The organism is Pseudomonas sp. AE27 (genome assembly GCF_037113495.1).
Taxonomy (GTDB): Bacteria; Pseudomonadota; Gammaproteobacteria; order Pseudomonadales; family Pseudomonadaceae; genus Aquipseudomonas; species Aquipseudomonas palmensis.
This window is the reverse complement of record NZ_CP146966.1, coordinates 4,367,372-4,591,582: the sequence shown is the minus strand read 5'-3', so window position 1 is coordinate 4,591,582 and position 224,211 is coordinate 4,367,372. Positions and strand designations below refer to the sequence as shown.

At 64.7% G+C, this 224,211-nt stretch carries 211 protein-coding genes, 2 tRNA genes and 2 pseudogenes (2 of these 215 only partly in view); 92 read left to right on the top strand and 123 right to left on the bottom strand.

Annotated elements, in window-relative coordinates:
* On the top strand, positions 1-688 hold the 3' portion of the coding sequence (locus V9K84_RS21045; RefSeq protein WP_088513811.1) for a transposase. 248 nt of this gene lie to the left of the window's left edge; only the last 688 of its 936 coding nucleotides appear in the window; its start codon lies beyond the left edge, outside the window; the stop codon is at positions 686-688.
* A 170-nt stretch (positions 689-858) separates the two neighbouring features.
* On the opposite strand, the gene V9K84_RS21040 is transcribed toward V9K84_RS21045, so the two are convergent.
* Positions 859-2,457, bottom strand: coding sequence for an alkaline phosphatase family protein (locus V9K84_RS21040; RefSeq protein ID WP_088514084.1), 1,599 nt, complete (start codon positions 2,455-2,457; stop codon positions 859-861).
* 100 nt (positions 2,458-2,557) lie between these two features.
* Positions 2,558-3,502 carry a LysR family transcriptional regulator gene (locus V9K84_RS21035; RefSeq protein WP_088514085.1) on the bottom strand — a complete coding sequence of 315 codons (945 nt, stop codon included), beginning with the start codon at positions 3,500-3,502 and terminating at the stop codon, positions 2,558-2,560.
* A gap of 144 nt (positions 3,503-3,646) precedes the next feature.
* Here V9K84_RS21035 and V9K84_RS21030 point away from each other — a divergent pair, with 144 nt between their 5' ends.
* The 12 genes from V9K84_RS21030 (at position 3,647) to V9K84_RS20975 (ending at position 15,210) form a co-directional block, all read left to right on the top strand.
* Complete coding sequence (locus V9K84_RS21030) at positions 3,647-5,986, top strand: TonB-dependent receptor (protein WP_088514086.1); 2,340 nt, start codon at positions 3,647-3,649, stop codon at positions 5,984-5,986.
* Between the two features lie 252 nt (positions 5,987-6,238).
* The gene (locus V9K84_RS21025) at positions 6,239-7,039 is read left to right on the top strand and encodes an energy transducer TonB (protein ID WP_088514087.1); all 801 of its coding nucleotides are present in this window, start codon (positions 6,239-6,241) and stop codon (positions 7,037-7,039) included.
* A 29-nt stretch (positions 7,040-7,068) separates the two neighbouring features.
* Positions 7,069-7,791 (top strand): MotA/TolQ/ExbB proton channel family protein, encoded by a 723-nt coding sequence (locus tag V9K84_RS21020; protein WP_088514088.1) that lies wholly within the window; start codon positions 7,069-7,071, stop codon positions 7,789-7,791.
* Position 7,792: 1 nt separating this feature from the next.
* Positions 7,793-8,194 carry a biopolymer transporter ExbD gene (locus tag V9K84_RS21015; protein WP_043859906.1) on the top strand — a complete coding sequence of 134 codons (402 nt, stop codon included), beginning with the start codon at positions 7,793-7,795 and terminating at the stop codon, positions 8,192-8,194.
* A 226-nt stretch (positions 8,195-8,420) separates the two neighbouring features.
* Positions 8,421-9,002: an alpha/beta hydrolase gene (locus V9K84_RS21010; protein WP_088514089.1), complete on the top strand. Its 582-nt coding sequence runs from the start codon at positions 8,421-8,423 to the stop codon at positions 9,000-9,002.
* 66 nt (positions 9,003-9,068) lie between these two features.
* Complete coding sequence (locus tag V9K84_RS21005; protein ID WP_043859908.1) at positions 9,069-10,010, top strand: sigma 54-interacting transcriptional regulator; 942 nt, start codon at positions 9,069-9,071, stop codon at positions 10,008-10,010.
* Positions 10,011-10,173: 163 nt separating this feature from the next.
* Positions 10,174-10,812, top strand: coding sequence for a hypothetical protein (locus tag V9K84_RS21000; RefSeq protein ID WP_054915895.1), 639 nt, complete (start codon positions 10,174-10,176; stop codon positions 10,810-10,812).
* A 211-nt stretch (positions 10,813-11,023) separates the two neighbouring features.
* Positions 11,024-11,809, top strand: coding sequence for a MetQ/NlpA family ABC transporter substrate-binding protein (locus V9K84_RS20995; protein WP_043859910.1), 786 nt, complete (start codon positions 11,024-11,026; stop codon positions 11,807-11,809).
* A gap of 450 nt (positions 11,810-12,259) precedes the next feature.
* The gene (locus tag V9K84_RS20990) at positions 12,260-12,925 is read left to right on the top strand and encodes an amino acid ABC transporter permease (protein WP_043859911.1); all 666 of its coding nucleotides are present in this window, start codon (positions 12,260-12,262) and stop codon (positions 12,923-12,925) included.
* Positions 12,906-13,565, top strand: coding sequence for an amino acid ABC transporter permease (locus V9K84_RS20985; protein WP_043859912.1), 660 nt, complete (start codon positions 12,906-12,908; stop codon positions 13,563-13,565). The genes V9K84_RS20990 and V9K84_RS20985 overlap by 20 nt, the downstream gene beginning before the upstream one ends.
* Positions 13,562-14,335 (top strand): amino acid ABC transporter ATP-binding protein, encoded by a 774-nt coding sequence (locus tag V9K84_RS20980; RefSeq protein ID WP_088514090.1) that lies wholly within the window; start codon positions 13,562-13,564, stop codon positions 14,333-14,335. The genes V9K84_RS20985 and V9K84_RS20980 overlap by 4 nt, the downstream gene beginning before the upstream one ends.
* Positions 14,332-15,210: a transporter substrate-binding domain-containing protein gene (locus V9K84_RS20975; RefSeq protein ID WP_088514091.1), complete on the top strand. Its 879-nt coding sequence runs from the start codon at positions 14,332-14,334 to the stop codon at positions 15,208-15,210. Before V9K84_RS20980 ends, V9K84_RS20975 begins: the two co-directional genes overlap by 4 nt.
* 100 nt (positions 15,211-15,310) lie before the next feature.
* On the opposite strand, the pseudogene V9K84_RS20970 reads toward V9K84_RS20975, so the two are convergent.
* Positions 15,311-15,475, bottom strand: a pseudogene (locus tag V9K84_RS20970) (ATP-binding protein); the annotation flags it as partial.
* Between the two features lie 104 nt (positions 15,476-15,579).
* Between V9K84_RS20970 and V9K84_RS20965 the strand changes: the two are divergent.
* The 3 genes from V9K84_RS20965 to V9K84_RS20955 are packed head-to-tail and all read left to right on the top strand — an operon-like array spanning position 15,580 to position 20,776.
* Complete coding sequence (locus V9K84_RS20965; protein ID WP_043861586.1) at positions 15,580-16,668, top strand: efflux RND transporter periplasmic adaptor subunit; 1,089 nt, start codon at positions 15,580-15,582, stop codon at positions 16,666-16,668.
* On the top strand, positions 16,665-17,732 hold the full coding sequence (locus tag V9K84_RS20960) for an efflux RND transporter periplasmic adaptor subunit (protein WP_088514092.1): 1,068 nt from the start codon (positions 16,665-16,667) through the stop codon (positions 17,730-17,732). The genes V9K84_RS20965 and V9K84_RS20960 overlap by 4 nt, the downstream gene beginning before the upstream one ends.
* Complete coding sequence (locus tag V9K84_RS20955; RefSeq protein WP_043861588.1) at positions 17,729-20,776, top strand: efflux RND transporter permease subunit; 3,048 nt, start codon at positions 17,729-17,731, stop codon at positions 20,774-20,776. Before V9K84_RS20960 ends, V9K84_RS20955 begins: the two co-directional genes overlap by 4 nt.
* Positions 20,777-20,842: 66 nt before the next feature.
* On the opposite strand, the gene V9K84_RS20950 is transcribed toward V9K84_RS20955, so the two are convergent.
* The 8 genes from V9K84_RS20950 to V9K84_RS20915 all read right to left on the bottom strand — a co-directional run bounded on the left by V9K84_RS20950 (position 20,843) and on the right by V9K84_RS20915 (position 28,938).
* Positions 20,843-21,298 carry a transposase gene (locus V9K84_RS20950; protein WP_088514093.1) on the bottom strand — a complete coding sequence of 152 codons (456 nt, stop codon included), beginning with the start codon at positions 21,296-21,298 and terminating at the stop codon, positions 20,843-20,845.
* Between the two features lie 324 nt (positions 21,299-21,622).
* Positions 21,623-22,267: a methionine ABC transporter permease gene (locus V9K84_RS20945; protein ID WP_054915900.1), complete on the bottom strand. Its 645-nt coding sequence runs from the start codon at positions 22,265-22,267 to the stop codon at positions 21,623-21,625.
* The gene (locus V9K84_RS20940; protein ID WP_088514094.1) at positions 22,257-23,378 is read right to left on the bottom strand and encodes a methionine ABC transporter ATP-binding protein; all 1,122 of its coding nucleotides are present in this window, start codon (positions 23,376-23,378) and stop codon (positions 22,257-22,259) included. Before V9K84_RS20940 ends, V9K84_RS20945 begins: the two co-directional genes overlap by 11 nt.
* 1 nt (position 23,379) lies before the next feature.
* The gene (locus tag V9K84_RS20935) at positions 23,380-24,186 is read right to left on the bottom strand and encodes a MetQ/NlpA family ABC transporter substrate-binding protein (protein ID WP_043861592.1); all 807 of its coding nucleotides are present in this window, start codon (positions 24,184-24,186) and stop codon (positions 23,380-23,382) included.
* Positions 24,179-25,561, bottom strand: a complete 1,383-nt coding sequence (locus V9K84_RS20930; protein ID WP_054915902.1) for an LLM class flavin-dependent oxidoreductase — start codon at positions 25,559-25,561, stop codon at positions 24,179-24,181. Before V9K84_RS20930 ends, V9K84_RS20935 begins: the two co-directional genes overlap by 8 nt.
* Complete coding sequence (locus tag V9K84_RS20925) at positions 25,561-26,766, bottom strand: SfnB family sulfur acquisition oxidoreductase (RefSeq protein ID WP_058541693.1); 1,206 nt, start codon at positions 26,764-26,766, stop codon at positions 25,561-25,563. The genes V9K84_RS20930 and V9K84_RS20925 overlap by 1 nt, the downstream gene beginning before the upstream one ends.
* Before the next feature lie 21 nt (positions 26,767-26,787).
* Complete coding sequence (locus tag V9K84_RS20920; protein WP_088514095.1) at positions 26,788-28,029, bottom strand: SfnB family sulfur acquisition oxidoreductase; 1,242 nt, start codon at positions 28,027-28,029, stop codon at positions 26,788-26,790.
* A gap of 183 nt (positions 28,030-28,212) precedes the next feature.
* Complete coding sequence (locus tag V9K84_RS20915) at positions 28,213-28,938, bottom strand: hypothetical protein (RefSeq protein WP_088514096.1); 726 nt, start codon at positions 28,936-28,938, stop codon at positions 28,213-28,215.
* 256 nt (positions 28,939-29,194) lie between these two features.
* Here V9K84_RS20915 and V9K84_RS20910 point away from each other — a divergent pair, with 256 nt between their 5' ends.
* The 3 genes from V9K84_RS20910 to V9K84_RS20900 are packed head-to-tail and all read left to right on the top strand — an operon-like array spanning position 29,195 to position 31,325.
* Positions 29,195-29,947 carry a MarR family transcriptional regulator gene (locus V9K84_RS20910; RefSeq protein ID WP_088514097.1) on the top strand — a complete coding sequence of 251 codons (753 nt, stop codon included), beginning with the start codon at positions 29,195-29,197 and terminating at the stop codon, positions 29,945-29,947.
* On the top strand, positions 29,944-30,648 hold the full coding sequence (locus V9K84_RS20905; RefSeq protein ID WP_088514098.1) for a hypothetical protein: 705 nt from the start codon (positions 29,944-29,946) through the stop codon (positions 30,646-30,648). Before V9K84_RS20910 ends, V9K84_RS20905 begins: the two co-directional genes overlap by 4 nt.
* Positions 30,645-31,325 (top strand): protein phosphatase 2C domain-containing protein, encoded by a 681-nt coding sequence (locus tag V9K84_RS20900; protein ID WP_088514099.1) that lies wholly within the window; start codon positions 30,645-30,647, stop codon positions 31,323-31,325. The genes V9K84_RS20905 and V9K84_RS20900 overlap by 4 nt, the downstream gene beginning before the upstream one ends.
* A 23-nt stretch (positions 31,326-31,348) precedes the next feature.
* Here the strand turns inward: V9K84_RS20900 and tcyN are convergent, their stop codons facing one another.
* Genes tcyN through V9K84_RS20880 form a run of 4 tightly spaced genes read right to left on the bottom strand, consistent with a single transcriptional unit; the run spans position 31,349 to position 34,605 of the window.
* Positions 31,349-32,107, bottom strand: coding sequence for an L-cystine ABC transporter ATP-binding protein TcyN (gene tcyN / locus V9K84_RS20895; protein ID WP_088514100.1), 759 nt, complete (start codon positions 32,105-32,107; stop codon positions 31,349-31,351).
* Between the two features lie 3 nt (positions 32,108-32,110).
* Positions 32,111-32,779: a cystine ABC transporter permease gene (gene tcyL / locus V9K84_RS20890; protein WP_088514101.1), complete on the bottom strand. Its 669-nt coding sequence runs from the start codon at positions 32,777-32,779 to the stop codon at positions 32,111-32,113.
* Entirely contained in the window at positions 32,776-33,570 is a 795-nt protein-coding gene (tcyJ, locus tag V9K84_RS20885; RefSeq protein ID WP_043861601.1) for a cystine ABC transporter substrate-binding protein, read from the bottom strand. Before tcyJ ends, tcyL begins: the two co-directional genes overlap by 4 nt.
* Before the next feature lie 21 nt (positions 33,571-33,591).
* Positions 33,592-34,605, bottom strand: a complete 1,014-nt coding sequence (locus V9K84_RS20880; RefSeq protein WP_088514102.1) for a D-cysteine desulfhydrase — start codon at positions 34,603-34,605, stop codon at positions 33,592-33,594.
* A 193-nt stretch (positions 34,606-34,798) separates the two neighbouring features.
* Between V9K84_RS20880 and epsC the strand changes: the two genes are divergently transcribed.
* A complete protein-coding gene (gene epsC, locus V9K84_RS20875; RefSeq protein ID WP_043861603.1) occupies positions 34,799-35,731 on the top strand; it encodes a serine O-acetyltransferase EpsC in 933 nt (310 codons plus the stop codon).
* 313 nt (positions 35,732-36,044) lie between these two features.
* On the top strand, positions 36,045-38,003 hold the full coding sequence (gene betT / locus V9K84_RS20870; RefSeq protein ID WP_218195161.1) for a choline transporter BetT: 1,959 nt from the start codon (positions 36,045-36,047) through the stop codon (positions 38,001-38,003).
* A gap of 150 nt (positions 38,004-38,153) precedes the next feature.
* Here the strand turns inward: betT and tauD are convergent, their stop codons facing one another.
* From tauD to tauA, 4 genes are read right to left on the bottom strand one after another with little or no spacing between them, the layout of a single operon-like run.
* On the bottom strand, positions 38,154-38,987 hold the full coding sequence (gene tauD, locus V9K84_RS20865; protein WP_088514104.1) for a taurine dioxygenase: 834 nt from the start codon (positions 38,985-38,987) through the stop codon (positions 38,154-38,156).
* A 21-nt stretch (positions 38,988-39,008) separates the two neighbouring features.
* The gene (gene tauC, locus V9K84_RS20860; RefSeq protein WP_088514105.1) at positions 39,009-39,848 is read right to left on the bottom strand and encodes a taurine ABC transporter permease TauC; all 840 of its coding nucleotides are present in this window, start codon (positions 39,846-39,848) and stop codon (positions 39,009-39,011) included.
* Positions 39,845-40,639, bottom strand: a complete 795-nt coding sequence (gene tauB / locus V9K84_RS20855) for a taurine ABC transporter ATP-binding subunit (RefSeq protein WP_043861607.1) — start codon at positions 40,637-40,639, stop codon at positions 39,845-39,847. The genes tauC and tauB overlap by 4 nt, the downstream gene beginning before the upstream one ends.
* 15 nt (positions 40,640-40,654) lie before the next feature.
* On the bottom strand, positions 40,655-41,632 hold the full coding sequence (gene tauA, locus V9K84_RS20850; RefSeq protein ID WP_043861608.1) for a taurine ABC transporter substrate-binding protein: 978 nt from the start codon (positions 41,630-41,632) through the stop codon (positions 40,655-40,657).
* A 490-nt stretch (positions 41,633-42,122) separates the two neighbouring features.
* Between tauA and V9K84_RS20845 the strand changes: the two genes are divergently transcribed.
* From V9K84_RS20845 to V9K84_RS20810, 8 genes are all read left to right on the top strand, one after another.
* Positions 42,123-43,457, top strand: a complete 1,335-nt coding sequence (locus tag V9K84_RS20845; RefSeq protein WP_088514106.1) for an OprD family porin — start codon at positions 42,123-42,125, stop codon at positions 43,455-43,457.
* A gap of 158 nt (positions 43,458-43,615) precedes the next feature.
* Positions 43,616-44,254, top strand: a complete 639-nt coding sequence (locus V9K84_RS20840; RefSeq protein WP_088514107.1) for a peroxiredoxin — start codon at positions 43,616-43,618, stop codon at positions 44,252-44,254.
* 276 nt (positions 44,255-44,530) lie between these two features.
* The gene (gene ssuE / locus V9K84_RS20835; protein WP_043861611.1) at positions 44,531-45,124 is read left to right on the top strand and encodes an NADPH-dependent FMN reductase; all 594 of its coding nucleotides are present in this window, start codon (positions 44,531-44,533) and stop codon (positions 45,122-45,124) included.
* A 95-nt stretch (positions 45,125-45,219) separates the two neighbouring features.
* Positions 45,220-46,185: a sulfonate ABC transporter substrate-binding protein gene (locus V9K84_RS20830; RefSeq protein ID WP_054915910.1), complete on the top strand. Its 966-nt coding sequence runs from the start codon at positions 45,220-45,222 to the stop codon at positions 46,183-46,185.
* A 58-nt stretch (positions 46,186-46,243) separates the two neighbouring features.
* The gene (gene ssuD / locus V9K84_RS20825; protein WP_078481609.1) at positions 46,244-47,392 is read left to right on the top strand and encodes an FMNH2-dependent alkanesulfonate monooxygenase; all 1,149 of its coding nucleotides are present in this window, start codon (positions 46,244-46,246) and stop codon (positions 47,390-47,392) included.
* Positions 47,393-47,402: 10 nt separating this feature from the next.
* Positions 47,403-48,197 (top strand): aliphatic sulfonate ABC transporter permease SsuC, encoded by a 795-nt coding sequence (gene ssuC / locus V9K84_RS20820; RefSeq protein WP_088514108.1) that lies wholly within the window; start codon positions 47,403-47,405, stop codon positions 48,195-48,197.
* The gene (gene ssuB, locus V9K84_RS20815; protein ID WP_043861615.1) at positions 48,194-49,006 is read left to right on the top strand and encodes an aliphatic sulfonates ABC transporter ATP-binding protein; all 813 of its coding nucleotides are present in this window, start codon (positions 48,194-48,196) and stop codon (positions 49,004-49,006) included. The genes ssuC and ssuB overlap by 4 nt, the downstream gene beginning before the upstream one ends.
* A 28-nt stretch (positions 49,007-49,034) precedes the next feature.
* Entirely contained in the window at positions 49,035-49,250 is a 216-nt protein-coding gene (locus tag V9K84_RS20810; protein ID WP_043861616.1) for a TOBE domain-containing protein, read from the top strand.
* Positions 49,251-49,328: 78 nt separating this feature from the next.
* Here V9K84_RS20810 and V9K84_RS20805 read toward each other — a convergent pair whose 3' ends face one another.
* From V9K84_RS20805 to V9K84_RS20790, 4 genes are all read right to left on the bottom strand, one after another.
* Positions 49,329-49,955 carry a TetR/AcrR family transcriptional regulator gene (locus V9K84_RS20805; protein ID WP_043861617.1) on the bottom strand — a complete coding sequence of 209 codons (627 nt, stop codon included), beginning with the start codon at positions 49,953-49,955 and terminating at the stop codon, positions 49,329-49,331.
* Position 49,956: 1 nt separating this feature from the next.
* Positions 49,957-51,543, bottom strand: coding sequence for a glutamate--cysteine ligase (gshA, locus tag V9K84_RS20800; protein WP_043861618.1), 1,587 nt, complete (start codon positions 51,541-51,543; stop codon positions 49,957-49,959).
* A 153-nt stretch (positions 51,544-51,696) separates the two neighbouring features.
* Positions 51,697-52,083 (bottom strand): PaaI family thioesterase, encoded by a 387-nt coding sequence (locus V9K84_RS20795; RefSeq protein ID WP_052504261.1) that lies wholly within the window; start codon positions 52,081-52,083, stop codon positions 51,697-51,699.
* Positions 52,080-54,395 (bottom strand): Tex family protein, encoded by a 2,316-nt coding sequence (locus tag V9K84_RS20790; protein WP_088514109.1) that lies wholly within the window; start codon positions 54,393-54,395, stop codon positions 52,080-52,082. Before V9K84_RS20790 ends, V9K84_RS20795 begins: the two co-directional genes overlap by 4 nt.
* A 242-nt stretch (positions 54,396-54,637) precedes the next feature.
* Here V9K84_RS20790 and ompR point away from each other — a divergent pair, with 242 nt between their 5' ends.
* Entirely contained in the window at positions 54,638-55,378 is a 741-nt protein-coding gene (gene ompR, locus V9K84_RS20785) for a two-component system response regulator OmpR (protein ID WP_043861620.1), read from the top strand.
* Positions 55,379-55,502: 124 nt separating this feature from the next.
* Positions 55,503-56,816, top strand: a complete 1,314-nt coding sequence (locus V9K84_RS20780) for an ATP-binding protein (protein WP_043861621.1) — start codon at positions 55,503-55,505, stop codon at positions 56,814-56,816.
* 12 nt (positions 56,817-56,828) lie between these two features.
* Here the strand turns inward: V9K84_RS20780 and rimK are convergent, their stop codons facing one another.
* Together rimK and V9K84_RS20770 are read right to left on the bottom strand one after the other, a co-directional pair.
* Positions 56,829-57,734, bottom strand: a complete 906-nt coding sequence (gene rimK, locus V9K84_RS20775; protein WP_043861622.1) for a 30S ribosomal protein S6--L-glutamate ligase — start codon at positions 57,732-57,734, stop codon at positions 56,829-56,831.
* Positions 57,731-58,213, bottom strand: coding sequence for an ATP-dependent zinc protease (locus tag V9K84_RS20770; protein WP_088514110.1), 483 nt, complete (start codon positions 58,211-58,213; stop codon positions 57,731-57,733). Before V9K84_RS20770 ends, rimK begins: the two co-directional genes overlap by 4 nt.
* 109 nt (positions 58,214-58,322) lie before the next feature.
* Between V9K84_RS20770 and V9K84_RS20765 the strand changes: the two genes are divergently transcribed.
* Entirely contained in the window at positions 58,323-58,724 is a 402-nt protein-coding gene (locus V9K84_RS20765; protein WP_043861624.1) for a S4 domain-containing protein, read from the top strand.
* On the opposite strand, the gene V9K84_RS20760 is transcribed toward V9K84_RS20765, so the two are convergent.
* Positions 58,721-59,524 (bottom strand): phosphatase PAP2 family protein, encoded by an 804-nt coding sequence (locus V9K84_RS20760; RefSeq protein ID WP_088514111.1) that lies wholly within the window; start codon positions 59,522-59,524, stop codon positions 58,721-58,723. The genes V9K84_RS20765 and V9K84_RS20760 overlap by 4 nt on opposite strands.
* Positions 59,525-59,629: 105 nt before the next feature.
* On the opposite strand from V9K84_RS20760, the gene hslO reads away from it, so the two are divergent.
* Complete coding sequence (gene hslO / locus V9K84_RS20755; RefSeq protein WP_088514112.1) at positions 59,630-60,532, top strand: Hsp33 family molecular chaperone HslO; 903 nt, start codon at positions 59,630-59,632, stop codon at positions 60,530-60,532.
* Positions 60,533-60,711: 179 nt separating this feature from the next.
* Positions 60,712-62,253 (top strand): phosphoenolpyruvate carboxykinase, encoded by a 1,542-nt coding sequence (locus V9K84_RS20750; protein WP_043861627.1) that lies wholly within the window; start codon positions 60,712-60,714, stop codon positions 62,251-62,253.
* Positions 62,254-62,316: 63 nt separating this feature from the next.
* Here V9K84_RS20750 and V9K84_RS20745 read toward each other — a convergent pair whose 3' ends face one another.
* Both V9K84_RS20745 and V9K84_RS20740 read right to left on the bottom strand, forming a co-directional pair.
* Positions 62,317-62,604 carry a helix-turn-helix domain-containing protein gene (locus tag V9K84_RS20745; RefSeq protein WP_043861671.1) on the bottom strand — a complete coding sequence of 96 codons (288 nt, stop codon included), beginning with the start codon at positions 62,602-62,604 and terminating at the stop codon, positions 62,317-62,319.
* A complete protein-coding gene (locus V9K84_RS20740) occupies positions 62,604-62,918 on the bottom strand; it encodes a hypothetical protein (protein WP_043861628.1) in 315 nt (104 codons plus the stop codon). Before V9K84_RS20740 ends, V9K84_RS20745 begins: the two co-directional genes overlap by 1 nt.
* Positions 62,919-63,097: 179 nt before the next feature.
* On the opposite strand from V9K84_RS20740, the gene V9K84_RS20735 reads away from it, so the two are divergent.
* Complete coding sequence (locus tag V9K84_RS20735) at positions 63,098-63,526, top strand: thioesterase family protein (RefSeq protein ID WP_088514113.1); 429 nt, start codon at positions 63,098-63,100, stop codon at positions 63,524-63,526.
* A 12-nt stretch (positions 63,527-63,538) separates the two neighbouring features.
* Here V9K84_RS20735 and V9K84_RS20730 read toward each other — a convergent pair whose 3' ends face one another.
* The 13 genes from V9K84_RS20730 to V9K84_RS20670 form a co-directional block, all read right to left on the bottom strand.
* A complete protein-coding gene (locus V9K84_RS20730; RefSeq protein WP_088514114.1) occupies positions 63,539-64,195 on the bottom strand; it encodes a response regulator transcription factor in 657 nt (218 codons plus the stop codon).
* A 39-nt stretch (positions 64,196-64,234) separates the two neighbouring features.
* Positions 64,235-65,302: a chemotaxis response regulator protein-glutamate methylesterase gene (locus V9K84_RS20725; protein WP_088514115.1), complete on the bottom strand. Its 1,068-nt coding sequence runs from the start codon at positions 65,300-65,302 to the stop codon at positions 64,235-64,237.
* Positions 65,299-66,111, bottom strand: a complete 813-nt coding sequence (locus V9K84_RS20720) for a protein-glutamate O-methyltransferase CheR (RefSeq protein ID WP_088514116.1) — start codon at positions 66,109-66,111, stop codon at positions 65,299-65,301. The genes V9K84_RS20725 and V9K84_RS20720 overlap by 4 nt, the downstream gene beginning before the upstream one ends.
* Positions 66,112-66,624, bottom strand: coding sequence for a chemotaxis protein CheW (locus V9K84_RS20715; protein ID WP_043861633.1), 513 nt, complete (start codon positions 66,622-66,624; stop codon positions 66,112-66,114).
* Between the two features lie 13 nt (positions 66,625-66,637).
* Positions 66,638-68,260, bottom strand: coding sequence for a methyl-accepting chemotaxis protein (locus tag V9K84_RS20710; RefSeq protein WP_043861634.1), 1,623 nt, complete (start codon positions 68,258-68,260; stop codon positions 66,638-66,640).
* Between the two features lie 2 nt (positions 68,261-68,262).
* Entirely contained in the window at positions 68,263-70,281 is a 2,019-nt protein-coding gene (locus V9K84_RS20705) for a chemotaxis protein CheA (RefSeq protein ID WP_088514117.1), read from the bottom strand.
* Positions 70,282-70,283: 2 nt separating this feature from the next.
* Positions 70,284-70,610: an STAS domain-containing protein gene (locus V9K84_RS20700; RefSeq protein ID WP_088514118.1), complete on the bottom strand. Its 327-nt coding sequence runs from the start codon at positions 70,608-70,610 to the stop codon at positions 70,284-70,286.
* Between the two features lie 5 nt (positions 70,611-70,615).
* Positions 70,616-70,981 carry a response regulator gene (locus V9K84_RS20695; RefSeq protein WP_043861637.1) on the bottom strand — a complete coding sequence of 122 codons (366 nt, stop codon included), beginning with the start codon at positions 70,979-70,981 and terminating at the stop codon, positions 70,616-70,618.
* A gap of 17 nt (positions 70,982-70,998) precedes the next feature.
* Entirely contained in the window at positions 70,999-72,069 is a 1,071-nt protein-coding gene (locus V9K84_RS20690) for a methyl-accepting chemotaxis protein (RefSeq protein ID WP_256582765.1), read from the bottom strand.
* Between the two features lie 331 nt (positions 72,070-72,400).
* Positions 72,401-72,880: a glycine zipper domain-containing protein gene (locus tag V9K84_RS20685; RefSeq protein WP_043861639.1), complete on the bottom strand. Its 480-nt coding sequence runs from the start codon at positions 72,878-72,880 to the stop codon at positions 72,401-72,403.
* A 295-nt stretch (positions 72,881-73,175) separates the two neighbouring features.
* Positions 73,176-75,512, bottom strand: a complete 2,337-nt coding sequence (locus tag V9K84_RS20680; RefSeq protein WP_054915919.1) for an FdhF/YdeP family oxidoreductase — start codon at positions 75,510-75,512, stop codon at positions 73,176-73,178.
* Positions 75,509-76,345 (bottom strand): formate dehydrogenase accessory sulfurtransferase FdhD, encoded by an 837-nt coding sequence (gene fdhD / locus V9K84_RS20675; RefSeq protein ID WP_043861641.1) that lies wholly within the window; start codon positions 76,343-76,345, stop codon positions 75,509-75,511. Before fdhD ends, V9K84_RS20680 begins: the two co-directional genes overlap by 4 nt.
* A 94-nt stretch (positions 76,346-76,439) precedes the next feature.
* Positions 76,440-77,327, bottom strand: coding sequence for a LysR family transcriptional regulator (locus V9K84_RS20670; protein ID WP_054915921.1), 888 nt, complete (start codon positions 77,325-77,327; stop codon positions 76,440-76,442).
* A gap of 84 nt (positions 77,328-77,411) precedes the next feature.
* On the opposite strand from V9K84_RS20670, the gene lysM reads away from it, so the two are divergent.
* Complete coding sequence (gene lysM, locus V9K84_RS20665; protein WP_058541679.1) at positions 77,412-77,852, top strand: peptidoglycan-binding protein LysM; 441 nt, start codon at positions 77,412-77,414, stop codon at positions 77,850-77,852.
* 83 nt (positions 77,853-77,935) lie between these two features.
* Here lysM and yrfG read toward each other — a convergent pair whose 3' ends face one another.
* Entirely contained in the window at positions 77,936-78,598 is a 663-nt protein-coding gene (gene yrfG, locus V9K84_RS20660; RefSeq protein ID WP_088514120.1) for a GMP/IMP nucleotidase, read from the bottom strand.
* A 73-nt stretch (positions 78,599-78,671) separates the two neighbouring features.
* Between yrfG and nudE the strand changes: the two genes are divergently transcribed.
* Positions 78,672-79,238: an ADP compounds hydrolase NudE gene (nudE, locus tag V9K84_RS20655; protein WP_043861645.1), complete on the top strand. Its 567-nt coding sequence runs from the start codon at positions 78,672-78,674 to the stop codon at positions 79,236-79,238.
* Positions 79,235-80,062, top strand: coding sequence for a 3'(2'),5'-bisphosphate nucleotidase CysQ (cysQ, locus tag V9K84_RS20650; RefSeq protein ID WP_078481599.1), 828 nt, complete (start codon positions 79,235-79,237; stop codon positions 80,060-80,062). The genes nudE and cysQ overlap by 4 nt, the downstream gene beginning before the upstream one ends.
* On the opposite strand, the gene V9K84_RS20645 is transcribed toward cysQ, so the two are convergent.
* The 11 genes from V9K84_RS20645 to V9K84_RS20595 all read right to left on the bottom strand — a co-directional run bounded on the left by V9K84_RS20645 (position 80,051) and on the right by V9K84_RS20595 (position 90,551).
* On the bottom strand, positions 80,051-80,503 hold the full coding sequence (locus V9K84_RS20645; protein WP_043861647.1) for a YiiD C-terminal domain-containing protein: 453 nt from the start codon (positions 80,501-80,503) through the stop codon (positions 80,051-80,053). The two genes, cysQ and V9K84_RS20645, sit on opposite strands and share 12 nt — an antisense overlap.
* A complete protein-coding gene (locus V9K84_RS20640; protein ID WP_043861648.1) occupies positions 80,503-81,915 on the bottom strand; it encodes a sigma-54 dependent transcriptional regulator in 1,413 nt (470 codons plus the stop codon). The genes V9K84_RS20645 and V9K84_RS20640 overlap by 1 nt, the downstream gene beginning before the upstream one ends.
* Positions 81,912-83,726, bottom strand: a complete 1,815-nt coding sequence (locus V9K84_RS20635) for an ATP-binding protein (RefSeq protein ID WP_081315192.1) — start codon at positions 83,724-83,726, stop codon at positions 81,912-81,914. The genes V9K84_RS20640 and V9K84_RS20635 overlap by 4 nt, the downstream gene beginning before the upstream one ends.
* Positions 83,727-83,870: 144 nt before the next feature.
* A complete protein-coding gene (rfbD, locus tag V9K84_RS20630; protein WP_088514121.1) occupies positions 83,871-84,731 on the bottom strand; it encodes a dTDP-4-dehydrorhamnose reductase in 861 nt (286 codons plus the stop codon).
* On the bottom strand, positions 84,728-85,273 hold the full coding sequence (gene rfbC, locus V9K84_RS20625; protein ID WP_043861650.1) for a dTDP-4-dehydrorhamnose 3,5-epimerase: 546 nt from the start codon (positions 85,271-85,273) through the stop codon (positions 84,728-84,730). The genes rfbD and rfbC overlap by 4 nt, the downstream gene beginning before the upstream one ends.
* Positions 85,264-86,145: a glucose-1-phosphate thymidylyltransferase RfbA gene (gene rfbA / locus V9K84_RS20620; RefSeq protein WP_054915924.1), complete on the bottom strand. Its 882-nt coding sequence runs from the start codon at positions 86,143-86,145 to the stop codon at positions 85,264-85,266. Before rfbA ends, rfbC begins: the two co-directional genes overlap by 10 nt.
* Entirely contained in the window at positions 86,142-87,224 is a 1,083-nt protein-coding gene (gene rfbB, locus V9K84_RS20615) for a dTDP-glucose 4,6-dehydratase (protein ID WP_088514122.1), read from the bottom strand. The genes rfbA and rfbB overlap by 4 nt, the downstream gene beginning before the upstream one ends.
* A 124-nt stretch (positions 87,225-87,348) precedes the next feature.
* The gene (locus V9K84_RS20610; protein ID WP_043861653.1) at positions 87,349-88,026 is read right to left on the bottom strand and encodes a metallophosphoesterase family protein; all 678 of its coding nucleotides are present in this window, start codon (positions 88,024-88,026) and stop codon (positions 87,349-87,351) included.
* On the bottom strand, positions 88,007-88,984 hold the full coding sequence (locus V9K84_RS20605; RefSeq protein ID WP_054915926.1) for an ATP-grasp domain-containing protein: 978 nt from the start codon (positions 88,982-88,984) through the stop codon (positions 88,007-88,009). Before V9K84_RS20605 ends, V9K84_RS20610 begins: the two co-directional genes overlap by 20 nt.
* Positions 88,981-89,865, bottom strand: coding sequence for an NAD(P)-dependent oxidoreductase (locus V9K84_RS20600; protein WP_168186823.1), 885 nt, complete (start codon positions 89,863-89,865; stop codon positions 88,981-88,983). Before V9K84_RS20600 ends, V9K84_RS20605 begins: the two co-directional genes overlap by 4 nt.
* Positions 89,862-90,551 carry a WbqC family protein gene (locus tag V9K84_RS20595; protein WP_088514124.1) on the bottom strand — a complete coding sequence of 230 codons (690 nt, stop codon included), beginning with the start codon at positions 90,549-90,551 and terminating at the stop codon, positions 89,862-89,864. Before V9K84_RS20595 ends, V9K84_RS20600 begins: the two co-directional genes overlap by 4 nt.
* A gap of 134 nt (positions 90,552-90,685) precedes the next feature.
* On the opposite strand from V9K84_RS20595, the gene V9K84_RS20590 reads away from it, so the two are divergent.
* From V9K84_RS20590 to V9K84_RS20575, 4 genes are all read left to right on the top strand, one after another.
* On the top strand, positions 90,686-93,571 hold the full coding sequence (locus V9K84_RS20590; protein WP_088514125.1) for an aminotransferase: 2,886 nt from the start codon (positions 90,686-90,688) through the stop codon (positions 93,569-93,571).
* Positions 93,572-93,769: 198 nt separating this feature from the next.
* On the top strand, positions 93,770-94,648 hold the full coding sequence (gene aguB / locus V9K84_RS20585) for an N-carbamoylputrescine amidase (protein WP_043861659.1): 879 nt from the start codon (positions 93,770-93,772) through the stop codon (positions 94,646-94,648).
* A gap of 2 nt (positions 94,649-94,650) precedes the next feature.
* Positions 94,651-95,757 (top strand): agmatine deiminase, encoded by a 1,107-nt coding sequence (gene aguA, locus V9K84_RS20580; RefSeq protein ID WP_054915931.1) that lies wholly within the window; start codon positions 94,651-94,653, stop codon positions 95,755-95,757.
* 184 nt (positions 95,758-95,941) lie between these two features.
* Positions 95,942-96,142: a hypothetical protein gene (locus V9K84_RS20575; protein WP_078481589.1), complete on the top strand. Its 201-nt coding sequence runs from the start codon at positions 95,942-95,944 to the stop codon at positions 96,140-96,142.
* Positions 96,143-96,234: 92 nt separating this feature from the next.
* Here V9K84_RS20575 and V9K84_RS20570 read toward each other — a convergent pair whose 3' ends face one another.
* Positions 96,235-98,325 carry a TonB-dependent siderophore receptor gene (locus V9K84_RS20570; RefSeq protein WP_088514126.1) on the bottom strand — a complete coding sequence of 697 codons (2,091 nt, stop codon included), beginning with the start codon at positions 98,323-98,325 and terminating at the stop codon, positions 96,235-96,237.
* 395 nt (positions 98,326-98,720) lie between these two features.
* On the opposite strand from V9K84_RS20570, the gene V9K84_RS20565 reads away from it, so the two are divergent.
* On the top strand, positions 98,721-100,010 hold the full coding sequence (locus V9K84_RS20565) for an OprD family porin (protein WP_043861662.1): 1,290 nt from the start codon (positions 98,721-98,723) through the stop codon (positions 100,008-100,010).
* Positions 100,011-100,037: 27 nt separating this feature from the next.
* Here the strand turns inward: V9K84_RS20565 and V9K84_RS20560 are convergent, their stop codons facing one another.
* Both V9K84_RS20560 and V9K84_RS20555 read right to left on the bottom strand, forming a co-directional pair.
* Positions 100,038-101,705, bottom strand: a complete 1,668-nt coding sequence (locus V9K84_RS20560) for an FMN-binding glutamate synthase family protein (RefSeq protein WP_043861663.1) — start codon at positions 101,703-101,705, stop codon at positions 100,038-100,040.
* 114 nt (positions 101,706-101,819) lie between these two features.
* Entirely contained in the window at positions 101,820-102,710 is an 891-nt protein-coding gene (locus V9K84_RS20555) for a LysR family transcriptional regulator (protein ID WP_088514127.1), read from the bottom strand.
* 97 nt (positions 102,711-102,807) lie between these two features.
* Here V9K84_RS20555 and V9K84_RS20550 point away from each other — a divergent pair, with 97 nt between their 5' ends.
* Complete coding sequence (locus V9K84_RS20550) at positions 102,808-103,980, top strand: MFS transporter (protein ID WP_088514128.1); 1,173 nt, start codon at positions 102,808-102,810, stop codon at positions 103,978-103,980.
* A gap of 127 nt (positions 103,981-104,107) precedes the next feature.
* Positions 104,108-105,286 carry an MFS transporter gene (locus V9K84_RS20545; RefSeq protein ID WP_043861666.1) on the top strand — a complete coding sequence of 393 codons (1,179 nt, stop codon included), beginning with the start codon at positions 104,108-104,110 and terminating at the stop codon, positions 105,284-105,286.
* Here V9K84_RS20545 and V9K84_RS20540 read toward each other — a convergent pair.
* The gene (locus V9K84_RS20540) at positions 105,280-106,434 is read right to left on the bottom strand and encodes a hypothetical protein (RefSeq protein ID WP_088514129.1); all 1,155 of its coding nucleotides are present in this window, start codon (positions 106,432-106,434) and stop codon (positions 105,280-105,282) included. The genes V9K84_RS20545 and V9K84_RS20540 overlap by 7 nt on opposite strands.
* A gap of 10 nt (positions 106,435-106,444) precedes the next feature.
* Positions 106,445-107,608: a hypothetical protein gene (locus V9K84_RS20535; RefSeq protein ID WP_088514130.1), complete on the bottom strand. Its 1,164-nt coding sequence runs from the start codon at positions 107,606-107,608 to the stop codon at positions 106,445-106,447.
* A 148-nt stretch (positions 107,609-107,756) separates the two neighbouring features.
* On the opposite strand from V9K84_RS20535, the gene V9K84_RS20530 reads away from it, so the two are divergent.
* Positions 107,757-108,164, top strand: a complete 408-nt coding sequence (locus V9K84_RS20530) for a hypothetical protein (protein ID WP_143516617.1) — start codon at positions 107,757-107,759, stop codon at positions 108,162-108,164.
* Between the two features lie 57 nt (positions 108,165-108,221).
* Here V9K84_RS20530 and V9K84_RS20525 read toward each other — a convergent pair whose 3' ends face one another.
* The 3 genes from V9K84_RS20525 to V9K84_RS20515 form a co-directional block, all read right to left on the bottom strand.
* Positions 108,222-109,601 (bottom strand): NAD(P)/FAD-dependent oxidoreductase, encoded by a 1,380-nt coding sequence (locus tag V9K84_RS20525; RefSeq protein WP_088514132.1) that lies wholly within the window; start codon positions 109,599-109,601, stop codon positions 108,222-108,224.
* Positions 109,602-109,980: 379 nt separating this feature from the next.
* Entirely contained in the window at positions 109,981-110,799 is an 819-nt protein-coding gene (locus tag V9K84_RS20520) for an AraC family transcriptional regulator (protein WP_258660809.1), read from the bottom strand.
* A gap of 46 nt (positions 110,800-110,845) precedes the next feature.
* Positions 110,846-111,463 carry a LysE family transporter gene (locus V9K84_RS20515; RefSeq protein ID WP_043859804.1) on the bottom strand — a complete coding sequence of 206 codons (618 nt, stop codon included), beginning with the start codon at positions 111,461-111,463 and terminating at the stop codon, positions 110,846-110,848.
* Between the two features lie 463 nt (positions 111,464-111,926).
* Between V9K84_RS20515 and V9K84_RS20510 the strand changes: the two genes are divergently transcribed.
* Both V9K84_RS20510 and V9K84_RS20505 read left to right on the top strand, forming a co-directional pair.
* Positions 111,927-112,223, top strand: coding sequence for a DUF3077 domain-containing protein (locus tag V9K84_RS20510; RefSeq protein ID WP_143516618.1), 297 nt, complete (start codon positions 111,927-111,929; stop codon positions 112,221-112,223).
* A 74-nt stretch (positions 112,224-112,297) separates the two neighbouring features.
* Entirely contained in the window at positions 112,298-112,645 is a 348-nt protein-coding gene (locus V9K84_RS20505) for a hypothetical protein (protein WP_088514141.1), read from the top strand.
* Positions 112,646-112,788: 143 nt separating this feature from the next.
* On the opposite strand, the gene V9K84_RS20500 is transcribed toward V9K84_RS20505, so the two are convergent.
* Positions 112,789-113,286 (bottom strand): SMI1/KNR4 family protein, encoded by a 498-nt coding sequence (locus V9K84_RS20500; RefSeq protein WP_043859806.1) that lies wholly within the window; start codon positions 113,284-113,286, stop codon positions 112,789-112,791.
* An 80-nt stretch (positions 113,287-113,366) separates the two neighbouring features.
* Here V9K84_RS20500 and V9K84_RS20495 point away from each other — a divergent pair, with 80 nt between their 5' ends.
* Entirely contained in the window at positions 113,367-113,759 is a 393-nt protein-coding gene (locus V9K84_RS20495) for an ankyrin repeat domain-containing protein (protein ID WP_088514135.1), read from the top strand.
* Between the two features lie 313 nt (positions 113,760-114,072).
* On the opposite strand, the gene V9K84_RS20490 is transcribed toward V9K84_RS20495, so the two are convergent.
* The 13 genes from V9K84_RS20490 to V9K84_RS20430 form a co-directional block, all read right to left on the bottom strand.
* Entirely contained in the window at positions 114,073-114,360 is a 288-nt protein-coding gene (locus V9K84_RS20490) for a HigA family addiction module antitoxin (protein ID WP_043859808.1), read from the bottom strand.
* Positions 114,361-114,372: 12 nt separating this feature from the next.
* The gene (locus V9K84_RS20485) at positions 114,373-114,651 is read right to left on the bottom strand and encodes a type II toxin-antitoxin system RelE/ParE family toxin (RefSeq protein WP_043859809.1); all 279 of its coding nucleotides are present in this window, start codon (positions 114,649-114,651) and stop codon (positions 114,373-114,375) included.
* Between the two features lie 661 nt (positions 114,652-115,312).
* Positions 115,313-119,557 (bottom strand): AAA domain-containing protein, encoded by a 4,245-nt coding sequence (locus V9K84_RS20480; RefSeq protein ID WP_088514136.1) that lies wholly within the window; start codon positions 119,555-119,557, stop codon positions 115,313-115,315.
* 9 nt (positions 119,558-119,566) lie between these two features.
* Positions 119,567-120,691, bottom strand: coding sequence for a DNA methyltransferase (locus V9K84_RS20475; RefSeq protein WP_088514137.1), 1,125 nt, complete (start codon positions 120,689-120,691; stop codon positions 119,567-119,569).
* 208 nt (positions 120,692-120,899) lie between these two features.
* Entirely contained in the window at positions 120,900-121,211 is a 312-nt protein-coding gene (locus V9K84_RS20470) for a hypothetical protein (RefSeq protein ID WP_088514138.1), read from the bottom strand.
* Positions 121,208-122,188 carry an integrase domain-containing protein gene (locus tag V9K84_RS20465; RefSeq protein ID WP_088514142.1) on the bottom strand — a complete coding sequence of 327 codons (981 nt, stop codon included), beginning with the start codon at positions 122,186-122,188 and terminating at the stop codon, positions 121,208-121,210. The genes V9K84_RS20470 and V9K84_RS20465 overlap by 4 nt, the downstream gene beginning before the upstream one ends.
* Before the next feature lie 807 nt (positions 122,189-122,995).
* Positions 122,996-124,315, bottom strand: coding sequence for an integrase arm-type DNA-binding domain-containing protein (locus V9K84_RS20460; protein WP_088514139.1), 1,320 nt, complete (start codon positions 124,313-124,315; stop codon positions 122,996-122,998).
* A gap of 163 nt (positions 124,316-124,478) precedes the next feature.
* Positions 124,479-124,554, bottom strand: a tRNA-Thr gene (locus tag V9K84_RS20455).
* 95 nt (positions 124,555-124,649) lie between these two features.
* On the bottom strand, positions 124,650-124,913 hold the full coding sequence (locus V9K84_RS20450; RefSeq protein WP_054915796.1) for a hypothetical protein: 264 nt from the start codon (positions 124,911-124,913) through the stop codon (positions 124,650-124,652).
* Positions 124,914-124,951: 38 nt separating this feature from the next.
* Positions 124,952-125,332, bottom strand: a complete 381-nt coding sequence (locus tag V9K84_RS20445) for a hypothetical protein (protein WP_043862226.1) — start codon at positions 125,330-125,332, stop codon at positions 124,952-124,954.
* 17 nt (positions 125,333-125,349) lie between these two features.
* Positions 125,350-125,556: a helix-turn-helix transcriptional regulator gene (locus tag V9K84_RS20440; RefSeq protein ID WP_043862225.1), complete on the bottom strand. Its 207-nt coding sequence runs from the start codon at positions 125,554-125,556 to the stop codon at positions 125,350-125,352.
* Between the two features lie 9 nt (positions 125,557-125,565).
* Positions 125,566-126,144 (bottom strand): hypothetical protein, encoded by a 579-nt coding sequence (locus V9K84_RS20435; RefSeq protein WP_043862224.1) that lies wholly within the window; start codon positions 126,142-126,144, stop codon positions 125,566-125,568.
* Between the two features lie 275 nt (positions 126,145-126,419).
* The gene (locus V9K84_RS20430; protein WP_338792262.1) at positions 126,420-127,355 is read right to left on the bottom strand and encodes a transposase; all 936 of its coding nucleotides are present in this window, start codon (positions 127,353-127,355) and stop codon (positions 126,420-126,422) included.
* A 552-nt stretch (positions 127,356-127,907) separates the two neighbouring features.
* On the opposite strand from V9K84_RS20430, the gene V9K84_RS20425 reads away from it, so the two are divergent.
* Together V9K84_RS20425 and mdtI are read left to right on the top strand one after the other, a co-directional pair.
* On the top strand, positions 127,908-128,267 hold the full coding sequence (locus V9K84_RS20425) for a multidrug/spermidine efflux SMR transporter subunit MdtJ (protein WP_043862223.1): 360 nt from the start codon (positions 127,908-127,910) through the stop codon (positions 128,265-128,267).
* Positions 128,261-128,590 (top strand): multidrug/spermidine efflux SMR transporter subunit MdtI, encoded by a 330-nt coding sequence (gene mdtI / locus V9K84_RS20420; RefSeq protein ID WP_043862222.1) that lies wholly within the window; start codon positions 128,261-128,263, stop codon positions 128,588-128,590. Before V9K84_RS20425 ends, mdtI begins: the two co-directional genes overlap by 7 nt.
* 227 nt (positions 128,591-128,817) lie before the next feature.
* On the opposite strand, the gene V9K84_RS20415 is transcribed toward mdtI, so the two are convergent.
* The 11 genes from V9K84_RS20415 to V9K84_RS20365 form a co-directional block, all read right to left on the bottom strand.
* On the bottom strand, positions 128,818-130,026 hold the full coding sequence (locus V9K84_RS20415) for a methyltransferase (protein ID WP_088514663.1): 1,209 nt from the start codon (positions 130,024-130,026) through the stop codon (positions 128,818-128,820).
* Positions 130,007-130,696: an ABC transporter permease gene (locus V9K84_RS20410; RefSeq protein WP_043862220.1), complete on the bottom strand. Its 690-nt coding sequence runs from the start codon at positions 130,694-130,696 to the stop codon at positions 130,007-130,009. Before V9K84_RS20410 ends, V9K84_RS20415 begins: the two co-directional genes overlap by 20 nt.
* Positions 130,693-131,388, bottom strand: coding sequence for an ABC transporter permease (locus V9K84_RS20405; protein WP_043862219.1), 696 nt, complete (start codon positions 131,386-131,388; stop codon positions 130,693-130,695). Before V9K84_RS20405 ends, V9K84_RS20410 begins: the two co-directional genes overlap by 4 nt.
* A 55-nt stretch (positions 131,389-131,443) precedes the next feature.
* Complete coding sequence (locus V9K84_RS20400) at positions 131,444-132,205, bottom strand: ABC transporter substrate-binding protein (RefSeq protein WP_043862218.1); 762 nt, start codon at positions 132,203-132,205, stop codon at positions 131,444-131,446.
* 13 nt (positions 132,206-132,218) lie between these two features.
* Complete coding sequence (locus V9K84_RS20395) at positions 132,219-132,992, bottom strand: ABC transporter ATP-binding protein (RefSeq protein WP_088514664.1); 774 nt, start codon at positions 132,990-132,992, stop codon at positions 132,219-132,221.
* A gap of 313 nt (positions 132,993-133,305) precedes the next feature.
* On the bottom strand, positions 133,306-133,740 hold the full coding sequence (locus tag V9K84_RS20390) for a hypothetical protein (RefSeq protein ID WP_088514665.1): 435 nt from the start codon (positions 133,738-133,740) through the stop codon (positions 133,306-133,308).
* A 99-nt stretch (positions 133,741-133,839) separates the two neighbouring features.
* Complete coding sequence (locus V9K84_RS20385; RefSeq protein ID WP_054915790.1) at positions 133,840-134,250, bottom strand: hypothetical protein; 411 nt, start codon at positions 134,248-134,250, stop codon at positions 133,840-133,842.
* Positions 134,251-134,366: 116 nt separating this feature from the next.
* A tRNA-Phe gene (locus V9K84_RS20380) sits at positions 134,367-134,442 on the bottom strand.
* Between the two features lie 91 nt (positions 134,443-134,533).
* The gene (locus V9K84_RS20375; RefSeq protein WP_043862214.1) at positions 134,534-134,806 is read right to left on the bottom strand and encodes an oxidative damage protection protein; all 273 of its coding nucleotides are present in this window, start codon (positions 134,804-134,806) and stop codon (positions 134,534-134,536) included.
* The gene (gene mutY, locus V9K84_RS20370; RefSeq protein WP_088514666.1) at positions 134,803-135,870 is read right to left on the bottom strand and encodes an A/G-specific adenine glycosylase; all 1,068 of its coding nucleotides are present in this window, start codon (positions 135,868-135,870) and stop codon (positions 134,803-134,805) included. Before mutY ends, V9K84_RS20375 begins: the two co-directional genes overlap by 4 nt.
* Positions 135,867-138,101: an AsmA family protein gene (locus V9K84_RS20365; RefSeq protein ID WP_088514667.1), complete on the bottom strand. Its 2,235-nt coding sequence runs from the start codon at positions 138,099-138,101 to the stop codon at positions 135,867-135,869. Before V9K84_RS20365 ends, mutY begins: the two co-directional genes overlap by 4 nt.
* 326 nt (positions 138,102-138,427) lie before the next feature.
* On the opposite strand from V9K84_RS20365, the gene V9K84_RS20360 reads away from it, so the two are divergent.
* The 8 genes from V9K84_RS20360 to V9K84_RS20325 all read left to right on the top strand — a co-directional run bounded on the left by V9K84_RS20360 (position 138,428) and on the right by V9K84_RS20325 (position 148,937).
* Complete coding sequence (locus tag V9K84_RS20360; RefSeq protein ID WP_088514668.1) at positions 138,428-140,086, top strand: OFA family MFS transporter; 1,659 nt, start codon at positions 138,428-138,430, stop codon at positions 140,084-140,086.
* A gap of 192 nt (positions 140,087-140,278) precedes the next feature.
* Positions 140,279-140,872: an imidazoleglycerol-phosphate dehydratase HisB gene (hisB, locus tag V9K84_RS20355; RefSeq protein WP_043862210.1), complete on the top strand. Its 594-nt coding sequence runs from the start codon at positions 140,279-140,281 to the stop codon at positions 140,870-140,872.
* Positions 140,872-141,510 carry an imidazole glycerol phosphate synthase subunit HisH gene (gene hisH, locus V9K84_RS20350; protein ID WP_043862209.1) on the top strand — a complete coding sequence of 213 codons (639 nt, stop codon included), beginning with the start codon at positions 140,872-140,874 and terminating at the stop codon, positions 141,508-141,510. Before hisB ends, hisH begins: the two co-directional genes overlap by 1 nt.
* Entirely contained in the window at positions 141,510-141,770 is a 261-nt protein-coding gene (locus V9K84_RS20345) for a DUF2164 domain-containing protein (RefSeq protein ID WP_043862208.1), read from the top strand. The genes hisH and V9K84_RS20345 overlap by 1 nt, the downstream gene beginning before the upstream one ends.
* Before the next feature lie 41 nt (positions 141,771-141,811).
* The gene (gene hisA / locus V9K84_RS20340) at positions 141,812-142,549 is read left to right on the top strand and encodes a 1-(5-phosphoribosyl)-5-[(5-phosphoribosylamino)methylideneamino]imidazole-4-carboxamide isomerase (RefSeq protein ID WP_043862207.1); all 738 of its coding nucleotides are present in this window, start codon (positions 141,812-141,814) and stop codon (positions 142,547-142,549) included.
* Positions 142,550-142,559: 10 nt separating this feature from the next.
* Positions 142,560-143,330 (top strand): imidazole glycerol phosphate synthase subunit HisF, encoded by a 771-nt coding sequence (hisF, locus tag V9K84_RS20335; protein ID WP_043862206.1) that lies wholly within the window; start codon positions 142,560-142,562, stop codon positions 143,328-143,330.
* A 124-nt stretch (positions 143,331-143,454) separates the two neighbouring features.
* Positions 143,455-144,195 carry an ABC transporter substrate-binding protein gene (locus V9K84_RS20330; protein WP_054915786.1) on the top strand — a complete coding sequence of 247 codons (741 nt, stop codon included), beginning with the start codon at positions 143,455-143,457 and terminating at the stop codon, positions 144,193-144,195.
* Positions 144,196-144,290: 95 nt separating this feature from the next.
* On the top strand, positions 144,291-148,937 hold the full coding sequence (locus tag V9K84_RS20325; protein WP_338792245.1) for a hypothetical protein: 4,647 nt from the start codon (positions 144,291-144,293) through the stop codon (positions 148,935-148,937).
* A 5-nt stretch (positions 148,938-148,942) separates the two neighbouring features.
* On the opposite strand, the gene V9K84_RS20320 is transcribed toward V9K84_RS20325, so the two are convergent.
* The 4 genes from V9K84_RS20320 to gpmI form a co-directional block, all read right to left on the bottom strand.
* On the bottom strand, positions 148,943-149,716 hold the full coding sequence (locus V9K84_RS20320) for a divergent polysaccharide deacetylase family protein (protein ID WP_088514670.1): 774 nt from the start codon (positions 149,714-149,716) through the stop codon (positions 148,943-148,945).
* Entirely contained in the window at positions 149,716-151,035 is a 1,320-nt protein-coding gene (locus tag V9K84_RS20315; RefSeq protein WP_043862202.1) for a S41 family peptidase, read from the bottom strand. The genes V9K84_RS20320 and V9K84_RS20315 overlap by 1 nt, the downstream gene beginning before the upstream one ends.
* Before the next feature lie 89 nt (positions 151,036-151,124).
* Positions 151,125-152,411 carry a murein hydrolase activator EnvC gene (locus tag V9K84_RS20310; RefSeq protein ID WP_043862201.1) on the bottom strand — a complete coding sequence of 429 codons (1,287 nt, stop codon included), beginning with the start codon at positions 152,409-152,411 and terminating at the stop codon, positions 151,125-151,127.
* Between the two features lie 177 nt (positions 152,412-152,588).
* Positions 152,589-154,124 carry a 2,3-bisphosphoglycerate-independent phosphoglycerate mutase gene (gpmI, locus tag V9K84_RS20305; protein ID WP_088514671.1) on the bottom strand — a complete coding sequence of 512 codons (1,536 nt, stop codon included), beginning with the start codon at positions 154,122-154,124 and terminating at the stop codon, positions 152,589-152,591.
* A 214-nt stretch (positions 154,125-154,338) separates the two neighbouring features.
* Between gpmI and V9K84_RS20300 the strand changes: the two genes are divergently transcribed.
* Genes V9K84_RS20300 through secB form a run of 3 tightly spaced genes read left to right on the top strand, consistent with a single transcriptional unit; the run spans position 154,339 to position 155,534 of the window.
* Positions 154,339-154,755: a rhodanese-like domain-containing protein gene (locus tag V9K84_RS20300; protein WP_043862199.1), complete on the top strand. Its 417-nt coding sequence runs from the start codon at positions 154,339-154,341 to the stop codon at positions 154,753-154,755.
* A gap of 1 nt (position 154,756) precedes the next feature.
* Complete coding sequence (gene grxC, locus V9K84_RS20295; RefSeq protein WP_043862198.1) at positions 154,757-155,011, top strand: glutaredoxin 3; 255 nt, start codon at positions 154,757-154,759, stop codon at positions 155,009-155,011.
* Between the two features lie 34 nt (positions 155,012-155,045).
* Complete coding sequence (gene secB / locus V9K84_RS20290; protein ID WP_043862197.1) at positions 155,046-155,534, top strand: protein-export chaperone SecB; 489 nt, start codon at positions 155,046-155,048, stop codon at positions 155,532-155,534.
* Between the two features lie 49 nt (positions 155,535-155,583).
* Here secB and V9K84_RS20285 read toward each other — a convergent pair whose 3' ends face one another.
* Positions 155,584-156,039 carry a tRNA (cytidine(34)-2'-O)-methyltransferase gene (locus V9K84_RS20285; RefSeq protein ID WP_043862196.1) on the bottom strand — a complete coding sequence of 152 codons (456 nt, stop codon included), beginning with the start codon at positions 156,037-156,039 and terminating at the stop codon, positions 155,584-155,586.
* Between V9K84_RS20285 and V9K84_RS20280 the strand changes: the two genes are divergently transcribed.
* Positions 156,038-156,475 carry a hypothetical protein gene (locus V9K84_RS20280; protein WP_043862195.1) on the top strand — a complete coding sequence of 146 codons (438 nt, stop codon included), beginning with the start codon at positions 156,038-156,040 and terminating at the stop codon, positions 156,473-156,475. The genes V9K84_RS20285 and V9K84_RS20280 overlap by 2 nt on opposite strands.
* A gap of 271 nt (positions 156,476-156,746) precedes the next feature.
* Here the strand turns inward: V9K84_RS20280 and ntrC are convergent, their stop codons facing one another.
* The 3 genes from ntrC to glnA all read right to left on the bottom strand — a co-directional run bounded on the left by ntrC (position 156,747) and on the right by glnA (position 161,054).
* Positions 156,747-158,183, bottom strand: a complete 1,437-nt coding sequence (gene ntrC / locus V9K84_RS20275) for a nitrogen regulation protein NR(I) (RefSeq protein ID WP_043862194.1) — start codon at positions 158,181-158,183, stop codon at positions 156,747-156,749.
* Positions 158,180-159,265, bottom strand: coding sequence for a nitrogen regulation protein NR(II) (gene glnL / locus V9K84_RS20270; protein ID WP_043862193.1), 1,086 nt, complete (start codon positions 159,263-159,265; stop codon positions 158,180-158,182). The genes ntrC and glnL overlap by 4 nt, the downstream gene beginning before the upstream one ends.
* A gap of 382 nt (positions 159,266-159,647) precedes the next feature.
* Positions 159,648-161,054, bottom strand: coding sequence for a glutamate--ammonia ligase (glnA, locus tag V9K84_RS20265; RefSeq protein WP_043862192.1), 1,407 nt, complete (start codon positions 161,052-161,054; stop codon positions 159,648-159,650).
* Between the two features lie 331 nt (positions 161,055-161,385).
* On the opposite strand from glnA, the gene thiI reads away from it, so the two are divergent.
* Both thiI and typA read left to right on the top strand, forming a co-directional pair.
* The gene (gene thiI / locus V9K84_RS20260) at positions 161,386-162,840 is read left to right on the top strand and encodes a tRNA uracil 4-sulfurtransferase ThiI (protein ID WP_043862191.1); all 1,455 of its coding nucleotides are present in this window, start codon (positions 161,386-161,388) and stop codon (positions 162,838-162,840) included.
* Positions 162,841-162,968: 128 nt separating this feature from the next.
* Positions 162,969-164,789 (top strand): translational GTPase TypA, encoded by a 1,821-nt coding sequence (gene typA, locus V9K84_RS20255; protein ID WP_043862190.1) that lies wholly within the window; start codon positions 162,969-162,971, stop codon positions 164,787-164,789.
* Positions 164,790-164,958: 169 nt separating this feature from the next.
* On the opposite strand, the gene V9K84_RS20250 is transcribed toward typA, so the two are convergent.
* Positions 164,959-165,363 carry a YkgJ family cysteine cluster protein gene (locus V9K84_RS20250; RefSeq protein WP_043862189.1) on the bottom strand — a complete coding sequence of 135 codons (405 nt, stop codon included), beginning with the start codon at positions 165,361-165,363 and terminating at the stop codon, positions 164,959-164,961.
* Between the two features lie 200 nt (positions 165,364-165,563).
* On the opposite strand from V9K84_RS20250, the gene V9K84_RS20245 reads away from it, so the two are divergent.
* The 3 genes from V9K84_RS20245 (at position 165,564) to V9K84_RS20235 (ending at position 169,766) form a co-directional block, all read left to right on the top strand.
* Complete coding sequence (locus V9K84_RS20245) at positions 165,564-168,014, top strand: glycogen/starch/alpha-glucan phosphorylase (RefSeq protein WP_058541651.1); 2,451 nt, start codon at positions 165,564-165,566, stop codon at positions 168,012-168,014.
* A gap of 141 nt (positions 168,015-168,155) precedes the next feature.
* Positions 168,156-169,166, top strand: coding sequence for a class 1 fructose-bisphosphatase (locus tag V9K84_RS20240; protein ID WP_043862187.1), 1,011 nt, complete (start codon positions 168,156-168,158; stop codon positions 169,164-169,166).
* Positions 169,167-169,169: 3 nt separating this feature from the next.
* Positions 169,170-169,766, top strand: a complete 597-nt coding sequence (locus tag V9K84_RS20235) for a DUF924 family protein (RefSeq protein ID WP_043862186.1) — start codon at positions 169,170-169,172, stop codon at positions 169,764-169,766.
* 86 nt (positions 169,767-169,852) lie between these two features.
* Here V9K84_RS20235 and V9K84_RS20230 read toward each other — a convergent pair whose 3' ends face one another.
* The gene (locus V9K84_RS20230; protein WP_088514672.1) at positions 169,853-171,745 is read right to left on the bottom strand and encodes a methyl-accepting chemotaxis protein; all 1,893 of its coding nucleotides are present in this window, start codon (positions 171,743-171,745) and stop codon (positions 169,853-169,855) included.
* Positions 171,746-171,974: 229 nt separating this feature from the next.
* On the opposite strand from V9K84_RS20230, the gene bamE reads away from it, so the two are divergent.
* Positions 171,975-172,229, top strand: a complete 255-nt coding sequence (gene bamE / locus V9K84_RS20225) for an outer membrane protein assembly factor BamE (protein ID WP_043862184.1) — start codon at positions 171,975-171,977, stop codon at positions 172,227-172,229.
* Entirely contained in the window at positions 172,226-172,801 is a 576-nt protein-coding gene (locus V9K84_RS20220) for a lipocalin family protein (RefSeq protein WP_058541650.1), read from the top strand. Before bamE ends, V9K84_RS20220 begins: the two co-directional genes overlap by 4 nt.
* A 91-nt stretch (positions 172,802-172,892) precedes the next feature.
* Here the strand turns inward: V9K84_RS20220 and V9K84_RS20215 are convergent, their stop codons facing one another.
* Positions 172,893-174,257: a formimidoylglutamate deiminase gene (locus tag V9K84_RS20215; protein WP_088514673.1), complete on the bottom strand. Its 1,365-nt coding sequence runs from the start codon at positions 174,255-174,257 to the stop codon at positions 172,893-172,895.
* A 143-nt stretch (positions 174,258-174,400) separates the two neighbouring features.
* Here V9K84_RS20215 and hutC point away from each other — a divergent pair, with 143 nt between their 5' ends.
* The 14 genes from hutC to V9K84_RS20145 all read left to right on the top strand — a co-directional run bounded on the left by hutC (position 174,401) and on the right by V9K84_RS20145 (position 191,529).
* Complete coding sequence (hutC, locus tag V9K84_RS20210; RefSeq protein WP_162484873.1) at positions 174,401-175,111, top strand: histidine utilization repressor; 711 nt, start codon at positions 174,401-174,403, stop codon at positions 175,109-175,111.
* On the top strand, positions 175,108-175,680 hold the full coding sequence (locus tag V9K84_RS20205; protein ID WP_088514674.1) for a HutD family protein: 573 nt from the start codon (positions 175,108-175,110) through the stop codon (positions 175,678-175,680). The genes hutC and V9K84_RS20205 overlap by 4 nt, the downstream gene beginning before the upstream one ends.
* A 188-nt stretch (positions 175,681-175,868) precedes the next feature.
* Entirely contained in the window at positions 175,869-177,545 is a 1,677-nt protein-coding gene (hutU, locus tag V9K84_RS20200) for a urocanate hydratase (RefSeq protein WP_043862179.1), read from the top strand.
* A gap of 64 nt (positions 177,546-177,609) precedes the next feature.
* Positions 177,610-179,142 carry a histidine ammonia-lyase gene (hutH, locus tag V9K84_RS20195; RefSeq protein WP_088514675.1) on the top strand — a complete coding sequence of 511 codons (1,533 nt, stop codon included), beginning with the start codon at positions 177,610-177,612 and terminating at the stop codon, positions 179,140-179,142.
* Positions 179,143-179,235: 93 nt separating this feature from the next.
* Positions 179,236-180,630 carry an amino acid permease gene (locus tag V9K84_RS20190; protein ID WP_088514676.1) on the top strand — a complete coding sequence of 465 codons (1,395 nt, stop codon included), beginning with the start codon at positions 179,236-179,238 and terminating at the stop codon, positions 180,628-180,630.
* 15 nt (positions 180,631-180,645) lie between these two features.
* Positions 180,646-181,878, top strand: coding sequence for an imidazolonepropionase (hutI, locus tag V9K84_RS20185; RefSeq protein ID WP_088514677.1), 1,233 nt, complete (start codon positions 180,646-180,648; stop codon positions 181,876-181,878).
* Positions 181,863-182,666: an N-formylglutamate deformylase gene (gene hutG, locus V9K84_RS20180; protein WP_054915776.1), complete on the top strand. Its 804-nt coding sequence runs from the start codon at positions 181,863-181,865 to the stop codon at positions 182,664-182,666. The genes hutI and hutG overlap by 16 nt, the downstream gene beginning before the upstream one ends.
* A 171-nt stretch (positions 182,667-182,837) precedes the next feature.
* Positions 182,838-183,809, top strand: coding sequence for a prolyl aminopeptidase (gene pip, locus V9K84_RS20175; RefSeq protein ID WP_058541644.1), 972 nt, complete (start codon positions 182,838-182,840; stop codon positions 183,807-183,809).
* On the top strand, positions 183,806-184,243 hold the full coding sequence (gene dtd, locus V9K84_RS20170) for a D-aminoacyl-tRNA deacylase (protein ID WP_088514678.1): 438 nt from the start codon (positions 183,806-183,808) through the stop codon (positions 184,241-184,243). Before pip ends, dtd begins: the two co-directional genes overlap by 4 nt.
* A gap of 262 nt (positions 184,244-184,505) precedes the next feature.
* Positions 184,506-186,221, top strand: a complete 1,716-nt coding sequence (locus tag V9K84_RS20165) for a glucan biosynthesis protein G (RefSeq protein ID WP_080922881.1) — start codon at positions 184,506-184,508, stop codon at positions 186,219-186,221.
* Positions 186,214-188,787: a glucans biosynthesis glucosyltransferase MdoH gene (mdoH, locus tag V9K84_RS20160; protein ID WP_043862171.1), complete on the top strand. Its 2,574-nt coding sequence runs from the start codon at positions 186,214-186,216 to the stop codon at positions 188,785-188,787. The genes V9K84_RS20165 and mdoH overlap by 8 nt, the downstream gene beginning before the upstream one ends.
* 175 nt (positions 188,788-188,962) lie before the next feature.
* A complete protein-coding gene (locus tag V9K84_RS20155; protein WP_043862230.1) occupies positions 188,963-189,763 on the top strand; it encodes a transporter substrate-binding domain-containing protein in 801 nt (266 codons plus the stop codon).
* A gap of 76 nt (positions 189,764-189,839) precedes the next feature.
* The gene (locus tag V9K84_RS20150; protein WP_043862170.1) at positions 189,840-190,802 is read left to right on the top strand and encodes an amino acid ABC transporter permease; all 963 of its coding nucleotides are present in this window, start codon (positions 189,840-189,842) and stop codon (positions 190,800-190,802) included.
* Positions 190,795-191,529: an amino acid ABC transporter ATP-binding protein gene (locus V9K84_RS20145; RefSeq protein ID WP_043862229.1), complete on the top strand. Its 735-nt coding sequence runs from the start codon at positions 190,795-190,797 to the stop codon at positions 191,527-191,529. Before V9K84_RS20150 ends, V9K84_RS20145 begins: the two co-directional genes overlap by 8 nt.
* An 85-nt stretch (positions 191,530-191,614) precedes the next feature.
* On the opposite strand, the gene V9K84_RS20140 is transcribed toward V9K84_RS20145, so the two are convergent.
* The 12 genes and pseudogenes from V9K84_RS20140 to ubiE all read right to left on the bottom strand — a co-directional run bounded on the left by V9K84_RS20140 (position 191,615) and on the right by ubiE (position 203,831).
* Positions 191,615-193,546, bottom strand: coding sequence for a methyl-accepting chemotaxis protein (locus V9K84_RS20140; RefSeq protein ID WP_088514679.1), 1,932 nt, complete (start codon positions 193,544-193,546; stop codon positions 191,615-191,617).
* Positions 193,547-193,685: 139 nt separating this feature from the next.
* Positions 193,686-195,602 (bottom strand): annotated as a pseudogene (locus tag V9K84_RS20135) (methyl-accepting chemotaxis protein).
* A gap of 176 nt (positions 195,603-195,778) precedes the next feature.
* On the bottom strand, positions 195,779-197,695 hold the full coding sequence (locus V9K84_RS20130; protein WP_088514681.1) for a methyl-accepting chemotaxis protein: 1,917 nt from the start codon (positions 197,693-197,695) through the stop codon (positions 195,779-195,781).
* A gap of 139 nt (positions 197,696-197,834) precedes the next feature.
* Positions 197,835-198,542 (bottom strand): 16S rRNA (uracil(1498)-N(3))-methyltransferase, encoded by a 708-nt coding sequence (locus V9K84_RS20125; protein WP_088514682.1) that lies wholly within the window; start codon positions 198,540-198,542, stop codon positions 197,835-197,837.
* A complete protein-coding gene (tatC, locus tag V9K84_RS20120; protein WP_043862165.1) occupies positions 198,539-199,324 on the bottom strand; it encodes a twin-arginine translocase subunit TatC in 786 nt (261 codons plus the stop codon). Before tatC ends, V9K84_RS20125 begins: the two co-directional genes overlap by 4 nt.
* Complete coding sequence (gene tatB, locus V9K84_RS20115; RefSeq protein ID WP_043862164.1) at positions 199,321-199,737, bottom strand: Sec-independent protein translocase protein TatB; 417 nt, start codon at positions 199,735-199,737, stop codon at positions 199,321-199,323. Before tatB ends, tatC begins: the two co-directional genes overlap by 4 nt.
* A 4-nt stretch (positions 199,738-199,741) precedes the next feature.
* A complete protein-coding gene (locus V9K84_RS20110) occupies positions 199,742-200,011 on the bottom strand; it encodes a twin-arginine translocase TatA/TatE family subunit (protein ID WP_043862163.1) in 270 nt (89 codons plus the stop codon).
* Positions 200,012-200,034: 23 nt separating this feature from the next.
* Positions 200,035-200,370, bottom strand: coding sequence for a phosphoribosyl-ATP diphosphatase (locus tag V9K84_RS20105; RefSeq protein WP_088514683.1), 336 nt, complete (start codon positions 200,368-200,370; stop codon positions 200,035-200,037).
* Between the two features lies 1 nt (position 200,371).
* Positions 200,372-200,764, bottom strand: coding sequence for a phosphoribosyl-AMP cyclohydrolase (hisI, locus tag V9K84_RS20100; RefSeq protein ID WP_043862161.1), 393 nt, complete (start codon positions 200,762-200,764; stop codon positions 200,372-200,374).
* A 72-nt stretch (positions 200,765-200,836) separates the two neighbouring features.
* Positions 200,837-202,441 (bottom strand): ubiquinone biosynthesis regulatory protein kinase UbiB, encoded by a 1,605-nt coding sequence (gene ubiB, locus V9K84_RS20095; protein ID WP_043862160.1) that lies wholly within the window; start codon positions 202,439-202,441, stop codon positions 200,837-200,839.
* On the bottom strand, positions 202,438-203,061 hold the full coding sequence (locus tag V9K84_RS20090) for an SCP2 sterol-binding domain-containing protein (RefSeq protein ID WP_088514684.1): 624 nt from the start codon (positions 203,059-203,061) through the stop codon (positions 202,438-202,440). Before V9K84_RS20090 ends, ubiB begins: the two co-directional genes overlap by 4 nt.
* The gene (gene ubiE, locus V9K84_RS20085) at positions 203,061-203,831 is read right to left on the bottom strand and encodes a bifunctional demethylmenaquinone methyltransferase/2-methoxy-6-polyprenyl-1,4-benzoquinol methylase UbiE (protein WP_043862158.1); all 771 of its coding nucleotides are present in this window, start codon (positions 203,829-203,831) and stop codon (positions 203,061-203,063) included. Before ubiE ends, V9K84_RS20090 begins: the two co-directional genes overlap by 1 nt.
* 125 nt (positions 203,832-203,956) lie before the next feature.
* On the opposite strand from ubiE, the gene V9K84_RS20080 reads away from it, so the two are divergent.
* From V9K84_RS20080 to V9K84_RS20070, 3 genes are all read left to right on the top strand, one after another.
* On the top strand, positions 203,957-204,232 hold the full coding sequence (locus V9K84_RS20080) for a polyhydroxyalkanoic acid system family protein (RefSeq protein ID WP_043862157.1): 276 nt from the start codon (positions 203,957-203,959) through the stop codon (positions 204,230-204,232).
* 199 nt (positions 204,233-204,431) lie between these two features.
* A complete protein-coding gene (locus V9K84_RS20075; RefSeq protein ID WP_043862156.1) occupies positions 204,432-204,854 on the top strand; it encodes a phasin family protein in 423 nt (140 codons plus the stop codon).
* Between the two features lie 10 nt (positions 204,855-204,864).
* Positions 204,865-205,650, top strand: a complete 786-nt coding sequence (locus tag V9K84_RS20070; RefSeq protein WP_088514685.1) for a phasin family protein — start codon at positions 204,865-204,867, stop codon at positions 205,648-205,650.
* A 142-nt stretch (positions 205,651-205,792) separates the two neighbouring features.
* Here the strand turns inward: V9K84_RS20070 and V9K84_RS20065 are convergent, their stop codons facing one another.
* From V9K84_RS20065 to gshB, 14 genes are all read right to left on the bottom strand, one after another.
* Complete coding sequence (locus V9K84_RS20065) at positions 205,793-206,407, bottom strand: TetR/AcrR family transcriptional regulator (protein WP_043862154.1); 615 nt, start codon at positions 206,405-206,407, stop codon at positions 205,793-205,795.
* 13 nt (positions 206,408-206,420) lie between these two features.
* Positions 206,421-208,103 carry a class II poly(R)-hydroxyalkanoic acid synthase gene (gene phaC, locus V9K84_RS20060; RefSeq protein WP_078479839.1) on the bottom strand — a complete coding sequence of 561 codons (1,683 nt, stop codon included), beginning with the start codon at positions 208,101-208,103 and terminating at the stop codon, positions 206,421-206,423.
* A 118-nt stretch (positions 208,104-208,221) separates the two neighbouring features.
* Entirely contained in the window at positions 208,222-209,073 is an 852-nt protein-coding gene (gene phaZ / locus V9K84_RS20055) for a poly(3-hydroxyalkanoate) depolymerase (RefSeq protein ID WP_043862152.1), read from the bottom strand.
* Between the two features lie 57 nt (positions 209,074-209,130).
* Positions 209,131-210,810: a class II poly(R)-hydroxyalkanoic acid synthase gene (gene phaC / locus V9K84_RS20050; RefSeq protein WP_043862151.1), complete on the bottom strand. Its 1,680-nt coding sequence runs from the start codon at positions 210,808-210,810 to the stop codon at positions 209,131-209,133.
* 350 nt (positions 210,811-211,160) lie between these two features.
* A complete protein-coding gene (locus tag V9K84_RS20045; RefSeq protein ID WP_043862150.1) occupies positions 211,161-211,538 on the bottom strand; it encodes a DUF971 domain-containing protein in 378 nt (125 codons plus the stop codon).
* A gap of 94 nt (positions 211,539-211,632) precedes the next feature.
* On the bottom strand, positions 211,633-212,970 hold the full coding sequence (hslU, locus tag V9K84_RS20040) for an ATP-dependent protease ATPase subunit HslU (RefSeq protein WP_054915767.1): 1,338 nt from the start codon (positions 212,968-212,970) through the stop codon (positions 211,633-211,635).
* A gap of 77 nt (positions 212,971-213,047) precedes the next feature.
* Positions 213,048-213,578 carry an ATP-dependent protease subunit HslV gene (hslV, locus tag V9K84_RS20035; protein ID WP_088514686.1) on the bottom strand — a complete coding sequence of 177 codons (531 nt, stop codon included), beginning with the start codon at positions 213,576-213,578 and terminating at the stop codon, positions 213,048-213,050.
* 143 nt (positions 213,579-213,721) lie between these two features.
* On the bottom strand, positions 213,722-214,993 hold the full coding sequence (locus V9K84_RS20030) for a dihydroorotase (protein ID WP_043862148.1): 1,272 nt from the start codon (positions 214,991-214,993) through the stop codon (positions 213,722-213,724).
* A complete protein-coding gene (locus tag V9K84_RS20025) occupies positions 214,990-215,994 on the bottom strand; it encodes an aspartate carbamoyltransferase catalytic subunit (protein ID WP_043862147.1) in 1,005 nt (334 codons plus the stop codon). The genes V9K84_RS20030 and V9K84_RS20025 overlap by 4 nt, the downstream gene beginning before the upstream one ends.
* Before the next feature lie 12 nt (positions 215,995-216,006).
* Positions 216,007-216,525, bottom strand: coding sequence for a bifunctional pyr operon transcriptional regulator/uracil phosphoribosyltransferase PyrR (pyrR, locus tag V9K84_RS20020; protein WP_054915766.1), 519 nt, complete (start codon positions 216,523-216,525; stop codon positions 216,007-216,009).
* A gap of 59 nt (positions 216,526-216,584) precedes the next feature.
* Positions 216,585-217,019 (bottom strand): Holliday junction resolvase RuvX, encoded by a 435-nt coding sequence (gene ruvX, locus V9K84_RS20015; RefSeq protein ID WP_043862145.1) that lies wholly within the window; start codon positions 217,017-217,019, stop codon positions 216,585-216,587.
* Positions 217,019-217,588: a YqgE/AlgH family protein gene (locus V9K84_RS20010; protein ID WP_043862144.1), complete on the bottom strand. Its 570-nt coding sequence runs from the start codon at positions 217,586-217,588 to the stop codon at positions 217,019-217,021. The genes ruvX and V9K84_RS20010 overlap by 1 nt, the downstream gene beginning before the upstream one ends.
* A gap of 451 nt (positions 217,589-218,039) precedes the next feature.
* Positions 218,040-218,945 (bottom strand): energy transducer TonB, encoded by a 906-nt coding sequence (locus V9K84_RS20005; protein WP_043862143.1) that lies wholly within the window; start codon positions 218,943-218,945, stop codon positions 218,040-218,042.
* 99 nt (positions 218,946-219,044) lie between these two features.
* Complete coding sequence (gshB, locus tag V9K84_RS20000; RefSeq protein ID WP_088514688.1) at positions 219,045-219,998, bottom strand: glutathione synthase; 954 nt, start codon at positions 219,996-219,998, stop codon at positions 219,045-219,047.
* Positions 219,999-220,208: 210 nt separating this feature from the next.
* On the opposite strand from gshB, the gene pilG reads away from it, so the two are divergent.
* The 5 genes in view from pilG to V9K84_RS19975 are tightly spaced (at most 48 nt apart) and all read left to right on the top strand, a layout consistent with a single transcriptional unit that may run on beyond the window.
* Positions 220,209-220,619, top strand: coding sequence for a twitching motility response regulator PilG (gene pilG, locus V9K84_RS19995; protein WP_043862141.1), 411 nt, complete (start codon positions 220,209-220,211; stop codon positions 220,617-220,619).
* 48 nt (positions 220,620-220,667) lie between these two features.
* Entirely contained in the window at positions 220,668-221,033 is a 366-nt protein-coding gene (gene pilH, locus V9K84_RS19990) for a twitching motility response regulator PilH (protein WP_043862140.1), read from the top strand.
* Entirely contained in the window at positions 221,030-221,584 is a 555-nt protein-coding gene (locus V9K84_RS19985) for a chemotaxis protein CheW (protein WP_078479846.1), read from the top strand. The genes pilH and V9K84_RS19985 overlap by 4 nt, the downstream gene beginning before the upstream one ends.
* Positions 221,585-221,599: 15 nt before the next feature.
* A complete protein-coding gene (locus tag V9K84_RS19980; RefSeq protein ID WP_043862138.1) occupies positions 221,600-223,648 on the top strand; it encodes a methyl-accepting chemotaxis protein in 2,049 nt (682 codons plus the stop codon).
* Positions 223,649-223,683: 35 nt separating this feature from the next.
* A protein-coding gene (locus tag V9K84_RS19975; protein ID WP_088514722.1) for an Hpt domain-containing protein crosses the window boundary here: on the top strand, positions 223,684-224,211 show its 5' portion. 4,791 nt of this gene lie beyond the right edge of the window; 528 of the gene's 5,319 nt are visible here — the first part of the coding sequence; the start codon lies at positions 223,684-223,686; its stop codon lies beyond the right edge, outside the window.

The window sequence follows — 224,211 nt, the reverse complement described above, 5'->3', positions numbered from 1 at the left end:
CGCCAAGTCCATGGGCAAGCGTGCCAAGACCGACCCTATCGATGCAGCTGTGCTTGCCCATTTCGCCGAGGTGCTGCCGCCTCAACGTTGCGTAGCGATGACCCCTGAGCGAGCTTTGCTACGTGAACTGCTGATCCAGCGGGATCGTTTCGTCCAGCAACGTGACGATGACAAGCGCCGACTGAAGCAAGCGCAAACGGCATGTGTTTTGGCGAGTCTGGAGCGCCATATCAACTATTTGAAGGCCGAGATCAAAGCGCTTGAGCAAGAAATTGCCAAGCAGGCGGAGGAACTGCATGACGACCGCGTAGCGCAGCTCATGCAGGTCAAAGGTATCGGCCTGGTCACAGCCGCCAAACTGGTGGCCTTGCTACCGGAACTGGGTCAGGTGAGTCGCCAGGAGATCGCGGCTCTAGTGGGTGTCGCGCCGTTTAACGAAGATAGTGGCAAACACTCTGGCAAACGTTCGATCTGGGGAGGGCGGACACGAATCAGGCGGGCGCTGTACATGGCGTGCTGGGTCGTCATCCGGCACAACAAGGACTTCACTGAGCGTTATACCGCTATGAGGGCCCAGGGAAAGCTAGCGAAGGTAGCGGTAGTGGCATGCATGAGAGTCCTGATCGTCCGTTTGAATGCGATGCTCAAGGCCGGTACGCCGTGGCAGGAGCAGATCGCTCAACCGTAGGAGCCAGCTTTGCTGGCGATGCCCGGCTACGCCGGGCCAGGGGCGCTAAGCACCCCATCGACGGCAGAGCCGGCTCCTACAAAAAGACAGTTGCTCCCACAGGGATATCACTGATCCAAGGGGCAGTGGAGTACCTGTGGGAGCGGGCTTGACCCGCGAAGCGGCCCGCTTCACCACACCCCGATCTTCACCACGCTGTCCGCCTGCGGCTCCCCGTAGCGGAACCGCTCCCCCCGCCGCTCGATCTCCGCATGGCTGATCGTGGTGCGGCGCTTGAGCCCGCGCAGCCACTGCAACAGGTACCCCTGATGCACCTCGCGCACGCCGGCATGCGCCGGATCATCGCCCAGGTCGTGCCGCTCCTGCGGGTCTTCCTGCAGGTCGAACAGCTGCGCCCTGAAGCCGTCATACGCGATGTACTTGAAGCGCTCGCTGCGCACCATGGTCATGCGGCAACGGTCGATCGGCTGCCCCAGCCGCTCCCGCGCCGGGGTCTGGAACGCATAGTCGTACTCGGCAATCGCGTATTCGCGCCATCCCTGCGCCGTGCCGTGCAGCAACGGTACCAGTGACCGCCCCTCCAGCCGATGCTCGGCCCCCGGCAATCCCAGTGCGTCCAGAAACGTCGGCAGCGCATCGATGGTCTCCACCAGCCGCGCATCCACCGTGCCACGGGTGGCATCTGCCGCCCCACGCGGGTCGCGCACGATCAACGGCACACCCACCGCCTGCTCCAGCAGAAACTCCTTTTCCCCCAGCCCGTGGTCGCCCAGAAAATCACCGTGGTCGCTGGTGAACACGATCAGCGTGTCGTCCCAGCGCCCGGTGCGTCGAAGCACTTCGAACAGCCGTCCGAGCTGGTCGTCCACCTGCCTGATAAGCCCCATGTAGGTGGGGATCACCTTCAGGCGCACCTCCTCGCGAGAGAAGTTCACGCTCTCCTGATGCTGGCGGAACGCGCCATACACCGGGTGATCGCTGCGCCCGCCCGGCACCGCCGGCAGCACCTGCGCCGCGCCATACAGCGCGTGGTACGGCGCTGGCGCGATGTACGGCCAGTGCGGCTTGATGTACGACAGGTGCAGGCACCACGGCTGCTCGCCCTGTTCGGTGATGAAGTCGATGGCGCGGTCGGTGGTGTACACCGTCTCCGAATGCTGCTCGGGCAGGCGCGTGGGGCGGTCGGCGTGGCGCATGTGCCAGCCGCTGAGCACCTCGCCGTCTTCGCCCTGCGCTGCATTGGCCCAGTCGTGCCAGGGGTTGTCGCCGCCATAGCCGTGTTCGCGCAGGTAATGGGTGTATGGCGCGCTCTCGCGCTTGTCGGCGAACTGCGGGTCGTCGGGGTAGATACCGTCATGGCGCACATAGGCTTCGAAACCCACTTCATCGAGCTGCCTGGCCATGTCGGCGTCGATGCCCAGCTGCTGCTGCGCCTGAAGGTTCGGCGTGGCGTGGGTCTTGCCCACCAGCGCGGTGCGGATGCCGGCCGGGCGCAGGTAGTCGCCCAGGGTCAGCTCCTCCAGCGGCAGCGGCACGCTGTTCCAGGCCACCTGGTGGCTGCTCACATAGCGCCCGGTGTATGCCGACATGCGCGACGGCCCGCAGATGGTGCCTTGGGTATAGGCGCGGCTGAAGCGCACCCCGGCGGCGGCCAGGCGGTCGATGTTGGGCGTGTGCAGGTGCGGGTGGCCGTAGCACGACAGGTAATCGCGACGCAGTTGGTCGCACATGATGTACAGCACGTTGCGCACGGGGGCAGGTTGGGTCATGGCGCTCACCGGTTGAAAGTCTGGTGAGTGATTTCGCCCTGCACGCCACGCGACCACAAGCGCATTTGCCGAATACCTTCGATGCGCCCGGCGCAACACCTCAGATGGCCAGGCGCTCCAGGTTGCACAGGTCCTGGTCGGCCTGATCGGTGGCGACGATCTGCGCGATCATTGCCTCGGCCAGCGGCGACAGGCGCTGGCGCGCACGGCTGACGATGCCGTAGCGGGTGTACAGCTCCTCGCAGTCGTCGTGCAGGCCGTCGATGTTCAGGCGCACCAGTTGCTGGGCTGCGCTGTGCAGCGCATCGCTGTTGGCGCTGCAGATGCCGATCGCGTCGGAGTTCAGCACCACCCCCAGCAGGCTGTAGCCGTTCTCGCACTCGACGCTGGCGGTGAAGTCCGGGCGCCCGCTCAGGTCGCTGATCACCTTGCGCAGGTTGGGCGGGCGCAGGGTCACCGCCAGTGGGTAGGCCAGCAGTTGCTCGGCGCTGACGTTCGGCAGTTGCGCCAGCGGGTGCGCGGCGCGGCAGCAGAAGTGCCAGCGGCGCGGGCGCAGGCGCACGGTGTGGTAGGCCGGGTCGGCCTCGAAGCGGCGGGTGTCGGCCACGAAGAACTCGAACTCCTCGGCCAGCAGGCGCTTGTCCAGGTTCTGCCAGTCATCCACCTGAAAGCGCACCCGTGCCCTGGGGTAGCGCCCGATGAACGTGCCGATGGCACGCGGCACCAGCCCGGCGGCCGGCGCCGGACCGCAGCCAAAGCGCAGCTCGCCGGCCTCCAGGCCGTTGAACTGGCTGATCTCGTTGCTCAACTGATGCGCGCCGCTGACCAGCCGGCGTGCATGTTCGAGCACCACCAGGCCCTGCTTGGTCGGCGCCAGCTCCTTGCTCGACCGGTCCACCAGCAGGCACCCGGCGCTGTGTTCCAGGGCCTGGATGCTACGGCTGAAGGCCGATTGCGAAAGGCTCACCGCGTTCGCCGCCGCCACGAAGCTGCGGTGCTCGGCAAGCGCGATCAGGTGGCGAAGCTGGCGTAGGTCGATATGCATTTTTCACATGAAAAGTATCGGGCAAATGCATTTGCTCTGCCTCGGCTGCACTCCTTATAAAGGCAATCTCTTATGCAGTAAACATATGTGAAATCATAAATAAATAACTTTAATGAATATAAATTCCTTGCCCAGGAGCCGCCCATGCGCCCGTCTTCCCCCGCCGCACCCTTGTCTTCCCGACGGCTCAAGCGCCTGCCGCTGGCCTTGCTGCTGGCCGGCAGCGCGCATTGGCTGCCGGCCCAGGCGGCTACCGACGCGACGCCCGAGGTCAAGCCCGACAGCCAGCTCAAGGCCGTCACCGTGACTGCGCGCCGACGTGAAGAGAGCGCCCAGGACGTGCCCACGCCGATGAGCGTGCTCGACGGCCAGGCCCTGGAAAGCCAGCGCGTGTACCGCATCCAGGACCTTCAGCAGTTGGTGCCCAGCGTCAACGTGGCCTACATGCATGCGCGCCAGTCCAGCGTGTCGATCCGCGGCCTGGGCAACAACCCGGCCAGCGACGGCCTGGAAGGCAGCGTGGGGCTGTACCTGGACAACGTCTACCTCGGCCGCCCCGGCATGGCGGTGTTCGACCTCATGGACATCGAGCAGCTCGAAGTGCTGCGCGGCCCCCAGGGCACCCTGTTCGGCAAGAACACCACTGCGGGGGTCATCAACATCAGCACCCGTGCGCCCAGCTTCACCCCCGAGCGCAGCATCGAGGCCTCGGTGGGCGAGGACGGCTACTTCCAGACCAAGGGCACGCTTTCCGGCCCGCTCACCGAGACCCTGGCCGGTCGCTTCTCGGCCTACCGCACGCGCAGCGACGGCGACATCAGCAACGAGCACGACGGCCACACCCTCAACGGTGGCGCGCGCCAGGGCTTTCGCGGGCAACTGCTGTACAAGCCCAGCGAGCAATTCAACCTGCGCTGGATCGGCGACTACAACGAGGAAGACTCCAGCGCCGGCACCCGCGTGCTGTACAGCACCGGGCCGACCATCAACGGCGTCAACCGCTATGAAAACCGTGCGGCGGCGGCCGGTGCCACGCTGGTCGACGGCCGCCACCGCAAGGTCAACCTGGACGACGACCAGAAGGTCACGGTGTTCCAGGGCGGCACCTCGCTGGAGGCCAACTGGACCCTGGACAACGACTTCACCCTGACCTCCATCAGCAGCTACCGCTGGTGGGACTTCACCCCGCGCAACGACGACGGCCTGGATGTGCCGGCAACCTACAACGCCGGGGTGTCGGTGCAAGACAAGCAGTACTCCCAGGAATTTCGCCTGGCCTCGCCCACGGGCGGCTTCTTCGACTACGTACTGGGCGCGTACTACTTCGGCTCCAACCTGGACAACAAGTCCTTCGCCTTCTACGGCCCCCAGGCCGACGTGTGGAACGGCACGCCGACCGGTGCGCTGGCCAACGTCAGCTCGGTGGGCAAGGGGCACATCAAGACCGACAGCTTCGCCCTGTTCGGCCAGGGCACCTGGCACCTCACCCCGCGCCTGGACTTCACCGCCGGGATACGCGGCACCTACGAAGAGAAAAGCGCCTGGGTCAACCGCAGCGCCCCGGTGGGCGGCGCTGCGGTCAGCGGGGCGGCGGCAGCGGTACGCCAGGGACGGGCCGGTGCGTATGACTCGGGCGACCTCAACCAGTACAGCACCAGCCCCTCGGGCCTGCTCAACCTCAGTTACCGCTTCACCGACGACCTGCTGGGCTACGCCACGCTGTCCCACGGCGAGAAGTCCGGCGGGGTCAACCTGGCGGTGGGCACCGCACCGGTGGCTGGCGCCGACTCGTTGCTGATCGGCACCGAGCGCGCCAACAACGCCGAACTGGGCTTCAAGAGCACCCTGTGGGACCGCCGCCTGCAACTGAACGCCAACCTGTTCTGGACCCAGGTCAACGGCTACCAGACCAACGCCTACGACGACGCCAACCGCGTGCAGTACCTGACCAACGCAGGCTCGGTGCGCTCACGCGGGGTCGAGTTCGACAGCACCCTGGTGCCGCTGCGCGGCCTTACGCTGAACCTCAACGGCTCGTTCAACGACGTGCGCTACCTCGCCTACAAGGACGCCCCGTGCGCGCCGGAGGTGGCTCTGCACCCGGGTGCCCCGGCCGCCTGCGACCTCAGCGGGCATCAGGTGGTCGGCGCCTCCAAATGGATCGCCAACGCCAACGGGCAGTACCAGTGGGACCTGGACAACGGCCTGCAGCCCTATGTCACCGCCAGCTATGCGTTCCGTTCCAGGGCGGTGGGCACGGTCGAGGACTCGGACTTCGCGCAGATCCCCAGCTACGCCGTGGTCAACCTCAGTACCGGCCTGCGCGGCGATGCCGGGGGCGGGCAGTGGGACGTGTCGCTATGGCTGAAGAACGCCTTCGACAAGACCTACTACACCACCCTGTGGAGCGCCGCCAACGGCGGCTACGAAGGGCTGCTCGGCACCCCGCGGACCCTGGGCGTGACCGGTCGCTATGACTTCTGAGGGGTTTTTCGATGCCTTTGGCGAATATTTTCGATGCCGCAAAGGCATTGCCAGATCAGCAATGCCCTCCAGCCCTTGATTGGCGCGGGCTAGAGCGGTTCAGCGGTTTTGTATATGCGATCAGGTTCTATCCATAACTTTAAAGATTACTTTAAGAGATAAGCAGCACGCGTCGATCATCCACCTCAGCGAAGGCCGGCCAGACCGGGCGGCCTTCGATGCACATGCACCGAACCTCCCAGGAGTTGATCAATGGGTAATGTCCAGACCGCCGCCAGTGCTCTCGATGTGCTTTGGCGCCAGGCGCCGGGCGGCGAGCTGGTCGACCTCGGTCGGCCGCACCGGTTGCCGCTGGCGCAACAGCGCTTGCAGCGCACCCCGCGCAGTGCCTTGAAGGGCCGCGAGAAGGTGCTGCTCGGGGTTTTCGCGCTGGTGCTGCATGGTGCCGTGGCCTACTGGGTCAGCCAGGCACCGGCCCCGGTGTTGCCGGTGGTTCCACCGGAAATCCCGCCGATGACCATCGAGTTTTCCCAGCCGGCGCCACCGGTTGTCGAGCCGCCGCCCCCGGCGCCGGCCGAGCCTGTGGTGGAGCCACCACCGCCGGTGGTCGACGAGTTGGCCGTCAAGCCGCCGCCACCGCCCAAGCCGGTACCCAAGCCCAAGCCAAAGCCGGTGCCCAAGCCCGAGCCCAAGCCTGCGCCCAAACCGGTCGAGCCGCCGCCGGCACCGCCACAACCTGCCGCCCCGCCTGCGCCACCTGCCCCGGCGCCGGTGACCCCGGCTTCGGCCAGCGCGGCGTACCTGAAGAACCCGCCGCCGGAATACCCGTCGCTGGCCCAGCGTCGCGGCTGGGAAGGCACCGTGCTGCTGCGGGTGCATGTGTTGCCCAGCGGCAAGCCTGGCGAGATCCAGTTGCAGAAGAGCAGTGGTCGCCAGCAGCTCGACGACGCCGCGCTGGCGGCGGTAAAGCGCTGGAGCTTCGTGCCGGCCAAGCAGGGCGACGTGGCCCAGGCGGGCTGGGTCAGCGTGCCGATCGATTTCAAGATTCGCTAAAAATTTCGCGCTAACAGAGAGAAACCATCATGAGTGTATTGGCATCCCCCCTTGAATCCATCGAAAGCGCGGTGATCTGGCTGCTGGTGGTGTTTTCCGTCGCGACCTGGGGCCTGGCCCTGGTCAAGGGCTTGCAGTTCGCCCGTCTTAAGAACCAGGACAAGCGCTTCCACAAGCAGTTCTGGGCGGCCTCAAGCCTTGATTCGGCCGCCGAACTCACCCAGACCCAGCCCGGCGCCGCCGCCCGCGTGGCCCAGGCCGGCTACGCCGCCATCGCGGTGGGCGAGCCCGGCCAGACCAATGACCTGAGCCAGGCGATCAATCACCAGGACCGCCTCGAACGTGCCCTGCGCCAGCAGATCGTGCGTGAGCGCCGCTCGCTGGAAACCGGCCTGGCGGTGGTGGCCAGTATCGGCAGCACGTCGCCGTTCATCGGCCTGTTCGGTACCGTGTGGGGCATCATGGAAGCGCTCAAGGGCATCAGTGCGGCGGGCTCGGCGAGCCTGGAAACCGTGGCCGGGCCGATTGGTGCGGCGCTGGTGGCCACGGGTGTGGGGATCGCGGTCGCGGTGCCGGCGGTGCTGGTTTACAACTACTTCCTGCGTCGCCTGAAACTCACGGCGGCCGACCTCGACGACTTTGCCCACGACTTCTACAGCCTGGCGCAGAAGAGTGCCTTCCGCGTGCTGGTGCACCCTGCGCTTCACAAAGCTGCAACAGTGAGCGGCCAACCTGTGAAAGAGGCGTCCTGACATGGCCTTTTCTACCCAGGACAGTGACGAGGTACTCAGCGAGATCAACGTGACGCCGCTGGTGGACGTGATGCTGGTGCTGCTGGTGGTGTTCATCGTGACCGCGCCGTTGTTGACCAACGCGATCCCGATCAGCCTGCCCAAGACCGAGGCCGTGGCCCCGGTGGAGCAGAAGGACCCGCTGGTGGTGAGCATCGATGGGGGCGGCAAGTTGTTTATCAACAAGGACGAGATCCAGCCGGACTTGCTGGAGACCAGCTTGCAGGCGGCCAAGGCCAAGGACCCGGAGGTACGCGTGCAACTGCAGGCGGACGACGGTGTGAATTATGGGGAAGTGGCGCGCGCCATGGCCTCGATCGAGCGGGCGGGTATCACCAAGCTTTCGGTGATCACCGCGCGTTGAACACGATGCAACGGTAAGGGCAACGCATTCGGGGGCCGTATCCTGGCAGGGGACGGCCCCTTTTTTTATGCCCGCTCCGAAGGCGCCGATACCAGCGCCCACAGGGTTGCACACAGTATTCGGAAAGCAGTTTTGGTTATTAATAAATAGCTTCTTATTCCTTTACGAATATAACCCCCGCCCTATACTTGCCCTCATGCAATGCAAACCCAGCAGGAGGCATCTCATGCGCAATGAGTCGATTCGTTACCTGATTGTGCCGGGCTGGCAAGGATCGCCAGACGATCACTGGCAAACCCACTGGCAGAACAGCCTGCCCAACAGTGGCCGCGTCGAACAGGCCGACTGGATCACCCCGCGTCGTGAAGACTGGGTTGCCGCGCTCGAACATGCCATCGCCGCCGACACCTCGCCGGTGATCCTGATCGCCCACAGCCTGGGCTGCATCACCGTCGCGCATTGGGCCGCCCACGCCAGCGAAACCCTGCTGCAGCAGGTACGTGGCGCACTGCTGGTGGCCCCGGCCGACGTCGAACGCCCGGCCTGTGCACCGGCCCTGCGCAACTTCGCGCCGATTCCGCAGAACCTGCTGCCGTTTCCCAGCCAGGTGGTCACCTCCGACAACGATCCGGCGGTCAGTGCGCCACGGGCGATGCAACTGGCCCGCGCCTGGGGCGCAGAAGCCGGTGTGCTCGGCGGCGCCGGGCATATCAACGTCAAGTCCGGACACCGGCGCTGGGAGCAGGGCTTTGCCTACCTCTATCGCCTGCAGAGCCGCCTGGAACAGCACGCACTGCGTCGCGCCTGACCCCGGGCGCTACCCTCTTTTTCATCAAGACGTCCGCGCCGTGAGTCGCTCGGGCGGGAGTTTGCCATGAGCCTTCACGACACCTACGGCCAGCCACTGCTGACCTTCCCCGAGAGCGACAAGAGCCCGTTGAGCATCCGCGCCAAGGCGCTGGTGTTCGTCGACCCACGCTCGCGCCAGCTGCGCGAAGAGCTGGAGCTGCTGGCGCCGCTGGCCTTGCCCGTGCTGATCCGCGGCGAAAGCGGCACCGGCAAGGAGCTGCTGGCCCGGCAGATCCACCGCGCCAGCGACCGCGGCGGGCTGTTCGTCTCGGTCAACTGCGGCGCCATCAGCCCCACCTACGCCGACGCCGAACTGTTCGGCTACAGCGCCGGCGCCCACAGTGGTACCGCCAGCAGCCGCGCCGGCTGGTTCGGCTCGGCCAACGGCGGCACGCTGTACCTGGATGAAATCGCCGACCTGCCGCTGCCGATCCAGGTCAAGCTGCTGGCTGCCCTGGAAAACCGCGAAGTCACCCGCGTTGGCGCCCAGCAACCCAACCCGGTGGACGTGCGCCTGGTGGCCGCCTCCAGCATCGACCTGGCCCAGGCGGTGGCCGCCGGCAAGTTCCACGACCGTCTCTACCACTACCTGCACGAAGGCCGCCTCGAGCTGCCCGCGTTGCGCGAGCGGGTGGGCGATATCCTGCCGCTGGCCGAGTACTTCGTCGGCATCTACAGCCCGCGCCTGAACTTGGCCGTGCCGCCGCTGCTCAGCGAGGCCGCGCAGCGGGTGCTGGAACTGCACAGCTGGCCGGGCAACACCCGCGAGCTGGAAAACGTCATTCACTTCGCCCTGCTGGTCAGCAGCGGGGAGGAAATACTGCCCGAGCATCTGAACCTGCCGGAAACCTTGACGCCGCTGGCCGCGTTGGAGCGGCAGATCGAGGTGTTGCTGCGCGCAGGTGCAAGTGAGCGCAGTGGCCTGAAGGCCTTGCTGGAGAAGGTGGCGCTGCGGTTGGGTGTGTAGGCGTAACGCACAGGCGGTTGTCTGCGGAGCAACCGTTGCAGATGCGAATGAGGTGGATTACCTTCTTGCTTCGCAAGCCTTGGATCGCTTGAAGCATTGAAAGGATTTTCATGAAAAACCTACCTTGCGCGGTACGTGTCTTCCTTGCCCAGGCCAGCCGCTGATGCGCCTGTCGATGCTGTGCATGAGCACGCTGCTCGCTTCCTTTTCGGCAAGCGCCGAGCTGGAGATTCTACCGCTCAGTGGCAATACCCATATCCAGAAGGTCATTGAGAAAAGGGCGGTCTCGCCCACGGCCGAGCCAGAGAAGAACTCGACCTTTCCTGGTTTCGAGCAATTCAGTTCGATGATCACACTCGCCCAGGCGAGCGACAGAAGGCTGGCTCAAGCCGTCCGATTCAAATCGCAATCCCGAGCAGCGATCGAGAAGTTGCAATGTCGGCTGTCCAAAGAACTCCCCTCCGGGGTCGAGATGAAGGAGGGCGGCTTGAACGGCGTCATGTCGCTTTACTCGTGCGGCGATGATTATGTGGTGACCTACGAGACCCACTATGAGCGCGAGCTGACACAGCGCGTGGTGGTTTACGACGATGATTACGCCAAGCCTCAGGACCCCGGCAAGCCCCTGGTGAAAACGTCGGAAAAAGTAATGGGTGGGGTCAGGAGGACAGGATTGCGCTGGATGAATTCCACGCATGAGATCAGGTATGACATCTACGCCAATGTGCAGGGTGATGGTGCACTCGAGAAGGAACTGGCCACTGTCATCACCGAGGTTGCCATCGAGACCGCTAATCGATAGACCGCGAGCATTGTCTGTTGCGGCGCCGGATGCACCTGGCAGGCCAGCCGGTGCTCTCTTCTTTATCAGTCAAAAAGATATAAGCGTCTGCATAAAAGATATTGTTAAGGAATAAAAAATCTCGGTATTGTCGCCTCCACGCCAGCTAGCACAATACTGGCACCCTCTCTTCCGCCGTCGACGATGGCTGTGATTCGAATAAGGACTGCGCATGAAAAAGGCTTTGTTGTTGACTGCATTGGCAGCCGCTCTGTCGGTTGCAGGCTTCGCCCACGCCGGCCAGAAGCTGGTGGTTGCCGCCACCCCGGTGCCCCACGCCGAGATCCTCGAGCTGATCAAGCCAACCCTGGCCAAGGAAGGCGTGGACCTGGAAATCAAGGTGTTCACCGACTACGTGCAGCCCAACGTGCAGGTCGATCAGAAGCGTCTGGACGCCAACTACTTCCAGACCCTGCCCTACCTCAAGAGCTTCAACGAAGGTAAAGGCACCCACCTGGAAACCGTGATCGGCGTACACGTCGAACCGTTCGGTGGCTACTCGAAGAAGGTCAAGAGCCTGGCCGAGCTCAAGGACGGCGCCACCATCGCCATCCCCAACGAAGGCTCCAACAGTGGCCGTGCGCTGATCCTGCTGCAGAAGGCCGGGCTGATCGAACTCAAAGATCCGAAAAACGCCCTGGCCACGCCCAAGGACATCGCCAAGAACCCGCACAACTTCAAGTTCAAGGAGCTTGAGTCGGCCCTGCTGCCACGCGTGCTGGACCAGGTCGACCTGGACATGATCAACACCAACTATGCGCTGGAAGCCGGCCTGAACCCGGCCAAGGATGCCCTGGTGATCGAGGGTTCCGACTCGCCTTACGTGAACTTCCTGGTGGCGCGCCCCGACAACAAGGACAGCGACGCCATCCAGAAGCTGGCCAAGGCCCTGACCAGCCCTGAAGTGAAAGCCTTCATCGAGCAGAAATACAAAGGCGCGGTACTGCCGGCGTTCTGATTCGCCCGCTGTAGACCGCACGATGCAAAACGCCGACTCCGGTTACCGGGTCGGCGTTTTTTTTGAATGGGGTTTCAGCGTGGTGTGTTGACCGCGCGGCGCAGGGCCGTCAGCCATTTGATCAGTTCGCTGGGGTCGAGGGTCGGCTGGTCGCTGTTCATGGTGTTGTTTTCCTTGTGGGTTGAACGGCCCACGGGGCCGCGCACGACAGCTGTTTGATGGCGCGCGCGCGGGAAAGATCCCGCCTGCCACGAGGAAATTTGCGGTTAGTTTTTTGCGTGATATCAATATGCAATAAAGATATTTAAATAAATATTTTTATAGCTTTAGAGTATTACAAAAGTGCTTACCGGCACGCCCAACCCTAGCCGCCACCGCCCGTCTACCCTCGGGCCGGTTCGAGACCACCCCCATGCAGCGCACCCTGTTTCGGGCGCCGAGGCCACGCCGATGAGCTTCGACGTCGCATTCATCCTCAGCACATTGCCCGCGTTTCTCAAGGCCGTCGGGGTCACCCTGCAGGTCGGCCTGATCGCCATCGCCACCTCGCTGGTGGTGGCCGTGATCAACACCGCGATCCTGGTCTACCGCACGCCCTACCTGCAGCGTGCCGTGGGCCTGTACGTGGAGCTGGCACGCAACACGCCGCTGCTGATCCAGCTGTTTTTCGTGTACTTCGCGCTGCCCAGCCTGGGCCTGAAGATTTCCGGCTTCGCCGCCGCGATCATCACCATGACGTTTCTCGGCGGGGCCTACCTGACCGAGGTGCTGCGCGCCGGTGTCGAGGCGGTGCCCGCCGCACAACTGGAGTCCGGGCGCTCCATCGGGTTGTCCGAAGGCCAGCTGCTGCGCCACGTGATCCTGCCCCAGGCTGGCATCCTCAGCCTGCCGGCGCTGTTCGCCAACTTCATCTTCCTGCTCAAGGAAACCACCGTGGTGTCGGCGGTGGCGGTGCCCGAAATTCTCTACACCACCAAGAGCTACATCGCCCTGTACTACAAGACCTACGAAATGCTCGCGGTGCTGACGCTGATCTGCGTGCTGCTGTTCTTGCCGTTGTCGCTGCTGCTGAGCCGCCTGGAAAGGAGGTTGCAACATGGCCAGTTCGGGTCTTGAACTGCTGCTGGTGTCGCTGCCGCAACTGGCCCAGGGCGCCGCGCAAACCCTGTCGATCTCGGCCCTGGGCATCGCCTTCAGCACCCTGGGCGGGGTGCTCTACGGCGTGCTCGCCACCCTTGGCAAGCGCAGCGTGAACCTGGTGCTGCGGGTGTACCTGGAGCTGTTTCGGGCGATACCGGTACTGGTGTGGCTGTACCTGCTGTTCTTCGGCCTGCCGATCTTCTTTGCCGTGAGCATTCCCAGCTTCTGGTGCGCGGTGCTGGTGCTGTCGCTGTGGGGTGCCAGCGAGGTGGGCGAGGTGGTGCGCGGTGCACTGCATTCGCTGCCGCGCGGGCAACGCGAGGCGGGGCTGTCGATCGGCCTGGATGGCTGGCAGCTGTATGGCTACGTGCTGCTGCCCCAGGCACTCAAGCGCATGACCCCGCCGACCATCAACATCTACACGCGCATCATCAAGACCAGTTCGCTGGCGGTGCTGATCGGCGTGGTGGACGTGATCAAGGTGGGCCAGCAGATCATCGAGCGCACCTATGAGTCGGTGCTGATCTACGGCGCGCTGTTCCTGTTCTTCTTTTTCATCTGCTACCCGCTGTCGGCCGCCTCGCGGGCGCTGGAGCGGCGCTGGACACACGCATGAGCGCATTGATCGAGTTCAAGGGTTTCAACAAGTTCTTCGGTGAGCACCAGGTGCTCAAGGACATCGACCTGCAGGTGCGCAGCGGCGAAGTGGTGGTGATCCTGGGCCCTAGCGGCTGCGGCAAGAGCACCCTGCTGCGCTGCCTCAATGGCCTGGAAGTGGCCCACGGCGGCAGCCTGACACTGGCCGGTAAAGAGTTGCTGAGCAAGGCCACCGACTGGCGCCAGGTGCGCCAGCAGGTGGGCATGGTATTCCAGAGCTACCACCTGTTCGGCCACATGAGCGTGATGGAAAACCTGCTGCTCGGGCCGCTCAAGGTGCAGAAGCGCGAACGCCTCGAGGCCCAGGCCCAGGCCGAAGCACTGCTGGCGCGGGTGGGCCTGCTGGACAAGCGCGACGCCTATCCGCGCCAGCTTTCCGGTGGCCAGCAGCAGCGTATCGCCATTGTGCGTTCGCTGTGCATGAACCCGCAGGTGATGCTGTTCGACGAGGTGACCGCCGCCCTCGACCCGGAGATGGTCAAGGAAGTGCTGCAGGTGATCCAGGGCCTGGCCCGCGACGGCATGACCCTGTTGATCGTGACCCATGAAATGGCCTTCGCTCGCGCGGTGGCCGACCGCATCGTGTTCATGGAGGCCGGCAGGATCCTTGAACAGAGCCCCCCCGAGAGCTTCTTTACGAACCCGCAGACCGCACGCGCGCAGCAGTTCCTGGAGAAATTCTCCTTTGTCGAAAGCCTGCCCAAGACACCACACAAGGAACTGTCATGAAGACTGCCCACGCTTCAAAACTGCTGCTGTCGCTGTTCACCCTGGCCGTACTGGCCGGGTGCAACAAATCCGAAGCGCCGAGCAAGCCTGCCGCCAATGCCGCAGCGCCGGCCACCAGCTACCTGGAAACCATCAAGGCCCGCGACAAACTGATCGTCGGCGTGTTCACCGACAAGCCGCCATTCGGCTATGTGGATGAAAGCGGGCGCTATGTGGGTTTTGACACCGACATCGGTCGCGAGCTGGCCAAGTCGCTGCTGGGCGACGAGAACAAGGTCGAGTTCGTGGCCGTGGAGCCGGCTAGCCGCATTCCCTTCCTGCAGAGCGACAAGGTCGACCTGATTCTGGCCAACATGACCGTGACCCCGGAGCGCAAGGAAGCGGTGGAGTTCACCAACCCCAACCTGCGCGTGGCGGTACAGGCGCTGGTGCCCGAGGGCAGCGAGGTGAAGAAGCTCGAAGACCTGGCGGCCAAGACCACCATCGTCACCACCGGCACCACGGCGGACATCTGGCTGACCAAGAACCACCCGGACTGGAAACTGCTCAAGTTCGAGAAGAACTCCGAGTCGTTGCAGGCGTTGGCCAATGGCCGTGGCGATGCGTATGCGCAGGACAACCTGATCCTGTTCAGCTGGTCCAAGCAGAACCCGGGCTACCGCGTGCTGGACGAGAAGCTGGGCGAGGAAGCGCCGATTGCGCCGGCGGTGAAGAAGGGCAACATCGAGCTGCGTGACTGGGTCAACAGCGAGCTGGCGCGTCTGGGCGAGCAGAAGTACCTGCTCAAGCTGTATGACCAGTACGTGCGCAAGGAGCTTAGCGACGACACCAAGCCGGAGAGCGTGATCGTCGAGGGCGGCAAATGGCAGGGCTGAGGCCTTAGCACCGCGTTGCGTTCTTCGCCGGCAAGGCCGGCTCCTACACGTCCCTGTAGGAGCCGGCCTTGCCGGCGAATGGGCCGCAGCGGCCCCGCCTTCACTCCGGCCACCGCCACGCCGGCTCATCCAGCCGCCCTTGCCCCGCCCCCACCCCCCGCGTCTGCCCCAACGCCTTCTCCAGCACGATGCAGTTGCTCTGCGCATCCTGCTCCAGCGCCGCGATCAAACGCGATGCAGGCGACAGCACCCACCCCTCGCAACGTCGCCGCTGTGCTCAATTGCCCCCAGGACAAGCGGCACGCGGAACCCTGATCTACGCTAACAGTCGCATCTAGCAACTGCCCAGAACCCACGCAAGGAGCCCGCATGACGGTGTCGCCCCCCAACCTGATCGTCTGCCTGGGGCTTGCGCTGCTGCTTGGCTGCGGCGAGAAGAAAGCCGCCGCACCCGACCTGCCCAGGGTGGCGGTGCAACAGGTCAAGGCCGGCGACTTTGCAGCCTCCGTGACCCTCACCGGCGATGTCCAGGCACGGGTACAGGCCGACCTGTCGTTTCGCGTGGGCGGCAAGATCATCGAGCGCAACGTCGACGTGGGCGATCACGTCAGCGCCAATCAGGTGCTGGCGCGCCTGGACCCCAAGGACCTGCAAACCAATGTCGACTCGGCCAAGGCCGAGGTCTTCGCCGAACAGGCTCGCGTGACCCAGACTTCCGCCGCCTTCGTGCGCCAGCAGAAGCTGCTGCCCAAGGGCTACACCAGCCAGAGCGAATACGACGCGGCCCAGGCCGCCCTGCGCAGCAGCCAGAGCGCGCTCAAGGCCGCCCAGGCGCAACTGGCCAACGCCCGCGAACAACTGAGCTACACCGCGCTGATCGCCGAGGCGCCCGGGGTGATCACCGCGCGCCAGGCCGAGGTGGGGCAGGTGGTGCAGGCCACCGTGCCGATCTTCACCCTGGCCCGCGATGGCGAGCGCGACGCGGTGTTCAACGTCTACGAATCGCTGCTGATGGCGCCACCCACCCAGCAGGCGATCATCGTCAGCCTGCTCGACGACCCCAAGGTGCAAGCCAAGGGGCACGTGCGTGAAATCACCCCGACGGTCTCGGCGCAAAGCGGCACGGTGCAGGTCAAGGTGGGCCTGAGCGAGGTGCCGCCGGCCATGCAGCTGGGCTCGGTGGTGAGTGCCACCGCCAGGGCCGAGGGCACCCCGAGCATCGAGCTGCCGTGGTCGGCGCTGACCAAGGATGTGCATGACCCGGCGGTGTGGCTGGTGGGCCAGGACAACAAGGTCAACCTGCGCAAGGTCAAGGTGCTGCGCTACCTCACCGGCAAGGTGGTGGTGGGCGACGGCCTCAAGGGCGGCGAAACCGTGGTGATCGCGGGTGGGCAGCTGCTGCACCCGGACATGCAGGTGGAAGTGGCAGACCCAGCCGACATCGGGGTGACGCAATGAGAACCCTGTGGCTGATGTTCGCTTGTGTGTTGCTGACCGCCTGCGCCGATGACGAGTCGCCGCCCGAGCCGGTGCGCCCGGTGCTGTCCCAGGTGGTGCAGGCGCAGGACCAGGCGCGCCTGGGGCGCTTTGCCGGCTCCATCCAGGCGCGCTACGAAAGCACCCTGGGCTTTCGCGTGGGCGGGCGCATCGCCCGGCGCTGGGTGGATGTGGGCGCCACGGTGAAGGCCGGCGACACCCTGGCCACCCTCGACCCCACCGACCAGCAGAACCAGTTGCGTGCCGCCGAAGGCGACCTGGCCAAGGTGCAGGCGCAGTGGATCAACGCCCAGGCCAACGCCCGTCGTCAGCAGCAGCTGTTCGACCGGGGCGTGGGTGCCCAGGCCCAGCTGGACATCGCCCAGACCGACCTGAAGACTACCGGCGCCTCGCTCGAACAGGCCAAGGCGGCGGTCAACCAGGCCCGCGACCAGCTCGGCTACAGCACCTTGCAGGCCGACCACCCCGCCGTGGTCACTGCCTGGCAGGCCGAGGCCGGGCAGGTGGTCACCGCCGGCCAGGGCGTGGTCACGCTGGCGCGCCCGGACGTCAAGGAGGCGGTGATCGACCTGCCCGCAGGCCTGGCCGACGAACTGTCGGGCGAGGTGAAGTTCCTGGTGGCCGCGCAGCTCGACCCCAGCGTGAACACCAGTGCCGTGCTGCGCGAGATCGAGCCCCAGGCCGACGCGGCCACGCGTACCCGGCGCGCGCGCCTGACCCTGGCCGACACCCCCGAGGCCTTTCGCCTGGGCACGGCCATCAGCGTCACCCTGAGCTCGGCGATCCAACCGCGCAGCGAGCTGCCGTTGAGCGCCCTGCAGGAGGTCGACGGGCACACCCGGGTATGGGTCGTCGACCCGCAGCAGCATACGGTTTCATTGCGTGACGTGAAGGTCAGCGAGCGGCTGGACAACAGCGTGGTGCTCAGTGCCGGCCTGCAGCCGGGCGAGCGTGTGGTCACGGCGGGGGTCAACAGCCTCAAGCCTGGCCAGAAGGTAAAAATCGATGAGGAAGGCCCGCGATGAAAGGAAGCTTCAACCTGTCGGAATGGGCACTCAAGCACCAATCCTTCGTCTGGTACCTGATGTTCGTCGCGTTGCTGATGGGGGTGTTTTCCTATTTCAACCTGGGCCGTGAGGAGGACCCCTCGTTCACCATCAAGACCATGGTCATCCAGACCCGCTGGCCCGGCGCCACCCAGGACGAGACCCTGCTGCAGGTCACCGACCGCATCGAGAAGAAACTCGAGGAACTGGACTCGCTCGACTACGTGAAAAGCTACACCCGGCCCGGCGAGTCGACGGTGTTCGTCAACCTGCTCGATACCACCAAGGCTGGCGACATCCCGCAGATCTGGTACCAGGTGCGCAAGAAGATCCAGGACATCCGCGGCGAGTTCCCCCAGGGCATCCAGGGCCCCGGCTTCAACGACGAGTTCGGCGATGTGTTCGGCTCGGTATATGCGTTCACCGCCGATGGCATCTCGATGCGCCAGCTGCGCGATTACGTCGAGCAGGTACGTGCAGAAATCCGCGAGGTGCCGGGGCTGGGCAAGGTCGAGATGATCGGCCAGCAGGACGAGGTGCTGTACCTGAACTTTTCCACCCGCAAGCTGGCGGCCCTGGGTATCGACCAGCGTCAGGTGGTGCAGGCGTTGCAGGCGCAGAACGCGGTGACCCCGGCCGGGGTGATGGAGGCCGGCCCCGAGCGCATCTCGGTGCGCACCACTGGCCAGTTCGCCTCGGAGAAAGACCTGGAGCAGGTCAACCTGCGCCTGGACGACCGCTTCTATCGCCTGGCCGATATCGCCGAGATCAGCCGCGGCTACGCCGACCCGCCCACGCCGATGTTCCGCTACGACGGCAAGCCTGCCATCGGCCTGGCCATCGGCATGAAGAAGGGCGGCAACATCCAGGCCTTCGGCAAGCAGTTGCACGAGCGCATGGAGGCCGCCACCGCCGACCTGCCGGTGGGCGTGGGCGTGCACACCGTGTCGGACCAGGCGGTGGTGGTCGAGGAGGCCGTGGGCGGCTTTACCAGTGCGCTGTTCGAGGCGGTGGTGATCGTGCTGGTGGTCAGTTTCATCAGCCTCGGAGTGCGTGCCGGGCTGGTGGTGGCCTGCTCGATTCCTTTGGTGCTGGCCATGGTGTTCGTGTTCATGGAGTACAGCGGCATTACCATGCAGCGGATCTCCCTCGGCGCGCTGATCATCGCGCTGGGCCTGCTGGTGGATGATGCGATGATCACCGTGGAGGTGATGGTCACGCGGCTGGAGAAGGGCGAGAGCAAGGAGCAGGCGGCCACGTTCGCCTACACCTCCACCGCCTTCCCGATGCTCACCGGCACCCTGGTGACGGTGGCGGGTTTCGTGCCCATCGGCCTGAACGCCAGCTCTGCGGGCGAGTACACCTTCACCCTGTTTGCGGTGATCGCCGTGGCGCTGCTGGTGTCGTGGGTGGTGGCGGTGCTGTTCGCGCCGGTGCTGGGGGTGCACCTGCTCAGCGCCAAGGTCAAGGCCCACGACGCCGAGCCCGGGCGTATCGGTCGCGGTTTCAACCATGGCCTGCTGTGGTGCATGCGCCACCGCTGGATCACCATCATCGGCACCGTGGTGCTGTTCGCCCTGGCGGTGTTCAGCATGCGCTTCGTGCAGAACCAGTTCTTTCCGTCCTCGGACCGTCCGGAGATCCTGGTGGACCTCAACCTGCCGCAGAACGCCTCCATCGACGAGACGCGCAAGGCGGTGGACAAGCTGGAGGCGACCCTCAAGGACGACCCGGACATCGTGCGCTGGAGTACCTACATCGGTCAGGGCGCGATCCGTTTCTACCTGCCGCTGGACCAGCAGCTGGAGAACCCGTACTACGCCCAGCTGGTGATCGTGAGCAAGGGCCTGGAGTCGCGCGAGGCGCTCACGGCGCGCCTGAAGGAGCGCCTGCGCAAGGACTTCGTCGGCATCGGCAGCTACGTGCAGTCGCTGGAGATGGGCCCGCCGGTGGGGCGGCCGATCCAGTACCGGGTCAGCGGCAAGGACATCGACCAGGTGCGCAAGCATGCGATCGAACTGGCGGCGCTGCTCGATGGCAACTCCCATGTGGGCGAGATCATTTACGACTGGAACGAGCCGGGCAAGGTGCTGCGCATCGACATTGCCCAGGACAAGGCGCGCCAGCTTGGGCTGTCGTCCGAGGACGTGGCCAACCTGATGAACGGCATCGTCAGCGGCTCGCCGGTGACCCAGGTGAACGATGACATCTACCTGATCGACGTGATCGGGCGCGCGGTGGACAGCGAGCGTGACTCGCCGCAGACCCTGCAGAACCTGCAGATCGTCACGCCCAGCGGCACCTCGATTCCATTGCTGGCGTTTGCCACGGTGCGTTACGAGCTGGAGCAGCCGCTGGTGTGGCGGCGTGACCGCAAGCCGACCATCACGGTCAAGGCGGCGGTGCGTGACGAGATCCAGCCGACTGACCTGGTGGCGCAGCTCAAGCCGCAGATCGACGAGTTTGCGCGTAAGTTGCCGGCCGGTTATCAGGTGGCGACGGGGGGCACGGTGGAGGAGAGCGGCAAGGCCCAGGGGCCGATTGCCAAGGTGGTGCCGTTGATGCTGTTTCTGATGGCGACGTTCCTGATGATTCAGCTGCACAGTGTGCAGAAGCTGTTCCTGGTGGCGAGCGTGGCGCCGCTGGGGTTGATTGGCGTGGTGCTGGCGCTGATCCCCACGGGTACGCCGATGGGGTTCGTGGCGATACTGGGCATTCTGGCGCTGGCGGGGATCATCATCCGCAACTCGGTGATCCTGGTGACGCAGATCGATGCGTACGAGGCCGATGGGTATGCGCCGTGGGATGCGGTGGTGGAGGCCACGGACCATCGTCGCCGGCCGATTCTGCTAACGGCGGCGGCGGCGAGCCTGGGCATGATTCCGATTGCGCGGGAAGTGTTCTGGGGGCCGATGGCCTACGCGATGATTGGCGGCATCATTGTCGCCACGTTGCTGACCTTGCTGTTTTTGCCGGCGCTGTATGTGGCCTGGTACAAGATCAAGGAGCCGCAGCGCGAGTAATGGCCCGCTCGCTGGCCGGCCTGCCCCTGTAGGAGCCGGCCTTGCCGGCGAAAGCCGTTGCACGGTTCAAAGCCAGATGGCATCCCAGTGCGGATAGTCCCCGATGTTTTGCACGAGCCCGGCCCGTAGAGGATTGGCCACGATGTAACGTGCCACTGCCTGGACATCCTCATCCTTGCGCAGCGCGCGATCGTGAAAGCCGTGTTGCCAAAGACGACCTTTTCGATGGAATGTCTTGTTCACCAGGCAGGTACTGCGGGATTTGATCCTGCGCATCAGCGACGCCAAAGTGCCGTGTTGCAGTTCGATCAGCCAATGCAGGTGATCTGGCATTAGCACCCAGGCCAGTGACTTGGCCAGGCGCTGGTGCTGGGCGTACTGCAGTTGCTCGACCATCAGGCGGGCGATTTGGAAGTCGCTGAAAATCGGGTGCCGGTTCTCGATCACACTGGTGAGCAGGTACAGCCTGCCGGGTTCGGAGAACCGGCCGCGCCGCAGGAGGTGAGCGTTTGAACGATCCATGTCAGTTTCCTTGAAAGGTAGAGATTTCAAGGTAGCTGTGGCGTTGTTGGTGAGACGTATGGCTTTGGTTCTTAATGTGTTCGGCCTGGCCTCTTCGCCGGCAAGGCCGGCTCCTACAGGTAGGGCGTCGTCTGTAGGAGCCGGCGTTGCCGGCGAAGCAGCCTACGCTGTCCAACGCCTGGCCGTTTCATCCTGGCTGTGCGGGCAGCTGTCGAAGGTTTAGGTAGTTGGTTATTGATGTGTTCTGGCTGGCCTCTTCGCCGGCAAGGCCGGCTCCTACGGGTAGGGCGGCGTTTGTAGGAGCCGGCGTTGCCGGCGAAGCGATCACCGCTTGTTCAACCCCCGCGCCAACCGGTCCCCGCCCAGCTGGATCAACGCCACCAGCACCACCAGCATCACGATCACCGTCAGCATGATCTGGCTGTCGAAGCGCTGGTACCCGTACCGGTACGCGATGTCCCCCAACCCTCCGGCACCAATCGCACCAGCCATCGCCGACGAATTGATCATGGTCACCAGGGTGATGGTGAAGCCGCCCACGATGCCTGGCAGCGCCTCGGGCAACAGCACATGCCAGACGATGTGCCAGCGCCGGCACCCCATCGCCTGCGCCGCCTCGATCAGCCCATGATCCACCTCGCGCAGGCTCACCTCGGCAATGCGCGCAAAAAACGGTGTGGCCGCAATCGTCAGCGGTACCACCGCCGCCCACACGCCATACGTGGTGCCCACGATCAGCCGCGTGAACGGGATCAACGCCACCATCAGGATCAGAAACGGTATCGAGCGGAACAGGTTGACGAACGCCCCCAGCACGCGGTTCACCAGCGGCGCCTCGTAGATGCCGCCCTTGCCGCTGGTTACCAGGATCACCGCCAGCGGAATGCCCGCCAGCAACGCGATCAGCGACGACACGCCCACCATCAGCAGGGTGTCGAGCACCCCCTGCAACAATCGATCAAACCACATAGCCCAGCACCTCCACCTGCGCCGCCCACTGGCGCGCCCGTTCGATCACCTGCGCATGCCCGTGCGCCGAGTTGGCCACCGACACCACCAACTGCCCCAGCGCACGTTCCTGGATCGGTTCGATACCGCCCTGCAGCAGGCTCACCTGGCCGCCCAGCAACGCGAACAGCGTCGACAGTTCCGGTGCCTCGCGGTCGCGCCCGCTGACGCGCAGGCGCAGTACCAGCGCGGCCTGCGCATTCGGCGCCTCGGGCAGCAGGCGGGCCTGCAGGTGCTGCGGCAAGGCTGGCTGCAGAGGGGCCAGCAAGGTCTTGCTGACCGCGTGCTGCGGGTCGCCGAACACCTGCCACACCGCCCCCTGCTCGACGATGCGCCCGCGCTCGAGCACCACCACGCGATGGCAGATATCGCGGATCACCGCCATCTCGTGGGTAATCAGGATGATGGTCAGGCCCAGGCGCTGGTTGATGTCGCGCAGCAGCGCCAGGATCGAGCCGGTGGTCTCCGGGTCCAGCGCCGAAGTGGCCTCGTCGCACAGCAGTATCTGCGGGTCGTGCACCAGCGCGCGGGCAATCCCCACGCGCTGCTTCTGCCCGCCCGACAACTGCGCCGGGTACACCCCGTGCTTGTCCTGCAGGCCCACCAGCTCCAGCAGTTCGGCCACCTTGCGCTGGCGCTGGGCCTTGGGCACGCCGGCCACCTTCAGCGGCAGTTCGACGTTCTGCCACACGGTCTTGGCCGACATCAGGTTGAAGTGCTGGAAGATCATGCCGATGCGTCGGCGCAACGCCACCAGGTGGTCCTCGTTGTGCTCGCCGATGTCGACCTGGTCGATCAGCACCCGGCCGCTGCTGGGTTGCTCCAGGCGGTTGAGGGTGCGGATCAGCGACGATTTGCCCGCGCCGCTGCGGCCGATGATGCCGAAGATCTCGCCGCGCTGGATGTTCAGGTCGATGTCCGCCAGCGCCGCCGTGGCCTGCCCGGGGTAGGTCTTGTTGACGCCGATCAGGCGCACTTGCGCGCTGTTCAACTCAGGGTGCAGCGCGTGCCGTGGCGCGGGCTGCGCAGGTGGGCTGGGGTGCGCCGTCTGGCGGGCGGTGGCAGCACTCATCTCAGCTCTCCCAGCCCGGCTGGTAGAGCTTGCCGTAGGCTTTGTCGAGGGCTGCGCGCACCACCGGCGAGTGCTGGTAGATATCCACGAACCTGGCCAGGCGCGGGTCGTCCTTGCTCTGCGGGCGGATCACGAACTGGATCACGTATTCCTTGTGCTCCACGCCGTCGAACATCAGCGCCGAACCTGCATCGAAGGTGTTGGCCAGGCGGATGTAGTGCGGGTAGCCCTGCACCAGGTCGGCGTCGTCATAGGCACGTACCAGTTGCACGGCCTCGACCTGCAGGATTTTGAGCTTTTTCGGGTTGGCGACGATGTCGTCCTCGGTGGCCTTGTAGCCCACCCCCGGCTTGAGCGTGATCAGGCCGGCCTTGGCCAGCAGTTGCAGGCCGCGTCCGCCGTTGATCGGGTCGTTGGCGATGGCGGCGGTGGCGCCCTGGGGCAGCTCGTCGAAGCTTTTGTACTTTTTCGAGTACAGCCCGACGTTGTTGATGATGCCCGGTGCATATGGCACCAGCGTCGAGCCCGCCGCGGCGTTGGCGTTTTCCAGAAACGGGATGTGCTGGAAGTAGTTCACGTCGAGGTCGCCGGCGGCGAGGCTGACGTTGGGCGCGATCCAGTCGCTGAACTCCACCAGTTCCACCTTGAGGCCCTGCTTCTTGGCCTCGTCCACGGCCGCTTCCAGGGCCGGGGCGAAGGCTGCGGTGGTGCCGACCTTGAGCGGTGCATCGTTGGCATGGGCGCCACCGATCAGGCCGAGGGCCAGGGCCAGGGCCGCGACAGGGCGGGCCAGAAATGTCTTAAGCATGCGGTTGCGCTCCAGTCGGGTTGAGGGTGCGATAGCCCGCGCCGGTATGGTCGGCGGGCAGGTGCGGGCCGGCGGCGAAGAGTTTTTCGCGCAGGCTGCCGTCGGTGTAGGCGGTCTTGTACGAACCGCGACGTTGCAGCTCGGGGATCACCAGGTCGATGAAGTCCTCATAGCTTTCCGGGGTGACGGTGCGGGCCAGGTTGAAGCCGTCCAGGCCGGTCTCCTCGATCCAGCGCTCCAGTTCGTCGGCAACCTGGGTCGGCGAGCCGACCAGGGTGATGTAGCGCCCGCCCAGGGCGTGCTGGTCGAGCAGCTTGCGCCGGGTCCAGTCGTTGTTCTGCAGGTGCTTGGTGGCGGACTGGATGGCGTTGCTCTTGACGTACTGGATCGGCTCGTCCAGGTCGTATTCGGCAAAGTCGATGCCGGTGGAGCTGGCAAAGTGCGCCACGCCGGCCTCGGGGCTGGCATGGCGCAGGTACTCGGCGTGCTTGGCGCGGGCCTGCTCCTCGGTGCGGGCCACGATCACGGTGAGGCCCATGAACACCTTCACCGCGTCGCCATCACGCCCGGCCGCCGTGGCCGCGGCGCGCACCTTGTCGACCTGGGCGCGGGTCGCGGCCTTGTTCTGGCCACTGATGAACACGCATTCGGCATGCTGCCCGGCAAACGCCAGGCCACGCTCGGAGGCGCCGGCCTGGAACAGCACCGGGGTGCGCTGTGGCGACGGTTCGCACAGGTGATAACCCTCCACCCGGTAGAATTCGCCGTGGTGCTGCACCTTGTGCACCTTGGCCGGGTCGGCGTACACGCGCTGTTCGCGGTCATTGCGCACGGCGTCGTTTTCCCAGCTGCCTTCGAGCAGCTTGTACAGCACCTGCAGGTACTCGTCGGCCTGGTCGTAGCGCCGGTCATGCTCGGGCTGCGCGTCCAGGCCCATGGCCTTGGCCGCGCTGTCGAGGTAGCCGGTGACGATGTTCCAGCCCACCCGACCATTGCTCAGGTGGTCGAGGGTCGAGAGCCTGCGGGCGAACAGGTACGGCGGCTCGTAGGTGAGGTTGGCGGTGAGGCCGAAACCCAGGTGGCGGGTGACCGCGGCCATCGCCGAAACCAGCAGCAGCGGGTCGTTGACCGGCAGCTGGATGGACTCCTTGAGGGGCACATCGACCGACTGCTGGTACACGTCGTACACCCCGACGATGTCGGCGATGAACAGGCCGTCGAACAGCCCGCGCTCGAGCAACCGCGCCAGGTCGGTCCAGTACTCGAGGGTCTTGTACCGGGTCGAGGTGTCGCGCGGGTGCGTCCACAGGCCGTGGTTGATATGCCCCACGCAGTTCATGTTGAACGCGTTGAGCAGGATCTTCTTTTTCGCCATCAGATGGTGCCCCGCAACGGTGGGTTTTCATCGTTGAGGTAGAAGTTGCCGATGGCGTGGTACTTCCAGCGCACCGGGTCGTGCAGGGTGTGCACGCGGGCGTTGCGCCAGTGGCGGTCCAGGCCGTGTTCGGCCAGGGTGGCCTGGCTGCCGGCCAGTTCGAACAGCGTGCTGCCGGCGGCCAGGGAGATCTCGGTACTGATGGCGCGTGCCTCGGCCACGGCGATGGAGGCCGCCGCGACGGTGTCGGCATTGGTCTCGGCCTGGGCTCGGTCGAGGTATTCGCCGGCGCGTTCGAGCAAGGCTTCGGTGGCATGCAGGCGGATCGCCAGGTGACCGAAGGACTTGAGCGTCAACGGGTCGTCGACTGCCTTGTCGATACCCGAGTCGATCCATGGCCGGGTGCGCGTGCGCACAAAATGCAGGGCATCTTCATAGGCGGCGCGGGCGATGCCGGTGTCGATGGCGGCGTGCAGAATCTGCGCCAGCGGGCCGACCGGGGTCGGGCGCTCGAAGGCGCTCTGGAACGGCACCACATCGTCGGCCTCGACACGCACGTTGTCGAACACCACCGAGCCACTGCCGGTGGTGCGCTGGCCGAAGCCGCTCCAGTCGTCGATCACGTCGAGCCCGGCGCTGTCGGCGGGCACGAAGGCCAACTGTTGCACGCCCTGTTCGTCGATCACCGAGGTGGGGATGCGCTGCGCGTACAGCGCGCCAGTGGCGTAGAACTTGCGGCCGTTGATGCGGTAGCCGTCACCGTCACGGGTGAGGGCGGTGGTGCGGTCGTGGGCGGTCTTGGTGCCCAGTTCGGCCAGGGCGTTGCCGAAGCGCCTGCCGGCCAGCACCTCGGCGTACAGGCGTGCCTGCTGCTGCGGGCTGCCGTTCACGCGCAGCACTTCAAGGGCGTAGAAATGGTTCTGCGGGATCTGCCCCAGCGAGGCGTCGGCCTGGGCGATACGGGCGATGACCTTGGCCAGGGTGACGTTGGACACGCCCGCGCCACCGAAGGCTTTCGGCACGCTGATGCCCCACAGGCCCGAGCGCGAGAACAGCGCCAGTTCCGGGTGCGGCAGGCGGCGTTCGCGATCGCGCTCGATGCTGTCGCGGCGCAGTTGTTCGGCAATCTGTTCGGCAGTTTCCAACGCCTGGGCATCAGAAGAGATGACCGCCACGAGATCGTGCGGTTGCGGCAATAGGCTCATGAGAGGGCTCCAGTGGTCTGGTCAGATCCAGGAATGCCGGGCAGGCAGGGTCGCGTTGAGGTGGTAGGCGCCCACGGCGTGGTACTTCCAGCGCACCGGGTCGTGAAGGGTGTGCACGCGGGCGTTGCGCCAGTGCCGGTCGAGGTTGAACTCGGCCAGGGTGGCGCGGCTGCCCGACAGCTCGAACAGCTTCTCGCTGGCCTGCAGGGCAATCTCGGTGGTCAGCACCTTGGCTTCGGCCACGGCAATCGAGGCACGTGCGGCAGCGGCGGCGTCGATGGGCGCGGCGTTGACCTCGTCGAGCACGCGCGCGGCGCGGCCGAGCAGCGCCTGGGCGGCATGCAGTTCGAGGGTCAGGCGGCCGATGTCGGCAATCACATAGGGGTCGTCACTGGCGCGATCGACCTTGGCGTCGACCCACGGCCGCGCGCGTTCGCGCACGAAGCTGATCGCATCGGCCACTGCGGCCTCGGCGATGCCGGCGTCGATGGCGGCCTGCACCAGCTGCGAGGCGGCGCCCTGGATGTTGGGGCTGTCGGCCTGGCGCCAGTTGTCGAGCACCAGCTCCGCGTCCACCGGCACTTCGTTGAGCAGCACCGTGCCGCTGGCGGTGGTGCGCTGGCCGAAGCCGGACCAGTCGTCGACGATACGCAGGCCCGGGCTGCCACGGCGCACGAAGGCCATGACCTGGCGCCCGTCGTCGTTCAGGGCCTTGACTGCCACCCAGTGGGCGAACAGCGCGCCGGTGGAATAGAACTTCTGCCCGGTGAGCAGAAAGTGATCGCCCTGGCGCACGGCGCGGGCCTTGAGTTCGAGGGTGTTCTTGCTGCCGCGCTCGGGGCCGGCATTGCCGATGCGCCAGCCGTCGAGCACCGACTTGAACAGCAGGTGCTTCTGGCGTTCGTTGCCGGTGTTCTTGACCTGCTGGAGGATGCCGAACTGGTTCTGCGGGATCTGCCCCAGGGCCGGGTCGGCCGCACTGATGATGCGGAACACCTCGGCGATGGTGGCGAAGGAAACGTCCGGCCCGCCGTGCTCGCGCGGGATGCTGATGCTGCCCAGGCCGCTGCGGGTGAACTGCTCGATCTCGGCCCACGGCAGCTTGCGCTGCTGGTCGCGGCGGGCGGCCTGCAGGCGCGCGGCGGTGGCCAGTTCATGGGCGGCCTCCAGGGCCTCTGCGTCATTGCGCAGGACCTTGGCCGGCAGCAGTAATGGGGCGTTGTCCAGATCGCTGTGGACTGCGTCGTGTACCAAGCTGGACATCAGTACCGCTCCTTGGCTGCACTCAATGCCCTGGCGTTGCGCACTGGGGTGATTGTGTTCCTGACCATACCTACCTCACGTATTGGAAACGTCGCCGTGATCGATATGGGCGACAGAAATGCGCTGGTCCGGTGGTCCGGTCTATATACCCTAAGCGTGTATAAAAATTAAATAAACTAACCTTTAGGAATATGCATAGAAGTGCCTCCGCGGCCCTTGGCCGAACACCCGCAGGCGCACGGCCGGGGCCCACTGCGAGCAGTTGCCGACCTTGTCCAGAATGCAGTAGCTGGCGTCCAGGTGCTCGTCGTTGCCGGCTTCCAGCAGCACTTGGGTCGGGATCAGGCCCTGTATCGGGCAGCCGATACCGTCGCCGGGCAGTGGCGCCAGGTCGATGCGCAGGTCGGCCCAGCGCAGGGTGATCGCATCGCCTTCGGCCATGTGCCGGTACGGCGCGATGTTGAACGGTACACCCTGCCCGCAGCGGCTCAGATCCAGCCCTTGGCGCAGCAGCCGGCCAGGCAGGCGCAAGGGCGTCAGGTGCGGGTTCTCCGGGGTGGTCACGTAGCCGCCGGGGCAGTTCAGCTTGACCGCTACCTGCAATGGCGCGGAGCGTCGCGGGTGCTGGCCGGGCTGGAGCAGGCGGTAGTGCAGGGTGTTGAGCCCCGGGTAGAGCATCTGCCTGGGTACGGCGAGGGCGATCGAGGTGCCGGGCTCGCCGGCGCGCAGTAGATGCGCGGCCACGTAGCGGTTGCCCCAGAACAGCTCCAGCAGGTCGCCGGCCTGCAGGGTCGGTGCGGTCTGGATGCTGGCTTGCAGGTGGCTGGCGGTGTGCACGCCAATGCCATGGGGCGCGATATGGAGCAGGGCGGGGGGCGGCAGTTCAGATCCTTTGGCTGCGCGGTGCATGGTCCGTTTCCTTGTGCGGGTGGTGGCACGAGGCTTTGGTTATTGGCTGGATCGGCAGGTGAGTCAAGGTGCCCGATGGCCGTGACCGGGCAGTCGGCAGCGCTTCAGAGCGGTCCTACCCGAAGCGGCATGGGGGCTGTGGATAAACTCGGATTTGTCTGTGCTCGGGCGGCAGATAAAAATACAGGGTTGACATTAGGTTATTCTTGGATGATCGTGTGTCCACGATTCATGGACTGTGGACAAAAATCTGGCCATGCTTAAAAGTCAGGATTTACTGTTGATGTTCAAGATCGCCAGCCTTCATGCGCAGGATGCTCTGTCGGGCTCCTCGAGTATTGCCTGGGGGGGGTTGTCTTCCATTGATCTTCTCGACGAAGACTGTGTGCAGGAGCCACAGGCCATTTCGACTCCGCCGCGTGATGAATTGTGGAGCGACATATCGGTCACGATCAAACGCATCATCGATGCAGAGTCATTCGGCTGGGCCGGGTGGCAGGCTGTTGACGATACTGTCTCAGTGAAATCAGAGGCGAGTTGGGCGGACCGCTATACCGTCAGGGCACTCTCTGGTGCGCTGGGGCTCAGCAAGAGCGAAATCTCGAATTCGTTGGCTCGGTGCCGAGAGGCCGGGCTGGTAAAAAACGATTATGAAACGTCGTTGCCCAAGGTTAACCGACTTGCTTTGCTGCGCATCACCGAGCATGCCCTCAAGTACTTCTTTCCAGCCAGAATCGGGACGCTGGTGCGGGGTATTCCCACAGGTTTTTCCGCTCCGGTGCTTTCCAGGCATCTCAAAAGCGCTGGCAGTGTCATCTATGTATGGCCCGACCCGCAGGGGACCGAACGGGGGCAGGCTGTCGAGCCGCTGTACAAGAGCGTGCCTGCAGCGGTGAAAGCTGACCGAACGCTTTACCACTATATGGCGCTGGTGGACTCCATCAGGATGGGTGGGCCACGCGAAGTCGAAGTTGCCGTTCAGCTTCTCAAAAAAGGTATGAGTCTTTGAATTCCGCCTCTGAACATAACTACGCGATGTTGAGTGCTGTTGCTGAAGGCTTGGGCGATGAGCTCTTGAAGGAGGTCGCTTTCGTGGGCGGCTCTACCACCTGGCTGCTGTGCACAGATGACATCGTGTTGGACGATATCCGCAGTACAGATGACGTTGACCTGGTCATTGAACTTGGCGGAATTGCCGATTGGGAAAGGCTGACCGAGCGCTTGGCGATTCAGGGTTTCAAGATCACAGCAGAGCGGAGCGATGTGACCTGCCGGTTCGTGTTCAATGACGTGACAGTCGACGTTATGCCGTCTGTCGAGGCGGTTCTGGGTTATGAAAACCGTTGGTTTGTAGACGGCCTGGCGAACGCCGATATCGTCACTCTTCCCAGCGGAATCGCAATAAAAATATTCAAGCCGGCATATTTTGTCGCCACAAAACTTGAAGCCTTCAAAGGCCGTGGCAACGGTGATGCTTTCCACAAGGACGTCGAAGATATCGTTCTTGTGGTGGATGGTCGCGAGCGGTTGCTGGAGGAGGTGGCCCAGGCAGATCACGTGTTGCGCACGTATATTGCGTCCGGCATTGCCGCGTTGCTGGGCATTGCTTCATTTGAGTATGTCATCGAAAGCCTGCACTCAGTTCGTGCGAACCCAGGCCGCGGAAAGCTGATTCATGACCGCCTGAAGCAGCTGAGCAACGTCGCGTGATCTTCTTTTCTCGGACTGTGAAAGGACAGGCCAGAGAGGATAACCGTGATGCGCTGGGCGCTTTGTTTGATGGGGTTCGTGGTGTTTTCGTCATAGCCGATGGTACGTCCAGGCCCGGAAGTGGCGACTTGGCGCGCACACTGACCAATCATCTGATCAATGACTACCAGAACAGGCTGGCGCAGGGTTTTTCTGATTCGAGCCGTGAGTCCGTTGCATTGCTGCTCCGAGGGCTGATGCAAGACGCACACGCTTCACTTTATTCCAATGGGTTTGAAGGATCGGCCAGTTACCTGGTCGCTGTCGTTGTTGCAGGTTTTCTTGCCGTTGCCTATGAGGGTGACTGCTGCGCTGGCGTAGTGATGTCTGGCGGCACTGTCAGTTGGCTCACTGCGCCTCACTGCCTTGCTAACTGGCGGCGAGATCGCAGCCACCGGCAACTGGCGACGGACTCGGGCCGACATCACATAAGCCGCTGTTTCAAAGCGAGAAAACAGCCTGACCCGGAAATCGTCACCAGGGCGATGGGAAAAGGTGAAAAGCTGGTGTTGGCAACGGATGGATTCTGGGCTGATCTGAGTGACAGGGTTCAGGCTCGATTGCTTGAGGCCGATTGGACCGCCGCTCCCGAGGTTGATGACGATGCAAGCTGGGTCGTCGTGCAAATGCCTGCCTGAAGCTTCGAGCAGAACTCGGCGATTTAGACGTGGCCCTGCGCGCCGAGAAACTTGCCCAGAAACTGGCGTGTGCGTTCTTCCTTTGGCGCGGCGAACAGGGCCTTGGCCTCGCCCTGTTCGACGATCACGCCCTTGTCGAAAAAGATCACCCGGTTGGCCACGTCGCGGGCGAAGTTCATTTCGTGGGTGACGATGATCATGGTGCGGTTTTCCTGGGCCAGGCCGCGAATGGTCGCCAGCACCTCGCCCACCAGCTCGGGGTCCAGCGCCGAGGTGGGCTCGTCGAACAGGATCACCTGCGGCTCCATGGCCAATGCCCTGGCAATGGCCACGCGCTGTTGCTGGCCACCGGACAGGCGCCGTGGGTAGGCATCCTCCTTGCCCGCCAGGCCGACCTTGGCCAGCAGCGCACGGCCCAGGGCCAGGGCCTTTTCGCGGGGTGCCTTCTTGACCACTAGCGGCCCCTCGATGACGTTCTCCAGGGCGGTGCGGTGCGGGAACAGGTTGAAGTTCTGGAACACGAAACCGACCTGCTGGCGCAGGTGGCGAATCAACGTGGCCTGCTTGGCCAGCGGGCGGTCGCCGTCGATCTCGATGTCGGCCACACGAATGCGTCCGCTGCTGGGGGTCTCCAGCAGGTTCAGGCAGCGCAGGAAGGTGGTCTTGCCCGAGCCGCTGGGGCCGATGATGGCGATCACTTCACCGGCCTCGACTGTCAGGCTGATGTCGTCGAGCACGGTCAGGCCGTTGAACTGCTTGCTCAGGCGGGTGACTTCGATCATGCCTCAGGGCTCCAGGTCATGGCGGTTGACCCGCGCTTCCAGACGGTTCTGCAGGTGGGCCAGCGCGCTGGCCAGCACCCAGTAGATCAGGGCGGCGGCCAGGTACATGGTGAAGATCTCGAAGGTGCGTGCGGTAATCAGCTGGGCCTGGCGGAACAGCTCCGGCACCTGGATGGTGGCGGCCAGCGCGGTGTCCTTGACCAGCGAGATGAAACTGTTGCCCAGCGGCGGCAGGGCGGTGCGCGCCGCCTGCGGCAGGATCGCGCGGCGCATCGCCTGGCCGCGGGTCATGCCGATGCTGGCGGCGGCCTCCCACTGGCCGCGGTCGATGGAGCTGATCGCGGCGCGCAGGATTTCACAGGCATAGGCGGCCATGTTCAGCGAAAACCCGATCAGCGCCGCGGGCAGCGGGTCCAGCTCGATGCCCAGCTGCGGCAGGCCGTAATAAATCATGAACAGCTGCACCAGCAGCGGCGTGCCGCGAAAAAACGACACATAGACCCGTGCCGTCCAGCTCAGCAGCTTGATCGCAGACAGGCGCATCAGCGCCAGGCCGAAGCCGATCAACAGGCCGAAGAACATCCCGCCCAGGCTCAGGAACACCGTGAAGTAGGCGCCCTTGAGCAGAAAGGGCGCGCTGTCCAGGGCCAGCTGCAGGCTCTCTTCGATCATTGCGTCACGTCAGCACTGAAATACTTCTCGGAAAGCTTTTTCAGCGTGCCGTCGGCGCGCAGTTTGTCGAGGGCCTTGTTGATCGCGTCGAGCAGTTCCGGCTCGCCCTTGCGCAGGGCCACGCCGGCTTCCTGGCGCGAGAAGGCGTCGCCGGCGGCGATGGTGTCCTTGGCTTTTCTGGCGTATTCCAGTGCCGCCAGGCGGTCGATCAGGATGGCGTCGATGCGGCCCACGCGCAGGTCCTGGAACTTGCTCGGGTCATCGTCGTAGGTCTTGATGATGGCCTTGGGCACGTTGTCCTTGAGCCATTGCTCGTAGTTGGTGCCCAGGCCCACGCCCACCTTCTTGCCGGCCAGGTCCTGTGCGGTCTTGATGGTGTCCTTGTTCTTGGTCAGCACCAGGGCCTGGATGCCGGAAACGGTGTAGGGCTCGGAGAAGTCGTATTTCTTCTTGCGCTCGTCGGAGATGGTCACCTGGTTGACCACGATGTCCAGGCGCTTGGATTCAAGGGCGGCGAGGATGCCGTCCCACTTGGTCGGCTGCAGCCTGGCCTTGACCCCGAGTTCCTTGGCCAGGGCCTCGGACAGCTCGACCTCGAAGCCGGTCAGCTTGCCGTCGGTGTCGACGAAGCTGAACGGCGGGTAGGTGCCCTCCAGGCCGACACTGATGCTGCCGCTGTCCTTGATCTTCTGCAATTGCTCGCCGGCGACCGCCTGGCCAAGCAGGCCCAGGCCAAGTACCAGGGCAGCCCCTGTGCCCAGCAACTGTTTACCGAATACGGAAATCGTCATGACTGGCCCCGCTGATATCAATTAAGCCGTTATTGGTTGACTGCTCCAGACCTCAGGGTAGGCGAATAATGCAGGAGCCCCACCGGTATGCAGAAAAATCAGCGGGCCGTCGTCGAAACGCTGGCGCGCGATGCCGTCGAGCAGCCCGGCCATGGCCTTGCCGGTGTACACCGGGTCCAGCAGCAGGCCCTCGTGGCTGGCCAGCAGGCGGATGGCGGCCAGGGTGCCGGCATTCGGTTCGCCGTAGCGCGGCGCGAAGTACTCGTCCCACAGTTCGACCTTGAAGGCGTCAGGCAGGTCGATGCCCAGCAGCTCGGCGGTGCGTTCGGCCAGGCCCTGCACCTTGGGGCGCTGGGCCTCGTCGCTGCGCGACACGGTCACGCCGATCAGCGGCAGTTGCGGCAGCGCTTGGGCCAGCGCCAGGCCCAGGCCGCTGTGGGTGCCCGCACTGCCGGAGGCCAGCACCACCCCGGCGAAGGTCTGCCCGCTGCGGGTGATCTGCTCGGCCAGCTCCAGCCCGGCGCGCACATAGCCCAGGGCGCCACGCGCATTGGAACCGCCAATCGGCACGATGTAGGGCTTGCGTCCGCTGGCATGCAGGCGCACGGCCAGCGCCTGCAACTGGTCATCGGCATCGTCGAGGTTATCCACAAGCTCGACCCTGGCGTCGAACAGCTCCAGCAGCAGGCGGTTGCCGTTGTGCTGGTAGGCGGGGGAATCGGTGCCGATGGGGTTTTCCAGCAGGGCCACGCAGCCCAGGCCCAGTTGCGCGGCCAGTGCTGCGGTCTGGCGCACGTGGTTGGACTGGATGGCGCCGGCGGTGATCAGCGTATCGGCACCGCTGGCCAGCGCATCGGCGGCCAGGTACTCGAGCTTGCGCAGCTTGTTGCCGCCCAGGGCCAGCGGGGTGAGGTCGTCGCGCTTGATGTAGATGTCGCGCCCGGCCCAGGCCGACAGGCGTTCGAGCCGGTGCAGCGGGGTGGGTGCATCGAGCAAGGGTAGGCGTTTGAAGCGTTCGAGCTGGTGTTCGATCATGGCATCGGGCTGACTGGGGAAACTTCGACTATAGGCAGCCGTGGGCGTCTCTTCCACTGGGCCGGCTTATGCCGGATTTATAGCCAAAGCGCATAAAGGGATATTTTTTCCGCCGTGGCCATTTGCCGTAAAGTGATCCGCAACAAGGCGGCCACCCCCTCCACAAGCCGCCGCCGCGTCAGGAGAGACAACCGTGAGCGACAACGCGCAAACAGGCCATTGGCAGTTGCAAACCCTCGTCAGCCAGCTGCGTTCAGCCCGTGACCAATGGCGCAGCCGCAATGGCCGCAGCAGTGGCGAGCAGGGCGGGCGCGAGCTGCCCTCGCGCGAGGCGATGCGCCAGATTCTCGAGCAGTTGTGTGGCGCGCTGTTCCCCATGCGCCTGGGCCCTGTGGACCTGCGCGAAGAGAGCGAAGACTTCTATGTGGGCAACACCCTGGACGCGGCGCTGACCGCATTGCTGGCCCAGGCGCGCCTTGAGCTGCGCTACGCCGCGCGCCAGGGCAAGGCCGAGTCGCTGGAGATTGACGCCCAGGCGCTGCGCCTGATCCAGGATTTCGCCGCCGCCCTGCCGGGCCTGCGCACGTTGCTCGATACCGATGTACTGGCGGCCTATCACGGCGACCCGGCGGCGCGCAGCGTGGACGAGGTGCTGCTGTGCTACCCCGGCGTGCTGGCAGTGATCCACCACCGCCTGGCGCATCACCTGTACCGCGCCGGGCTGCCGCTGCTGGCGCGCATCAGTTCGGAGCTGGCGCATTCGGCCACCGGCATCGACATTCACCCCGGCGCGCAGATCGGCCCGAGCTTCTTCATCGACCATGGCACCGGTGTGGTGATCGGCGAGACGGCGATCATTGGCGAGCGGGTGCGTATCTACCAGGCGGTGACCCTGGGCGCCAAGCGGTTCCCGGCGGACGAGTCGGGGCAGTTGCAGAAGGGCCAGCCGCGCCACCCGATCGTCGAGGACGACGTGGTGATTTACGCCGGCGCGACTATTCTGGGGCGTATCACCATCGGCAAGGGCTCGACCATCGGTGGCAATGTGTGGCTGACCCGCAGTGTGGCGGCAGGCAGCAACCTGACCCAGGCCAATCTGCAGCATGATGATGGGACGCAGAAGTAAGGAACTTTCCTGGGAGCGCCAGCCTCTGTAGGAGCCGGCCTTGCCGGCGATCGAGCGCGTAGCGATCGCCGGTTGCCCATCCGCTGATGCGGGCCTGATCCATTTTTCGCCGGCAATGCCGGCTCCTACAGGGTCGCGCACCGACCCCATCCATGTTTAACTTGAACGCTCGTTCAACTTAAACGGTGGTCCGCTGCCGGTGTTCAACAGGAGGAAACCCTTTGCTGAACCCGTACAACTCAACCCTCACACACCCCCGCGAGGTGCACACCCAATGAGTGCACCGTCTTCGAATACCCCCAGCACTATCCGCATGAACCCCCCGGTGTTCTATTTTGCCGCCAGCTTCATCCTGCTGTTCGGCCTGGCCGTGATCAGCAACCCGCAGGTGGCCGGTGAATGGCTGCTGGCGGCGCAGAACTGGGCCGCCAACACCGTGGGCTGGTACTACATGCTGGCGATGACCCTGTACCTGGTCTTCGTGGTGGTCACCGCCTTGTCCGGCTACGGCAAGATCAAGCTCGGTGCCGACCACGACGAACCCGAGTTCAGCTACCTGTCGTGGGCCGGCATGCTGTTCGCCGCCGGCATCAGCATCACGCTGTTCTTCTTCTGCGTCTCCGAACCCCTGACCCACCTGCTGCAGCCGCCCCAGGGCGAAGCCGGCACCGCCGAGGCCGGGCGCCAGGCGATGCAGCTGCTGTTTCTGCACTGGGGCCTGCACGGCTGGGGCGTGTTCGCCTTCGTGGGCATGGCGCTGGCCTACTTCGCCTACCGCCACAACCTGCCGCTGGCGCTGCGTTCGGCGCTGTACCCGCTGATCGGCAAGCGCATCAACGGCCCCATCGGCTACGCGGTGGACGGCTTCGGCATCATCGCCACGGTGTTCGGCTTGGGCGCCGACATGGGCTTTGGCGTGCTGCACCTTAACTCGGGCCTGGACTACCTGTTCGGCATCCCGCACACCCAGTGGGTGCAGGTGATCCTGATCAGCCTGATGATGGGGGCCGCGGTGGTGGTGGCCGTCGCTGGGGTCGACAAGGGCGTGCGGGTGATGTCCGACATCAACATGGTGCTGGCCTGCGCGCTGCTGCTGTTCGTACTGTTCGCCGGGCCTACCCAGCACCTGTTCAACACCCTGATCCAGAACCTGGGCGACTACCTGGGCGCGTTGCCGCGCAAGAGCTTCGACGTGTACGCCTACAACGAACCGAGCGACTGGCTGGGCGGCTGGACGGTGTTCTACTGGGCCTGGTGGATTGCCTGGGCGCCGTTCGTCGGGTTGTTCATCGCACGGATTTCCCGCGGGCGCACCATCCGCGAATTCGTGTTCGGCGTGCTGCTGATTCCGCTGGGCTTCACCCTGGCGTGGATGTCCATCTTCGGTAACAGCGCGATCCTGCAGGTGCTCAATGGCGCCACGGCGCTGGGGCAGTCGGCGCTGGAAAACCCCTCGATGAGCCTGTACCTGCTGCTGGAAACCTACCCGTGGAGCAAGGTGGTGATCGCGGTCACGGTGTTCATCAGCTTCGTGTTCTTCGTCACTTCGGCCGACTCGGGCACGGTGGTGCTCTCGACCCTGTCGGCCCGTGACGGCAGCCCGGACGAGGACGGCCCCAACTGGCTGCGGGTGTTCTGGGGTGCGATGACGGCGCTGGTGACCAGCGGGCTGCTGTTTGCCGGCAGCATCGACTCGCTCAAGTCGGCGGTGGTGCTGACCTCGCTGCCGTTCTCGGTGATCCTGCTGGCGATGATGTGGGGCCTGCACAAGGCGTTCTACCTGGAGTCGCAGCGTCAGATCGCGCAAATGCACTCGCTGGCACCGTTCGCCAACTCGCGGCGTGGGCGTGGCGGCTGGCGGCATCGCCTGAGCCAGGCGGTGCACTTCCCCTCGCGGGACGAGGTGTACCGGTTCATGGATGACGTGGTGCGCCCGGCGATTGCCGAGGTGACCGACGTGTTTGCCGAGAAGGGCCTGAATGTCATCACCCAGGAAGACCCGAGCCACGACAACGTGAGCCTGAAGATCGGCCATGGCGAAGAGCAGCCGTTCATCTACCAGGTGCAGATGCGCGGGTACTTCACGCCATCGTTCGCACTGGCAGGGCTGGGCACGCAGGAGTTGAAGAACCGGCGCTACTACCGCGCCGAGGTGCACCTGAGCGAAGGCAGCCAGGATTACGACCTGGTGGGCTACAGCAAGGAGCAGATCATCAACGACATCCTCGACCAGTACGAGCGTCACCTGCAGTTTTTGCACATGGTGCGTTAGGGCTGCCGGCCCCTTCGCCGGCAAGGCCGGCTCCTACAGGAGCCGGATTTGCCGGCGAATGCCTCCCTCTTGCCAGCTACGCCCAACGGGGTGTTTTCATACCTTGATTCGTACCACGTAGTACGTAATCAATGGCCGCGGCGCACCGCCTCAAAATGGCTTGTCGCCCAGAATAGTCGCCCGATGCATTACCCGCCGCTGCGGTCGGTAATCGTCCACCGCGTAATGCTGCGTTACGCGGTTGTCCCAGAACGCCACGTCGTTTTCCTGCCAACGCCAGCGGATGGTGAACTCCGGGCGCGTGGCGTGGGCGAACAGCAGTTTCAGGATCGCCTCGCTCTCGGCCTCGCCCAGTTCGTTGATGCGGGTAGTGAAGCCTTCGCTCACGAACAGCGATTTGCGCCCGCTCACCGGGTGCGTGCGGATCACCGGGTGCGACAGCGGCGGGTTGTTGCGCCGCGCCGCTTCCCAGCGCGCCAGGTCTTCGGCGGTGTTGCCAAAGCGCTCCAGCGGAAACGACTTGGTGAAGTCGTGGGTGGCGGTCAGCCCGTCGAGCAGCTTGCGCAGCGGCGCCGACAGTGCCTCATAGGCGGCAATGCCGCTGGCCCACAGGGTGTCGCCACCATAGGCCGGCAACTGCTTGGCGCTGAGCACCGCACCCAGCGCCGGGGTGGGCAGAAAGGTCACGTCGGTATGCCAGATGGCGTTGTCGCGTACATCGGTGACGGCCGTGTCGAGCACCAGCACCTGTGGCGTTTCGGGCACGTTGGGGTAGATGGGGTGAATGTGCAGGTCGCCGAAACGCGCGGCAAAACTGGCCTGCTGCTGCGGGGTCAGCGGCTGCTCGCGAAAGAACAGCACCTGGTGCTGGAGCAGCGCCTGCTCCACGGCGTCACGGTGTTCACGGCTGATCTCGCGGGTCAGGTCGATGCCGCTGATCTGGGCGCCGAGCGCGGGGCTCAGCGGGGTAATGGTCAGGCTCATGTCGGTCTCTTTGTGCAAGTCTCAATGGCTCTGGCCATGCCAGGGCACCAGCTTGCGCTGCAGGGCGCGCAAGCTCATTTCCAATGCGAAGGCGATCAGGGCAATCACCAGAATGCCCAGCACCACCACGTCGGTCACCAGGAACTGCGCGGCTGACTGCACCATGAAGCCCAGCCCGCTGGTGGCGGCAATCAGTTCGGCGGCCACCAGGGTCGACCAGCCCACGCCCAGGCCGATGCGCACGCCGGTAAGAATGTCGGGCAGTGCGCTGGGCAGGATCACGTGGCGAATCAGTTGTGCTCGGGTGGCCCCCAGCGACTGCGCGGCGCGCAGCCTGGCCGGGTCGACGGTGCGTACGCCGGTGGCAGTGGCGATGGCGATCGGGGCGAAGATCGCCAGGTAGATCAGCAGCACCTTGGACAACTCGCCGATGCCGCACCAGATCACGATCAACGGCAGGTAGGCCAGCGGCGGGATCGGCCGGTAGAACTCGATCAGCGGGTCGAAGATGCCGCGGGCAATACGGTTGTGGCCGATGGCGATGCCGATCGGGATCGCGGTCAGGATCGCCGCGCCCAGGGCCAGGCCGATACGCTGCAGGCTCGCGCCCAGGTGCTGCCACAGGGTCGATTCCATGTAGCCCTGGGTCATCAGTAGCCAGGCCTTGCCCAGCACCGCCTCGGGCGAGGGCAGAAACAGCGGCTCGATCCATTCGGCGGCGGTCACCGCCCACCAGGCCAGCAACAGCGTGGCCAGGGTCAGTACGCTGATCCAGCGTGTGCTCAGGCTGCGCCGCGCCTTCACGGGCACCGCTGCAGCAGCGGCAGGTTTGGCCGTTACCGGCAGGTCGAGGCTGCTCATGCGAGCTCCTTGCGCGGGGTGGCGCTGCGTTGGGAGAACACCCGCGACAGTACGTGCTCGCGGGTTTCGATGAAGCGTGGGTCGGACTTGATCGCGCGTGCCGATTCGCCTGCGGCGTAGCGCTGGCCGAAGTCCAGTTGCAGGCGCTCGACGATCTGCCCCGGGTTGGGCGCCAGCAGCACCAGTTCGGTGGCCAGGAACACCGCCTCCTCGATGTCGTGGGTAATCAGGAACACCGGCTTGGCGGTGCGTTGCCACACCTGCAGCAGCAGTTCCTGCATCTGTTCGCGGGTGAATGCATCCAGGGCGCCGAACGGCTCGTCCATCAGCAGGATGCGCGGGTCGGCAGCCAGTGCACGGGCCAGGCCCACACGCTGCTTCTGCCCGCCCGACAATTGCCAGATACGCCGGCTGCCGAAGTCGGCCAGGTCCACCAGGGCGAGCATTTCGCGGGCCCTGGCTTCACGTTGTGCACGGGGTACGCCGGCCAGTTCCAGGCCGAAGCCGACGTTGGCCAGTACGTCCTGCCAGGGCAGCAGGGCGTCGTCCTGGAACACCACGCCACGGTCGGCGCCGGGGCCCTGCACCGCTTGGCCGTCGAGGGTGATGCGCCCGGCGCTGGGGGTGACGAAGCCGGCGATCAGGTTGAGCAGCGAAGTCTTGCCGCTGCCGGAAGGGCCCAGGGCCACCAGCAGCTGCTGCGGGCCCAGGCTCAGTGAGATGTCGGCCAGTACGGGTTCGGCAGCGCCGGGGTACTGTGCGCTGATGCGCTCCAGTTGTAGCAGGGCCATGAAGGGGCTCCGGTGTCAGTTGGTGATGAACTGGGCGCTGACATAGGGCGCGTAGTCCGGCAGTACCGCGTCGACCTTGCCTTGTTCCTTGAGGAAGGTGGCGGTGTCGGTGATGGCCTTGGTGGTCGGTGCGCCCAGGGCCGCGACCTGGTCGGCGGCCAGCGGGAACACGTTGCCCTGCAGCAGGCCCGGAATGTCCGCGGCCTTGGCGCCGGAAAGCTTGACCAGCTTGTCGACGTTGGCCTTGTCGGCTAGCCAGGCTTGCGGGTTTTTGCGGTAGTCGGCGTAGGCGTCGAGGGTGACCTTGGCGAAGGCCTTGACGATCTCGGGGTGCTTGGCGGCGAAGTCCTTGCGCACGATCCAGGCGTCGAAGGTCGGCGCGCCTTTTTCGGCCAGCTCGCCGGAGGTGATCAGCACCTTGCCGTTTTCCTTGGCCACGCCCAGGGCTGGGTCCCATACGTAGGTGGCGTCGATGTCGCCGCGCTTCCAGGCGGCGATGATCGCCGGTGGCGCGAGGTTGAGGATCTGCACCTTGGACGGGTCGATGTTCCACTGTTTGAGTGCGGCCAGCAGGCTGTAGTGGCCGGTGGACACGAACGGTACGGCGATCTTCTTGCCGATCAGGTCCTGCGGCGAGTTGATGCCGCTGCCCTCGCGAGCCACCAGTGCCTCGGCGGCGCCGATCTGGGTGGCGATCAGGAAGGTTTCCACCGGCAGCTTGCGGGTGGCGGCGGCGGCCAGGGGGCTGGAGCCCAGGTAGCCGATCTGTACGTCACCGGAGGCGACGGCGGTGATCACGTCGGCGCCGCTGTCGAACTTGCGCCAGTCGATGCTGGCCTTGCTGGTCTTTTCATAGGTGCCATCGACCTGGGCCACCTTGGCCGGATCGACGGTGGTCTGGTAGGCCACGGTCAGGTCGGCGGCCTGGACGAAGAAGGCGGCACCGGCCAGGGCCAGGGCGGTGAACAGGCGCAGCGGGGCAGGCAGGGTCATGGAAAACTCCTCGTCAGGCGGGTAGGCGGTGTGGATGACGAGAAGACTAGTTGATCTAAGAATGTCGAAATAAATAACTTTTTGGCATTAGCTTAGGAGTCATTGGCTGGATGACCCGGGTCAAGGTAGTCGCTGCCAGGGTGGTGAACAATCGCGGGCTGCCGGGGCAATGAGGAAGATGATCGGTATAAAAAATATATTTTTAAGAAGATATGGGAATTAGCTTATGGGCTATCCTGCAAAACGCTGAAATAATCGGACTATATTCCGTAATAATCTGAAAAATTCACAAAATTGTCTTTTTTGATTTATAGGATTGTCATTATCCTTCGCACCCAAGGCCGGCGCCTTAGACCAAAGTAGTGAAACGACTGGTTACGATTGACTTATCAGTCACGCTTTGGTGCTAATCGCCAATCGTCTTTGGAGCGGAACGACAGAGTCTGCCCATCAAGCGACACACAAAAATTAGAATCGAAAGGAGTGATGCATGAACAAGTCCAGCCTGGCACTTGCCGTGGCCGTAGGGGTACTGGCCCAGCAAGCGGGTGCAGCCGGTTTTGTGGAAGACAGCAAGGCGAGCATCACTGCACGCAACTTCTACATCAACCAAGACAACCGTAATGGCGATGGCAAACCTTCCAAACAGGAAGAATGGGGCCAAGGTTTCATCTTCAACTTCAGCTCGGGCTTCACCGAAGGCACAGTCGGCTTTGGTGTCGACGCCATCGGCCTGGCCGGTTTCCGCCTGGACTCGGGTAAAGGCACCCACTACAACCCAACCAGCTCTGCCAAGGGCGGCCTGGTGTTCCCAACCGACGGCGACGGCCGTGCGGTCAACGAATTCAGCAGCGTGGGCCTGACCGGCAAGGTCAAGATCTCGAAAACCGTCGCTCAGCTGGGCACCCTGCAGCCAAAACTGCCGGTCGTGACCTACAACGACGGTCGTCTGCTGCCGCAGACTTTCGAAGGTGGCCAGATCACCTCGAACGAAATCGACAACCTGACCCTGATCGGCGGCAAGCTGGAACATGCCAAGGGCCGTAACTCGACCAACAACGAGTCGCTGACCATCGCCGGCTCCAACGGCAACCCGCAAACCGCGACCGCGAACCGTCGCAGCAACGCGTTCTACTACGCCGGTGCCGACTACAAGATCACCAAGGACCTGTTGGCGCAGTACTACTACGGCAACCTGGACGACTTCTACAAACAGCACTTCCTGGGCCTGACCCACACCCTGGCACTGCCAGTGGGTAGCCTGAAGTCCGACCTGCGTTATTTCTACAGCGATTCGGACGGCAAGAACGGCAGCACCGAAGGTCGCCTGGCCGGCTACCGTGCCTCCGGCTACCAGAACAACGGTGAAGTCGACAACCGCACCTGGAGCGCCAAGTTCACCTACAGCCTGCAAGGCCATGCCTTGAGCGCCGGCTACCAGCGCGTCAACGGTACCAGTGACTTCCCGTTCCTGAACCAGGGTGACGGTTCGACCAGCTACCTGATCACCGACGTGCAGATCGGCAAGTTCCAGCGTGCCGGCGAGCGCACCTGGCTGGCGCAGTACGCCTATGACTTCGCTGCCATCGGCGTGCCTGGCCTGACCACCTCCGTAATCTACCTCAAGGGCGACAACGTCAACGCGCCGGGCAGTGACCGTTCCGAGTGGGAACGTGACTTCACCCTGGGCTACGTCGTACCGGAAGGTACCCTCAAGGGTCTGGGCCTGGCCTGGCGTAACGCCTCGCTGCGTTCCGACGCGGTCAACCAGCGCGACCAGGACGAAAACCGTCTGATCCTCAGCTACACCTACAGCTTCCTGTAAGGCCTGGCTGAACGAAAAGCCCCGCCGTGTGCGGGGTTTTTTTTGCCCGTGAATTGATAGGCTTTTCAGTTATAAATAAATCGATATTTATTCTTTTTAACCTTATGCACAGGCAGGCTACAGTGAGGTCATAAACAACCCAGCCAAGGAGCCGCACCATGAGCCTCAGACTCGGCGATATCGCCCCCGATTTCGAACAGGATTCCAGCGCGGGCAAGATCCGCTTCCACGAGTGGCTGGGCGACAGCTGGGGCGTGCTGTTCTCGCACCCGGCCGACTTCACGCCGGTGTGCACCACGGAACTGGGCTTTACCGCCAAGCTCAAGGACCAGTTCGCCGAGCGTGGGGTCAAGGCCATCGCGCTGTCGGTCGACCCGGTGGACTCGCACCACCGCTGGATCGAAGACATCAATGAAACCCAGAACACCATCGTCAACTTCCCGATCCTGGCCGACGCCGACCGCAAGGTGTCGGACCTGTACGACCTGATCCACCCCAACGCCAGCGACACCCTGACGGTACGCTCCCTGTTCGTGATCGACCCGAACAAGAAGATCCGCCTGACCATCACCTACCCGGCCAGCACCGGCCGGAACTTCAACGAGATTTTGCGGGTGATCGATTCGTTGCAGCTCACCGACAATCACAAGGTCGCCACCCCGGCCAACTGGCAGGACGGTGACGAGGTGGTGATCGTGCCGTCGCTCAAGGACGAAGAGGAAATCAAGCGGCGCTTTCCGAAGGGCTACCGGGTGGTCAAGCCGTACCTGCGCCTGACCCCGCAGCCTAACCGTTGAATGTTTTGATGTAGCCACAGCAGGGCATTTCGGGGCCGTTTCGACGGCCCTTTTTTATGTCCGCGCAGGCCTCTTTCGCCGGCAGGGCCGGCTCCTGCGAGGTTGCACTGCCCCCTGTAGGAGCCGGCCTTGCCGACGAAGTTCTTATAGTTCCAGATAGAATAAACAAATGAAAAAATATGATTTATTGGTATATATGCCGAGCTGTTATGGTCACTCCACTCCAGCGAGATCCAATCTCGCGGCCCTCTAGAACACGATCAAGGAAGTGCTCCAATGCTGGTTGTTTCTCTCGGCGGTAGTCCCAGTCTGCGTTCGCGCTCCGGCGTCCTGCTCGACCGCGCGCGGCAATGGCTGAACAGCCAGGGCGTGGAAGTGGTGAGCTTCCAGGTACGCGATTTCCCCGCCGAAGACCTGCTGCACGCACGTTTCGACAGCCCCACGGTGCAGCACTTCCTGCAACTGGTGGCCCAGGCCGACGGCCTGGTGGTTGCCACCCCGGTATACAAGGCGTCCTTCGCCGGTGCGCTGAAGACCCTGCTCGACCTGCTGCCCGAGCGTGCGCTGGAACACAAGGTGGTTCTGCCCATCGCCACCGGTGGCAGCATCGCCCACATGCTGGCGGTGGACTACGCGCTCAAGCCGGTGCTCTCGGCGCTCAAGGCCCAGGAGACCCTGCAGGGGATCTTCGCCGACGACAGCCAGATCGCCTACGGCGAAGGCAGCGCCGCCGCCCAATTGGCGCCGGTGCTTGAGCAGCGTCTTAACGAATCGCTGGAACTGTTTCACAGCGCCCTCGCGCGCCGCCCCAAGCCGGTGGCCCCGGGCCTGCTCAACGAACGTCTGCTCAGTGCTCGCTGGAGCATCTGAAGCGCTACACCGGCTTTACCGTCTTACCCCACCTTACTCGCCCGCCAACGGGCAAGCAGGTGCAGCCTGAACCCCACAGCAAAAAGGAGAGCGCTATGCGCACTGTCGTTTTGCGTCGCGGTCTGGTCGCTCTGTTTGCTGCGGCTGTGTCCTTCGGCGCCATCACTCAAGCCCAGGCCGAGAGCCTGCGCATCGGTTACCAGAAGTACGGCACCCTGGTGCTGCTCAAGGCCAAGGGCTCCCTTGAAAAGCGCCTGGCTGCCCAGGGCGTGCAGGTGCAGTGGACTGAATTCCCCGGCGGCCCGCAGCTGCTCGAGGGCCTCAACGTGGGCTCCATCGACTTTGGCGTGACCGGCGAAACCCCGCCTGTGTTTGCCCAGGCCGCCGGTGCCGACCTGCTCTACGTGGCCTACGAGCCACCGGCCCCCACCAGCGAGGCGATCCTGGTACCCAAGGGTTCGCCGATCCAGTCGGTGAAGGAACTCAAGGGCAAGAAGGTCGCCCTGAACAAGGGCTCCAACGTGCATTACCTGCTGGTGCGCGCCCTGGAAGACGCCGGCCTCAAGTACACCGACATCACGCCGGTATTCCTGCCGCCAGCCGATGCCCGCGCCGCGTTCGAGCGTGGCAGCGTCGACGCCTGGGTCATCTGGGACCCGTACCAGGCCGCCGCCGAGCAGCAGTTGCAGGCACGCACCCTGCGCGATGGCAGTGGCATCGTCGACAACCACCAGTTCTATCTGGCCACCCGGCCCTATGCGCAGCAGCACCCTGAAGTGATCGCCGCGCTGGTGGACGAGGTGCGCGCGGTGGGCGAGTGGTCCAAGGCCAACCCGCAGGAGGTCACCGACCAGGTGGCGCCGCTGCTGGGCCTGCCGGCCGACATCACCCTGACCTCGGTCAAGCGCCAGGGCTACGGTGCGCATTTCCTGACCCCGGACGTGGTCACCGCCCAGCAGAAGATCGCCGACACCTTCCATACCCTGAAGCTGATTCCCAAGCCGCTGAGCATCAAGGATGTGATCTGGACGCCACCGGCCAAGGTCGCCACCGCGCCTTGACGTTCGACCGCACCGGGGCGCCGCCCCGGCTTGCGCCACCCCTTAGGAGACAACTCCAATGAGCCTCAATGTTTTCTGGTTTCTGCCAACCCACGGCGACGGTCATTACCTTGGCACCGCCGAAGGTGCTCGCGCTGTCGATCATGGTTACCTGCAACAGATCGCCCAGGCCGCCGACCGTCTGGGCTTCGGTGGCGTGCTGATCCCTACCGGCCGCTCGTGCGAAGACTCGTGGCTGGTGGCCGCGTCGCTGATTCCGGTGACCCAGCGCCTGAAGTTCCTGGTGGCCCTGCGCCCGGGAATCATCTCGCCGACCGTGGCGGCACGCCAGGCCGCGACCCTCGACCGCCTGTCCAATGGCCGTGCGCTGTTCAACCTGGTGACCGGTGGCGACCCGGAGGAGCTGTCCGGCGACGGCCTGTTCCTCAGCCACGAAGAGCGCTACCAGGCCTCGGTGGAATTCACCCGCATCTGGCGCCGCGTGCTGGAAGGCGAAACCGTCGACTACGATGGCCAGCACATCAAGGTAAAAGGCGCCAAGCTGCTCTACCCGCCGGTGCAGCAGCCACGCCCGCCGCTGTACTTCGGTGGCTCGTCGGAAGCGGCGCAAGACCTCGCCGCCGAACAGGTCGAGCTGTACCTGACCTGGGGCGAGCCACCGGCCGCCGTGGCCGAGAAAATCGAACAGGTGCGCGCCAAGGCCGCCCAGCAGGGCCGTAGCGTTCGTTTCGGTATCCGCCTGCACGTGATCGTGCGCGAGACCAACGCCGAGGCCTGGCAAGCGGCCGAGCGCCTGATCTCGCACCTGGACGACGACACCATTGCCCGTGCCCAGGCCTCGCTGGCGCGCTTCGACTCGGTGGGCCAGCAACGCATGGCTGCGCTGCATGGCGGCAACCGCGACAACCTGGAGGTCAGCCCCAACCTGTGGGCCGGGGTCGGCCTGGTGCGTGGCGGTGCCGGCACCGCGCTGGTCGGCGATGGCCCGACCGTGGCCGCACGGGTCAAGGAATACGCCGACCTGGGTATCGACACCTTCATCTTCTCCGGCTACCCGCACCTGGAAGAGTCCTACCGCGTGGCCGAACTGCTGTTCCCGCACCTTGACATCCAGCGCCCCGAGGCCCCGGCCGGTGCCAACTATGTGAGCCCGTTCGGTGAGATGGTCGCCAACGACATCCTGCCCAAAGCCGCGGCCAAGGCGTGAGGATCGAAGCATGAAACGATCCTCCATTCCCTTGTCGCATCGCCTGGCGCCGTGGGCCCTGCCCGTGCTGCTGCTGGCGGTGTGGCAGCTGGCGGTCAGCGCCGGCTGGCTGTCGACGCGCATCCTGCCAGCGCCGAGCGCGGTGCTCAGTGCCGGCGTAGACCTGGTGCGCAGCGGCGAAATCTGGACCCACCTGGCCATCAGCGGCTGGCGCGCCGCGGTCGGCTTCGTGATCGGCGGCAGCATCGGCCTGGCGCTGGGCTTCATCACCGGTCTGTCGAAGTGGGGCGAACGCCTGCTCGACAGCTCGGTGCAGATGATCCGCAACGTGCCGCACCTGGCGCTGATCCCGCTGGTGATCCTGTGGTTCGGCATCGACGAGTCGGCAAAGATCTTCCTGGTGGCCCTGGGCACCCTTTTCCCGATCTACCTGAACACCTACCACGGCATCCGCAATGTCGACCCGGCGCTGGTGGAAATGGCCCGCAGCTATGGCCTGAGCGGTTTTGCGCTGTTTCGCCAGGTGATCCTGCCCGGTGCGCTGCCCTCGATCCTGGTGGGCGTGCGCTTCGCGCTGGGCTTCATGTGGCTGACCCTGATCGTGGCCGAAACCATCTCGGCCAACGCCGGCATCGGCTACCTGGCGATGAACGCCCGCGAATTTCTGCAAACCGACGTGGTGGTGCTGGCGATCGTGCTGTACGCCGTGCTCGGCAAGCTCGCCGACCTGGCCGCCCGTGGCCTGGAGCGTGTATGGCTGCGCTGGCACCCGGCCTATCAAGTCAGCAAGGGAGACGGCGCATGACCGTGCTCAAGGAACAACCGCCACGGCTGCTGCGCGGAATACCGCTGGCCGTGCACAAGCTGCAAAAGACCTTTGGCCAACGTCAGGTGCTGCGCGACATCGACTTGCACATCCCGGCGGGCCAGTTCGTTGCCATCGTCGGCCGTAGCGGCTGCGGCAAGAGCACCCTGCTGCGTCTGCTGGCCGGGCTCGACCAGCCCAGTGCCGGCGAGCTGCTGGCCGGTTCTGCGGCGCTCAGCGATGCCCGCGAGGACACCCGGCTGATGTTCCAGGAGGCGCGCCTGCTGCCCTGGAAGAAAGTCATCGACAACGTCGGCCTGGGGCTCACCGGCAACTGGCGTGAGCGTGCGTTGCAGGCGCTGGAGGCGGTGGGCCTGGCAGACCGGGCCAACGAGTGGCCGGCGGCGTTGTCCGGTGGGCAGAAGCAGCGCGTGGCCCTGGCCCGTGCGCTGATTCACCAGCCGCGCCTGCTGCTGCTGGACGAGCCGCTGGGCGCACTGGATGCGCTGACCCGGATCGAGATGCAGCAACTGATCGAGAACCTGTGGCGCAAGCACGGCTTCACCGTGTTGCTGGTGACCCATGACGTCAGCGAAGCGGTGGCGGTGGCCGATCGGGTGATCCTGATCGAGGACGGCGAGATCGGCCTGGACCTGCTGGTCGACCTGCCGCGTCCGCGGGCACGCGGCTCGCATCGCCTGGCGGCGCTGGAAACCGAAGTGCTGAACCGTGTCCTGTCGGTGCCGGGCACCCCGCCCGAGCCTGAACCTGTAGCACCTTTGCCCACGCAGCTGCGTTGGGCCCATTGATCTTTCGTCTTTAAAAGGAAACCTGCACATGACCATCAAAGCGATCAACGTACGTAACCAGTTCAAAGGCACTGTGAAAGAAATCCTGGAAGGCCCTGTACTGTCGGAAATCGACGTGCAGACGGCATCGGGCATCGTCACCTCGGTGATCACCACCCGTTCGGTCAAGGAGCTGGAACTGGTGGTGGGCAGTGAGGTGATTGCGTTCGTGAAGTCGACTGAAGTGTCGATCGCCAAGCTCTGAAAAAGCTTCGCCGGCAAGGCCGGCTCCTACAGGTTTACAGCGGGCCTGTAGGAGCCGGCCTTGCCGGCGAAAGGGCCGTCAGCGTTTGGGCAGAAAGGGCGGCAGGTACAATCCCAGGTACGCATCGAACACCCGCATTCCTTCCTCCGCCATGCGCGGGGTGATCTGCCCGTGCAGCTGCACCGAACGGGCATACACCCGGTCTCCCAACTCCATCGCCAGGGCAAACACATCCACATCGTCCGGCAACGCCGGCAGCCGGAAGTGCTCGGCAAACAGCTTGTGCATCAGGTCGCCCAGCTCGATGTCGTGCTGGCGGTCGGCCTGGGTCACTTCGCTCAGCCCATGCTGCGCCAGAATCAGCTGGCGCGCCGCCGCATCCTGGTTGTAGATGCTCAGCATGCGCTGCTCCACCAGGCGCGACAGGTCGCCCCAGTGCTGCAGGCTGCCAGGCTCGATCGGCGCCTGCAGGCAGGCGCGAAAGGCGCTGTGCACATCCGCCGTCAAGGCTTCGAGCAGCGCCGGCACACTGGCGAAGAAGTGGTACACCGACGAGGGCGGGATCTGTGCGCGTTCGGCCACTGCATAGATCGACAGGCTGGCCACGCCTTCGCTGGCCAGCAGGTCGCGTGCGGCGGCCAGGATCGAGTCGATCCGGGCCTGGCTGGCAGCGCGCGGTTTGCGGGGCGTGGCTGCACGGCTCATGTCAGTTGCTGATCGCCAGGATGCTGGCCTGGTAGGCGCCCACGAACAGGTCGAAATCGACCACGTCCTCTTCGCGCTCCAGGGTGGCCTGGGCCTCCAGCGATTCACGCGCCAGGGCCTCGAAACGCTGCTGCGCCTCGCTGCTCAGCGGCGTGCCGCGCAAGTAGTCGGCATGCGCCTGGCTCTGGCGCAGGGAGAAGCGGCTGAAGCTCTCCTTGTGCTCGGTCATGCTCGCCAGCACCTGGGCCGACGGCGTCAGCGACGGGTCGCTGACCTTGGCCGCCTGCGCGGCCAGGGCCTTGGCGTGCTCGTCGCTGGCGTGGCTGCGGTCGAGCAGTTCGGCCAGCGGGGCGATACGTTGCAGCAGCTCGTCGGCCCACTGCTTGAGCGCGACCGGCTGGCCGTCACGTTGCAGTTCCAGGCCAGGCTTGCGGCCCTGCTTGACCACGCTGAGGAAGTTGCTGGTGCACTGGCCGCACTCGCCATTGTCCAGCAGCGGGCTCTGCTCCAGTGCGCAGAACAGCAGGAAGGCGTCGAGGAAGCGCGCTTCGGTGAGGTCGATGCCGGTGGGCAGGAACGGATTGATGTCCAGGCAGCGCACTTCGATGTACTGGATGCCGCGGGCCATCAGCGCCTGGATCGGCCGCTCGCCGCTGTAGGTCACGCGCTTGGGGCGGATGTTGGAGTAGTACTCGTTTTCGATCTGCAGGATGTTGGTGTTCAGCTGCACCCACTCGCCATCCTTGTGCGTGCCGATCTCGACATACGGCGCATAGGGCGTGGCGACGGCCTTGCGCAGGCTGTCGGTGTAGCTGGCCAGGTTGTTGTAGCACGGCGTCAGGCCGGCCTGGGCGTTGCTCTGGTAACCCAGGTCGCTCATGCGCAGGCTGGTGGCGTAGGGCAGGTACAGGGTGTCGGCATCGAATTGTTCGAGCTGGTGCGCGCGGCCGCGCAGGAAGCCTGCGTCCAGCGCCGGGGAGGCGCCGAACAGGTACATCAGCAGCCAGCTGTAGCGACGGAAGTTGCGGATCAGTGCGATGTACGCCGACGACTGGTAGTCGCGGTCGTCGCCCGCCTGGCCTTCGGCCTGGCGCAGCAGCGGCCAGATCTGTTCTGGCAGCGAAAAATTGTAGTGGATGCCGGCAATGCATTGCATGGTGCGCCCGTAGCGCAGGGCCAGGCCCTTGCGGTACACGTACTTGAGCTGACCGATGTTCGAGGTGCCGTACCAGGCGATCGGGATGTCTTCCTCGGCCGGCAGCGGGCAGGGCATCGACGGGCTCCACAGGTACTCGTTACCGAGCTTGCTGTAGGCGAAGCGATGGATGTTCTCGAGGCTTTCGAGGGTCTGGGCAGGGTCGGCCAGGGCAGGGGTGATGAACTCCAGCAGCGACTCGGAATAGTCGGTGGTGATCTGCTCGTGGGTCAGGGCCGCGCCCAGGGCTTCGGGGTGCGGGGTCTGGGCCAGACGACCGTCCTCGGTCACGCGCAGGCATTCACGCTCGATGCCGTGCAGGCACTGCTTGAGCAGGGAGAGGTTGTCGCCCTGGCCGAGCAGGCTCAGGCGGCGGTTGAGAAGTTCGCTCAAGATGGATTCCTTCACGCGTCAGTCGCCCCAATATGGGGGTGGAAACGACGGTCTACAAGGGTGGACAGAGGAACTGGCGTGGTCGCCTGGTTTTCGCAGGGTTCCGGCAGTGCCCGCGCACTGCCGAAAGTACCGCACATTGGGCGTTTGCGGCTAGAGCACGGTGAAGGTGCCCTGGGCCCTGGCCATCAGTTTTTCGCCTTGCAGCACGTCGGCATCGACCACCAGGATGCGCCGCCCGGCCTGCAGCACGCGGGCCACGCACAGCACCTCGCCCTCGCTGACCGGACGCAGGTAGTTGATCTTGCATTCCACGGTGACGCTCTGCTTGTCGAAGCCATGGGCGCTGGAGCAGGCCAGGCCCATGGCGATGTCGACCAGGCTGAAGATCGCCCCGCCATGCAGCTTGCCGCCGCGGTTGCGCAGGTGCGGCTCAAGGGCCAGGGCCACCTCGGCAACGCCCTGGTCGAGGCGTTGCAGGCGACAGCCGAGCAGTTGGCTGAATGCGCTGCGCACCTGCTCTTCGGGCAGGTCGGTCACTTCTTCTTCAACTGCTTGGCGTTGGCGAACAGCGAGGCCATGGCGTTGTTGGCCGGGGCCGGGGTCTCCTTGGCGCGTGCCGGCTGCTGCTGGCGCGGTGCCGAGCCCGGGCGGCTGCCGCGGGCGCCGTCGATTTTCTCGCCCGGGGTGTCGCCCATGCGCATCGACAGGCCCACGCGTTTGCGCGGAATGTCCACTTCCATGACCTTGACCTTGACCACGTCGCCAGCCTTGACCGCTTCACGCGGGTCCTTGATGAACTTCTCCGACAGCGCCGAGATGTGCACCAGGCCGTCCTGGTGCACGCCGATGTCGACGAAGGCGCCGAAGTTGGTCACGTTGGTGACCACGCCTTCGAGGATCATGCCCAGTTGCAGGTCCTTGAGGTCTTCGACGCCTTCCTGGAACTCGGCGGTCTTGAACTCGGGGCGCGGGTCGCGGCCGGGCTTGTCCAGCTCTTGCAGGATGTCGGTGACGGTCGGCAGGCCGAAGGTTTCGTCGGTGAATTTTTTCGGGTCCAGGCGCTTGAGAAAGCCGCTGTCGCCGATCAGCGAGCGGATGTCGCGGTCGGTGTCGGCGGCGATGCGCTGTACCAGCGGGTAGGCTTCAGGGTGCACCGCCGAGGCGTCCAGCGGGTTGTCGCCGTTCATCACGCGCAAGAAGCCTGCGGCCTGCTCGAAGGTCTTCTCGCCCAGGCGGCTGACCTTTTTCAGCGCGGCGCGGGTCTTGAAGGCACCGTTGGCATCGCGGTGTGCCACGATGTTCTGCGCCAGGGTGCTGTTGAGGCCCGAGATGCGTGCCAGCAGCGCCACCGAGGCGGTGTTGACGTCCACGCCCACGGCGTTCACGCAGTCCTCGACCACCGCATCCAGGCCACGGGCCAGCTTGAGTTGCGACACGTCGTGCTGGTACTGGCCCACACCGATGGATTTGGGGTCGATCTTGACCAGTTCGGCCAGCGGGTCCTGCAGGCGACGGGCAATCGACACCGCGCCGCGGATCGACACGTCCAGGTCGGGGAATTCCTTGGCCGCCAGCTCGGAGGCCGAGTATACCGAGGCGCCGGCTTCGGAGACCATGATCTTGGTCATCTTCAAGGCTGGGTATTTCTTGATCAGCTCGGCGGCCAGCTTGTCGGTTTCACGGCTGGCGGTGCCGTTGCCGATGGCGATCAGCTCGACCTTGTGCCTGGCGCACAGGGCGGCGAGCACGGCGATGGTCTGGTCCCACTGGTTCTTGGGTACGTGCGGGTACACCGTGGCGGTGTCGAGCAGTTTGCCGGTGGCATCCACCACCGCCACCTTGCAGCCGGTGCGCAGGCCCGGGTCCAGGCCCAGGGTGGTGCGCGGGCCGGCCGGGGCGGCCAGCAGCAGGTCATGCAGGTTGTGGGCGAACACGTTGATCGCCTCGCCCTCGGCGTTGTCACGCAGCTCGCCGAACAGGTCGGTTTCCAGGTGCGTGTAGAGCTTGACCTTCCAGGTCCAGCGCACCACTTCGCCCAGCCACTTGTCGGCTGGGCGGTTCTGGTTTTTCACGCCGAAGTGCTCGCCGATCATCATTTCGCAGGGGTGCAGGGTGCCGGGCAGCTCTTCGCCGACCTTGAGGCTGGCCGACAGCACGCCTTCGTTGCGCCCGCGGAAGATCGCCAGGGCGCGGTGCGAGGGCGCGCTCTTGAGCGGCTCGTCGTGTTCGAAGTAGTCACGAAACTTTGCCCCTTCCTCTTCCTTGCCGGCCACCAGGCGAGCGCTGAGCACCGATTCCTGCTTGAGGAAGTTGCGCAGCTTGGCCAGCAGGCTGGCGTCTTCGGCGAAGCGCTCCATGAGGATGTACTTGGCGCCTTCGAGGGCCGCCTTGACGTCGGCCACGCCTTTTTCGGCGTCGACGAAGCGCGCCGCTTCGGTTTCCGGGTTCAGCTGCGGGTCGTTGAACAGGCCGTCGGCCAGCTCGCCCAGGCCGGCTTCCAGGGCGATCTGGCCCTTGGTGCGGCGCTTCTGCTTGTACGGCAGGTAAAGGTCTTCGAGGCGGGTCTTGGTGTCGGCCAGCTTGATCTCGCGGGCCAGCTCCGGGGTCAGCTTGCCCTGCTCCTCGATGCTGGCCAGGATGCTGGCGCGGCGGTCGTCGAGTTCGCGCAGGTAGCGCAGGCGCTCTTCCAGGTTGCGCAGTTGGGTGTCGTCCAGGCTGCCGGTCACTTCTTTACGGTAACGGGCGATAAAGGGCACCGTGGAGCCTTCATCAAGTAGAGCCACGGCCGCTTCGACCTGTTGCGGGCGGACACCGAGTTCCTCGGCGATGCGGCTGTTGATGCTGTCCATAAAACCACCTGACAATTCGTGAATGCAAAGGCCGCAGGCCGGCGCCACGGGGCGCGCTCGAGCAGGGCGACGCTGGATCAAAGCGGCGCATTATACCCAGCGATCCGGGCTTGCGGGGATCGCGGCGCGCCAGCCTGTCGGGGCATGCCGCTGGCGACTTGGGAAAAATCTGCTAACAATGCACACGGCACGCTCAAATGGCGCCTAAGCCATAATGCCCGCCGAGATTAAAGGAGCTACCCATGAGCAGCACTGCACAACCCGCCGAAGGCGAGAAAATCCTCATCGTCGATGACGACCCGGGCCTGAGCAGCCTGCTGGAGCGTTTCTTCACCAGCAAGGGCTACCGTGCCCGCGCCGTACCCAACACCGAACAGATGGACCGCCTGCTGGCGCGTGAAGTGTTCAACCTGATCGTGCTCGACCTGATGCTTCCCGGCGAAGACGGCCTGACCGCCTGCAAGCGCCTGCGCGGGGCAAACAACCAGGTGCCGATCATCATGCTCACCGCCAAGGGTGACGAACTCAGCCGCATCAAGGGCCTGGAACTGGGTGCCGACGACTACCTGGCCAAGCCGTTCAACCCCGACGAGCTGATGGCGCGGGTCAAGGCCGTGCTGCGTCGCCAGGCCCCGGTGGTACCGGGCGCACCAGGCAGCGAGGACGAAACCGTCACCTTCGGCGACTACGCGCTGTCGCTGGCCACCCGCGAACTCAAGCGCGGCGACGAAGTGCACATGCTCACCACCGGCGAATTCGCGGTGCTCAAGGCGCTGGTGATGCATGCCCGCGAGCCGCTGACCCGCGACAAGCTGATGAACCTGGCGCGCGGTCGTGAGTGGGACGCCCTGGAGCGCTCCATCGATGTGCAGATCTCGCGTTTGCGCCGCATGATCGAACCCGACCCTTCCAAGCCACGCTATATCCAGACCGTCTGGGGTGTGGGCTATGTCTTCGTGCCGGATGGCAATGCCGGCAAGTGAAGCCTTGTACAGGAGCAGGTCAGCATAGGCAGGGCGCCCCTCGGGTTGCCCTGTTTTTGCCTGTGCCGAAATCCGCAACGCCTGCGAGCCGCGCTCGCTCCTGCCAACCGTGTAGCCGTCGCCCATGAAAACGCCATTGTGGTTCCCCCAAAGCTTCTTCGCCCGCACGCTGTGGCTGGTGCTGGCCGTGGTGCTGTTCTCCAAGGCACTGACGCTGGTGTACCTGCTGATGAACGAGGACGTGCTGGTGGACCGCCAGTACAGCCACGGCGTCGCACTGACGCTGCGCGCCTACTGGGCGGCCGATGAGGAAAACCGCGAGAAGATTGCCGAAGCCGCCGGCTTGAAGCGGGTGGTCGGTACCGGTGTGCCCGAGGGTGAGCAGCACTGGCCCTACAGCGAGATCTACCAGCGCCAGATGCAGGCCGAACTGGGCGAGGACACCGAGGTGCGCCTGCGCATCCATGCGCCGCCGGCGCTGTGGGTACAGGCCCCGAGCCTGGGCGATGGCTGGCTGAAGGTGCCGCTGTACCCGCACCCGTTGCGCGGCCAGAAGATCTGGAACGTGCTGGGCTGGTTCCTGGCCATCGGCCTGTTGTCCACGGCTTCGGCCTGGATCTTCGTGCGCCAGCTCAACCAGCCGCTCAAGCGCCTGGTGTTCGCCGCCCGGCAACTGGGCCAGGGGCGCAGCGTGCGCCTGCCGATCAGCGACACGCCCAGCGAGATGACCGAGGTCTACCGGGCCTTCAACCAGATGGCGGAGGATGTCGAGCAGGCGGGGCGCGAGCGTGAGCTGATGCTGGCCGGGGTGTCCCATGACCTGCGCACGCCGCTGACGCGCCTGCGCCTGTCGCTGTCGCTGCTGGCCAACGAAAGCGACCTGACCGATGACATGGTGCGCGACATCGAGGACATGGACGCGATTCTCGACCAGTTCCTGGCGTTCATCCGCGATGGCCGCGACGAGCCGGTCGAGGAGGTGGACCTCAGCGACCTGGTACGCGAGGTGGTCGCGCCGTTCAACCAGCCCGAAGAGCAGGTGCGGCTGTGCCTGGAGCCGATCCCGCCGTTTCCGCTGCGCCGGGTTTCGATCAAGCGCCTGCTCAACAACCTGATCGGCAATGCGCTGCATCACGCCGGGCAGGGCGTGGAAGTGGCGGCCTATGTCTCGGGTGACACCAGCGCGCCCTACGTGGTGCTGAGCGTGCTCGACCGCGGCGCCGGCATCGATCCGGGTGAGCTGGAGGCGATCTTCAATCCGTTCATTCGCGGTGATCGCGCCCGCAGCGGCAAGGGCACCGGCCTGGGCCTGGCTATCGTCAAGCGCATTGCCGCCCAGCACGGCGGCAATGTGGAGCTGCGCAACCGTTCCGGTGGCGGCATCGAGGCGCGGGTACGCTTGCCCCTGGGCCTGCTGCTGCCACGCGACGCGGTCTAGGGACGCAAGGGCTCAGCCCTTGCCCTTGGTGCGGGTCAGGTTCGGCCCGCCGTTCTTCTCCAGGTGTTCGATGATCATCCCGGCCACGTCCTTGCCGGTGGTGACCTCGATGCCTTCCAGGCCCGGCGAGGAGTTGACCTCCATCACAAGCGGGCCGTGATTGGAGCGCAGGATATCCACGCCGGCCACGCTCAGGCCCATGACCTTGGCAGCGCGGATGGCGGTCATGCGTTCTTCCGGGGTGACCTTGATCAGGCTGGCGGTGCCGCCCCGGTGCAGGTTGGAACGGAACTCGCCGGGCTTGGCCTGGCGCTTCATCGAGGCGATCACCTTGTCGCCCACCACAAAGCAGCGAATGTCGGCGCCACCGGCCTCCTTGATGTACTCCTGCACCATGATGTTCTGCTTCAGGCCCATGAAGGCCTCGATCACCGACTCGGCCGCCTTGGTGGTTTCGCACAGCACCACGCCGATGCCCTGGGTGCCCTCGAGCACCTTGATCACCAGGGGGGCGCCGTTGACCATCTGGATCAGGTCGGGAATGTCGTCGGGCGAATGGGCAAAGCCGGTGACCGGCAGGCCGATGCCACGGCGCGACAGCAGCTGCAGCGAGCGCAGCTTGTCCCGCGAGCGGGCGATGGCCACCGATTCGTTGAGCGGGAACACGCCCATCATCTCGAACTGGCGCAGCACCGCGCAGCCATAGAACGTCACTGACGCGCCGATGCGCGGGATGACGGCGTCGAACCCTTCCAGCGGCTTGCCGCGATAGTGGATCTGCGGCTTGTGGCTGGCGATGTTCATGTAGGCGCGCAGGGTATCGATCACAACCATTTCATGGCCTCGTTGCGTACCGGCTTCGACCAGACGACGAGTGGAATACAGACGCGGGTTCCGCGACAGCACAGCGATCTTCATGCAACACCTGTGGAGGGGGTAATGGTGGCCGGAGAGGCCGGCTTGTCCTGTACGTATTTGAGGCCCGGGTTGACCACCAGCTGGCCGTGTACCAGGGCCTTGGAGCCGAGCAGCAGGCGATAGCGCATGGCCTTGCGGCAGGCCAGGGTGAACTCCACTTCCCACACCCGGTCGCCGAGCGCCAGGGGCGTGCGGATCACGTAGCGGGTCTGGGCATGGCCATTGGAGCTCTTGATGGTCTTCATCGTCACCAGAGGCGCTTCGCAGCGCCGGTGACGCAGTTGTACCACCGAACCCAGGTGCGCGTTGAAGCGGACCCAGGTTTCACCATCGCGTTCGAAGGTTTCCACTTCGGTGGCGTGCAGGCTGGAGGTGCTGGCGCCGGTATCGATCTTGGCGCGCAGGCCTGCCACGCCGAGGTCGGGCAAGGCCACCCACTCGCGCAGGCCGATCACGCTCAAATGGTCATATGTCTTCAAGATGCACAACCTGGGTAAAAGTCGGTGAACTGTAAGCACGCCGCGTATTTTTTGCATCCGCCAGTTACGGTAGTACAGTTCCATGAAACAAATGAATCGGGGAAATGCCATGGCACAAAAGCCGGAAGAGGACGACAAGGTTCGCCTGGACAAATGGTTGTGGGCGGCGCGCTTCTACAAGACCCGCGCCCTGGCCAAGGCGGCGATCGAGAGCGGCAAGGTGCATTGTCGGGGCGAGCGTTGCAAGCCGGGCAAGGAGCCGCGGGTGGGTGACGAGTTCGTGCTGCGTACCGGTTTCGACGAACGTACCGTGGTGGTCACGGCGCTGTCGGTGGTGCGCCGCGGCGCACCCGAGGCACAGGCGCTGTACGAGGAGACCGCACAGAGCCTGGCACGCCGCGAGCAGGCCGCGGCGCTGCGCAAGGCCGGCGCCCTTGGGGTAAGCACCGACGGGCGGCCCACCAAGAAGCAGCGCCGCCAGCTACATCAGTTGCACGACAGCGCCGGTTAGTCCCGCGCGCCGATCACGCTCAGGCGGCCGAGCAGCGGCAGCCGTGCCAGCCAACCGAACAAGGGCGCGGTGACACGCACCAGGCCGGCGCTGGTCCGGGCAGCAAACGGCGTATAGTAACTCCAGCCCAGCGCCAGGATGGCCATGCCCAGGCCGCCGATATAGTCGTCCTGGCCCCAGTGGGCACCCGCCACCAGGCGTGGCAGCATGAACAGCACCGCCAGTGCCCAGATCAGCACATGCTGCATCAGGCGGCGGCTGAACAGGCTCATGAACAGTGCCCACAGCAGCAGCACCGAGGCGTGGTCGCCGGGGAAGCTCTGGCTGGAACGGTCCTTGAGCTCCCAGCGCGCTTCGAGCGCCGGGTAGTAGTCGCTGAGCATGATGGCGTCACTGAACACCATCGACGGGCTATGGTGCTGCCAGCCCATCAGGCGTACCAGCTTGGAGAACAGGGCGCGGATCACCACCAGCACCAGCAGGGTCACCAGGAAGCCGAAAAAAGCCCGGCGCACCTCGACGGCCTTGAATACCCAGTCGCCGCGAATCAGCAGCATCAGCATGATGAGCCCGACCACGATGTCGAACGGGCGCAGGCTGCCCAGGGTCCAGATGCTGCGCCACAGGGTGTTGTTGGCCAGTGGGCGATTGAGGGCGTGGAACAGCCATTCGTCGAGCGCCATGCAAAGGGCCTGGCCAACGGGCCATAACCAGAAACACAGTAGTGCAACGGGAATCAACGTAGCCAGACACAGGGGGCCCCAAGCCCACCTGGCTTGGAACAGGGGTGGATTGTCCATAAACTACCTCTTTTACAGCGCTATCGTTCGCACCATTCTGGTGCTCTAAACGGGGCTTTATAGGCCCTTGAAATTATTTTGTCATCTTTCAGAAAGCCAGAAACCATGTCCGATTTGCCAGATACCGACTTCACCCAACGCTTCATCTTCGACGAGCGCGACGTACGCGGCGAACTGGTTTCGCTCGAGCGCAGCTACGCCGAAGTCCTGGCCAAGCACCCCTACCCGCAGCCGGTGGCGCAACTGCTCGGTGAGCTGATGGCCGCGGCGGCGCTGCTGGTGGGCGCGCTCAAGTTCGACGGCCTGCTGATCCTGCAGGCACGCTCCGAAGGGCCGATCCCGCTGCTGATGATCGAGTGCTCCAGCGAGCGCGACATCCGTGGCCTGGCGCGCTACCACGCCGAGCAGATCGCCCCCGATGCCACCCTGGGCGACCTGATGCCCGATGGCCAGCTGGCGCTGACCATCGACCCGGCGCAGGGCCAGCGCTACCAGGGCATTGTCGACCTGGATGGCGAGAACCTCTCGGAGTGCTTCACCAACTACTTCGTGATGTCCCAGCAGGTGGGCACGCGCTTCTGGCTCAACGCCGATGGCCAGCGCGCCCGCGGCCTGCTGCTGCAGCAGTTGCCGGCCGACCGCCAGAAGGACGAGGACGACCGCGAAGACAGCTGGAAGCACGTCACGGCCCTGGCCAATACGCTGAAGGCCGAAGAGCAACTGGGCCTGGACAACGAGACCGTGCTGCACCGCCTGTACCACGAAGATGCCGTGCGCCTGTTCGATATCCAGCCGCTGCAGTTCCGCTGCAGCTGCTCGCGTGAGCGCTCGGGCAACGCGCTGGTCAGCCTCGGCCAGGACGATGCCCTGGCCCTGGCGACCGAGCATGGCGGGGCAATCGAAATCGACTGCCAGTTCTGCAACCAGCGCTACCTGTTCGATGAAACCGAAATCGCACAATTGTTCGCCGGCGGGGGTGTTGACGCACCGTCAGATACTCGTCACTAAAACGTTTAAGTTCAGGTAAATCTCCTGTCGAACGCCGGAAACACGCCGTTCTGACAGGAGGGCCCTACTTTTTTTGGGCGTTTCTGGCATAATCCCGCCACTTTTTTCGCTGTAGTAGTTTTAAAAGCTCTACTACAAAACGTTCGGAGCACTCGGCCGCAGGCCGGATGGGGAATCTCATGACGCAAGCCAACAACACCGTGTACACCGACCTGAGCGTCGATGAACTGGTAAAAGAAGCGCTGAACCGCGGTGAAGGCGAGCTGGCCGATACGGGCGCGCTGGTCGTGAAAACTGGTCACCGCACCGGTCGTTCGCCGGTCGACCGTTTCATCGTCGACGAGCCGTCCACCTCGTCTGCCATCGCCTGGGGCCCGATCAACCGCAAGTTCCCGGCCGACAAGTTCGATGCCCTGTGGGACCGCGTCGAGGCGTTCAACAACGCCCAGGATCATTTCGTTTCCCACGTGCACGTAGGTGCGGCTGCCGAGCACTACCTGCCGGTACGCATGACCACCCAGACTGCCTGGCAGAACCTGTTCGGCCGTTGCCTGTTCATCAACCCGGCGCAGTACAACCCGGCCGGTCGTGATGAGTGGCAAGTGCTCAATGTCGCCAACTTCGAATGCGTGCCCGAGCGTGACGGCACCAACTCCGACGGTTGCGTGATCCTCAACTTCGCCCAGAAGAAGGTACTGATCGCTGGCATGCGTTACGCCGGCGAGATGAAGAAAGCCATGTTCTCGGTGCAGAACTTCCTGCTGCCGGCTGCCGACGTGCTGCCGATGCACTGCGCCGCCAACATCGGCGAAGCAGGCGACGTGACCCTGTTCTTCGGCCTGTCGGGCACCGGCAAGACCACCCTGTCGGCCGACGAAAGCCGTTACCTGATCGGTGACGACGAGCACGGTTGGGGCGAGGGCGTGGTGTTCAACATCGAAGGCGGTTGCTATGCCAAGTGCATCGACCTGTCGGAGAAGAACGAGCCGGTCATCTGGAAAGCCATCAAGCATGGCGCCGTGCTGGAAAACGTCGTCATCGACGACGCCAAGCACGCTGACTACTCCGATGTCAGCCTGACCCAGAACAGCCGTGCGGCCTACCCGCTCGAGCACGTTGCCAAGCGTTCCGAGAAGAACCTGGGTGGCGAGCCCAACGCAGTGATCTTCCTGACCTGCGACCTGACCGGCGTACTGCCACCAGTATCGATCCTCAGCGAAGAGCAGGCGGCCTACCACTTCCTGTCCGGTTACACCGCGCTGGTGGGCTCCACCGAAATGGGTTCGGGCAGCGGCATCAAGTCGACCTTCTCCACCTGCTTCGGCGCGCCGTTCTTCCCGCGTCCGGCTGGCGAATACGCTGAACTGCTGATCAAGCGTATCCGTGGTTTCGGTTCCAAGGTGTACCTGGTCAACACCGGCTGGACCGGTGGTGGCTACGGCGTGGGCAAGCGCTTCAACATCCCGACCACCCGTGCGGTGATCGCGGCCATCCAGAGCGGCGCACTGGTCGGTGCTGAAACCGAGCACCTGGACATCATCAACCTGGACGTGCCGAAACTGGTACCGGGTGTTGAAACCGTACTGCTCAACCCGCGCAACACCTGGGCTGACAGCGCTGCCTACGACGAAGCGGCCAAGGGCCTGGCTTCGCTGTTCATCGAGAACTTCAAGAAGTTCGACGTTTCCGACGCCATCAAGGCAGCGGGCCCGCAACTGTAAGTTGCTGCTCGCCAGCTGAGAAAAAGCCGCCCGAATGGGCGGCTTTTTCGTTTGGGCTGTGATTCAGGCCAATGCGGCCAGAACATGTTCCGGGTCATTGTGAATCGCACGCAGCAGTGCCCGTGCTGGCCCTTCTGGAGCACGGCGTCCTTGCTCCCAATTGCGCAACGTACCCAGCGGTACATCGATACACTGCGCAAATTTTTCCTGGGTAAGCCCGGTTGCCTCGCGTATGGCCCTGACCCGCATGGCGTCTACCTGGAACTCGCGTGAAGGTTTGCGCTCCCCACGATCGATTTCAGCCATCTCGGTCATGCTGTCAACGAGACGACCGAAAAGATTCCTGTCCATCATTTCCACCCTTGGTTGAGGCTTCGAAGTACGGCTTTCTGTTTTTTAGTCAATGTGTCGTGGATGCCTTTGCGGTAGATAAGCAGCAAACGGATCTGGCTGGCTGACACGGCGTAGTAATAGATCACTCGAACCCCGCCGCTTTTTCCTTTGCCTTTTGCTGCCCATCGAATTTTTCGCAGCCCGCCGGTATCTTCGATCAGGTCACCTGCTTCAGGGTGCTCGGCAAGATATACCTGAAGCGACAGGTACTCGTGATCGTCGAGATGGCTTGAAACGTCGCTGGTAAATACGCTTGTTTCGATGAAGAGCATGCCAACCTTTGTACGCCATTGGCGTAGTTAGAGTCTATGCCTTGCGCAGTAGCGGCGCAACCGCATGGATGTTTCGAGTAGGCGCCCATGCTATTCAGCCCTGTTACGGTTTACTGTCACCGTGCTTCTGAATTCGTTGTGGGATGCTTCCCGCCCCCTTCACTGCATACAGGTCATTCATGTCTGCCACACCCGAACGCCACCACTACCCCCACGTCCACCCCCTGCCGACCCGCTGGCAGGACAACGACGTCAACGGCCACATCGCCAGCGCCACGGTCTACGCCTTCTTCGACAGCGCCGTGCAGGCCTACCTGATCGAGCATGCCGGGCTCGACCCGCAGGATGGCGAGGTGGTGGGGTTCGTGGTCAGTTCGGGGTGCGACTTCTTCGCCTCGGCCGCCTTCCCCGAATGCCTGGAAGTCGGCCTGCGCGCGGCGCGGGTGGCCGGCAGTTCGGTGGAGTACCAACTGGCCCTGTTCAAGGTCGGTGAAGCTCAGCCCTGCGCCGCCGGGCGCATGGTGCAGGTGTTCGTCGAGCGTGCCACCGGCCAGCCCGCCAGCCTGCCGACGGCCCTGCAAGGCGCCCTGGTAGCCCTGCAAGGCTGAAACCCGGCGCGGTCAGTCGTTGATGCGGATGATGCCTTCGCGCACCGCAAACAGCACCAGGCCCGGTATGTCGTGTATCTGCAGGCGGTGCATGATCTGCGAGCGGTGCGCCTCCACCGTCTTCACGCTCAGGCCCAGGCCATCGGCAATCGAGCGGGTCGACTCGCCTCGTGCAATCAGGCGCAGGATCTCCAGCTGGCGGGTGGTCAGTTGCATGGTGCTGCTGCCGGCATGGCGCTTGCGGCTGTGCTTGACCGCCTGCCCGATCACCAGCGGCAACACCGCCGACGACAGGTACTGGCCGCCGTTCTTCAACGCCTGCAACGCCAGCTCCAGTTCCAGCACGGTGGCGGTCTTGAGCAGAAAGCCGTGGGCACCCTGCTGCAGGCACTTCATCACGAACTCCAGCTCCGAGCGCGCCGACAGCATCAGCACCATGCTTGCCGGCACGCGCAGGCACAGCTCGCGCAGGGTCTCTTCGCTCTCCAGCGCATCCAGCGCCATGTCCAGCATGATGATGTCGGGCTTGAGCTGTTCGGCGAGCTCGACGGCGCTCACGCCGTCACCGGTTTCACCCACCACTGCGTAATCTTGTTTTTGTTCGAGCAGCGCGCGCAGCCCCGCTCTGAACAGGGGCGACTCGTCTGCAAGGAGTATTCGGCAAAGCATAGGTAGGCCTGTGTCGCAAGGTAAGGGGCGGTGTATGGCTCAGCTGGCACGTGGGTTGTCGCTGAACTGGGCGATCAGCGCCGGCAACCGTGTCAGCGGTTCCACCGCCTGGGCCGCACCCAGCCGTATGGCTTCCTTGGGCATGCCGAACACGATGCAACTGGCCTCGTCCTGTGCCACGGTAGCGGCGCCTTGCTCACGCATGCTCAGCAGGCCTCGGGCACCGTCATCGCCCATCCCGGTCATGATGATGCCAAGGGCATTGCCCCCGGCATGCCGGGCGGCGGAGCGAAACAGGACATCGACCGAGGGTTTGTGCCGATTGACGGCGGGACCGTCGAGCACCTCCACCAGGTAGTGCGCACCACTGCGTTTGAGCTGCATGTGCAGGCCCCCCGGGGCCAGCAGTGCCAGGCCGCTGTGGACACGGTCCAGATGCCTGGCCTCGCGCACCTCGATCTGACAGAGGCTGTTCAGGCGCCTGGCGAAGTCGGCAGTGAACCTGGCCGGCATGTGCTGCACGATCACGATGCCCGGGCAATCGCGCGGCAGCTGACGCAGGATGAATTCCAGCGCCTGGGTGCCGCCGGTCGAGCAGCCAAGTGTAACGATTCGATCGGTGGTTTTGCTTGGGGTTGCAGGCAGTGCACTGGTTTTTTCTTTCGCCTGCGACAGAGGTAACAATACCGGGCGGGTGCGGGCCGCTTCCTCGATGCTGCGGATCAGCCCGCTGGCGAGGTTTTCCAGGCTCTGGCGCAGGCCCAGCCGGGCCTTGGTGAACACGCCGACCGCCCCGGCGGCCAGGGCCTGGAGATTGAGGTCGGTGCCGGCTTCGGTGAGGGTCGAGCAGATGATGGTCGGCGTGGGGCGCTCGGCCATGATCTGGCGCAGAAAGGTCAGGCCGTCCATGCGCGGCATCTCGATGTCCAGCACCAGCACATCGGGCCAGTCCCGGCGCATCTTCTCGATGGCATACAGCGGGTCGGCGGCCATGCCGATCACGCGGATGCGCGGGTGGTCGTTCAGGCACTGGTTGAGCACCTGGCGCACCAGCGCCGAGTCGTCGACGATGAACACCCGCACCGGCGCCGCCGCACGCTCGGTCATACGCGCTCGAACACCGAGGGGTGCACCAGCCTGAGCGGCAGCTCGAAGCCGTGGATGCTTTCGGCGTGCCCGATGAACAGCAGCCCGCCGGGGCGCAGCTGGTTGACCAGGCGCTGCACGATCAGCTGTTTCTGCGGGGTGTCGAAGTAGATCAGGATGTTGCGCAGGAATATCACGTCGAACGGCCCCAGGCCTTCGGGCAGCGGCTGCACCAGGTTGATCTCGCGCAGGCTCACCCGCGCTCGCAGGTGCGCCTGCACGCGCAGGCGCCCGTGCATGTCGCCGACCCCGCACAAGCAGTGGCGCTGCATCCAGCCATCGGGAAAGTAGCGCGCCTGGGCGATGTCGTAGATGCCTTGCTCGGCCAGCGCCAGCATGCTCTGGCTGAGGTCGCTGGCCAGGATCGACCAGTCGCTACCGGTGGCGTGCTCGGCCACGGTCATGGCCAGGCTGTAGGGTTCCTCGCCCGACGAGCAGGCCGCGCTCCACAGCCGCAGCGGCCCCTTGCGCCGGCCCAGCCACTGGCCAAGGAATTCGAAGTGCGGGAACTCGCGAAAGAAGTAGGTCTCGTTGGTGGTCAGCAGGTCGATCACCAGGCGCCGCTCGCGGCTGTGGGTCGGGCGCTCGATCAGGTGCAGGTAGTCGCGGTAGTTGTCCAGGTGGTAGTGACGCAGGCGTTTCATCAGGCGCCCGGCCACCAGCGAGCGCTTGTTGCTGGCCAGGTGGATGCCCGAGGCGCTGCTCATCAGCGTCTGCAGGCGGCTGAACTCCTGTTCGCCCAGCACCGGCAGTTTGAAGGTCGAGGGCATTCAGGAGCCCTTCGCCGCCTGGCTGAGGTAGCGGATATCTTCCAGCGACAGCACCTGGGGCATGTTCAGGATGATCAGAAAGCCCTGTTCCTGCTGGGCCATGCCGGCAATGAAGTCGGCACGGATGCCGGTGCCGAACGGCGGCGCCGGCACCACCCCGTGCGGGTCGATGTCGAGTACCGCGTCCACCGCATCCACCACCAGGCCGATGCGCTGCACGCCGTCCTCGAGGGGCAGGGCGATGATCACGATGCAGGTGCGCTTGCCGGCCTCGGTCAGTTCCATGCCGAAGCGTGCTGCCAGGTCCAGTACCGGCACCACGTTGCCGCGCAGGTTGAGCACGCCGTGAATGTAGGCGGGCATCATCGGCACGCGGGTGATCTCGGCGTACTCGATGATCTCGCGCACCAGTTCGATGGGCAGTGCATAGCCGGCCTCGCGCACGCGAAAGGTCAGGTGCTGGACACTGGTGGGCAGGTGCGGCGCGGGCGCCGCAGACTCTAGGGTGTGCATGGGGACGCCTCGGTCAAGTGAAGCTGACGAACTGGCCTTCATCGATCAGCGCCTTGTGGGTGGGCTTGTAGGCGCCGACTTGCGGTTCGCCCACCCGGGGCAGGGCACGCGCAGTGCTGCCGGCCTCGAAGCGGAAGAAGCCGATCAGCTCCTGCAACTGGCCGGCCTGGGCGTTCATCTCTTCGGCGGTGGCGGCCAGCTCTTCGGAAGCCGAGGCGTTCTGCTGGGTGATCTGGTTCATCTGGCCCATGGCGATGTTGATCTGCCCGGCGGCGCTGCTCTGCTCCTGCGAGGCGGCGGTGATTTCCTGCACCAGGTCCGAGGTCTTCTGGATGTTGGGCACGATCTCGCTGAGCAGGCTGCCGGCCTGTTCGGCCAGTTGCACGCTGCTGGAGGCCACCTGGCCGATTTCCTGCGCCGCCACCTGGCTGCGTTCGGCCAGCTTGCGCACCTCGGCGGCCACCACGGCAAAGCCCTTGCCGTGATCGCCGGCACGGGCGGCCTCGATGGCGGCGTTGAGCGCCAGCAGGTTGGTCTGGTAGGCAATGTCGTCGATGATGCCGATCTTCTCGGCGATCTGCTTCATCGCCAGCACCGTGTCGCCCACTGCGCCGCCGCCCTGCACCGCGTCGTTGGCCGCCTTGCCGGCGATGCCGTCGGTGACCTTGGCGCTTTCGGTGTTCTGCGCGATCGAGGCCGACATCTGCTCGACCGAAGCGCTGGTCTGCTCGACGCTGGCGGCTTGCTCGTTGGCCGCCTGGCTCAGCGATTGCGAGGTCGAACTGACCTGTTCGGAGGCCGACGACAGCGCATCGGCGGCGCTGCGCACATCGCCCAGGATGCTGCGCAGGCGCAGGGTCATGTTCTGCATCGAGCCCAGCAACTGCCCGGTCTCGTCCTTGTGGGTCACTACCAGGTCCTGGCTCAGATCGCCTGCGGCCATGCGGTCGGCGGCCTGCACTGCGCCTGCCAGCGGCCGGGTGATGCTGCGGGTGACCAGCACGCCGATCAGCATGCCGATCAGGGTTGCGGCGGCGACCAGGGCGATCATCTGCACCCGCGAGCGTTCGTAGATGACGCTGATCTCGGCGTTCGCCTCGCCGGCGCGCGCCTGCTTGGCAGCGCTGGCCTCACCCAGCAACTGGTCGACCACGTTGGCCGCCGCGACGTTCTGCGGCATCAGCGCCAGCGCTTCGGAAGCAATCTGCAGGTCGCCCGACTGCTGGTGCACCCCCAGCAACTGGTTGGCCACGCTGATGTAGGCCTGCAGCGGCGCGTCGATTCTTTCCACCTGGGCGCGGCCTTCCTTGGTGATGAAGTGCTCGCGCGCCTTGATCAGCAGTTCGCGGGTCTTTTCCATCGCCGCACGGGCGGTGGCGGCCGACTGGTCGCGCTCCTGGGCGGTGGTGGAGAGCAGGCTCTGGCGCACGGCGCGGTTGGCCATCAGCAGCTGGATGTTGGCTTGCTGCAAGGTGCTCAGGCCGGCCACGTCCAGCTCGTACATGCGGTCCGACAGGCCGTTGACCTGCTCCAGGTTGCGCAGGCCGATGACTCCGATGAGCGCGGTCAGCGCCACCACCAGCAGAAAGCCCAGGGTCAGGCGCACGCCTATCTTCATATTGCTGATCAACTGCATGTCTATTCTCCGGAAGGGCTTGGCAACAGGTGCGGCGTCTCGCCTTCGGCGCGTTGCTGCGACTGGCGGAACAGGCTGGGGATATCGAGTATCAGCGCCACCTGGCCAGAGCCGAGGATGGTCGAGCCGCTGATGCCACTGAGGTGTTGGAACAGTTGCCCCAAGGGCTTGATCACGGTCTGCAGTTCGCCGTGCAACTGGTCGACGATCAGCCCGGCATGCTGCCGGCCCTGGCTGACCACCACGATGTTGCGGCGCACGCAGGCGCTGCGCGGCAGGCCGAAATGCGGTTGCAGGTCGATGCACGGCAGCGGCCGCCCGCGCAGGTTCAGGTGGCCCTGCTCGGCCTGGTTGGCGGGCGCCTCCATGCATTCGGTGACCATGTCCAGCGGGATCACGAAGTGCTCCTCGCCCACGCTCACCAGAAACCCGTCGATGATCGCCAGGGTCAGCGGCAGGCGGATGCGGAAGGTGCAGCCATGGCCGGCCCTGGAGTCGATCTCGATGACCCCGCGCAACTGGTCGATGGCGCTGCGCACCACGTCCATGCCCACCCCGCGTCCGGACAGGTTGGACACCTGCTCGGCGGTGGAAAAACCCGCTTCGAAGATCAGCAGGTGGATGTCCTGTTCGCTCATCGGCGAATCGCCGTCGAGCATGCCGCGGGCGATGGCCTTCTCGCGGATCTTCGCGGTGTTCAGGCCGCGCCCGTCATCCTGGATCTCGAGCACGATCATGCCCGAGTCGTGGTAGGCGTTCAGGCGCAGCTGACCCTGCTCGGGCTTGCCGGCGGCGCGGCGCTCGGCAGGGGCCTCGATGCCGTGGTCGATGGCGTTGCGCACCAGGTGCACCAGCGGGTCGGCGATGCGGTCGATCAGGGTCTTGTCCAGCTCGGTGTCGCCGCCGCTGATGGTCAGCGCAATCTGCTTGTCCAGCGCCTGACTCACATCGCGCACCACGCGGTGGAAGCGGTTGAAGGTCTCGCCCACTTCGACCATGCGCAGTTTCAGCGCCCGCTCGCGGATCTGCTCCACATGTTGCTGCACCGCCTGCACGCTTTCGATGCAGGCGGCGTGGGCACTGCGCAGGGCCTGCATCTGGGCGCCGGCGGTGGCGATGACCAGCTCGCCGACCAGGTTGATCAGCTCGTCGAGCTTTTGCGCAGCCACCTTGACCTGGCTGCTGGAGGCAGTGCGCGGCTCGCCGGCGGGCATCGATGGCAAGGGTGTGGCGGTTGCAGGCGCCAACGTTTGCGCCGGTGCGCGGGGTTCGGCCGGCAAGGCGGTATCGGTCGGCTCCTGGGCCTGCAGGCGCAGGGTGCAGAAGTCCTGCACCAGGGCGAACACGTCTTCGAGCTGCTCGCGGCTGGCGTCGCTGTGCAGGCTCACTTCGAAGCCCAGGTAGCAGGCCTCCGGGTCGAGGCTGTCGAGCTCCGGCACGGCCCAGGTGAGGGTCTGCAGGCTGAGGATGTCGCCCAGCCGCGCCAGGTAGCGGATGAACGCCGCCGGGTCGAAGCCGTTGCTCAGCAGCTCGCTGGCAAAGCGGATCGACAGGTGCCAGGTACGCAAGCGGGGCGCACCGTGCGGGGCTGCCAGCGGGTTGTCCACAGACGCGGGCAGCTCGCCCTGATGTGCCTGCAATGCCGCCAGCAGGGCGGCCTGGCGTGGCGTGTGCGCTGGCATGCTGACCTGCTGCGGGTCGATGCTGTCGAGCATCACCCCCAGTTCGTCCATGCACTGCAGCATCAGCGAGGTGAGCGAGGCGTCCAGCACCCGCGCACCGTCGCGTACCCCCATCAGCAGGTTTTCCAGCTGGTGCGCCAGCGCCACCAGTGGGTCGAGGGAGAAGATCCCCGCCGAGCCCTTGAGCGTGTGCACGGCGCGAAACAGCGCGTTGATCGCCGCGTCGTCATCGGGGCGGGTTTCCAGGCGCAGCAGGCTGTCTTCGGCTTCCTTGAGCAGGTCGCGGGCCTCTTCGAGAAAGCCCTGCAGCAGCTGGCTCCATTGCTCGGCGTCGAACATGCTCACTCCTCGCACGGCACGGGGGTACCGGCCGGGCACAATGCGGGCAGGCGCAGCAGCTCCAGCAACGCCCGGGCGTTGCCCGGCAGGGCGATCACCTCGGCGTCGTGGCCATTTGCGCAGAGGGTCTTGTGCAGGCTCAGCAGCAGTTGCACGCCGGCACTGTCGAGCTCGCCCAGGCCGCCCAGGTCCAGTTGCCAGGGCACTGGTTGAGCGGGCAACAGGGCCAGCAGCTGCTCGCGTGCGGCGCGCACCTCATAGATGGTCAGGTCGCCGTCCAGGCGTAGCCGTGCGGGGGTGTCGGCGGTGGCTGCGGCGAGTGTGAACATGCGCGTCAGCCAATCAGCTTTTCGACAGCCGCCAGCAACTGCTGGGGCTGGAACGGCTTGACGATCCAGGCCCGCGCTCCGGCGGCCTGGCCCTCGGCCTTCTTGGCCTGCTCGCTTTCGGTGGTGAGCATCATGATCGGGGTGAAGCGGTATTCGTTGCGCGCCTTGAGCGCCTTGACCAGGCCGATGCCGTCCAGGTTGGGCATGTTCACGTCGCTGATCACCAGGTTGATCTTCTGCCCGGTGAGCTTGTTCAGCGCGTCGCGCCCGTCACAGGCTTCGATGACCTGGTGGCCGGCGCTGGCCAGGCTGATTTTCACGAGTTGGCGCATCGAGGCGGAGTCGTCCACGATCAGGATGGTCTTGGCCATGTTCAGGGCTTCCGGAGTTAGAAAAAGGTCACGTCGCTGCTGGATGCCGACTGGCTGTGGCCAGCCCGTTCCTCGCTGGTGGTGAAGCGCTGGCGCAATTGCTGCAGCCAGCCTTGCGGGTCGTGCAGGCGCGGGTCGTCGTGCGCCAGGGCATCGAGCAGTTGCAGCAGGTCGGCCTGCAGGTGGTCGAGCATCTGGTCGGCGCGATCCTGGAACTGCAGGCTGACCATGATCGCGTGGATATCTGCCTGGGTGGCGCGGGCATCCTGTTGCAGCGCCCGCGAGGCGCCGTCGAGGGCGTCGAGGTTACCGCCCAGGTCGCTGATTACCTCGTCGAGCACCTGCTCCAGCTCGCGCAGGTTGGCCTGCTCTTCGCTGCCCAGCGCGGTGGCGGCATCGATGCTGGACTGGATCGACTGGTTGATCTCGCCCACCTTGGCGTCCATCGACTGGCCGGTCTCGGCCGACAGGCTGGAGAGCTTGCGCACCTCGTCGGCGACCACCGAGAAGCCGCGGCCGAACTCGCCGGCGCGGGCAGCTTCGATGGCGGCATTGAGCGCCAGCAGGTTGGTCTGGCTGGCAACTTCCTGCACGCGCTTGGCCATCTGCTGGAGCTGGCCGGCGTAGCTGCCCAGATGATTGATGGTGGTCAGAAATTCATGCTGGCGCTGGCTGCTGGCGGCGAAGCTTTCGGTGACCCGGCGCAGGCGCTGGTTGGCCTCGCGCAGGTTCTCGCCCACGCCGCCATTGGCCAGCACGTTGTCGGCGTCGTTGAGGCTGTGTTCCAGGCGCTGGTTGATGGCGCCGAAGCGTTCGAGCAACTGGCTGATGTTGTCGCCCAGCAGGGTTCGGCTCTGTTGGAGGCTGTCGATCCAGCTGGGCGCCACCACCGGCAGCAGGGTGTGCAGTGGCGGCTGTTCGAGCACGATGGGCGCGTCGCTGACCGCAGCCACCTGTGCCACGGGGCGCGGGCGCAGCAAGGTGCTGGCAAGCAGCACCAGCGACAGCCCGGCCAGGCCCAGGGGCAGCAGGTCGAGCAGCAGGCCGAAGGCGCCGAGGGCCGTGCCGATCCATATTCCCAGGTACATCCGCATTCCGTGCGCCCACTGCGTCGCTTAAGGTGGGGCGGATCATAGCGATTGCTATTTGACGTCAAAATCGGGACGCCCCTTAAGCCGACCCGTCAGTCACAAAACAGCCGACGCAAACAGGCCCCTGCCGATGTTGATCGGACAGTCAATATAAAAGGCTGGAAAGCTCGCCGAACAACAGGCTCGAAGGTTTTCGCGCAGGGGGCGGGGCGGGGAAAGGCTTAGGTGAATGGCTTAAGCCAATGGCGTGATGGCACATGGCTTGATTGCTACGTTTGCGGGTACAACTGCGGCGCTGCCGGCGCGGGGCCGGCAGCGTCGATGGAATTCAGCGGTGACGCCAGCGTTTGTCGTGCTTGCGATGGCCGTAGTGGTGGCCGCGATCGCGGTAGTGGCGGCGGTCGTCGTAGCCGCGGCCGCGGTTGTTGTAGCGGCGGTCTTCGTCGTCGCTCTTGTTGCCCATGTAGTTGCCCAGTGCACCGCCCGCACCGCCGCCGGCTGCGGCGCCGATCAGGCTGCCGGTGTTGCCGCCCACGCTGCGGCCCACCACGTTGCCGCCGGCCGCACCCAGTGCGCCACCGATGGCCGCCTCGCCGCGGCTGCGCTTGTCGGCACCTACCGCGCTACCGGCTGCACCGCCCAGGCCGGCGCCGATGGCCGAACCGGTGCTGCCACCGATCGACTGGCCAACCACCGAACCCAATACCCCGCCCAATGCGCCGCCGATACCGGCTTCGGTGGAGCCACCTGCCGAGGCAACGCCACTGAGCAGGCCGAGAGACAACAGCAGAATCGAGGAGTACTTCATAAGGGAGCCTCAAAGGGATGACGAGGCGATCCTGAGGCTCTGCAACACGCGCTGGCAACGCAAATCCGACGATTGGCACGACGTGTATACAATTTTATAAGTTACTGTTTTTACAGTGAAACTTAATGCGTTTTTGCGGGTCTGAGCTTACTTGGGACGAAGGCCCTGGCAGTGATGCCAGGGCCTTTTTCTTGCCTGCAGTTATGCGCTGAACGAACTGCTGGCAAGCCAGCTCCCACAGCGTTCTGCATGCGCCGCAAGACCCTGTGGGAGCCGGCGTTGCCGGCGAAGGGGCCTAGATGATCCTGGCCGTGGCGCTGGCCGCCTCGATCCTGATCGCCACGAACTTCGACGTCGGCGTATGGCTGCCATCGCCCACGCTTTCCAGCGGCACCAGCGGGTTCACCTCGGGGTAGTAGGCTGCCGCCTGCCCCGCCGGAATGTCGAACGCCAGCAAGGTGAAGCCCTTGACCCGGCGCTCGCGGCCATCGCCCCACAACGACACGATATCGGCCTTGTCACCGGGGTTGAAACCCAGCCGGATGATATCCGCCTCGTTGGCGAACAGCACGTCGCGCTGCCCCTTGACCCCACGGTAACGGTCATCCAACCCGTAGATGGTGGTGTTGTACTGATCGTGGGAACGCATCGACTGCATGATCAGGTCCGGCACCTGGCCGCTGGCGCGTACGCTCTCGTGCAGCAGGTCGTCGGGCAACGCATTGGCCTTGAAGTTGGCCCGCCCGCTGGGTGTCTTCCACTGGCGCTGGCCGGCGCTGTTGCCCAGGTAGAAGCCACCGGGGTGCTGCAGGCGCTGGTTGAACCCCTCGAACCCTGGAATGGTGTCGGCGATCAGTTCGCGAATGCGCCCATAGTCGGCCACCAGCCAGTGCCAGTCCACCGGTTTGCTGCCCAGGGTGGCGGCGGCGATTCCGGCGATCACCGCCGGCTCCGAGCGCATCTGGCGCGACAGCGGTTTGAGCTGGCCGTTGGAGGCATGCACCATGCTGAACGAGTCTTCCACCGTCACTGCCTGCGGGCCTTCGCCCTGCAGGTCGATATCGGTACGTCCCAGGCACGGCAGAATCAGCGCCTGCTGCCCGTGGATCAGGTGGCTGCGGTTGAGTTTGGTGCTGATCTGCACCGTCAGCTCGCAGTTGCGCAGCGCCTGTGCAGTGCGTTCGGTGTCGGGGGTGGCCTGGGCGAAGTTGCCGCCCAGCCCGATGAACACCCGCGCCTTGCCATCGAGCATGGCGCGAATCGCCTCCACCGTGTTGTGGCCGTTGTGGCGCGGCACGGCAAAGCCGAAGCGGCGCTCCAGCGCATCCAGCAGCGCCACCGGCGGGCGTTCGTTGATGCCCATGGTGCGGTCGCCCTGCACGTTGCTGTGGCCGCGCACGGGGCATAGCCCGGCCCCCGGCACCCCAAGGTTGCCGCGCAGCAGCATCAGGTTGGCGATTTCCTGGATGGTCGGCACCGAGTGACGGTGCTGGGTGATGCCCATGGCCCAGCACATGATGACTTTTTCGGCCCGCGCATACATGCGTGCGGCCTGCTCGATATCGGCCAGGCCCAGGCCCGACTGCTGCACGATCTGCTCCCAGCTGCTGGCCTCGACCACTTCAAGGTAGGCCTCCACGGCCGCAGTGTGCTCGGCGATGAAGGCATGGTCGAACACCGCTGGCGCACCTGTTGCCTGCGCCTCGCGCTCCCACTGCAGGAGGAACTTGGCCATGCCGCGCAGCAGCGCCATGTCGCCGCCCAGGGCGGGGCGAAAATAGGCGGTGTTGGTCGGACGATCACCGTTGGTGAGCATCTCCAGCGGGTGCTGCGGGTGCTGGAAACGCTCCAGGCCGCGCTCCTTGAGCGGGTTCACGCACACCACCTGGGCACCGCGCTTGACCGCTTCGCGCAGCGGTTCAAGCATGCGCGGGTGGTTGGTACCAGGGTTCTGGCCCCACACGAAGATCGCGTCGGCGTGCTCGAAATCGTCGAAGGTCACCGTACCCTTGCCGACCCCGACGCTCTGGCCCAGGGCCACGCCGCTGGCCTCGTGGCACATGTTCGAACAGTCCGGGAAGTTGTTGGTGCCGTAGGCGCGCACGAACAGCTGGTACAGGTAGGCCGCCTCGTTGCTGGCCCGGCCCGAGGTATAGAACTCCGCCTGGTCGGGGCTGGTCAGGCCGTTGAGGTGGCGCGCGATCAGGGCGAAGGCGTTGTCCCAGCTGATCGGCTGGTAACGGTCGTTGGAGGGGTTGTACACCATCGGCTCGGTGAGCCGGCCCTGGTACTCCAGCCAGTAGTCGCTCTGGCCCAGCAGCGAGGTGACGCTGTGGCGGGCGAAGAAGGCCGCATCGACCCGGCGCTTGGTGGCCTCCCAGTTGACCGCCTTGGCACCATTCTCGCAGAACTTGACCATGCCGCTTTCCGGCGAGTCGCCCCAGGCGCAGCCCGGGCAGTCGAAGCCGCCGTTCTGGTTGGTCTTGAGCAGGGCGCGGATGTTCTTCAGCGCGTTGTCGCTGCCGATCCAGGCCTGCGCCACACTGCGCAGCGCGCCCCAGCCGCCGGCGGCGCCGTGGTAGGGCTTGTAGCGGGGGACCGGCTTCTGGTCGGCTTGATGATGCAGGCTCACGGGCGACTCTCCTGCGCCGGGCTGTAGACCCTTGGCGCACTGTGGTGCGGCAGATGGATAAGGTTGAGCTGGTGGCGGCGCGCCCATTGCAGCGCCAGGCCGGTGGGCGCAGACAGGCTCACCAGGGTCTGGATGCCGGCGCGCAGCACCTTCTGGATCAGCTCCAGGCTGCAGCGGCTGGTGACTACTGCCAGGCCGCCGTCGAGGGCGATGTGCTGACGCACCAGGGCTCCGATCAGTTTGTCCAGGGCGTTGTGCCGGCCGATGTCTTCGCGGCCCAGCAGCAGTTCGCCCTGATCGTTCATGAACAGTGCCGCGTGCACCGCGCCGCAGTGCTGGCCCAGTGGCTGGAAGGCGCTGATGCGCTGGCGCAGGCCGTCCAGCCAGTGCGGCGGCGGCAGGGGCGCGCCGGGCAGCACCTGCAGGTCGGGCAGCGCCTGCTCCACCGCCTCGACGCCACACAGGCCGCAGCCGCTGGTGCCGGCCAGTTGGCGGCGCTGGTTCTTGAGGTTCCAGAAGGCGCGGCTGGCTATCTGCACCTCGGCATGGATGGCCGAGCCGCTGGCCGTGAAGCTCACGTCATAGATGTCGTCGGGGGAGGCGATGATGCCGCTGCCGATGCTGAAACCGACGATGAAGTCGTGCAGATCGGTAGGGCTCACCAGCATCACCGCCTGGCTGATGCCGTTGTAGGCGATCGCCAGGGCCACCTCTTCGGCGAGGTCGGCGCCACCCTGGCTGTTGTCGTCAAGCTGGCGGTAGTCGTAGCGGTTGCTGGCAGCGGGCGCGGCCAGGGGCGTGGACGCCACGCAGGCCGGGGGTTTGATGGTCATCGGCAGGTACCGGCAGGCAGGTCAGCCTTAAGCCTAGGCCTGCACTCGGGTATCGTCTAATCGCTACTGCCGATGCATTGATAGAGCGCGTCGATCACGCCGGGTCGAGCGACAGGCGGTACTCGGCGATGCAGGCCTCGGCCAGGGCCGAGCGCGGCGCGCTGCGGCGCATGATCAGCCCCAGAGGCGCCAGCGTGGTGGCCTGGTCTATCGGTTGCAGGCGCAGGTGCCCGGTGAGTGCTTCGAGCCCGGCGTTCAGCGGCATTACCGCGCAGCACAGGCCACCCTCCACCGCTTGCACCAGCTGATGAACGGCGTCGGTCTGCAACAGCAACTGCGGGGCCAGGCCGCGGGTGTGGAAGGCGTGGTCGATGGACTGGCGAAAGTGCATGCCGGCGGTCAGCAGGCCCAGCGGCAGCTCGGCCACGGCCTCCCAGCTCAACGGCTGTTCGGCGAATGCGAAGTGACGTGGGTCGAACAGCAGGCCCATGCGTGTGTCGCCCAGGGGCAGGGCCTCGAAGCGCTCGCTGTCGAGACGCTCCAGGTACGACACGCCCAGGTCCAGGCGGTTGCTCGCCAGCTGGTCGAGAATCTGTTCGGAGCTCAACGCGCTCAGCTCGAAACGCAGCTCGGGGTGCTGGCGGTGCAGGCGCTGCAGCAGCGGCAGCGGGTCGAAGCTCGACAGCGGCACCACCCCCAGGCGCAGCGTGCCGGCCAGGTGCCCTCGACAGGCGGCGGCCTCGGCGTACAGGCCGTCGTAGGCCGAGAGTACCGAGCGCGCCCAGGCCAGCACGCGCTCGCCCTGGGCGGTGAAGCCCTCGAAACGCTGGCCGCGGTTGACCAGCGGCAGGCCCAGTTCGCGCTCCAGGTTGCGCAGGCGCATCGACAGCGTGGGCTGGGTCACGTGGCAGCGCGCGGCGGCCTGGCCGAAGTGGCGGGTTTCATCCAGGGCGATGAGGAATTTGAGTTGTTTGATATCCATCGTCGTTCCGGGGCATTGGCAGGCGAAGCATTCTATCTTGTCCTAGACTGCCTGCTCCGGTCATTGATACCTAAGGAGCACAGGATGAGCATTTTTAGTTTCGTGAAAGAAGCGGGTGAAAAACTGATCGACCTGCTCACCCCCGGCAACGCCAAGGCTGACGACCAGTTGAAGGAGCACGTGCAGAAGGTCGGCCTGGGCAACCCGAACATCCAGACCACCGTCGACGGCGACAAGGTCACGGTCAAGGGCGAGGTAGGCAGCCAGGAAGAGAAGGAGAAGATCCTGCTGGCGCTGGGCAACATTGCCGGCGTGGCGTCGGTGGACGACCAGCTCACCGTGACCGGCCCGGTCGTGGCGGCGGCGCGTTTCGTGGTGGTGAAGAAGGGCGACACGCTGAGTGCGATTTCGTTGGCGGTGTATGGCAATGCCAACCAGTACAACAAGATCTTCGAGGCCAACAAGCCGTTGCTGAGCCATCCCGACAAGATCTACCCGGGGCAGACGCTGCGTATTCCGGAGTAAGGCTCCAGCTTGGTGGTGCGGCCTTCGCCGGCAACGCCGGCTCCTACAGGTAAGGTGCCTTGTGTAGGAGCCGGCGAAGCGGCCTACAGCCCCTGCAACAAGTCCCGATAATCTTCCTGCGCCGCAAACTCCGCCGTATCCCGCGGCCCCTTGCGGCTGTCCGGCTGGCGCACTGCCAGCAGGTGCGCCACGCCAAAGTCGCGCGCGCTGCGCAGTATCGCCAGGGTGTCGTCGATGAACAGGCTGCGTGCCGGGTCGAACCCGGTATCCGCGTGCAATGCGCTCCAGAATTGCTGGTCTTCCTTGGGGAAGCCATAGTCATGGGAGCTGATCAGCCGCTCGAAATAGGGCGCCAGCGCCACCCGCTCCAGCTTCAACGACAACGAATCGCGATGGGCATTGGTGATCAGGATCACCCGCTTGCCGGCCTGGCGGATCGCCTGCAGAAAGGTGTCGGCGTCCGGGCGCAGTGCGATCAGGTCGGCCGTTTCCAGTTTCAGCTCGCGAACCGGCAGCTTCAGCTCGGCACTCCAGAAATCCAGGCAGTACCAGTTCAGCGAGCCGGCGTGGCGTTCGAACAGTGGCTGCATTTCCAGCTCGGCCATCGCACGGCTGATGCCATGCAGCTCGGCGTAGCGCTGGGGCAGGTGCTCCAACCAGAAGTGGTTGTCGTAGTGCAGGTCCAGCAGGGTGCCGTCCATATCCAGCAATACGGTATCGATGTCGTGCCAGGTCAGGGAGGGCATGTGAAATATTCTCGTTCGATCCAGACTCGGTGGACGGTATAGTACCCCGTTACCGCCAAGGAGCCGCCCCCTCATGCGCCAGAAACCCACTGTCCTCAGCCGCGAAATTGTTGCAAGCAGCCGCCTGTTCCGTGTCGAAGCGGTCGAGCTGCGCTTCAGCAACGGCACCGAACGTACCTATGAACGCCTGGTCGGGCGCGGTAACGGCTATGGCGCGGTGATGATCGTGGCGATGCTCGATGCCGAGCACGCGGTGCTGGTGGAGGAATACTGCGGCGGCACCGACGAATACGAGCTGTCGCTGCCCAAGGGCCTGATCGAGCCCGGTGAAGACGTGCTGGCGGCGGCCAACCGTGAACTCAAGGAAGAAGCCGGCTTCGGCGCCCGGCAGCTGGAACACCTGACCGAGCTGTCGCTGTCGCCCGGCTACATGAGCCAGAAGATCCAGGTGGTGCTGGCCACCGACCTGTTCGAAGAGCGCCTGGAGGGCGACGAGCCCGAGCCGATGCGTGTCGACAAGGTCAACCTGCGCGAGCTCTCGGCCCTGGCCCAGCATCCGCAGTTCTCCGAAGGGCGGGCGCTGGCGGCGCTGTACCTGGTGCGTGACCTGCTGACCCAGCGCGGCGTGTTCGGCGCATGAACGACCGCGAACTGATGCAGCAGGTGGTGCAGCTGACCCGGCAGGCGGGCGCTGCCATCCTGCCCTTCTGGCGTGCGGACGTGGCCGTGCAGACCAAGCTCGATGCCTCGCCGGTGACCGCAGCCGATATCGCCGCCCACGACGTGATCGCCGCTGGCCTGCAGCGGCTGGCGCCCCATATCCCGGTGCTGTCCGAGGAAGACTGCGACATCGGCCTGGCCGAGCGCCAACAGTGGCAGCGCTGGTGGCTGGTGGACCCGCTGGACGGCACCAAGGAGTTCATCGCCGGCAGCGAAGAGTTCACCGTCAACATCGCCCTGGTCGAACAGGGCCGGGTGGTATTCGGCGTGGTCGGGGTGCCCACCACGGGGCGTTGCTACTACGGTGGCCAGGGCCTGGGCGCCTGGCACGAAGACCCGCACGCGCCGGCAGCGCCGATCAGCGTGCGTGCGGCGCCGCCTGCCGGCACCCCGTTCACCGTGGTCGCCAGCCGCCGCCACAGCAGCCCCGAGCAGGAGCGCCTGCTGGCCGGCCTGAGTGCGGCGGTGGGTGAGCTGGAGCTGACCTCCGTGGGCAGCTCGCTCAAGTTCTGTCTGCTCGCCGAAGGCGCCGCCGACTGCTACCCGCGCCTGGCGCCGACCTCGCAGTGGGACACCGCCGCCGCCCAGGGCGTGCTCGAAGGCGCCGGCGGCGAAGTGCTGGGCCTGGACGGTCAGCCGTTCGCCTACCCATCCCGCGAAAGCCTGCTCAATCCTTTCTTCCTTGCCCTGCCAGCCGCAGCGCCGTGGCGCGCCAGCCTGCTCGCGCTCGCCTCAGCGGTGTAGCACGTACTGCCCGCCGAACTGCACGGCGGGCGTTTCACTGCCTTCGTTGAACACCTGGGTGTGCAGGGTCAGGCGCGCGCGGCCGTAGCGCTGGTAGGTGGCCACGAAGCGCTCCCAGACCTTGGCCTCGGGCGCCGCGCACACCGCCACGCCGGCGCCGGTGACCGGCAGCGGGTAGCTGATCTGGCCTTCCTGGATGACGATATGCCCGTCGCCGATGCCCGCCTCGCGCAGGCGCAGGTGCAGCCAGCCCCAGCCTGCCAGCACGGCCGCGCAATACAGGCTGCCGCCGAACATGGTGCTCTTGTGGTTGACGTTGGCCGCCAGCGGCAATTGCAGGCGCAGCCGCTGGTGCTGCCAGTCGAGCACCTGCAGGCCCATCTCGCGGGTCAGCGGGATGTCGGCGTGCAGCACGTCCTGCAGGTAATGGCTCGGGTTCATCAGCGGTTGTCCTCGGTGTCGTCGGTGCCACTGGCATTGCTGTCGGCAAAGCTCAGGCCGTGTTTGCGCAGCTTGTCGTGCAGGGTCTTGCGCGGCACGCCGAGGGCTTCGGCCAGGCTGCGCATCGAGCTGTGCGGGCGGGTCAGTTCGGCGGCGATCAGCGAGCGTTCGAACTGCTCGACCTGGTCGCTGAGGTTGCCGCTGCCCGGCGCTGCCTGCGCCTGATCGACCGGGCCAGGGCTGTCGCCGTCCAGGGCCAGCTCCAGGCCCAGGGCGAAGCGCTCGGCGGCGTTCTGCAGCTCGCGCACGTTGCCCGGCCACGCATGGCGCAGCAGCGTCGCACGTTGCGCCGGTTGCAGCACGTGGGGGGGCAGGCCGTGGCGTTCGCTGGCGGCGTCGGCAAAATGCTGGAACAGCATCAGCACATCGTCGCCGCGCTCGCGCAGGGGGGGGATGCGCAGCGGCGCGACGTTTAGGCGATAATACAGGTCGGCGCGAAAACGCCCCTGGTCGGCAGCCTGGCGCAGGTCTTCCTTGGTGGCGGCGATGATGCGGATATCCAGCGGGATCAGCTGGTTGCCGCCCAGGCGCTCGACCACCCGCTCCTGCAGCAGGCGCAGCAGCTTGACCTGTACATCCAGGCTCATGCTCTCGATTTCATCGAGAAACAGCGTGCCGCCATTGGCGAATTCGAACTTGCCGATGCGCCGCTTCTGCGCCCCGGTAAAGGCGCCGGGCTCGTGGCCGAACAGCTCGCTCTCGACCACCGATTCGGCCAGGGCACCGGCGTTGATCGCCACGAACGGGCCGTCGCGCCGGCTCGACAGGTCGTGCAGCGCGCGCGCCACCACCTCCTTGCCGGCGCCGGTCTCGCCCAGTATCAGCACATCGGCGCGGGTGCCGGCCAGCGCGCCGATCTGCTCGCGCAGCCGGGCCATCGGGGTCGACTGGCCCACCAGGCGCGTGCTCAGTTGCTGGCGGTCGCTCAGGGCCAGGCGCAGGCTGCGGTTGTCCAGCACCAGGCGGCGCAGCGCCAGGCCGCGGCGCACGCTGTCGAGCAGGGCGTCGCTGGCGAAGGGCTTTTCGAGAAAGTCGTAGGCCCCGGCGCGCATCGCCTGCACCGCCAGCGGCACGTCGCCGTGGCCAGTGATCAGCAGCACCGGCAGGTCCGGGTCCTGGGCATGCAGTTGTTCGAGCAGTTGCAGGCCGTCGATGCCGGGCATGCGGATATCGCTCACCACCACCCCGGGCCAGTCGCTTTCCAGGCGCGCGGCCAGGCCCTGGGCGTCGCTCAGGGGCAGCACGCGCAGGCCGGCGAGGTCCAGGGTCTGGCTCAGGGCCTGACGCAGGTGCGGGTCGTCATCGACCAGGACGACCTGGGTGCGGCTGTCGATCAGTGTGTCGGTCGTCATGCCGAGGAGTCCTCCGAGGTTTGAAGCGCGGCGCCGGGGGTGGCCACGCGCAGTTGCAGGGTCAGCAGCGCACCGCCTTCCGGGTGGTTGGCCAGCACCAGCTCGCCGCCCAGCGCGTTGATCAGCGTATCGCAGATCGCCAGGCCCAGGCCCAGGCCCTGGGTGCGCGTCTTGGTGGTGAAGAACGGCTCGCGTGCGCGCAGCAGGGCCTGGCTGCTGAAGCCCGGGCCGTTGTCGCGAATGGTCAGGTAGACGCTGCCTTCGCGGCGTTCGGCACTTAGCCAGAGCTTGCGCGGGTTGGCCTTTTCGGTCAGTGCGTCGAGGGCGTTGGCCAGCAGGTTGCCCAGTACCTGGCGCAGGCGGGTTTCGCCGGCCTGCACCCACAGGGTGGCCTCGGGCAGGTCGCGCACCAGCTCCACCGCCATCGCCCGGCGCCGCTTGGCCAGCAGGGCCAGGGCGTCGTCCAGTGCCGGCTGCAGCGCCACGCTTTCCGGCGCATGCCGGTCACGCCGGGCGAAGGCGCGCAGGTGGGCGATGATCGAGGCCATGCGCCCGGTCAGTTCGCTGATCAGCTTGAGGTTGCTGCGCGCATCGTCGGTGCGCTGGTGGTCGAGCAGGATCTCGGCGTTCTCGGCGTAGCTGCGGATAGCCGCCAGCGGCTGGTTGAGCTCATGGCTGATGCTTGCCGACATGGTGCCCAGCACCGATAGCTTGCCGGCCTGCACCAGCTCGTCCTGGGCGCGCACCAGTTCCTGCTGGGCCTGCTCGCGCTCCAGCACTTCGGTCTTGAGGCGGCTGTTGAGGCCTTCGAGGGCGGCGGTGCGTTCGGCCACGCGCAGCTCCAGCTCCTGGCGGGCGCGGGCCTCGAAGTCGAGGCGGTCCATGTAGTTGCGCCGGCGCTGCATCACCAGCCCGAGCAGCAGCATCACCACCAGCAGGGTGGCGGCGCCGATGAACAGCACCGTGCTCACCGAGCGGTCGACCAGGGTGCGCGGGGCCAGGATGCTGACCTGCCAGCCGGTCTCGGGGATGGCCTGGGTCTGGGTCAGCCAGGCATCGGGGTTGAGCCTGAGGGGCTTGGGCGTGGTGGTGGGGTAGGGCTGGATCGCCACGATCGCATCGCGCTCGGCCTCGCTGAGCGGGCGCGTGGCGCGAAAGCGCCAGTCGGGGCGCGAGGTGAGGATCACCACGCCGTTGTGGTCGGTCACCAGCAGTTGCTCGGGGGTCTTGCCCCACAGGGTTTCGGTGTGGTCCAGGTCGATCTTGGCCACCAGTACGCCGATCACCTGGTCGCCGTCGCGCACTGCTGCGGCGAAGAAGTAGCCGCGCTTGGCCGAGGTGGTGCCCTGGCCGAAGAAACGCCCCAGCCGGCCCTGCATGGCTTCGCTGAAGTAGGGGCGGAACGAGAAGTTGCGCCCGGCAAAGTTGTCGTGCTTGTTCCAGTTGGAGGCCGCCAGGGTGTTGCCGTTGACGTCCATCAGGTACATCACCTCGGCGCCGGTCTGCGCGCAGATGTCGTCGAGCAGGCGGTTGGCGTTGGTCAGGGTCTCGAGGCGTATCGGGTCGGCCAGCACCGCGCGCAATGCCGGCAGGTCACCGAGGATCTGCGGCAGGGTCTCGTAGCGGTGCAGGGTGCCCAGCAGGTTGGCCACGTACAGGTCCAGAGTCTGGCGGTTCTGGCTGGCCAGTTCCTCCTGGTAGTAGTGCTCGGCCAGACGTTGCAGCGGCCACAGCAGCGGCGCCAGGCACAGCGCCAGGAGGGCCAGGCTGCGCCAGCGCGGACGGCGGGGGAGGGTCGGGGTCATGGTCATCGCAAACCGGGCTTTGGTGGGGGGCCGCGTTGCAGCCCATCGCGGGTCAAGCCCGCTCCCACAAGGTCATTGATTATCCCGTGGGAGCGGGCTTGACCCGCGATGGCGTCGCAAAGGGCGCAGAAACGTTGGCCGCATTATGCGCTACTTCAGGCACTCGATCAGCGCTTGACGCCAGTCTGGCTGCTCCACCTGCCACTGCTGGCGCAGGCGGCTGCAGTCCAGGCGCGAGTTCAGTGGGCGCTGCGCCGGGGTCGGGTATTCGCTGGACAGGATCGGCAGCAGCTGCGCGCAGGGCCTGCCCTGAGCCTTCAGATGCTCGCCGATGGCCTGGGCGAAACCGAACCAGGAGGTCTGGCCCTGCGCGGTCATGTGGTAGGTGCCCCACGCACCCGCCTGCCCGGCCTGCCAGCGCTGGATCAACGCCAGGGTGCTGGCGGCCAGGCTACCGGCCCAGGTCGGTGCACCGATCTGGTCGGCGACCACGCGCAGCTGCGGTTTTTCCTGCAGCAGACGCTGCATGGTCAGCAGAAAATTGCGCCCGTGCAACGAGTACACCCAGCTGGTGCGCAGTGTCAGGTGCGCGCCGCCCACGGCATGGATGGCCTGCTCGCCAGCCAGCTTGCTGCGTCCGTACACGCTCAGGGGGTTGGGCGCGTCGTCTTCGGTGTAGGGCGTGGCCTTGCTGCCGTCGAACACGTAGTCGGTAGAGTAGTGCAGCAGCGGTACGCCCAGCCGTGCGGCCTCCTCGGCAAGTACGCCGGGTGCAGTGGCGTTGATGGCGAAGGCCAGCGCAGGTTCGTTTTCGGCCTGGTCGACTGCGGTATAGGCGGCGGCGTTCACCAGCAGGTCGGGGCTCAGCTCGCGTACTACCTGGCGGATGCGTTCGGGCTCGGCCAGGTCGAGCTGTTCGCGGCCCAGTACATGCACCTGGCCCAACCCGGCCAGGCGCTGCTGCAGGGCCTGGGCGAGCTGGCCATTGCGCCCGGTGATGAGGATTTTCATGGGAACAGGTCGGCGTCCTTGAGCAACTGGCCGACCTGATCCTTGGCCGACAGCTGCGGCGGTGCGTCCAGTTGCCAGTCGATGGCCAGCTGCGGGTCGTCCCAGCGAATGCAGCGCTCGGCGCTCGGGTTGTAGTAGTCGGTGGTCTTGTACAGGAACTCGGCGCTGTCGCTGAGCACCCGGAAACCGTGGGCAAACCCCTGGGGGATCCACACCTGCCGGTGGTTGGCGGCCGACAGGTGTACCGCCACCCATTGCCCGAAGGTCGGCGAGCTGCGGCGGATATCCACCGCCACGTCCAGCACCTCGCCCTGGGTCACGCGCACCAGCTTGCCCTGGGGGTTGTGCACCTGATAGTGCAGGCCGCGCAGCACGCCGCGCAGCGAGCGTGAATGATTGTCCTGCACGAACTGTGCATCGATGCCGGTTGCGGCCCTGAAGGCCTGGGCGTTGAAGCTCTCGTAGAAGAACCCGCGGTCATCGCCGAACACCCTGGGCTCGAGGATCAGCACGTCCGGTAGCGCGGTGGCGATCACTTCCATTGCTGGTCTCCGGTCAGGCCGTACAGGTACTGGCCGTAGCCGGTCTTGCCGAAGGCCTTGGCCCGTTCCAGCAGACGCTCCTGGCAGATCCAGCCCTGCTGGAAGGCGATCTCTTCAAGGCAGGCGACCTTCAGGCCCTGGCGATGCTCGATGGTCTGCACGTACTGCGAGGCCTCCAGCAGGCTGTCGTGGGTGCCGGTGTCGAGCCAGGCGAAGCCACGCCCGAAGCGCTCCACGCGCAGGTCGCCACGGCGCAGGTAGGCATTGTTGACATCGGTGATCTCAAGCTCCCCACGCGGCGAAGGCTTGATGTCGCGGGCGATGCGCACCACGTCGTTGTCGTAGAAGTACAGGCCGGTGACCGCGTAGCTGGACCTGGGCTGCGCGGGCTTTTCTTCGATCGACAAGGCGTTGCCTGCCGCGTCGAACTCGATCACGCCGAAACGCTCCGGGTCCTTGACCCAGTAGCCGAACACCGTTGCGCCGCTGGAGTGGGCGGCGGCGCGCAGCAGTTGCTCGGTGAAACGCTGGCCGTGGAATACGTTGTCGCCCAGGATCAGGCACACCGAGTCGTCACCGATGAACGATTCGCCGATCAGGAACGCCTGGGCCAGGCCGTCGGGCGAGGGCTGCTCGGCATACTCGAAGTGCACCCCGAACTGGCTGCCGTCGCCCAGCAGCTGGCGAAAGTGTGGCAGGTCGTGAGGGGTGGAGATGATCAGGATCTCGCGGATGCCGGCCAGCATCAGCACCGAGATCGGGTAGTAGATCATCGGCTTGTCGTATACCGGCAGCAGCTGTTTGGAAATGCCCAGGGTGATGGGGTGCAGGCGCGTGCCGGAGCCGCCTGCCAGTACGATGCCTTTGGTCATGCAATCAGGTCCTTGAAATCGCTGTTGCCCAGGCGCTGGCCCTGGTAGCTGCCGTCCTGCACATGGCGGCACCATTCCAGGTTATCCAGATACCACTGCACGGTCTTGCGCAGGCCGGTGGCGAAGGTTTCTTCAGGGCGCCAGCCCAGCTCGCGCTCGATCTTGCCGGCGTCGATGGCGTAGCGCAGGTCGTGGCCGGGGCGGTCCTGCACGAAGGTGATCAGGTCGGCATAGCGCGCCACGCCCGCCGGGTGTGCGGGGGCCAGCTCTTCGAGCAGAGTGCAGATGGCGTGCACCACCTCGAGGTTGGTCTGCTCGTTGTGCCCGCCGATATTGTAGGTCTGGCCTACCTCACCTGCGGTGACCACCTTGAGCAGGGCGCGGGCATGGTCCTCGACGAACAGCCAGTCGCGCACCTGCTGGCCGTTGCCGTACACCGGCAGCGGCTTGCCCGCCAGGGCGTTGAGGATCACCAGCGGGATGAGTTTTTCCGGGAAGTGGTACGGCCCGTAGTTGTTCGAGCAGTTGGTCAGCAGCACCGGCAGCCCGTAGGTGCGCTGCCAGGCGCGCACCAGGTGGTCGGACGCGGCCTTGCTCGCCGAGTAGGGCGAACTGGGTGCGTAGGGGGTGGTTTCGGTGAACAGGTCGTCGACCCCATGCAGGTCGCCATACACCTCGTCGGTGGACACGTGATGGAAGCGAAACGCCTCGCGCTCGGCGGCCGGCAGCGTGCCCCAGTAGGCGCGGGTGGCTTCGAGCAGGCTGTAGGTGCCGACGATGTTGGTCTGGATGAACGCCGCCGGCCCGTCGATGGAGCGGTCGACATGCGACTCGGCTGCCAGGTGCATGATCGCCTGGGGCCGGAAGCGCTCCAGCACCGCGCTCACGGTGGCCTGGTCGACGATATCGGCCTGCACGAACTCGTAGCGGGTGTTGCTGGCGATGCTGTGCAGCGACTCCAGGTTGCCGGCGTAGGTCAGCTTGTCCAGGTTGAGCACGTGGTGGTCGGTGTGCTCGATCAGGTGGCGGACCAGCGCCGAACCGATGAAGCCGGCACCGCCGGTGATGAGTATGCGCATGTCGAATGGCCTTTGGTGCAGCGGGTGGTGTTCAGGTGGCTCGTAGCTTGTCGCCAGGCGCCGGCCGGTGCAAGGGCAACGCAGCGCTGGCCGACGTCAGGCTATCGGCCGGATGCCCGCGTAGTTAATAGTGGCTGATCCTGCCGCCGATCTGCGCGCCGAGGGGCAGGTTGTCGGAAAAGTACGCGGTGAACCCGGCGTCGCTCATCGCCTGCTGCATGCGCGGGATGTCGTAGGCCACACGGTGCAGGGTGAACTGGCCGGCGTGCCAGGTGGCGAAGGCCGCACGCGGGTCGCCGTCGCGTGGCTGGCCGACCGATCCGGGGTTGCAGTAGACCTTGCCGCGACCCTGCCAGAGCATCTGCACATGGGTGTGGCCCGAGGCGAAGTGCGTGCCGGGCAGCGCCTCGAAATACGCCTGCGAGGGGCGCAGGTACTCTTCGATGGGGTCGTTCCAGCCGCCGTGCACCAGCTCGATGCCGTGTTGCCGGCCGCGTGCGGGCAGTGCCGCGAGCCATGCCGCGTTGGCGGCCGTGAGGATGCCCTTCTGGTAGTCCAGGCAGGCGTTGGCACTGTTGGAGCGTGGGCAGGGCGTGTTGCTCGACAGGTACCAGTCGTGGTTGCCCATCAGGCTGAAGATGCCGCGTTCGCGCAGCGCGTCGCAGCACTCGTTGATCTGGCAGTAGTACCCGGCCGTGTCGCCCAGACAGATGATCTGCGACACGCCCAGGCGCTCCAGCTCGTCGAGCACCGCCGAGAGTGCGACGAAGTTGCCGTGGATATCAGAAATGATCCCGATCATGGACCACGAGCTCCTCGATGTAGCGCACCGCGAACCCCGGTCGGATCTCGGGGGTGGGGGGCGCCTTGCGGTTCAGGAAGAAGTCCAGGCACATGGCCGCCTCGTTGTAGCCGAAGGCCCGGCGCATGGAGCTGGTGGAGGAGATACGCGGGTTGATCTCCAGCAGTTTCCAGCTGCCGTCGGCGTCGCGGCGAAACTGCAGGTTGGTCGGGCCCACGGGCCTGAAGTGTGCACACAGGCGCGCCACCACTTCATCCAGCGAAGCCTCCTGGCGCACCCAGGCCTTGGCGGTTGAACCGTCGGCGGCCAGCTTGCGCTGCAGGGTGATCGACCCGAAGCTGCCGCCTTCGCCATCGCCGAACACCGCCACGGTGAACTCCTGCTCGGCGCTACCGATGATCGGTTGGGCCATCAGCACCTCGCCAAGCAGGTGCGCATGGGGTTCGAAGTCGCTGGCGCTTTGTACCCACACCAGGCCCTTGGAGGCATAACTGCGACGTGGCTTGAGCAGGAAGGGCAGGCCCAGGGTCCGGACCAGCTCGGCGAAACTGCCCGACAGGTAGCTGGGGATTCGCGCCGGCTCGTCGGCGGCGGCCAGCGCCTGGTCCATTGCCCACTTGTCGCGGGACAGATCGATCAGCGCTCGGCTGTTGAGCACCACGCCACAGCCCAGTTGCGCCACCTGTTCACGGTGGTCCGAAAACCAGTGCAGGTCCTGCTCGATGCCAGGTATCACCAGGTCGACCGCGTGCTGCCTGACCACCCGTTCGAGCCACGCCGGGTAGTCGGCGCTGGCGGTCAGGGGCGCCTGCGCGAAGGCGTCGCACCAGGCCCTGCCGGCAGCATCGTCGTAGATATCGGTGCCTACCAGCACCACGGCCGGGTCGCTGGCACGCAACGACTTGAGCAGGCCGTAGCCCATGATGGCGCCCACGCCGGTAACCATGACCGTGCTCATGCCGTGCGCTCCCGGTGCTGTCGGATCATTTCGAAACCCATATGGATATTCACCTGCGGCATGAAGTCGATGGCAGCGTGCAACGCCGGGTCGAGCAGCTGCGCTGGCAGGTCGGGCACATCCGGCCTGTCGCGCAGAAAGCGCACCTGGCCCTGCTGGCCGAAGGCGGACAACGCGGCCTGGGCGATTTCGCTCAGTGCAGGGCTGTCGGGGTGGACGCAGTTGAACAGGCCGGTGGTCGTGGTGGCGGCCACACGGGTGCAGATCTGCACCAGGTCGTCCAGGTGCAGGTAGTTGCGCCGCGCGTCGTTGTTGCCGAACAGGCTGATGTCGTTGCCGGCCTCGGCCTGGTCGGCGAAGGCATACAGCAGCGGCTGATGGGTGCGGCAGGCACCGGCGGCGTCATACACCTGGCTGGGGCGCAGGATGGTCAGGGCGATGCCGTGCGCGCTGCAGAACAGGCTGGCGAGCTCCTCGGAGTGGCGTTTGGATAGCGAGTAGATGCTGTAGTAGATGTTATGGGGCATGTAGCTGGCTGAAACCGACGAAATCAGTATCAGGTGCCTGGCCCCGCTGCGTTGTGCCAGTCGGCAGGCGGCCAGCGTGCCGACCGCGTTGACCTGCTCGGCGCGGATCAGGTCGTCGATGCCGGGGCCGCCAAAGTCGGCGGCGGCCAGTACCACCACGTCGAACGGCGGCACGCTGGCGGGTACGCGGTCGGGCTGGCTCAGGTCGAAGAACACGTCGGCATCACGCCGCCCTGCGGTCTGCACCGGGCCCAGTTGCGCCAGGCCGTGGGCGATGGCCTGGCCGATCACGGAGGTGCTGCCGATGACCAGGCTGGCGAGAGATGGACGTGGGGTGGAAATGTCGCGGGTCATCGTGGGGCATACCTCATGTAGTGCGCGGCGCGGGGCCCGCAGTTGAACAGCAGGTCGAGAATGCTGACCGCGTGACTGAATTCGCCCCATTGCTGTGGATAGGTCGGATAGCCGTCATAGTCGAACCAGCTGAGCTCGATGGCGCTGTCGGCGAACTGTCGCTCATCAAGGTAGCCCCTGGCTGCCGGCCCGGACACATAGTGCGTGGCTCCGGCCTGCTGGCACAGATCGACCAGACGTTCGGTCTTGCCTTCGCCCAGGGTGTAGTCCCACGAGCGGGTGATGCGCGTGGTGATGCCCAGGTAGTCGCACACGGCCTGTATCAGCAGCACGTTGAGCTCGCTCAGGTTGCGGTGCTGGCGGTCCAGGTACAGCGGTTGCAGCCATGCGGCCACTTCGTGCCAGCAAGGCGCCTTGGCGTAGTTGGCCACCAGGCTCTTCCAGTGCTTGGCCTGCCAGTTGCCCGGGGCCAGCTCGACGTCGCGGATGCGCCGGTTGATGTTCTGCCCGGTCGGGATGGTCAGCCACTCCAGGCCGTTGGGGGTCTTGATGCGGTTGCGGTTGCGCCAGTCGTTCTTGGTGTACTGCATGTCGTCGTAGACGATGAACTCGTCCACGGCCGCAATCAGGTCGAAGTACCCCTTCCAGGGAATGTAGTTGGATTGGAGGATGGCAACCTGCTTCAAGCGTCTGTCCCGGGGTTGGAGGGCGAAATCGACGGCGGGTCAGAATACGTTCAATTCTTTCCCTTCGTCACTCCCCTTGCTTATCGGCAGCAGCGGTGGCGATATAAGCGACAAAAAAAATCGAGGCCTTCTCCATGTCGCTGAACACCCTCATTCACCGCGCCAGCCTGCCATGCCCCGATCTCGACCCGGCCCAGGCGGCGCAGCTGCTGCAGGCGCATTACGGGCTGCAAGGCACGCTGCAGCCGCTGGGCAGCCAGCAGGACCTGAACTTTCGCGTCGATACGCCCCACGGGCGCTTCGTGCTCAAGGTCTGCCATGGCGACTATGCGCAGCAGGAGCTTGAAGCCCAGCATGCGGCGCTGGAGCACCTGCACCGTCAGGGTGTGCCGGTACCGACCGTTCGTCGTGCCAACGGTGGCGAGCCGCTGCTGGCACTGACGATCGACGGCCAGCCGGTGCGCGCCCGGGTGCTCACCTACATCGAGGGCCAGACCCTGACCCGCCTGCCGTACATGGCGCCGCGCCTGATGCACGCGCTGGGGGCGCTGTGTGCACGGGTCGACCTGGCGCTGGCGGACTTCACCCACCCCGGGCTGGAGCGCACCCTGCAATGGGACCCGCGCCATGCCCAGGCGGTGATCGCCCACCTGCTCCCGGTGCTGGCCGACGGGCCGCGCAAGGTGCGGGTGCAGGCCATTGCCGAGCAGGCCCGCGTGGCGCTAGAGCCGCTTCTGGCGCAGCTGCCGATGCAGGCGGTGCACCTGGACATTACCGATGACAACGCCGTGTGGCAGCGCGATGGCGCACGCGAGTGGCAGTTGCAGGGGGTGATCGATTTCGGCGACCTGCTGCACACCTGGCGCATCGCCGACCTGTCGGTGACCTGCGCGGCGCTGCTGCATCATGTCGACGGCGACCCGCTGCGCATCCTGCCGGCCATCGCTGCCTACCATGCGCTCAACCCGCTGCACGAGGCCGAGCTGCGAGCGCTATGGCCGATGATCGTGGCGCGCGCGGCGGTGCTGGTGCTCAGTGGCGAGCAGCAGGTGGGCGTCGACCCCGGCAACACCTACAGCCGCGACAACCTGGCCCATGAGTGGCAGATCTTCGAGGTGGCAGCCGGTGTGCCGTTTGCATTGATGGAGGCTGCGATCATGCAACTAGCCGGCCTTGCGCCCGCGCCGCTGCCGGCCACGGGCATGCTGCTGCCGGGGTTGCGCGACCAGGCTGTGGCGCGGGTCGATCTTGGCGTGCTGAGCGAGCACTTCAGCGCCGGCAACTGGCAGCAGCCCGGCATCGACCAGCACCTGCTGCGTACCCATGCGGCCCCGGCCAGCACGTTGTATGCCCAGTACCGCCTGTCGCAGACCCATATCGACAACCCGCTGGAACCGCACACCTGTGCGCTGCACGTGGAGCTGCACCTGCCCGTGGACAGTGCGCTGGTGGCGCCGTTTGCCGGCACCTGGCGCCACGGCGAGCAGGGCTGGGCGTGCCTTGAAGGTGACGCCTCCAGCCTGTGGCTGCGCGGGGTGGTGCAAAGCCCCGCATCGGGCGCGGTCATCGCCCAGGGCGAGCCGCTGGGGCACGCCACCGAGCTCGAGGTGCAGCTGTGCCGCGTGGCCGGCCTGCAACCGCCGAACTTCGTCGCGCCTTCGCGTGCGCTGGCGTGGCAGGCGCTGTGCCCTTCGCCGGCTGCGCTGCTGGGCTTTGACTGCGACGCCGCGCCACTGCCCGACCCGCATGCCCTGCTGGCGCGTCGCGACGCCAGCTTCGCGCGCTCGCAGAAGCACTACTACCAGCAGCCGCCACATATCGAGCGCGGCTGGCGCAACTACCTGATCGACATGCAGGGGCGCTCGTACCTGGACATGCTCAACAACGTCGCGGTGCTGGGCCATGGGCACCCGCGCATGGTGAGCGAGTCGGCGCGCCAGTGGTCGCTGCTCAACACCAACTCGCGCTTTCACTATGCGGCCATCGCCGAGTTTTCCGAGCGCCTGCTGGCGCTGGCGCCGCCGGGGATGGACCGGGTGTTCCTGGTCAACAGCGGCACCGAGGCCAACGACCTGGCGATCCGCCTGGCATGGGCGGCCAGCGGTGGTCGCGACATGCTCAGCGTGCTGGAGGCGTACCACGGCTGGTCGGTGGCCACCGATGCCATCTCGACCTCCATCGCCGACAACCCGCAGGCATTGAGCACCCGGCCCGACTGGGTGCACCCGGTGACCGCACCGAACACCTACCGCGGCAAGTACCGTGGGCAGGACACCACCGCCGACTATGTGCGCGATGTCGACGAACGCCTGGCCGAGATCGGTGAGCGTCAGCTGGCGGGGTTCATCTGCGAGCCTGTGTACGGCAATGCCGGCGGCATTCCGTTGCCGGCGGGGTATCTGCAGCAGGTGTATGCCAGGGTGCGCGCGCGGGGCGGGGTATGCATCGCCGACGAGGTGCAGGTGGGCTATGGGCGGCTGGGCGAGTACTTCTGGGGCTTCGAGCAGCAGGGTGTGGTGCCGGACATCATCACCATGGCCAAGGGCATGGGCAACGGCCAGCCGCTGGGCGCGGTGATCACCCGGCGCGAGATCGCCGAGGCGCTGGAGGCCGAGGGTTACTTCTTCTCGTCGGCCGGTGGCAGCCCGGTGAGCTGCCGTATCGGCATGGCAGTGCTGGACGTGATGGAGGAGGAGGGCCTGTGGGACAACGCGCGCGAGGTGGGTGGGTACTTCAAGGCGCGTCTGCAGGCGCTTGTCGATAAGTATCCGCTGGCGGGTGCGGTGCATGGGTCGGGGTTCTACCTGGGCCTGGAGCTGGTGCGCAATGCCGTCAGCCTGGAACCGGCCACCGAAGAGACGGCGGCGCTGTGCGAGCGTCTGCGCGAGCTGGGCATCTTCATGCAGCCGACCGGTGACTACCTGAACATCCTCAAGATCAAGCCGCCCATGTGCACTACGCGGGCGAGCGTGGATTTCTTTGTGGACAGTGTGGAGCGGGTGTTGACGCAGGGGGTGTAGCGGCGGAGTCGGGAGGGCGCTGTCCTGCATTCGCTGGCTTGCCAGCGAAGCAGTCAACGAACCCTCCCTTGCGTCGATTAATATCGATTAATAATCGGGCGAACCTGAGAGGTTTAATTATTTTTGGCTTTTAAAGCCGATATTTATCGGCTATAAAGTGCTCATCGTCTTCCCTTGTACCTTCCCAAGGAGGTTCCCATGAGCCGTACCGTCACCGTCGCCGCCACCCAGATGGCTTGTTCCTGGGACCGCCAGGCAAATCTCGCCACCGCCGAAAAGCTGGTGCGCGAAGCCGCCGCCAAGGGCGCGCAGATCATCCTGATCCAGGAACTGTTCGAAACCCCGTACTTCTGCCAGAAGCCCAACGCCGACTACCTGCAACTGGCTACGCCCACCGAAACCAACGCCGCCATCGCGCACTTCCAGACGCTCGCCAGGGAGCTGCAGGTGGTGCTGCCCATCAGCTACTACGAGCTGGCCGGCCGCGCCCGCTTCAACAGCATCGCGATCATCGACGCCGACGGCAGCAACCTGGGCGTGTACCGCAAGAGCCACATCCCCGACGGCCCCGGCTACCACGAGAAGTACTACTTCAACCCCGGCGACACGGGCTTCAAGGTGTGGCAGACCCGCTACGCCAAGATCGGCGTGGGCATCTGCTGGGACCAGTGGTTCCCCGAGTGCGCCCGCAGCATGGCGCTGCTGGGCGCGGAGATTTTGTTCTACCCCACTGCCATCGGCAGCGAACCGCACGATGCCAATATCCTCTCCCGCGAGCACTGGCAGCGTGTGCAGCAGGGGCACGCCGGCGCCAACCTGATGCCGCTGGTGGCCAGCAACCGCATCGGCCGCGAAGAACAGGACGGCTACGCCATCACCTTCTACGGCTCGTCGTTCATCGCCAACCAGTTCGGCGAAAAGGTCGAGGAACTGGACCAGACCGAAGAGGGCGTGCTGGTGCACAGCTTCGACCTGGACAAACTGGAACACGTGCGCAGCGCCTGGGGCACCTTCCGTGACCGCCGTCCGAACCTGTATGGTGCGATCAAAACCCTCGACGGTTCACTGGAATCCTGACCATGAAGACCCTGAACACTACCCCGCGCGCCGACGGCTTCCACATGCCTGCCGAGTGGGCACCGCAAACCCAGGTATGGATGCTGTGGCCCGAGCGCCCGGACAACTGGCGCCTGGGCGGCAAGCCGGCCCAGGCCGCCCACGTGGCGGTGGCCAAGGCCATCGCGCGTTTCGAGCCGGTCACCGTGGGTGTGTCGGCCGGCCAGTACGAAAACGCCAGTGCGCAACTGGACATGCCCAACATCCGTGTGGTGGAAATCAGCAACGACGACGCCTGGGTGCGTGACACCGGCCCGACCTTCGTGATCAACGACAGCGGCGAAGTGCGCGGCGTGCACTGGGGCTTCAACAGCTGGGGCGGCTTCGAGGGCGGCCTGTACGCGCCGTGGAACCGCGACGAACAGGTGGCGGCCAAGGTGCTGGAAATGGAGCGCTGCCAGCGTTACCGCACCGAGGGCTTCGTGCTCGAAGGCGGCTCGATTCACGTGGATGGCGAAGGCACCCTGATCACCACCGAGGAGTGCCTGCTCAACCACAACCGCAACCCGCACCTGAATCGCGAGCAGATCGAGGCGATCCTGCGCGATCAACTGGCGGTGGACACCATCGTGTGGCTGCCCGAGGGCCTGTACAACGACGAAACCGACGGGCATGTGGACAACTTCTGTTGTTACGTTCGCCCGGGCGAAGTGTTACTGGCCTGGACCGATGATTCGCAAGACCCCAACTACGCACGCTGCCGCGCCGCCCTGGCGGTGCTGCAAAGCCAGCGCGATGCCAAGGGCCGTGAATTCGTGGTGCACAAGATGCCGATCCCGGGCCCGTTGTACGCTACCGAAGAGGAGTGCGCCGGGGTCGATCTGGTGGCCGGCAGCCAGGAGCGCAACCCGTCGGTACGCCTGGCCGGTTCCTACGTGAACTTCCTGATCGTCAACGGCGGGATCATCGCGCCGAGCTTCGACGACCCCGCCGATGCCGAGGCCAGAGCGGTCCTGGCACGTCTGTTCCCCGATCACGAAGTGGTCATGGTGCCGGGCCGCGAGCTGTTGCTGGGCGGTGGCAACATCCATTGCCTGACCCAGCAGCAACCCGCCCCTGCCAAGCGCTGAGAGCGGCCTGGCAAATCAAGCCCGTCATCGACGGGCTTTTTTTTGCCTGCGCGATGGCCGGCGACGCAACTGGCACACCTCTTGTATTCGTTTTGCCTTGTATTTCAAGCAAGTACGACGGCGCAGTTCTGTCACAAAGTTTGATTAAGGTAGCCGCTCACACTTCTGGGGAGTACGTGTGGAAATGAATGCGACAAGTGAACCGGTTTCGCACCCGTCGGTGGTGAACCTCGAGGCGCTTGAGGCAGTGGCGCAGTGGTTGAAACACCATGGAACCCTCCGGGTCAGGAAGACCGATCCACGACGTGCACTGGTGGAACGTTATCCACAGGGGTTGATCACCGAGGCAGAGCTCGATGCGCTGCTGGGGGTGTGCTACCGCTGAAACACAAAAGGCCATGTTGGCCCCTTCGCCGGCAAGGCCGGCTCCTACAGGCCACTTGCACCCTGTAGGAGCCGGCCTTGCCGGCGAAGCACTTAGAAGTTGTAGGTACCCGTCACCACCAGGCTGCGCGGATCACCGAACTGGATCTGCCCGGCACTGGTCGCCGAACTGTAGTAGGTCTTGTCGGCAATGTTGCTCAGCGCCGCGCGCACATCCCAATCCTGCGTGCGCCAGCCGACCAGCGCGTCCCAACTGCCAGACCCCGGCAGCACGATGGTGTTCTTGGTATCGGCATAACGCTGCCCCACCAGTGTCACACCCGTTTCGGCGTACCAGCCCATTTCCGGTTTCCAGGTGACGAACAGGCTGGCGTTGCGCCGCGCCACGTCGTTGATGCGGTTTCCGGCATTGCCTTCGGTGTCCTCGACGATGGTGGCGTCCTGCAGGCCGATGCCCCCGCGCACATACCAGTTACCTCCCAGCTTGCCGGTGACGGTCAGTTCGACCCCGCGCGAGCGCTGCAGGCCGGTGAGGATGTAGCGGTCGGCGTTGTCCGGGTCGCGGCTGCGGCGGTCGTACAGCTCCAGCTCGTACACCGCCAGGGTGGTGCTCAGGCGCTCGTCCAGCCACTCGCTCTTGACCCCGATCTCCTTCTGCCGTGTATGTTCAGGCCCGGTTTCGTTGGCGTTGCCCGCCGCCCCCGGGGTGATGCCGATCAGGCCACCGCCCACCGGCGAAAAGGTCTTGCTCCACGAGGCATAGAAAGCGTGGTCCCTGAGCGGCGTCCACACCACGCCCAGGCGCGGGCTGGTGCTGTTGCTCTGCTGCTTTTCGCTCAGGCCGCTGACCTTGCTGGTGGTGTCCACCTCGAACCGGTCATGGCGCAGGCCCACGAGCAGTTGCCACTGATCGTTCAGGCGGACCTGGTCCTGCACATACAGGCCACGGCTGTGCACGTCTGTATGGTTGTTGCTGGACACCGCCAGCACGCCGTTGTGTTGCTGGCCGCGGTCCGGGTTGAACAGGTCGACGCCCGGCACGCCCTTGCCGCTGCGCAGCAGCGAGTGACGGCGCTGCTCGCCCAGTTCGAGCCCCGTGAGCAGGGTGTGCTCCAGGCCGAAGGTCGACACGTTGCCTTCGATTTCCACGGTGTTGAACAGGTTGCGCGTGTTCAGGTCCTGCTGCCAGCGCTGGCGCCCGACCAGGCCGGTGCTGGCGTTGTAGCCGGTGAGGTAGGTGTTGTCGAAGTCGCTGTCGAGCTGGAACAGGCCCAGGGTATGGCGCAGTTGCCAGGCATCGTTGAGCTGGTAGTTCAGGCGCGAGCGCAGCGACTGCGCGGTGTCGTCGATGTAGTCGCGCTGCGGGTCGCCATAGGTGGTGCTGCGGCTGACATCCACCGGGCGACCGGTGCGCGGATCGCCGGGGATACCGCGGTCGGGCGTGCGGTTGTAGCGGCTGTATTCGTACTGCACCAGCCAGTTCAGGTCCGGGCTGAGCTGCCAGCTCATCGAGGGCGCGAACAGCTGGCGGCTGCCGTCGATGCCGTGGCGGAAGCTGTTGTTGTCGCGGTTGCCCATGTTCAGGCGCAGGCTGAGGGTGTCGCTGGGGTCGGCACTGAGGTCGGCATACAGGCTGCGCAGGTCGTCGCTGCCGCCCTGGGCCTCGATGCTGGAGTGTCGGCCGGCTTCGGGCGCCTTGCTCACGCGGTTGATGATACCGCCCTGGCTGCCGCGGCCGTACAGCACCGCCGCCGGCCCCTTGAGCACCTCGATCCGTTCGATGTTGTACAGGTCGCGCACGTACTGGCTGTCGTCGCGGATGCCGTCCAGGTAGAAGTCGTTGCTGGCGTCGAAGCCTCGGATGCGCAGGCTGTCGAAGCGGGTGTCGGCGCTGTTGCTGACGTTGGGGATGCCGCTCAGGGCCTTGCCCAGGTCATGGGTGCCGTAGTCGTGCACGCTGGCGGTCTTGATCGAATCGATGGCCTGGGGCACGTAGCGTGCCGGGGTGGAGGTGCGGGTGGCGGTGGTCACTTCCTTGACCCGAGGGTCATCCCGGTCGCTGTCGGCGGTTACCGACAGCTCGGGCAACGTGGTGCTGGCAGCACACGCCAGGCTGGAGCTGAACAGGGCGCAAAGCCCCAGAGACACAGGGGAAAGACGGCAAGGGACAGGCGTGGCACGCATCGGCAAAGTTACTTGGTGATGAAAAGGATGCGAATGGTAATGCTTTGCATTCCCAAATGTTAGCGCTATTTACGCACCTTTGTGGTGCGGTCGTATCCAGGTATTTCCACCCGGGCGCAACCGATTGCGGGTTGCCTTGTCTGCGCCGCTGAAGACGGCGTAATGGCCATATGACTTGTCGTTTTCACGAATTTTTGACATGGCCTTGTACGCACGGCTAGGATCGGACCCAACGCCTGTAGGCCCATCGGCCAAGAGTCCCAAGAAAAGGCCCGCTGCACCCTTGTTGCAGGCGGGCTTTTTGTTTGCAGACCCGTGAGCGTCAACCCACGCAGGGGGCGTGGTTCCTGGCGTTGGTCGCAGAGCGTAAAACACTCCGAAATAAGGAAAATAACATGTTGAAAACACGGATCAGTCTGATCGCGCTGGGGCTTATGGCGGCGACTCAGGCAATGGCCAACGACCAGGCCGCGTCGAACGGTTTCCAGGAAGACAGCAAGGCCAGCGTTCTGCTGCGCAACGCGTTCATCAATCGTGACAAGAAGCATGGCAGCAGTGACCAGTCCGAGTGGGGCCAGGCCTTCATCGGCAAGTTCTCGTCGGGCTTCACCCAGGGCACCGTGGGCGTGGGCGTCGACGCCTTCGGCCTGTACGCCATCCGCCTGGACGGCGGCAAGGGTCGTAACGGCGGCGCCGGTATCGACTTCTTCAAGCCAAGCGATACCGAACCGAGCAACTCCCCGCACAACCTGGCGCGTGCCGGTGCTGCGATCAAGTTCCGCGTCTCCAATACCGTACTGGCATACGGCGACCAGATGCCGACCCTGCCAGTGCTGAACTATGACGACGGCCGCCTGCTGCCAGAGAGCTTCACTGGCACATCGATCACCTCCAAGGAGATCAAGGGCCTGGAACTGAACGCCGGTCGCTACACCCAGGAAGCGCGCAAGAGCGCCGAAGGTCGCGATAGCGGTGGTCTGAAGTCGATCAACGTGTTCGGCGGCAAGTACCAGTTCACCGAGAATTTCACCGGTGCGCTGTACACCTCCGACGTCGAAGACGTACTGAAGAAGCACTACCTGGGCCTGAACTACGTCCACGCCATCTCCGACGACCAGTCGCTGACCCTGGATTTCAACGGCTACAAGTCGGATATCGACAAGAAGTACGTCAACCGTGCAGGCCTGACCGGTGACCGCAACACCATCTGGAGCCTGGCGGCCACCTACGCCTTCGGCCCGCACTCGATCACCCTGGCGCACCAGCGCAACACCGGCGACACCGGCTACCAGTACGGCTGGTACCAGAACCGCCGCGGCGTGGGTGACGGTGGTTCGACCATCTTCCTGGCCAACTCCTACTGGTCCGACTTCAACGCCGAAGACGAGCGTTCGTGGCAGATCGGCTACGGCCTGGACTTCAGCGCCTTCGGCGTACCGGGTCTGACCTACAACTTTGCATACGTAGCGGGTGACAACATCAACACCCACGGCTTCGGCGAAGGCAAAGAGCGCGAAATCTTCAACCAGTTCAAGTACGTGGTTCAGGAAGGTCCGGCCAAGGACCTGTCCGTCAAACTGCGTAGCTCGTTCCTGCGTGGCACCAACAACCTCAACGCTATCGACTACACCGCAGACGGCAACGAAGTCCGCGTATTCGTCGAGTACCCGATCAGCATCCTCTGATCGATTCGACCTTCAAACAACCCCGGCCTAGGCCGGGGTTGTTTGTTTTCGGCGTACCGCATTCGCCGGCGCCACGGGCGCATCCTGCAATTGCGGCGCGAAGCTGTCGCTGCGGGCCATCCGCCACATCCGTGCATAGAATTCGCTGTCGATCGAGCCGCTGAGCAATTCGCCGGGCTTGAGGAACACGTGCAACTGCGAAAACAGCCGGATCTCGCTGGCGCTGACGCGGCGCACCAGGTGCTTGGGCTTGAGTTCGCTGGGGTGCTCGAGGCCGGCGGCCGCGAGCATCTCGGCCAGCGCATGCAGGGTATTGCGATGAAAGCTGAACACCCGTTCGGCCTTGTCGGGCACCACCAGTGCACGCTGGCGCAACGGGTCCTGGGTGGCCACGCCGGTGGGGCACTGGTTGGTGTGGCAGCTTTGCGACTGGATGCAGCCGATGGCGAACATGAAGCCGCGCGCCGAGTTCACCCAGTCGGCGCCCAGGGCCAGCACGCCGGCGATGTCGAACGCGCTGACGATCTTGCCGGCGGCGCCGATGCGCACCTTGTGGCGCAGGTTCAGGCCCACCAGGGTGTTGTGCACGAACATCAGGCCCTCGCGCATGGGCACGCCGATGTTGTCGCTGAATTCGCGTGGCGCAGCGCCGGTGCCCCCTTCCTTGCCGTCGACCACGATGAAGTCGGGCACGATCTGGGTGGCCAGCATGGCCTTGGCGATGCCCATGAACTCCCAGGGGTGGCCCAGGCAGAACTTGAAGCCCACCGGTTTGCCGCCGGACAGCTCGCGCAACTGCGCCACGAACTCGAGCAACCCCACCGGCGTGCTGAAGGCGCTGTGGGCGGCGGGCGAGATGCAGTCTTCGCCGGGCGCCACACCGCGCGTGGCGGCGATCTCGGCGCTCACCTTGTGCCCCGGCAGGATGCCGCCGTGGCCGGGCTTGGCGCCCTGGCTGAGCTTGATCTCGATCATCTTCACCTGCGGGTCGCGGGCCTGTTCGGCGAAGCGCTGCGGGTTGAAGCGGCCGTGGGCGTCGCGGCAGCCGAAATAGCCGCTGCCGATTTCCCAGATCAGGTCGCCGCCATGTTCGCGGTGGTAGGGGCTGATGCTGCCCTCGCCGGTGTCGTGGGCAAAACGGCCGAGGCTGGCGCCCTTGTTCAGCGCACCGATGGCGTTGGCGCTGAGGGCGCCGAAGCTCATGGCCGAAATGTTGAAGATCGACGCCGAGTACGGCTGGCGGCATTGCGGGCCGCCGATGGCGATGCGAAACGAGGCCGGGTCGGGGGTGTTGACCGGCAGCATCGAATGGCTGATGAACTCGAAGCCCGGGCGGTACACGTCATTGAGCGTGCCGAAGGCTTTCTCGGCGCTTTCGTTCTTGGCCCGTGCGTACACCAGCGAGCGCTGCGCGCGGGAGAAGGGCAGCTTGTCGTCGTCGCCTTCGAGCAGGTACTGGCGGATCTCGGGTCGGATGGTCTCGATCAGGTAGCGCAGGTTGCCCAGGATCGGGTAGTTGCGCCGCACTGCGTGCTGGCGCTGGCGCAGGTCGTTCAGGCCCACCAGCGAGAGCAGCGTGCCGATCAGGGTCAATGGCCAGAGCCAGGCGTGAGTGGCAAGAAACGGCAGGCTGGCCAGGCTGAACGTGAGGCACGCCGCCAGGCAGGCATAACGGCTGGGAAACGAGAGGCGCATGAATCTTCCGCTGATGATGTTTGTCGCGCCTAGGATAGGCAAAGCACCGCGGCGGAAAACCCGTGGTTTCGGTAAAACAGTTTTATCCGCGCCGTGCTTGCCAGGCGCCGGGGCTCATGGGCCCGGCTGGTTGATGATCGCCAGGAACGCCTCGGCCGCCCGCGAACGGCCGTGCCGGCGGCTGATGGCATGCAGCGCGATGTGTGCATCGGCATCGCTCAGCGGGCGGTAGCACACGCCCTTGCGTTCCAGCGCGCTGGTGCAGGCCGGCACCACCGCAACGCCCTGGCCGGCGGCGACCAGGGCGATGATGGTGGTGGTCTGCTGGCCGCTGGGGCCGCGGTGCAACGGCAGGCCGGCGTTGGCGAACAGGGTCTCGATGGCCAGGTTGAGGCCGGTGCCGTGCTGCTCGGGGTAGAGGATCACCGGGCGCTGCTGCAACTGCGCCAGGCTGACCTGTGCCTGTTCACTGAGCGGGTCGCTGACCGGCAGCGCCAGCAGCAGGGGTTCGTGCTCCAGGGTGTCGGTGTGCAGGTTGTGCTCGGCGGGGGGCGGCAGGCGGCTCAGGCCGATGTCCAGGGTGCCGTCGCGCAGCTGCGCCCACTGGTTCATCGACGCCTGTTCGATCAGGTTCAACTGCACCTCGGGGAAGGCCTGGGCGAAGCGCTGGATGGCCTGGGTGAAGCGGTCGCTCAGGGCTACGGAGCTGGCATAGCCCAGGCTCAGGTGGCCGGCCATGCCGCTGGCGAGCCTGGCGGCCATGGTTTCCGCCAGCGCCAGTTGCTCGATCACGTTGCGTGCATAGGGCACGAAGGCCTGGCCCTGCACGGTGAGGCTGACGTTACGGCTGCTGCGCTCGAACAGGCTGAACCCCAGCTGGGCTTCCAGCGCCGAGATCTGCCGGGTCAGAGCGGGCTGGGCCAGGTGCAGGGCCTGGGCGGCGCGGCCGAAATGCAGGGCCTGGGCCACGGCCAGGAAATAGCGCAGTTTGCGGAGGTCGAGCATGGTGCACCTTGAGGTATCGATCGGTCCGAAATCGGTATTGGCCCGGGGCGAGTGGGGCGCCGTATAAAGGGCGCCACACACTTTAACGAGTTTTGCCATGCAGGCGCCTTCTTCGGCTGCGCGGGTCGCGATGTTGTTGTGCGGCTGCGCGGCGTTCCTCCCCTTGTACGCCACCCAGGGCATCCTCGCGCAACTGGCCCGGCAGTTTGCCGTGGACATTGGCCAGGTGAGCTGGAGCCTGACCATCACCACCCTGATGGTGGCGCTGACTGCGCCCTGGGTCGGCTGGCTGGCGCGGCGCTGGTCGCCGGTGACGCTGATCGTGATGGCGGCGTTGCTGCTGGCCACCCCGGTGCTGCTGATGGCCACGGTGGGCAGCTTTGCCGAGCTGCTGCTGTGGCGGGCGGTGCAGGGCTTGCTGATACCAGTGATCTTCGCCTGCAGCGTGGCGCTGATTGGTGAGCGATGGCAGGGCGCGAGCGTGACCGAGGTCACCAGCCTGTACGTGACCGGCACCATCCTGGGCGGTTTTGCCGGGCGCTTCGTGGTGGCGTGGGTGACCGAGTACAGGGGCTGGCGCGAAGCGTTCGAAGTGCTGGCGCTGGTGGTGCTGCTGATGGGGCTGGGGATTCGCTGGCTGCTGGTGCTCGAACCGATGCCGGCGAGCAGGCGCAGGGCCAGTGCGCCACCACGGTTTGGCTGGCCATTGTGGTCGGCGTGTGCGGTGGGGTTCTGCGTGCTGTTTTCACAGGTGGCGTCGTTCACCTATGCGGGGCTGCACCTGAGCCGGGCACCGTTCGGGCTGGGGGCGGCGGCGCTGGGGTCGATCTATGCGGTGTTTCTGCTGGCGCTGGTGGTCACGCCGATTGCCGGCCGCCTGGCCAGGGCTCGCCCGCCGTTGCACCTGCTGATGGTGGCGGGCGTTGTCGGCGCGGTGGGCATCGGCCTGACGCTTGTGCCCACGCTGTGGGTGATCGTGCTGGGGCTGGCGTTGAGCTCGACGGGGGTGTTCCTGGCGCAGGCGGCGGCCAACACCTTCATTGCGACCACGGCCGGCGCGAACAAGGCCGGGGCAATCGGGCGCTACCTGACCTGCTACTACCTGGGCGGGAGTGCCGGCGCGCTGTTGCCGGCGGTGCTGTGGCAGCAGTGGGGCTGGACCGGGTGCGTGGTGCTGATTCTGGGGTTTCAGGCTGTGTTCATGTTGATCGGGCGGGTGGGCTGGCGGGCCTCTTCGCCGGCAACGCCGGCTCCTACAGGGCCGCGCTGACCCTGTAGGAGCCGGCGTTGCCGGCGAAGGCGTTTGTCCAGCCGCTGCAGATCCCAACTCCGGTATATGCACAACTGCCACCGCCAATCCCCATGCTAAAACAGCCATACCCATCGGCGGACCCACCATGACAAAAACAACCACCCCGCATTTCGGCCTGCTGTGCCTGGCCAGCTACCTGCTGTCGCTGTCCTACGGCTCGACCTTTCTGCTCTCGCTGCTGGTCACTTCCCGAGGTGGCAACGAACAGGACGCCGGCAGCATCATCGCCATCGCCATGCTCAGCACCGTGATCGCCGTGCTCGGCAGCGGCCATCTCGCCGACTGGCTCGGCACCGCCCGCGCCATCGCGCAGTCGGCGCTGTGCCTGATCGGCGCCTGCCTGGGCTTTGCCCTGGTACCCGGTGTCGACTTCAGCCTGTGGCTGTGCGGCCTGCTGCTGGGCCTGGGCTGGGGCGCGTTCTACACCCTGGGCCCGATCCTGGTTGCCGCGCTGGTCGAGCCGGCCCGGCGCACCCACTGCTTCGCGCTGCTGTCAGGCAGCATGATGAGTGGCATCGGCTCCGGCCCGCTGGCCGGCAAGCTCGCCTCGCTGCTGCACCTGCCACTGGAAACCGCGTTCTACACCGCCGCCCTGGCCGCCGCTGTGGGGATGCTGGTCTTCGCCTGGCTGGCCCGCCAGCACCCGGCACAGGCGGCCAGCGCCCGCATCAGTCGCCACGCCGGCATCCAGGTGCTGCGCTCGTCGGCGCGCTGGCCGATCCTGATGGTGGGCCTGGGCGGCGCGGTGTTCGGCGGGCTGGGCAGCTTTCAGACCACCTACGCGGCCAGTCGCGGGCTGGACTATTCGCTGTTCTTCGTCGGCTTCATGCTCGCCGCCATCGGCTGCCGGCTGCTGATCGCCGGCTGGGTGGTGCGGCATGACGCCTACCGCACCTCGTGCCTGCTGACCGGGCTGATGGTGCTGGCCGTCATTGCACTGGGCTGGTGGGTGCAGGACGCCCTCAGCTACCTGCTGGCGGCGGCGTTGCTGGGGGTGGGCTACGGGCTCAACTATTCGGTGATCAACGGCCTGGCGGCCAACGAAGCGCCCACCGGCTACACGCCGCAGGCACTGCTGCTGTTCAGCCTGGGGTACTTCATCGGCGTGTTCGGCTTCCCGCTGCTGGCCGGCACCCTGATCGTGCAGGGCGGCCCGCATGCACTGCTGCTCAGCGTGCTGTGCGTGGCGCTGCTCAACTGGCTGGTGAGCGTGGGCCGGCTGCTCGGGCGCTGGCGGGCCCGAGCGTTGCCACAGGGTTACTGATCCGGGGCGATGGCGAACATCAGCTGGTTCTCCTGCACATACACCAGCGCTTCGCGGCCATTGATGTCCACCGGGCGGGCCGACACCGCCTCGTGCTCGGGCACGACCTTGGACAGCACCTTGTTCACCAGGTCGACACGCCAGACGCAGGCCATGCCGCCACTGTTGTCGAAGTACAGCACCGGGCGGTGTTCGCTCCAGGTCGGGTTGACCAGGCTCCAGCCACTGGAGTCGGGCGCCATCACGCTCTCGTAGCCGCGCGAGTTGCCGTCGCTTTCGTAGGCCAGGCGCAACTGGTCGTTGGCCACGTTGAGGTCTTCGAGCACACGCGCCTTGGCAAAGCGCACGGTGTTGGAGCCGGCGTGATAGCCCTGGGTGGTCGGTTGCGGCGGCTGCTGGCTGCCCACGGCATACACCATCGACTGCTCCAGCTCGCCGTTGCTGCGCTGGCGGTAGTAGAACGCGCCGTCCTGCACCCCGGCATAGCGCTCGCGCTGGTCGTTGAAGCCGCTGTGGGACCAGCCGGCAAAGCGCACGTTGCGCGCGATCACATGCCAGCCGGGGTGATCGTCGGCGTATTCGAGCAGGGTACCGGAGGTGGCCAGCGTCAGGTGTTTGTCCTGCACGTAGGTGGGCCCGTCAGGGTCGCCGGAGACGTACACGAACGCGTGCAGCACGCCGTCCTTGACGGTCACATCGATCAGTTGCGCCACCGAGTCCTCGCTCATGCCGATGAACGGGGCCAGGGCAAAGCGCTGCCACGGCGCGTCCTCGACCTTTGCGTACACCTCGCCCTTGGGCAGCGGTGCGAGGCTGTCGGAGGCAACCGGCGCCGGTGCCGGCACGGCGGTCAGCCGGCGGATCTGGCGGTCGTAGGCGCTCTCCAGGCACTCGGGGGTCTTGCACTGGTTGCGCACGTTCTTCAGCCAGTCGGTTTCCAGCTCGCGGAATATCTTCTGCGCCTTGAGCGGGGTGTACAGCGCATTCAGCTGGTCGTCCTTGGCCGACAGCGAGGGCGTGTTGCAAATCGCGGTTTCCAGAATCGTGTTGGCCCTGCTGCAATCGAAACCGGCGGCCGAGGCCACCGGCGCGTGCAGGGCCAGGGCCAGCAAGGCGGGCAGGGTGAGCAGGCGGGTCACGGTGTGCATGGGGGTGTCCTTACAGGTCGGGCGACAGGGCGAACATCAACTGGTCGTGCTCGACGTACACGATCGCCTCACGGCCGTCGAGCTCCACCGCCAGCGGTTGCCCGGCCGTGTGTTCGGGCACGATCTTGGACAGCACCTTGCCGCTCAGGTCGACCCGCCAGATGCAGGCCATGGCGCCGCTGTTCTCGAAGTACAGCACCTGGCGGCGCTCGCTCCAGGCCAGGTTGGACAGGCTCCAGCCGCCGCTCTCGGGGTCGAGCACGGTTTCGCTGGCGGGGCGCGGCAGGGCGTGTTCGTAGTTCAGGCGCAGGTCGCTGTTCTCGTCGTTCATGTTGCCCAGCACCCTTGCCTTGGCAAAGCGCAGCGTGCGCGACTGGGCGTGGAACACCGTGGTGGTGGCCTGCGGCGGCTGGCGGCTGCCCAGGGTGTAGACCATGGCCTGCTGCAGCTCGCCCTCGGTGCGCTGGCGGTAGTAGAACGCGCCGTCCTGGATGCCGGCATAGCGTTCACCCTGGTCCATCAGCTCGCTGATGCGCCAGCCGGCAAAGCGCACGTCGCGGTCGATCACATTCAGGCCGGGGCGGTTGTCGGCGTATTCGAGCAGCACGCCCGAAGACGGCTGCACCGACCAGTTGTCCTGGTTGTAGCCGGGGCCGTCGGACGAATTTGCCACGTAGAGCAGTGCGTACAGCACGCCGTCCTTGATGCCCACATCGATCAGCTGGGCCAGCGAATCGGGGTACATGTCCGGGATAGCCGCCAGCGCAAAGCGCGGCCACGGCTCGTCCTGCAGGGTACGGTAGGCGCTGCCCTGGGGCAGCGGCACCGCGTCGCGCAGGCCGGGCACGGGCGGTGGCGGCAGCGCGGTCAGGTTGCGGATCTGCAGGTCGTAGGCGCGCTCAAGGCAGGTGGCGGTCTGGCAGCGGTCGCGCACCTCGTTTACCCAACGGGTTTCCAGTTCGCGATAGATGCGCCGGGTCATCAGTGGCTTGTACAGCGCGTTGAGCTGGTCGTCCTTGGCCGACAGCGTTGGCGTGTCGCACACCGACTTTTCAATGAGGGTGCGTGCCTTGCTGCAATCGAAGCCGGCGGCGACGGCGGCCGGAGTGTGCAGGGCAAGGGCGAGCAGGGTGCTGGAAGCCAGCAGGGTGAACAGGCGGGCGGCGGGGGTCATCGGACGTCCATGTGGGCCGGGGCAGGGGGCGGATGATACGTGAGCGCCACGGGCGACGGAAAGGCACCTGCGTGTCGATGTCGACGCTTCTGCACAAATCCGGTCGCGCAAGTAGACTGCCGTGTTTCAGGCCTTGCAGGAGCTTGCCATGACAGTCCGATTCCGCTGGTGGAGGTACACCGCTTTGCCCGCGCTGTTGCTGCTGCAAGGCTGCATGCCGCGCTCGGTGATCGTGCACGACGGGCTCGACACCACGGTCGTCGATCGGCACACCCGGCAGCCACTGGCCGGGGTGAGCATTATTGATGCAGGGGTGGTGGTGGCCCGCAGCGACGCGCAGGGGAGGGTACAACTGGCACCCAGGCGCACCCTCAAGCTGGAGCCGCTGATGGGCGAGGCGAACGTGATGCTCAACCTGCTGGCCTGCAAGGACGGCTATGCGCCGCAGCCGGTGGCCGAACGCCGTGGCTGGAATGCCGACTACGGGCCCAGCCAGGTGCATCGCGAGGTCATCGGCCTGCAGCGGGGGCAAACCGGTTACCAGTGCCCGCAGTAGAGGCCGCGCCGGCAAGGGCCGGTCTTGTGGGGGCACCGGTTTCGGGCGTGGGCGGGGCTACCCGCGCAGTGCCTTCACTTCGCCCTTCTTGCCGTCCGTTTCGCGCAGGTACTCCTCCAGCGAATCGTCCATCGCCTTCAGCCACCGCGTATGGTGCGGCACCGCTGCCGTGCCGGTGATCACCGAACGGTACGACTTGTCGCGATAGCCCATGATGTCGCTCTTCTTGTCGCTCTTCCACTTGAGGAAGATGCGGTTCACGGCATCGATATCGAAGCTGGGGTAGTCGGTCTGCGCGATCAGGTGCTTGATGTAGCGGCCCTGGAATTCGTACATCGAGGCGGTTGTGTCCAGGGCCTCTTCATCGGCGCGCCAGCTGGCACTGTCGGCCTGCATGTCGGCCTTGGCCGGCAACTTGATGCGCCCCAGCATGTAGTCGCGGGCGAACCAGGCCTGGGCGTCGAACAGGTTGAAGCTGTACCACAGGTCCTGCATGCCCAGGTAGATCAGCTGCGGGTTCTGCTCCCACACCACGCCCTGGTACAGGCCGGTTGGCCACAGGCGGTTGTTGGTCTTGAGGGTCAGTTCGTCGGGCAGGAACGGGAAGTGATGCTGGTAGCCGGTGCACAGGATGATCGCATCCACGCGCTTGTTCGAGCCGTCGGCGAAGAACGCCAGGTTACCCTCGACACGTACCAGCTGCGGGCGCTCCTCCCAGCCCTTGGGCCATTTGTAGCCCATCGGCTGGGTGCGGTAGGCCGTGGTGATCGAGCGCGCGCCGTACTTGTAGCACTGCGAGCCGATGTCTTCGGCCGAGTAGCTGCTGCCGACGATGAGCAGGTCCTGGCCCTTGAACTCCATCGCCTCGCGAAAGTCGTGGGCGTGCAGGATGCGCCCGGCGAAGCGCTCGAACCCTTCGAATTCCGGTACGTGCGGCGTAGAGAAGTGCCCGCTGGCGACCACCACGTAATCGAACACCTGCTCGATGCCCTGCCCGGCGCTGTAGTCGTAGGCGCTGACGGTGAACTCGCGGGTGGTGTCATCGAAGCTGACGTTCTTGACCGCGGTGTTGAAGCGGATGTAGTCGCGCACCCCGGCCTTTTTCACGCGGCCCTGAATGTAGTCCCACAGCACTTCGCGCGGTGGGTACGAGGAGATCGGCCGGCCGAAGTGTTCGTCGAAGCTGTAGTCGGCGAATTCAAGGCATTCCTTGGGGCCGTTGGACCACAGGTAGCGGTACATGCTGCCGTGCACCGGTTCGCCGTGCTGGTCGAGGCCGGTGCGCCAGGTGTAGTTCCACATGCCGCCCCAGTCGGCCTGCTTTTCGAAGCAGACGATTTCGGGCATGGGGGCGCCCTGGGCATGGGCGGATTGGAAGGCACGCAGTTGCGCAAGGCCGGACGGGCCGGCACCGATGATGGCTACACGAAGAGTCATAGAGATTCCTGAACAGTTGAACGCTGAAAAAAATGCAAAGGCTCCCCAACCCCGAGCGGCAAAAGCCGAGGGTGGTGGAATTCAGGCGCTACGGTGCAGGTGGAGGGACGGGACGCTTGCGCATCTGGGCCAGCAGGATGTTGCCTGGCGGAATCGACAGTGCGTGGAACAGGGTCGAGAGCGGGGAAGGGGTGACTGTGTTCGGCCCGTAGCCATCAGCGCAGGGCGCAAAATGGGGGCCTGAAGGGCGAAAGATGCGTGTGATCTCGTTCATGGGGGGCTGGAATGGCCTCTTTTCGTTATGGTTTCCTTTTTATCTATAACGGATGGGGGTGGGGATATCAAGGTCGGCGACCCCACCACCCGACAGTGCGCAAACTCAATCAAGGCGCCCGAGCAGGGGTTTGCACCAGCGCGAGGGCGTGATGCCGTAGGCGTTCTTGAAGTGCCTGGACATATGGCTCTGGTCGAAGAAACCGGCCTCTACGGCTGCGTCCGCCAGGCACCTACCGGCGAACACCGAGGCCTTGAAGCGGTCGAGACGGCGCAGGGTCAGGTAGCGGTGGGGGCTGGTGCCGAAGTAGGCGCGAAAGTCCTTGGACAGGCTCCAGCGGTCGCGGTTGGCGCAGGCGGCCAGGTCATCCAGGGTGATGGGCTGCTCCAGGCTGTCATCCATGTACTCGCGGGCACGACGGGCGGCGGCGTAGTCGTGGGCCTGCCTTGATGCCGGGCGCCCGCACACGGCCTGCAGCGCGCTTACCAGGCCCAGCAGCGCGTCGTCCTCTTCGAGCGGGTCTAGCCTGTCGTCCATGCTCGCGAGCATCGCGTGGGTGGCGGCCGCCAGGCGCGGGTCGCGGGAGATGCCGCCCTTGAGAAACGGCAACGGCTGGCCTCCGAGCACCTCCTGCACCAGCGCCGGGGTGAGGTAGAGCATGCGATAGCGAAACCCCGACGCTGAGCCCGCATGCCCGTCGTGCACCTCGTCCGGGTGCAGCACCAGGATCTCCCCCGGCAGGCTGTGCCGGCTGGCGCCGCGGTAGCTGAAGCTCTGCACCCCGGCCAGGGTACGGCCGATGGCATAGGTATCGTGGCGGTGCGGGTCGAAGCCGTGGGCGCTGAAGAAGGCCTCCAGGCGTTCGACCCTGGGGGACGGCGGGGCGTGTTTCACCCAGTCTTGCGGTGACGGTAGATCGAGCATTCTGCTCACCTTTCGAGCGATAGAGTCAGGCCGGCGACAACACAGGTTACAGCGTGCCGGCGTTTGCCTGAATGTGAATGTAGAAATCGTGGAACATGAAGGCGGCGCACACGGCCAGGGCGATGCCCATCAGGCGGTTGAACAGGTTGAAGTACACCTCTTTGCTGATGCGCTTGCCCAGCACGGCGCCCAGCAAGGCGTAGAGGCCCGGCGCGCCGGCAGCGCCCAGGGCGATCAGCGCCGACACGGCGGCGATGCTGGCGCCGCTGAGGTGCGCGGCGGGGAACATCACGCTGGTGATCGGCAGCACCACCATCATGCCCTTGGGGTTGAGGGCCTGGATCAGAAAGCCGTTCCAGAAGGTCAGCGCCTTGGCGGGGGCATCGGACGATTGGGTGAGCTGGACCCTGGCGGTGTAGACCTTGAAGGCCAGGTAGCTGGTGTAGAGCCCGCCGGCCAGGGCGAGGTAGGGCAGCGCGGCCTTGGAGATGATGGCTTCGCCGGTGTAGCCGAACAGGATGAACAGCACGAACATTGCGCCGCCCACGCCGACGAAGAAGCCTGCGGTACGGCGGAACTGGCCTGTAAGGCCGGCGTTCAGACCCATCACGTTCACCGGGCCGGGGCTGTACATCACGCTGAAGGCGTAGAGAAAGATTTCCATTGTGTCCCCTGCGAGTGTGGGTAGGTGGTGTGCAGGTGACGTTAAACGGCCAGCCTTCGGCTGGCTTGTACGTTTGTGGGTGGTGGGCGAACCCACCACCCTGCAGGAGCCGGCCTTGCCGGCGAAGAGGCCGCCCACTGCGGCGCAGGGCTGCGTTTACACACGCTTGGCCAGACACGTCTGAAGGACTGTAATATGCGGACAGATTTTGCGTGGGCGGTGCGCCTTGCTGGGGTTCAGGCAGGCCGTTAGGCTCCTGCGGTCGCTGAGCATCAGCGATCGGGTTTGGTCGCCCGTTGACAAAAAATCACGCTTCGGCGCCGCCTATGGCGGTTGTACGCGGGAGGCCTCGTGCCTGCCGGGTTTTGATCTTTTTGTCCCGGTCGACCAACTCGCGTACAGCTGCCACCCAACTTGCTTGGTCGCGAGCAGTGGCAGCTTCACTCTACAAAAAGTGATCGCCATGAAAAAAATCGTTCCTGATCCGCCGGCTGCTCTGCTGGGTGAGCCCAGCATTGATCCTCGTATCGAACACTCGCCATTCTTCCTGGTACGCGCAGACATACCCGAAGAAGACGCCCTGATGCATGCCTCGCTGTTGCTCAGAGGCATCTTCGACACCCTCCAGAAAGCCTGTTTGCACCCCGAGGACTCCACCAGCAAAGTTCTGCTGTGGGTCTCGTTGCATTCGACGGAATTAGCCAAGGTGCTGGTGGATGCGGTACTCGACGGCATGGGCAATCGCAAGGCCACTGCGTAGAGGAAGCGACAGGGGCCGACCTGTTCAGCCCCTGTTGTGACAGACTTTCCGATCATGCACGGAGCGCAATGCCGATGACCCCATTTGAAACCCAATCCACCTCACCCGACGGCCGCTATCGCATCGAGGCTGCGCCGTGGGAAGCCGGCAACTCGCACTGGGTGTATCCGCCGCGGATTGTCGATGCCGTGTCGGGTGCCTGCCTGTTCGAGTTCCAGGACCAGCGCTGGTCCCTGGACCGCGCGGCATGGTTGAGTGATACGCAGGTCGAGCTGATGTTGCGCAAGTATCCAGGGCAACTTACAGGGCAAGGGATAAGGGTGTGGTTTGATTGCGCGGGACGTGTCGCGAGGTGCGGTGAGGGGGCGGGCGTTGAATTGGCTGACCTTGAGCGTGCGCTCGAGCGCCATGCTTGTGGGTAACTGAAAAACCATCGGCTACCCGCGATTCGAAGTGCAGGGCCCGGTCAGGCCATGGCCGGATGTTGGGTCTTTCTGGATGACGACCGGGATTTCATTGTTCGGGCGAATACCCGGCGTGGGTGCGCCTGGGTATTCGTTTCATGTCAGGGCTGTACACGGCTGTCGAACGGTTCGAAGTCGCGCTCGGTGAACGCTTCTGTCAGCACATTCGAACTGCACAGCCATTCGATCGCTTCCACCAGCCCGTTACCCGCGACGAGGGCGGCTTCACTGTGACGTGGCAGCACATAGATGCGCTCCGGGTCGCTGGGGTGAATGATGAGTTCGTCGCCGTCGTAGGTGTCGCCAATGATGATGCACTGCAAGGCCTTTTCCTTGGGCATCAGCTCCTTGTCGTCGTCCCAGAACCAGTACTGGTTGATGCGCTCAACCCACTGGGCCTGGCTGTTTTCGCCGTGCAGCAGTTGATGGGGCGGGTAGATGCGCACGTACACGCCGCCAAGAATGCCTTCGCCGAACTGCGTGACGTACTCGCGGTAGCCTGTGGGGAAGCGGGTACCCAACACAGCTTGTGCCTGGTCCACTTCGGCGTCTGTGGACAGCACCAGCGGGCTGCCGGTAACAGTGATGTTTTCAAACATTGGGCCTGTCCTTTTGCGTGGTATCCAAGGGTGCAGGTTTTTAGCGTAACGGGGGCTTGGGGGCAAGGCAGGTCTGGGGTATGGATTTCGGTGAGCCGGGTTTGGTCGAAGTCGTCCCGGCTGCAGAAGGTCAGCAGCCTTGGCTGCTCTCCCGTACGTTGAACCGTGCTCAAGACCAGCAGACGCTGGCGGTGCTGGAATGCACCGAGCACCCGATGGCCTTGAACATGCGCGACAAGATCGAGGAGGGCGTGAGCGCACAGCCGCAGGTGGCCCGAGACCCGGATGACGAGGGATGGCTGATGCTGCACCGCGAGGTTCTGGCGGGCAATTACACGGTGGTGGATGCGCTGTTGCGTCATGGCGCTGACCCGTTGCTGCCAAACGGCAACGGCCAGACTTCGCTGGCGTTGGCAGGCATTGCCGGTTGGCCGCGGATTCTGGCGTTGCTTGAAGGGCAGAGCGCCCACTAGCGTGGGGTTCCATTCGCCAGCAAGGCTGGCTCCTACCGACGGCGTGGTCCTTTGTAGGAGCCGGCCTTGCCGGCGAAGAGGCCCGCCAACTCGCGTACAGCTGCCACCCCATGAGCGATACGTAGGTCGAGCTGATGTTGGGCAAGTATCCAGGGCATCTGACAGGGGAAGGGTTACGGGTGAGGGTTGATTGCGCGGGGCGTGTCGCGAGGTGCGGTAAGGGGGCAGGTGTTGAGTTGGCTGACCTTGAGCGTGCGCTCGAGCGCCATGCTTGTGGGTAACTGAAAAACCATCGGCGTGGGCTTTTTCAGTATCACGCGATAGACGCAAAGCGCTCGATCACAGGTTGCTCTCGATGCTCGGCCTGCCACAGATCCCAGTCAGCCTGAATGGCTAGCCAGGTTCGAGCCTTGCCGATGCCGGCTCGTTCAAGCCGAACGGCGAGGTCCGGGCTGACAGGTGCATGGCCGTGAAGGATTCGAGACAGTGTTTCTCTGGCGTAACCGAGCCGGCGTGCAAACTCGGCCACCTTGATATCCAGGGCGGGCAACACATCTTCGCGCAAGGTTTCGCCTGGGTGCGGGGGGTTGAACATGGCCATTTGGGGAACTCCTCAGTGGTAGTCGAGGTAATCAACCAGTTCAACGTCTGTGCCGTCGAATCGGAAAATTACCCTCCAGTTTCCGCTGATGGTCACTGACCAATACAAGGTCAAGTCGCCTTTGAGCGGGTGGAGCCTCCAACCGGGCATGTCGATGTCGCCCGCACAGGTTGCGCGATCCAGAAATGGAAGCAGGCGCGCAAGCCGCTTGGCATGGTCGGCCCGGATCCCTCGAGTCGAGCCGGTTTCGTAAAACGCCTTGAGGCCTTTGTGTTGAAAGCTCTTTATCATCGATAAAGTGTGATGCATTACATCACACTCGACAATCGCCCTGCAATATCAAGGCACAAAGAGAAATCTGCTTCAATTTGGGCTCCGGTTCAGGACGATTACCCAGTAGCCGTGCACGAGGGAGACGGCGGCCCACAGGTGAGGTGCGCCGACGTGCCAGAAATGGCCTGCGCCGGTGATACGGTTGAGCAAGCTCTTTTCTACGCGGTAGTAGATCAGCGTATTCCCATACCGCTGCCATCGCCGGTGGTACCTGCCCAACCGTGGTTCGCCTGCCAGCTTTGACGGAGGCCAAAGCTACACTGCGTATCGAATTGTCGGTGGTTACAACTTCGTAGGAAGGGGCCGCTGCACACTAAGTACGATTAACACGAAAGAACCCGCAAAAAGGCGGGTTTTTCGTGGTTCCAGAAACACTGAAAATTCTCTCTGCAACCTTGTGATGGTGCGGCATAAGGAGTCGAATGGTCACGCAAGTAATTAATTAGTATGGAAATTATGTTCGTTTACTATTCAGGCTATCTCTAAAAGTATCCCAGTTGCTCTTTGGATTTCTTCAGCCGCGTTGCTGACTGGGTAGCCATGTTTGGGGTTGTGGTCGGTATCGGCTAGGGACGGTTGCTCATGAATGAAAGCTAACGCCCTAGCCAATAGCCAGGAATCAGGATCTGTAGCGGATCTGGACGCTGCGGTTGCCCAAGGGAGATTGCAACATGTCGTCTACTCGCTGATTGCAAAAATCCTCCACAAAATCCTTGATAGCAAAGGCTGTTTCAAGCGCTCGCTTGTCCTCTGGCACATGAGCAGCAAGTGCTCGTGGCATGACGACGATACACTTTGCCATCGCGCGGGAGATCGCGACGTTGGTGCGCTCTAACTGCATTAAGAACGTTTCTTCTCCGCTAATGACGTCAACATCTGCGACGCCGAAGGTCACTATGATGGTATGACGCTCCCCCCCTTGGAACCGTTCAACGGTGTCGACCGCATCCGAAATATGGTCCGCCTCAGTGGGCCATATCTCAGTTAATGCCTGTACCACCAAAGCCCGCTGCGCGCGGTGGGGGGTCACGATGCCCACGCACTCAGACCAGAACTCTAGAGCGCTCGGTGTGAAGTGGGATTGGGGATGCAGGCCCCAATTGTCGAGCGCACCGCTTACTGAGTGTCTCAGGCCACGAACCAAGTTAGCCACAATTTGTGCCTCGTACCTGTTTCCTTGCGATGAGATATCATCATCGTGCAAAACGGTGGCGACTCTTGTATCAGCATGCAGTACGCGGTCGAATACCTGTGCCCATGGAAAGCCAGGCCAGTAGTCAGGGCGTAAGGCGGGTGGCTGTATCATATGAAGACGGCAGTTGCCGTAGGCGGCTGTAAGACTCTGCGGATAGCCGATGGTGCGAGCAAAGTCTACGATGTGGTCGGCAGAACGATAGTTGGTATCCAACACGCATTTTTGCACGCGAACCGCAAAAGGACGATCTAGCAAATAAGTCTGAATGCTCCCAACCAAGTAAGCAGCATCTTTAGGTGCCTCGATTGAGGAGATTGGGGGCATTTGCAAATGATCCCCGGCTATTATCACCCGCGCATCGTCTCGCAGTCCGCTGAATGCCGCAAGCGCCTTAGGCACAGGAACTTGGGAGCTTTCATCTACGACTACTACATCAAACACTGGATGAAGCGGGCTTGCGCCAAGTGCTTTTGCGAACTGACGGCTCTGCATAACCTGACAGCCGACGATAGTCACCCCTGAACCACCTGCAAGAAGCTGGATGCAATTTTGCCACTCAGCGTTGCCTACCTCAAACACCATGCTGTCATAGGTAATGTGTGAACCAATACCTTGAGGCGCAGATCCCAGCGCCCTCCCTTTTGAATAACCAACGAACATCGCGCATCTTGCGATAGGGTCTTGAGACAAGAACTTAGCAGCGCGGTGCATTACCTCTTCAACCGCCTTGTAAGTTGGCCCTGTTACTAGAATTCGCAAAGGCGTACTAGATGTAACTGCCTGCACTGTCATGGCGTGGAGCATCGCAGCAAGAGTATTTGTCTTACCTGTGCCAGGTGGTCCCCAGATAACAGTTAGCTGCCTTTCCAAGGCATGCACAATTGCGTCGCGTTGTGAATTGTTCAGAGAGTGAGAGGTCTGAACGGCGTTGGCGAGTGCACCAGCAGTAGCTCCCGTCAAAACAACTTGCTGCTGAAGGACTCCAGGAGCCCAGAGAACTCTCGCTGCAGGGGATTCTGTATCGTATGTGCGACGGGCAGGGGGCGCTACGCCGATCGCTCGCACTGCGTTGGGATCCGGTGTCGCGATACGAGGGTTACCAATGGCCTGAAGAATTGGCTGGCTAAATTCTGCCCAGTTAAACATTTTTGGCTTTTTGGCTTCGACGAGGAATATGTCGTTCAAAAGCGAGAAGCAACTGTGCTGCATTAGGTACGGCACGAGGCTGGCGTCCCTACGACAAATAATTTCAACTTGTGCGGTAAGACGCACACGATCGAATGCAACTAGGCGAGCCTCTACTGCAGACCAAATAGGCATTTGTAGCACCTCTGGCGTACCATGAAACGGAGGTGCACTAGAATCAACAATGCTACCCACCCGTTGCAGTGGCATTCCCGGCGTGCCTATCTTGCCAATAGTCAGCCTCGAGTCCTCTTTAAACTTTGCCTCAGACGAGCTTGGGGCGACGCTGAACTGGTAGAGATTACCGCTGAAGTGCGTACCAGTATGTAGAACGATGGCTTCATATATTGCCTCTCGCCTCTCGCCATCCATCGAAAGCCCGATATGAGCGTCGAGTTGCGAAGTGTTGAAATCCAGATCGTCCCACCACAGCCAAAGCTTGGCGTCAAAGGCTACACTCGAGGCCCCGCGAGGGACCGAGACAGGAATGCGTGCCTCCTTAGCTCGAAACTGGCCGCGATAGTCCTCACGTAGCTTCTCGCATACACTTTCTAGAGCAGATGACTGTCGCTCCAACGCGTCTGAGTACTGGGCGATGAGAGTATTTCGGGGAATGGTAGTAGCACCACGCTTCACCTGCGGGGTGTGCGCCCATAGTTCGTAGATTCGCTCACGTGGAATACCGTTGCTCAGATATTCACGGTAGTAGGAATCCGTGATTGCAGGCGAGTATTGGCTGCGTCGGTAGCGTTCGACAGTATCGAACAATGTGATGACATGTCGGCTTGGCGCGAAGACCAGCCGTCTAACAATGTCCTCGACAGTTACAATGGTTGCCGCTTCAACCGAGTCGGCGCGCTCAAGCATTTCATCGCCCGCGAAAACCCATGCAAGCGCTTTTGCCCGTCGGGCAGACAACGCAAGGACTCGAGGTAAATGCCTTCCCATAGCGTTGCAAAGCTCTTGGAACTGCCGCTGTTCCCAGAAGTGGATTTGTCCTGTAATAGACGTCCCCCCCTTCATTTGCTCGGCAGTTTCAATCCACGTGGCAATTTGGGTCAGGAATCCTTCCAGTGCGACCCATTCCGCTAATAATGACTTATCGTCAACAATGAAGGGGACCGGTCGGAATCGGCGTGGTGACTGGCCAGCTGTGAAGGTGGTTGCAACACCGCTGAGCGCGAGCCCTGTTAAGAATCCTGAGCTGGAGTCAAAGTTGATGCTCGCGTAGAGCAAAATGTTTGCGGCACGGACCAACGAAGCAATGGCACCTGTGGTGTCTCTGGAAACATTGCCGGAGTTGATGGCTGCCGACCGTGCGGGAAAAGCCTTAGCCTCTTTTTTCAAGAGAGTGTGTAATTGCAAGGCAGGATGGCCCAATGCGCCAGCAAGCGCTGCGGTGTCAGCTACGGTATTCTGATGGAGAACTTTTTTGGCTCCTCGCGTAATACCCGGAACTAAGCAAAGGTGACCTGTAGACTCTGCTAGAGGCATGCAGTAGTGCCCAGGGTTTACGTCTACGACGTTTCGATGGGCCTGGCCCATGTGACGCCTGTCGCCCAGCCAGTCACATGCGCTGCAACTGCCTGAAATGTGCCAGTCTAGAGCCTGCCAGCCCTGCCCAGGTGTTTTGCCCATGCGCACAACCCGAGCTACATCATTGAAGAAGCTACGGATCGTCGGAAGGTAGAAGCGAAGCTGAGCATCTTCCGAGTCTGCTATCAACGCATCAAGTAACGCCTGCTGGGTAGTACCAGCTTGTGCCTCAGCTTTGTCGAGACTACTGTTAACTTGGTTGTGCCGTGTCCATAGTCTCGCGTCGAGACTTACAAAAAATCGGCAGGCGAGCTGCGGTCGGGCTTGTAGCCAATTTGCTAGCATCACTGCATACATCGCAATCTCCGAGCAGTAACTCGGGTTTGACTCGGAGGTATGCTTAACGTCGAAAACGCAAACGGCTTTCCTTGGCTCAACCAGCTCATTTATTGGGCCACGGGTCCCGTTGGGCAGAACTTCTTGGTCTCCCGCCTTTGCTTCCCGAATGTAAAAAATATCAGGTACGAAGTCGGTTATGGGGGGGATTTGCGAAATATCTGCCGCATCCACTCCTATCGTTGAAAGCACGGTTGACTGCTGTGCTCCAATCGAAAAGTGTCCTTGCAAGATGAGCTGGGGTGCAGACGTCACTGCAGTCAGTATCGACTGTAGATCGACGGTCCCGTACTGGTTGGCATTTTTTGAGTACTGCACTATGCCGCCGAAAAGGCGTACGAGCTGATCGTTTCTGCCAATTTCGAAGTCTTTTCCATGCACAGCCAGGGTGCCAATGCCAGGCCGTTTGATTGGCTCAGGAAGGCCTGCAGCCGCCATTGCCTTCTTGTCGTGCAACGATAGGAACAGCTCCTTATCGCATTTGGTTCGAAGGAACATCGACAAGGTACTCTTCGATACCTTTAACTGGATGGAGCCTCCTGCAGTAGCCATATTCTCTCCCTAGCTTCTTCTTACATGGAAGTCATATTCTTTGGCCGCAGCTGAGCCCGCAGCCATGTGGTCGGCTTGGCGTTTTCCAGATGCAGCAGTCTTTGCACTACGCACTGAGACCTCGTCCCAATGTACACCAGACGCCTCTAAAGACGCGCGGATTAAAGCTTTCGCATCGACCTTTGAAGATGGAATGATTCCGAAACGGATATGCATATCCAAGTCTTCAGCTTTCGTCCTAGCCATGTTTTTCCAAACTCTGCCAAGAGACTCTGCGAATGAATCGATCCCTGCGTGCTGAAGCTGTTCGCTATTACCATAGGCAACGTGATCCGGACCTCCCAGAAACCAGTTCCTTAGCCACTGATCCTCGACATAAGTACGCATGCCGTAGTACGGCGGCGATGTGACGACAACGGAAAAGTCTCGACAAGATGGCGGCAGCGAGGCCGCTATTCGAGAGTCTCCCTTACGCACATCTTTCAATACTCCTGTCTTAGGCAAGTGGGTGCTTTCAAGGCGCGTAAGCTTACGCTGCAACACCTTTAGAACATCTAGCTCTGGCGCCACTAGCCCGTTTTCCTCCCAATAGCGCACAGAGTAATCCGGCTTGGAGGAAAATGTGCGCGGCATTTGATTCGAAAAATAAGAGTGCCGTTCTGGCGTTTTGCTCATCGGGCCATGCAGGCAACCAAGCATCGCGGCGCGCAGGATAACTGTCGTATCAGTGTCACGCCCCACTCGAAGTAGCCCTTCGCGTATCGCACAAACCCTTCGAAGGACGTTGGGGTGAAATGCAGTTTTAAAGAAGCTGCTATCTGGTACTGTGGATGAGTCGTACTCTTTAATGTAGCGCTTAGCTAACGCCAACGCTTTAGTGGTGTAGACTGCGGCTAGCTTCGCACGGGCGATAGCGATTGCAATCGGAGAGCTATCAATACCGCGGGCGGACAGCCCCAGCTTGCGCGCAGCAAACAGCGTTGTTCCGCGACCGCAAAACGGGTCCATCACTACCGGGTTTGCCTCACGGTACTGCTCGAGTACCTCGAGTGGATACTCGAGCGGGAACATCGTGAAGTATGGGCAGATAGCGTTGAGAGCATTGTCACGCTCATAGGCGAGAGTTCGAGGCATGTGCGGTCCGCTGCTGATTTGCGCTCGGAAAATAAAGAGCTTTTTGTGCCCGCTCCGGTGCCGGCAGCCTTACCCTCTCGCCGGGTGATTAACCCAGCTATTCAGATCATCCGCCTGCTTTACTCGTCGCGATCTGTGATTATCCTCATTGGAGACCTAGGCCACAACCCAGTTTGAACAAACCGTTGACGTAGGCGGCTTTTCGCCTTTAACGCTCGATATTGGCTACTGAGTTCAGATTTTTCCTCAGACGTCGAACACATGATTTTTCTAGTCGACGAGCGAGTAGCCGTACCGTCAGCAAGTAGTAGTACCGCGATGCCTCGCTGCTCCGGACTGGGCGATGCTTGATAAACCAAGCCAAGTGCTTTCTTTGCCAAGACCATGGCGTCTCTCGTTGCCACCGCTCTGCAATCTCAGCCTGGATGATTTTCGCCTGCCGTACATGGCGTCGCCGGTTTGCGTGTGAGCCGGTCAGCACTCCAGACAAGAACAGCTCCATGTCGAATGGCTTGCTCATGTCCGTCCTCCAATGTAGGCCGCGACCACGTCGATCCGACCGTGCCCAAGCTCATAGCTGATCTGCCTTCGGGCCTCACGATCAAGGGGCTTATCTACCAGGCAACATTGGCCGCCGTTAATAGGCGCGGGGTGTTGGGTAATTTGTACATAGCGTTCACATGCATACGCCGCTCGTAGCTCATGGAAGCCTTTGAGCTTGTGTGCATGCAGGACGTCCCGCGCTGGGCGGATGATTTGTTGTAGAAGATTGAGGTAGCTTTCGTGTGGTGCAATCAGGTTGTGGCTATTCGCAGGCGACACCTGCCATGCAAACCCAAGTGCACTTCGAACGTTGTCGTCCACCGCAATCCAGCGGGGGGCGGAGGAGCCGCTGCGGCCGCCTTTGGTGCCATCCTGAATGTTGATTCTGTCTAGCTCTTTAGCCTCACGGCTCAGCCGTGGCAGGTCAGCCAAGATGGCCTCACGCAAGCGCATGCCGGTGGCTCGCGCCAACAAAACAATCGCGGCGGCCCGTAGTTCATGTTGGTTGCAAAGCGCATCGACGATCTGCTTAACCTGTTCGCGGTCCTGGCCCTGCGGCACTGAATGTCGAACCCCGGTGCGCTGCATACCCAGCGCCTTGCTCGGACTGGGCAATTTCACGCACTGATCACCGCGAAGCGCCGCCATGGTCCTGTTAACGCTGGATAGCCGGTTTTGTGCGGTACTGACGGCGAGGTCACCAGGCCCAACCATGTTGCGCAGATACGCCGCGTAGTCAGCCAACACCTTACGATCAATCTGTCGCGCATCATTGATGCCGGGCCCCTGTTCGGAGCGGCACCATTTGACGAATGCCTGCCACCGATCACAGTGCGCTTTGACCGTGCCGTAATGACCGCCGCCGAACATGTCTTTCAGCGCTTGCAGCCCTGCGTAACTTAACTGCCTGCCGTAACCGAAATTGCGGCCATCGCGTCTACCTACCAATGCCATGTCGGTCACCTCATCTGCCGTTCTCCGATCCTCGCCCCACGTCATCCCGCCAAGAATGCTGAGTGTTATCAGGGATCAAGGCCCCTGCGACCTGTGGGGAATGTCCTCTACGCGGGACTGCGGCTCCTTACGACTGGGAGCGAGGGCATCTCATGATCTAGCCTCCTGAGCACCGTTACCGGTGGGCGGGTGGAGGCTGCATTGGCTGACGAGACCAGTGCCGCGAGATCCTGAGTCGGGTGAACGCAGCAATGCGATGACCGAGGCATGCCTGACTGTCAGTCAGGTGCAGTCCATTCCTTGATCTGCGGCACCATCATCTACATCGCTGTTGCTGGTGACATCGGCGTTTGTCACGCCGATTGTCACGAGTGAAGTTGCCGCAAAGCCAAATGCGATGAGGGCTGCAGCAGTGTTAGACGCGCCCGTCTCTTTCCAGGAGAAAGAGACGGGCGCAGGTTGGCGCACGCGAAATGGCCAAGCGGATAGGTTCCTGCTGAGCAGATGGGTAGGGTGGTTGCCGCAGGGGCAACGATATTGAGTTGGCATCCATCAACCGGTCTACGCTTGTGGACAATGTTCGTCAAGCAAAGCGATTTCAAGGGGTTAGCACCTGTGGATAAAATTATCCCCCGGTGGACATCAGTGGTTTTCCACAGACGTAAGCTGTGCCAGCAGTTTTTTTCTTAGGTATGGTCCTTTCAAACGGAGCGGCTTTGCAGCCCCGTTTGAAAGGACCCGCGCGGAGGAGCTTCATGCGGTGCTGTGGGTAACTTCACAGCGAGCTTGATGCGGTGGTGCGGCGAGTTACTCAGTCCTCTTGGCACTGCGGAGGCGCGTGACGTTCTCGCCCGTCTGCTTGGCAAACTCATGCGGCGTCATATGGTCCTCGCGGTTCGCCTCCAGAAACCGACTCCACCAGGTCATGATCATCCGGCGCTCTTCGAGGAACTCGGCCTTGTGGGTATAAGCGGCTCGCACGTTGTTGCGTTCCTTGTGGCTCATCTGGCGCTCGATCGCTATCTCTGACCACAGCCCGGACTCAACCAGCGCACTGCACGCCATGGCACGGAACCCGTGGCCGCAGATATCCACCTTGGTGTCGTAGCCCATGGTCCTGAGCGCGGCATTCACCGTGTTCTCGGACATCGGTTTCCATGGTTTGGCATCTCCCGCGAACACCAGCTCGAACTTGCCGGTGATCGCGTGGATCTGCTCAAGCAATGCCACTGCCTGCGGCGATAAGGGTACAACGTGAATGTCTCCGGCCATTTTCGTACCCCTTGTGGAAAACGGTACGCCGTCGAGCGCCGGGCGAGTGTCGGGGATCTCCCAGATGCCGCGATTGAGGTCGAACTCGTTCCAGCGGGCGAAGCGTAGCTCGCTGGAGCGTACGAAGACGTGCAGCGACAGCATCACGGTAAGGCGTGTGAGTGGGCGACCTTTGTAGTCGTCGATGCGCGCCTGTAGCTCTGGCAGCCGCGATAAGGGTAGTGCGGGTCGATGTGTAACCCGTGGTGCTCTGATTGAGCCATCGAGGTCGTGGGCTGGGTTCGTCGTGATCAGCCGCAGCCGTTTGGCTTCGCGCATGATGCTTTGCAGGTAGTTCTTGATCCTGAGCGCCACGTCGATGGTGCCGCGCTTCGTCACGGCTTCCAGTGGCTGCATGAGGTCGTGGGTGTCCAACTCAACGATTGCCCTGGCACCGAGCAAAGGGAATACATGAGTCTTCAACCGGCTGAGTACAGTCTTGGCGTGGCCCGGCGCCCATTTCGGCACCATCCCGGCATACCAATCGAGCGCAACGCTTTCGAAGGTACGGCCATTGATTACGGCCTGCACCTTGGCCTGCTGCTTGGACTGGATAGGGTCAATGCCGTTGGCGAGCTGCTGCTTGATCTCGAAGCGCTTGCGGCGTGCGTCGCCAAGCCCGACCACCGGATAGCTGCCAAGAGCGGTCAGGCCTTCGCGGCCATCGGGTTTCACGTACCTGAGCCGCCAGCCTTTGCGGCCGTTGGGTTGCACAAGCAGGTAAAGACCGTCGCCGTCGAAGAGCTTGTACTCGCGCTCTCTGGGCTTTGCCGTGCGACAGGCGGTAACGGTAAGCGGGGCAGTGGTGCGGGCCATAAGGGTAGCCTCCGATATCGAAACGGACCTCTATCCTTAAAACTACCCTTATTAGCGCTGGCTACCCTCGGAATCCGACGGAACGCCAAAACGAAAAAACCCGCCAGAAGGCGGGTTTTTTGGGGGTTCCAGAGATTTTGAAAGCTTTCTATGGAACCTTGAATGGTGCCGGCACCAGGAGTCGAACCCGGGACCTACTGATTACAAGTCAGTTGCTCTACCAACTGAGCTATACCGGCATAGGGGCGCTATTATAGCGATCGGTTTGGTTCTGTAAACTACTTCCGTTCAATCTGGCTGCAGGCCGCGTTTCACGTGGCCTGCAGCCCTTCTACTACCACCCGCGATGCAGGCTTTCGGCCGTCGGTTCGGCCTTGGCCGGGTCGAACAGCATCGGCTTCTGTTCATGGCAGCCACGCTTGCCGCATTTCACGTAGCGATGCGGCTGCGCCGGCAGGCCGTTGTCGCCCAGCACCTGCATCTGCGGCATGTCCCAGCCCGCAAGGCTGTCGCCGCGGCTGGCGTGCCCACCGGCACAGCCACCCAGCAGCAGGGCAAAGGCCACCAGGGCGATGGTGTTGAAGGTGTTCATGGTCATGTGTGTTTTCCCGATTGCATCATGCGGCCCGCAAGCCGTCAGTCCTTGTTCAATATCCGGTGAATCGTGCCGCCACAACCCTGGTAGCACTGGTCGTACTCGCGCCCGCAATCACTCGACAGCCCCGCGCTGTAGGGGTAGCTCGGGTAGTAGCAACTGCGCCGCGCATCCTTCTTGCTCTTGCCCTGCTGGCAGTACTGGTAACTGCGCATCTCGGACTGATACAGGGCCTGGTTGGCGTTGTCCTGCATGCGTGCCAGTTGCCCGCAGTAGTTGCGCTGCTGCGAGCACGCGCTGATGCACTGCATGCCGTGCTGGCTTGGCGGTGGCGAATAGCGATAGGTGTAGCTCGGCCCACAGCCGCCCAGCAGGCCGGCGGCCAGCAGCAGCGCTGCGCGCCAGTGAAAGGTGATGCTCACGAGAGGGTGTTCCTTGTTCAGTCCTCGCTGAACTCCAGCAGGTCTCCCGGCTGGCACTTCAGCGCGCGACACAGCTTCTCCAGGGTCTCGATCTTGAAACCCTTGATCTTGCCGTTCTTCAGCAACGATAAGTTAGCTTCGGTAATGCCAATAATCTCGGCCAGGTCTTTGGAACGGATCTTGTTCCGGGCCATCACGACGTCGAGCCTGATGATTATCGGCATGGGGCTAGGCTAGACATAACAGTTGTGTTCATCGCTGATGGTCTTGGCGTCACGCATGAGGAGGGAGAAGGCACACAGCAATATGCCCTTCATGATCTCGTAAACCGCCGCGGATGATACACCGATCCCCACGCTGAAGCTCCTTTCGCCTGGCGGCAGGTCGATGCAGAAGGCCAGGCCCTGCAAGGTGGCGATCACCGGCCACAGCAACGGCAGGCCGATGCACAGCAGGCCCACCCACCACAGCAGCTTGATGTTGGAGGCCGTCCACGTCTGCCCGCGTGACAGGCGGATGAAGAACAGGCCGGTGAGGTACAGGGCCAGTACAGACAGGCTGGCCGGGATCATGTCCAGGGTGATGACCAGTGCCTGGGCCAGGACGCTGGGCTGGAAGCCCGGCGCCACCAGCAGGGGCATCTGGTCGGCGAAGCTTTGCAGGTAGGCGGCCAGCACGTCGTGCCGGTCGAAAAGCCAGAACCAGGCATTGCAGCCAAATTCGGCCAGCGCCGTACCCCACGCCAGCAACGCCGCAAAGGCACCGATTGCACGCAGACGCGAGCGTGCGTAGGCCACTGTTTTGCTGTTCATGGTTTTTCCTTGGTCGGGTTTGAACGGGGCGGATTATTGAGCAAAAATTATTGCAGTACAATAATTAATTGATGTGAGATGAGATGGTGTGGCGATTTGACTCGCAGGGGGGGCGGGGTCAGCGTTGCGGCCTTCGCGGGTCAGGCCCGCTCCCACAGGGATCGCCGCCAACCTTGTGGGAGCAACTGTCTTTTTGTAGGAGCCGGCTCTGCCGTCGATGGGGTGCTTAGCGCCCCTGGCCCGGCGTAGCCGGGCATCGCCAGCAAAGCTGGCTCCTACGGTTGAGCGATCTGCTCCTGCCACGGCGTACCGGCCTTGAGCATCGCATTCAAACGGACGATCAGGACTCTCATGCATGCCACTACCGCTACCTTCGCTAGCTTTCCCTGGGCCCTCATAGCGGTATAACGCTCAGTGAAGTCCTTGTTGTGCCGGATGACGACCCAGCACGCCATGTACAGCGCCCGCCTGATTCGTGTCCGCCCTCCCCAGATCGAACGTTTGCCAGAGTGTTTGCCACTATCTTCGTTAAACGGCGCGACACCCACTAGAGCCGCGATCTCCTGGCGACTCACCTGACCCAGTTCCGGTAGCAAGGCCACCAGTTTGGCGGCTGTGACCAGGCCGATACCTTTGACCTGCATGAGCTGCGCTACGCGGTCGTCATGCAGTTCCTCCGCCTGCTTGGCAATTTCTTGCTCAAGCGCTTTGATCTCGGCCTTCAAATAGTTGATATGGCGCTCCAGACTCGCCAAAACACATGCCGTTTGCGCTTGCTTCAGTCGGCGCTTGTCATCGTCACGTTGCTGGACGAAACGATCCCGCTGGATCAGCAGTTCACGTAGCAAAGCTCGCTCAGGGGTCATCGCTACGCAACGTTGAGGCGGCAGCACCTCGGCGAAATGGGCAAGCACAGCTGCATCGATAGGGTCGGTCTTGGCACGCTTGCCCATGGACTTGGCGAAATCCCGGGCGCGATTGGGGTTGATTCGGAAGGCCGGGAAACCGGCATCTTGCAGTGCCCGAAGGGCGCTGCATTCATAACCGCCGGTTGCTTCAAGCAAAATGGCTGAAACCTGGTACTCGCCAAGTTTTTCGACGAGCTGCTTAAATCCACTCAAGTCATTGGAAACATTGAAACTAATATCCTCGGGGCGGATGTGAACGGCGAGCGTGGCACTGGAAACATCGATACCGACAGAGGAAGACATGGCCAAACCCTCTTAGACTCAAGGTGTGAGAGTACTTTGGCTTGGCCCACGCTTGTGATTCGAGATTTGGCCCTCATCCAACTGTTCGGGCTCTCGCCAAAGTAGAACGGTGAATGGCAGCTTGTGCTCCCACGCGTGCTCAGGGCACCTCGGGCTATCAGCTTGCCATTCACCGCTCTCACTTCAGATTCTAACCCCTCCTCAAGACACAAGCGGGCTTGACCCGCGATTGGGCCTTACAGGCTACGCCGGATTTGGGAATTATAATTTACGGGCCTTGCAGCCACCTTTCAGGGGCTTTCACCAAATAACGAATAATCCGCAGCAAAATTCATTAGCCATTCTCTATCGATTTGACTTCCACAATGCCCTCAGCTAATTTGTTGTGCATTATGTTGAACACTCAAGCGTTGCCGCTCCTCACCTCCCGCCTGGTTTCCCGTGAACGTCACTGGACCGGCGACCTCTAGCGCCACCCTCCCAAACCCCGGCTTTTTCGCTGACGCCCCCGTCAGCCCCTCGCGTTTTTCGTAATGCCCATGGGAGGGCACCATGCGTTCCTGGATCTATCTGTTCATCGCCATCGTGGCCGAAGTGATCGGTACCACGTCGATGAAATTCGCCGCCGATCATTCGCCGATTCTCGGTCACGCCCTCATGTACGCCATGATCGGCCTGTCCTACGGCTTCCTCGCGCTCGCCGTGAAGCGCGTGCCGCTGGGTGTGGCCTACGCCCTGTGGGAAGGCATCGGCATCGTGCTGATCACCGTGGTCAGCGTCACCTGGCTGGGTGAAAGCATCGGCCTGCTCAAGGCCCTGGGCCTGGGCGTGATGATCGCGGGTATCCTGCTGATCAAGTCCGGTACCCGCAGCGCCCGCCGTGAAACCACCGGGGAGGCCCTGCCATGCTGAGCCTGCAAGTGATCCCCTTTGCCTGGCTGGCACTGGCCATCGTGCTCGAAGTGCTCGCCAACCTGCTGCTCAAGTACTCCGACGGCCTGCGCAAGCGCTGGGTCGCGGCGGCGTCGATCGTCTGCGTGCTGGCTGCCTTCACGGCGCTGGCCCAGGCGGTCAAGGACATCCCCCTGTCGATGGCCTACGCCATCTGGGGCGGCTTCGGCATTCTTGCCACCGTGGCCATGGGCTGGGCCCTGTTCGGCCAGCGCCTGGCCGGCCGCGGCTGGCTTGGCCTGCTGCTTCTGCTGGGCGGCATGGGCCTGCTGAAACTGGCCTGATCGCAGCCCTTAGAGCCATTCGCGAAAATGCTTATGCACAAGCTGCATGCCAACTCGGCGCGTAGTGCATCGCCAGTGGCCAGCCCGTTCGTCTTTGCGCAAATGGCTGTTTTTGCTCAGGTTTAGAAGATGAACAAAAAATGACCAGCTGTCGCCAGCCCTTGTCGGGCGGCTTTTTCAGCGATTCATCAAAATGTTGCGCACAGACTTATCCACAGGTTTGCACGTCAACCGCGCTCTGCCAAAAGCATCAGATTCCGAGGCGTGAGAGGGTAGGGGCAGAAGCTGCCCAGGCGCACCTCGAAGCCCTGTTCGCCCAGGTACAGTGCGCGATCCAACACCAGCCACAGCTCCAGCGGGCGGCGGAACAGGTTGCGCACCTGTTCAAGGTTGCGCACCCGGGCCAGTCGCGCCCAGCCAGCCTGTTCCAGTGCCGCCCAATCGGGCGCACCCGTCACCTGCAGCCCCTTGAGTTCGGCCAGGTCCTGGCAGTACTGGGCGAAGGGCTTGTGCAGCCAGTGGCTGGGCAGCGAAGGGGTGGGCAGGTAGCTGTCGCAGCCGCGAACCTCGCGTTGCAGCAGGTCGAAGCCCAGGCGCCGCGCCATCGACGCGTCACGCTGGCGGCGCACGCGGTTGCCGGCGGTGACGGTTTCGCTCAGCGGCAGGCCCAGGTCGTCGACCGACAGGCTCAACGTCGAAGCTTGAGCGGCTGTGGATAACGCTTGGTAGTGGGCTGCGCTGATACGGTTGTAGCAGCACGGCGCAATCGCCAGCTGACGGCAGCCGCCAGCGCTGGCCAGTTGCATCAGGCGCACGTGCAGGTCGCCGCAGGCATGCAGCGCAACGGCGGTGTGCTGGCTGCCCAGCTGGGTAGCAGCATCGGCGGCCATCACGTCCTGCAGGCGATGCTCCGCAGGCAGGTGATGGTGCTGGCTGAGCTGTTCGCCGGCCAACACCAGCGCGGGGTCGTGTTCCAGGCAGGTCAGTTGCTGCGCCGGGCCCAGCAGGCGCCGGCCCAGGTGCCCCTTGCCCGCACACCAGTCCAGCCAGTGCGTGGGCTGGCGGGCAAAATCAAGGCGCCCGGCAAAGGCCTCGATCTGCTGCCATTTGCGCCCTGGCACGTCCACGTTTAGGCGCGGGTTGGCAGGGGCCAGCTCGATTGTGGATAACTCGCCCACCGCCGACAGCGCCTGGCACTGGGCGGCCAGCTGTGGATAAGGCGCGGGGGCATGTTCAGGCGGGGTGTCGGCCTCGCTCAGCGGCCGCTGGCGCAGCCAGTGGCTCAGGGCGGGGTGCTCGCGCTCCCACGGCAGGTGCAGCTGGGTAAACGGCCGCGGCCGCCACAGGCCCTGGTGCTCCAGCAAAAAGCTGTTAAGGGCCTGGAAGCGGCTATGCAGTGGCTCGCCCTGCAGTACCTCAGCGGCCCTGGCAGGCATCGACCCGCAACCAGCGCTCGAGCACCTTGAAGCCCTGCACCAGCAGGAACGAGATCAGCAGGTAGAACAGGCCGGCGGCAAAGAAGATCTCCACCGGCAGGTAGGTGCGCGCGATGATCGTGCGTGCCATGCCGGTCAGTTCCAGCAGGGTCACGGTGCTGGCCAGGGCGCTGGCCTTGAGCATCAGGATCACTTCGTTGCTGTAGGCCGGCAGGCCGATGCGCGCCGCGCGCGGCAGCATGATGTAGAACAGCGCCTTGGCCCGGGACATGCCCAGCGCCCGCGCCGCCTCGATCTCCCCGCGCGGGATGGCCTGCAGCGCGCCCCGCAGGATCTCGGCGATGTAGGCGGCGGTGTGCAGGGTCATGGTCAGCACGGTGCACCAGAACGGATCGCGCAGGTACGGCCACAGGGCGCTGTTGCGCACGATCTCGAACTGCGCCATGCCGTAGTACACCAGAAACAGCTGCACCAGCAGCGGCGTGCCACGGAAGAAGAAGATGTAGCCATACGGCAGCGCGCGCACATACCAGTGGCGCGAGGAGCGGGCGATGCCCAGCGGGATGGCCAGGATCAGCCCGGCGATGACCGCGATGGCCACCAGCTCCAGGGTCAGGGTCGCGCCCTGGGCCAGGCGTGGCAGCCACTTGATGATCACTTCCCAGTTCATTGGTTGGCCCTCGCGAAGCCGCGTGCGGCGCGTTTTTCCAGGAAGTGCATGCCGATCATCGCAAGGATGGTCAGGCCCAGGTAGATGATTGCCGCCACCATGTAGAAGGTGAACGGCTGCTTGGTGACGGTCACGGCCACCTGCGAGTGGCGCATGATCTCTTCAAGGCCGATCACCGATACCAGCGCGGTGTCCTTCATCAGGATCATGAACAGGTTGCCCAGGCCGGGCAGGGCGATGCGCCACATCTGCGGCAGGATCAGCCGCGAGAAGATCCGCGCCTTGGACAGGCCCAGGGCCAGGCCCGCTTCGCGGTGGCCCTTGGGGATGGCCAGGATCGCGCCACGGAACACTTCGGTGGCATAGGCACCGAAGCAAAGGCCCAGAGCGATCACGCCGGCAGCAAAGGCGCTCAGCTCAAGGCCGGGAATATTCAGGAGGTCGCCCAGCTTGCTCATCAGGCTGACGGTGCCGAAGTAGATCAGCAACACCCACAGCAGCTCGGGCACGCCGCGCACCAGGGTCGAGTAGAAACCGCCAAGCCACTGCAGCGGCTTGTACGGCGAGGTCTTGGCCAGGGCGCCGAGCAACCCCAGCACCAGCCCCAGGCACAGGGCCGACAGCGCCAGTTGCACGGTCATCAGGGTGCCAGCCGCCAGGGCCGGACCGAATCCGTAGAGATCAATATTCATGGGCAGGCTTGTTCAGGGACGGGCACCGCCGCAGGGGCGGTGCCGGTCGGGCGAATCAATAGATGCTGAAAGGGAAGTACTTGTCGTTGATCTTCTTGTAGGTGCCGTCGGCAACGATTTCCTTGAGGGCGGCGTTCAGCCTGTCGCGCAGCTGGGTGTCACCCTTGCGCACGGCAATGCCGACCTTGTCGCTCTCGTTGACCGGGTCGCCCTTGAACTCGTAGTTCTTGCCGGCATCGGACTTGAGCCAGTCGTAGTTGGCGTACTTGTCGGCCAGGATGGCGTCCAGGCGGCCGGAGGTCAGGTCCAGGTAGGCGTTTTCCTGGCCGTCGTACAGGTTGACCTTGAAGTCGCCGTCCATGCCGCCGTTGTCGTCCAGCCAGGTTGCGGCCTGGGTGGCGCGCTGGGTACCGATGGTCTTGCCCTTGAGCGAGGCGCGGTCGGTCTTGAAGTCGACGTTTTTCGGGGCGATGAACTGCTGCTTGTTGGAGTAGTACGGGTCGGTGAAGTCGACGGCCTGCTTGCGCTCGTCGGTGATCGACAGCGACGAGATCAGGAAGTCGAATTTCTTGGCGTTCAGAGCCGGGATGATGCCGTCCCAGTCGGAGGTGACCACTTCGCATTCGACCTTCATCTTGGCGCACAGGGCGTCGCCGATGTCCTTGTCGAAGCCTACGACCTGGCCGCTGGCATCCTTGTTGTTGAAGGGCGGGTAGGCCGCTTCGATGCCCATTTTCAGCTTTTCGGCGGCCATGGCGTTGGCCGAGAACACCAGGGTGGCGGCAGCGGCCAGGAGGAATTTCTTGTAGTTCTGCATGCGTGTTGCTCCGTTAGCGGTTGCTGGACATGAATTGTTTACAGCGCGCCGAGTTCGGGTTTTCGAAAACCTGCTGCGGCGATCCTTGCTCTTCCACCAGGCCCTGGTGCAGGAAGATGACTTCACTGGACACCTGCCGGGCGAAGCTCATTTCATGGGTAACCAGTAGCATGGTACGGCCTTCTTCGGCCAGCGCGCGGATCACGTTGAGCACTTCCTGGACCATTTCCGGGTCCAGCGCCGAGGTGGGCTCGTCGAACAGAATGACCTTGGGCTTCATCGCCAGGGTGCGCGCAATGGCGGCACGCTGCTGCTGGCCGCCGGAGAGTTCGGCCGGGTAGCTGTGGCGCTTGTTGTGGATGCCGACCTTGTCCAGCAGCGCCTCGGCGTGCTCGATGGCCTCGGCCTTGCTCTGGCCGAGCACCCGGCGCGGCGCCTCGATGATGTTGTCGAGCACGCTCATGTGCGGCCACAGGTTGAAGTTCTGGAACACGAAGCCGATCTCGCTGCGCAGGCGGTTGATCTGCCTGTTGTCGGCGGCGATCAGTTCGCCGTTCTTGCCGGCCTTGAGCCTGAGCTCTTCACCGGCGACCAGGATCTGGCCTTCGTGGGGGTTTTCCAGCAGGTTGATGCAGCGCAGCAAGGTGGACTTGCCGGAACCGGACGACCCCAGGATCGAAATCACGTCGCCGTCGCGGGCGGTCAGCGAAATGCCCTTGAGAATCTCCTGCGCGCCGTAGCGCTTGTGCAGGTTGCGGATTTCCAGCGCGGGCGTGGCCTGGGCCATGTGCGGTCCTCTTTAGTTCTGGTGCGTGCCTGCTGTTGTCGGCCTTCCTGGCGAGGCGCAACGCTAGCATAGCGCTCGAACGACAGCCAACAACGGCGGGCGGGGCGAAGGGCCTGTGGGCAGGTGGGTGTCGCATCGATGCAGCGGACTGTCGCGCGGATGACCGCGCACCCCATTTCCACGGGCCGTAGCCGTGATGAAAAAAGGCGCGATGGTGCTAGTTTTGGCCGATGCTGGAAAGCCGTTTTTGACCGGTTGCACAGCATCCGGGGGTTTTGCCGGCCCTGGGCTGCGGCGCAGCCCGGGTCGTTGCTCAACCGAATTTCTTCTTCTTGGAGACGATCTCCGAGGCCTGCACATAGGCGTCCTGGAACTCGTCGCTCTCCAGCCACTGCATCGCTTGGGCCTCTTCGGTGCCGTCCAGCCAGTGGCGGTAGGCGCAGAACACCTTGCAGATGTAGTCGGTGGAGTGTTCTTCCTTGTGCCCCTTGAGCACCAGGGCCAGCAGCGGGTCGACCAGGAACACGGCAATCATCGAGGCCAGGCCGGTGTCCTGGGCCTGTTTCATCTTTTCGAACAGCGCGGTGTAGCTGCCCGATTCCATGGCCTTGGTGAACACCTGCTCGACGCTGGCGCTGGCGCTCTCGCCGCTGCTCTTGACCGCCTGGCCGCTGCGTACCATGCGGTTCTCGCGGGCCTTGCTGGCGGCGCGCTTGGCGCGTTTTTGCTGTTTGCTGCTGGAAGCCATTGCGGGTAATCCTTGAAAGAAGGTGATGCGTGGCGCTATTGAACCTCACTCCCTCGGCAAACCCAAGCCTGTGTCGCCGCGTGCAGCAGGGGCGTGCCGCTAGGGCAGCCGCCCGCACAGCGCATTGCCTTCATAGCCGTGCATGATCGGCGCCAGGAACATGAACGGGCCGCAGGCATTGAGGTAGGGGTTCTTGTCGACGCTGTGGGTGGTGTACATCAGCACGCGCTCGTCGCCGAACCTGTCGTGGCCGAACGCGGCTTCGGTGTAGGTCGAGCACACCGGCAGCTTCAGCGGCACGGGCAGCACCACCAGCCACAGGCTGATGCCGCACCATTCCCGGGTGGCTTCGGAACGTTCGGTGCGGGTGATGTGCGGGGTGATATCACGGCCGAGCAACTGGCGGTAGGTGTCGGTCTTTTCGACGCGGGTCTGGGGCGAGGCGGACTTGAAGCCGACGCAACCGTTCAGGCACACCAGCGCAAGCGCCGTCATCACAAGCCTTTTCATCCATGAACCCTGGTAGGCGCCGGCCTGGCCGGCGAAGGTGACGACCTGGCGAGCACCAAATCGCAGGCAATAAAAAACCCCAAGGAATCACTTCGCTTGGGGCTTTTCGGTATTAGTGGTGCCCAGAGACGGAATCGAACCGCCGACACGGGGATTTTCAATCCCCTGCTCTACCGACTGAGCTATCTGGGCAACGGGGCGCATTAAAAGCGTTTTTCGGATTTGCGTCAACGACTTTTTGAAAATTTATTAAATTAATTCCGTCGCTTACGAATTTCCGGGGTTATTCGGCAGGCGGCACGTAGCCTTCGGCCTTCTCGTATTCTTCGCCGGAGAAGAACTTGTCCATCTCGCCCTGGAGGTACTTGCGGTCCTCGGCGTTCATCATGTTCAGGCGCTTCTCGTTGATCAGCATGGTCTGTTCCTTCTGCCAGTCGGCCCAGGCCTTCTGCGAGATATGCTCGAAAATGTCCTGGCCCTTGGCGCCGGGATACGGCGGGCGCTCCAGGCCAGGCAGCTCTTCTTTGTACTTGCGGCACATTACGGTGCGGGTCATGACGACTCTCCTGCATTCAATACGTGGGCCGCGCGTTTGAGCAGTTTCTTGACCGGGGCAGCAAGGCCCAGGCGCGGCGGGGTGGCGAGGTTATACCAGAGCCAGTCGGCCTCGGCCACGTGGTCACCCTGGGGGGCCACCGGCACCAGCCAGGGTTGGATCGCCAGCTGGAAGTGGCTGAAGGTGTGGGTCAGGCTGTCCAGCGCCACGGGCTCGCCCAGGTTCACCCCGTGCTGCTCGGCCAGGTGTTGCAGGTCGTCGAGGCTGTCCAGCTCCGGCAGGCTCCACAAACCGCCCCACAGGCCGCTGGACGGGCGCCGGTACAGCAGGATGGCGCCCTCGTTGTTGGCCAGCAGCGGCATCAGTGTGCTGCGCTGGGGCAGGGTCTTGCGCGGCTTGGGGATCGGGTAGCGGATCTCCTGGCCGAGCATGTGCGCCTCGCAGCCGCGCTCCAGCGGGCACAGCAGGCAACTGGGCTTGCTGCGCGTGCACAGGGTGGCGCCCAGGTCCATCATCGCCTGGGTGTAGTGGTTGACCCGGCTGTGGGGGGTAAAGCGCTCGGCGTTGGCCCACAGCGCCTTGGCCACCTTGGGCTCGCCCGGGTAGCCTTCCTGCGCGGTGTAGCGGGCCAGCACGCGCTTGACGTTGCCGTCCAGGATCGGCGCACGCAGGCCCATGCTGATGCTGGCGATTGCCCCGGCAGTGGACAGGCCGATGCCGGGCAGCTCGGTGAGCTTCTCGACATCGCGCGGGAATTGGCCGGCGTACTGCTCCACCACGATCTTCGCGGTCTTCTGCAGGTTGCGCGCGCGGGTGTAGTAGCCCAGCCCGGTCCACAGGTGCAGCACCTCGTCCTCCGGCGCCGCAGCCAGGGCCTCGACGCTGGGCAGGGCTTGCATGAAGCGCTCGAAGTAGTTGAGTACGGTGCTCACCTGGGTCTGTTGCAGCATGATCTCCGACACCCACACCCGGTACGGGGTGATGCCCTGTTGCCAGGGCAGGTCGTGGCGGCCGTTACGGTCGTACCATTCCAGCACGGCGCTGGAAAACTGCTCGGGATTCATCGTTTGAACAGGCCCTTGAGTGCGTCTTTGAGTTCGGGACTGACCTTGTCACCCAGCTTTTCGTTGAGCTTTTCCTGCAGCTTGTTGCCCAGCGCCTTGCCGGCCAGCTTGCCCAGGCCGTCCTTGTCCACGCGGCAGGCCTTGGCACCCAGCTCCAGCGGGCCACGGCAGCGCAGCGGGAATTCCAGCCCCACGTAGCGCTCGTTGACCTGGCAGGCCGGGTCGGGCATGTCGCGCTTGTCGCCCTCGACGATCACGCCCACGCGGTAGTCCATGCCCAGCACACGCAGGTCGAGGTCGCCGTGGCCGTTGACGGTCAGGCCCGGGATGCGCACCTTCAGGTCCGGGTTGCTGGCCACGCCGTTGCGCAGCACCAGGCTGCCCTTGAGTTCCTGGAACGGGGTGTCCTTGCCGCGTGGTTCGCCGCTCAGGGCCTTGCGGTTGAGGGTGGCGATGCCCTGGCACAGCTGCTGCTCGAGGTTGGCATTGACCAGCACACCGTTGTTGATGACGAAGCTGGCGTTGCCATTGAGGGTGTCGATCAGCGCCTTCTGGCTGTTGCCGCTGCCGGTCAGGTTGCTGCTCAGGGTCAGCAGGCCCTTGACCGGCGGGGTGTCGGTCTGGCTCTTGATGAAGTGCTCCACCGGTACGCGGTTGACCTGGGTACTCAGGCCGATCTGCGGTACCGCAGGGCGCACGTCGAGGGTGCCCTTGGTAGCGAAGTCGCCGTTGTAGAGGCCGCCCTGCAGGGTGTCCAGGGTGATCAGGCCACCCTGGCCACGGGCCTTGAGCACGGCGTTCTGGATAGGCAGCTGTTCAAGGGTGAGCACGCCGAAGCTCAGGTCTGCCTGCAGGTCGAGTACGCGCAGGCGGTCCACCGGCAGCAGCTTGTCGGTGCTCCAGGCGGTCTTGGTGGGTGCGTCCGGCAGCGGTGTGGTGCCGGCTCCTGCCAGCGCGCCGGCTTCGTTCTGCTGCACCTCGGCCTGGCGCGCGGCCTTGGCGCCGGTGGCGGCCTCGCTCTTGGCCGGCAGGTAGCGGTCGGCATTGAACGTGTCGGCTTTTAGCTGCACGCGCAGGGCCTGCTTGGCGAAGTCATCCACCGCCAGGCGGCCGGTGAAGGTGCTGTCGTCGAGCTTCACTGCCAGGTCTTCCAGAGCCAGGCGGGTGGGGCTGCCTTCCAGGCGGCTGACCAGCTCGAACTTGCCCAGGGTGGCGGCATCGGCCATCGGTGGCACTGCCACGCCGACGCTGTCGAGGAACGTGCGCAGGTCGAGCTGGGCGATGGACAGGCCGCCGGTGAGCTTGGGCGTGCTGTTCAGGTCACGCACGTTCAGCTCGCCCAGGGCGCGCAGCTGGTTGGCCGACAGCTTCAGGCCGTTCCATTCGGCGACGTTCGCGGCCATGTCCACCAGCAACTGGCCCTGGGCGGCGAAGGTCATGGTCTTGCCCTGCAGCGGCTCGCCGGAGGCTTCGCCGCTGAGCTTCATGTCTTCGAACTGGTAGCGCTTGAGCGCACGGTCGAAGCGCAGTTCGCCCTTGAGCTCGGTGCGGGCGCGCAGGGCCGGCTGGCCAGCGCTGAAGAAGGCGGTCATGGTCAGCGGAATGTTGACCCCTTCGTGAACCGCGCCGGTGCTCAGCTGGATGCTCTCGGCGCTGAAACTCTGGCCGCTTTGCGCATCGCTGTACTGCACCTTGGCGTTGTTCACGGTGAGGCTGTCGATGTCCAGCTTGACCGGGCGCTCGGCGGCGGCCGGCTTGGCCGGGGCCTCGCCTGGGGCCGGTGCGCCGGCGCTGCCTTCGGCCGGTGCAGCCGGGGTGGCGGCCGGCAGCGGCTTGCCGATGTCTTCCCAGTTGCCGTGGCCGTGTTCGTCGCGGGCCAGGGTCAGGTTAAGGCCCTCGACGCGCACGTCGCTCATCTGCACTTCACGGCGCAGCAGCGGCAGTACGCGCACCGACAGGCCGAGCATCTGCAGGTCGGCGAATGGCACCTTGGGATTGTTGAGCGTGGCGATGCTCGCCTCGTGCAGTTCCAGCCCCAGCCACGGGAACAGGCTCCAGCCGATGTCGCCGTTGAGCGTCAGCTCGACGTGGGCCTTGTCGCGTGCCAGCTGGCGGATCTCGTCTTTGTAGTCGTTGGGATCGAAGAGGTGGGTCAGGGCAAAGCCCAGCGCCACAATGATCAGCAACAACCCGAGTATCACCAGCCCCAGGATTTTGCCGAACGCTTTCATGGGCGAGTCCTTGTAGTCCGATTGTAAAATTCAGCCGCAGAGTATAGCCCCGTGCAGGGCGCGCGGGCGCGGCGCGACCCGGGTTTGGACAGCAACCGGCGGGGCAGTTCCTGACACGGGGGTATCAGTTTTCGCAAAAACCACAGTATCAGCCTAATTTCAGCGAGTGCGGCGAATGGTACTCTCTCGCGCCTCCACGGTCCCGTTGCGGCCGATTGTCGCGTCAAAGGGCCGGTTGCCAGATAAACGACGTGCTGCCCCTGGCAGCCAAAGTCGCAGGCAGCAGGCCTGGTCGGTGGAGCATCCATATCACGAGGGGAACAACAATGAGCAGCACTACGGTGGGCGGCATCGCCAGTACGCCCGGCTTCCTGTCCAAGGAACGCATTGTCGCCAGGGCCGGTTTCAACCGCTGGCTGGTGCCACCGGCGGCCCTGGCCATTCACCTGTGCATCGGCATGGCCTATGGCTTTTCGGTGTTCTGGCTGCCGCTGTCGCAGGCCATCGGTATCAGTGCGCCGGTGGCGTGTGCGCCGGAAATGAGCTTCGTGGCGCGCCTGTTCACCGCCGAGTGCGACTGGCCGATCTCGATGCTGAGCTGGATCTACACGCTGTTCTTCGTGTTCCTCGGTTGCTCGGCGGCCATCTGGGGCGGCTGGCTGGAGCATGCCGGGCCGCGCAAGGCCGGGGTGGTCTCGACCCTGTGCTGGTGCGGTGGCCTGCTGATGTCGGCGCTGGGGGTGTACACCCACCAGCTGTGGCTGATGTGGCTGGGCAGTGGCGTGATCGGCGGTATCGGCCTGGGGCTGGGCTACATTTCGCCGGTATCGACGCTGATCAAGTGGTTCCCGGACAAGCGCGGCATGGCCACCGGCATGGCGATCATGGGCTTTGGCGGTGGCGCCATGGTGGGTGCGCCACTGGCGGCGGCGCTGATGAGCCACTTCGCCGGCCCTGACGGGGTGGGCGTGTGGCAGAGCTTCGTGGTGATGGCGCTGATCTACTTCGTGTTCATGCTCGGCGGCGCCCTGGCCTACCGCGTGCCGCCCACCGGCTGGAAGCCCGAAGGCTGGAGCGCACCGCAGAAAAAGGCCGGCAACGCGATGATCACCCACCGCCACGTGCACGTCAGCGTGGCGTGGAAGACGCCGCAGTTCGCGCTGATCTGGCTGGTGCTGTGCCTTAACGTGTCGGCCGGCATCGGCATTCTGGGCATGGCCTCGCCGCTGCTGCAGGAAGTGTTCGCCGGCAAGCTACTGGGCAACGACCTGAGCTTCAGCCAGCTGGATGCCACGCAACTGGCACAGATTGCCGCCATTGCCGCGGGCTTCACCGGGTTGCTGAGCCTGTTCAACATCGGCGGGCGTTTCTTCTGGGCCTCGTTCTCCGACTACATCGGGCGCAAGAACACCTATTTTGCCTTCTTCGCCCTGGGCGTGGCGCTGTATGCGCTGATCCCGAACATGGGCCACCTGGGCAACATCGCGCTGTTCGTGGCGGCGTTCTGCATCATCCTGTCGATGTACGGTGGCGGCTTCGCCACGGTGCCGGCGTACCTGGCCGACCTGTTCGGCACGCAGATGGTGGGCGCCATTCACGGTCGCCTGCTGACCGCCTGGGCGGCAGCCGGGGTGCTGGGCCCGGTGCTGATCACCTACCTGCGCGAATATCAGCTGGAGATGGGCGTGGAGCGGGCGGCGGCGTATGACATGACCCTGTACATCCTGGCCGGGCTGCTGGCGCTGGGCTTTTTGTGCAACGCGCTGGTGCGGCCGGTGGCCGACAAGTACTTCATGACCGATGCGCAACTGGCGGCCGAACAGGCGCTGGGGCACGACAAGGGCGCCAATGGCAGCACCGTGCTGGAGTGGAAGGCCGCGTCGGGCAGCCGGCCGCTGGTGATTGCCGCGTGGCTGGTGGTGGGTATTCCGCTGGCGTGGGGGGTGTGGGTGACCCTGCAGAAGACTGCGGTGCTGTTCCATTGAGCGCTTCGCCGGCAAGGCCGGCTCCTACGGGTCATCTGGCGTTCACGCAACCTGTAGGAGCCGGCCTTGCCGGCGAAGAGGCCAGCCCTGCTGGCACAGATTCCCCTGCCAACTGTCTTCTTCGTTCCAAGCCACGCGTATCTAGGCCTATAATGGACACCTTTTTCGCCCAATGATTTTGCGGAGCTGGTGATGGTCGAACGTACGGCTAGCGTCGAGCGCAATACTCTGGAAACCCAGATCAAGGCCTCGATTAACCTGGATGGCAGCGGCAAGGCCCGATTCGATATCGGTGTGCCTTTCCTCGAACACATGCTCGACCAGATCGCCCGACATGGGCTGATCGATCTGGACATCGAGTGCAAGGGCGACCTGCACATCGACGATCACCATACCGTCGAAGACGTCGGTATCACCCTGGGCCAGGCATTCAACCAGGCCATCGGCGACAAGAAGGGCATCCGTCGCTACGGCCATGCCTACGTGCCGCTGGACGAGGCGCTGTCGCGCGTGGTCATCGACTTCTCCGGCCGCCCGGGCCTGGAGATGCACGTGCCCTTCACCCGCGCCACCGTGGGCGGTTTCGACGTCGACCTGTTCCAGGAATTCTTCCAGGGCTTCGTCAACCACGCCAACGTCTCGCTGCACATCGACAACCTGCGCGGGCACAACACCCACCACCAGATCGAGACCGTGTTCAAGGCCTTCGGCCGCGCACTGCGCATGGCCATCGAGCTGGACGAACGCATGGCCGGCCAGATGCCGTCGACCAAGGGCTGCCTGTAATGCAGACGGTAGCCGTTATCGACTACGGCATGGGCAACCTGCACTCGGTGGCCAAGGCCCTGGAGCACGTGGGCGCCGGCAAGGTGCTGATCACCAGCGATGCTGCGGTGATCCGCGAGGCCGACCGCGTGGTGTTCCCGGGTGTGGGCGCGATCCGCGACTGCATGGCCGAGATTCGCCGCCTGGGCTTCGACAGCCTGGTGCGTGAAGTCAGCCAGGACCGCCCCTTCCTCGGCATCTGCGTGGGCATGCAGGCCCTGCTCGACCACAGCGAAGAGAACGACGGCGTCGATTGCATCGGCCTGTTCCCGGGCAATGTGCGCTTCTTCGGCAAGGGCCTGCACGAGGACGGCGAGCACCTTAAGGTGCCGCACATGGGCTGGAACGAAGTATCCCAGGCCATCGACCACCCGCTGTGGCACGACATCCCCGACCGTGCGCGCTTCTACTTCGTGCACAGCTACTACATCACCGCCGCCAACGCGGCGCAGGTGGCGGGCAGTGGTCACTATGGCGTCGACTTTGCCGCCGCGCTGGCCGACGGCTCACGCTTTGCCGTGCAGTTCCACCCGGAGAAGAGCCATACCCATGGCCTGCAGCTGCTGCAGAACTTCGCCGGCTGGGATGGTCGCCGGTAATGGGCAAGTCCCGCGCCAAGCGGCCGATCCTCACCCTCGCGCCTGAAGAAGAGCGCGAGGCGCTGGCCAAGCTCAAGCGTTTTCTCGAAGACCGCTTCGAGCTTGAGCTGGGTTCGTTCGAGGTGGCTGAAGTGCTGGAGCTGTTCAGCCAGGAGATTGCACCGCATTACTACAACAGGGCGATTTTCGATGTGCAGGCGCACCTCAAAGAGAGGTTCGAAAGCATTGAAAGCGACTTGTGGTCGCTCGAGAAGAACTGACTTCCCGAGCTCACTGTTTACCGAATAGACAGGTTCCCCAGATGCTGATTATTCCCGCTATCGATCTCAAGGACGGTGCTTGCGTACGTTTGCGCCAAGGCCGCATGGAAGATTCCACGGTATTTTCCGATGACCCGGTGAGCATGGCCGCCAAATGGGTCGACGGTGGCTGCCGCCGCCTGCACCTGGTCGACCTGAACGGTGCCTTCGAAGGCCAGCCGGTCAACGGCGAGGTGGTGACTGCCATTGCCAAGCGCTACCCGAACCTGCCGATCCAGATCGGCGGCGGCATCCGCTCGCTGGAAACCATCGAGCACTACGTCAAGGCCGGCGTCAGCTACGTGATCATCGGCACCAAGGCGGTCAAGCAACCCGAGTTCGTGGCCGAAGCCTGCCGTGCGTTCCCCGGCAAGGTGATCGTGGGCCTGGACGCCAAGGACGGCTTCGTGGCCACCGACGGCTGGGCCGAGGTCAGCTCGGTGCAGGTCATCGACCTGGCCAAGCGTTTCGAGGCCGATGGCGTCTCGGCGATCGTCTACACCGACATCGCCAAGGACGGCATGATGCAAGGCTGCAACGTGCCGTTCACCGCCGCTTTGGCTGCCGCCACCAAGATCCCGGTGATCGCCTCCGGTGGCATCCACAACCTGGGTGACATCAAGGCCCTGCTCGACGCCAGGGCACCGGGGATCATCGGCGCCATCACCGGCCGTGCGATCTACGAAGGCACGCTGGATGTGGCCGAGGCGCAAGCCTTCTGCGACAGCTACAAAGGCTGAGGAGAACGGCATGGCGCTGGCCAAACGCATCATCCCTTGCCTGGACGTCGACAACGGTCGAGTGGTCAAGGGCGTCAAGTTCGAGAACATCCGTGATGCCGGCGACCCGGTGGAAATCGCCCGTCGCTACGATGAGCAGGGTGCCGACGAGATCACCTTCCTCGACATCACTGCCAGCGTCGATGGCCGCGACACCACGTTGCATACCGTCGAGCGCATGGCCAGCCAGGTGTTCATTCCGCTGACCGTGGGCGGTGGCGTGCGCACCGTGCAGGACATCCGCAACCTGCTCAACGCCGGTGCCGACAAGGTCTCGATCAACACCGCAGCGGTGTTCAACCCCGAGTTCGTGGGCGAGGCCGCGCAGCATTTCGGCTCGCAGTGCATCGTGGTTGCCATCGATGCCAAGAAGGTCTCCGGCCCGGGCGAAACCCCGCGCTGGGAGATCTTCACCCACGGCGGGCGCAAGCCTACCGGGCTGGATGCGGTGGAGTGGGCGAAGAAGATGGAAGGCCTGGGCGCGGGCGAGATCCTGCTCACCAGCATGGACCAGGACGGCATGAAGAGCGGCTTCGACCTGGGCGTGACCCGCGCCATCAGCGACGCGCTGGGCATTCCGGTGATCGCCTCCGGTGGTGTGGGCAACCTGCAGCACCTGGCCGACGGCATCCTGGAAGGGCATGCCAGCGCAGTGCTGGCGGCCAGCATCTTCCACTTCGGCGAGTACACGGTGCCTGAAGCCAAGGCCTACATGGCGCAGCGCGGCATCTGCGTGCGCTGAGCGGCCGCATTCGCCGGCAAGGCCGGCTCCTACACTGCAGCGAACCTGTAGGAGCCGGCCTTGCCGGCGAAGCATTTGCTGTTAAGGTAATGCAGGCACATCGCCAGGGAATCGGGTCCATCCTATGTTCACACGCTTGCTCGTCGTGCTCGTCAGCCTCTTCTCCCTCGCTGCCACCGTCCGCGCCGCGGACCCGATGGTGCTGCTCACCGAAAACTTCCCGCCCTACAACATGGCCAGCGACGGCAAGAACTTCGCCCGCGAAGACAAGATCCAGGGCATCGCCGCCGACCTGGTTCGCGAGATGTTCAAGCGCGCCGCCATCCCCTACAGCATGACCCTGCGCTTCCCGTGGGAACGCGTGTACCAGCAGGCCCTGAACAGCCCCAATCACGGTGTGTTCGTGATGGCCCGCCAACCCGACCGCGAAAAGCTCTTCAAGTGGGTCGGGCCGCTGGGCCCCGACGACTGGATTCTGCTGGCCCGCCCCGACAGCCCCATCACCCTCGAACACCTCGGCGACGCGCGCGGCTACCGGATCGGTGCCTATAAAGGCGATGCCATCGCCCAGCACCTTAGCAGCAAGGGGCTCAAGCCGATCACCGTGCTGCGCGACCAGGACAACGCGCGCAAGCTGCTCGAAGGCCAGATCGACCTGTGGGCCACCGGTGACCCCGCCGGGCGCTACCTGGCCCGCCAGATCGGCATCACCCAGCTCAAGACCGTGCTGCGCTTCAACGGCGCCCAGCTGTACCTGGCACTCAACCGCCAGGTACCCGATGCGGTGGTGGAAAAGCTTCAGCACAGCCTGGACCAGTTGCGCGACGAAGGCTTCGTCGACGCCACCTTCGCCCGCTACCTGTAAGCGCCTAACTATGTAGTGCCCCGGCCATGCACCGGGCTGCTGTGATGGATCGTCGCTGTGAATTGCACAGCCCGATCACTCATGGAAGGTGTTAGATGCCACTGCATATCCTGCAAGACCTGCCCACGCCCGAACCCGACAATGCCCTCGCCGCCATGGTGGCCGAGCAGTTCGCCAGCCGCCCGACCCTGCGCAGCGCAAGCGTCACGCTGCTGGAGCGCTTGCTGCGCGAGTACTTCCCCGGGCTGTCCGCCGATGTGGAGGCGCTGCGCTTGTACGTGCCCGACAGCAGCGCGCAGTTCTATCAGGTACGCCCGCTGGTGGACGCTGCACTGGACAACCTGTGCACCTGGGAACCGTTGCAGATGCATGCGGGGGGCTTGTCCGGTTTTCTGGGCCAGGCCGACGCGGTGAAACTCAAGCTGCAGGGCCATGCACTTGATGCGGACACCCTGCGCGAAATGATCAAGGTGTTTGCCGACGGCATCGTGGCCGAGTTCCAGCGGGCCCTGATGAACTACTGGCAGGCCAGGGGCAGTGAAGGCGTTCCGCGCCTGAGCTGGCTGGCCAGAACCCTGGCCCAGGCCCTGGTGCCACACGCCGGCGGCAAACAGGCCTGGGCCGGGATGCTGGGCCAGGTGCTGCAATGGCCACGCTGGTCGCTGCGCCAGGCCCAGGGCGAGCAGGCCGTGCGGGTGTACCTGGTGCAACTGCAGCTCGACGCCAGCCTGATCAGCACGCAGATGCTGCTCAGCGATCTGGTGTTGGTCCGCGGCGAGCAGGTGCTGCGCTGTACGCCCGCAGGTCAGGTCAGCGCCCACGCCTCGCTGAAGGCGTTCGGCGAGGCGTTGACCGGCGAACTCGAAGGCGCCTATCGGCTGGTCGGGCTGCAGTGGCAGTTGCTGGAGGTCGAAGGCAATCCGTTCAGGGTCCAGGCCGAGGCGTTGCTCGATCAGCAGTTGCGCGACGTGCAGGCGCTGCGCCTGGGCGGGCAGTCGGTGACTGAGCCCGAGGGGTTGTTTGCCACGGTGTCCGATGTGGCTGCGCGCCTGGCCGGCAACCGGGCATTCGTGCCGACGCCTGCCGACACCCAGGTGCTTGGCCAGCTGCCGGCATGGCTCAAGCAGGCTTCGGGGGCCGATTACCTGGACTACCGCATGCAATGGCTGAGCATGGCGCTGGCGCACCAGCGCAATGCCGGCAAGGCCTATGACCACGGTATCCCGACCCTGCGCGACTATGCCGCCAAGGCGCTGGGCGAGCGCATGGCGGCAGATCAACCGGGCGGTCCGACCTACGACCCCTACAAGCTGGTGCTGACCTTCCAGGTGCCCTATGGCCAGGGTGGCTTCGGCTTCGTCGAGACGGTCAGGCTGCTGCTGGTGGATGCCGCGCTGGAAAACCTGTCCGGCCTGCCCAAGGGCCCGATGAGCATTGCCCATGCCGATGGCGACGAGATAGCCGCATGGCTGAGCGCCGAGTATGTGATGACACTCATCACCGCCGTGGATGTCGGGGCCAACTACCTGGCAGTGATCGAACAGGCCATGCGCACCGATGCACGCCAGGCCGACGAGCGTCGGCAGCTGTTCGCCGACACGCTGCGCGCACAACTGCCATTGCTGGCGCTGGAATACCGGATCAGGGGCGAGCAGGGCTTCACCCGCCAGGGCCTGCGCTGCGTGGACTACGCCATGAGCACCGACCAGACCGACCGGGTCGAGGTGCGCCCGCTGACCTTCCTCAGTGGCGAAGGGGCCAGCCCCGACGTGGTCGACAACATGTTCGTGTTCGCCCTGCCCGGCAGGCCCGAGCGGGTGCTGTACCGACCGCTGTTCGAGCCCCTGCTGCGCGAGTTTGCCAGCGAGGCTGCATTGTTCAAGGCCCTCGAGGAGCCCGAGCTGCAAGCCAGCGTGCTGAGCTGGATGGGGCAGGACGCCCGGCGCATCTATGCCAATGGCGGCTTTGCCAACCCTCACCTGGGCATCACGGTGGATGAACCGGTGGCTGTGCCGGGGGCGAACGTGCCGCGTCTTGGCGGCGCTGCGCTGACCGGTGACCTGCTGGCGCATTTCTACACCAGTACGGTGGATGCGCTGATCACCCTGGGTGACCGGCAATCGGTATCCAACGCCGAGGATCGCTGGCTGCGCTTCAAGGAGGCGGGCTGGCTGCTGTTCAATATCGCGCTGCCCTACCTGCGTGGGCCGACAGCTGTCGCCGGATGGCTGGTGCAACTGGTCAGCAGCCTGGACAGCGACTTCAAGGCGCTGCGCGAGGGGGATGACACCGCGCGCGCCCAGGCCGTGGTCGACCTGCTGTTCAACCTGAGCACGGTGTTCATGCACGGGGCCGGGGAGGTCGGCATGGCGCGCGCGACGCCGATCAAGGTGCAGCCCTCGATGCTGCAGCAAACGTTGCCGGTGCGCGGCGAGCTGCCAGTGACCGGCGTGCTGGTACCGGTGCAGCAACCCCTGGGCCCGCAACTGCGCAGTGCCGGTGCGTTGCCGACGGCCATGGACTTCTCCTGGAGCGGCATGCGCAACGAAGCGACGCCCGAGCTGCGTGCGTTCCTGCGCCCGATGCAGGTCATGCCCGGCCAGGAGCCGACGGGCCTGATCGAGACGGGGGAGCGCCGCGGCCTGGCGCTGATCGACGGGCACGCGCATGTAAAACTCGATGACCGCTGGTACCGCGTGCTGGAGGTGGAGGGACGCTTCTGCATCGTCGACCCCCTCGACAGCAGCCGCCGTGGCCCGTGGCTGCGGCGCAGCAGCGAAGGCAGCTGGCAACTGGACCTGCGCCTGGGGCTGCGCGGGGGCGGGCCGAAAAAGCGCATGAGCCTGCAGGAGAAGAAGGCGCAGAACAGGCAGCAGCTTCAGCAGCTCAACGCCACGCTGGAGTCGGCGCAGCAGGATTGCCTCAGGCGCATTGTGGCCATGACCCCCAAGGCCAACGAGCTCAACGCCTTGCTCGACCCGATGTTCAAGGCCCAGCGCGAGTACCAGCTCGATCGCACGGCGACCCGGCTGGTGGCGATGAAGCAGGCACGCACGCGTGCGCAAGTGGCCGAGCAGGCACTCAAGGTCGAGCAGGACGCCTTCATCGAAGTGGCCAAGGACCTGCTGCGCACCATCCTCGAAGCCCGCGAAACCCTGAAACTGGCGGATTTCTACGGCCATATCACTGCGGCCGACTACAGCAAGGCGCTGAACCTGAACTTCAGGATGAACTTCCAGGCGCGCCTGCAGTTGCAGGCCCAGTACCACAGCAAGCAGTTCAAGATCGCGTTGCACGATGCCTGGATCGAGAATGCGTTCCAGGTCACCCTGGGTGATACCGCACAGCCGTTTTCCGCGTTGCTGGAGGCCAACACGCTGAACGAGACGTTCCACTTGCTGGCCCTGGAGCAGGCCGAGGCCTGCAGCGGCCTGGTCGAGGAGGTTCGCCGCGAGCCGGCGGTCAAGGCCACGGCCGACGAGATCATCCGCTATGGCGAGGCCAAGCGTGAAGAGCTCAAGGTGTTCAGCGCCCAGCGCATCCGCACGAGCTACCTGGAAATCCTCGGCTACATGAGCCTGGACACGCGTATCGCGGACGTCACCCAGCGCCCGTTCTACAAGGACTTGCTGCTGGACCCGGACATCGTCGCCGGGGTGCTTTCGCATGAGCAGCTGGGCATCGATGCCCAGGAGTTCACGCCCCAGGAGCGCATCCAGGTGCTGCGCGAGGCCTCGCACTGCTACTCGCGGGCCAAGGCGGTCGCCCAGTATGTGGGCGACCTGTTCGCGCCGGCGCCCGGCAAGGACTATCTGGCGGCGTTCGTGCAGACCCTCGACGAGCTCGATGCCAGCGCCAGGGCAGAACTGGACAGCCTGGTCACGGTGCCGGCCACCAGCACGGCGCCCCGGCCGACGCGCAAGCACAAGCGCAAGGTGATCGTCACGCGTACCCGCCGGGTGGTGGTGGGGCGGGTGCGGGCGCCATCGGCCGGCGAGCCGGTGCCGATCGTGGATATCGAGGACGCCAACCACCTCATCGTGGCGTCCTACCGCGAGCACGGCGGCGATGACTGGAACCCGATCAAGACCGTATTGCCCGCTACGCCGGTCGGCCTCAAGCCGCGCAAGGCCCTGCGCAGCGAGGCGCGCCAGGTGCTCGATCAGGTCGCCCCGCTCAAGGCCAAGCAGCAGGGGTTGTCCGGCAGCGGGCATCAACCGGGGGATATCGTGTTTCCGCTGACCATCCTGGCCGATCGGCTGATCCGCGTGGCGGATGACTTCGAGCGCCACAGCGGCCTGCCCGATACCGAGCAGGCCACCGTTGCCCAGCTGCGCCAGGAGGCCCAGGGGCTCAGGGACGCAGCCGATGCCCTGCGCCTGAGCATGTGCAAGGCGCAGAAGCCCACCGCGCGCAACCTGCTGTATCTGTGGGAGCGCAAGCAACTGCACATCGAATTCAAGGCGCCGCGCAAGGCCCTGGCGGCCGGCGACTTCATCGACGAGTACGAAGTGCGTGTGGCGGGCGGCGACAAATGGTACGTGCACCTGCACTATCCTGCCCTGGACACGCCCACGGCAGCGTTCAGCAAGGGCCACATCAAACTGGAGGCACAACGCACCAAAGGCTATGCCGACCTGCTCGAAGAGGCGAAAACCACCGGCAAGATGGGCGTGATCTGGCGTGCCGACCTCACCCCGGCCTTCATCAAGGGCTGGTTTCCGCTACGCCCCCTGGCGTAGGCGCCTCACTGGCCGCCGGCGCTGGCGCGATAGCGCCCGCCGGCACCGTGAGCCGCCATCGCCTGGTTGCTGCGCAGGGCAATCATCTGGTGGATCTCGACCCACTCGATGCCCTGCGCCTTCAGGCGAGGCAGCTCGCGTTCGAGCACCTCCAGGGTTTGCGGGTAGGGGTGGCCGATCAGCACGGCCGAGCCCTGCCGGTGCGCCAGCTCCACGGCGATGCGCAGTTGCCCGGCAATCGCCTCGGGGGTGCGCACGTCATCCAGGAACACATCCCGCGACAGGCTTGCCAGCCCCTGTTCCTGCGCCTTGGCCGCAGCGACCGTGGCGGCGCTGGTGCGGCTGTCGACAAAGAACAGATGGCGGCGCTGCAACTCGCCCATCAGCCAGGCCATGGGCAGCGGCTGTGCAGTCATGCGGCTGCCCATGTGGTTGTTGATGCCGCTGGCATAGGGCACCTTGGCCAGGGCTGCGCCCAGGCGTTGTTCCAGCTCCGGCAGCGGGGTATCCGGGTGCCAGGCGTAGGGGCCGGTGGCCGGGTCCATGGGCATGTGCAGGATCACCGTCTTGCCGGCCTTGTGCGCCTGGCGGGCGAACGCGGTGGCGTGCGGGGTATCGGGCATGATCGCGAGGGTGACCGGGCCGGGCAGGGCCAGAGTGCGCGCATCTCGCGCAGGGCTCTGCCCCAGGTCGTCGATGATCAGCGTGAGGTAGGCCTTGGCCGGTGCCGCGTGTGCGGTACCGGCCAGGCAGAGCAGGGCGAACAGCAGATAGCGCATCACTTGCCGCTGGTGATGCTCAGGCCCTTGAGCAGGTTCAGCGCCTGGCTGAGCTGGAAGTCGTCGTCCTGCGGACGGTCCTTCTTGCTCGCGGCCTTGCCCGAAGGCCGGTCGGCGCCGCCGTTGCCGTTGCCCAGGTGACCTTGCAGGTCGGCTTCCTTGAAGTTGTCGTTGTCCTGCTCGCTGGTGATCTTGGCGCGGCGCACCTCAATGTCCGGCACGATGCCCTGGGCCTGGATCGAGCGGCCGTTGGGGGTGTAGTACAGCGCGGTGGTGATCTTCAGGGCGCGGTCGTTGTTCAGCGGCAGCACGGTCTGCACCGAGCCCTTGCCGAAACTGTCGGTGCCCATCAGCACGCCGCGCTTCTGGTCCTGCAGGGCGCCGGCGACAATCTCGGAGGCCGAGGCGCTGCCGCCGTTGATCAGCACCACCAGCGGCACGCCTTCGCTGGCATCGGCCGGGTCGGCCGAGAAGCGCAGTTCGGAGTTGGCGATGCGGCCCTTGGTGTACACGATCAGGCCCTTGGTCAGGAAGTGGTCGGCCACTTCGACGGCGGCCTGCAGCACGCCACCGGGGTTGTTGCGCAGGTCCAGCACCAGGCCGCGCAGTTTCTTGCCGTTGTCCTTGCGCAGCTTGGCCAGGGCCTTGCCGACCTCTTCGCCGGTCTTGACCTGGAACTGGGTGATGCGGATATAGCCGTAGCCGTCCTCGAGCAGCTGCGACTTGACGCTCTTGACCTGGATGACTGCCCGGGCCAGGGTCACGTCGAACGGCGTGCCGCCGTCGCGCACCAGGGTCAGGGTGATCTTCTGGCCGATCTTGCCGCGCATCTTGTCGACCGCCTCGGTCATGGTCTGGCCGCGGGTCGGCTGGCCGTCGATCTTGACGATCAGGTCGCCCGCCTCGATGCCGGCACGCGAGGCCGGGGTGTCGTCGATGGGCGATACCACCTTGACGAAGCCGTCTTCCATGCCCACTTCGATGCCCAGGCCGCCGAACTCGCCGCTGGTGCTCTCCTGCAGCTCCTGGAAGTCTTCCGGGCCCAGGTAGGCGGAGTGCGGGTCGAGGTTGCTGAGCATGCCCTTGATGGCGTTTTCGAGCAGGGTCTTGTCGTCCACCGGCTCGACATAGGCGGCCTTGATGCGGTCCATCACCTCGGCGAAGGTGCGCAGCTCTTCCAGCGGCAGCGGCGCCTGGGCAGTGACCGTGGTCGGTGCCACCGTGGCTGGCTTGGCAGGCTCGGCCGCGTGGGCCAGTGGCGCGCCGATGACCAGGGCAATGGTCAGGGCCAGCGAGGTAAGGCGAGGCGTATGCAGCATGTCGAACGAACTCCTGATCCTGGTTTTGCCCCCGGGGGAGCGTCGCTGGCACCGGTTGGCGGGGCTAGCGTGAAATGAACGATGTGCCCCTATCCCTGGGCACGGCACCATTGTGTCGGGTCGCTCGGGCGGCCTTGCTGGCGAATCGCGAAGTACAGGGCGGCGGTGTCCTGGCCGCCGCTGTTGCCGACGGTGGAGATCGCCTCGCCCGACTTGACCACGTCGCCGGCATTCTTGAGCAGGCTCTGGTTGTGCCCGTACAGGCTCAGGTAGCCGTTGCCATGGTCGAGAATGACCAGAAGTCCGGCGCCGCGCAACCAGTCGGCGAACACCACGCGCCCGCCATGCACCGCATGTACCTGGCTGCCGGCGGAGGCGCTGATCATCACCCCGTCCCACTTGGCTCGCGAGTCGTCGCCGCGGGTTTCACCAAAACGTGCCAGCAATCGACCATTGACCGGCCATGGAAGTTTGCCCCGTGCTGCAGAAAAAGCGCCGCCGAAGGTGGCGCCGTCGCTGGAAACCAGCGGCCCGGGCACTGCCCTGGGCTTTTTCGGGGTGGCGTCCTGGTTGGCGGCCAGGGCTTCGCGCTGGCGCTGCTTCTCGGCTTCCTGGGCGGCCAGCAGGGCGCGCTGACGTGCCTCTTCGGCTTCGCGCGCCTGGCGTGCCAGGGTCTGCTCGATGGTCTTGAGCACCTGGGCGAGGTCGGCCTGGTCCTGTTCGCGGGCGGCCAGCTTCTGGTCGCGCGCCTTGACGTCGCTGTTGAGCTTGGCCAGCACCTGCTGGCGCTCGGCGCGGACCTTTTCCAGGTCCTGGCGCTGGGTTTCGAGGGTGCCTTGCTGGGCCAGCAACTGGGCCTGCTGCAGGGCGATGTCCTTTTCCACATTGGCCAGCTGGCGCAGGGTCTCGTTGAAGCTGCGCAGCTGCTCCAGGCGGGCCTGGCTCAGGTAGTCGTAATAGGTGAGGGTGCGCGCGAACTTCTCGGGGTTCTGCTGGTTGAGCAGCAGCTTGAGGTATTCCTCGCGACCGTTCTGGTAGGCCGAACGGGCCTGGATGGCGATCAGGCGTTGCTGTTCAACGCGGGCGCTCTGGAGTTTTTTTTTCTCTTTGTCGAGGCGCTCCAGCTCGCCTTCAGTCTTTTTTAGTTCCTGCTGCAGGGCCTCCACCTGCTTTTGCAGCTTGCCGATTTCGGTTTCGGTGCCGCGCAGGTCTTTCTGCACGCCGGACTTTTCCTGCTGCAACTGGCCAAGCAGCTTTTTCAGCTCGGCAATGTCCTGGCGCGTGGCGTCCAGTTGCTGCTGGGTTTGCGCGCGCTCGTCGGCGAATGCCGGGCCGAACAGGCAGGTCAGGGCTATGAGGATAAGTGCGCGAAGCATGGAGTAGGCGGAACCCAGGATGGAGACTGGCCTAGTATGCCCGCCATGGCGATCAAAAAAAACGACCTTCAAGCGGGATGCGATTCAGCTGCCTGTTTCAAGCTGCACGCCGCAAGAGGCGCAGCGCACGTGGCGCTGGCTCCTGCAGCTTGAACCGTGCAGCGTGGGGCGTGCAGTTCAGACGTCTACGAGAATCGAAGTACCGGTCATTTCGGCCGGTTTTTCCAGGCCCAGCAGCTTGAGCATGGTCGGCGCCACGTCTGCCAGCACGCCGCCTTCACGCACCTTGAGGTTGCGCTTGCCGACATAGATGAACGGCACCGGCTCGGTGGTGTGGGCGGTGTGGGCCTGGCCGGTGCACGCGTCTTCCATCTGCTCGACGTTGCCGTGGTCGGCGGTGATCAGCGCTTCGCCACCCACCTTGTCGAGGGCCTCGACGATGCGGCCCACGCACAGGTCCAGGGCCTCCACGGCCTTGACCGCAGCGTCGAACACGCCGCTGTGGCCGACCATGTCGCCGTTGGCGTAGTTGACCACGATCACGTCATGGCGCTGCTGTTCGATGGCCTCGACTATGCGGTCGGTGACCTCCGGCGCGCTCATTTCCGGCTGCAGGTCGTAGGTGGCGACCTTCGGCGACGGGATCAGGATGCGCTCTTCGCCTTCGAACGGTTCTTCGCGCCCGCCGGAGAAGAAGAAGGTGACGTGGGCGTACTTTTCGGTTTCGGCGATGCGCAGCTGGGTCTTGCCCTTCTTGGCCAGGTACTCGCCCAGTACGTTGTTCAGGCTGCCTGGGGCGAACGCCGCCGGGGCGGCGATCTTGGCCGAGTACTGGGTCAGGCCGATATAGGCGGCCAGCTTGGGCAGGCGTGCGCGCGGGAACTCGTTGAAGTCCGGCTCGACGAATACCCGCGACAGCTCGCGGGCGCGGTCGGCGCGAAAGTTCATGAAGATCACCGCGTCGCCGTCCTCGACCCTGACGGCCTCGCCCACGCGGGTGGCCTTGACGAACTCGTCGCTCTCGCCGCGTGCATAGGCGGCTTCAAGGCCGGCGGTGGCGGTGCTGGCGCTGAATTCGGCGGTGCTGTCGACGATCAGGTTGTAGGCGGCGCTGACACGGTCCCAGCGGTTGTCGCGGTCCATCGCGAAATAACGGCCGATGAGGCTGGCGATGCGGCCCTTGCCCAGGCGGGCGAAGGTGGCGTCGAGCAGTTCGATGGAAGACTGTGCGCTCTTGGGCGGGGTGTCGCGGCCGTCGAGGAAGGCGTGCAGGTAGATCTTCTCGGCGCCACGTTGCGCGGCCAGTTCGGCCATGGCCACCAGGTGGTCCTGGTGGCTGTGCACGCCACCGTCGGACAGCAGGCCGAGGATGTGCACGGCCTTGCCGGCACCGGCAGCCTTGTCCACGGCGTCGCACAGCACCGGGTTCTGGAAGAACTCGCCATCCTTGATGGCCTTGGTCACGCGGGTGAAATCCTGGTACACCACGCGCCCTGCACCCAGGTTCATGTGGCCGACTTCGGAGTTGCCCATCTGCCCGTCGGGCAGGCCCACGTCCATGCCCGAGCCCGAGATCAGGCCGTGCGGCTGGGTGGCGCGCAGGCGGTCGTAAACCGGCGTGGTGGCCGAATAGATGGCGTTGTATTCGTGGCTTTCGCTGTGACCGAAACCATCCAGGATGATCAGGACCAAGGGTTTTGGCGTGCTAGTCATCTATCCCACTCGCGCTTTTGTCAGGTGATAAAGACACGCATTTTAGGGCAAATTGGTCAGCAGTGACGAATTAACCTTGCGCGCCCGCCATTGCCGCCCGACGGGTAGCAGCCCGGCAATGAGAATTACTGTCGACAACCAGTGCCGGTGGGCTTTGGCCGGCCTTGGGTGCTGTGTATACTGCCCATCATTTTTAACGGCCCGGAACCCTCTGATGGTTGCTCACCTGATCGAATTCGCGACATCTCACTATCTGCTGGTTGGTATCTTCGTCGTTCTGCTGGTCCTGCTGATCGTCACCGAAGCGCGCAAGGGCGGCCGCAGCCTGAGCAACGGCGAACTGACCGCGCTGGTCAACGCCGACAAGGGCCTGGTCATCGATATCCGTGCCAGCAAGGAGTTCTCCGCCGGTCACATCGTCGGTGCGCTGAACATCCCGCAGGACAAGTTCGCCGCGCGTATCGGCGAGCTGGAAAAGCACAAGGCGACCAAGACCCTGATCGTGGTCGACAACCTGGGCCAGCATGCCGGCGCCGTGTGCCGCGACCTGCTCAAGGCCGGCTTCAACGCCGCCAAGCTGTCGGGCGGCGTGTCGAGCTGGAAGGCCGACAACCTGCCGCTGGTGAAGTGACATGAGCAACGTCATCGTCTACTCCAGCGACTACTGCCCTTACTGCTCGCGTGCCAAGCAGCTGCTGTCCAGCAAAGGTGTGGCCTTCGAAGAGATCAAGGTCGATGGCAAGCCCCAGCTGCGCGCAGAGATGAGCCAGAAGGCCGGCCGCACCTCGGTGCCGCAGATCTGGATCGGCAGCACCCACGTCGGCGGTTGCGACGACCTGTTTGCCCTTGAGCGCGCCGGCAAGCTCGACGCGCTGCTCAAGGCCTGAATTCCCTACAAGACCCTGCAAAGAAGGATCTGTCATGACTGAAGAACAGAACAACGGCGCTGCGGCAGCCGACGAAAGCTCTCCGCAATTCTCCCTGCAGCGCATCTATGTGCGTGACCTGTCGTTCGAAGCGCCGAAAAGCCCGGCGATCTTCCGCCAGCAGTGGGAACCGAGCGTCGCGCTGGACCTGAACACCAAGCAGAAAGGCCTGGAAGGCGACTTCCACGAGGTCGTGCTGACCCTGTCGGTCACGGTCAAGAACGGTGAAGAGGTTGCCTTCATCGCCGAAGTTCAGCAGGCGGGTATCTTCCTGATCAAGAACCTCGACCCGGCTTCGATGAGCCACACCCTGGGCGCGTTCTGCCCGAACATCCTGTTCCCGTATGCGCGTGAAGCGCTGGACAACCTGGTGACCCGTGGTTCGTTCCCGGCCCTGATGCTGTCGCCGGTGAACTTCGATGCCCTGTACGCGCAAGAGATGCAGCGCATGCAGGAAGCAGGCGAAGCGCCTTCGCTGCAGTAAGCTGACTGCGGTACGTTGAAAGCGCCCTTCGGGGCGCTTTTTTCATGCCTCAGGCAAAACCTTGCTGGCGCCAGGCTTCGTACACCGCCACGGCCACGGTGTTGGACAGGTTCAGGCTGCGGCAGCCTTCACGCATGGGCAGGCGCAGGCGCTGGTCGCTGCCCAGCGGGTCGAGCACCTCGGGCGGCAGGCCACGGCTTTCAGGGCCGAACAGAAAGGCGTCGCCGGGGGCGAAGGCCACGTCGTGAAACGGCCGCGAGCCCTTGGTGGTGAAGGCGAACAGGCGCGGGTTGCCCAGGCTCTCGAGGCAGCTGGGCAGGTCGCTGTGGCGCTTGAGGGTGGCGTACTCGTGGTAATCCAGGCCCGCACGGCGCAGGCGCTTGTCGTCCAGTTCGAAGCCGATCGGGTCGATCAGGTGCAGCTGGCAGCCGCTGTTGGCGCACAGCCGTATAATGTTGCCGGTATTCGGTGGAATTTCCGGTTGAAAAAGGATGACGTGAAACATGCACGGCTCCGAGCATAAAGATGACGAGCATTCTACCCCCGAACCGGACCCGCGTTCGAAACTGTGGCCGCGGGTGCTGTTCTCCATGGCCCTGTTCGGCATGCTGGTGGGCCTGATGATCGGCCGCCTCACCGCGCCTGAACCACGGGTACTGGAGCGGGTGGAGGTGGTGGCCGATGGCCTGAACCTGTGGTTCAACGAAGAGCCGCAACTGCATGGCGAGGAGGTCGAGGGCACGCTGGCGCTGGTGTTCCAGGCCAGCGGGCGGAGCCAGAAGGGTCAGTTGCAGTTGGCGGGCAAGCCCGTGAGCTGGCGCCTGCAGAACAGCGACCAGGGCCTGTTGCTGAGCCTGGTGGCGGCCCGGCCGCTGCGCGGCGACTGGGCCGGCGAGCCGCTGCAGGGCCGCTGGAGGGTGCAGGTGAAACTGCACGAATAAAAGAGGGGATTCCCCGGCCTGCCTGTACCAAGGTCCCCAAAACTGGGTCGTGCTTAGGTATATGCAGGTGGTGTGCCAAGTTGGCCTGGGGCAATGGAACCAGGGGTTTTGCAGGGTTTGATGCGGTTGTGAGGGGTGTTTTTGCCTTCAGGCGGTGCAGCGGGGGCAGGCATGGTGCAGCAATGGGGCAAGCCCTTTGCCGGCAAGGCCGGCTCCTACAGGTACGGCGGCGTTTGTAGGAGCCGGCCTTGCCGGCGAAGAGGCCCCTGAGTCAGGCCTCGTCGTCGCCCTCGTCGTCCCCGCCGTCGACCTTCATGCCCAGTTCCTTGATCTTGCGCGTCAGGGTGTTGCGCCCCCAGCCCAGCAGCACCGCTGCATCGCGCCGCCGCCCGGCGGTGTGCTTGAGCGCCGTCTCGATCATGATCCGCTCGAAACTCGGCACTGCGCTGTCCAGCAGGTTCGACTGGCCACGGCTCAGCGCCTGGTCGGCCCACTGGCGCAGCGCCTGCTCCCAGTTGGTCACCGGCGCCGCGTCCTGCGGCAGGTTCAGCAGCTCCGGCGGCAAGTCGCCGATATGCACCTCGCGCCCCGAGGCCATCACCGTGATCCAGCGGCAGGTGTTCTCCAGCTGGCGCACGTTGCCCGGCCACGGCAGGTTGCGCATGAACTCCTCGGTCTCCGGCTTGAGCAGCTTGGGCTCCACCGACAGCTCCTGCGCCGCACGCCCCAGAAAGTGCCGGGCCAGGGTCGGGATGTCTTCGCGGCGGTCGGCCAGGCGCGGGATGTGGATGCGGATCACGTTCAGGCGGTGGAACAAGTCTTCACGGAACTTGCCGGCCTGCACCAGGGTTTCCAGGTTCTGGTGGGTGGCGGCAATGATGCGCACGTCCACCTTCACCGGCACATGCCCGCCCACCCGGTAGAACTCGCCATCGGCCAGCACGCGCAGCAGGCGGGTCTGGGTGTCGGCCGGCATGTCGCCGATCTCGTCGAGAAACAGCGTGCCGCCGTCGGCCTGCTCGAAACGCCCCCGGCGCAGGTTGGCCGCGCCGGTGAACGCGCCCTTTTCATGGCCGAACAGTTCGGACTCCATCAGGTCCTTGGGGATCGCCGCCATGTTCAGCGCGATGAACGGCGAGGCGGCGCGCGGGCTGTGACGGTGCAGGGCGTGGGCCACCAACTCCTTGCCGGTGCCCGATTCGCCGTTGATCAGCACGGTGATGTTGGAATGGCTGAGCCGGCCGATGGCGCGAAACACCTCCTGCATGGCCGGCGCTTCGCCGATGATTTCCGGGGTGCGGGTCAGCGCCTGGGGCTCGGCCATGCCCTGCTGTTCCTGGGCGTGCTGGTTGGCGCGCTTGACCAGCGACACCGCCTCGTCCACGTCGAATGGCTTGGGCAGGTACTCGAACGCGCCGCCCTGGTACGAGGCCACGGCGCTGTCCAGGTCCGAGTGCGCGGTCATGATGATCACCGGCAGACGCGGGTGCTGCTCGCGGATCTGCGCCAGCAGGTCCAGGCCGCTGGCACCGGGCATGCGAATGTCGGAGATGATCACGTCCGGCTGCTGGCGGGCCAGGCGGCTCATGACCCCATCGGCACTGTCGAAGCTCTGGGTGGTCATGCCTTCCTGTTGCAGGGCTTTTTCCAGGACCCAACGGATGGAGCGGTCGTCGTCGACGATCCAGACGGTTTCGCTTCGGCTCATGAAGAAGTGGCTCCTTGTTCCAGCGGCAGGAAGATCGAGAAGGTGGTGTGGCCAGGGTGGCTGTCACATTCGATCAGGCCCTGGTGCTGGCTGATGATGTTCTGGGTGATGGCCAGGCCCAGCCCGGTACCGTCCGGGCGACCGCTGACCATGGGATAGAAGAGGGTGTCCTGCAGTTCCGCGGGGATACCCGGGCCGTTGTCGATGATTTCGATGCGCGCCACCAGGCGGTGGCGGGTGTGGCCGATGGTGAACTGGCGCATGGCGCGGCTGCGCAGGGTGATGCGGCCCAGGCGCAGCTCGTTCTGCCCGCTGATGGCCTGCATGGCGTTGCGCACGATGTTGAGCACGGCCTGGATCATCTGCTCGCGGTCCACCAGCACGTCGGGCAGGCTCGGGTCGTAGTCGCGCACCAGGGTGATGCCGCCCTGGCTTTCGGCCTCCACCAGGCTGCACACGCGCTCGAGCACTTCGTGGATGTTGGTCATGGCCAGCGACGGCAGTTTGTTGGAGCCGAGCATGCGGTCGACCAGGTTACGCAGGCGGTCGGCCTCTTCGATGATGACGTTGGTGTAGTCCTTGAGGCCGTTGTCGGGCAGTTCGCGGGCCAGCAGCTGCGCGGCGCCACGGATGCCGCCCAGCGGGTTCTTGATTTCGTGGGCCATGCCGCGCACCAGCATCTTGGTGGTTTCCTGCTTGGACAGCTGCGCCTCTTCCTTGGTGATGCGCAGCAGGCGGTCGCGCGGGTGCACTTCGAGCAGCAGCAGGGTGCGGCCGTGGTTGAGGATCGGGGTGACGGCGTAGTCGACGGTCAGGGTCTGGCCGGTGAGGGCGGTGAGCATGGCTTCGCGCTTGGTGAACGGGTGCGCGTGCTCCACGGCCTGGCGCAGCGAGTTGAGCGCTTCGGTCGATTCGGTGAACAGCTCGCTGATGAACTGCCCGTGGCTGCGCTGGCCGCTGATGGCCAGGAGCATTTCCGCTGCCGGGTTCATGTACTCCAGGCGCAATTCGGCATTGAGCAGAATGGTGGCAGTGGTCAGGTTGTCCAGTAGCAGTCGGTGCAGTGCATCGCTGATGGTCATGGGGCGTCGTTGACCTCTTTTGGCACAGTACCGCCCTGATCGGGGCCAGGGTGGCGCGCGCTGGTAATCGGCTGATGCCAGGAAAATGCAAGAACCAAACCAAGGCTCCGAAAAGAAGCGCAATTCCCTGAAACCGGGCCTTGGCTGCGCAAAAAATGACTGGGTTAACAGGTTGCAGGCTGTTTTTGAACCAAAATGGGCTGTTGGTGCAGGGGTAGCGCTGCCTTGTGCACCATTGTAGAGCACTGCTGACTTCATCGCGGGTCAAGCCCGTTCCCACTGGTTTGTAGCAGCGGCTTGACCCGCGATGAAGTCAGCGCAAAAAAAGGCCTCCCGAATGGGAGGCCTCTCTCGTTACGCCGCGTGAGCGAGCGTCACTGGCTTAGCAGCTGTAGTACAGCTCGTATTCCAGTGGGTGTACGAAGGTGCGCACCTTGATTTCTTCTTCGCTTTTCAGGGCGATGTAGGCATCGATGAACTCGTCGGAGAACACGCCGCCCTTGGTCAGGAACGCACGGCCCTTGTCCAGCTCTTCCAGGGCTTCCTTCAGGCTGCCACAGACCTGCGGGATCTCTTTGGCCTCTTCAGGCGGCAGGTCGTACAGGTTCTTGTCGGCGGCATCGCCTGGGTGGATCTTGTTCTGGATGCCGTCCAGGCCGGCCATCAGCAGCGCAGCGAAGGCCAGGTACGGGTTGGCCGCCGGGTCCGGGAAGCGCGCTTCGATACGGCGGGCCTTGGGGCTCGACACGTAAGGAATGCGGATCGAGGCAGAACGGTTGCGTGCCGAGTAGGCCAGCATGACCGGGGCTTCGAAGCCCGGGACCAGACGCTTGTAGGAGTTGGTCGACGGGTTGGTGAAGCCGTTCAGGGCCTTGCCGTGCTTGATGATGCCGCCGATGAAGTACAGGGCGGTATCGGACAGGCCGGCATAGCCTTCGCCAGCGAAGGTGTTCTTGCCGTCTTTCCAGATCGACATGTGCACGTGCATGCCCGAGCCGTTGTCGCCGTACAGCGGTTTTGGCATGAAGGTAGCGGTGCGGCCATAGGCGTCGGCAACGTTGTGCACGACGTATTTCAGGGTCTGAACTTCGTCAGCTTTTTTCACCAGGGTGTTGAACTTGACGCCGATTTCGTTCTGACCGGCAGTCGCCACTTCGTGGTGGTGCACTTCGACGACCTGGCCCATTTCTTCCAGTGCGTTGCACATGGCAGTACGGATCTCGTGGTCGTGGTCGAACGGCGGAACCGGGAAGTAGCCGCCCTTGACGCCTGGACGGTGGCCCTTGTTGCCACCTTCCACGTCCTGGTCGGACATCCACGAGCCCTGCTCGGAGTAGATCTTGAACATCGAGCCCGAAATGTCGGACTTGAACTTCACTTCGTCGAAGATGAAGAACTCAGGCTCAGGGCCTGCGAATACGGTGTCGCCGATGCCGGTGGAGCGCAGGAACTCTTCGGCCTGCTTGGCGATGGCGCGCGGGTCGCGGTCGTAGCCTTGCATGGTCGACGGTTCGATGATGTCGCAGACCAGGATAAGGGTCGGCTCTTCGGTGAACGGGTCGAGCACGGCGGTGGAGTCGTCCGGCATCAGGATCATGTCGGAGGCTTCGATGCCTTTCCAGCCAGCGATGGAGGAACCGTCGAACATCTTGCCGGCTTCGAAGAAGTCGTCTTCCAGCGCGTCACGGGCTGGCATGGTGACGTGGTGCTGGGTGCCCTTGGTGTCAGTGAAGCGCAGATCAATCCATTTAACGTCATGATCTTTGATGAGTTGAACCGACTTCGACATGGTGTCCTCCGGGTGGGGTAGAGCGTGCCTGTGCAGCCCTTGTAATTTGGGTGATGCCGGGCGCGAATAGTCGGCCAAGGCAACCTGCCTCACAAGGGAGCAAATTGCATGCCAGTGCCCCGAGTTGGGTTTTTCGCCCCATTCTCACGCGTTTACGGGTGCCAACGGCGCTTCAGGGGTTTTTCCTGCACTCTTAGGAGGCGTTTTTTCGTTTGAGTGACCCAAAATGGTGCGCGTGAAACCTTCTGTACAAAAGTTGCTCAAAGCTTGAGCGAATTCCGCTATAATCCGCGCCCCTTCTTTTTCGGCTGGCCACGCGCGCGCTGTTTTCATGAAACTAATCGTCAAAGTCTTTCCAGAGATCACCATCAAGAGCCGCCCGGTTCGAAAGCGCTTCATCCGTCAACTGGGCCGCAACATCCGCACCGTGCTCAAGGACCTGGATCCTGCGCTCGCGGTCGATGGTGTCTGGGACAATCTGGAGGTGGTCACCCGCCTGGACGACGAGAAAGTGCTGCGCGAAATGACCGAGCGCCTGAGCTGCATGCCGGGCATCGCGCATTTCCTCCAGGTCGATGAGTACCCGCTGGGCGATTTCGACGATATCGTCGCCAAGTGCAAGACGCATTTCGGCCACCTGCTGGCCGGCAAGCACTTTGCCGTGCGCTGCAAGCGCGGCGGCCACCATGATTTCAGCTCGATGGACGTCGACCGCTATGTCGGCAGCCAGCTGCGCCAGCAGTGCGGCGCCGCCGGCATCGACCTGCGCAACCCCGAAGTGGAAGTGCGCATCGAGATCCGCGACAAGCGGCTGTACGTGATCCACAACCAGCACAAGGGCATCGGCGGCTACCCGCTGGGCGCGCTGGAGCAGACCCTGGTGCTGATGTCCGGCGGCTTCGACTCCACCGTGGCGGCCTACCAGATGATGCGCCGCGGCCTGATGACCCACTTCTGCTTCTTCAACCTGGGCGGCCGTGCCCACGAGCTGGGCGTGATGGAAGTCGCGCACTACCTGTGGAAGAAGTACGGCAGCAGCCAGCGCGTGCTGTTCGTCAGCGTGCCGTTCGAAGAGGTGGTGGGCGAGATCCTCGGCAAGGTCGACAACAGCTACATGGGCGTGACCCTCAAGCGCATGATGCTGCGCGCCGCCACCAACATCGCCGACCGCCTGCAGATCGACGCGCTGGTCACCGGCGAGGCGATTTCCCAGGTGTCCAGCCAGACATTGCCCAACCTGGCGGTGATCGACTCGGCCACCGAGAAGCTGGTGCTGCGCCCGCTGCTGGCCAGCCACAAGCAGGACATCATCGACCAGGCCAATGAAATCGGCACCGCCGAGTTCGCCAAGCACATGCCCGAGTACTGCGGCGTGATCTCGGTGAACCCGACCACCTGTGCCAAGCGTCACCGCGTCGACCATGAAGAGAAGCAGTTCGACATGGCCGTTCTCGAGCGCGCCCTGGAACGCGCCCGCCTGGTGTCCATCGACCACGTGATCGATGAACTGGGCCAGGATATCCAGATCGAAGAAGTCAGCCAGGCGCTGGCCGGGCAGGTGGTGATCGACATTCGTCACCCCGACGCCCAGGAAGACCAGCCTCTGGAACTGGACGGCATCGAGGTCAAGGCCTTGCCGTTCTACGCCCTCAACAGTCGCTTCAAGGAGCTGGACCCCACGCGCCAGTACTTGCTGTATTGCGACAAGGGAGTGATGAGTCGCCTGCATGCCCACCATCTACTGAGTGAGGGGCATGCCAATGTGCGCGTTTATCGTCCGACATAAGATGCCGGGGTTGTATGGCGGCAGTATCCGCCATCGCCCTCCCGACCGACGAGCCCGTTGAGCGCCGTTCATTCACATTCGCCGCCTAGACTGGGCGGCAACCCGAATCCTCTGATCGAGATACACAAGTGATCGAAAATCTACGCAACATCGCCATCATCGCCCACGTTGACCATGGCAAGACCACCCTGGTAGACAAACTGCTGCGTCAGTCCGGCACCCTGGAGCGCAACGAGCTCAACGACGAGCGCGTGATGGACTCCAACGACCAGGAAAAAGAGCGCGGCATTACCATTCTGGCGAAAAACACCGCCATCAACTGGAACGGCTACCACATCAACATCGTGGACACCCCGGGCCACGCCGACTTCGGTGGTGAAGTAGAGCGCGTGATGTCGATGGTCGACTCCGTGCTGCTGCTGGTAGACGCCCAGGACGGCCCTATGCCGCAAACCCGTTTCGTGACCAAGAAGGCTTTCGAAGCCGGCCTGCGTCCGATCGTGGTGATCAACAAGGTCGACCGTCCGGGCGCGCGTCCTGACTGGGTTCTGGACCAGATCTTCGACCTGTTCGACAACCTGGGTGCCACCGACGAACAGCTGGACTTCAAGGTCGTCTACGCCTCGGCCCTGAACGGCATTGCCGGTCTGGACCACACCGAAATGGCCGAAGACATGACCCCGCTGTACCAGTCGATCGTCGACAACGTGCCAGCGCCAAGCGTCGACCGCGACGGTCCGTTCCAGATGCAGATCTCGGCACTGGACTACAACAGCTTCCTGGGCGTGATCGGTGTTGGTCGCATCGCCCGTGGTCGCGTCAAGCCGAACACCCCGGTTGTGGCCATCGACGTTGACGGCAAGCGCCGCAACGGTCGTATCCTCAAGCTGATGGGTCACCACGGCCTGCACCGCGTCGACGTCGAAGAAGCCCAGGCTGGCGACATCGTCTGCATCAGCGGTTTCGACGAGCTGTTCATCTCCGACACCCTGTGCTCCCCGGACGCAGTCGAGGCGATGAAGCCGCTGACCGTCGACGAGCCGACCGTTTCGATGACCTTCCAGGTCAACGACTCGCCGTTCTGCGGTAAGGAAGGCAAGTTCGTCACCAGCCGCAACATCAAGGAGCGTCTGGACAAGGAGCTGCTGTACAACGTTGCACTGCGCGTTGAAGAAGGCGACTCGGCCGACAAGTTCAAGGTATCGGGCCGTGGTGAGCTGCACCTGTCGGTACTGATCGAAACCATGCGTCGCGAAGGCTTCGAAATGGGTGTTGGTCGTCCGGAAGTGATCATCCGCGAAATCGACGGTGCCAAGCACGAGCCGTTCGAGAACGTCACCATCGACATCCCTGAAGATTCGCAGGGCAAGGTCATGGAAGAAATGGGCCTGCGTAAAGGCGACCTGACCAACATGGTGCCGGATGGCAAGGGCCGTGTACGTCTGGAATACAACATTCCAGCCCGTGGTCTGATCGGTTTCCGCAACCAGTTCCTGACCCTGACCAACGGTGCAGGCATCCTGACCTCGATCTTCGATCGCTACGCGCCAATGAAGTCCGGCCACATGTCCGGCCGTCAGAACGGCGTACTGGTATCGGTAGAGACCGGCAAGGCGCTGACCTACTCGCTGGAAACCCTGCAGGCGCGCGGCAAGCTGTTCGTCGAGCACGGCCAGGAGATCTACAACGGTCAGATCGTCGGTCTGAACAGCCGTGACAACGACCTGGGCGTCAACCCTACCAAGGGCAAGAAGCTCGACAACATGCGTGCTTCGGGCAAAGACGAAACCATCGCTCTGGTGCCACCTGTTCGCTTCACCCTGGAACAGGCCCTGGAATTCATCCAGGACGACGAGCTGTGCGAAGTCACGCCCAAGTCGATCCGTCTGCGCAAGAAGATCCTGGACGAAGGCGAGCGTACCCGCGCTGCCAAGAAAGCCAAGAACTGAGTTAGCTCAGGCTGAATGAAAACGCCCCCGGCCGAAAGGCCGGGGGCGTTTTTGTTTGTATGGGGTGCGGCATGCTTCAGGTAGGAGCCAGCCTTGCTGGCGAAGGCGGCACCGCGACCGTCAGTGAGCGCGCGGTGAAGGCTTCGCCGGCAACGCCGGCTCCTACAGCTCAGCGGGCCACGGGCTTTGGCTTGTACGCGCAGTACCCCGGCCGCGGGCCGATCCTTGGGTGGTTGCGGCAGGTGTCGGGGCGCTTGTCGTAAATGGTGCAGAACCGCGTCTTGCGGTCCAGGTACAGGCAATCGTCGTTGCTCATGCGCTGCAAGGTGAAGATCCCGGACTTCTGGTTGAAGCGCTCGACGATCCCATCCTTCTGCAGGCGCTTGGCGATGTTCTTGGGCGGCTCGCCCCGTTCGAATTCGTCCACCACGCCAATGCGGATCAGATCCGTGAGCTTGACCTCCACCGGCAAGGTGCAGCAACTGGACATGCAGCCCCCGCACATGTGGCTGGAATACCTCTGCCAGGTATCCAGGCGGTCGAGTTCGGCGGCGGCAATCAGGGTCGGTTTCATCAGGTTCGGTTTTTCAGATGGTCGGGTGGGCGCGCGATCATACCGGAGTTGGTCAAAATGTGAACAACCATTTGCCGGGTTCGTGCCAACCCGGTACCGCTTTTGCACAGAAACAAACGAACCCGCGCTACCGCGCCCGGTCGAACCGTCTAGGCTGAGAAATCCCCATCCGCATTCGTCAACTTGCCCGAGGACGTCGTATGTCTCAGGAACCACTCGCACGTGACGCACAGGTGGCTGCCTTTCGCACCGCTGTACTGGAAAAACTGACCTATGCCGTCGGCAAGGACCCCGAGCACGCCTTCGACCACGACTGGTTCGAGGCCATCGCCCTGGCCGCCCGCGACCACATGGTCGACCACTGGATGGACCACACGCGGCAGATCTACCGCAAGAGCCAGAAGCGCGTCTATTACCTCTCCCTCGAATTTCTCATCGGCCGCCTGCTGTACGACAGCCTGAGCAACCTCGGCCTGCTGGACATCGCCCGTGAAGCAATGACCGGGCTGGACGTGGACCTGGAGCGCATCCGCCTGCTCGAACCCGATGCGGCACTGGGCAACGGCGGCCTCGGGCGCCTGGCGGCGTGCTTCATGGAGAGCATGTCGACCCTGGGCATCGCCGCCCACGGCTACGGTATCCGCTATGAGCACGGGCTGTTTCGCCAGGCCGTGGTCGACGGCTGGCAGCAGGAGCAGACCGAAAACTGGCTGGATTTCGGCAACCCCTGGGAGTTCGAGCGTGCCGAGGTGATCTACCCGATCAGTTTCGGCGGCAGCGTCGAGACCCGGCACGACGAATCCGGCCAGCCGCGCCAGGTGTGGTGGCCGGCCGAAACGGTGCGCGCGGTGGCCTACGACACGCCCGTGGTGGGCTGGCGTGGTGCCAGCGTCAATACCCTGCGCCTGTGGCGCGCACGGGCCCTGGAAGAGCTGCACCTGGAGCGTTTCAATGCCGGCGACCACCTGGGCGCGGTAGCCGAAGTGGCCCGTGCCGAGAGCATCTCGCGGGTACTGTACCCGGCCGACAGCACCGAGGCCGGCCAGGAGCTGCGCCTGCGCCAGGAGTACTTCTTCGTCTCGGCCTCGCTGCAGGACCTGCTGCGCCGCCACCTGAACATGAACCCCACGCTGCTCAACCTGCACGAAAAGGCCGCCATCCAGCTCAACGACACCCACCCCTCGATTGCCGTGGCCGAGCTGATGCGCCTGCTGGTGGACCAGCACGAACTGCCGTGGGACACCGCCTGGCAGCTCACCGTCGACACCCTGGCCTACACCAACCACACCCTGCTGCCCGAGGCGCTGGAGACCTGGTCGGTGGGGCTGATGGAGCGCATGCTGCCGCGCCACATGCAGATCATCTACCTGATCAACGCCTTTCATATCGACGCGCTGCGGGCCAAGGGCATCCATGACTTCGACGTGCTGCGCGCGGTGTCGCTGATCGAGGAGGACAACGGCCGGCGGGTGCGCATGGGCAACCTGGCGTTCCTCGGGTCGCACAGCGTCAACGGCGTGTCGGGGCTGCACACCAAGCTGATGCGCAGCACCGTGTTCGCCGAACTGCACAAGCTCTACCCCGAGCGGATCAACAACAAGACCAACGGCATCACCTTCCGCCGCTGGCTGTACCAGGCCAACCCGCCGCTCACCCGCATGCTGGTGGAGGCGCTGGGGCCCGAGGTGCTGGACGACCCCGAGAAGCACCTGCGGCGCCTCGAACCGTTCGCCGACAAGCCGGCGTTTCGCAAGGCCTTCGCCCAGCAGCGCCTGCACAGCAAGAAGGCCCTGGCCAACCTGATCCAGGAGCGCCTGGGCATCACGGTCGACCCCGAGGCGATGTTCGATGTGCAGGTCAAGCGCATCCACGAATACAAGCGCCAGTTGCTCAACCTGCTGCATACCGTGGCGCTGTACCAGGCGATCCGCGCCGAGCCGGGCACGCACTGGGCGCCGCGGGTGAAGATCTTCGCCGGCAAGGCCGCCGCCAGCTATCACCAGGCCAAGCTGATCATCAAGCTGGCCAACGACATCGCCAGGGTGGTCAACAACGACCCGACCGTGCGCGGGCTGCTCAAGGTGGTGTTCCTGCCCAACTACAACGTGAGCCTGGCCGAGAGCATCATCCCGGCGGCGGACCTGTCCGAGCAGATCTCCACCGCCGGCTACGAGGCTTCGGGCACCAGCAACATGAAGTTCGGCCTCAATGGCGCGCTGACCATCGGCACCCTGGACGGCGCCAACGTCGAGATGTGCGAGCAGGTGGGGGCCGAGCACATGTTCATCTTCGGCCTGACCTCCCAGCAGGTGGAGGCGCGCAAGCGCAGCGGCGATTTCGGTGCCAGCTCCGCCATCGGCGCCTCGTACCGGCTCAACGACGTGCTCCAGGCGATCCGCGGCGGGGTGTTCTCGCCGGACGACCCGGCGCGCTACGTGGGGCTGATCGATTCACTGGTGCCGTATGACCGCTTCCTGGTGTGCGCCGACTTCGATGCCTACTGGGAGGCCCAGCGCCGCGTCGAGGAGCTGTGGCACGACCCCCAGCAGTGGTGGCGCTCGGCCGTGCTCAATACCGCGCGCATGGGCTGGTTCTCGTCGGACCGCACCATTCGCGAATACGCCGGGGAGATATGGAACGCGCTGGAGTAGGCGCCTGGCATCGGGCCCGGGGGCGTGAACCTTCGGGCCGATGTGTCGTCTGATCGGGCGAGCATGTCCTATTGCTCGCTAGCGCTTCACTCTCCCTGTAAACTGCGTGGGTTTTTTCTACCCCATCCTCCGGAGCCTTACATGTCCCGCGTTACCCTGAGTCGCTATCTGATTGAGCAGACCCGCAGCAACAGCACCCCTGCCGATCTGCGCTTCCTTATCGAAGTGGTGGCGCGTGCGTGCAAGGAAATCAGCCACAACGTGTCCAAGGGCGCCCTGGGCGGCGTGCTGGGCAGCATGGGCACTGAAAACGTGCAGGGCGAAGTCCAGAAGAAACTGGACGTGATTTCCAACGACATCCTGCTCGAAGCCAACGAGTGGGGCGGCCACCTGGCCGGCATGGCGTCCGAAGAGATGGACAATGCCTACCAGATCCCGGGCAAGTACCCCAAGGGTGCCTACCTGCTGGTATTCGACCCGCTGGACGGTTCGTCGAACATCGACGTCAACGTCTCGGTCGGCACCATCTTCTCGGTACTGCGCTGCCCCAACGAGTACCTGAGCCAGAACGAAAGCCTCAACGAACAGGCCTTCCTGCAGCCGGGCACCAAGCAGGTGGCCGCCGGTTACGCGATCTACGGCCCGCAGACCATGCTGATCCTGACCCTGGGCAACGGCGTCAAGGGCTTCACCCTGGACCGCGAGCTGGGCAGTTTCGTGCTGACCCACGAGAACATCCAGGTGCCGGAAACCACCGCCGAGTTCGCCATCAACATGTCCAACCAGCGCCACTGGGAAGCCCCGGTGACCCGCTATGTGGGCGAACTGCTGGCTGGCGAGACCGGCCCGCTGAAAAAGAACTACAACATGCGCTGGATCGCCTCGATGGTTGCCGACGTGCACCGCATCCTGACCCGTGGCGGCCTGTTCATGTACCCGCGCGATGCGCGCGAGCCATCCAAGCCGGGCAAGCTGCGCCTGATGTACGAAGCCAACCCGATGTCGTTCATCATCGAACAGGCCGGCGGTGCTTCCACCGACGGTCGCCAGCGCATCCTCGACATCCAGCCCGAGAGCCTGCACCAGCGTGTGGCGGTGTTCCTGGGTTCGAAGCAGGAAGTCGAGCGCGTCACCGGTTATCACCAGGAGTAAATCATGCTCGCACCTTGGCAGCCGTTGCTGGAGTGGTGGTTCGGCTGGGGCACCAGCCCCCAGGCCGTGGCTGACGAGAAGAGTACGCTGTGGTTCGGCAAGCACCACGACGACGAGGCGCGCGAGCGCTTCGGCGAGCTGGCCGCGCAGGCGCTGGCCGGCGAGCTGGACGAATGGCTGGCAAGCCCCCAGGGCTGGCTGGGCCTGGTGCTGCTGCTGGACCAGCTGCCCCGCATGATCCACCGCGACACGCAGCACGCCTTCGATGGCGACCGGCGCGCGCAGGTGCTGGTGATGCAGGGCCTGGACAAGGCCTGGGACTACCAGCTGCTGCCTATCCAGCGGGTGTTCATCCTGCTGGTGCTGGAGCATGCCGAGGTGCTGGACTGGCAGAACATCAGCATCGAGCGCTATCAGTTGCTGCTGGATGCGCAGCCGGACAGTGACCGGCGCCTGTTCGAAGGTTTCCTGGACTATGCCGAGCAGCACCAGCGGGTGATTGCGCGGTTCGGCCGCTTCCCGCACCGCAACCTGGTGCTGGGGCGCCCGAGCACCGATGAAGAGATGGACTTTCTGCTGGAGCCGGGCTCGCGGTTCTGAGCTGAACCCAATCGCGGGTCAAGCCCGCTCCCACTAGGACTATCGCAGTCCTTGTGGGAGCGGGCTTGACCCGCGATTGTTTCACCCTAGATCCTGAAGCTGCCCACCAGCTGCTTCAACCTGTCCACCTGGCTCTGCAGGTCATTGCAGGCCCGCAGCGTCGCCTGCAAATTCTCCACCCCTTCCTGATTCAGCGTATTGATCTCGGTGATGTCGACATTGATCGATTCCACCACGGCCGTCTGCTCTTCGGTGGCGGTGGCCACCGACTGGTTCATCCCGTCGATTTCGCCAATGCGCACGGTCACGCTGCCCAGGCGCTCGCCGGCCTGGTTGGCAATGCCCACGCTGTGCTCGCTCTGGCGCTGACTCTCGGTCATGGTGCCCACCGCCACCTGTGCGCCGGCCTGCAACTGCTCGATGATCTTCTGCACCTGTTGCGCCGAGTCCTGGGTACGGTGGGCCAGGTTGCGCACCTCGTCGGCCACCACCGCAAACCCGCGACCGGCCTCGCCGGCACGTGCCGCCTCGATGGCCGCGTTCAGTGCCAGCAGGTTGGTCTGCTGGGAAATGCCGCTGATCACCTCGAGAATCTGGCCGATGTTCACCGTGTTGGCGTTGAGCGTCTCGATATGGGTGCTGGCGTCGCTGATCTTGCTCGACAGCTGGTTCATCACCGCAATGGTCTGGTCGACCACCTGCTGGCCGTCCTCGGCCAGGTTGCGTGCTTCGCTGGAGTGCTGTGAGGCAAGGGCGGCGTTGTGGGCGATCTCATGGGCGGCGGCGCCCAGCTGGTTGATCGCCGCCGCCACACTGCTGGTGCGGCCCGACTGCTGGTCGGCATTGTGGATCGACGCGTTCGAGGCGCTGACCACGCGCAGGGCCACTTCATTGACCCGACCGGTGGCCGAGGACACTTCGCTGATCGAGTTGTGGATACGTTCCACGAAGCGGTTGAACGAGGAGCCCAGCGCGCCGAACTCGTCATGGGCATGAATGCGCAGGCGCCGGGTCAGGTCGCCTTCGCCTTCGGCGATATCGTGCATGGCGCGGCCCATCACATGCAGCGGCTCCATCAGGACGCGGATCAGCACGCCGAGCAAGGCGATGATGATCAGCACGGCGATGGCCGTGGCCACGATGGCCGAGGTCCGAAACTCGCCGAGCATGGCAAAGGCGTAGTCCTGGTCGACCACCATCGCCACGTACCAGTCGGCCGAAGGCACGCCGTTGACGCGGGTGAAGCTGATGAACTGCCGGCGCCCGTCCTGCTCGACTTCCTTGAGGCCGCTACCCGGCTGCGGCGTGCCCTGCGGGTAGGCATCGGCCAGGCGCTTGAGGGTCAGCGAGTTGTCCGGGTGGATCAGGATCTTGCCCTCGGCATTGACGATGAACGCCAGGCCGTGGCCGTCGAAGTTCAGCGAGTTGATGATGCTGCTGATGGTGTCCAGGTCGGTGTCGGCACCGCTGACACCGATCAGGCGGCCAGCCTGCTGCACCGGGGTGGCAATGGTGATCACCAGCTTGCCCGAGGAGGCCGAGACGTAGGGTTCGGTAACGATGCTGCGCCCGGCCTCGCTGGCGTCCTTGTACCAGCCGCGTACCCGCGGGTCGTAGTCGGCGGCGCGGTTGCCCGTGGGCACCGATTGCATGCTGCCGTCCTGGCCGCCGAAGTAGGTCAGGGTGAAGTTGCTGGCATACACCGGCAACGCCATCAGCCGGTCCAGGCTCGGCTTGCCGGGGCCATCCACGGCCACCTGCTGGGCAAACGAATGCTGCAGCTGGATGCGGCTCTGCAGCCAGGTCTGGATGTTGCTGGTGGTCAGGCTGCCGAGCTCCTGCATCGTGGCCTCGGTGTTGCTGCGCAGCGACTGGCGCTGGCGGTAATCGTTGAACAGGATGAAACAGGTAAACGCCACCGCGACCACGAGGGCGGCGGCCAGCAGGATCTTGTGGCTGAACTTCAGGTTTTTGGTCATTGCGAGGTCTGTCTGCACAAGGCGGTCAACGGGGAGGGCGCGGCGAAACGTCGCAGCGCCCTCCTGTGTCGTCCGCGCCGGGCAAAAAATGAGGCGGATGTGCGACTAGTCGACAAATGGCAACGATAACCGTGCAGGTAAATGGGGCTGCCGGGAACCGGATAGGGGTTTTTGCTTCTAAGCTCGAGTCAGGCCCCGTGCTTGCACCCTCATGTTCAGGAGTGACCCCATGTCGTTGCGTTCCCTCGCCCTGTTGTCGTTGTGCGTGTTGCTGGCCGCATGCAGCAAGATCAACCAGGAAAACTATTCCAAGCTCCAGGCCGGCATGCCCAAGGCCGAGGTCGAGCGACTGCTGGGCAGCCCCACCGAGTGTTCCGGCGCGCTGGGCATGACCAGTTGTACCTGGGGCGACCAGAAAGCCTTCATCAGCGTGCAGTACGCCGCCGACAAGGTGCTGATGTACTCGGGGCAGGGTCTCAAATGAAACGCCTGCCCCTGCTGTTGAGCCTGTGCGCCGGCCTGCTGCTGACCGGTTGTGCGCATTCGCGCGACGACGGGCCGTTGCCGCCCAAGACCGTCGACAGCGTCGACCTCAAGCGTTACCAGGGCAAGTGGTTCGAACTGGCGCGGCTGCCGATGTTCTTCCAGCGCAATTGCGCGCAGAGCGAAGCGCATTACAACCTCAAGCCGGACGGCACGGTGGGCGTGCTCAACCGCTGCATCACGCTCGAGGGCGAGTGGGAGGAGGCCAGTGGTACGGCGACGCCACAGGTGCAGGGCAAGACCGACAAGCTGTGGGTGGAGTTCGACAACTGGTTCTCGCGGTTGCTGCCGGGGGTGACGAAGGGCGATTACTGGGTGCTGTACGTGGACAAGGACTACCAGACGGCACTGGTGGGCAACCCGGACCGCAAGTACCTGTGGATACTGTCGCGCACGCCGACGATTCCGGCGCTGGAGCGCGAGAGCCTGCTGGCGCGGGCGCGTCAGCAGGGGTATGACACCACGCGGCTGATCTGGCGCGTCTCCGACCGCGATATCGCGCAAAAACGGTAACGGCCCTTTCGCCGGCAAGGCCGGCTCCTACAGGCGGTGTCGAACCTGTAGGAGCCGGCCTTGCCGGCGAAAGCCGCGCTGCGGTTTGAGATCAGCCCAGCAAATTGCGCAGCACCCCGGCAAACGCCCGCGCGCTCACCTCATCACCCGCATGCCGCCCCTGTTGCACCACCCACTTGCCATTGACCATCACATCGCGCACCTGCCGGTCGCCGCCGGCAAACAGCCAGCGATTGAGAACCCCGTCCCCGCTCGCCGTGGCGATATACGGATCGGCCCCATCCAGCACGATCCAGTCGGCCCGCCTGCCCACCGCCAGTTCGCCAACCGGCTGCCCCAGCGCCTGCGCACCACCGGCCAGGGCCGCATCGAACAGGGTGCGCCCCACCATCGGCTGATCGGCCCCATGCAACCGGTTGCGCCGCTGGTCGCGCAGGCGTTGGCCATATTCGAGCCAGCGCAATTCCTCCACCACGCTCAGCGACACATGGCTGTCCGAGCCGATGCCCATGCGCCCGCCCTGGGCCAGGTAGTCGACGGCAGGGAAGATGCCGTCGCCCAGGTTGGCCTCGGTGGTCAGGCACAGGCCGGCCACCGCCTTGCTGCGCGCCATGGCGCTGACTTCGTCGGGCTCGGCGTGGGTGGCGTGCACCAGGCACCAGCGCTGGTCGACATCGACGTTTTCATACAGCCACTGCAACGGCCGGCGGCCACTCCAGGCCAGGCAGTCGTCGACTTCCTTCTGCTGTTCGGCAATGTGGATATGCACCGGGCAGGCCTTGTCGCCGGCAGCCATGACCTGGGCGATCTGCTGCGGGGTGACCGCGCGCAGGGAGTGAAAGCACAGCCCCAGGCGCTGCGCCGGTTGCTGGGCGAGCAGCGGCGCCAGTTTCGTGTGCAGGTGCAGGTACTGCTCGGTGCCGTTGATGAAGCGACGTTGCCCGTCATTGGGCGCCTGCCCGCCGAAACCCGAGTGGCTGTACAGCACCGGCAGCAAGGTCAGGCCGATGCCGGTGTCGGCGGCGGCCTGGCTGATGCGCAGCGACAGTTCGGCCGGGTCGGCATAGGCCTTGCCCTGGGCGTCATGGTGCACGTAATGGAATTCGGCCACCGAGGTGTAGCCGGCCTTGAGCATCTCGATGTACAACTGGCGCGCGATGATGCCCAGTTGCTCGGGGCTGATCCGGCCCACCAGCCGGTACATCAGCTCGCGCCAGGTCCAGAAGCTGTCGTTGGGGTTGCCGGCCACTTCCGCCAGGCCGGCCATGGCGCGCTGGAAGGCGTGCGAGTGCAGGTTCGGCATGCCCGGCAGCAACGGCCCGGCCAGGCGCTCGGCGCCATCGGCCGAGGCGCCTGGCTGTACGCTATTCAACAGGCCGTCGGGGCCTGCCTCGATTCGCACGTTTTCTGCCCAGCCTGTAGGCAACAAAGCACGTTCGGCAAAGAACACGGACATCGGTACGCCACCCTTTTCTGGTTATTTGTATATACATATACAGACGTTTGCCTGCCCGGTAAACTGCGGCACTCTACCGGTCATACTCATCACCAAGGATTTTTGCCGTGTCGACACCTCCTGTCTCCGCGTTGGTTGCCCACATGGGCGAGGGCCCGGCGCCGCTGTATGCGCGGGTCAAGCAGATGATCGCCCAGCAGATCCAGAACGGCAGCTGGCCGCCGCATCACCGCGTACCGTCCGAGAGCGAACTGGTCACCGAGCTGGGCTTCAGCCGCATGACCATCAACCGCGCCTTGCGCGAGCTGACCGCCGAAGGCCTGCTGGTGCGCATGCAGGGCGTCGGCACCTTCGTCGCCGAGCCCAAGAGCCGCTCGGCGCTGTTCGAGGTCAACAACATCGCCGACGAGATCGCCGCGCGCGGCCACCAGCACAGCTGCAAGGTGATCACCCTGACCGAAGAGGCGGCAGGCTCGGAGCGGGCGCTGGCGCTGGACATGCGCGAAGGGCAGCGGGTGTTCCATTCGCTGATCGTGCACTACGAAAACGGCATCCCGGTGCAGATCGAGGACCGCTTCGTCAACGCCCAGGTCGCCCCGGACTACCTCAAGCAGGACTTCACCCGCCAGACCCCCTACGCCTACCTGTCCCAGGTGGCGCCGCTGACCGAAGGCGAGCACGTGGTCGAGGCGATCCTGGCCGAACCCGAGGAATGCCGCCTGCTGCAGATCGAGCCGGGCGAGCCGTGCCTGCTGATCCGCCGGCGCACCTGGTCGGGTCGCCAGCCGGTCACGGCGGCGCGCCTGATTCACCCCGGTTCCCGTCACCGCCTGGAAGGACGCTTCAGCAAATGAGTTCGTTGACCCTGTTACGTGCCGCCGACTACCCGCGCATGCCGTGGAAGAACGGCGGCGGCAGTACCGAAGAGATCACCCGCGATGGCGGGGCCGGCCTGGAGGGCTTTGGCTGGCGCCTGTCGATTGCCGACATCGCCGAGTCGGGCGGGTTCTCCAGCTTTGCCGGGTATCAGCGCGTGATCAGCGTGCTGCAGGGCGATGGCATGCGCCTGATGGTGGATGGCCAGGCCAGCCGCGAGCTGCTGGCGTTCGATGCCTTTGCCTTCAGCGGCGAAAGTGCAGTGAGCTGCAACCTGCTGGGCGGACCGATTCGCGACTTCAACCTGATCTACGCGCCGCAGCGGTTTGCCGCGCGGTTGCAGTGGCTGTCGGGTGAAAGCCGGGTGTACAGCTCGGCCCAGACGCTGCTGGTGTTCGCGGCGCACGAGCGGGTGCGGGTCAAGGTCGCAGGGCATGCCGAGCAGTGGCTGGGTCGCTATGACTGCCTGCGGCTGGACGGCAACCACGGGTTGCTGGAGTTCGAGGTCAGTGGGCAGATCTGCCTGATCGAGCTGACCGAACGTTAAAGGCTTCGCCAGCAAGGCTGGCTCCTGCAGGTTCCATTCTTTTTTTGCGTGTGGGAGCCGGCCTTGCCGGCGAAGCGGACGACACTGTTTTTTGGTTGCCTGTACTTGTACATACAAGTAAATGTATGTTTGTATTGCATCCATGGCAGTGCCATCCCGAATTCGCCTTTCGCTCGAGGAGCCCTTACGTGACGAACAAGCACAATAAATTCCGTGACGTCGAAATTCGCGCCCCGCGCGGCACCCAGCTCACCGCCAAGAGCTGGCTGACCGAAGCGCCACTGCGCATGCTGATGAACAACCTCGACCCGCAAGTTGCCGAGAACCCCAAGGAGCTGGTGGTGTACGGCGGCATCGGCCGCGCCGCGCGCAACTGGGAGTGCTACGACAAGATCGTCGAGAGCCTCACCCACCTGAATGACGACGAGACCCTGCTGGTGCAATCCGGCAAGCCGGTCGGCGTGTTCAAGACCCACAGCAACGCCCCGCGCGTACTGATCGCCAACTCCAACCTGGTGCCGCACTGGGCCAACTGGGAACATTTCAACGAACTCGATGCCAAGGGCCTGGCCATGTACGGCCAGATGACCGCCGGCAGCTGGATCTACATCGGCAGCCAGGGCATCGTGCAGGGCACCTACGAAACCTTCGTCGAAGCCGGCCGCCAGCACTACAACGGCAGCCTCAAGGGCAAGTGGGTGCTCACCGCGGGCCTGGGCGGCATGGGCGGCGCGCAGCCACTGGCCGCGACCCTGGCCGGCGCCTGCTCGCTGAACATCGAATGCCAGCAGAGCCGCATCGACTTCCGCCTGAGCAGCCGCTACGTGGATGAACAGGCCACCGACCTGGACGACGCCCTGGCGCGCATCGCCAGATACACGGGCGAAGGCAAGGCCATCTCCATCGCCCTGCTGGGCAATGCCGCCGAAATCCTGCCCGAGCTGGTCAAGCGCGGCGTGCGCCCCGACATGGTCACCGACCAGACCAGCGCCCACGACCCGCTCAATGGCTACCTGCCGGCCGGCTGGACCTGGGAGCAGTACCGCGACCGCGCGCAGACCGAACCGGCGGCGGTGGTCAAGGCTGCCAGGCAGTCGATGGCCGTGCACGTGCAGGCCATGCTCGACTTCCAGAAGCAGGGCATCCCGACCTTCGACTACGGCAACAACATTCGTCAGATGGCCAAGGAAGAGGGCGTGACCAACGCCTTCGACTTCCCCGGCTTCGTACCTGCCTATATCCGCCCGCTGTTCTGCCGCGGCGTGGGCCCGTTCCGCTGGGCCGCGCTGTCGGGCGACGCCCAGGACATCTACAAGACCGACGCCAAGGTCAAGGAACTGATCCCCGACGACGCGCACCTGCACAACTGGCTGGACATGGCCCGCGAGCGCATCAGCTTCCAAGGCCTGCCGGCACGTATCTGCTGGGTCGGCCTGGGCCTGCGCGCCAAGCTGGGCCTGGCGTTCAACGAAATGGTGCGCAGCGGCGAGCTGTCGGCACCGATCGTGATCGGCCGCGACCACCTGGACTCCGGCTCCGTCTCCAGCCCCAACCGTGAAACCGAAGCCATGCAGGACGGCTCCGACGCCGTGTCCGACTGGCCGCTGCTCAATGCCCTGCTCAACACCGCCAGCGGCGCGACCTGGGTCTCGCTGCACCACGGCGGCGGGGTGGGCATGGGCTTCTCGCAGCACTCGGGCATGGTCATCGTGTGCGACGGCACCGACGAAGCCGCCGAGCGTATTGCCCGCGTCCTGCACAACGACCCGGCCACCGGCGTGATGCGCCATGCCGATGCCGGTTATCAGATCGCCATCGACTGTGCGAAAGAGCAGGGTCTGAACCTGCCGATGATCACGCGCTGAGCGGCGCCCTGGTCGATACTGAATTCATGACGGGCGTGAACGCCTTTCGAGACGGAGCAATAACGTGACCCAACTGACCCTGAAGCCTGGCACCCTGACCTTGGCTCAGCTGCGTGCGATCTACCAGCAACCGCTGACCCTGCAACTGGACGCCAGCGCCGACCAGCAGATCGAAGACAGCGTGGCCTGCGTCGAGCAGATCCTTGCCGAGGACCGCACCGCCTACGGCATCAATACCGGTTTCGGCCTGCTGGCCTCGACCCGCATCGCCAGCCACGACCTGGAGAACCTGCAGCGCTCGCTGGTGCTGTCCCACGCCGCCGGCGTCGGCGCGCCGCTGGACGACGCCCTGGTGCGCCTGATCATGGTGCTCAAGGTCAACAGCCTGAGCCGTGGTTTTTCCGGCATCCGGCGCAAGGTGATCGACGCGCTGATCGCCCTGATCAATGCCGAGGTCTACCCGCACATTCCGCTCAAGGGCTCGGTGGGCGCCTCCGGCGACCTCGCACCGCTGGCGCACATGTCGCTGGTGCTGCTGGGCGAAGGCAAGGCCCGCCACAAGGGCCAATGGCTGCCGGCCACCGAAGCGCTGGCGGTGGCCGGCCTCGAGCCGCTGACCCTGGCTGCCAAGGAGGGCCTGGCCCTGCTCAACGGCACCCAGGCGTCCACCGCCTATGCGCTGCGCGGGCTGTTCGAAGGCGAAGACCTGTTCGCTGCCGCCGTCGCCTGCGGCAGCCTCACCGTCGAAGCGGTGCTGGGCTCGCGCTCGCCCTTCGATGACCGCATTCATCAGGCCCGCGGCCAGCGTGGCCAGATCGACTCGGCCGCCTGCTACCGCGACCTGCTGGGCGACGGCAGCGAAGTGTCGGCCTCGCACCAGAACTGCGGCAAGGTGCAGGACCCGTACTCCCTGCGTTGCCAGCCACAGGTGATGGGCGCCTGCCTGACCCAGTTGCGCCAGGCCGCCGAGGTACTGGTGGTGGAGGCCAACGCGGTGTCCGACAACCCGCTGGTATTCGCTAAGGAGGGTGACGTGATCTCCGGTGGCAACTTCCACGCCGAGCCGGTGGCCATGGCCGCCGACAACATGGCCCTGGCCATCGCCGAAATCGGTTCGCTGAGCGAGCGGCGCATCTCGCTGATGATGGACAAGCACATGTCGCAGTTGCCGCCGTTCCTGGTGGCCAATGGCGGGGTCAACTCCGGCTTCATGATCGCCCAGGTCACCGCCGCCGCGCTGGCCAGCGAGAACAAGGCGCTGGCGCACCCGCACAGCGTCGACAGCATTCCCACCTCGGCCAACCAGGAAGACCACGTGTCGATGGCCCCGGCCGCCGGCAAGCGCCTGTGGGAAATGGCCGAGAACACCCGCGGTGTGCTGGCCGTGGAATGGCTGGCCGCCTGCCAGGGCCTGGACCTGCGCACCGGCCTCAAGACCTCGCCCAAGCTGGAGCAGGCGCGCCAGGCCCTGCGCGGCCAGGTCGCGCACTACGACAAGGACCGTTTCTTCGCCCCCGACATCGAGGCGGCCATCGCCCTGCTGGCCGCGGGCACGCTGACCGGCCTGCTGCCGGCCAAGGTGCTGCCCAGCCTCTGACGCCACCGGCTGGCCGTGCAGGCCAGCCGTCTGCCGCGCGAACCCTGGCGGGTTCGCGCTGCTTTTCGCCTACAAAAAAAACAGGAACGCGAAATGCAATCTCAAGCACAAGGTCTCAAGCGCGGGCTTACGGCCCGGCACATTCGATTCATGGCACTGGGCTCGGCCATCGGCACCGGGCTGTTCTACGGTTCGGCCGCGGCCATCCAGATGGCCGGCCCGGCGGTGTTGCTGGCCTACATGATCGGCGGCGCGGCAGTGTTCATGGTGATGCGTGCACTGGGTGAAATGGCCGTGCACAACCCGGTGTCCGGCTCGTTCGGCAAATACGCCAGCACCTACCTGGGGCCCATGGCCGGCTTCGTGCTGGGCTGGACCTACGCCTTTGAAATGATCATCGTGTGCCTGGCCGACGTCACGGCCTTCGGCATCTACATGGGCTTCTGGTTTCCCGAGGTGGCGCGCTGGGTGTGGGTGCTGGGCATCGTGTTCCTGATCGGCGGGCTCAACCTGTGCAACGTCAAGGTGTTCGGCGAGATGGAGTTCTGGCTGTCGCTGCTCAAGGTCGGCGCGATCGTGGCGATGATCCTGGCCGGTTTCGGCATCATGGCCTTCGGCCTGGCCAATGCCGAGGCGGGCAACACGGTGGGCATCGGCAACCTGTTCGATCACGGCGGCTTCATGCCCAACGGTGTCGGTGGCCTGATCGCCTCGTTCGCGGTGGTGATGTTCGCCTTCGGCGGCATCGAGATCATCGGTATCACCGCCGGTGAAGCCAAGGACCCGCAGCGCGTGATCCCCAAGGCGATCAACGCCGTGCCGCTGCGCATCCTGCTGTTCTATGTGCTCACCCTGTTCGTACTGATGTGCCTGTACCCCTGGCCGCAGATCGGCAGCCAGGGCAGCCCGTTCGTGCAGATCTTCAGCAACCTGGGGATCGGTTCGGCGGCCACGGTGCTCAACATCGTGGTGATCTCGGCGGCGGTGTCGGCCATCAACAGCGATATCTTCGGTGCCGGGCGCATGATGTACGGCCTGGCCGAGCAGGGCCACGCGCCCAAGGGCTTCTCGAAGATCTCGCGCCACGGCGTGCCGTGGATGACCGTGCTGGTGATGGGCGCTGCGCTGCTCGGTGGCGTGGTGCTCAACTACCTGATTCCGGAAAACGTGTTCCTGCTGATCGCCTCCATTGCCACCTTTGCTACGGTATGGGTGTGGCTGATGATCCTGGTGACCCAGGTGGCCATGCGCCGCAGCATGAGCCGCGAAGAGGTCGCGCAACTGAAGTTCCCGGTACCGTTCTGGCCGTATGGGCCGGCCGCAGCCATCGCCTTCATGCTGTTCGTGTTCGGTGTGCTGGGCTACTTCCCCGACACCCAGGCGGCGTTGATCGTCGGCGTGGTGTGGGTGGTGTTCCTGGTGGCCGCCTACTGGCTGTGGTGCAAGCCGCGTGGCACGGTCACGCAGCCGGTGTCGACGCCTCAATAGTTACGGAGACTGTGCATGAAAACCCTCTGGCAGCACTGCCATGTGGCAAGCATGGCGCACGGCGCCTACTCGATCATCGAGGACGCGGCCATTGTCACCTGCGCCGGGCGCATCGAATGGATCGGCCCGCGCCAGGTGCTGGCAGGCCCTGTGCCTGACAGCACGGTCGACCTGGACGGTGCCTGGGTCACCCCCGGGCTGATCGACTGCCACACCCACGTGGTGTTCGGCGGCAACCGCAGCGGCGAGTTCGAACAGCGCCTGCAGGGCGTGAGCTACGCCGAGATCGCCGCCCAGGGGGGTGGCATCGCCAGCACCGTGCGCGCCACCCGCGCCGCCAGCGAAGACGAGCTGTATGCCAGCGCCCTGCGCCGGGTGCAGGCCCTGATGCGCGATGGTGTGACCACCCTGGAGATCAAGTCCGGCTACGGCCTGGACATGGACAACGAGCGCAAGATGCTCAAGGTGGCGCGCCGGCTCGGCCAAACGCTGCCGCTGACCGTGCGCAGCACCTGCCTGGCGGCGCATGCCTTGCCGCCCGAGTACGCCGAGCGCGCCGACGACTACATCACTCACATCTGCGAGCAGATGCTCCCGGCGCTGGCTGGCGAAGGGCTGGTGGATGCGGTGGATGCGTTCTGCGAATACCTGGCGTTTTCGCCGGCGCAGGTCGAGCGGGTGTTTCTCAAGGCCCGCGAGCTGGGCCTGCCGGTCAAGCTGCATGCCGAGCAGCTGTCGTCGCTGCACGGTTCGAGCCTGGCAGCGCGCTACCAGGCACTGTCGGCCGATCACCTGGAGTTCATGGACGAGGCCGATGCCATCGCCATGGCCCAGGCCGGCACGGTGGCGGTGCTGCTGCCGGGGGCGTTCTACTTCTTGCGCGAAACCCAGCTGCCGCCGATGGACGCGCTGCGCAGGCACGGCGTGAAGATCGCGATTGCCAGCGACCTCAACCCCGGCACCTCGCCGGCCTTGTCGCTGCGCCTGATGCTGAACATGGCCTGCACCCTGTTTCGCATGACCCCCGAAGAAGCCCTGGCCGGTGTCACCGTGCATGCCGCCACGGCGTTGGGGCTGGGCGACAGCCATGGCTCGCTGGAGGTCGGCAAGGTGGCCGACTTCGTGGCCTGGGACATCGAACGGCCGGCAGACCTGGCCTACTGGCTGGGCGGCGATCTGCACAAGCGGGTGGTGCGCCACGGCGTTGAACTGACTGATAAAGGGGAGGCTGCATGGACAAGGTCGTGAGTTTTCACCAGGGTACGCTGCCGCTGCTGGTCAGCATTCCCCATGCCGGGCTCAGGCTGACCCCGGCGGTCGAGGCCGGGCTGGTGGACGAGGCCAGGGGCCTGCCGGACACCGACTGGCACATTCCGCGCCTGTACGCCTTTGCCCGTGAGCTGGGCGCCAGCGTGGTGGTGGGCGAGTATTCGCGCTTCGTCATCGACCTGAACCGGCCCGAGGATGACCAGCCGCTGTATGCCGGCGCCACCACCGGGCTGTTCCCGGCCACGCTGTTCGAAGGGCAGCCGTTGTTCAAGGCGGGGCTGGAGCCGAGTGCGGCCGAGCGGGCGGGCTACCTGGAGGCCATCTGGCGGCCGTATCACGACACCCTCACCGGCGAGCTGGCGCGCCTGCGCGAGCAGTTCGGCTATGCGTTGCTGTGGGATGCACACTCGATCCGCTCGGTGATCCCGCACCTGTTCGACGGCACGTTGCCGGACTTCAACATCGGCACCTTCAATGGCGCGAGCTGCGACGCGGCACTGGCCGAGCGGGTCAGGGCGGTGGCGGCCGGCGCGCAGGGCTACAGCCATGTGCTCAACGGGCGCTTCAAGGGCGGGCACATCACCCGTCACTATGGCGCCCCGGCCAACAACGTGCACGCGGTGCAGATGGAACTGGCGCAGTGCAACTACATGGAGGAGGTGGCGCCGTTCACCTACCGCGACGATCTGGCGCAGCCGACCCAGCGGGTGCTGGAGCAGATGCTGGTGGCGATGCTGGGGTGGGGGCGCGAGCGTTACCCGGCATAGGACCGCGGCGCTGCCTTCGCCGGCAAGGCCGGCTCCTGCAGACGGTTGCGAACCGGTAGGAGCCGGCCTTGCCGGCGAAGGGGCCCGAAAGCCGAACACAGGTACATGCTCAAAGCGCATTTCGGGTTTATGATGCCCAACGGCAGCCTATTTCCCCACACGGAGTGCGTAATGCAGACCTTGTACCCGCAGATCAAACCCTACGCCCGGCACGATCTGGCCGTGGAAGCACCGCATGTACTGTACGTCGATGAAAGCGGTTCCCCGGAAGGTCTGCCCGTGCTGTTCATTCATGGCGGCCCGGGCGCCGGCTGCGATGCGCAAAGCCGCTGCTATTTCGACCCCAACCTGTACCGCATCGTCACCTTCGACCAGCGCGGCTGCGGTCGCTCCACCCCGCACGCGAGCCTGGAGAACAACACCACCCAGGCCCTGATCGAAGACATCGAGCGTATCCGCGAGCACCTGAACATCGAAAAATGGGTGCTGTTCGGCGGTTCCTGGGGCTCGACCCTGGCCCTGGCCTACGCCCAGACCCACCCCGAGCGCGTGCACGGGCTGATCCTGCGCGGCATCTTCCTGTGCCGCCCGCAGGAAATCGAATGGTTCTACCAGGCGGGTGCCAGCCGACTGTTCCCCGACTACTGGCAGGATTACATCGCGCCGATCCCCGCCGACGAGCGCGACGACCTGGTCAAGGCCTTCCACAAGCGCCTTACCGGCAACGACCAGATCGCCCAGATGCATGCGGCCAAGGCCTGGTCCACCTGGGAGGGCCGCACCGCGACGCTGCGTCCCAACCCGCTGGTGGTCGACCGTTTCTCCGAGCCGCAACGCGCCCTGTCGATTGCCCGCATCGAATGCCACTACTTCATGAACAACGCGTTCCTGGAGCCCGACCAGCTGATCCGCGACATGCCGCGTATCGCCCACCTGCCGGCGGTGATCGTGCACGGTCGCTATGACGTGATCTGCCCGCTCGACAACGCCTGGGCGCTGCACCAGGCCTGGCCCAACAGCGAGCTGAAAGTGATTCGCGACGCCGGCCACGCCGCCTCCGAGCCCGGCATCACCGATGCGCTGGTGCGCGCCGCCGACCAGATGGCCCGGCGCCTGCTCGACCTGCCGCTGGAAGAAGCGTGAAGGGCCTGCTGCAACGCGCGCGTGGCGCGCGGGTAGAGGTCGACGGCGAGATCGTCGGGTCCATCGACCAGGGCCTGCTGGTGCTGGTCGCCGTCGAGCCCGGCGACACCCCGGCCCACGCCGACAAGCTGCTGCACAAGCTGCTCAACTACCGGGTGTTCAGCGACCCCCAGGGCAAGATGAACCTGTCGCTCAAGGACATCGACGGCGGCCTGCTGCTGGTATCGCAGTTCACCCTGGCTGCCGACACCCAGAGCGGCCTGCGTCCGAGCTTTTCCACCGCCGCGCCACCGGCACTCGGTGCCGAACTGTTCGACTATCTGCTGGCCCAGGCGAGGCTCAAGCACCCCACGGTGGCGAGCGGGCGTTTCGGTGCGGACATGCAGGTTCACCTGGTCAATGATGGCCCTGTGACATTTATGCTACAAATATGAAGGTGAAAAGGCCGCTGCTTGCATGAAAACAGCGGCTTTTCAGCATAAATAGTTGCTTGGCCCTGATGCGTTGTAACGCGGCCTGCTGGATAATCGCGCGAAATGTGGGCCTGCGTTCGCAGGCCCGTTTTACTCTGACTTGAGCATCGTCCGGAACCGTTTGGGGAATCATTGTGCCCTTTCGGAGTCCGAACAGTGCTCGCCAACCCGGCATACGTCGCTGGCCGTTGGTTCTTTGATCTGTTTTCGGCGAGGGTTGCTCGTGATTGTAAGTCCCTGTAATGCACCAAGAACTTCCGCCAATCGGCTGCGCAAGGCCTTCGTGGCAGCCTCTGCACTGGTCTGCCTGCTCAGCGCGGGCCAGCTCTGGGCGTTCAACCTCGACGACGTGGCAGCCAAGGCCAAAGACCTGGCCGGGCAGAAGTACGAAGCACCCAAGAGCAACCTGCCGGCCGTGTTCCGTGACATGAAGTACGGCGACTACCAGAAGATCCGCTTCCTGCAGGACAAGGCCGAGTGGGCCCAGGACAAGACCCCGTTCAAGCTGTCGTTCTACCACCAGGGCATGCACTTCGACACGCCGGTACGCATCAACGAAGTCACCGCCAACAAGGTGCAGGAGATCAAGTACGACCCGAGCCGCTTCGACTTCGGCGACGTGCAGTTCGACCCCAAGGCCACCGACAAGCTCGGCTACGCCGGCTTTCGCGTGCTGTACCCGATCAACAAGGCCGACAAGCAGGATGAAATCATGACCCTGCTTGGCGCCAGCTACTTCCGCGTGGTCGGCAAGGGCCATGTGTATGGCCTGTCGGCCCGTGGCCTGGCCATCGACACCGCGCTGCCGTCGGGCGAGGAGTTCCCGCGCTTCACCGAGTTCTGGGTCGAGAAGCCCAAGCCGACCGACAAGCACCTGGTGATCTACGCGCTGCTCGATTCGCCGCGCTCCACCGGCGCCTACAAGCTGACCCTGCGCCCGGGCACCGACACCATCGTCGACGTCAAGTCCAGGGTGTACCTGCGTGACCACGTCAGCCGCCTGGGCATCGCCCCGCTGACCAGCATGTTCCTGTTCGGCGGCAACCAGCCGTCCAAGGTGCCCAACTACCGCCCTGCGCTGCACGACTCCGAAGGCCTGTCGATCCATGCGGCCAACGGCGAATGGCTGTGGCGCCCGCTCAACAACCCCAAGCACCTGGCCGTGAGCAACTTCAGCGTCGAGAACCCGCGTGGGTTCGGCCTGCTGCAGCGCCAGCGCGAGTTCAGCCAGTTCGAAGACCTCGACGACAACTACCAGAAGCGCCCGAGCGCCTGGATCGAGCCGAGCGGCGACTGGGGCAAGGGCACCGTCGACCTGGTCGAGATCCCGACCGCCGACGAGACCAACGACAACATCGTGGCCTTCTGGAGCCCGGAAAAACTGCCTGAGCCCGGTGTGGCATCCGAATTCAACTACCGCCTGCACTGGACCATCGACGAGTCCGAGTTCCACTCGCCGAACCTGGGCTGGGTCAAGCAGACCCTGCGCTCCACCGGTGACGTCAAGCAGTCCAACCTGATCCGCCAGCCCGATGGCAGCATCGCCTTCCTGGTCGACTTCGAGGGCCCGGTGCTGGCCGCCCTGCCGGAAGATGCCAACGTGCGCAGCCAGGTGACCACCGACGACAACGCCGAAGTGGTCGAGAACAACCTGCGCTACAACCCCGAGATCAAGGGCTGGCGCCTGACCCTGCGCCTGAAGGTCAAAGACCCGAGCAAGGCCACCGAAATGCGCGCCGCGCTGCTGCGCGACGTGCCGGTCGAACAGCCCAAGCCGGCCAAGCCTGCCAAGCAGGACAAGGCCGCTGCCAAGCACGCCAAGCAGGAAAAACCTGCCCAGCCGCCAGCCGCCGATGCGGCGACCACCACCGGGGCACCGGCCACCACCGAACAGGTGTTGACCGAGACCTGGAGCTATCAGTTGCCTGCCGATGAGTAACTCTTCACAAAGGCCGGAATCGCTTGGCGAGTACCTGGCCCATCTGCCCCTGAGCGACGAGCAGCGCGCCGAACTGGCCAGCTGCAATTCGTTCAGCGAGCTGCACCGACGCCTGTCGGCGCAGCCGCCGGTGGGTGAAAACGGTTCGGTACAGGGCTCGGTGGGCAGCCGCCTGACCCTGGACAGCGCCGCGGAACTGGAAGAGGCCGAGATGCTCGCCCTCGACGCCAGTGGCCGGGTGTGCCTGAAGGCCACCCCGCCGATCCACCGCACCCGGGTGATCCCCGAGCCATGGCGCACCAACATCCTGGTGCGCGCCTGGCGCCGGGTCACCGGACGTACCAACGCGCCGGCGCCTGAACAGCGCGAGCTGCCCAAGGCGCGCTGGCGCTGGGTGGGTTCGATGCGCCGCTACATCCTGCTGGCGTTGATGCTCGGCCAGACCGTGGTCGCCGGCTGGTACATGAAGGGCATCCTGCCGTACCAGGGCTGGTCGTTCGTCGACCTCGACGAAATCATGCACCAGTCGTTCATGCAGACCGTCACCCAGGTGTGGCCGTATGCGCTGCAGACCAGCATCCTGATCCTGTTCGGCATTCTGTTCTGCTGGGTGTCGGCCGGTTTCTGGACCGCGCTGATGGGCTTTCTGGAACTGCTCACCGGGCGTGACAAGTACCGGATTTCGGGCAGCAGCGCCGGCAACGAGCCGATCGAGGCCGGGGCGCGCACCGCACTGGTGATGCCGATCTGCAACGAAGACGTGGCTCGGGTGTTCGCCGGCCTGCGTGCGACCTTCGAGTCGGTGGCGGCCACGGGCAACCTGGACCGCTTCGACTTCTTCGTGCTCAGCGACACCAACGACACCGACATCGCCGTGGCCGAACAGCAGGCCTGGCTGGACGTATGCCGTGAGGCCAAGGGCTTCGGGCGCATCTTCTACCGTCGCCGTCGTCGCCGGGTCAAACGCAAGAGCGGCAACCTCGACGACTTCTGCCGTCGCTGGGGCGCGGACTACCGCTACATGGTGGTACTCGACGCCGACAGCGTGATGAGCGGCGAATGCCTCACCAGCCTGGTGCGGCTGATGGAAGCCAACCCCGACGCCGGGATCATCCAGACCGCGCCCAAGGCGTCGGGCATGGATACCCTGTATGCGCGCATGCAGCAGTTCGCCACCCGGGTGTACGGCCCGCTGTTCACCGCCGGCCTGCACTTCTGGCAGCTGGGCGAGTCGCACTACTGGGGCCACAACGCGATCATCCGCATGAAACCCTTCATCGAGCACTGCGCCCTGGCGCCGTTGCCGGGCAAGGGCGCCTTCGCTGGTGCGATCCTGTCCCACGACTTCGTCGAAGCCGCACTGATGCGCCGTGCCGGCTGGGGCGTGTGGATCGCCTATGACCTGCCGGGCAGCTATGAAGAGTTGCCGCCCAACCTGCTCGACGAGCTCAAGCGCGATCGGCGCTGGTGCCACGGCAACCTGATGAACTTCCGCCTGTTCCTGGTCAAGGGCATGCACCCGGTGCACCGTGCGGTGTTCCTCACCGGGGTTATGTCGTACCTGTCGGCGCCGCTGTGGTTCTTCTTCCTGGTGCTGTCGACCGCGCTGCTGGCGACCAACACCCTGATGGAGCCGCAGTACTTCCTCGAACCGCGTCAGCTCTACCCGCTGTGGCCGCAGTGGCACCCGGAAAAAGCCATCGCGCTGTTCTCCACCACCATCGTGCTGCTGTTCCTGCCCAAGCTGCTGAGCATCATCCTGATCTGGGCCAAGGGCGCCAAGGAGTTCGGCGGGCGCATCAAGGTCACCCTGTCGATGCTGCTGGAGATGCTGTTCTCCATGCTGCTGGCGCCGGTACGCATGATCTTCCACACCCGCTTCGTGCTGGCCGCGTTCCTGGGCTGGGCCGCGACCTGGAACTCGCCACAGCGTGACGACGACTCCACCCCGTGGAGCGAAGCGGTGCGCCGGCATGGCCCGCAAACCCTGCTGGGCGTGGCCTGGGCGCTGCTGGTGGCGTGGCTGAACCCGAGCTTCCTGTGGTGGCTGGTGCCGATCGTGGGCTCGCTGATGCTGTCGATCCCGGTGTCGGTGATTTCCAGCCGCACCAACCTGGGCCTGCGCGCCAAGGACGAGAAGCTGTTCCTGATTCCTGAGGAATACGCCACGCCGCAGGAGCTGCTGGCCACCGACCAGTACACCCACGAAAACCGCTGGCATGCGCTGAAGGACGGGTTTGTGCGGGCCGTGGTCGACCCGCAACAGAACGCCCTGGCCTGTGCCCTGGCGACCGCGCGCCATGGCGTGGCGGAGGTGGTCGAGCGCAACCGCGCCGAGCGCATCGCCAAGGCCCTGGAAGTCGGCCCGGCCGCGCTGGATGGCGCCACGCGCCTGGCGCTGCTCAGCGACCCGGTCGCCCTGGCACGGCTGCACAGCCGCGTGTGGGCCGAAGACAACCGCGCCTGGCTGGATGTGTGGCGTGAGTCGATTGCCAACGACCCGCACTCGCCGCTGTTGCCGCTGCACCCGCAGCACGAGGGGCAGGCAGCACTCGCCGGGGCCTGATCTGCGGGCCCCTTCGCCAGCAACGCTGGCTCCTACAGGTCATCCGTGCCGTTGTAGGAGCCGGCTTTGCCGGTGATGTTTCACTCCTTTTTCTGATACCAACAACGCCCCCCATGCGTTAGCATCCCCCCCGATAATAAAACTCGAAGTTTTCCTGCTGGGGGATCTGGTGATGATGAAAAAGTATCTGTCGATGCTGATGATCGGCGTCGCGGCACTGATGACGGTGAACGCTGCACAGGCAGCCGGCGCCATCGATGACGCGGTCAAGCGCGGCACCTTGCGCGTAGGCATGGACCCTACCTACATGCCGTTCCAGATGACCAACAAGCGTGGCGAGATCATCGGCTTCGAAGTCGATATCCTCAAGGCCATGGCCAAGTCCATGGGCGTCAAGCTGGAAACCGTCTCCACCGCCTACGACGGCATCATCCCGGCCCTGATGACCGACAAGTTCGACATGATCGGCAGCGGCATGACCCTGACCCAGGAGCGCAACCTCAAGCTCAACTTCAGCGAACCCTTCATCGTGGTCGGTCAGACCCTGCTGATCCGCAAGGAGCTGGCCGGCGAGATCAAGACCTACAAGGACCTGAACAACGAGAAGTACCGCCTGACCTCCAAGCTCGGCACCACCGGTGAAATGGTCGCCAAGAAGCTGATCGGCAAGGCCAAGTACCACGGCTACGACAACGAGCAGGAAGCGGTGATGGACGTGGTCAACGGCAAGGCCGACGCCTTCGTCTACGACGCCCCGTACAACGTGGTGGCAGTGAACAAGGCCGGCGCCGGCAAGCTGCTGTTCCTCGACGAGCCGTTCACCTTCGAACCGCTGGCCTTCGGCCTGAAGAAGGGCGACTACGACAGCCTGAACTTCATCAACAACTTCCTGCACCAGATCAAGCACGACGGCACCTACGATCGAATCCACGACAAGTGGTTCAAGGACACCGCCTGGCTGAAGGACATGGAATAAGGCCGCGGCCCCACGCCCGGTTCGAAACCCGACGCGCAGGCTGGCCCTGCGCGTTCGCTTTTACGGAAGTACCCCCGTGATCAAACACAAGAAAGCCCAGTGGCCCTGGCATGGGCTGACGGCGCTGGTCCTGATCGGCCTGGCGCTGAGCCTGTATTACGCAACCTCGGTGATCTCCTACGAGTGGCGCTGGAACCGCGTGCCGCAGTACTTTGCCTATCAGGCCGAAGTTGCCCAGCGCGCCGCCGAAAACGGCGTGATCGAGGCGATCGAGCGCAAGGGCGACATGGCCCGCGTCACCTTGCGTGACGAGAGCGGCGCCGAACAGGTGCTGAACGTCGAGCAGGCCAGCCTGCAGATGGACCGTGGCGACGACGTGGCCGAGGGCGACCTGATCGGTGTGACCCACCAGTGGGCCGCCGGGCCGCTGGCCTGGGGCCTGTTCACCACCTTGTGGATCTCGGTGGCGGCGGGGGTGCTGGGGCTGGTGATCGGCCTGTTCGCCGGCCTGTGCCGGCTGTCCAGCAACCCGACCCTGCGCGACCTGTCGACGGTGTATGTCGAGCTGGTGCGCGGCACGCCGCTGCTGGTGCAGATCTTCATCTTCTACTTCTTCATCGGCACCGTGCTCAACCTGTCCCGCGAGTTTGCCGGGGTGGCGGCACTGGCGCTGTTCACCGGCGCCTATGTCGCCGAGATCGTGCGCGCCGGGGTGCAGTCGATTGCCCGCGGCCAGGGCGAGGCGGCCCGTTCGCTGGGCCTGAGCGCCGGCCAGTCGATGCGCCACGTGGTATTGCCGCAGGCGTTCAAGCGCGTGCTGCCGCCGCTGGCCGGGCAGTTCATCAGCCTGGTCAAGGACACCTCGCTGGTGTCGGTGATCGCCATCACCGAACTGACCAAGAGTGGCCGCGAGGCGATCACCACCTCGTTCTCCACGTTCGAGATCTGGTTCTGCGTCGCCGGGCTGTACCTGCTGATCAACCTGCCGCTGTCGCATTTCGCCAGCCGGCTCGAGCGGAGGCTTGCGCAAAGTGATTGAAGTCCGTGACCTGGTAAAAGTCTTCGACACCCGTGGGCAGGTGGTGCGTGCGGTGGATCACGTCAGTACCGACGTGGCCAAGGGCGAAGTGCTGGTGGTGCTGGGCCCGTCGGGCTCGGGCAAGTCGACTTTCCTGCGCTGCCTCAACGGCCTGGAAACCTTCGACGAGGGCACCGTGGCCATCGACGGCCTGCAACTGGCCGACCCGAAGACCGACGTGAATGCCTATCGGCGTGAAGTCGGCATGGTGTTCCAGCACTTCAACCTGTTCCCGCACATGACCGTGCTGGAGAACCTGTGCCTGGCGCAGAAGGTGGTGCGCAAGCGTGGCAAGGCCGAGCGTGAGGCCAAGGCGCGTGCGTTGCTGGAGAAGGTGGGCATTGCGCAGAAGGCCAACGAGTTTCCCTCGCGCCTGTCTGGTGGCCAGCAGCAGCGCGTGGCGATTGCCCGTGCGCTGGCGATGGAGCCGAAGGTGATGCTGTTCGACGAGCCGACCTCGGCGCTGGACCCGGAGATGGTTGGCGAGGTGCTGGACGTGATGAAGACCCTGGCCCTGGAAGGCATGACCATGGTCTGTGTGACCCACGAAATGGGCTTTGCCCGGGAAGTGGCGGACCGCGTGCTGTTCTTCGACCATGGCAAGTTGCTGGAAGATTCGCCACCGGAGGCGTTCTTCACTGCGCCGAAGGACCCACGAGCCCAGGCGTTCCTGCGCCAGGTGCTGTAACCGCAGCGTGGCCTTCGCCAGCGAGGCTGGCTCCTGCAAGGTTTCGCCGCACCTGCAGGAGCCAGCCTTGCTGGCGAAGAGGCCGTTACAGGCTGAACCGCCCGACCAACGTCTGCAACTGCCCCCCCAGTCGCGCCAGCTCCACGCTCGACGCCGCAGTCTGCTGGCTCGCCGTGGTCGTCTGATCGGCAATATCCCTCACCGTCATCACATTGCGGTTGATCTCCTCGGCCACCGAGCTCTGCTCTTCACTGGCCGTGGCGATCTGCTGGTTCATGCCCTGGATGCTCGACACTGTCTCGGTGATCTGCCCCAGCGCCGCGCCCGCCCGCCGGCTCAGTTCGACGCTGTCGCGGCTCAGGTCGCGGCTGCTGTCGAGCAGGTGCACCACCTGCGCCGTACCACTGTGCAGGTTGCCGATCAGCTCCTCGATCTCCTCGGTGGACTGCTGGGTACGCTGGGCCAGGCCGCGCACTTCATCGGCCACCACCGCAAAACCACGCCCGGCCTCGCCCGCCCGCGCAGCCTCGATGGCGGCATTGAGCGCCAGCAGGTTGGTCTGCGACGAAACCGACTTGATCACATCCAGGATGCTGCCGATACGCTCGCTCTCCTGCGCCAGCTGCTGCATGGCCAGGATCGACTCCTCCACCTGGCTGGCCAACTGCTCGATCTGCCCGATGGCGTCGTTGACCACCTGGTTGCCTTCGCGCGCCTGGCTGTCTGCGGCAGTGGCTGCCGCCGAGGCGAACTCGGCGTTGCGCGCCACCTCCAGTACCGTGGCGGCCATCTCGTTCATCGCGGTGGCCACCTGGTCGGTCTCGTCCTTCTGGTTGCCGGTCATCACCTGGGTGCGCTCGGCGACACTCGACAGCTCGCCCACCGCAGCGGTCAACTGGCCGGTGCCCTGGCCGATGCCACCGATCAGCTCGCGCAGGCTCAGGGCCATCTGCTGCATGCTGTTCTGCAACTGCCCCAGCTCATCCTGGCGTGATACCCGCAGGTCGCTGCGCAGGTCGCCCTTGGCGATGCATTGCGCCGCTTGCAGGGTGCGTCTGAGCGGTTCGGTGATCTGGCGCGTGATCAGCCACGCGGCCAGGCTGCCGAGTACCAGCGCCAGCAAGGCGATGACGCTGAGCATGCTGCGTGCCTCGAGGGCTTCTTCGTCGCGCAGCTGGATCTGGTGTCGGGTCAGTACGCGACTGGCATCGCGCAGCTGGTTGCCCATGGTCTCCAGCCCGCCCTGAAGCTGCTCTACTGCAATGGCGGCCTGGCGGTAGCGGTCCAGCAACTGCACATAGCTGGCGAGCGCGGCGGTAGTGGCCTGCAGGTCGCTGGGCGGCAGGTTGCGCCTCAGATCGGCCAGGCTGGCCTGGGCGGCGCCGAGCGCGCTGGCACCCACCTGCTCGAAGGCACTCAGCGGGCTGAAGGTATAGGCCGGGGCGCGGCTTTGCTGGCCGGCGGTCTCGATGTGTCGTGCAAGCGTTGCGAACAGGCGCTGCTCCGAGGCCTGCCGTTCGCTGCCCTGGCGCTCGCTCAGCAGGGTCTTCTGCTCGAGCGTGTCGATGCCATCGAGCAGGCGCTGCTCCTGTTCACGCAGGGCGGTTTCGTGCGTATGGCGCATGCCGACGGCCTGCTGCAAGGTGTCGAAGTCGCGCACGAACTGGCCGACCACCTGCTGATTGGCCGTGATCACCTGGCGGTCGGCCGCATCGTCGAACTGCCCCAGCATGCTCTGCAGCAGGCGCTCCAGTTCGGTCAGGGTCGCGCTGATCCTGCGCCTGCTCTCGTCGTCCGCCAGCACCCGGTAGGTGATGCGCTCGGCACGCAGGTCCTTGCTCAGGTCGTTGATCGCGGCAATCTGGGTGAGGCGCTGCGAGCTGTCGATGGATTCGTTCAGTGCATGCCAGCCGCCCAGGGTGGTCGCCAGCGTCAGCAGCAGGACGCTGGCAAATCCCAGGGCCAGCTTGAGCCTGACGCTCAGGTTGCCAAGCATCCGGTACAAAGGTGCGAACATGACGGTTCTCCAGTGAAATGAGGGATGTAGCGCCTGGATAGGGTCGGGCGCAGCTACCTGTGCTCATCGGCCACTGGAGGCCAAGCTGGACCTGCAAATGCTGTAGGAAAATTCCCATCTTGCAGGCGGAAAATTCCACCTAGAGCTGGAAGCGCCCGACCAGCGCCTGCAATTGAACCCCCAGGCGTGCCAGCTCGATGCTGGAGGCCGCGGTCTCTTCGCTGGCGGCGCTGGTCTGGTCGGACACGTCGCGCACGTTGATCACGCTGCGGTTGATTTCCTCGGCCACTGCACTTTGCTGTTCGGCCGCGGCCGCAATCTGCTGGTTCATCGCCTGGATCGACGACACCGTGGTACTGATGGTGGCCAGCGAGGTGCCGGCGCGTCGGGTCAGCTCGACGCTGCTCAGGGTCAGCTCGCGGCTGTTGTCCAGAATCCCGGCGACCTCGGAGGTGCCGCGGTGCAGGCCGGCGATCAGGCCTTCGATCTCTTCGGTGGATTGCTGGGTGCGTCGGGCCAGGCCGCGTACCTCGTCGGCGACCACGGCGAAGCCGCGCCCGGCCTCGCCGGCGCGGGCGGCCTCGATGGCCGCGTTGAGCGCCAGCAGGTTGGTCTGCTGGGCTACCGACTTGATCACGTCGAGCACGCTGCCGATCTTGTCGCTTTCGGCCTTGAGCTGGGCCATGGCTTCGCCGGAGTGGTCGACCGCCGCCGCCAGGCGCTCGATCTCGTCGATGGCCTCGCTGACCACCCGATCGCCTTCGCCGGCCTGCTGGTCGGCCAGGGTGGCGGCCTCGCTGGCCTGCTCGGCATTGCGCGCCACATCCTGCACGGTAGCGGCCATTTCATGCATGGCAGTGGCCACCTGGTCGGTTTCGACCTTCTGCGTGCTGACCCCGCTGCTGGTCTGCTCGGTCACGGCCGAGAGCTGCTCGGCGGCGCTGGCGATCTGGGTCACGCCCTCGCCGATGCCACCGACCAGCTCGCGCAGGCTCACGGTCATGCGCTGCATCGCACGCTGCAGCTCGCCCAGCTCGTCGCGTCGCTCGGCCACCAGGGTCTGGCTCAGGTCGCCGCCGGCCACCCGTTCGACCAGGCGCAGGGTCTGCTGCAGGGGCGTGGTGATCTGGCGGGTGATCACCCACGCGGCCGCGATGCCCAGCAGCAGCGCAACGGCGATCGCCAGGCCCAGGTTGTAGCGTGCCTGCAGGGCCTGCTGGTCGACCAGCTCGGTCTGCGACTGGGTCAGCTCGTCGCTCACCGCCAGCAGGCTGTCGCCCAGCTGTGCCAGGTGCTGCAGGGCCGAGTCGCTGGCGCTGCGCGCCGCGCTGAAGTCGAGCACGGCAGCGCGGTAGTCGGCCAGTGCCCCCGCGGCGGCACGCAAGGTGTCGCGATAGGTGCTCGGTAGCCTGTCGGGCAGTGCGTCAAGCTGGCTGGCCGCCTGGTCGATGGCGGCCAGTGCCGGTGCCTCGAATTCGGCGCGGCCGCTGTAGGTGTAGCCGCGCAGGTGAAAGCGGGCCTGCTGGATCTGCTAGTCCACCGTCACCAGGCTGGCGTAGGCGCTGAAGTCGGCACGCTCGCGCAGGGCCTGGCCGACTGGCGCCAGCAGCACCACCGCGCGTTCGGCGCTGCTGCCCAGGGCGTCGCGTGCCTGCTGGCGCGCCTGCACCGTGGTCTGCAGCTCGGCGAAGGTGCGCCGGTACTGGTCGAGGGTGTTTTCCTGGCGTTGTACCCGGGCAAGGTTGGCCGGCACGTTGAGGCGCCGCTGCAGGTAGGCCAGGCGCTCGGCCACGTCGTCCAGCTCCTTGTCCATCTGCTGGCCGACGGCAGGCTCAAGGTTGCGCTCGTAGACCAGCCGCTGGTTGCGCACATCCTGGATCTCCTTGTTCACCGCCCCGATGTCGGTGAGCTTGTCGCTGCGGTCGGCAAGGTCTTCCAGGGTGGTCCAGCCGATCAGGGCGATGCCCAGCGTCAGCAACAGAACCAGGGCAAAGCCCAGGGCCAGTTTCAGTTGAATGCTCAGGTTGCCCAGCATCCGATTCATCGTCACAAGCATGGTGGCTCTCCAGGTACGAGGTTCAGACGCACCCGTGGGTGCGCCAATGCGAACGCATCGGCTGGAGCGCCAAGGTCTGGACCTGCAAACGCTGTAGGACTTTTCGCTATTTGTTCGACGGCCACAGGGGGCCGGACACCGGCAGCGATCAACGCCGCTGCCGGCAGGGCGGGGGGTTACAGGCTGAAGCGGGCGACCAGGGTCTGCAGGTGGGTGCCCAGGCGCGCCAGCTCGACGCTGGAGGCGGCGGTCTCTTCGCTGGCGGCGCTGGTCTGGTCGGACACATCGCGCACCGTCATCACGCTGCGGTTGATCTCTTCGGCCACTGCGCTCTGCTGCTCGGCAGCGGCGGCGATCTGCTGGTTCATGGCCTGGATCGAGGACACGGTGCGGGTAATGGTTTCCAGCGAGGTGCCGGCGCGGCGGGTCAGCTCGACGCTGCTGCCGGTCAGGCTACGGCTGTTGTCCATCACCGTGGCGACCTGCTGGGTGCCGTTCTGCAGGCCGGCGATCAGCTCCTCGATCTCTTCGGTCGATTGCTGTGTGCGCTGGGCCAGGCTGCGCACTTCATCGGCAACCACCGCGAAACCGCGCCCGGCCTCACCGGCACGAGCGGCCTCGATGGCGGCGTTGAGGGCCAGCAGGTTGGTCTGCTGGGCCACCGACTTGATCACGTCGAGCACGCTGCCGATCTTGGCGCTTTCGGCCTTGAGCTGACCCATGGCTTCGCTGGAGTGTTCCACCTCGGCGGCCAGGCGCTCGATCTGGTCGATGGCCTCGCCCACCACGCGGTCGCCTTCGCGGGCCTGCTGGTCGGCCATCTGCGCCGCCTCCGAGGCCTCTTCGGCGTTGCGCGCCACTTCCTGCACCGTGGCGGCCATCTCGTTCATGGCAGTGGCCACCTGGTCGGTCTCGACCTTTTGATTGTTGACCCCGGCGCTGGTCTGCTCGGTGACGGCCGAGAGCTGCTCGGCGGCGCTGGCGATCTGGGTGACACCATCGCCGATACCGCCGATCAGCTGGCGCAGGTTCACGGTCATGCGCTGCATGCTGTGCTGCAACTGGCCGAGTTCGTCGCTGCGCTCCACGCGCAGGTCGTGGCGCAGGTCGCCGCTGGCGATGCGGTCCACGGCGCCGAGGGTGTGGCGCAGGGGTACGACGATCTGGCGGGTGATGGCCCACGAGGCGAGGATGCCGAAGAACAGCGCCAGCGCCGTGGCCAGGGCCAGCATCGACTGGGCGTGCTGCGATTCGTCGTCGCGCAGCTGGGTGAGGCTGCGGCTCATCTGCTGGCTCAGGTCGATCAGCAGCGTGCCCTGTTCGGCCATGTGCTGCAGGGCCGCGTCATTGGCGGCCTGGGACTGGCTGAACTGCTCCACCGCGTTGCGGTAGGTGGCCAGCGCCTGGGTGGCGGCGGCCAGGGCATCGGCATGCTCGGCCGGCACCTTGGCCGGCAGGCTGCGGATGACGCTCAGGGCCTGGTCGATGGCCTGCAGGGCGGTCTGCTGCAGTTCGGCCTGCCCGCTGAAGATGTAGCCACGCACGTGGAAGCGGGCCTGCAGCATCAGCGCCTTGGCCTGCACGGCGCTGTTGAAGGTCTGGATATCGCCGCCTTGCAGCAGCCCGCGCTCTACCTGATCCAGCGATGCGGCGGTCTTTTCCGCGCTGCTGCTCATGGTCGCACGGCTGGCCTCGCGGGCCTGGGCCGCCTGCTTGAGGTCGGCAAAGGCGCGCTGGTACTGGGCAACCGCCTCGTTCTGGCGTTGCAGGCGGTCGCCGTTTTCGCTGGGCGGTATGTGCTGTTCCACGTTCTTGAGCTGGCGATCCAGCTCTACCAGGGCGTTCTCTACCGTGTCGGCGCTGGCGGCATCGCGTTTGTGCTCATAGGTCTGGCGGGCGATGCGCAGGTCCTGGGTGATCTGGTGAATCCGGGAAATCTCGCCCAGGGTGTCGCCGCGCTGGGTGACACCGTTGAGCCCCTGCCAGCCGGTGAGTGCGATCAGCAGGGTCAGCAGCAACACGGTGCCGAAGCCGATGCCGAGTTTGAGCGTGACGCTAAAATTGCCCAGATGGTGGGCGAACCAACGGTACATGGGGTGACTCCATTGCGGTCAGGCGGGGGCGGATGCGTGGTCTGTGGCCAATGCATCGGCCTGGGGTCACAAAACTGAAGGTGTGTATGAAAGGCGTCGCCGGCAAGGCCGGCTCCTACGCACAGCAGCGGACGCGGTGCTAGAACAACCGCGCCAGCAGGGCGGTGACCGCCGTCTCCACGCGCAGGATGCGCTCGCCCAGCTGTACCGGGTTCAGCCCGGCCTTGCCCAGCAGCTCGACCTCATACGGGATCCAGCCACCTTCCGGGCCGATCGCCAGGGTCACCGGCTCGGTCAATGCGCGCGGGCAGGGCGGGTGGTTGCCAGGGTGGCCGACCAGGCCCAGGGTACCCTCGGCAATCGCTGGCAGGCGATCTTCGACGAAGGGCTTGAAGCGCTTCTCGATCACCACCTCGGGCAGCACGGTGTCGCGCGCCTGCTCCAGGCCCAGCACCAGTTGCTCGCGTATCGCCGCAGGCTCCAGGAAGGGGGTTTGCCAGAAGCTCTTCTCGACCCGGTAACTGTTGACCAGGATGAGCTTGCCCACGCCCATGGTGGCCACGGTCTGGAACACCCGGCGCAGCATCTTCGGGCGCGGCAGGGCCAGCACCAGGGTCAGCGGCAGCTTGGCCGGCGGCGGCTGGGTGAACTCGACCGACAGTTCGGCTTCATGGCCCTCCAGGCGCAGCACCACGGCCTGCCCCATCAGCCCCCCCAGGCGTCCCACGCGCAGGGTGTCGCCCACCGCCACGCGGTGGATCTCCTGCATGTGGGTAAAGCGCCGGTCGCCCAGCACCACACGGTCGGCCGCGACGAAGTTGGCCTCCTCGAGCAGCAGCAGGTTCACGGCTGGGTGGCTGGCGGCTGGTCGTCAGGCTCATCGGCCTGCACCGGGGCACTGCGCTTGCGGATGAGCCCGCCGAACAGCACGCCGACTTCGAACAGCAACCACATCGGCACGGCCAGCAGGGTCTGCGAGAAGATGTCCGGCGGGGTCAGCACCATGCCGACCACGAAGCAGCCGATGATGACGTAGGGGCGGATCTTCTTCAGGTACTTCACGTCGACCACGCCGATCCACACCAGCAGGATCACCGCCACCGGGATCTCGAAGGCCACGCCGAAGGCGAAGAACAGGGTCATGACGAAGTCGAGGTAGCTGGCGATGTCGGTCATCATCGACACGCCTTCGGGCGTGGCGCTGGCGAAGAAACCGAAGATCAGCGGGAATACCAGGAAGTACGCGAAGGCCATGCCGGCATAGAACAGGAAGATGCTCGACACCAGCAACGGCACTGCGATGCGTTTTTCATGGCGGTACAGGCCGGGGGCGATGAACCCCCAGATCTGGTGCAGGATCACCGGGATCGCCAGGAACAGCGAGACGATCATGGTCAGCTTGAATGGCGTGAGGAACGGCGAGGCCACGTCGGTGGCGATCATCGTGGCGTTGGCCGGCAGGTGGGCGCGCAACGGTGCCGAGACCAGGGTGTAGATCTGCTGGGCGAAGGCGAACAGGCCGGCGAAGATCACGAAGATGACCGCGACGCAGCGCAACAGGCGCGTGCGCAGCTCGGTAAGGTGCGAGACCAGCGGCATCGGCTGGTCGTTTTCCGGGATTTCGCTCATGGGGCTCGCGGCGGCTGTGTCGGTTCGGTGGGCGGTGCTGCTTCGACGGCAGGTGCAGGTGCAGGTGTCGGTGCAGTCACAGGTTCTGGTGCAGGCGCCGGCGCAGCCTCGGTGGCGGTGGCGGCTGGCTCCGCGCCGGGGGTGTGCGCCGGATCGGGCTGAACCGATTGCGGGTTGAGGATGCGCCGGGCTTCCTGCTCCATGGAGAGGATGTGCTCGTTGTGCAGCTGGCGCCGGATATCGTCGGCACCGATCTCGCGCTCCACCTCGTTCTTGATCGCGTTGAAGCTGCGTTTCAGTCGGCCGATCCATAGCCCGGCGGTACGTGCAGCGCCCGGCAGGCGCTCGGGGCCGAGCACCAGCAAGGCCACCAGGCCCACAAGCAACAACTCACTGAAGCTGATCCCGAACATGTGTTCACTCTTTCCTGGTCGGCTCTTCGACCTTGTGCGCCTGGCCATCGAAGGTCTGCGGCTGGTTCAGCGGTGCAGCGGCGGGCGGCGGGGTCGGCTGGGCAGGCTGTACGGTGGGCTGCTCCGGCTTGTCTTCCTCTTCGTTCATGGCCTTCTTGAAGCCCTTGATCGATTCGCCCAGGTCGCTGCCCAGGTTTTTCAGTTTCTTGGTACCGAACACCAGTACAACCACCACCAGCAGGACGATCCAGTGTTTCCAGTCAAAAATACCCATGGTGCAATCCTCGATTGAATTCGTTAGGCCGACGGCTGGCGGGCGGCCTTCTCGTCGTGCCCGGACAGGCCGAAGCGGCGGTCCAGTTCGTCCAGCACGGCCTGCGGGTGCTGGCCCAGGGCGGCGAGCATGACCATGCTATGGAACCACAGGTCGGCGGTCTCGTAGATGACATCGCTGCATTCGCCAGTGACGGCGGCGTCCTTGGCAGCGATGATGGTCTCGACCGATTCCTCGCCGACCTTTTCCAGGATCTTGTTCAGGCCCTTGTGGTACAGGCTGGCCACGTACGAGGTGTCGGGGGCCGCGCCCTTGCGCGATTCGAGCACTTCGGCCAGGCGGATCAGGGTGTCGCTCATGTCAGTGTCCTGCGCTGTAGATGGCATGCGGGTCTTTGAGTACCGGGTCGACGGTCTTCCACGCGCCGTTCTCGTACACGCGGTAGAAGCAGCTTTCACGGCCGGTATGGCAGGCGATGTGGCCCAGTTGCTCGACCATCAGGATGATCACGTCGGCGTCGCAGTCCAGGCGCATTTCATGCAGCTTCTGCACGTGGCCGGACTCTTCGCCCTTGCGCCACAGTTTGCCACGCGAACGCGACCAGTAGATGGCACGCTGCTCGGCGGCAGTCAGGCTCAGGGCCTCGCGGTTCATCCAGGCCATCATCAGCACGCGCCCGGTCTTGTGGTCCTGGGCGATCGCCGGTACCAGGCCATCGCTGTTCCAGTTGATCTCGTCCAGCCAGTCTTTCATGTTCGACTCCAAAATAGGCCACGGTCCCGCACCGATGCCACCTGCTAGTGTGCCAGCCACGCAGCAGGCTGGCTATCGGCGCACGATCAGGTAAAGGCCCCCGGCCAGCATCAGCCAGGCCGGCCAGGCTGCCGGGGCGCTGAGGCTCACGGCGCCTGCGGCGAGGGTTGCGCCGCCCGCCAGCAGGCCGGCACCGAGCAGGCGCAGGGCCCAGCGATCGCGCTGCTGCCAGGGTGGCGGCGGGTCGTTCAGGTGCGGTTGCGACATGCGTTCGAGCAGGTCGCGGGTCATGCCGGCCAAGTGCGGCAGTTGCTCGACCTGGCTGTGCAGATTCTGCAGCACGTTTTTCGGGCTGACCCGCTCGCGCATCCAGCGCTCCAGAAACGGCTGGGCGGTGCTCCACAGGTCCAGGTCAGGGTACAGCTGACGGCCCAGGCCTTCGATGTTGAGCAGGGTCTTCTGCAGCAGCACCAGTTGCGGCTGCACTTCCATGTTGAAGCGCCGCGCGGTCTGGAACAGGCGCATCAGCACCTGGCCGAAGGAAATATCCTTTAACGGTTTTTCGAAGATCGGCTCGCACACGGTGCGGATCGCCGCCTCGAATTCGTTGAGCTTGGTCTGCGCCGGTACCCAGCCCGAGTCGATGTGCAACTGGGCCACGCGACGGTAGTCACGCTTGAAGAAGGCGAACAGGTTGCGTGCCAGGTAGTCCTGGTCCTCGGGGGTGAGGCTGCCCACGATGCCGCAGTCGATCGCGATGTACTGCGGGCTCCACGGCTTGACGGTGCTGACGAAGATGTTGCCCGGGTGCATGTCGGCGTGGAAGAAGCTGTCGCGAAACACCTGGGTGAAGAAGATCTCGACGCCGCGCTCGGCCAGCAGCTTCATGTCGGTGCGCTGGTCGGCCAGGGTGGCAAGGTCAGTGACCTGCACGCCATAGATTCGCTCCATCACCAGCACCTTGGGCCGGCACAGGTCCCAGTACACCTGGGGCACGTACATCATCTCCGAGCCTTCGAAGTTGCGTCGCAGCTGGCTGGCGTTGGCCGCCTCGCGCAGCAGGTCGAGCTCGTCGTAGATGGTCTTCTCGTAATCGTTGACCACCTCTACCGGGTGCAGCAGGCGGGCATCGGCCGACACCCGCTCGGCGCCGCGGGCGATCAGGAACAGCCAGGCCAGGTCCTGCGCGATGATCGGCTTGAGGCCTGGGCGCACCACCTTGACCACCACCTCCTCGCCGCTCTTGAGGCGCGCCGCGTGCACCTGGGCCACCGAGGCCGAGGCCAGCGGTTCGACGTCGAAGCGGCTGAAGATCTCGCCCACCTTGGCGCCGAGCTGCGATTCGATCAGCGCCACGGCCTTTTGCGGGTCGAAGGGCGGCACGCGGTCCTGCAACAGCATCAGCTCGTCGGCGATGTCGGCGGGCAGCAGGTCGCGGCGGGTGGAGAGCAACTGGCCGAACTTGATGAAGATCGGGCCCAGGTCCTGCAGCGCCAGGCGCAGGCGCGCGCCACGGCTCAGGGGCGACGGCTTGCGCGGCAGCCAGCGCCAGGGCATGGCGAAGCGCAGGGTCATCAGCCACCAGGGCAGGGGCAGGTCGAACAGCAGGTCATCGAGACGGTAGCGGATCACGACGCGCTGGATGCGCAACAGACGGCGGACGGCAAGCAGCTTCATGCGTTATCGCTGGATTCAAGGGATCGGGCAAGGCGCGCAATGCGTGCCTCGAGGCGTTCTACATCGATTTTCAGGGCATCGAGCTCGGCGAAGCGCGCTTCGGCCTCGCGCTGGCCGACCAGGGTGCGGGCCTCTTCGGCCAGGTATTGGCCAAGGTTCTGGTTGAGGCTGGCCAGGCCCTGGCGGGTCCAGCGCGCGCGGCTGCGCAGGTGGCCGCCGATCAGCTGGGTGGCGACCGGGCCGAGCCAGCGCGAGAGTTCGTACTCCCAGTCCAGCTCCAGGTCCTGCAGCACGCCGACCAGGTCGAGCAGCACCGCGCTGTCGCCTTCGAGTTCCACCTGCGGGCTGTGCAGCACCGCCGGCTTGTCCTGGCTCAGGGCCAGTTGCAGTAGGCTGCTGGCCGGTGCACGCAGGGTGCAGTCGGCCTCGGTTTCCCAGTGGCTGGCGAGCATCAGGCCTTCATCGCCGGGCAGGATGTACAACTGCAGCGCCGGCTGGCGGCAGTCGATGGCAATGATCTTGCCCTCGAGCGCAGCCAGGCGCGGCAGCGCAGTGCTGTCCATGCGCAACACACGGTTGAGACCGTGTTCGACGCTGGCGAGCAGCCCGGCCAGCAACATCAGGGTTTGATACCGCGGTGCAGGGCCACGATACCGCTGGTCATGTTGTGGTAGGTGACGCGGTCGAAACCGGCGTCGACCATCATGGCCTTGAGGGTTTCCTGGTCGGGGTGCATGCGGATCGATTCGGCGAGGTAGCGGTAGCTGTCCGCGTCGTTGGTGATCAGCTTGCCGGCCAGCGGCATGAAGGCGAACGAGTAGGCATCGTAGACCTTGGACATCAGCTTGTTGGTCGGCTTGGAGAACTCCAGCACCAGCAGGCGGCCGCCCGGCTTGAGCACGCGCAGCATCGAGCGGATCGCGTCGTCCTTGTGGGTCACGTTGCGCAGGCCGAAGGCGATGGTCACGCAGTCGAAATGGTTGTCGGGGAAGGGCAGCTTCTCGGCGTCGGCCTGGACGAACTCGATGTTGCCGGCCACGCCCTTGTCGAGCAGGCGGTCACGACCGACCTTGAGCATCGAGGCGTTGATGTCGGCCAGTACCACCTGGCCGGTGGGGCCGACCAGCTGCGAGAACTTGCGCGCCAGGTCGCCGGTGCCGCCGGCGATGTCGAGCACGCGGTTGCCAGGGCGCACGCCCGACAGCTCGATGGTGAAGCGCTTCCACAGGCGGTGCATGCCGCCGGAGAGCACATCGTTCATCAGGTCGTACTTGGCGGCCACCGAGTGAAAGACTTCGGCGACTTTCTCGGCCTTCTGGCTTTCGGGGACATCCTTGTAGCCGAAGTGGGTGGTGGGTTCGGCGTGTTCGCCTTTGCGCTGGTCGTTCATATCGCTTCACCGGAAAAAATTACTGGCCATTCTAGGGCGTGCGGCTGCATTTGTCTTGGCGGGGTGTGTCGCAGGCGGAGGCAGGGGCATAATGGGAGTATGCCCTTCTAGCCAGGATTGATTGAATGACCCAGATCAGCGTCGAACGCAAACACAGCCTGGGGCGCGCAGCGGCCCGGGAAAAGGCCGAAGCCCTGGTGGACAAGCTGACCCGCGAGTACGACCTCAAGGCGCAGTGGAACGGTGACCGGGTAGAGGTCAGGCGCAGCGGTGCCAATGGCAGCATCGATATCGGCGACGACAGCATCCGGGTGGAGTTGAAGCTCGGGATGATGCTGTCGATGATGGGCGGCACGATCAAGGCCGAGATCGAGCGGGCCCTGGACAAGGCCCTGGCCTGAAACCGCTGTAGCGGGTCAAGCGGCTTCCGCAGGTTCACTGCAGGCCCTGTGGGCGCGGGCTTGATCCGCGACAGGGGCCTTCGCTGCACAGCAAATCCTGCCCTTAGGGTGAGGATTCTAATTTTTCCCCCTACCTTTGTGCCCAAGCCCAACTTTCACGGGCGTAACTCCATTTCCGTTCAAGCGTGAGGTGCAGAGCATGGCCAAAGTGACCCTGAAGAAAATCGACGACGCCCCGGGCAAGGCCCTGGGCGAGGTGCGCGGCTACGCGCGCAAGATCTGGCTGGCAGGCCTGGGGGCCTACACCCGGGTCGGGCAGGAGGGCGCCGAGTACCTCAAGGAGCTGGTCAAGGCCGGCGAAACCGTGGAGAAAAAAGGCAAGAAACGCCTCGACCACGAACTCGATGCCGCCAACAGCGAGATCCAGTCCGCCAGGCAGGAACTGGGCAGCGTGAAGGGCAAGGTCGAAGTTCAGCTGGATAAAATCGAAAAGGCTTTCGACACACGGGTCGCCAGCGCCTTGAATCGCATCGGCATTCCGTCTAAACATGACGTGGAGGCACTTTCTGCCAAGCTCGAAGAGCTGACGCTGTTGCTCGATCGTGTCGCACGCAAACAATAAGGAGAGCGGGATGGCTGGCAAAAAGACAACTGAGAAAGAGAGCAGCTCCTGGGTCGGGGGGATCGAAAAGTATTCCCGCAAGATCTGGCTGGCTGGTTTGGGTATCTACTCCAAGATCGATCAGGACGGCAGCAAGCTTTTCGAAACCCTGGTCAAGGACGGTGAGAAAGCTGAAAAGCAGGCCAAGGGCAGCGTCAACTCGGCCAAGGCCAGTGCCAAGTCTGCGACCTCGCGCGTAGGCGACGTGAAAGACCGCGCACTGGGCAAGTGGAGCGAACTCGAAGAGGCTTTCGACAAGCGCCTGAACAGTGCCATCTCGCGCCTGGGCGTGCCCAGCCGCAATGAGGTCAAGGCACTGCACCAGCAGGTCGACACCCTGACCAAGCAGATCGAGAAACTGACCGGTGCCTCGGTCAAGTCGGTCTCGGCCAAGGCGCCGGCCAAGCCACTGGCCAAGGCAGCACCGAAAGCGGCGGCCAAGCCTGCGGCCAAAACTGCGGCGGCCAAACCGGCAGCGGCCAAGCCAGCAGCCAAGCCGGCCGCGGCGAAAACCGCAGCCGCCAAGCCTGCAGCGAAAGCGGCGGCCAAATCTGCCGCAAAACCTGCCGCCAAGCCGGCAGCAGCGAAAAAGCCAGCGGTGAAGAAAGCCCCGGCCAAGCCTGCTGCAGCCAAGCCCGCAGCGGCCAAACCGGCAGCGCCAAGTGCCAGTGCGGCACCGGCGCCAAGCCCGGCGGCCACTGCGGCGCCAGCCGCGTCGGCAGCACCAGCACCTTCGAGCCCGGCCAGCCAGGCCTGACTCGAGGCAGCTGTACAGAAAACGCCCGGCCTGTGTGCCGGGCGTTTTTATGTGGGGTGCCTGTGCTGGCCTCATCGCCGGCAAGGCCGGCTCCTACAGGTAGCGCGCCGTCTGTAGGAGCCGGCCTTGCCGGCGAAGCTCTTCAGCCTTCCAGGTACCTCAAGGCCAGTTGCTCCGCCGCCAGGCGTGACTCCACCTCCAGGTGCGGCGCCACCAGCATCATCACCTGGTACACCACGATCCCGACCTCGCCCTCGCGCGCCAGAATCCGCTGGTAGTCCAGCGAGAACAGCAAGGTCATGCTGATCTGCTCCACCAGTTGCCCCAGTGCGCGGGTATCGCTGGTCACCTGCCCATGCGCCTTGAGGCTCGCCAGCAATGCCGCCAGCGTGCGCTTGAGCGCATTGAGCAGGGTGCGCATGCCCCGCGCCAGCTTGGGCAGGCGCCCGGTAAGGTTGGACAGGTCCTGGAACAGAAAGCGGTACTGCGCCATGCGCTCCACGATCAGGTGCAGGAACAGCCAGTAGTCCTCGGCATCCAGGCGCACCTCCAGGGGCGGGTCGAGCAGGGGCGTCAGCTCCTCCTCGAAACGCTCGAACAGGCCCAGCACCAGCGGCTCCTTGCCGTGGAAGTGGTAGTACAGGTTGCCCGGGCTGATGCCCATCTCGTTGGCGATTTCCAGCGTCGAGACATTCGGCTCGCCCTGACGATTGAACAGGTGCAGGGCGCACTCCAGGATACGGTCGCGGGTCTTCATCCGTTCTTCTTGCTCAGCGCACCAGCACGTAGGTGCCGGGTGCGGGGTCCATGGGAGGGTAATTGGCGCTGCCCAGCGACAGGCGGGTTTCGCGCTGCGCACCGGAGCGCGCCTGTATCCAGTCGAGCCACTGCGGCCACCAGCTGCCCTCGACCTTCTGCGCATCGTGGTACCAGGCCCGCGGGTCGCTGCTCAGCCTGGGGTTCTCGACAAAATGCGCCTTGGGGTGGCCCGGCGGGTTGAGGATGCTCTGCACATGCCCGCTGTTGGCCAGCACGAAGCGCCGTTCGCCGCCCAGCAGCAGGGCCGAGCGGTACACCGCGTCCCACGGGGTGATGTGGTCGTTGCTGCCGGCCACGTGGAAGCTGTCCACCGTGACCTTGTGCAGGTCGATCGGCGTGCCGCACACCTCGAGGCCGTCGGCGTGCGTCAGCGGGTTGAATTTGAAGAAGTCCAGCAGATCGCCGTGCAGCGCGGCCGGCAGGCGGCTGTTGTCGTTGTTCCAGTACAGGATGTCGAATGCCGGGGGCGCCTTGCCCAGCAGGTAGTTGTTGACGAAGTAGTTCCAGATCAGGTCGTTGGGGCGCATCCAGGCGAACACCCGTGCCATCTCGCGGCCCTCCAGCACGCCCTGCTGGTAGGAGCGGCGCTTGGCCGCCTCCAGGGTCTGCTCGTCGGCGAACAGGCTGGCGGGGCTGTCGAACTGGCTGTCGAGCAGGCTGACCAGGTAAGTGGCGCTGTGCACCCGGCGCATCTGGCGCTTGGCCTGCAGGTGGCCCTGCAGGGCCGCGATGGTCAACCCGCCGGCACAGGCGCCAAGCAGGTTGACGTCGCGGCTGCCGGTGATCGAGCGGCACACGTTCATGGCTTCCTCGACCGCCGCCACGTAGCTCGACAGGCCCCATTCGCGATGCCGGGCGTCGGGGTTGCGCCAGCTGATCATGAAGGTTTGCAGGCCGTTCTTGAGGGCGTACTGCACAAAGCTGTTGGTCGGGCTGAGGTCGAAGATGTAGAACTTGTTGATCTGCGGCGGCACCACCAGCAGGGGCCGGGCGTACTGTTTTTCGCTCATCGGGCGGTACTGGATCAGCTCCAGCAGCTCGTTGCGAAACACCACCGCGCCGGCGGTGCTGGCCAGGTTCCTGCCCACCTCGAAGGCGTCCGGGTTGACCTGGCGTGGCAGGCCGTCGTTGTGGCGCAGGTCGTCGAGCAGGTGGTTCAAGCCGCGCACCAGGCTCAGCCCGCCGGAGTTCAGCAGCTCCTTGACCGCCGCCGGGTTGAGCAGGGTGTTGCTGGGCGACATTGCATCGTTGAGCAGCGAGAACACGAAGTGCGCGCGGGCGCGGTCATCGTCGTCCAGCTGGCTCTCGTCGATCCACTGGCAGGTCTGCTGCTGCCAGGCCAGGTAGGCCTGCAGGCCGCGTCGGTACAGCGGGTTGAGCTGCCAGGCCGGGTCGTTGAAGCGGGTGTCGCGTGGCGAGGGCTGGTAGGGGGTATCGCCCAGCATCACGCGCCCCAGCTGGCCACCCAGCGCCAGCAGGTGGCGCGCCGTGTGCAGCGGGTGACGCAGGCCGTGGCGCCCCAGCTGGTGCACCGTCGACAGCAGGTCGCGACCGCGCAGGCCACTGATGGCGCTGCGCACGTTGAGATAGGCAGCGGGGGTCGGTACCCCGGGCTTCGCGGGCTTGTCTTTCATCCAGGCAACACTCCGTCGTCAGGCCATCAACCAATGTTTCAATGCAAGAGCGACACCAACCCGAACTGGCGCTGACATGCCCCGGCGCTCCTGCCGGGGGTGCAAGCGATAGAGGTGCTCAAGCGCTCGGGGCGGGCCGTGGATGCATGACGGCGCGTTGGCGCTCCTGCTGCAGGAATTTCATGATGATCGGGGCAACGGCTTCGGCCCGGGTGATCAGGAACAAGTGACCGTCGTCGATTATGTGTAGCTGGGCATTGGGAATTCGCCAGGCCAGCAGGCGCATATTGATCAGCGGGATCAGCGGGTCGTCGTCGCCGGCCAGCACCAGGGTCGGCTGCTGGATCTTGTGCAGCCAGTGAATGCTGGTCCAGCCCATGCCGGCGAACAGCTGCCAGTAATAGCCCAGCTTGCCCGAGGAACGCACCTTGGCCGCATGCGACGCGGCCAGGTTCGGGTCGCGGCGAAAGGCCCCGCCGTAGATTTCCGGGGCGATGCGGATCACGTGGGACGGCTGTATGTAGCGCCTGGGGCTGGCCATCAGCCACAGCACCCGCGGCTTGCCCGGCACCATCACCGCACCGGCGGCGGTGGCCGCCAGCACCAGCTTCTTGCAGCGCTCGGGGTAATCGTGGGCGAACTGCTGGGCCAGCGCTCCGCCCCACGACACGCCGATGGCATTGACCTGCCCGTAGTCGAGGTAGTCGAGCATGCGCGCCGTCAGCTTGGCCAGCCCGGGGAAGCGGTAGGGCCGGCGCGGTGTCGACGAACCGCCCACGCCGGGCACGTCGAAGGCGATCACTTCAAGGTCCGGGTCCAGCGCATCGATGAACGGGAACACCAGCTCCAGGTTGGCGCCGATACCGTTGAAGATCAGCAGCGGCGTGAGGTGCGGCTTGCCGGGGCGAACGGCCGTGCGGATGGACTGGCCATCGAGCTCGACGGTTCTGAAGAGGTACGGTTGCGGCATGCGCGAGCCCTGTCGTGAGTAGCAGCGCCGCCTTGCCTGCGGCGGCGCCGGGTGTTTTCAGCGTTCGTGGACGTAGGTGCCGGGCGACGCTTCGGCGCTCGGGTAGGCCTTGTTGCCCAGCTTGGCGGGTGCCGGCTTGAGTGCGCCGGAGCGCTCGGCCAGCCATGCCTGCCAGTACAGCCACCAGGAATCGGTGTGCTTGGTGGAGTTCTCCTGCCAGTCGTCGGCCTGGGCCGGCATCTCGCTGCTGGTCATGTAGCGCGACTTGGGGTTGCCCGGCGGGTTGAGGATGCTCTGGATATGCCCGCTGTTGGACAGCAGGAACTCGACCTTGCCGCCGAACAGCTGCGCCGACTTGTAGCAGGACTTCCATGGGGTGATGTGATCGTTGGTGCCGGCCACGCTGAAGATGTCGGTGGTGACCTGGCTCAGGTCGATCGGCGTGCCGCACACTTCCAGTGCACCGGGACGCACCAGCGGGTTGTTCTTGAACATTTCGATCAGGTCGCCGTGGAAGGCGGCGGGCAGGCGCGTGGTGTCGTTGTTCCAGAACAGGATGTCGAACACCGGCGGCTCGTTGCCGAGCAGGTAGTTGTTGACCCAGTAGTTCCATATCAGGTCGTTGGGGCGCATCCAGGCGAACACCTTGGCCATGTCGCGGCCTTCGAGCACACCGGCCTGGTAGGAATGGCGCTTGGCCGACTCCAGGGTCTGCTCGTCGACGAACAGCGCCACCTGGGTGTCGAGGGTGGTGTCGAGCACGCTCACCAGCAGGGTCAGGGCATTGACCTTCTTCTCGCCCAGTGCCGCGTAGTGGCCCACCAGCGCGGTGCAGGTGATGCCGCCGGAGCAGGCACCGAGCATGTTCAGGTCCTTGCTGCCGGTGATAGCCAGCACCACGTCGACGGCCTCCTTGAGCGCATCGATGTAGGTCGACAGGCCCCACTCGCGCTGGGACTTGTTGGGGTTGCGCCAGCTCACGATGAAGGTCTGCACCGTGGAGCGCAGGCAGAAGCGCGCCAGGCTCTTTTCCGGGCTGAGGTCGAAGACGTAGAACTTGTTGATCTGCGGCGGTACCACCAGCAGCGGCTTTTCGTGCACCTGCTCGGTGATCGGGCGGTACTGGATCAGCTCCAGCACGTCGTTGCGAAATACCACGGCGCCCTCGGTGGTGGCCAGGTTCTTGCCCACCTCGAAGGCGTCCATGTTGACCTGGCTGGGCATGCCGCCGTTGTGCACCATGTCCTTGGCCAGGTGCGACAGGCCGTCGAGCAGGCTCTTGCCACCGGTTTCGAAGAACCGCTTGACCGCTGCCGGGTTGGCCGCGCTGTTGGTGGGGGCCATGGCCTCGGTCATCAGGTTGATGACGAAGTGCGCGCGGCTGATGTCCTGCTCCGACAGGTTGCTGTTGCCGATCCAGTCGTGCAGTTCCTTGCGCCAGGCCAGGTAGGTCTGCAGGTAGCGGCGGTACAGCGGGTTCTGGCTCCAGGCCGGGTCGCTGAAGCGGCGGTCGTCGCCCTCCGGCTGTAGGCCGGACTTGCCGAAGATCACGTCCTTGAGCTGCAGGCCGAAATGCGCGACGTGCTTGGCACTGTGCAGCGGTTGCTTGATGGCCTGACGCAGCACCATCCGGGCCGAAGACAGCAAATCCTTTCGGCGCAGGCCAATGATGGGGCTCAGGCCCAGGGTGTTTTCAGAGGCTTGGCGCTGCAGGTCATCGTTGTTCTTGTTACTCATCTACGACGCTCCGTTGTCCTGAGACGAGTACCGGCTGGGCTGTGGGCGTTGCACAGACGAATGCCCGGTACTACTGCTCGGGTGACCAGTGATAACGAACTGCGGTCCTGCGACCGGATGCGCGACGGTGATGAGCCCTGCGGGTTTATGCGTGTGAAGACAACCTGCTTTCGCTCGCGACCTCGGCATACCGGCCAGACCCTGCATCAACCCGCCCATGCAGGGTACTTGCCATATCCATTGGTTACCCGACTTTCATGGAATGCGCAAGCCGGCCAATCGCTGGCCGGCGCACGGGCATTCAAGCAAATAGAATTAGAAAATGCGCTCTAAAACGCCGGAGTGCCGGGCTAGAGCATCAGCTTGACGATCGACTCGGAAGGGTCGCGGGATTTGCCGGCCTTGGCCAGTTCGTCGAGGTACTCGGCCCACAGCTGGTCCTGGCGCAGGCACAGCTGTTCGAGGTATTCCCAGGTGAACAGGCCGCTGTCGTGGCCGTCGTCGAAGGTGAGCTTGAGCGCGTACTGCCCGGCGGGCTCGAGCTGGCTCAGGCCGACGCCGAGCTTGCCAAATTGTAAGATCGGATTGCCGTGGCCCTGGACCTCGGCGGAAGGGGAGTGCACGCGCAGAAATTCGGCGGGCAGGTGATACACCTCGTCGGGCCCGTAGGTCAGGCTCAGGGTCTTGGAGGCTTTGTGCAGATTGATGGCGGTAGGCAGACGGGGCATGGCTATAAGGCTCTTGGGCTTCAAGCTGCAAGCTACAAGCTGCAGGAGAAGGCGTCCAGCACCTCCGGCCTGCAGCTCGCCGCTTGCCGCTGAGCTACAGAATGTAGCGCGACAGATCTTCGTTCTGTGCCAATTCGCCCAGGTGGCTGTTGACGTACTCGGCGTCGATGCGGATCGGCGCTTCGCTGTGGGCGCTGGCCAGGTCGCCGGCGCTGAACGACACCTCTTCGAGCAGGCGCTCGAGCAGGGTGTGCAGGCGACGGGCACCGATGTTCTCGGTCTTCTCGTTGACCTGCCAGGCAATCTCGGCCAGGCGCTTGATGCCGTCGGCAGCGAACTCGATGTTCAGCCCCTCGGTCTTGAGCAGCTCGCGGTACTGCTCGGTGAGCGAGGCATGCGGTTCGCTGAGGATGCGCTCGAAGTCTTCCGGGCTCAGGGCCTTGAGTTCGACACGGATCGGCAGACGACCCTGCAGCTCGGGCACCAGGTCGCTCGGCTTGCTCAGGTGGAACGCACCGGAGGCGATGAACAGGATGTGGTCGGTCTTGACCATGCCCAGCTTGGTATTGACCGTGCAACCTTCGATCAGCGGCAGCAGGTCGCGCTGCACGCCCTCACGGGACACATCGGCGCCACCGACGTTGCCGCGCTTGGCTACCTTGTCGATCTCGTCGATGAACACGATACCGTGCTGCTCGACCGCCTCGAGGGCCTTGGCCTTGAGTTCTTCCTCGTTGACCAGGCGCCCGGCTTCCTCGTCGCGCACCAGCTTGAGCGCTTCCTTGACCTTGAGCTTGCGGCTCTTCTTCTTGCCCTTGCCCATGTTGGCGAACAGGTTCTGCAGCTGGTTGGTCATCTCTTCCATGCCCGGCGGCGCGGAAATGTCGACGCCGACCGCTTCGGCCACCTCGATCTCGATTTCCTTGTCGTCCAGCTGGCCTTCACGCAGGCGCTTGCGGAACAGCTGGCGGGTGTTGGAATCGCTGCTGTTGACCGGGTCTTCGTTGAAGCCGGTGCGGGCCGGTGGCAGCAGCGCATCGAGGATGCGCTCTTCGGCGGCGTCTTCGGCACGGTGGCGCACGCGCACGATCTCCTGCTCGCGCAGCAGCTTGATCGCGGCGTCGGCCAGGTCGCGGATGATCGACTCGACGTCACGGCCCACATAGCCCACTTCGGTGAACTTGGTGGCTTCGACCTTGATGAACGGCGCGTTGGCCAGCTTGGCCAGGCGACGGGCGATTTCGGTCTTGCCCACGCCGGTGGGGCCGATCATCAGGATGTTCTTGGGGGTGACTTCCACGCGCAGCTCTTCGGGCAGCTGCATGCGGCGCCAGCGGTTGCGCAGGGCGATGGCGACGGCGCGCTTGGCATCGTCCTGGCCGATGATGTGGCGGTTGAGTTCGTGGACGATTTCGCGGGGGGTCATGGACATAATGGTCGATGGTCCTGTGGGCAAGTGTTCAGCGTGGAAAAGCCCGACCGTCGGGGTCGGGCGCCAGAACAGCTGAATTACTCGGCCAGGTCCTGCTCCTCGATGGTCAGGTTGTGGTTGGTGAACACGCAGATGTCGCCGGCGATGTTCAGTGCGGTCTCGGCGATTTCGCGAGCCGACAGGTCGGTTTTCTGCAGCAGGGCGCGGGCGGCGGCCTGGGCGTAGGCGCCGCCGGAGCCCATGGCGATCAGGCCGTCTTCGGGTTCGACGACGTCACCGTTGCCGGTGATGATCAAGGAGGCGTTCTTGTTGGCCACGGCCAGCATGGCTTCCAGACGGCTCAGCGAGCGGTCGGTACGCCATTCCTTGGCCAGCTCGACGGCGGCGCGAATGAGGTGGCCCTGGTGTTTTTCGAGCTGGCCTTCGAAGCGCTCGAACAGGGTGAAGGCGTCGGCGGTGGCACCGGCGAAGCCGGCGATGACCTGGCCGTGGTACAGGCGACGAACCTTCTTGGCGTTGCCTTTCATCACGGTATTGCCGAGGGAAACCTGGCCGTCGCCGCCCATGACGACTTTGCCGTGGCGACGAACTGAAACGATGGTGGTCAAGGGAGAGTCTCCACGCAGCGAGGCGAAAATGCCTGATGCAGACTCATATGGGGGTGGGGGGAAAGATTTCAACCTTTGCGGCCCCTTCGCCGGCAAGCCGGCTCCTACCGGTAGGAGCCGGCCTTGCCGGCGAAGGGTTTGACTCAGGCTTCGTGGCTGATGTGCCCGTCAACCAGGGTGTAACGCACCGCACCCGGCAGGCAGTGCCCGATGAACGGGCAGTTTTCGCCCTTGGAGCGCCATTGTTCGCCAGCCACGGTCGAGGCCTGCGGGTCGAACAGCACCAGGTCTGCCGCCGCACCCACCTGCAACTGCCCGGCCGGCAGGCGCAGGGCCGCCGCAGGGCCTGCAGACAAACGCTGCAACAAGGTTGCCAGGTCGAGCAGGCCGTCCTCGACCAGTGTCATCGCCAGCGGCAGCAGCAACTCGACGCTGCTGATGCCTGGTTCGGTGGCACCGAACGGCGCCAGCTTGGCGTCGCGCTCATGCGGCTGGTGATGGCTGGAAATCGCCTGGATCACGCCCCGCTTGACCGCATCACGCAGGCCGTCGCGGTCGGCGCGGGTGCGCAGCGGCGGTTGCACGTGGTACAGGCTGGAGAAGTCGCGCAGCGCCTCGTCGGTGAGGATCAACTGGTACAGCGCCACATCCGCCGTCACCGGCAGGCCGCGGGCCTGGGCCTGTTCGATCAGCTTGGCACCCCGGGCGCTGGTCAGCTGGCTGAAGTGCGCACGCACGCCGGTCTGTTCCACCAGCAGCAGGTCGCGGGCCAGGGCCACGGTCTCGGCGGTTTCCGGAATGCCCGGCAGGCCGAGGAAGCTGGCCATCGCGCCCTCGTGGGCGAGGCCGCCCTGGGCCAGGTCGCGGTCCTGGGAATGGAAGATCACCGTTAGGTCGAAGGTGGCCGCGTAGTCCAGCGCGCGGGCCAGGGTGCGGGTGTTGGTGAAGCTGTTCAGGCCGTTGCCGAAGGCCACGCAGCCGGCATCGCGCAGGGCGATCAGCTCGGCCAGTTGCTCGCCTTCCAGGCCCTTGCTCAAGGCGCCGATCGGGTACACCTTGCTGTGCCCGGCTTCACGGGCGCGGTCCAGGATCAGCTCGGTGACTGCCGAGGTGTCGAGCACCGGCCGGGTCTGCGGCGGGCAGCACAGGCTGGTCACGCCACCGGCGGCGGCGGCGCGGGTTTCGCTGGCGATGCTGCCCTTGCGGCTGTAGCCGGGCTCGCGCAGGGCAACGCTCAGGTCGACCAGGCCGGGCGCGGCCACCAGGCCGGTGGCGTCCAGGGTACGGGCGGGCTTGAAGCCGGCCGGGGCAGCGCCGATGGCGACGATCTTGCCGGCGTCGATGTGCAGGTCGCCGACCTGGTCCAGGCCGCTGGTTGGGTCGATGACACGGGCGCCGAGGATACTCAGGCTCACTGGGCGTTCTCCTGCTCGAATTGACGTTGCGCGGTCTGCCCGCTCATGGCCATGGACAACACCGCCATGCGCACGGCGATGCCGTAGGTGACCTGGTTGAGGATCACCGAGTGGGCGCCGTCGGCCACGGCCGACTCGATTTCCACGCCACGGTTGATCGGGCCGGGGTGCATCACGATGGCATCGGGCTTGGCCCCGGCCAGGCGTGCGGTGGTCAGGCCGAACAGGCGGTAGAACTCGCCCTCGCTGGGCAGCAGGCCGCCGGTCATGCGCTCACGCTGCAGGCGCAGCATGATCACCACGTCGACGTCCTTCAGGCCTTGCTCCAGGTCGGTGTAGACCTTCACGCCGTACTGCTCGATGCCGATCGGCAGCAGGGTCTTGGGGCCGATCACGCGGATGTCCGGGCAACCCAGGGTTTTCAGCGCGAGCATGTTCGAGCGCGCCACCCGCGAGTGCAGGATGTCGCCGACGATGGCCACCGAGAGGTTCTCGAAGCCGCCCTTGTGGCGACGAATGGTCAGCATGTCGAGCATGCCCTGGGTCGGGTGCGCGTGGCGCCCGTCGCCACCGTTGATGATCGCCACCTCCGGGCACACGTGCTCGGCGATGAAGTGCGCGGCGCCCGAGTCGGCGTGGCGCACCACGAACATGTCGGCGGCCATGGCTTCAAGGTTGCGCAGGGTGTCGAACAGGGTCTCGCCCTTGCTGGTGGAGGAGGTCGACACGTTCAGCGTGATCACGTCGGCCGACAGCCGCTGGGCGGCCAGTTCGAAGGTGGTGCGGGTACGCGTGGAGTTCTCGAAGAACACGTTGCACACGGTCTTGCCGCGCAGCAGCGGGACTTTCTTGACCGCACGCGCGCCGACTTCGAGAAACGAGTCGGCCGTGTCGAGAATTTCGGTCAGCAGTTCGCGGGGCAAACCGTCGAGCGAGAGGAAGTGGCGCAGCTGGCCCTGGTCATTGAGCTGCAGCGGGCGCTTGGCGTCGATTGGCGTCATCGCGGGGGACTCTTAAAGGGCGGAAGCGGAAGCGAGGTCCTGGCGCTCGAGTTCGAGCGGCGCGGGGCCGGACAATTTTACCCGTTCATGGGCTTGCAGCGACAGGGTGGCGCCCACCACGTTCGGCCGGATCGGCAGTTCGCCGGCATCCAGGTCCAGCAGACACACCAGGGTCACGCTGGCCGGGCGGCCATAGTCGAACAGTTCGTTGAGGGCGGCGCGGATGGTGCGCCCGCTCATCAGCACGTCGTCCACCAGTACCAGGTGCTGGCCTTCGATCTCGAACGGCAGCTCGGACGGGCGCACCTGCGGGTGCAGGCCGTTCTGGCTGAAGTCGTCGCGGTAGAACGACACGTCGAGGGTGCCCAGCGGCGAATCGCTGCCCAGCTCGGCCAGCAGCGCCTGGGCCACCCATACGCCGCCGGTGCGGATGCCGATGAAGCGTGGTTCGGCGATGGCGCGGCGTTGCAGGTGGGCGCGAAGGTCAACGGCCATCTGCCGGATCAGTTCGGCGGGGTTGGGTAGGCTCATGCTTGCTCCTCAAGAGGCCGGGGCAGAGAGCTGGCCCGGCGTGTAACCGATGGTCGGGTTCAGGCCTGTTCGGCGTGGGCGTCGAGCCAGCCTTGCAGCAGCAGGGCGGCGGCAATCGCGTCCACCGGGTTGTCGCGGTAGCTGCCGCGTTGGCCGCCACGGGCCATGCGTTCGCCCTTGGCCTCGAAGGTGGTCAGGCGCTCGTCGTGGGTGTAGGCCGGCACGTTGAAGCGGCCGTTCAGGCGTCGGGCGAACTTCTCGGCGCGCGCGCTCATTTCGCTGGGCGTGCCGTCCATGTTCAGCGGCAGGCCGACGACTACCGCGTCGGGTTGCCATTCCTTGAACAGTTTTTCCACCTGGGCCCAGTCGGGTGCGCCGTTCTGCGCCTTCAGGGTGCACAGCTCGCGGGCCTGGCCGGTGATCACCTGGCCGACGGCGACGCCGATCTGCTTGGTGCCGTAGTCGAAGCCCAGCAGCAGTTTGAGCGCCGCCATCAGGCGTGCCCCGCCTGGCTGGTGAGCAGGCTGAGGTTGATGCCCAGGCTGGCTGCGGCGGCTTCGAGGCGTTGCTCGCAGGCCATGCCGAAGATGATCTCGGGGTCGAACGGGCAGTTGAGCCAGGCGTTGTCAGCCAGTTCCGCTTCCAGCTGCCCGGCTTCCCAGCCGGCGTAGCCCAGGGTGATCAGGCTCTGCGCCGGGCCCACGCCGTCGGCGATGGCGAACAGCACGTCCTGCGAGGTCGACAGGGCCAGCCCGTCGAGCTGGACGGTGGCCTGGAAGGTCTTGTCGTTGGTGTGCAGCACAAAACCGCGGTCGGTCTGTACCGGGCCGCCGATATGGATAGGCACGTGGATGCAGCGTGCCGGCGGCTCGGTGTCCGGGCGCAGCTGCTCGAGGATATCGGCCAGGTTCAGCTCCTGCGGGCGATTGACCACCAGCCCCATGGCACCGTTGGCATTGTGCTCGACGATGTAGGTCAGGGTGTGGGCAAAGTTCGGGTCGGCCATGTGCGGCATGGCAATCAGGAACTGATGCTTGAGGTAACTCGGGCTGAGGTTTTTCATGGGGGTTAGTGTGGCGGCGAGCGGGCGGGCTGACAAGGTGCTGGTGGCATCAGATGGGGCAACAGGGGGCTGGGGGCGAGCCAACAAGGCTGGTAGCGCTCATCCAACAGACGATGGCGCGTTGAAACCCATGTAGGAGCCGGCCTTGCCGGCGAAGCGCCGCGCGGGCGGCGCTCGGTTTCAAGGGCGCCGCAAATGCATTGGCTGGCACCTGGTGGATTACCCTGATTTTCGGCCGGACCTTTTTGGGTAAATCGTAATCGCCTGGCGTGGAATCGCATCAGGGCCTGTAGGTGCATGCCTTGGGCTCACCAGCGTACTCAAGATCGAGCGCCGCCCGCGCGGCGCTTCGCCGGCAAGGCCGGCTCCTACATTGACTGCAACGCGCCATGGCCTGTTGGATCAGCGTTGTTAGCTCGGCTTCAGACCTTGGTGGCCATGTGCAAGCGCCTCAGTTGCTCGACAACCGATCCCCGCGCGCAAAGCGCCAGGTACGCACGATCTCCAGCCGATCGATATCCGACAGGTCTCCGGTAAACGGCGCAAACGGCGCCGCCAGCCTCACGATGCGCTGCGCCGCCTGGTCCAGCAGCGGCTGCCCGGAAGATTCGAGCACCAGCACCTCGTACAGCGAACCGTCATGGTTGATCGACACCAACAGGCGCAAACTGCCGTAGATCTGCTGGCGGCGGGCCTCGTCCGGGTAGTTGAGGTTGCCGATGCGCTCGACCTTCTTGCGCCATTCATCCTTGTACCAGGCGCCCTTGTCGCGCATGGTCGAAGCCGCGCTCAGGCGGTGGATGCGCGGGCGCTTGGCGTACAGCTGCTGTTCGTTGGCCAGCTCCGCCTCGAGGCTGGCGATCTGGCTGGACAGGTCGGCGCTGTCGAACGTCGGCGTGGCCGCCTTGGGTTGCACCTTGGGCTGCTGCTCCTTGGGTCGGGTCTCGACCTTCTGCGGCTTGGGCCTTGTGGTGGCCACCACTGCCTTGGGCGGGGCCGGCTGGGGCGCCACTTCGGGCTTCGCGGCCGGGGGCGGCGTCACCTTGTTGATCTTGCTGTCCTGGAACGGGGCAATCTCGGTGGTTTTGGGCACCGCCTTCTTGTCCAGCGTGCCGCTGCCCTGCTGGTTGTCCTGCGCCAGGTAATCGGCCTTCTTCGGCGGTGCCTCGCTCTTGAAGGTGGCCAGGGTGATTTCCATGGTGCGACGGATTTCTTCAGGCTTGGCGAAGGTAAACCCCAGGCCCAGGATCAGCGCCAGGTGCAGCAGCGCCGCCAGGAACAGGGTAAAGCCCAGCCGGTCCGCCGCGCGGACACGGGGCGGGGCAAAATCGGCAGGAAGGTCGGCAGGAAGCGTCATCGATTATCCAGCAGCCGGGGCAGGGCCGGCGCAGTGGGGTGCCAGTCGAGAATGGACCGGCATGATACCCCACAACGCGGGCCCGCCACTTGTCGGCGGTCAGCGTGCCTTGAGCTTGCGATCAATGGCGTCCATCAGCTGCGCGCCGATCTGCGTGCCGTAGGCGTTGTCGATTTCGCGGATGCAGGTGGGGCTGGTCACGTTGATTTCGGTCAGGTGCTCGCCGATCACGTCCAGGCCGACGAACAGCAGGCCCTTCTCGCGCAGGGTCGGGCCCACCTGGGCGGCGATCCAGCGGTCGCGCTCGGTCAGCTCGCGGGCCTCGCCACGACCGCCGGCGGCCAGGTTGCCGCGGGTTTCGCCGCTGGCCGGGATGCGCGCCAGGCAGTACGGCACCGGCTCGCCGTCGATCATCAGGATGCGCTTGTCGCCGTCCTTGATCGCCGGCAGGTAGGCCTGGGCCATGATCTGCTGGGTGCCCAGGGCGGTCAGGGTCTCGAGGATCACCGACAGATTGGGGTCGCCCACGCGGTGGCGGAAGATCGAGGTGCCGCCCATGCCGTTCAGCGGCTTGAGGATCACGTCGCCGTGCTTGGCGGCGAATTCGCGGATGATGTCCGGGCGCCGGCTCACCAGGGTTGGCGGCGTGCACTGCGGGAACAGCGTGGCGAACAGCTTCTCGTTGCAGTCGCGCAGGCTCTGCGGACGGTTGACCACCAGCACCCCGGCGGCCTCGGCCTGCTCCAGCAGGTAGGTGCTGTAGACGAACTCCATGTCGAAGGGCGGGTCCTTGCGCATCAGGATCACGTCCAGCTCGCTCAGCGCGGCGTCGGTCTCGGCCTCCAGCTCGAACCAGTGCTCGGGGTCGGCGAACACCTTGAGCGGGCGCATGCGGGCACGGGCCACGCCTTCGCTCTGGTACAGGTCGTGCTGCTCCATGTAGAACAGCGACCAGCCACGGGCCTGGGCGGCCAGCAACATGGCCAGCGAGCTGTCCTTCTTGTAGGAGATCTGCGCGATGGGGTCCATGACAATCCCGAGGCGAACGCTCATGGGGTATTTCCTCTCGGCGGCGTGCTGCCGCAGTGGCTCGAATTGAAGTGCGTCAGGGTGGCGCCCGGCGGGCTGGCGGTCAAGGGGAAACGTCAGCCGGCAGGCATCGGCGCTGGGCGCGGCGAGGCTCGATGGAATGCACCCCCAGAGTGTGCTAAAAAGGCCTGGCACGTGGCCTGCAAGGCCCTTCCAGGCGATGGTAGAGCAATTATGGTACAGCCCGACACGGCGTTGAAGGTGATGGTGATCGATGACTCCAAGACGATTCGCAGCACTGCCGAAAAGCTGCTGGGCGAAGCCGGTTGCGAAGTCGTCACCGCAGTCGACGGTTTCGACGCCCTGGGCAAGATCGTCGACCACACCCCGGGGATCATCTTCGTCGATGTGCTGATGCCGCGCCTCGATGGCTACCAGACCTGCCTGCTGATCAAGCAGAACAGCGCGTTCAAGGACATCCCGGTGATCATGCTGTCGTCGCGCGACGGCCTGTTCGACAAGGCGCTCAGCCGCCAGGTGGGCTCTGATCAATTTCTGACCAAACCTTTCAGCAAGGAAGAACTGCTGGATGCGATCCGCGCCCATGTGCCGGGTTTCGCCGCAGAAGAACAACCCGCACCCTGACGCCGCCGCCCTCCTGGCCGCGGCGTCATGCCTTTATTGGGGAACAGCATGGCCCGAGTTCTGATCGTCGACGATTCGCCGACCGAAATGTACAAACTGACCGGAATGCTCGAAAAGCACGGGCACCAGGTGCTCAAGGCCGAGAACGGCGCCGATGGCGTGGCCCTGGCCCGCCAGGAAAAGCCCGATGCGGTGCTGATGGACATCGTGATGCCCGGCATGAACGGCTTCCAGGCGACCCGTCAGTTGAGCAAGGACGACGTCACCAAGGGCATCCCGGTGATCATCGTCACCACCAAGGACCAGGAAACCGACAAGGTCTGGGGCCAGCGCCAGGGCGCCAGCGACTACCTGACCAAGCCGGTGGACGAAGACACCCTGATCCAGGTCCTGAACAAAGTTCTCAAGGCTTGACCACGCGGCGCATGGGCGAATCGCTGACCGCTTTCGAGCTGTTGCTCGAAATCGACCGGCGCTGTCGCCTGCTGGCGGCCGACCTGCCATTGCAGGAAACCCGCCTGCAGACCTGGAGCGGCATCGGCTTTCGCATGGCCGAGCACTGGTTCGTGGCGCCCATGGGCGAGGTCGCCGAAGTGCTGCAGGAACCCCGGCTCAGCCGCATTCCCGGGGTCAAGCCGTGGGTGGCGGGGGTGGCCAACCTGCGCGGGCGGCTGTTGCCGGTGATGGACCTGTGCGGTTTTCTCGGCCTGGGCCTGTCGGTGGTGCGCAAGCAGCGGCGGGTGCTGGTGCTGGACCACGAGGAACTGTTCGCCGGGCTGCTGGTGGACGAAGTGGTGGGCCTGCAGCACTTTGCCCTGCACGGCCTGGAGCTGTCGCCGCCGGCGCCGCTGCTGCCGGCTGCGGCCCCCTTCGTGCAGGGGCACTTTCAGCGCGAGCACTGCTGGGGCATTTTCAGCCCCTTCGCCCTGGCCCAGGCGCCAGGCTTTCTCGATGTGGCGTTGTAAAGGGATGCCAGACCTGTGACCAAGTTCAAGACCCGCCCCTCGGTACAAGGCTCGCGCAGCAGCGCGCAGATCGCCGCACTGTTCATCGTGCTGATCCTGTCGATCATTCTGCTGTTCGCCAACTTCGCCTACCTCAATACCCAGGCCAACTACGACAAGCAGTACATCGGCCATGCCGGCGAGCTGCGCGTGCTGTCCCAGCGCATCGCCAAGAACGCCACCGAGGCTGCCGCCGGCAAGGCCGTGGCGTTCAAGCTGCTCAACGATGCGCGCAACGATTTCGAACAGCGCTGGGGTTACCTGAAAAAAGGCGACCCGGCCACCGGCCTGCCGTCGGCCCCGGTGGCGGTACGCGGCGAGATGGATGCGGTGCAACGCGACTGGGAGAGCCTGCGCAAGAGCACCGACGCGATCCTGGCCAGCGAGCAGACCGTGCTGTCGCTGCACCAGGTGGCCGCGACCCTGGCCGAGACCGTGCCGCAGTTGCAGGTCGAGTACGAAAAGGTGGTGGAGATCCTGCTGCAAAGTGGCGCCCCCGCCAGCCAGGTGGCGGTGGCCCAGCGCCAGTCGCTGCTTGCCGAGCGCATCCTGGGCTCGGTCAACACCGTGCTGGCCGGCGACGACACCGCGGTGCAGGCCGCCGATGCCTTCGGCCGCGATGCCAGCCGCTTCGGCCAAGTGCTCGACGGCATGCTCGGCGGCGCGCCGTCGATCCAGGTCACCCGCGTCCAGGACCCGGATGCCCGTGCGCGCCTGGCCGAGATCGCCGAACTGTTCCAGTTTGTCGCAGGCTCCGTCGACGAGATTCTTGAAACCTCGCCCGAGCTGTTTCGCGTGCGCGAGGCGGCCGGCAGCATCTTCAGCCTGTCGCAGACATTGCTCGACGAAGCCTCGCACCTGGCCAACGGCTTCGAGAACCTGGCCTCCGGGCGCACCCTGGATACCGTCGGCGGCTACGTGCTGGGCCTGCTGGCGCTGGCCTCGATCATCCTGATCGGGCTGGTGATGGTGCGCGAAACCAATCGCCAGCTCAGCGAAACCGCCGAAACCAACGAACGCAACCAGCAGGCGATCATGCGCCTGCTCAACGAGATCCAGGAACTGGCCGACGGCAACCTGACTGTCACCGCCTCGGTCACCGAGGACTTCACCGGGGCCATCGCCGACTCCATCAACTATTCCATCGACCAGTTGCGCGACCTGGTGGCGACCATCAACCTCAGCGCCGAGGAAGTCGCCAGCGCGGTGCAGGAGACCCAGACCACCGCACACCTGCTGGCCAAGGCCTCCGAGCACCAGGCCCAGCAGATCACCGATGCGTCGATTGCGGTGGGCGACATGGCCGAGTCGATCGACAGGGTGTCGGGGCACGCCTACGAATCGGCCAAGGTGGCCGAGCGCTCGGTGGCCATTGCCAACAAGGGCAACGAGGTGGTGCACAACACCATCAACGGCATGGACAACATCCGCGAGCAGATCCAGGACACTGCCAAGCGCATCAAGCGCCTGGGCGAGTCGTCCCAGGAAATCGGCGACATCGTCAGCCTGATCGACGACATTGCCGACCAGACCAACATCCTCGCCCTCAACGCGGCGATCCAGGCGTCGATGGCCGGCGAGGCCGGGCGCGGCTTTGCGGTGGTGGCCGATGAGGTGCAGCGGCTGGCCGAGCGCTCATCCTCGGCCACGCGCCAGATCGAGGCGCTGGTGCGCGCGATCCAGGCCGACACCAACGAGGCGGTCATCTCCATGGAGCAGACCACCGCCGAAGTGGTGCGCGGGGCGCGTCTGGCGCAGGATGCCGGGGTGGCGCTGGCCGAAATCGAGGGTGTATCGCAGACCCTGGCCGAACTGATCCACAGCATTTCCGATGCCGCGCAGTTGCAGACCTCTTCGGCCGGGCAGATCTCCCACACCATGGCGGTGATCCAGCAGATCACCTCGCAGACCTCGTCCGGCTCGACCGCCACCGCCGAGAGCATCGGCAACCTGGCGCGCATGGCCAGCGAGATGCGCCGTTCGGTGTCGGGCTTCACCTTGCCGCCAACCACGGAGCCGCGCTGACCGGCGCGTGGGACTTTATGGCTACTAAAGTGCGTATCGCCGAGCGCCACGACAAGGTGGCCCTGGCCTGGGTCAAGGGCCCCATCGACGACTGCCTGGCCCAGGCCCGCCAGGCGTTGGAGCAGTTTGCCGGCGACGCTGGCGACAGCCAGGTGCTGGAGCGTTTCGACGCGCCGCTGCGCCAGGTGCGCGGCTGCCTGCAGATGCTCGAGCTGGAAGGTGCGGCCTTGCTGACCCGTGAAATGCAGCAGCTGGCCCAGGCCCTGGGCGAAGGCCGCGTGGCCTCTCGCGGTGACGCGCTGGGCGCGTTGTTCAGGGCGCTGGAGCAGTTGCCGCAGTACCTGCAACGCCTGCGCGGCGCCCGGCACGAGCTGCCGTTGCTGGTGCTGCCACTGCTCAACCCGTTGCGTGCCGCGCGTGGCGCGCCGGCGCTGGCCCAGGCCAGCCTGCCGGGCGAGCAGGCCGTCGCCGAGCCCGCTGCGGGGCTAGGCCTGAGCCTCGGCGCGCTGCGGGACCCGCTTGAGGCGGTGCCGGGGCGCGATGCGATGCGTTCGGTGGTGCTG

Excerpts from the sequence above, each read along its gene's own strand:
- betT (WP_218195161.1), top strand. The coding sequence starts at position 36,045 with ATGAACCCCCCGGTGTTCTATTTTGCCGCCAGCTTCATCCTGCTGTTC.
- V9K84_RS20250 (WP_043862189.1), bottom strand. The coding sequence starts at position 165,363 with ATGAAACCGACCCTGATTGCCGCCGCCGAACTCGACCGCCTGGATACC.
- V9K84_RS20685 (WP_043861639.1), bottom strand. The coding sequence starts at position 72,880 with ATGAAGTACTCCTCGATTCTGCTGTTGTCTCTCGGCCTGCTCAGTGGC.
- V9K84_RS20080 (WP_043862157.1), top strand. The coding sequence starts at position 203,957 with ATGACCCAGATCAGCGTCGAACGCAAACACAGCCTGGGGCGCGCAGCG.
- V9K84_RS20555 (WP_088514127.1), bottom strand. The coding sequence starts at position 102,710 with ATGCTCGACCTCCGCAAACTGCGCTATTTCCTGGCCGTGGCCCAGGCC.
- ssuD (WP_078481609.1), top strand. The coding sequence starts at position 46,244 with ATGAGCCTCAATGTTTTCTGGTTTCTGCCAACCCACGGCGACGGTCAT.
- V9K84_RS20450 (WP_054915796.1), bottom strand. The coding sequence starts at position 124,913 with ATGACCATGAACACCTTCAACACCATCGCCCTGGTGGCCTTTGCCCTG.
- V9K84_RS20920 (WP_088514095.1), bottom strand. The coding sequence starts at position 28,029 with ATGTCCAGCTTGGTACACGACGCAGTCCACAGCGATCTGGACAACGCC.
- V9K84_RS20925 (WP_058541693.1), bottom strand. The coding sequence starts at position 26,766 with ATGAGCCTATTGCCGCAACCGCACGATCTCGTGGCGGTCATCTCTTCT.
- V9K84_RS20090 (WP_088514684.1), bottom strand. The coding sequence starts at position 203,061 with ATGTTGCTGGCCGGGCTGCTCGCCAGCGTCGAACACGGTCTCAACCGT.
- V9K84_RS20760 (WP_088514111.1), bottom strand. The coding sequence starts at position 59,524 with ATGGACAATCCACCCCTGTTCCAAGCCAGGTGGGCTTGGGGCCCCCTG.
- tatC (WP_043862165.1), bottom strand. The coding sequence starts at position 199,324 with ATGAGCGAAATCCCGGAAAACGACCAGCCGATGCCGCTGGTCTCGCAC.
- V9K84_RS20975 (WP_088514091.1), top strand. The coding sequence starts at position 14,332 with ATGAAGACTGCCCACGCTTCAAAACTGCTGCTGTCGCTGTTCACCCTG.
- V9K84_RS20955 (WP_043861588.1), top strand. The coding sequence starts at position 17,729 with ATGAAAGGAAGCTTCAACCTGTCGGAATGGGCACTCAAGCACCAATCC.
- V9K84_RS20720 (WP_088514116.1), bottom strand. The coding sequence starts at position 66,111 with ATGCCCTCGACCTTCAAACTGCCGGTGCTGGGCGAACAGGAGTTCAGC.
- V9K84_RS20520 (WP_258660809.1), bottom strand. The coding sequence starts at position 110,799 with ATGCTCGATCTACCGTCACCGCAAGACTGGGTGAAACACGCCCCGCCG.
- V9K84_RS20995 (WP_043859910.1), top strand. The coding sequence starts at position 11,024 with ATGAAAAAGGCTTTGTTGTTGACTGCATTGGCAGCCGCTCTGTCGGTT.
- hisH (WP_043862209.1), top strand. The coding sequence starts at position 140,872 with ATGCAGACGGTAGCCGTTATCGACTACGGCATGGGCAACCTGCACTCG.
- V9K84_RS20575 (WP_078481589.1), top strand. The coding sequence starts at position 95,942 with ATGAATGCGACAAGTGAACCGGTTTCGCACCCGTCGGTGGTGAACCTC.
- V9K84_RS20845 (WP_088514106.1), top strand. The coding sequence starts at position 42,123 with ATGAACAAGTCCAGCCTGGCACTTGCCGTGGCCGTAGGGGTACTGGCC.
- V9K84_RS20540 (WP_088514129.1), bottom strand. The coding sequence starts at position 106,434 with ATGCACACCGTGACCCGCCTGCTCACCCTGCCCGCCTTGCTGGCCCTG.
- V9K84_RS21030 (WP_088514086.1), top strand. The coding sequence starts at position 3,647 with ATGCGCCCGTCTTCCCCCGCCGCACCCTTGTCTTCCCGACGGCTCAAG.
- V9K84_RS20940 (WP_088514094.1), bottom strand. The coding sequence starts at position 23,378 with ATGAGTGCTGCCACCGCCCGCCAGACGGCGCACCCCAGCCCACCTGCG.
- rfbC (WP_043861650.1), bottom strand. The coding sequence starts at position 85,273 with ATGGAAGTGATCGCCACCGCGCTACCGGACGTGCTGATCCTCGAGCCC.
- tcyN (WP_088514100.1), bottom strand. The coding sequence starts at position 32,107 with ATGATCGAAGTCACCCGCCTGAGCAAGCAGTTCAACGGCCTGACCGTG.
- V9K84_RS20070 (WP_088514685.1), top strand. The coding sequence starts at position 204,865 with ATGGCTGGCAAAAAGACAACTGAGAAAGAGAGCAGCTCCTGGGTCGGG.
- V9K84_RS20025 (WP_043862147.1), bottom strand. The coding sequence starts at position 215,994 with ATGACGCCAATCGACGCCAAGCGCCCGCTGCAGCTCAATGACCAGGGC.
- V9K84_RS20950 (WP_088514093.1), bottom strand. The coding sequence starts at position 21,298 with ATGGATCGTTCAAACGCTCACCTCCTGCGGCGCGGCCGGTTCTCCGAA.
- V9K84_RS20750 (WP_043861627.1), top strand. The coding sequence starts at position 60,712 with ATGACGCAAGCCAACAACACCGTGTACACCGACCTGAGCGTCGATGAA.
- hutI (WP_088514677.1), top strand. The coding sequence starts at position 180,646 with ATGAAAACCCTCTGGCAGCACTGCCATGTGGCAAGCATGGCGCACGGC.
- V9K84_RS20230 (WP_088514672.1), bottom strand. The coding sequence starts at position 171,745 with ATGACCAAAAACCTGAAGTTCAGCCACAAGATCCTGCTGGCCGCCGCC.
- V9K84_RS20375 (WP_043862214.1), bottom strand. The coding sequence starts at position 134,806 with ATGACCCGCACCGTAATGTGCCGCAAGTACAAAGAAGAGCTGCCTGGC.
- V9K84_RS20435 (WP_043862224.1), bottom strand. The coding sequence starts at position 126,144 with ATGAACAGCAAAACAGTGGCCTACGCACGCTCGCGTCTGCGTGCAATC.
- secB (WP_043862197.1), top strand. The coding sequence starts at position 155,046 with ATGACTGAAGAACAGAACAACGGCGCTGCGGCAGCCGACGAAAGCTCT.
- V9K84_RS20385 (WP_054915790.1), bottom strand. The coding sequence starts at position 134,250 with ATGAAAAGGCTTGTGATGACGGCGCTTGCGCTGGTGTGCCTGAACGGT.
- V9K84_RS20320 (WP_088514670.1), bottom strand. The coding sequence starts at position 149,716 with ATGCGCTATCTGCTGTTCGCCCTGCTCTGCCTGGCCGGTACCGCACAC.
- V9K84_RS20960 (WP_088514092.1), top strand. The coding sequence starts at position 16,665 with ATGAGAACCCTGTGGCTGATGTTCGCTTGTGTGTTGCTGACCGCCTGC.
- tcyL (WP_088514101.1), bottom strand. The coding sequence starts at position 32,779 with ATGATCGAAGAGAGCCTGCAGCTGGCCCTGGACAGCGCGCCCTTTCTG.
- mutY (WP_088514666.1), bottom strand. The coding sequence starts at position 135,870 with ATGAATCCCGAGCAGTTTTCCAGCGCCGTGCTGGAATGGTACGACCGT.
- V9K84_RS20315 (WP_043862202.1), bottom strand. The coding sequence starts at position 151,035 with ATGCTGCATACGCCTCGCCTTACCTCGCTGGCCCTGACCATTGCCCTG.
- V9K84_RS20190 (WP_088514676.1), top strand. The coding sequence starts at position 179,236 with ATGCAATCTCAAGCACAAGGTCTCAAGCGCGGGCTTACGGCCCGGCAC.
- pilG (WP_043862141.1), top strand. The coding sequence starts at position 220,209 with ATGGTACAGCCCGACACGGCGTTGAAGGTGATGGTGATCGATGACTCC.
- hslU (WP_054915767.1), bottom strand. The coding sequence starts at position 212,970 with ATGTCCATGACCCCCCGCGAAATCGTCCACGAACTCAACCGCCACATC.
- tatB (WP_043862164.1), bottom strand. The coding sequence starts at position 199,737 with ATGTTCGGGATCAGCTTCAGTGAGTTGTTGCTTGTGGGCCTGGTGGCC.
- V9K84_RS20325 (WP_338792245.1), top strand. The coding sequence starts at position 144,291 with ATGCCACTGCATATCCTGCAAGACCTGCCCACGCCCGAACCCGACAAT.
- V9K84_RS20745 (WP_043861671.1), bottom strand. The coding sequence starts at position 62,604 with ATGGACAGGAATCTTTTCGGTCGTCTCGTTGACAGCATGACCGAGATG.
- V9K84_RS20810 (WP_043861616.1), top strand. The coding sequence starts at position 49,035 with ATGACCATCAAAGCGATCAACGTACGTAACCAGTTCAAAGGCACTGTG.
- V9K84_RS20490 (WP_043859808.1), bottom strand. The coding sequence starts at position 114,360 with ATGGCCATGTTCAACCCCCCGCACCCAGGCGAAACCTTGCGCGAAGAT.
- V9K84_RS20220 (WP_058541650.1), top strand. The coding sequence starts at position 172,226 with ATGAAACGCCTGCCCCTGCTGTTGAGCCTGTGCGCCGGCCTGCTGCTG.
- ssuB (WP_043861615.1), top strand. The coding sequence starts at position 48,194 with ATGACCGTGCTCAAGGAACAACCGCCACGGCTGCTGCGCGGAATACCG.
- V9K84_RS20395 (WP_088514664.1), bottom strand. The coding sequence starts at position 132,992 with ATGGCCCAGGCCACGCCCGCGCTGGAAATCCGCAACCTGCACAAGCGC.
- V9K84_RS20155 (WP_043862230.1), top strand. The coding sequence starts at position 188,963 with ATGAAAAAGTATCTGTCGATGCTGATGATCGGCGTCGCGGCACTGATG.
- V9K84_RS20780 (WP_043861621.1), top strand. The coding sequence starts at position 55,503 with ATGAAAACGCCATTGTGGTTCCCCCAAAGCTTCTTCGCCCGCACGCTG.
- V9K84_RS20910 (WP_088514097.1), top strand. The coding sequence starts at position 29,195 with ATGCTTAAAAGTCAGGATTTACTGTTGATGTTCAAGATCGCCAGCCTT.
- V9K84_RS20730 (WP_088514114.1), bottom strand. The coding sequence starts at position 64,195 with ATGCTTTGCCGAATACTCCTTGCAGACGAGTCGCCCCTGTTCAGAGCG.
- V9K84_RS20460 (WP_088514139.1), bottom strand. The coding sequence starts at position 124,315 with ATGGCCCGCACCACTGCCCCGCTTACCGTTACCGCCTGTCGCACGGCA.
- V9K84_RS20235 (WP_043862186.1), top strand. The coding sequence starts at position 169,170 with ATGCTCGCACCTTGGCAGCCGTTGCTGGAGTGGTGGTTCGGCTGGGGC.
- gshB (WP_088514688.1), bottom strand. The coding sequence starts at position 219,998 with ATGAGCGTTCGCCTCGGGATTGTCATGGACCCCATCGCGCAGATCTCC.
- glnA (WP_043862192.1), bottom strand. The coding sequence starts at position 161,054 with ATGTCGAAGTCGGTTCAACTCATCAAAGATCATGACGTTAAATGGATT.
- V9K84_RS20545 (WP_043861666.1), top strand. The coding sequence starts at position 104,108 with ATGACAAAAACAACCACCCCGCATTTCGGCCTGCTGTGCCTGGCCAGC.
- V9K84_RS20405 (WP_043862219.1), bottom strand. The coding sequence starts at position 131,388 with ATGAATATTGATCTCTACGGATTCGGTCCGGCCCTGGCGGCTGGCACC.
- V9K84_RS20525 (WP_088514132.1), bottom strand. The coding sequence starts at position 109,601 with ATGACTCTTCGTGTAGCCATCATCGGTGCCGGCCCGTCCGGCCTTGCG.
- V9K84_RS21000 (WP_054915895.1), top strand. The coding sequence starts at position 10,174 with ATGCGCCTGTCGATGCTGTGCATGAGCACGCTGCTCGCTTCCTTTTCG.
- V9K84_RS20570 (WP_088514126.1), bottom strand. The coding sequence starts at position 98,325 with ATGCGTGCCACGCCTGTCCCTTGCCGTCTTTCCCCTGTGTCTCTGGGG.
- V9K84_RS20410 (WP_043862220.1), bottom strand. The coding sequence starts at position 130,696 with ATGAACTGGGAAGTGATCATCAAGTGGCTGCCACGCCTGGCCCAGGGC.
- V9K84_RS20565 (WP_043861662.1), top strand. The coding sequence starts at position 98,721 with ATGTTGAAAACACGGATCAGTCTGATCGCGCTGGGGCTTATGGCGGCG.
- ssuE (WP_043861611.1), top strand. The coding sequence starts at position 44,531 with ATGCTGGTTGTTTCTCTCGGCGGTAGTCCCAGTCTGCGTTCGCGCTCC.
- V9K84_RS20830 (WP_054915910.1), top strand. The coding sequence starts at position 45,220 with ATGCGCACTGTCGTTTTGCGTCGCGGTCTGGTCGCTCTGTTTGCTGCG.
- V9K84_RS20130 (WP_088514681.1), bottom strand. The coding sequence starts at position 197,695 with ATGTACCGTTGGTTCGCCCACCATCTGGGCAATTTTAGCGTCACGCTC.
- V9K84_RS20415 (WP_088514663.1), bottom strand. The coding sequence starts at position 130,026 with ATGCCTGCCAGGGCCGCTGAGGTACTGCAGGGCGAGCCACTGCATAGC.
- V9K84_RS20010 (WP_043862144.1), bottom strand. The coding sequence starts at position 217,588 with ATGAAAAACCTCAGCCCGAGTTACCTCAAGCATCAGTTCCTGATTGCC.
- ompR (WP_043861620.1), top strand. The coding sequence starts at position 54,638 with ATGAGCAGCACTGCACAACCCGCCGAAGGCGAGAAAATCCTCATCGTC.
- phaC (WP_078479839.1), bottom strand. The coding sequence starts at position 208,103 with ATGAAAGACAAGCCCGCGAAGCCCGGGGTACCGACCCCCGCTGCCTAT.
- mdtI (WP_043862222.1), top strand. The coding sequence starts at position 128,261 with ATGCTGAGCCTGCAAGTGATCCCCTTTGCCTGGCTGGCACTGGCCATC.
- V9K84_RS20475 (WP_088514137.1), bottom strand. The coding sequence starts at position 120,691 with ATGCCTCGAACTCTCGCCTATGAGCGTGACAATGCTCTCAACGCTATC.
- V9K84_RS20510 (WP_143516618.1), top strand. The coding sequence starts at position 111,927 with ATGAAAAAAATCGTTCCTGATCCGCCGGCTGCTCTGCTGGGTGAGCCC.
- rfbA (WP_054915924.1), bottom strand. The coding sequence starts at position 86,145 with ATGACCAAAGGCATCGTACTGGCAGGCGGCTCCGGCACGCGCCTGCAC.
- V9K84_RS20945 (WP_054915900.1), bottom strand. The coding sequence starts at position 22,267 with ATGTGGTTTGATCGATTGTTGCAGGGGGTGCTCGACACCCTGCTGATG.
- hslO (WP_088514112.1), top strand. The coding sequence starts at position 59,630 with ATGTCCGATTTGCCAGATACCGACTTCACCCAACGCTTCATCTTCGAC.
- lysM (WP_058541679.1), top strand. The coding sequence starts at position 77,412 with ATGAGCATTTTTAGTTTCGTGAAAGAAGCGGGTGAAAAACTGATCGAC.
- V9K84_RS20310 (WP_043862201.1), bottom strand. The coding sequence starts at position 152,411 with ATGCTTCGCGCACTTATCCTCATAGCCCTGACCTGCCTGTTCGGCCCG.
- phaZ (WP_043862152.1), bottom strand. The coding sequence starts at position 209,073 with ATGCCGCAACCGTACCTCTTCAGAACCGTCGAGCTCGATGGCCAGTCC.
- V9K84_RS21035 (WP_088514085.1), bottom strand. The coding sequence starts at position 3,502 with ATGCATATCGACCTACGCCAGCTTCGCCACCTGATCGCGCTTGCCGAG.
- V9K84_RS20330 (WP_054915786.1), top strand. The coding sequence starts at position 143,455 with ATGTTCACACGCTTGCTCGTCGTGCTCGTCAGCCTCTTCTCCCTCGCT.
- mdoH (WP_043862171.1), top strand. The coding sequence starts at position 186,214 with ATGAGTAACTCTTCACAAAGGCCGGAATCGCTTGGCGAGTACCTGGCC.
- V9K84_RS20005 (WP_043862143.1), bottom strand. The coding sequence starts at position 218,945 with ATGACGCTTCCTGCCGACCTTCCTGCCGATTTTGCCCCGCCCCGTGTC.
- V9K84_RS20485 (WP_043859809.1), bottom strand. The coding sequence starts at position 114,651 with ATGATAAAGAGCTTTCAACACAAAGGCCTCAAGGCGTTTTACGAAACC.
- phaC (WP_043862151.1), bottom strand. The coding sequence starts at position 210,810 with ATGAGTAACAAGAACAACGATGACCTGCAGCGCCAAGCCTCTGAAAAC.
- yrfG (WP_088514120.1), bottom strand. The coding sequence starts at position 78,598 with ATGCCCTCCCTGACCTGGCACGACATCGATACCGTATTGCTGGATATG.
- V9K84_RS20605 (WP_054915926.1), bottom strand. The coding sequence starts at position 88,984 with ATGAGCACGGTCATGGTTACCGGCGTGGGCGCCATCATGGGCTACGGC.
- V9K84_RS20880 (WP_088514102.1), bottom strand. The coding sequence starts at position 34,605 with ATGATCGAACACCAGCTCGAACGCTTCAAACGCCTACCCTTGCTCGAT.
- V9K84_RS20285 (WP_043862196.1), bottom strand. The coding sequence starts at position 156,039 with ATGTTTCACGTCATCCTTTTTCAACCGGAAATTCCACCGAATACCGGC.
- fdhD (WP_043861641.1), bottom strand. The coding sequence starts at position 76,345 with ATGACCATCAAACCCCCGGCCTGCGTGGCGTCCACGCCCCTGGCCGCG.
- tcyJ (WP_043861601.1), bottom strand. The coding sequence starts at position 33,570 with ATGACGATTTCCGTATTCGGTAAACAGTTGCTGGGCACAGGGGCTGCC.
- V9K84_RS20390 (WP_088514665.1), bottom strand. The coding sequence starts at position 133,740 with ATGGCTTCCAGCAGCAAACAGCAAAAACGCGCCAAGCGCGCCGCCAGC.
- V9K84_RS20670 (WP_054915921.1), bottom strand. The coding sequence starts at position 77,327 with ATGGATATCAAACAACTCAAATTCCTCATCGCCCTGGATGAAACCCGC.
- nudE (WP_043861645.1), top strand. The coding sequence starts at position 78,672 with ATGCGCCAGAAACCCACTGTCCTCAGCCGCGAAATTGTTGCAAGCAGC.
- V9K84_RS20215 (WP_088514673.1), bottom strand. The coding sequence starts at position 174,257 with ATGTCCGTGTTCTTTGCCGAACGTGCTTTGTTGCCTACAGGCTGGGCA.
- V9K84_RS20765 (WP_043861624.1), top strand. The coding sequence starts at position 58,323 with ATGGCACAAAAGCCGGAAGAGGACGACAAGGTTCGCCTGGACAAATGG.
- hutG (WP_054915776.1), top strand. The coding sequence starts at position 181,863 with ATGGACAAGGTCGTGAGTTTTCACCAGGGTACGCTGCCGCTGCTGGTC.
- V9K84_RS20280 (WP_043862195.1), top strand. The coding sequence starts at position 156,038 with ATGCACGGCTCCGAGCATAAAGATGACGAGCATTCTACCCCCGAACCG.
- V9K84_RS21025 (WP_088514087.1), top strand. The coding sequence starts at position 6,239 with ATGGGTAATGTCCAGACCGCCGCCAGTGCTCTCGATGTGCTTTGGCGC.
- V9K84_RS20725 (WP_088514115.1), bottom strand. The coding sequence starts at position 65,302 with ATGACCGAGCGTGCGGCGGCGCCGGTGCGGGTGTTCATCGTCGACGAC.
- V9K84_RS20990 (WP_043859911.1), top strand. The coding sequence starts at position 12,260 with ATGAGCTTCGACGTCGCATTCATCCTCAGCACATTGCCCGCGTTTCTC.
- V9K84_RS20505 (WP_088514141.1), top strand. The coding sequence starts at position 112,298 with ATGACCCCATTTGAAACCCAATCCACCTCACCCGACGGCCGCTATCGC.
- V9K84_RS20110 (WP_043862163.1), bottom strand. The coding sequence starts at position 200,011 with ATGGGTATTTTTGACTGGAAACACTGGATCGTCCTGCTGGTGGTGGTT.
- hisA (WP_043862207.1), top strand. The coding sequence starts at position 141,812 with ATGCTGATTATTCCCGCTATCGATCTCAAGGACGGTGCTTGCGTACGT.
- pip (WP_058541644.1), top strand. The coding sequence starts at position 182,838 with ATGCAGACCTTGTACCCGCAGATCAAACCCTACGCCCGGCACGATCTG.
- V9K84_RS20985 (WP_043859912.1), top strand. The coding sequence starts at position 12,906 with ATGGCCAGTTCGGGTCTTGAACTGCTGCTGGTGTCGCTGCCGCAACTG.
- V9K84_RS20915 (WP_088514096.1), bottom strand. The coding sequence starts at position 28,938 with ATGCACCGCGCAGCCAAAGGATCTGAACTGCCGCCCCCCGCCCTGCTC.
- V9K84_RS20715 (WP_043861633.1), bottom strand. The coding sequence starts at position 66,624 with ATGCACACCCTAGAGTCTGCGGCGCCCGCGCCGCACCTGCCCACCAGT.
- V9K84_RS20360 (WP_088514668.1), top strand. The coding sequence starts at position 138,428 with ATGAGCAGCACTACGGTGGGCGGCATCGCCAGTACGCCCGGCTTCCTG.
- V9K84_RS20245 (WP_058541651.1), top strand. The coding sequence starts at position 165,564 with ATGTCTCAGGAACCACTCGCACGTGACGCACAGGTGGCTGCCTTTCGC.
- V9K84_RS20805 (WP_043861617.1), bottom strand. The coding sequence starts at position 49,955 with ATGAGCCGTGCAGCCACGCCCCGCAAACCGCGCGCTGCCAGCCAGGCC.
- V9K84_RS20840 (WP_088514107.1), top strand. The coding sequence starts at position 43,616 with ATGAGCCTCAGACTCGGCGATATCGCCCCCGATTTCGAACAGGATTCC.
- V9K84_RS20300 (WP_043862199.1), top strand. The coding sequence starts at position 154,339 with ATGGTTGCTCACCTGATCGAATTCGCGACATCTCACTATCTGCTGGTT.
- V9K84_RS20965 (WP_043861586.1), top strand. The coding sequence starts at position 15,580 with ATGACGGTGTCGCCCCCCAACCTGATCGTCTGCCTGGGGCTTGCGCTG.
- V9K84_RS20440 (WP_043862225.1), bottom strand. The coding sequence starts at position 125,556 with ATGCCGATAATCATCAGGCTCGACGTCGTGATGGCCCGGAACAAGATC.
- ssuC (WP_088514108.1), top strand. The coding sequence starts at position 47,403 with ATGAAACGATCCTCCATTCCCTTGTCGCATCGCCTGGCGCCGTGGGCC.
- tauC (WP_088514105.1), bottom strand. The coding sequence starts at position 39,848 with ATGAGCAGCCTCGACCTGCCGGTAACGGCCAAACCTGCCGCTGCTGCA.
- cysQ (WP_078481599.1), top strand. The coding sequence starts at position 79,235 with ATGAACGACCGCGAACTGATGCAGCAGGTGGTGCAGCTGACCCGGCAG.
- V9K84_RS20560 (WP_043861663.1), bottom strand. The coding sequence starts at position 101,705 with ATGCGCCTCTCGTTTCCCAGCCGTTATGCCTGCCTGGCGGCGTGCCTC.
- V9K84_RS20635 (WP_081315192.1), bottom strand. The coding sequence starts at position 83,726 with ATGACCATGACCCCGACCCTCCCCCGCCGTCCGCGCTGGCGCAGCCTG.
- V9K84_RS20610 (WP_043861653.1), bottom strand. The coding sequence starts at position 88,026 with ATGATCGGGATCATTTCTGATATCCACGGCAACTTCGTCGCACTCTCG.
- ntrC (WP_043862194.1), bottom strand. The coding sequence starts at position 158,183 with ATGAGCCGAAGCGAAACCGTCTGGATCGTCGACGACGACCGCTCCATC.
- V9K84_RS20075 (WP_043862156.1), top strand. The coding sequence starts at position 204,432 with ATGGCCAAAGTGACCCTGAAGAAAATCGACGACGCCCCGGGCAAGGCC.
- aguB (WP_043861659.1), top strand. The coding sequence starts at position 93,770 with ATGAGCCGTACCGTCACCGTCGCCGCCACCCAGATGGCTTGTTCCTGG.
- pilH (WP_043862140.1), top strand. The coding sequence starts at position 220,668 with ATGGCCCGAGTTCTGATCGTCGACGATTCGCCGACCGAAATGTACAAA.
- hutC (WP_162484873.1), top strand. The coding sequence starts at position 174,401 with ATGGGCGAGGGCCCGGCGCCGCTGTATGCGCGGGTCAAGCAGATGATC.
- ubiB (WP_043862160.1), bottom strand. The coding sequence starts at position 202,441 with ATGAAGCTGCTTGCCGTCCGCCGTCTGTTGCGCATCCAGCGCGTCGTG.
- V9K84_RS20365 (WP_088514667.1), bottom strand. The coding sequence starts at position 138,101 with ATGAAAGCGTTCGGCAAAATCCTGGGGCTGGTGATACTCGGGTTGTTG.
- V9K84_RS20465 (WP_088514142.1), bottom strand. The coding sequence starts at position 122,188 with ATGGCATTGGTAGGTAGACGCGATGGCCGCAATTTCGGTTACGGCAGG.
- pyrR (WP_054915766.1), bottom strand. The coding sequence starts at position 216,525 with ATGAGCCTACCCAACCCCGCCGAACTGATCCGGCAGATGGCCGTTGAC.
- bamE (WP_043862184.1), top strand. The coding sequence starts at position 171,975 with ATGTCGTTGCGTTCCCTCGCCCTGTTGTCGTTGTGCGTGTTGCTGGCC.
- V9K84_RS20535 (WP_088514130.1), bottom strand. The coding sequence starts at position 107,608 with ATGACCCCCGCCGCCCGCCTGTTCACCCTGCTGGCTTCCAGCACCCTG.
- tauB (WP_043861607.1), bottom strand. The coding sequence starts at position 40,639 with ATGGCCCTGCTACAACTGGAGCGCATCAGCGCACAGTACCCCGGCGCT.
- V9K84_RS20550 (WP_088514128.1), top strand. The coding sequence starts at position 102,808 with ATGCAGGCGCCTTCTTCGGCTGCGCGGGTCGCGATGTTGTTGTGCGGC.
- V9K84_RS20495 (WP_088514135.1), top strand. The coding sequence starts at position 113,367 with ATGGATTTCGGTGAGCCGGGTTTGGTCGAAGTCGTCCCGGCTGCAGAA.
- V9K84_RS20470 (WP_088514138.1), bottom strand. The coding sequence starts at position 121,211 with ATGAGCAAGCCATTCGACATGGAGCTGTTCTTGTCTGGAGTGCTGACC.
- rfbB (WP_088514122.1), bottom strand. The coding sequence starts at position 87,224 with ATGCGCATACTCATCACCGGCGGTGCCGGCTTCATCGGTTCGGCGCTG.
- V9K84_RS20700 (WP_088514118.1), bottom strand. The coding sequence starts at position 70,610 with ATGTTCACACTCGCCGCAGCCACCGCCGACACCCCCGCACGGCTACGC.
- V9K84_RS20740 (WP_043861628.1), bottom strand. The coding sequence starts at position 62,918 with ATGCTCTTCATCGAAACAAGCGTATTTACCAGCGACGTTTCAAGCCAT.
- V9K84_RS20530 (WP_143516617.1), top strand. The coding sequence starts at position 107,757 with ATGACAGTCCGATTCCGCTGGTGGAGGTACACCGCTTTGCCCGCGCTG.
- V9K84_RS20480 (WP_088514136.1), bottom strand. The coding sequence starts at position 119,557 with ATGGCTACTGCAGGAGGCTCCATCCAGTTAAAGGTATCGAAGAGTACC.
- hisF (WP_043862206.1), top strand. The coding sequence starts at position 142,560 with ATGGCGCTGGCCAAACGCATCATCCCTTGCCTGGACGTCGACAACGGT.
- V9K84_RS20645 (WP_043861647.1), bottom strand. The coding sequence starts at position 80,503 with ATGAACCCGAGCCATTACCTGCAGGACGTGCTGCACGCCGACATCCCG.
- V9K84_RS20935 (WP_043861592.1), bottom strand. The coding sequence starts at position 24,186 with ATGCTTAAGACATTTCTGGCCCGCCCTGTCGCGGCCCTGGCCCTGGCC.
- V9K84_RS20425 (WP_043862223.1), top strand. The coding sequence starts at position 127,908 with ATGCGTTCCTGGATCTATCTGTTCATCGCCATCGTGGCCGAAGTGATC.
- V9K84_RS20695 (WP_043861637.1), bottom strand. The coding sequence starts at position 70,981 with ATGGCCAAGACCATCCTGATCGTGGACGACTCCGCCTCGATGCGCCAA.
- V9K84_RS20345 (WP_043862208.1), top strand. The coding sequence starts at position 141,510 with ATGGGCAAGTCCCGCGCCAAGCGGCCGATCCTCACCCTCGCGCCTGAA.
- V9K84_RS20105 (WP_088514683.1), bottom strand. The coding sequence starts at position 200,370 with ATGAGCGACACCCTGATCCGCCTGGCCGAAGTGCTCGAATCGCGCAAG.
- V9K84_RS20640 (WP_043861648.1), bottom strand. The coding sequence starts at position 81,915 with ATGACGACCGACACACTGATCGACAGCCGCACCCAGGTCGTCCTGGTC.
- V9K84_RS20240 (WP_043862187.1), top strand. The coding sequence starts at position 168,156 with ATGTCCCGCGTTACCCTGAGTCGCTATCTGATTGAGCAGACCCGCAGC.
- tauA (WP_043861608.1), bottom strand. The coding sequence starts at position 41,632 with ATGACCCTGCCTGCCCCGCTGCGCCTGTTCACCGCCCTGGCCCTGGCC.
- glnL (WP_043862193.1), bottom strand. The coding sequence starts at position 159,265 with ATGACCATCAGCGATGCACTGCACCGACTGCTACTGGACAACCTGACC.
- rfbD (WP_088514121.1), bottom strand. The coding sequence starts at position 84,731 with ATGAAAATCCTCATCACCGGGCGCAATGGCCAGCTCGCCCAGGCCCTG.
- V9K84_RS20735 (WP_088514113.1), top strand. The coding sequence starts at position 63,098 with ATGTCTGCCACACCCGAACGCCACCACTACCCCCACGTCCACCCCCTG.
- ubiE (WP_043862158.1), bottom strand. The coding sequence starts at position 203,831 with ATGAACGACCAGCGCAAAGGCGAACACGCCGAACCCACCACCCACTTC.
- V9K84_RS20430 (WP_338792262.1), bottom strand. The coding sequence starts at position 127,355 with ATGTCTTCCTCTGTCGGTATCGATGTTTCCAGTGCCACGCTCGCCGTT.
- V9K84_RS20400 (WP_043862218.1), bottom strand. The coding sequence starts at position 132,205 with ATGCAGAACTACAAGAAATTCCTCCTGGCCGCTGCCGCCACCCTGGTG.
- gpmI (WP_088514671.1), bottom strand. The coding sequence starts at position 154,124 with ATGACTAGCACGCCAAAACCCTTGGTCCTGATCATCCTGGATGGTTTC.
- ruvX (WP_043862145.1), bottom strand. The coding sequence starts at position 217,019 with ATGGCGGCGCTCAAACTGCTGCTGGGCTTCGACTACGGCACCAAGCAG.
- V9K84_RS20690 (WP_256582765.1), bottom strand. The coding sequence starts at position 72,069 with ATGTACCTGGGAATATGGATCGGCACGGCCCTCGGCGCCTTCGGCCTG.
- V9K84_RS20790 (WP_088514109.1), bottom strand. The coding sequence starts at position 54,395 with ATGGACAGCATCAACAGCCGCATCGCCGAGGAACTCGGTGTCCGCCCG.
- V9K84_RS20600 (WP_168186823.1), bottom strand. The coding sequence starts at position 89,865 with ATGACCCGCGACATTTCCACCCCACGTCCATCTCTCGCCAGCCTGGTC.
- grxC (WP_043862198.1), top strand. The coding sequence starts at position 154,757 with ATGAGCAACGTCATCGTCTACTCCAGCGACTACTGCCCTTACTGCTCG.
- V9K84_RS20205 (WP_088514674.1), top strand. The coding sequence starts at position 175,108 with ATGAGTTCGTTGACCCTGTTACGTGCCGCCGACTACCCGCGCATGCCG.
- V9K84_RS21020 (WP_088514088.1), top strand. The coding sequence starts at position 7,069 with ATGAGTGTATTGGCATCCCCCCTTGAATCCATCGAAAGCGCGGTGATC.
- V9K84_RS20705 (WP_088514117.1), bottom strand. The coding sequence starts at position 70,281 with ATGTTCGACGCCGAGCAATGGAGCCAGCTGCTGCAGGGCTTTCTCGAA.
- V9K84_RS20045 (WP_043862150.1), bottom strand. The coding sequence starts at position 211,538 with ATGCCCCGTCTGCCTACCGCCATCAATCTGCACAAAGCCTCCAAGACC.
- hisI (WP_043862161.1), bottom strand. The coding sequence starts at position 200,764 with ATGAAAGACTGGCTGGACGAGATCAACTGGAACAGCGATGGCCTGGTA.
- V9K84_RS21015 (WP_043859906.1), top strand. The coding sequence starts at position 7,793 with ATGGCCTTTTCTACCCAGGACAGTGACGAGGTACTCAGCGAGATCAAC.
- V9K84_RS20140 (WP_088514679.1), bottom strand. The coding sequence starts at position 193,546 with ATGTTCGCACCTTTGTACCGGATGCTTGGCAACCTGAGCGTCAGGCTC.
- V9K84_RS20065 (WP_043862154.1), bottom strand. The coding sequence starts at position 206,407 with ATGAAGACCCGCGACCGTATCCTGGAGTGCGCCCTGCACCTGTTCAAT.
- V9K84_RS20710 (WP_043861634.1), bottom strand. The coding sequence starts at position 68,260 with ATGCAGTTGATCAGCAATATGAAGATAGGCGTGCGCCTGACCCTGGGC.
- V9K84_RS20500 (WP_043859806.1), bottom strand. The coding sequence starts at position 113,286 with ATGTTTGAAAACATCACTGTTACCGGCAGCCCGCTGGTGCTGTCCACA.
- V9K84_RS21005 (WP_043859908.1), top strand. The coding sequence starts at position 9,069 with ATGAGCCTTCACGACACCTACGGCCAGCCACTGCTGACCTTCCCCGAG.
- V9K84_RS20515 (WP_043859804.1), bottom strand. The coding sequence starts at position 111,463 with ATGGAAATCTTTCTCTACGCCTTCAGCGTGATGTACAGCCCCGGCCCG.
- V9K84_RS20930 (WP_054915902.1), bottom strand. The coding sequence starts at position 25,561 with ATGGCGAAAAAGAAGATCCTGCTCAACGCGTTCAACATGAACTGCGTG.
- V9K84_RS21010 (WP_088514089.1), top strand. The coding sequence starts at position 8,421 with ATGCGCAATGAGTCGATTCGTTACCTGATTGTGCCGGGCTGGCAAGGA.
- aguA (WP_054915931.1), top strand. The coding sequence starts at position 94,651 with ATGAAGACCCTGAACACTACCCCGCGCGCCGACGGCTTCCACATGCCT.
- thiI (WP_043862191.1), top strand. The coding sequence starts at position 161,386 with ATGAAACTAATCGTCAAAGTCTTTCCAGAGATCACCATCAAGAGCCGC.
- V9K84_RS21040 (WP_088514084.1), bottom strand. The coding sequence starts at position 2,457 with ATGACCCAACCTGCCCCCGTGCGCAACGTGCTGTACATCATGTGCGAC.
- rimK (WP_043861622.1), bottom strand. The coding sequence starts at position 57,734 with ATGAAGATCGCTGTGCTGTCGCGGAACCCGCGTCTGTATTCCACTCGT.
- V9K84_RS20980 (WP_088514090.1), top strand. The coding sequence starts at position 13,562 with ATGAGCGCATTGATCGAGTTCAAGGGTTTCAACAAGTTCTTCGGTGAG.
- V9K84_RS20590 (WP_088514125.1), top strand. The coding sequence starts at position 90,686 with ATGTCGCTGAACACCCTCATTCACCGCGCCAGCCTGCCATGCCCCGAT.
- tauD (WP_088514104.1), bottom strand. The coding sequence starts at position 38,987 with ATGAGCCTGACCATTACCCCGCTGAGCCCCGCGCTCGGCGCCCAGATC.
- hisB (WP_043862210.1), top strand. The coding sequence starts at position 140,279 with ATGGTCGAACGTACGGCTAGCGTCGAGCGCAATACTCTGGAAACCCAG.